Origin of the sequence: Rhizobium aureum (assembly GCF_030182495.1) — a bacterium.
Classification (GTDB): domain Bacteria; phylum Pseudomonadota; class Alphaproteobacteria; order Rhizobiales; family Rhizobiaceae; genus Rhizobium; species Rhizobium tropici_C.
The window spans coordinates 1-184,918 of the sequence record NZ_JAQJCI010000010.1 but is presented as its reverse complement, the minus strand read 5'-3'; the positions used below and the strand labels follow the sequence as shown (position 1 = coordinate 184,918).

Here is a 184,918-nt window from a genome sequence, read left to right as displayed (position 1 = left end):
TGGGTCTGCGACGATCACAGCATCGAGCATCGCCTGACCAAGGTGAAGCATCCCTGGACTAACGGACAGGTCGAACGGATGAACCGAACGATCAAGGAGGCGACCGTCAAGCGCTTCCACTACGACGATCATGCGCAGTTGAAAAAACATCTGGCCGACTTTATCGACGCCTACAATTTCGGGCGCCGGCTCAAGACGTTAAAGGGCCTTACGCCTTACGAGTTCATCTGTAGACGATGGACTTTGGAGCCGGATCGATTCATCATCGACCCCATCCATCAAATGCCGGGACTAAACAACTAGCATCTGCCGAGGACCGGAACCCGACGACGCAGCAATCTACGGAGGGGAGATTGGCGGCGCTGGAAACTCAGAGGGCCGCTGACCTGCGGTAAGCGGCCGGAATTTTTGAGACGCCTTTTTATTAACCGGAAGGTCAATAAGGCGGCCCGGCGTTTTAAGCCGGCAAGGCACGTTCTCCACTTAAGACGCGCCAGGTTCGCCGCTCTCGAAGGACTAGGGACGGAATAGGGACATCGAGCCGGCACAAGCGTTCGGTTGCCGTTTTCGGGAGTCGAGTTGCGACGGCGCGATGATAGGATGCGGCTTGCCCTGGTCGCCAAACAGGACTCGTCGGCTCTAAGATCTCCTAACATTTGTGCACACAAGGCAGTGGAACCTCGATGTGGTCGAGGGCAATTCTCTGCGATCAATCCAGTGACCGATCGATGCTTCGACGGAGGCCGTACTCGTTGCCCTTCAAGACTCCACCAAACGGCAGAAAAAGTGCTTGCCATATTGGGTATGACATCATACCTTATACCTACGCGCAGAGGAGCACAGTGCGCGGAATTCGTGGGAACGCACTTTAGAGACCACTCCGGAAACCGATCGGGCTTTTCCGAGAGGAGCAGTGCGCCCGCGCGAGCGTGGGAGGACAGGTTTTGAGAAATACCCGACTGCGTTGCATCCGCACGCAAACGATCAGGCCTTACCTAATGGGGAGGCCACTATGACGGTTCACGGAGCCATCGAAGATGTCGCAAGGACCTCAAGCCTGGCAGCAATGGCACGCAAGATCGAACATGCCTTGGTAAGGTGCCTGGAGATACCGGTAGCACTTCTGGTGCTTTGCGAAATTCTTCTACTGTTTTCAGCCGTTGTCGCCCGGTACGTATTCCACGTCCCGCTGGTTTGGTCGGACGAACTGGCGTCAATCTTGTTCCTCTGGCTTGCTATGCTTGGTTCCGCCGTCGCTTTTCAGCGGCAGGAACACATGCGCATGACGGCGGTGGTCACCGCATTGAAGGGCGATACACGCCGCTTCGTCGAACTGGTTTCGGTCGCCGCAGCACTTGCCTTTCTCGTACTAATCCTGCCCGCATCTCTGGAATATGCCACCGAAGAGTCCTACGTCTGGACGCCCGCGATGAATATTCAGAACTCATGGCGCGCCTCGGCTTTGCCGACGAGCTTCGCTTTGATGCTTGTTTTCGCGGTGTTGCGGCTTCTGCAGAGCTCGAATCTCCGTCTCGCGCTCGGTGCGATTGCTGCCGTGGCAGCGGTCTTCTGCTTGTTCTGGGCGCTGAAGCCGGTCTTCGCCGGTCTTGGAAACCTCAATCTTCTCGTCTTCTTCGTCGGCGGCGTTGCGGCCTGTGTTTTCGGCGGCGTGCCGATCGCCTTTTCATTCGCGATCGCTACATTCGGCTACCTTATATTGACCACCAGAACGCCGCCTCTGATCATTGTCGGCAGGATCGATGAAGGTGTCAGCCATCTGATCCTTCTTGCGATCCCTCTGTTTGTGTTTCTCGGCCAACTTATCCAGATGACGGGTATGGCACGGGCGATGGTTGCGTTCCTCGCCAGCCTTCTTGGCCATGTGCGCGGCGGGCTTCACTACGTGCTGGTGGCTGCGATGTATCTTGTATCTGGGATTTCAGGATCGAAGGCCGCCGACATGGCCGCCGTCGCGCCCGTGTTGTTTCCGGAGATGAAGGCGCGCGGCGCAGACGAAGGCGATCTTGTCGCACTTCTGTCGGCGACGGGCGCCCAGACTGAGACAATCCCGCCTAGCATCGTCTTGATTACAGTGGGATCCGCTACCGGGGTGTCGATCGCCGCGCTGTTCACCGGCGGTCTTCTCCCCGGCCTTATTCTGGCGGTAACCCTTTGCTTCTTGGTCCGCTGGCGCTGCCGCAACGATGATCCGAGCCACGTCAAGAGGGCAAGTCGACGGCAGATCGGCAAGCTGCTTCTCGCTGCACTGCCTGCCCTTGCGCTTCCGTTCGTCATCCGCTCAGCTGTCATCGAAGGTGTCGCCACGGCGACGGAAGTTTCGACAATCGGCATTGCTTACTCGGTAATCGCGGGCCTTCTGTTCTACCGTCAGTTCGATTGGCGCCGACTCAAGCCGATGCTTGTCGAGACGGCGAGCCTATCCGGTTCGATCCTTCTGATTATCGGCGCGGCCACGGCGATGGCTTGGGGCCTGACGCAATCAGGCTTCTCGACAGCGCTGGCTCAAAACCTTTCAACGCTCCCGGGCGGTGCGGTGACCTTCATGATCGTCTCGATCGTCATTTTCATCATCCTCGGCAGTGTGCTCGAGGGGATACCCGCAATCGTACTGTTCGCACCGTTGCTGTTCCCGGTTGCTCAGCAGTTGGGCATCCATCAGGTGCATTACGCCATGGTTGTCGTGTTGGCGATGGGTATCGGCCTCTTCGCTCCACCCTTCGGTGTTGGCTACTACGCTGCCTGTGCAATCAGCCGAGTCAGCCCCGACGCCGGCATGAAACCGATCGTCGGCTACATCGTCGCCATGGCCATTGGTCTTGCTGTGGTTGCTGCGGTTCCGTGGCTCTCGATCGGCTTCCTGTAGCCCGACCTCGACCAACCAAAATTACAGAGCTTATTTGGAGGAGAACGAAATGGTAAATCTGACAAGACGCGCATTCACAGTGACGACGACGCTTGGTCTCAGCGCCACGGCGCTCGGGTTTTCGATGAAGCGAGCGGCCGCAGCCGAGTATTCCCTGAAGTTCGCGTTCAATCTGGCCGAGACCCATCCGATCACCACGCGCGCAAGGGAGGCGGCAGCACGCATCCAACACGAGACAAACGGGCGGGTGGAACTGCAGGTCTACCCAAACAACCAGCTTGGTAGCGACACTGATATGCTGTCGCAGGTGAGAGCAGGCGGCATCGATCTGTTCCTGAACTCTGGTATCAATGTACTGTCCACGATGGTCCCGGCGGCCTCGATCTACGGTCTCGGCTTCATTTTCCCGGACTATGATACGGTTTGGAAGACGATGGATGGTGAACTCGGTGCCGCTCTGCATAAGCTCATCGAAAAGGTGAATCTCCTCCCGATGGAAAAGATGTGGGACAACGGGTTCCGGCACATCACCACCAGCACGCACCCAGTCAACTCGCCCGCAGATCTCGCCGGTATGAAAATCCGCGTTCCAGTCGGAGCGCTGTGGACCTCCATGTTCCAGACGTTTGGGGCAGCTCCGGCGTCCATTAATTTCAACGAACTCTATTCTGCACTTCAGACGAAGGTCGTCGATGGACAGGAAAATTCGCTGGCCAACATCAAGACCGCAAATATTGTCGAGGTCCAAAAATACTGCGCATTAACCCGGCACATGTGGGACGCGTTTTTCTGCGTTGCCAACAAGCGCAACTGGGCAAGCCTGCCGGCGGATGTGCAGGAGGTCGTGAGCCGCAACATCAACCTAGCCGCGCTTGATGAGCGCCAAGATATGGCCAAGTTGTCGGAGTCCCTCAAAGACGTCCTGGCCAAACAGGGCCTTGTATTCAATCAGCCCGACACTGAGGCGTTCAGGCAGAAACTTCGCGACGGCGGCTTCTACACCGGCTGGCGCGAAAAATATGGCGAGGAATTGTGGGCAATTCTCGAGAAGACGGTAGGGAAACTCACGTAGGCCCCTAGAAGGTATATGTTCTCCCAGAGGCCGGCTGTCCGGCCGACTTCCGGGTCTCGTGAGAACATCACGAGACCCGGCTTTTTTCGTGACTTGGCAATCGCGTGCAGCGGGTGGCGCCGGCGGATCATACTCGGGCGCCTTGAAAGGATTCGAACCTGCGACAGGCTTTCCAACAAGCTGGCTTCCCAACTAATGCCATCAACTTCAGTTAGTTAGAATAATATCAGTAAAGGATCGTTCTGAACCCGCGGTCAGGCTCAAACCGTTCAGCCCCGTCTGAAGTACGCGGGCCTACTGGATTCGACCTTCCCTTTGAAGGTGATCTTTCATCAAATATTTGGCATGCGGAGGAAGGAAATCTACCCGTTCGTCAAGGTCAGCAAGGAAGTCTTCAAACGTGCGGTTGATCTGTTCGATTTTCAAACGATTAGTATACATGCGCCTAACCAAGGGATCAGCTCGCGGAAAGATCGTGTACCAAGGTGTGCCGGCGTTCTGCCGACGAAGCTCATATAGTTCCGAACCAATATCCATATCACCGAAGGAATATCCAATAACGACCACGCACGTCTGGCCGAAGCCGGTGATGGTCTTCTTGAGCATGTTTCGGTATTTTGAGATCATGTCAAAATAGTCGAACTGGGTGATGACGAGGCCACCGTGCCCGACCAACTGGTTGGAATGCGACAAGCTTCCGTGAGGCTTGTAAAGTGGCACGCGCCCAGATGTAGGCATTCGATCATCACAGATCACGTCATAGAGGGCGTCGTGTTGCTTGTAGCCGAGCTCAACTAGCTCATCGTAGTTGGTAGTGAATATCGACCTTGGCGATAAATGCGGAAGAGCAATATGGCTCCAAAGCGGCTTTTCGCATTTGAACGCCGAGCTGAGGTGCTTGGCAAGTTCATCCCTGCCAATTTTAGCCTCAATGATTGAGGCCGCGTGTTCAAGGGACATCAACTTCAACTCTGCAGGATCGAACGGCTTTGATTTGTCATGCTTGAAATGCTCCCATAACCTATTTCTAAGCTCGTATGCATTTGGCAACCATTCGCCACTTGAATTCTTCGCGCCGACAGACGCGCCCGCGCCGAGAAAGACTACGATTCGATCTTTGAATAGATCCCAATTGGATACGAACTCTTCAAAGTTGTCATCGGGTGCGCCCAGCATTTGTCCCTCCCAATCCCGCCAGAAATTTTCTCGACATAGTTGTTTGTCGAGCCAACAAACCCTTATAGTGCGAACGACGTGTGCGCAATCGGTCTTGGGGGATGCTTGTGGCAGAACAATATATCGGAGGCCGCTACAGACTTGACCGAAAAGTGTTAGCGGGGGATGCTCGCAGAGGAGTTCCGGACGTTTGGCAGGCAAGCGATGCGGGAGACATCTACTACGTAAAGATGTGGAGGCGGCGCTCCTCCGATGCCGATGATGTTCAGGCCCTCTGGAACCGCGAAGTCCGGGGCCTCATGCGTCTGCAAGGCTTTCCGGGAGCCAGCGAACTATTCGCGCGCTTGCACCATCTCGATGCTGACGACAAACAGTACTTCGCCGTTTTGGAAGGAGGCAAGCGCCAGCTCTTGTCGGCCATGCTGGCAGATCGAAGCCGCTTCAACTGGCTCCAAAACCTCTCGGAAATCACGCGGCGTCGACCGCTGTGGGAAGGCCTGCTCCGCATAGCGGAAGCGTTGACGATTCTGCACAAGGAAGGAACACTTCACCGATCGCTGTCATCGAAAGCGGTATTTGCCGGAACCGATGGCCAAGGCGATTTTAGGCTCAGCGGCTTTGAATGGTCCCTACGGATTGCGGGCCGCGACGGCGCCGCGACGCGGCCAGGCTTTAAGGAGACGTTATCGGCACCGGAGCTTGACAAGGATGCAACCGAATACTCGACCGCCACGGACTGGTTCGATTTCGGAATCATGGCCGCGGAACTTTTCGGAATAGAACTAAAAAACTTCAAAAAGCGCTTCCCGCTTAGAAGCGCTATCGATCGTCTCACCCATCTAAACCAAAGCGAGAAATCGGCAATCCTCCAACTCATTGAGGAAAATCCCGAGCAGCGATTGTGCGATGATCAGGCAGTTTTGCAAACGCTGCGAAACATTCTCAGGGACTTAACTATCAGCGCGGCTAATGCAGGTCGCAGTATCGTTCTCGCGGTGCGCCTTGGCTCCGACACCGACTTGTCGAAGCAGGTGGAGATTGCCTCTCTCGGTTTGGCCCGCGCCGATGACCCTCTCAAGCAGCAAGCCTGGATCGAAGAGGATCTCCGGGGGGACTTCAGGCTCGTTGCTCGGATGGTCCCATTCTCTCATTTTGTGCTGAAAGGTGCCTGCCTCGAATATCGGGTCCGGCAATGGGATGTGAACGGCGGATCGACCTGGAATATCGGCTACTGTGATTCGGTAGAGCAGATTCCGCGGGTGACGATCGATGAGCAGTATTTCAGCATCGGTCAACGCAAGATCGAGATTATGCGGTATCCTCAGGTGCTAAAGAGCGTAAATGCCATTCGCGACCGGGGTGCGCCGTGGGACAAGCTTTTTCCATTTCGTCAAACAAGGGTCAAGCTGGCTGCCCATCTCCGCGATGTGCATGACTTTTTTCGGGTTACGCAGCAACTAGATACTGTCATCATTGCAGCGCAAATTTGTCCCGTTGAAGTTGTCGAATTTCACCGCAGCAGTAGCGAGACCGAAGTCGAGCTCACGCCAAAGAGTGATCCCGACAGAAACGAGCTTGCGCAGGCACTAAATCTCGCGTCGCCGGCTGAGCAGCTTCGGGAGTGGTTCCGGCTGGGCGCCGAAGCTATTAGCGTCGAAGATGAAGACCTCCGTAGTGATCAATATGCTCTTCTAAACCGCAGAACGATCGCAAACGATGCAAGCTCGGAGACGGCCTGGAAGTTTGTCGGCGCCGAGCAGCGAGCAACGGGCCCTGTGTACCGTTTTCGATGCCAGGGAAGTCCTCCTGTCAGGAAAGGCATAGCTTATCTGGCGAAGAACTACGGGGGATCTATTGCTCAAATCCGCCGGAGACACAAAGCAATCGAAGATATGCGGTCGCATGAGATGCTGTTGCAAAACCTTGCCGACCCATTAAGAACCACGAGGCGGAACAACGACACGCTGCCTGACGAAAGAGCTTCGATTGCTCTGGACCCATCGAAGCTGAAAGCCCTGGAGGCCGTTTGGCAAACACAGCCGTTATTTGCCATCCAAGGCCCGCCGGGAACCGGAAAAACCACGCTAATCAAAGCGTTCGCCGACCGGCTTATGAACTTCGACGCGAGTGCTCAGATACTCGTTACAGCTCACTCGCATCACACCGTCGACGACGTGTTGGGGAAGGTAAACGCTACCTTCAATGACATTTCGGCTAGCAAGCGTCCAATTGTTCTCCGGCTTGGAGGAAACAGGACCGATCCCCATTCAGTTTCGAAAGTTACGAAAGCGCTCGTTGATAGCCTCGCAACAAGCGATTTGGCACTGAATTCGCCCCGTTTCCTAAGAGACCGTCTGGCTGACGTCATTGCAGCAACTGAGGACCCCGAAACAACTCACTCCGACACGCGTACCCTGCAACTATTGGTGCAAGACGCCGCGAACGTGACTTTTTCGACCTTGAATTCCGGCGAGCTCGCCGATTTAGCCGAGCGCGGACGGCGGTTTGACTGGTCGATTATCGAAGAGGCCGGGAAAGCGCACGGATTCGATATGGCCGTGGCACTCGCGGAGAGCCATCGACTACTTCTGATCGGCGACCACTTCCAGCTCCCTCCTTTCAACGCGAAGATCTTCAAACAACTCCTAGCCGATCCGCTCAGGGTCAAGAAAGCGATCCAGCTCGGAGCCCAATTTGCCCCCGGCCTGATTGATGTCACGCTGGTCGAAGAAGAAGATGGTCGCGAGTGGTTTGTCGATCGCTGTGAGCGCTGGCGATCGATGGTCGAACTCTTCGCTGCGATATTTGCCAGCTCCTCAGATGGCACCGGCCGGGCCCCAGTCGCTACATTGACGGACCAGCACCGCATGCATCCGGACATTGCTGCGATTGTCGGGCGGAGTTTTTATCCGGACCTAAATGACATCGATGGAACCATTCTGAAGTCGCCTGACGAGACCCAGGCCCGCTTCTCGGAAAGCCCACCATTTAATATCAGAGAAGGATCATGGCTGCCCGGAAATCGGGTTGTATGGTGCGACGTGCCATGGATACAACGTGAAAAGTATGCGGAGGGCGAGCAAGACGGTCTGTTTGTTTCCAAAGTCGAAGCTGAGCTTGTTGTTCGCGTATTAGAAGAATTGCAGCCGCGCGGATCCGAACCTTGCGAAGTTCAGATCCTTTCGCCCTATACCAATCAATTGGAAGTTATTCGTCGGTCTATTGAGGCGGCTCATCAAAATGGCGGTCTTCCTCATATGTTCTCAGGTTCCTTTGACCTGAGAAAGGGAAAACGTTTGGGCGCGACGGTTGACGAATTTCAGGGCAGCGAGGCTGACGTAGTCGTTGTGAGCCTCGTTCGTAACAATGCGTTGGTGCCTTGGAAGAGCCTCGGCTTCCTGAAGGAGAGGAACAGAATGAATGTTCTCCTGAGCCGGGCGAAGCAGAAACTGATTATCGTCGGGAGCTGGGATTTCTTCTCAACTCGATGCGACCAGCACACCTCGGCCGACGAGGAGCACGCGTATCTCCGTCAGATGATGAGTGTGATGGCATCCGCGGTGACTACGGGCAAGCTCGGCAAAGTGGAGGCCGCAAAGTGAAGGTGGTCTATTTGCCCCTGTTCCGCACAGCTGTCAGCTACGACGTGAGCGTCGGCCGTCGGTGGAGTGTCCTCGAACAAATGATCCTCATAGAGCTTGCTCAAAACCATCGATCTTTGAACGAGCTCGGGCAAATGTCGGCGCTTCCTAATAGAATAGTCATTGAGGCGCTTATAAGACTGTTGCGGGCGAACTGGGTAGAGTTGCGAGCCTCGGGGGACAATCTTCTGTTTGCAGCGACCAACGCCGGTAAACGTAGATCTCTCGACAAGCATCTTCCGGCACAACTCGAACGAGACACTAAATGGATGTCCTTCTGCTTCGACCGGGTCACGGGAAGTTGGCTGCGGTCCGAAGATCTGACGCTGGTATATGATCGAGATCTTCCGCATGACGCCGCACTTATGTCGCCGGTCAATACTACATACGACCCTAAGGACGGCAATCTGAGGGATCTCATTATTCTTCATCCTGACGAAAGCTTGGAGCCGGAAGAACCTCGCTTCAAAACGCCGTCCAGGCCCTACGCGAGGATCACTCTTAGTTTCGATCAGCTGGAAGGTTTGCCCCCGTACGCTCCGCTCCGCTTGGTGCAGGCTGTGCGGGAGTTCGCGACCGAAGGGCCTGAGGAATTTTCGGGGGCAGCGGCTCCAGCGGCGGACGCATCGATTGGCGAGATGCGAGACGACTTCACAAAGGGCGACTTCATCGTAGGAGGTGAAGCTCATTTTGAGACAGTTCGAGCAGCACTGCAAAATGCGTCTACGACCGTCATTATACATTCCTGTTTCGTGCATCCGTCTGTCCTCGAAAAGCTGCGGCCGGACCTTGAGAGCGCGGCTAGGCGCAATGTTAAAGTCGAGCTTCTCTGGGGCTTGAATAAAGATCCTGAGAGCAACGAGAATCCTGAGCCAATTCGGGAATGCGAAAAAGTGCTCGATAAGATTCTCGGGGTAGCAAGGACGCGGATTCGGATGTCGCCAGTTTCATCTGGATCTCACGCCAAAATGATTCTTTATGATGACCGCGAACTCGGTTGCTGGATAAGCATCGTCGGCAGCTGCAACTTCCTTTCAACATGGTTTGACGCAATTGACGTTTCCGTCCGATCACGCAGCGCCCGTTTGGCTACAAAATTGTTGGGATGGCTGACGGCGGCGCAGCAGCCTTCGATCGGGTCGTGGTCACCCACAGCTCGTCGTTTGAATCGTCTTTGGATTGCAGCGAAAGCAACGTCAGCCACGCGGCAGGAGAAAGGCGCTCACAAGCTGACAATATTATCAGACGCGGATCACTACGCTTGTATAAGGATGGCGCGAGACACTGCTAACACCGACATCATCGTCGCCTGCGACCTCTATGGACTGGCGGCAGAGACGACGGCACTCGTCCCGCTGACCCGTGCATCGGAGGATGGAAAATCGATCAAGCTGTTTTACCAGCGGGCCAGCCGTCTACTGAAAGCGGAGGGACGAGAGCCGAAGGCTGAGGATATCGCCAAGCGAGGCTTGTCACTCGCGACACTTCCTAAATTGCACGGCAAGTTTTTGGCTTGGGATAGAGACGCGATCGCGATCACCAGTTTCAATTGGTTGTCGACAGTCGTCGAAGGATCTCGGTCGAATGGCGCGGAGTTGGGTGTCCTGATTTCGGGGGAAAACATCCGGAATCTCTTCGTAGATGGATTTGCGGGATTGGAAGATGCGGCGCCATTAATAGCCGCATTGGAGTGAGAGCGGGGCGTTGCGGGATTTCCAGCTCTGATAACGTGTTCGCACGCGGCAGCTATTGGTTCCAGACTTCATGTCTGTGATAATCGAGAAAAGGTTGATGTTCGTCTCGTAGATCGATTGACTTTGAGGCGCTGATACAAAGTTGGGCCTGCGCCTGTACGTCGAGTTTAGCAGATGGAAGGACTTTTCCATTCCTGTCGAATGTGACCAACCCCGCGTCGAACGCAGCATCCCAAAGCGCCGAGAGCAAAAGTCCGTTGTGTACGTCAAGCCGCTGAGCGTTTGTCGCGCAGTCAGACCACGGCCTTATGTGTGAGGCTCTCAGGAGACTCGGATTTGAAATTCCGGTCAACGGGCAGGTTCCGTTCCAGTATTCCATCAGGGCATCGCGAAAAATGTCCTGTCCGATCCTGAATTTTTGTGCACGTTCGCCTTCAGTCTCGCCGATCCCCGCTACAGCCCGTTCATATTTCTCAAGAGGGAAGTTAGGCAAGCTAACTGACAGACGGTACACCGCTTGGACTCCTGCATGCAGCTCGTCACGCGTGGCAAACATGAAGCTCCCTGCGTGCCCTTTAGCGCAGGGAGCTGCAGCTTGAGCGTCCAGCGCTCGTACCACTTCTGGCAACATCAAGGACAGAAAGAAAGGACCAGACGCGCTCGCGGCAGCCAGTCCGATCTCCCCCGGCGCACTGGCTGATCGGAAAAAGATCCATCCACCGGCCTCTTCAGGACCAATGCGGTAGCCATGTTCGTTCGCGGCATCGCGCAGCTCAGAGAAAAGGACGAATGGATAAGCTGCAAGACGCCGTTCGGTGCTTGTCATAAGTCGACTCCGAGCAAGCGCTGCGTGGGTGGATCGCCATGCAATTTTAACTGCAAGTACGGACGTTCCCTGAACTCGGTTGGCGGCGCCGTTGTTGTCGTTACGATGTACTGAAACAGTGGCTTCCCGCCGACGCGCTCCAAATCCTGAACGATATCAAAGAGCCGTCCATAAATGGACAAACCGAGGTCGGCCTCACGTGGGCTGTCGTGAAGCAGAAATGACGGCACACGCGTTCCGCCTTCGATACTGACGCACATCGCAGCGAGGTCGAAAGCCAGAACCTTGAGAGAGTCTATCGCGGCTGTCCTTCGGTCGCCTCCCATGTCTACCGACAGATCAAGCCCATTCCCGCTAAGGGTGATCCGCCCCTTTGCATCGTGGCCGACCAACCGTCGGACGATCGGGTCGAACTTCTCGCTCAGGCGTCCGAAAATGCGGGCCTGTTTGTCGCGAAAGGCACCCAGCCGCTCTCTCTCGATCTCAAGTTTCGTGCCCAGTTCACGTAGGCGCTTGAAACCGGCCTCCTGCGTTTCGAAGAGTTCGGCCAGGCGCTCAACATCGTCTTGGAGCCTGCGGGCTGTATACCAAGTGGACTCTCGGTCATCGCGGGCCTTCTCGATGTTCGTAACGTGATCGACGGATCGATCGAATTGCTGCTTGGCCAGAGCAATCTGCGGCACGAGCCGCGTCTGCTCTTGCCGCAGATCTTCAACTCGCTTCGCTTGGGCGTCGTGATCCGCCTGTCGTTGATTCCAACGCTGCCGGCACGCGTCGGCATCGGGAATTTTGTGCGAGAGCTTGCATCCCTCTGCCAAGGCTCGGTCGATGGAGACTTCACATATCGGGCAGATCGGACTTTCAGCCTCGATTTTCGAATAGGAAAGTCCCGGCAATTCTCCCCGTATCATCGCCAATGTGCGTTCTTCGGCGGGAATCAGCGCCCCGATCCGAATAAGTTCGCCGTCGAGGCGCGCCCATTCATTTCTCGCCGTTTCTCGTTGCTCGCGTGCTGCGACGAGTTCGGCGTCGCCTCCAGTTGGAATCTTGCTTGCCGACGCCAAACGCGCGCTGGCGGATCTGCGCATGATGTCGATCAGCAATGGCATCTCGGGAAGCGACTGACTCTCAAGGTCGAGACCCGTAACTAGGCGCGCTTGCGTGCGCTCAATTTCCCACCGGCGATGGCCAATCTCTTGATCCAGAACTCGGCGCTGCTCGCTGAGGCTATTCACTTCGGCACGCGTGGCTTGTTCCTCAGGCGTGATCGCCATCAGGAATGAACGAAGCGCCTCAAGCCTTGGTCCCTTCTCCTGTCCGCTCGCGGGCATTGGTGAATCGGAATCCGACGTCGGCGACCGCCAGTCCAAGATATCGTCAAATCGACATTCTTGGTCTCGCGTGAGCCATGCGAGCGCGATCGGCCAAATCGCTCCACTCGCCTGCGGGCGAACCAACTGGGCAAGTGCAGTAGTAATGATTTGCTGGTCTATCGCTTCGATGAACGGCTCCATTCCCGTTGAAGCGCCTTCACCAGCGGCAATCTCCTCGAGATTTCCACCAGGAACTGCCATGTGTCTGCGGCGCAGGCCGAGCGGGCGCACGATCGCCCAGCAGACTCCATCAAGCACGACCTCGGCACCAACGATGCCATTCAGGAACGCGGTGCCAATCCGATCTCGCTGCTGCTCGGTGGCGAAGCGATCCTCACCAAGGCAATAGCGGACCAGCCGGCAGAAAAGCGTTTTGCCACTGCCATGCCCGACGGCATTTGTTTGACCTGCCAAAGCGGCATCATCTGCTCCATCAGGTGACCAGACGATGTTCAGGCCCGGCCGAAGCTCGATGTCCCGCACTTTCTCCCCGCCGGGCTCCTTCCATATGACAAGTCGCCGAACCCAAAGCCGCGGCCCTTCTAATCCTTCAGCAGGGCTTACCGTCAGAAGCTGCGGGGTGAGAAGGTCAGGCTGCTGCGGCATTGATCACCCACTGCTGTATGTCAGCGGGCAGCGAATCCACCGCCGCGTCTAGGTTGATGTTCTCCAGCGCACCGAACACGAACCCCGCGCGACCGTCAGGCCATCCGGAAGTGTCGATGGCGTCCAAACCAGGGCCAGATGCCCATGTCCCGAGATCGAGATTCTCCACCAATCGCCCGTTGCCGCGGTGATTTCGCAGAGCGCTACCCCACGCTGTGTTGTTCCTCGCTACGAATGTAGCGACATTGCTGGCAAGAGGATCGACCTCTGCCCCGACCAGGCGGCGCCATTCTGCGGCTTTAGCGGCCGGCAGCAGCGGAACGAGTAGCCGCGGCTCCATGACGAACGCGGCAGCTAAACGAACATCGTGGAAAGGCTTCGCGCCGACCATCGCCTTGAGAACGGCAGCGAATATGGCACCGACATCGCCGGCCTGAGACGGCTCTGGCCGAGCCCAAACTCCGTCAGCCAGCAAGGCCTCACCGAACGGGGCTGAATGGCAACAGCTCGGATCAGCAGGAGCAGGTGTCAGCCTAGTTTGATATGGTCTTCCAGAGGATATGGCCGCTTCCATTTCGTCGTAAATCTCAAGCACTGTCCTCTCGGTACGCCGATCCCCTCCAAACCGGCTTTCTTCCTTGCGACTCAAGACGGAGAATGCCTCCAACATATACTTTACTGCTTCGCGCGGACTCGCAAACGATTGATCCTCGCCTTTTCCCCAATCCTCCGGCGCGCCAAGAATTAAGTGAAAGAATGCAGCGTCGATTTCACAGCGGAGCCAAAAACGTCGACTTTCATCCCATTTATACGGCGGCGTATGCCGCCCGACCTCTTTCGCAAACTTTGCCAAATCCCATGACACGTACAGAAGTTCTATCACACGATCTTCGAACCAATCTGTGTCCTGCAGAACCCCATTCGCGAATTCTTGGATCCTCGCTCTGGATGGCATCGGCAGGGTCGCCAATATGCCTTGGGTGAGATGATTACTCGACACCTTTAGCTTAGCAAAAAAGTCGACCACCAATGATGATAGCGCGCCAACCAATAGCACTGCATCTTTGGCGGACGAAGATCTAAGGTAAATCGATGGCAAGCTTCGAGTTAAACCGGACAGAGGAACGATGCTTGCTATTGTCGTCCGTTCATTGGTTGCACTGGTAACATCACAAAAGACCAACTCCCAATCACCTTGGCGTTTGCCGAACCGGCGCTGTCTCACGGCGTCTTCGCGAAGCCAAAATTGAGGAGCAGCAAAGCGGTCGGGAGAAGTTTTCTCCTCGTCGGGTATTGGTCGTTCCTGCGCCTGCCGTGCAGCGTTGGCAGGGTTGATATAAATATCGGCTTGGCGATGGTCGAGAATGCCGACCATCTTACCCTCGTACACCGGTACGAGCACCTCTCCGGTTGAAGTTACGATCTGGTTGTCCGACGTATGGCGAGCACCTGGTAGCGTGCGGATATCTACCGGACTGAAGGCATCGTCTGAAGATGAGAACATCAACCGCGGCGTATAGCTCCAATCCTCGTGGTCACTAAGCTGACCGTGCCGGTTACTTGCCAACACCAACAAATCGAGATCAGCCTGTCGACGAAACTGTGGAAGAGCAAGATCGTCCGGGCTGAAATTAACAAGATCATCCAGCGTGAGAGCGATGACCCGACTATCCTCCTGAAGCTCGGAAACGTCCGCCAACCAACAGGCAGTAACGAACCTTTCCTCAACCTGTTTTCTCAAAGAAATGAGCGTGAACTTTATTCTTGAGTCGATTCCCGGAAATAGCCGACCGCTGTTCTCAAAATCGTATACCGCCGATACGTATCCGTTTTTAACGAGACTATGCCAAAGCGGCCTCTCATAGGCATTGGTCGTAAGCCCGCTTGGGATAACCATCCCGAGCCGCCCCGTTTTCGTCACCGCGAAGAAGCTATTCTCTAGAAACAACTTGTAGTAGTTAAGGCGTCCGTTCGCTCCGTTTGGAAATCGAGTTGAGCCTGTAAAAAAGGAGCGACTGGCTGCGTAGCTGCGGGTATGTTGAAGCCACTCGCGGTGTGCGCGAGGATCGCTTTCGGCCAAAGCAGCAATCATCTGTCGCCGCTTTTGAGCAGAGGTCTCGGCAGCTATCTCGGGAATGCGAGAGACGAAGAATTCTCGGTCATCGACCTCGGGCATTTCCCAAGGCGGATTGCCGATAACTACATCGAAACCGCCACGGCCCATGATATCTGCGAACGCGATGGGCCAGTGAAAGAAACGATTTTGTCCGGCGAGAGCTGTAGCAGAAGCGGCGAGCGCATCGAACGGCGCTCGCCCACGCAATAGCTCCCAGATAGTGCCGGATGTGGCGACCAGTTCCGTGCCACGCTTTGGGCGTCCATCTAGCCCAACATGTTGCTCGTGCTGCGTTTTGGGGACGAAAAAGGCCGACGTCCATAGATCGCAGGCGAACTCAACCGTCCAAGCCGCGGCTCCATGCTTCATAAGCGCCTCGAAGCGCGACCGCTTCTCACCAATCTGGTCGACCGTTTCTTCGGGCATCGCTGCTAGTGCTGAAAGGTCGCGAGCCAGGTCCTTTTGTCGATTGAATTCGAAGCCACTTGCAATCTGATCACGTTCAGACAACTCGCGCCGATTTTTTCCCTTGTAGTAATTTACGATCTCGCGATCGTCGCCATTCAGAGGTTTGTATGCATCCTCGGGAATACCCTCTTTCAGCACGGACAGATCGAAGACACCGACAAGACTATCTCCGCACCGTATATGACTGTCGAGGAAAGTAAGTGGTTTGCCTGGCTCAACGGCTTCGATCCACAAAGCCACCTTCGCCAGCTCCACGGCCATGGGATTGCGATCAACCCCATAAATGCAGTGGCGTACTACATCCCGCATCGCGGCGGGATAATCGGGGGCTTCAGTGTCGCGGAGCAGCGCGATGCGTGTCGCGATGCGTCGCGCTGCTCCCAAGAGGAAGTGGCCTGAACCGCAAGCCGGATCAATGACAGCGAGCTTCAGGATTCTTTCCACTCCCCCTTCTGCCTCGGCTTGGTCTATCACCGGGTTGAGAGTGCTATCCAACAACGTCTGAACAAGGCTGTCCGGGGTATAATAACTGCCGCTTTTCTTCCGTGCGTTACCACGCGCCTCATTACCGCCGGCAAAGCAGAAGCGGCGCCCGTTGTCTTCACGCGAGGGGGTAAGCTCAAGCAGGCCTTCATAGACCGATCCCAACTCCTCGGTGGCCATATCCCGCCAGTTTATCCGGACGCGACGACCATCTTCGATCAACCAGCTTAGATGAAAGACAGCGCGCAAAAACGCCCTGTTGGAAAGCTTCGCAACATCGAGATCTGGAGTTTGCCCACCCGCAAAAAGACCTCCCAATGGAGGCAAACCCAAGATCCTTTCGCCGCGACCTAATCCCAGAAAAACAATCTTTACTCCTTCCCAGACGTCATGATGATGATCGTGCGCCGAACGGCGGGCAGATCGTTCGCGTAAGGAGCTGAATCCGTACGCCGAAGCATACAGGTCACGAGAGGAAGCCGGCGCGTCCGGGCTATGCAATAAATCTCTGTCTTCCGATACCGCTAGGAAGATTAACCTATAAACAATGCGGAGAATCTGCTCGAACAACGCATGAATACTGAGTTGATCGTCATCAAGCTTCGATCTGAGAGCAGGATTTGAGTCGAGGAAACCCTGTCCCAAGGCAAGCAGCGCCTCCTCCACACTTTCGCCCAGTCGTTCCCGCGCGGCGGTGCCGGCCCTCAATCCGGCTTCCCGCCATCGCTCTAACCAAGAACCGGACGCCGGTGTGTGATCACCGCCAAAACGCGTGGCATGCAGGAGTAGCCACGTTGCAGTGAAATCAGCGAACATCTCATCCCGGAAAATTGCTCCGAGATCGACCTCGATAAATGCTGGTCGAGTGAAGCTGGCATTGTCCCGCATAAGGCGGACTCGGTCCCCAGCAAAGACGAGACCCCACAGAGAGTCAGGATTGGTGTTCAACCAGTCCTGGAGCAGCACGCTAGGAGAACGCCGTGGAATCGTGCCCCCATGATCGTCGCCAAGTTGCGGAAGCGCTTTGGTGAAGGCATCCGCTTCCGAAGATGGTGCAGCAACAACTACCGGTACGCGACCGCCCTTTGCCTCAAGGGTAATGCGGAATGTGTGGCCATCACGCTCGTGAATGTTTGGACCGCGCAGATCTTCGAATCCGAATGCTTGCTCAAGCACGCTTTTGGCGAAGGCTACTGTCTGACTCTCGGTCGGGGCAGCCAATCTGGCATAGACCTGCCAATGGGCCTGCCCAATCCTGAAATATCGAGTGATTTCGTCTCGAAGGTTCGTTCCTTTGGGACAGCCATAATCCGCAGCCGCTTTCTGGTCGGGAACAGTTGCCGCGATAGCGGCAACTTGATCGGGAGAGATAAGGCCTCCTTCGATTAAGACAGCGGTAAGACCTATATCCGCAACGCGCTTGAGGTGCCGGGCCATTATTCGTCCTCCGGGAGGAGAACGTAGAGGCCAATAATATCCGCTGGCAAAGCGGGCACGACCTCCACCGTCGCACCGCCTCGTGCGGCCTCCGTCAAGCGAAGATGATCGTCGGAAAGTGCTGCACCACGCTCGGCCGCAAAGGCCGCTATCGCGGACTCATAATTTGCCAATCGCTCGCGAGCCCGCTGAAGCTGACGCCCAACAGCTTGATCATCAAGATTCCCCGATGCCTCCGCCTCGAGTAGATCAAGCGCCGCCGGCCCTTTCAGTAACGAGACCGGAGATAATCCCCCAAAAGCGAGACCTGTGGCCTCCTCCGCCAGCAACATTCGATTTAGGCGACCACTCGTTATTAGTTTGAAGCGATTGCGCAACATCAGCAACGTCGTCATCTGAGCGACCTTGCGCGTGCGCCAAACGCCGCACCGGCCAAGCGGCCGGAATGCTGCCCCCTCCGGATCAAGCGCTCCCTCGGCCAGGCTTTCCGCCAAGCTTGCAACGAGTGGGTGAACCCGACCGAGATGTGTCACACCTGGGGCAGGATCGTCCTCGAACCCAACTCTCCGCGTGCCACGAAACCCGCGCGCCTCCAGGCGCTCCTTGATAGCGTCGGGCATGGCGTGAAAATGAACGAGATGATGCTGTCCAGCCTTCTCCAGAGGCGCGCCCACGCGCTTCAAAGCACGCTCGGTGAAGCGTGCGACTTCAGTCGGGCCGCCGTTTAGCGCGCGCATCTGCCGCCATTCCGGCAGCACCTCATCGGGCTTCAACGCACCTTGCGCATAGCGCGCGCGGCTTGCTTTCGCATTTTCCTCGGCGTCGCGCCATTTGCTGTCGAGCCGTTCGCTCGAAAGGCCGAAATCGAAGGCCAACTGCTCTCGATGTCCGCCAGCCCGAAGCATGAGCGCTTGCATCAGTGCGGAGGTCACGCCTTCGCTGTCTTCAGGCATCGGCACCGAAATGCCTGTCGCCTTACGAATAGCGTCCGCTTTTCGCAGGATGACCTGCAAGACGGCGCCATCGATCGCGCTGTTGTCGCCAAAGATCGTCACTGAGCGGACCACAGGCGAACGCTGGCCAAATCGATCGACGCGCCCCTCGCGCTGCTGGTGACGGGTCGGATTCCAGCTTAGATCGTAATGAACTACGGCGTCGAACAGTGCTTGCAGATTGATGCCCTCGGACAGGCAGTCGGTCGCGACGAGGATTCGACTCTCGGAATCCTCCAGCTGATCGATGCGAGTTCGCCGCTCTTCGGGCGGCAGGCGCCCTGTCACGACTGCCAGGTCAGCCTTTGGCCAAGCACGCTTAATCTCCTCGCCCAACGCCTCCGCCGTTGCGATGAACCGGCAAAAGACGACCGGCTTGGCCCCTTCCTGAAGCAGCCCTTTCAGAACCTTGAGAAGCCGCGCCACCTTAGGATCCTCGCGGCGACGGCCATCAAGGGATTCAGCAATCGCAACCAACTCGGTGAGTTCGCCGCGCTCTTCGGCACTGTCGCTGGCGGTACCGGGCTCCACGTCACCCTGGTCGAGCAGGCCTTCGTCTTCGTCGAAGACAACGGGCTGCATCGCCTCTTCGTCGGCCACACCGGACAAGCGATTGCGCAGTGCATTGATCGCGGCTGCCGGCGAGGAGCCGACGCATCGCATGAGCGCCAGCGTTCCCCAAAAAGCAAGCCGTCGGCTGCGCTGGTCAGCACCGGCACGCTGCGTAACAGCGAGACAATAATCAAGGACGCGATCATGGAAGGCGCCAAACTCGCCGCTGAGACTAAAAGGCTCATCCTTCACCTGGTGAACAGGGAAGGTCCGATTCTCGTGCCAACCGGCCTCCGTGATATCGGGCCGGCGCCGCTGGACATAATGTTGAGCAAGGCGGCGTGCATATCGCGTGCGCGCATTCTCATCGCCTTGGGGACCTCCCGCGAAGTCCGGACTAATGAGGCCTAGCAGACGATCGAATGCCGCTTCATCACCACTGTGCGGCGTTGCCGTCAGCAGCAGCATGTGGCGTTCCTCATCGGAGGCGAGGCGTTCGAGAAGCTCGAAACGCTGATGTCTGCCGCGATCTCCGCCGATACAGGCATGCGCTTCGTCAACGATCACAAGGGACGGGCACGCCCGGGCAAATTCGTCGCGACGGCTGTCGGCCTTGATATAGTCGAGGCTGACGACAGTGTGCGGATAGGCCTCAAAGAGGCTTTGAGCGGCGGGAAGACCCCGCTCCAGGCTGCGCGCCCTAGCCGAGGTCACGGCCACGGCGTCAATGTCGAACTTCTCCGCGAGCTCACTTACCCATTGCTCGACGAGATGGGGCGGACACAACACGGAGAAGCGGTCGATCAGACCACGGTCGAGCATCTCGCGGACGATCAATGCCGCCTCGATCGTCTTGCCGATCCCCACGTCGTCGGCGATCAGCAACCGCACCACCGGGAGCTTTAAGGCCATCATCAGGGGGACAAGCTGATAGGCGCGTGGCTCCACGCCGAGATGCGCGGCGCTTCGGAACGGGCCGGCGCCTCGGCGAAGCGACAGACGTAGCGCATCCGCTAGCAACCGCGCACCGTCCTGGGTGTCTCGCCGCTCGGGTGTTGGCGGAGCAAATCGCGCAGGCCTGACGGGATTAACTTCAAGCGCGAGCGCAATCCGTTGCGCATCAGCCTCCGAACCCGACAAGGGCCGCACATTGAGGATGTCGTCATCCGGAGACGGAAGTACGACCCATTCGCGTCCCCGCGCCTCGACAAGATCCCCCGGTGAAAATCTGACCGCTTCCACTACGCCGCCCCCAACAACTCAACCAATTCCCTCGGCGCGGCATCGCCAGGCACCTCGGGAAGCTCGACGACATCCACCCCCAACTCGGCGCATGCCGCAGCAAGCCCGTCCGGTACACGACCTGACACCGCGAGTACCTGAAAGCTTGGCCAATAAAGCTCGTATAAAGTACCGTCGACCTTGCGCGGGGATGGTACCGGCAATCCCCATCGGCCTATTGCACCAAGCCACCCCCTTGCGGCCTCCACCGGCTCTGCCTGCACGATCTCAGGATCCGCAAGCTGGCAGAGAAAGGCCGTGACCTCCGCGTCGCGACGATCGATCAGATTATGGTCGGGTTGATTGAAGTAGGAGAGCAGGCAGCGATAACAGCCAGCGACGCAAGCATCCGACCGCTCCTCGAGGCCAGCCCCATCCGGCGCGAAATCATAGTGCATGAGATCCAGCGCCTGACGGGCGATCTCTGCCGTTCGGCGCGGATCGGAGACAAGGCGGTTCAGAACACCTGCTCCTCCCTCGGTCGCCTCGTAAAGCAGGATTGCCTTGCGGTCGTCGCGCTCCGGCAACGGCTCGCCCAAGAGTTCGCCTTCTTCAAGCTCGGCAACAATCTGGATGCCTCGCAGAAGAGCGTGCTGCAGGGTTGCCATCTGCCGCTCGTCAAAATTTGCAAGCGGCCGCACCAGGAGCGCGTTCTTATGGTCCTCGACGATCGGCACGATCCGCTGCGACTTCGGGATCGTGACGTCCATGTCATCATCATCCCCGCCGTTGAGCGTATCCTTTACCCATCGGCCTGACGTCGGATCGATACAGAACCCGTTTATCGACTTTGACTTCCGACGGCGAAGTCCCTTGTTGACGCGGGATAGCTTCGCGCGAGCGCCATAATCGAGAAGCAGCAACGGCCCTGCTTCCGAACGCAAGGTGAGCGTGCGGATATCGGGAACGCCCTTTTCGAATTGCCACTGGAAAACGGTCTGGATCTCAAAGCCGCGCCTTTGCCGGTCTTCGTCATTCGCCGTGATCCGAGAAGATGGCGCGGTTTCGACATTGTCGATCCGGTAGACATTGTCGAGCCGATCCACACCGGCCAACGACGCGCCGCACGCGTGGCATCGCTCGAGCTTGTCATCGGTGTGCGCCGCTCCGCATCCGCCACACAGGACGAGGCTGGTGGTTGCCAGTTTGCCATCGTCGAGGCGGCCGTGCGCCGGCAGCTTCGCACGGACAACCCGGTAGGCGCGCCCTTCGTGATAAATCAGGCTGTTGGGACCGAACTCGGAAATGGCAAGAAAACGCGGCCTTTGCAGGACGGCCGCCCGTTTGGTCGCAGGGATGAAAGCATAGAGTGGGAGACGCGGGAAATTGTATCCCGGCAGAAACCCTTCAGTCGCGAGATATCGATATGTGTAAAAGTCGGAACCGTTCGAAGCCTGTCCGCGCTCGAGCATGTCAAGTTCTTCAGTCGCCCTGAAATGACGGCGCGCGGCCTCCTTGCGTTCGCCCGGCTTGAAGGACGTCTTCTGCTGGATTTGATGCGCTTCATCCTGCTCACGGCGAGCGCTTCGGTAGAGCTCGCGCCACCGACTGAAGCTGCCTGCGAAATTCTGCGCCGCTTCCCGGTTGGTCTCATCGACGAAGGCATCGATATCAGCTAGCCAGGGCGCATCAGCCAACTCGACCGCGTTGACAGTCTGCTCAAGAAGACGCCGCATCGTGGGCTTTGCGGCTCCGCTCACGGCAAGCTTTTCAAACGCCGCTTGGATTGGCTCGGAGATCGACATCTCCGGTATCGCCATATTCAAGTTTTCAGGGATGGCTGGCTTCAGCGGCACCACGGCCGCCGCCAGCCATTCGGCATGGAGGTGGCTCCGTAGCAGATCGCGATTGGCGAGATCGAGGGCTGGCGGCTTCACCACGCCCGCGACAAGCCCTTGCCGATTGTTGAAGTAATATTGGTCATGGGGAGACTGGGCAGCACAATAGGTGACGACAAGCGCTGCTTGACCACTGCGGCCGGCGCGGCCGGCTCGCTGCACGTAATTTGCCGGTGTTGGCGGTGCATTCCGCAGAAAGACAGCGTTCAGCGCGCTGATATCAACGCCGAGCTCCATCGTCGGAGAACAGAAGAGCGCCGGGAGGAAACTGGCGGGTTCGCCTTCCTGGCGCATTTCGTCCCGGTTCTGGGCGATCCTTTCGATATCTGACTTCCCGAACCGAAACCGATCTTCGCGCCAAGCACGGACTTTCTGATCGACCTGGGCGGTGTGCTCCCGAGCCTCAAAGGCGAAGGGCAAGTTACCTTCCTGCCCAAGCATCTCGGCGACATCCTCATAGAGCGCGCGGAAGAACGGATTTTCGCGTTTCCCGTCGGCCCTCTTAGTCGCTGGAAAGAGGCGCAAAGCGGTCGATGATAGGCGCCACGCATGGGCTTCACCGCCTGTAACCACCCGCCGGACGACTTGGTGATTTTCGGCCGCACGCAGGAGCGTGGCGATAACATCGTCATACTCTTTGACAGGAAGCGGCTCCCCCCACAGATCCTTGCTGCGCAGAGCCTTGCCCAGCGCCGTTCGCCAGCCGGCTCGTACAATCAGTACATCTTCGGCAGCGCTGATCTCCGCCTTGCTCGGCGGATCAATCATCAGGAATCCGGCCTGCCGTAGTTCCTGCTCTTCGTTTTGATCGATCAGCCAGGGATCGCGCAGATGATTTCTGGACGTTTCGGCGACCTGCAATATTCGCTGGCGATCCAACGCTTCGGTGGCAATCGCAAGGCCGCGACGCATATAATCGAAAAGCAGCGTGAAGAGCCTGGCCCGCAATTGGGGCGTGCTGGCCGCCAGTCGCGGATTGCCAGCGAACTCTTCATCGTCGCCCGCCAGTTCGCCCAGTCCGGGAAACCGCACCTCCACGAGGCCAGCTTCTTCGAGATTGGGATTCGTGAAGCGCCAGCCCTTCCGAAGATCCGCCCATACGCGATGCGCCAGGATCGACGTCAACACCTCCTCGGCCGCTTGCCGGTTGTGGAATCCCTTTACGCGTGGATCGGCCATCCAATCGGAGAGCCGGTCGGATTCCTCCAGATCGAAACCAAGCGCCTTGCGAACAGCTTCCCCGAACCGAACGTCCGCCAAACCCTTCTGACCTGCGTCCCGGACGGCACGTAAGATGCCGCCACGAAGCAAGCTGACGAAAATGAAATCGTTGAAATGCCCTGCCTGTAGGGCCGCATCCTGGCGATTGTCTGTGAAGCCCAGAAGCTTGCGTGTGCTTTCCTCAAGCGTGCCGTCGGCTTCCATCCACGCCAAGATGGTTGAAACGATGAGCGTCGTCGCCGAACTGCGGCCTTCGGCCGACAGACCCGCCAGCTTGTTGATGTCACGCGCCTGTTGAGGCGGCTGATGGCGGCAATGAGGGCAGAAGCGATATTTGCCGCTGAAGAACCATGCCGGTACCCCATCGTCGCCGAGCGATCCATCAGGCTTCACCAAAAGAAGCTGGCCCTCGTGCTTGCCGCGATGTCCTCCTTTGAGGCGCTCCTGTCCGGCCGGCGTAGTCTCCTGCCAATCATCGGGATAGTCAGCGACAGCGCCCCCGAACTGGAAGTCGGCATTGACCGCGGGAACTAGGAACCCGGTTCGCGAGCCGTCTGGCTCTGGGTCCTCACTTGCCGGCTCATCGATGGCCCGCGCGAGAACGCGCATACCGTCGAGTGCATTTTCAAGACGCACGCTGTGGTGCTCCTGACCGCATTCTCGGCAAAAGAAGACTGGATATAAGCGCGCATTCGGATCGGAGGGGTTAAAGACCTGCCCCTCCAGGACGACGCGCCGGCCGGCAGCAGGCTCGATCGTAGCGTATGCATACCCCGCGCCAGAGATAAAACGATGAAGCTTGAACGCTAGAAATGCACGATCACCGGCGCCACCGCGTAGATCCTCGCGCCGCCCCATCAACGACAGCATTCCGGCAAGAGCAGTTCTGCATTCCTCTGGTGGAAGCTTCGTCTGAGCTGCGAGTTTCAAGGTCGCATCACTCAACGTCATGGGCGGTCGACGGCGCAGCTTTTCGCCTTCTACGAGTCCAACCTCGGTCTCGATCCAGCAGGCAAGCGGATTGTCGTACAGCTCCTTGTCCCCGAGGCCGGTGGGGATTGGCACGCGGACCGCATCTACGAGGGAAGCTCCCAGGTTCGTGCTGTTGATGCGGGGATCAGTCGCTCGGGCAAGATTCTCGTCGATGATCGACGTCGAACTCAGTTCCTCACCAAAGATCAGTTTGCCAACGCGAGCAACGGCACTCGCTCGCTCGATCTCGTCCTGCGCGCTCGACATCGTCGCGGACGTGCCAATGCAGAGCAGCTTGCCTTCTTTGACAAGGCGGTCCTTGACGCGACGCACCAGCATTGCGACATCCGCCCCTTGTCGGCCACGATATGTGTGCAACTCATCCAGCACCAAGAAATCCAATCCGGATGCGTTAGCCATGACAGCACGATCAAGCTCGTCCTGACGCGTCATGAGCAGTTCGAGCATCATGAAGTTCGTGAGCAAGATATCGGGCTTGGCCTTGGCGATAGCCTGTCGCTCCGCATCGCTTTCCTGGCCCGTGTAACGACCAAAGGTCGGGCGGAGCTCCTCTTCAACCCCCGAGCCGCCGATGAACTTTTCGAGTTCCTCAAGCTGGCTGTTGGCCAACGCGTTCATGGGATAAATGATGATCGCGCGTGTCCGCTGCGCCTCGCCTGCGCGCCGTGCGCGCACAACGGCATCGACGATCGGCAGGAAGAAGCAGAGCGACTTTCCCGACCCTGTACCCGTTGTTACGATGAAACTTTCACCATTTCCGGCTTTCGCGACAGCACGCTCCTGGTGGCGATGAAGCTTGATCGGTGCCCGGTCAGGACCGCTGGCGAATATCTTGCTGAGGGCGGGGTCGAGCACGCCGTGAGCGACAAGCTGATCGATAGAGTAACCAGCCTCGAAGTGCGGATTGATGGTAATGAGAGGTTCAGGCCAGAATCTCTGCTCATGGTATGCGGCATCGACTTGAGCACGGATCTCCGGCGCGTGGATCTCTGAAAACGAGCGAGCAAATGACTCATAACGTTCGATCAGCGCTTGATCGAGTCTAAAGATGTCCACCCCCGTCCCTCACCTATTCGAACGCTTCTGTCGGCTCTACTTACTACTACTGAGATTAAGTCTTTGTACAGATTGATACATCCGGGATTGCAAATTAGGACTGCATTTGAGGGTCCTCGCATTCCTATTATAGAGTCCCCCACGCCCGAAACCTCCCCCTCCCCGTCATCTCGCGCAAGCCGAGCTCCGACACGATCCGGCGCGCCGCCTGCGGCGTCACCTCCAGCGCTTTCGCCACCATCCCCGCCGAGACCAACGGCTTCGCCATCACCAGCTTAACCAGCTCCGGCAACTTTGAGGAGGTTCGCCGTCCTTCAAGTTTTCGGTCCATCATCGTCTTCGCCAGCGTCAGCCGGTCATGCTCTTTCGTGCCGATCTGGGCGGCCGCCAAAAACCCGTGGGCGATGGCCAGCAGTCGGGTCTCCCAATAGCGATGCCGGCGCCGATCGACCGGAATAGTTTTGAGGCCGAGGTTGACGGCGGCGAGATGGGCGCCGGTGGTGACGCCGGCCTGCCGCAGGAGAGAGGCGCAAAACAGCCGGCCGAGCCAGGGCGCATGCTGCAGGACGGAAAGCTCGTTCCAGGCATCGAGGGCGATGATCGCCTGCAGCACCGTCGGCAGGTTTTCAGCTTGCCGCAACACGCCACGCCATTCGTCGAGCCGGGCATCCTCGTCCCAGTCGAGATCATAGACCAGCGGATCGGCCGGAGCCCGGCCGGGCTTTTTGGCTCGTTCGATCGCAGCGTCGGAGCGCGCGAGGATCGCATCGATCGCGGCATAGTCGACGCCGGGCAGATTTTTAACGTCGTCACCATCATCCCCCTCCCCTTCCGGTTCGATCGCGACCGCCGCCCGAATAACTCCGGCCGTCGTTGCCTCGTCCCCGCCGCCCGACCCGATCTCCGAGGTTTTCCGTAGCGAGCGGATGCCGTCGGCAGAGAGCGCCCAATCAGGAGATTGGTCGGCAACCCGCCGGCGGGTGCGCAGCACGTCGCGGGCGATGGTCAGCTCATGGGTGGGTGTGCGAATATCGCGGGTGGCGTCATGGAGGACGAGATCTTCCAAGTGGACGAGTTCACCATCGATCCACAGCGAGGCGCAGGCGTCGGTATAGTGCGATCGTTCGATCCAGCCTTGCCCGACCGCCGAACGGGCGATCCGCTCGTCCAGGCGTGTCAAAGCGACACCTGCTTCAAAAGCTGGCCGCATCAGGCTCTTCAGCGGCAAATTCCCCAGATCGTAAGACATTGAAATCATGGTAAACGATTTGCTAAACGAACTCTATCTGAAAGTTATCATTCCTCACTGCGTATAGTTGCCAGTTGAAGCCATAACTTCCGATAAGTACTGCGTATCGGGGGTGTAAGACAGGCCGCAGCCTAGGTTGGCACCTCCCCTCTCGCCGGCACTACGCCAACGGCACTCTTGCCGCCAATTCGCTTCCCCTCCCCTCCTCAACTTCCCTTGCTTTCCGGCGTTTCCGCCAAGGAAGCCCGCTGGCGCACGTTTGTCGCTGCGGACGCTCCGATACCCATGCGCAGCCGCATTTCGAGTCTGGTGGGCCGTTCTCAAACAGATAAAACACGCTTGCAACTGACCGATTTCTCACGCATTCCTTATCTGTACAAATCACTTCGAACGGCCCGATAAAAGTGCGATGGCGAAGCGACAAACAGTTAACGTCCAACAGCGTGTAAAGCGGCTGATCGGCTACGCCCGCGTCTCGACGGACGACCAGGTCCACGATGCCCAGATGGACGAGTTGCAGGCCGCCGGCTGCGATCGGATCTATCAGGAGCATGGCTCCGGAGCATCGCGCGCTCGACCAGTCTTAACCCGGCTGCTCGGCGAGTTGACCGCGGGTGACATCCTCGTGGTGGTCCGCCTCGATCGTCTGGCTCGATCGGTGAGTCACCTCTTGTCCGTGATCGAGGACCTCGAGCAACGCGGCGTTCATTTTCGATCGATCCGCGATCCAATCGACACGTCGACTCCGCAGGGCATGTTTTCCCTCCAGGTTCTCGGTGCCGTCGCGCAGCTCGAGAGAGCGCTGATCGCCGAACGAACCAAAGCCGGGATCAAGGCAGCAAAAGCTCGTGGCAAGCTACCGGGCAACCCTGGTCTTCGCGAACGGCGGCCAGAAGCGATCAAGGCGGTGTCGAAGGCTCGGGAAAAACTCTATCTCGACGAGCTGATCTTATCTGCCCAAACCTGGCTTCCAACCGTCCGGCAACTTCGCCCGCAGCACAGCTGGGACAATGTCACGCGAGTCCTTAATCGCCGCGGCCATGACTGGACCGTGGAGAGGCTGCGCCGCGCCGTGCATCGTATGGTCCGCGAGAAACTGGCCGAACCCGAGCTCCTGACCCGCTCGCCTCGCCGCGCGCCAGAAGATCACCTCATGAAGCTCGTCGCGGCGATTGCTATTGCCGATCCCGATCTATCGCTTCGCGATATTGCCGCACAACTGGATCAGATGGGAGAGCGGCCGGCGCGCGGTGGGCGAAAATGGCAACCGTCCTCTGTTCGTCATCTGCTGGATGAGGCGCATCGGTTCGGTCTCATCCGTCATTGAGCGCGGGGAGCATCATCTGGCCCCTGCCGCGATTTCTTGCCCGCCCTGATTTCGGCGGGCGGCGAGCTGTCGGTATGCGGTTTCAGGGTTAAGCTCCGGGACGGACGTCACCTGCATCGGTAGAAGGGCATGAGACTTTGGGGTAGTTGGTTCAAGCTCGGACGACTCTTGGTGACGGACTTGAGGTCGATATGGCGTTGCCGTTTCAGAGGGCCCTTGGGCGACACGGCTTCTTAGAGCTACTGGTGATCTTGTTTCCAAAAGTCCACGAACGCGCGGAGCTTGGGCAACATCTGTTTCCTGTTGGGGAAGTATATAAAGAACCCGGGACTTTCAGGCATGAAGCCTTCCAGGCACGGCTCGAGCAGTCCCTGCCGGACCAGGGGCTCAACAACCGAGGCAATGTTATAGGTGAGGCCGACGCCCGCCACCGCGGCGGACGTGCATGTCGCCGGCCCGTTGACGGTCAGCGGGCCCTTTACGTCCATAGCAAAGGTTCGCGGTTCACCGCGTCCGAATCGCTCCGTGAACATCCATCGGTAGAGTGCTCCCCCGAACAGCCGAACGTTGATGCAAGCATGCTCACTGAGCTGCTCCGGACGTAGCGGTTTACCTCTCCGGGCGAAATATGCAGGAGATCCGACGACCGTCAGCGGCGATGGCTTCGTGAGCCTTACCGCGATCATGTCCTGTGCGATCATCTCGCCGATCCGGATGCCCGCGTCATAGCCCTCCGCCACGATATCGACGAAACGGTCTTCAAACACCAGCTCCAGCTCGACGGCAGGATACGCAGCGGCAAAGCCGTCCAGCACCGGCTCGATCAGCGTCTGGGCCACGTAAGGGACGCTGAGGCGTAGCAGCCCTGCGGGATTGACACCCATTCGCTGGGCGGCCTCAATGGCCGCCTCGACATTGGCCACGCTGGCCAGCGCCTGCTGAAGGAACAGTTCACCGGCTTCGGTCAGTCCCACCGACCGCGTTGTGCGGGTCAGTAGCGAGGTGCCGACACGGGTCTCAAGCCGCTTGACACTCCAACTCACCGCCGCCGTTGTGACCCCGAGTTCCACGGCTGCAGCGGTGAAGCTGCGCTTCTCAGCGACGCGCGTGAAAATGACAATCCCGTCTAACAGATCGGCCCGCATTATCAAATCCTACTTAATAGGGCGTCAAATGGATCGCCGATTGTTAAGTTCAGCGCATAGCTTAAATTCTTATCAAACTCAATGAGGATGCTCTTATGACCACCACATCGATCTCGCGCCGGATGTTCGGCCTTGCCGTTGGGGCAACAGCCGTCCTCCTCAATACAGGAGCCTTTGCCATGGCAGAATCACTGACTGAACGGAGCCAGCCCAAGTCGCACAAGGTCAGCTTTCTGAGCGGTGATGGTTTCGTCGTGGGAAACCTTTACCTGCCCGAAGGCCATGACCCTTCCCGGCAGTATCCCGCTGTGGCCGTCGCAGGCTCACTGAGTTCGGTTAAGGAACAGATGGGCGGTAACTATGCCGGTGAGCTCGCCAGGCGTGGGGTCATTGCACTTGCGATCGATTACCGGAACTATGGGGAGAGCGGTGGCGCCCTGCGCCAGTACGAGGACCAGTCCTCCAAGGCCGAGGACCTGTCGGCTGCACTACGATTCCTGAAAGCAAGACCGGACGTGAAAGCAACCGGCCTTCTAGGCATTTGCACGAGCGGTGGCACTGCACTGTACACGGCGGCCAAGGACGCCAACGTTCAAGCTCTCGCAACTGTCGCCGGGTTCTTTTCCGAACCGGACTTCGCGGCCAAAATCTTCGGCGGACAAGAGGGAGTGGATCACCGGATTGCGGCGAGCCGTACTGCCCGCAAGCGCTACGAGGAAACTGGCGTCATCGACACCATACTGACTTATAATCCCGGCGATAAGACCGCCGTGAGCGCGAGCCCAAGCGAATATTACTTTGACAAGACCCGCGGCGGCGGTGTCCGATCGTGGCGGAACGAGTTTGCGGTGATGGGCTGGGAGCCTTGGATCGCCTTCAATCCGGTAGCGCAGGCTTCAAAGGTCAAGGCGCCGGCGCTGATGATCCATTCGGACGGCGCGGCGTTCCCCGACCAGGCACGCAAGGTCTACAATCAGCTAGCGGGCCCGAAGGAACTGCATTGGACGGTGGGTAAGCATTTCGACTTCTACGACCAGGCCGACACCGTGCGGCAGGCCGCCGACCGGGTTGTTGCCCACTTCCACAGCAAGCTGGTTTGACATACGACCCAGCTTTGGCGCGAGATATTCAGACCAGAGCTCGCCGGTTTGCTCTTATCCGCCACTGAGGGCACGGTTCATCAGGCGACCGATCACGCGTTCTTCCTGCCGCTGTTCACCGGCATAGCCTTCGCCAGACGACGGTAATCGCCATCGGAACGCAGTGTCAGTTCAGCGCATTCATCCTCGGCCGCGGCGGCGGGTTCTTCCGCCTGCACGCCCTCCCCTCTCTGGATCTTCCTAAAGACCTCATGCACGAAGACTGGGGTGGATCCAAGTTCACGAGACTCGACCAGACCCGCAAGCTCAGCCATGGCTCCGATCGAAAGGAGCCCCCGCCTGACCTGTGAGCGGAATCGGGTTCGCCGTATGATCGATGAATATCTCGGCCTTCTTCACCGACTTCATTCAGCTGCCGACGGCATAGCCGTGCGACGCAACCCAGGAACCGATCTTGCGGCACAGATAGGGCTCGACCTGCTCCTTGTAGCCATCCCTGATAGTCTTTGTAAAAGCAGCCCTGGACGCCCCCTTGGTCGCCTTGGACTCCGCCAGGGCAACGAACAGATCCTCGCTGCGGCGGGCAGTCCCCAGCAAAGCAAAACGATCATTCTTGTCGTCGAGTGCCGCGCGATGAGATGGCGGCACATCTGAACCTGAGCCCTCGCCGCACGCTGGTCCATCTTTGCCCTGCTGGAGCATTGCGCCATTGCGCCGTAGAGTTCGGCGGGCGTGAACAGCATTTCGGTGTTCTCAGGCGCACGACCGATGATCAGGGGATGGGGTTTCGCGTTATGACCATTGATCTGCTCGACCGCCAGCTGTTTCTGCTTTGCCTTCCACATTGTTGCAGGTCCTCGCAGGAATTCGATGGTCAACGCTGATAACTACCTGTATTGCCATAGCAAATAACTTAAAAAAACGGCTGACAAGTTTTGATGCGCCAGCGCCAGAAGCGGATCGCGTTTTGCCCGTCGTTAATGGCGCAGTCCCGTGTCAGGCCGACCTTCGATGTCCACCGTCATTTGGCTTCATGAGCGCCATCAGCATCGGCCCGAGCGAAAACTCCCCGCGCTCCGAGCGTCTGGTCAAATCCCGCAGATATCCGCCGGCAGATGTTATGAAATTCGACCGCTCCAGAATGCAGGCAACCGCAACTGCCGCATTCTCCGGCCCCATGGCATTGCAGGCCTCCTCGTAGGCTGAGGGGCTGACGCCGAGCATTGATCGCACGACGACGGCCGCTTTCATGAGCTCGCGCCAGTGCTCGATGCGCCCGCCGGGACCGTAATCAGCGATCTGCGGGCAGGCACGCAGGACCATTCCGAGTGGGAATGCCTTGATCGGCTCAGGTTTCGTCTTCGGTCGTTCGTTCGGCTCATTCTTGGTCAGAGGTCCATCCGCCAAGCCATCGCCCTGCTCTTTTCTAGAGCTAGGTTCAGGTTCATTTATGGATTCGGTATTTGAATTCTGTATGTGGCAGGCATTGTGAATGGCATTGCCATGCATATCTTCAGTTTTTAGCTGTGTTTCCAGGATGTTGAGGACCTCTTCCCGCAAGAGCTCCATCTCGTCGAGCGTAATCTCGACCTGTGCGCGGTTCGGATAGCGCGGGAGGCGGGCGAGAATACTGACATACTCAGATTCCACGCGTTCCCAGTTCCCTGTAGCGCCCTCTTCCACGGCAGCCGAGATCAGCTTGCGCACATCGCGACGGCAGATCGTGAGGGCTTCCTTTGCGCGGCGGAAACGAGCGCGTTCGGCGGCGACGTCCTGCGCCATCAGGGCGAGCTCCATGGCACGAGCTAGCAGCGGTCTCAGGTCAAACCCGTAAGCCTGCTCGACCTCGCCATCGCGGTTGCGGTGCGCATAACGTTTACCGTTCGGACTATCGCGCCGCAGAATTAGGCCGGCATCGACAAGTGCTGCGAGTTGTCGGCGCAGTGTCGTCTCGGTGATTCCGTGGGCCCGCACGGACAGCTGGGCGTTGGATGGGAAAACGACCAACCCCTGGCTCGGATCGAGCTCCGCGTGAGGGTGAAAGGTCAGGAGGGCATCAAGGACGGCAAGTGCCCGGTCCTGGATTCCTAGGCGTTCCCGTGCCTCGCACACGTCACGAAACACTTTCCACTTTTCGATACGCGTGTCTGGCTGCGGATTGTCGATCGCCATCTGGCCTCTGACCAGGGCAAGCGACATCGGCCGCCGCCCAAAGGGCGTCGTCACATGTCCCGTCTGCATTTTTCATTCACCTTGCTTCAGGCAAAGGAAATCCGCTCACCAAATCGGCGCCAAGACTCTTGACTGTGATTCCGGGAAATGCGATTCTCGATCCTGCTAGAGATGACGAGAGAGGCTTCCACGGTTCGCCGTTTGGGGGCCTTTTTCTTTTGCGGTTCAGTCTCCGTTTGTTTCAGTTTTCGATCCTTTGTACTCCTCGTACAAACGACCCATGTGGGAAGACAGCCATTCGCTGAAAGGCCTGGCTTCAACATTCGTAAGCTCGATGGCAACTTTCTTTGCCTTCGAATTCATCACCACGTTTAGTGCGCGATCGGTAGAGGTCCAGTCCCGGACGGGGACGTTTGCCTTCGGCTTCTTTGCAGCTGACTTGGCCTTGTATCGCTTCAGGTAGTCATGTAGCTCATCGAACCGCTCACCTTCAGGAAGCTTTTGAAAGTCAGCAGACCCCGTATGCTCTACTGCAACCTTGGACAGGGCAGGGGCAAGAACCAGTTGCCGAAGGCTGAGCCATTTGTCGCGCCCGATCTTCTTAGATGCACCCAGAGCCTGGACCACTGACGCGGGCACCGCCTCGACAACTGCAAGCATCTTGGAGAGCATCGCCTCATCGACGGCGAGTGACGAACGAACCGTTTCCTTTGTCATTCCTGACGCAATCAGGTTCTGAGCGAAGAACGCGCGCTCTATAAAAGACAGGTTTGAACGGGCCGCGTTCTCCTGTCCTTGCACAATGGCGGAGGTAATGTCGTCGAGCTTCTTAACGATTGCCTTGACCGGCACTCCAAGCTCGCGAGCGACTTTCAGGCGACGATGGCCGAACACGACCATATATCGTTTGGCATCTGTCGAGCTCGGGCGAACAAGAATAGGCGTTGTCTGACCCGACTCCTTGATAGCATGGAGCAGTTCCTGAAACTCCTCGCCGTCATCTGACAGTCGGTCGGCGACGAAGGACACGTCGATCAATCGCGGATCCAGGTCCACGATTACCTCACCCTCCATAAGCTTCTTGGTATTCTCCGCCATGTCCTCGATGGAGCGAACAACTGTCTTCGCAGCTCCGGTCATGCCGTAGCCTGGCTTTGTCGGCGTTTGGTTTGCCGAGATCGAAGCCATATCTAGTTTGGCGAACGGATTTTCACGGGACATGAGTTCCCTCCCAACCTGCAGTCAACACCGACAAGCCACTGATGACGTTGAGCAAAACGTTGAAAAAAACGGCTGACAATCCTCTCATTTTCTCCCCCAGACGCCGTGGATGAGCTCGACAATCTCCGCGTTGGCTGCGTTCAGGCTCTCCATTGCCCGGTCGTATGTCGCCCGGACGAATTCAACCCGCTCGACCTCGTACAAAGTCTGCTTCTTGATCGACGCATCGGAAATCGCGGTCGACTTCAACACGTGGTTTCTCAGCATCTGCTGTGCAAACATCGACTGCATGAACCCGACCATCTGAGCCTGCGGGATGTCCGTGGGTTCAAATCGCGTGATGAGGTACCGGAACCACTGAACACGCATTTCGGCGCCGGCCTCGGCGACGGGCCCCATGATCCCGCCCAGCATCATCAGAAACTGGCTCATCGACATGATGTCCAGCATCTGAGGATGAATGGTGATGAGGATCCCGGTCGACGCCATGAGCGCGGTAATGGTCAGATAACCGAGCTGAGGAGGGCAATCGATGACGACCACGTCGTACTTGTCATCGACCTGCTTCAGAGCGCTGGCGATCCGCATGTAGAACAGTCGGCCGTCCTCACCTTTCTTGGAAGAGATCGCCAGCGGCACGTCATACTCGTATTCCTGAAGAACCAGGTTTGCTGGCACGACATCCAGTCCGGGAATATTGGTCGGCTGGATGACGTCGGCGATCGACTTGCGCTCGTCGTCAAAGCGAAGAGCCTCATAAAGAGACGCCGTATCATCAAGCTCCGGCTGGATCCCGAAGAGGGAGGTCAGGGATGCCTGGGGATCGAGGTCGACCGCGAGCACCCGATGCCCGGTGAGGGCGAGATATTGTGCAAGATGTGCGGCCGTTGTGGTTTTGCCGCTTCCGCCCTTGAAGTTGACGACCGAAACAATCTGCATCGGCTCGCCCTCTCTGCGCTTAGGAACATAGTATCTCTTGTCGGATTTCTTGTTGGCCTCAAGATAATCACGAAGCTCGAGCATCTGATCGGCGGTATAATAGCGGCGTCCGCCAACCGATTCTATTTCAGGCCCCTTGCCATCGGCATGGATCTGCCGGAGATGAGTCTGGGTTACGCCCATGAAGTCGGCAACCTCCGCAAGCTGAAACTTGCGCAGTCCCTTGCGGGCGTCCGGCGGATACTGCTGGCTGCGCAACATGTGCAACGCACTTGAGATCTTCGCCCCTTGTTGGGCGATCTCAATATCAAATCTGTTGGGCAACATACTGGTCATTTCGCGAACTATTTCCCCGGAGGTCTTCACTTTCGAAAAAATGGCTGGAATGCCATCATTTGCGAAACTATCTCCCGATTCCCACCGAGCCGCAAGACATTTAAGGTTAACAAGAGGTTAACGCCATTGCGCGGGACAATTCGATCTCACCCGATTTTCTTTTAATAATCGTGAGTTAACAAGGCAGTGGTTCTACTGCGTTCTCTATCTGTTTATCTGTGAATCCTGCAAAACTTGCCCGACGGCTTTAGCGCGTCGGCGCATGATTTCCGCAAACAAGGCGATCATCATGGAGCGACTCACTCGCCAATCATTGCAGGATCCTCCAACTACCGCTCAATTCCGTTCCATGCTGACTTCTCCGCCGATTAACGACGACGGAGAAATTCATGCAGGTTTTCGCGCTCAACAAACCGCGGAATGTTCACGAAGCTCGGCTCATCCAGCAACATCACCAGCTACGCGCTCGCGTCTTCTCGGAGCGGCTGGGCTGGGAGGTCAACGTCGTAGATGGTGAGGAATTGGACGGCTTCGATTCTCTTGACCCCACCTACATCCTGGCCGTTTCCGACCTCGGCAAGGTTAGCGGTTGCGCCCGGCTCCTGCCGGCCACTGGCTCGACCATGGTGACCAACGTCTTTCCGTCGCTTCTACCGGAGGACGGGCTGCACGCACACCCCGCGATGGTGGAGAGCTCCCGCTTCTGCGTGGATACGACCCTTGAAGAGGGCAGGGGATCGGGATCGGTGCATGAGGCAACGCTGACCATGTTTGCGGGCATCATCGAGTGGTGCCTCGCAAACGCCCTCACCGAGATCGTGACGGTGACCGACCTGCGGTTCGAACGCATTCTCGGTCGTGTCGGCTGGCCCCTTCAGCGCATCGGCGATCCGAGCCGTATCGGCGTGACTATAGCCGTCGCAGGGATGCTCCCGGCGAACGTGGAAACATTTCTGAGGCTCCGCCCGTCCAGCTATCGCTCGCAATTCAATGGTCCGCTGGGTCAGGCAGCATAAGGAGAAAACCGTGAACCAGCTTCGCTCTCATCCTCGACTCGTCCGCAAGCTTCAGGAGGCGCTCGGCGATCAGCTCTGCGTCGCGCTCGATGATTCGACCGTTGTCGAAATCATGCTCAATCCGGACGGCAAACTGTTCATCGAAAGGCTTGGCCATGGCGTTGCACCCGCCGGAGAAATGTCGTCCGCGGCGGCGGAAATGGTGATTGGAACGGTGGCGCATGCGCTCCAATCCGAGGTCGATACCGAGCAGCCGATCGTCTCCGGCGAACTGCCGATCGGCGGCCATCGCTTCGAAGGACTGTTGCCTCCGGTGGTCTCCAAGCCAGCGTTCACCATTCGCCGTCGCGCCTCGCGCTTGATCCCCCTTGAGGATTACGTGCGCACTGGCGTGATGAGCGAGCAGCAGGCGTTGACGATCCGCAGCGCGATTTCGTCCCGGCTCAACATCATCATCTCCGGCGGGACTGGCTCCGGCAAGACGACGCTTGCGAACGCCGTCATCAATGAAATCGTCAGGTCGGCGCCGGACGACCGTCTCGTCATCCTCGAGGATACCGCAGAGATCCAATGCACAGCCGACAACGCCGTCCTTCTCCACACAAGCGATACTGTCGATATGGCGCGGCTCTTAAAGAGCACGATGCGGCTGCGTCCCGACCGGATCGTCGTCGGCGAAGTCCGTGACGGCGCTGCGCTCACTTTGCTCAAGGCCTGGAACACCGGCCACCCTGGTGGCGTCGCGACCATCCATTCCAACACTGCAATGTCGGCGCTCCGCCGCCTTGAGCAACTGACCGCCGAAGCCAGCCAACAGCCGATGCAGGAGGTGATCGGCGAGGCGGTCGACCTCATCATCTCGATCGAACGGACGGCAAGGGGCCGGTGCGTTCGCGATGTCATTCAGGTCGAGCGCTACGCACACGGCCACTACGAAATCGAGTCCGATGAGCTCACGGAAGAACAGGAGGCGCGCTATGTCGCGTAAGAACGCTACTATCGCCGCCGCGCTCCTTGCAGCGCCCATCGTCCTGGCGTCGCTTGCCCCTGCACTGGCGAGTTCGGGCGGCAGCCTCCCATGGGAAGGACCACTGCAACAAATCCAGGAATCGATCACCGGCCCTGTTGCCGGTGCCATCGCGCTTGCAGCGGTGGCGATCGCCGGCGGCATGCTGATCTTCGGGGGCGAACTCAACGATTTCGCGCGGCGGCTCGTCTATGTGGTGCTTGTCGCCGGCATCCTTCTCGGCGCGACGAACATCGTCGGCCTTTTCGGCGCCACCGGCGCCTCGATTGGAGCGCCTGACGAGCGCGCCACGTCCATCGATCCACGCTCAGCAGGGGAGGGGGGTCATGGCTGAGACCTTGTCCGGACTGCAACGCAACCGCATTCACCGCGCCCTGTCGCGCCCGAACCTGCTGATGGGCGCGGACCGGGAGCTGGTGCTGCTCACCGGGCTTGCTGCCGTCATTCTCATTTTCGTAGTGCTGACGGCATACTCCGCCCTTTTCGGCGTTGCCATTTGGATCGTCATCGTCGGCGTCTTGAGGATGATGGCAAAAGCAGACCCGCTCATGCGGCAAGTCTATGTCCGCCATATCTCCTACAAGCATTACTACAAGGCGACCTCCTCGCCGTGGCGTCGGTATTGAGGAGGAGACATGGTCGCGCTCAAACGCTTCCGGGCCACTGGCCCGTCCTTCGCGGATCTCGTTCCCTATGCCGGTCTGGTCGACAATGGTGTGCTCCTGTTGAAAGATGGGAGCCTAATGGCCGGCTGGTACTTTGCCGGCCCGGATTCCGAGAGCGCGACGGATCTGGAGCGCAACGAACTCTCGCGCCAGATCAATACAATACTGTCGAGGCTCGGAAGCGGCTGGATGATCCAAGTCGAAGCGGTCCGCATTCCGACGTTCGACTATCCGTCAGATGATCGTTGCCACTTTCCCGACACGGTCACGCGCGCGATCGACGCCGAACGGCGGGCGCATTTCGCGCGCGTGCAGGGACATTTCGAAAGCAAGCACGCGCTCGTCCTCACATATCGGCCGCTCGAGTCCAAAAAGACGGCGCTCAGCAAATACATCTACTCGGACGAGGAGAGCCGCAAGAAGAGCTATGCGGACACGGTGCTGTTCGTCTTCAAGAACGCCGTGCGCGAGATCGAGCAGTATCTTGCCAACACCCTGTCTATACGCCGGATGGAAACGCGCAAAGTCGTCGAGAGGGGAGGGGAGCGGGTCGCCCGCTACGACGAGCTGCTGCAATTCGTTCGCTTCTGCATCACCGGCGAAAACCATCCGATCCGACTGCCGGATGCGCCGATGTACCTCGACTGGATCGCCACCGCCGAGCTTGAGCATGGGCTGACACCAAAGGTCGAAGGCCGCTTTCTCGGCGTCGTGGCGATCGACGGTCTGCCGGCGGAGAGCTGGCCGGGGATTCTCAATAGCCTCGACCTGATGCCGCTTACCTATCGCTGGTCATCGCGCTTCATTTTTCTCGACGCACAAGAGGCGCGGCAGAAACTCGAACGCACCCGCAAGAAGTGGCAGCAGAAGGTAAGGCCGTTCTTCGATCAACTCTTCCAGACGCAAAGCCGCTCAGTCGATCAGGATGCCATGAGCATGGTGGCCGAGACCGAGGACGCCATTGCCCAGGCTTCATCGCAATTGGTGGCATACGGCTACTATACCCCGGTCATTGTCCTCTTCGATCACGATCGCGAAGCCTTGCAGGAGAAGGCAGAGGCTGTCCGCCGGCTGATCCAGGCCGAGGGTTTCGGGGCGCGGATCGAAACGCTCAACGCGACCGACGCCTTTCTCGGCAGTCTGCCGGGCAACTGGTATTGCAATATCCGCGAACCGCTGATCAACACCAGCAACCTTGCCGATCTCATTCCACTCAACTCTATCTGGTCGGGCAGCCCTGTCGCACCGTGCCCATTCTACCCGCCGAACTCTCCGCCGCTGATGCAGGTGGCCAGCGGCTCGACGCCGTTTCGCTTGAACCTCCATGTCGACGACGTCGGTCACACGCTGATCTTTGGGCCGACCGGTTCGGGCAAGTCGACGCTGCTGGCACTGATCGCAGCGCAGTTCCGGCGCTACGATCGCGCCCAGATGTTCGCCTTTGACAAGGGGAACTCGCTCCTGCCGTTGACACTCGCCGCAGGCGGCGATCACTACGAGATCGGCGGCGACGCTCACGAAGAGGCGCTGGCCTTCTGCCCACTCTCGGAGCTCGCGACCGATAGTGATCGCGCATGGGCGACGGAATGGATAGAAATGCTGGTTGCGCTGCAGGGCGTTGCCATCACTCCAGATCACCGCAACGCTATCTCGCGTCAGATTGGTTTGATGGCGAGCGCAGCCGGCCGATCGCTTTCGGACTTTGTGAGCGGCGTTCAGATGCGCGAGATCAAGGACGCGCTCCATCATTACACGGTCGATGGACCGATGGGTCAGTTGCTCGACGCCGAACAGGACGGTTTGACCCTCCGCGCCTTCCAGACCTTCGAGATCGAACAGCTGATGAATATGGGCGAGCGCAATCTCGTGCCCGTTCTCACCTATCTGTTCCGCCGGATCGAAAAGCGTCTCGATGGCTCGCCTAGCCTGATTGTCCTCGACGAGGCCTGGTTGATGCTCGGTCATCCGGTGTTTCGCGACAAAATCCGCGAATGGCTTAAAGTGCTGCGCAAGGCCAACTGCGCCGTCGTGCTTGCCACGCAGTCCATCTCGGACGCTGAGCGCTCCGGAATCATCGATGTCCTGAAGGAATCCTGCCCGACGAAGATCTGCCTGCCGAACGGCGCCGCTCGTGAGCCTGGGACGCGCGAATTCTACGAGCGGATCGGCTTCAACGAGCGGCAGATCGAGATCGTCTCGAACGCTACTCCCAAGCGCGAATACTACGTGGTCACCCCCGAAGGCCGGCGGCTATTCGATATGGCGCTCGGCCCTGTGGCGCTCAGTTTTGTCGGGGCCTCCGGCAAGGAAGACCTGAAGCGCATCCGCGCGCTCCATTCCGAACATGGCCGCGATTGGCCGATCCACTGGCTTCAAACGAGAGGAGTTCACGATGCCGTATCGCTGCTCAACTTCGAATAGATTGCTCGCCGGTCTGGCGGCAGTCGCATTGATGGCCGGCACCGCCGTGCCCGCAGATGCCGGCACCGCCACTGGTGCCGCCACAGAATGGACGCAGGTCCTGAACAACGGCGAACTGGTCGCGCTGGTCGGGAAATCGGGCGAGCAAATTCAGAACCAGCTCACCCAGATCAGCCAGCTGGCGCAACAGATCGAAACCCAGCTCAATATCTACCAGAACCTGCTGCAAAACACCGCGACGCTTCCCTCGCATATGTGGGGACAGGTCGAAAGCGATCTCAATCAGCTTCGCAGCATCGTCGACCAGGGCCAGAGCATCTCATTTTCCATGGGCAATGCCGACGATGTGCTGCAGCAGCGCTTCCAGAGCTATTCCAGTCTCAAGACCAATCTGCCTAGCTCCGAGAGCTTTTCGTCAAGCTATCAGACCTCGTCCGACACCAACCGGGACACGATCGCCAGCACGCTGAAGGCCGCGAGCCTGACGGCAGAGCAGTTCGACACCGAAGAAGGCACGATGTCTTCGCTGCGGTCCATGTCCGAGACCGCCGACGGGCAGATGAAGGCTCTGCAGGTCGGACACGAGATCGCCGCGCAGCAGGTCGCACAGATGCAGAAGCTTCGCGGCCTGGTATCCCAGCAGATGACCATGATGGGCACCTGGCTCCAGACTGAACAGACCGACAAGGACCTCGCGCAGGCGCGTCGCGAGAAATTCTTCAGCGGAACGGCACCGTCCACCTCCGGCGGCGAAAAAATGAAGGTGGAATGGTGAGAACAAAATCGATCCTAGCCGCAATCGCGATTTTCCTGGCGGCCGGCAGCGCTGGCATCTGGCTGCTCATCTCCGAAAAGCAGGTTGCTCAGGAGCGTCGTGACCAGTTCTTCGGCTCGTCGAAGAAATATCCGACCTCTGGCGGCGAAAAAATGAAAGTCGAGTGGTGAGGAGATGACGGCAATATCTCTTCAACGGCTCAGGGCAGCGATCCTGCTCACGACCTTATGCGTGCTGGCGGCTCAGCCAGCCCTCGCCCAGGAAGGCTCGGTGCTAACCTCATTGCAAAGCCAGATTACAACGGCCGCGAAGGGTTGGGAAACAACCGTCATGGATGCGGCGAAGTCGCTTTTCTGGATCCTGGCAACGATCGAGATCGGCATAGCTGCCATCTGGCTCGCGATACAAGCTGCATCGCTCGACAGCTGGTTCGCCGAGCTCGTCCGGCGGATCATGTTCGTCGGCTTCTTCGCTTTCGTGTTGGCACAAGGGCCGACCTTCGCCAAGGCAGTAGTTGATAGCCTGTTCCAGATCGGCGCCGGAGGCGGCACCGCTTCGCCGGCCGATGTCTTCAATGCCGGACTCGCCGTCGCCACCAAGATGTCGGAAAAGATCCAGTTTGGGCTTTTCGAGGACAATGCGCTGGCGATCTCTGCCGCTTTTGCGATGGTCGTCGTTGTCATCTCGTTCTCGCTCGTCGCCGCGATTTTCGTGTCTGTCATGGTCGAGATGTATATCGGACTGCTCGCCGGCATGATCATGCTCGGCCTGGGCGGTTCCTCCTATACCAAAGACTTCGCTGTCCGATATTTGATCTATGCTTTCTCGGTCGGAATGAAGCTCATGGCACTGGTCATGATCTCGCGGATCGGATCGGAGGTTCTGATCGGATTGGCAAACCAACCCGACATTGGCGAACAATTCCAGACCGCGCTTGCGATTGCCGGCATTGCCGTCGTCGTTTTCATTGTCGCGATTTATGTGCCGAACATCATGCAGGGCGTTGTCCAGGGCGCCTCGGTTTCGGGCGGAATGGAGGCGATCCGCCACGGCGGCCAAGCGGCATCCTTCGCCACGGGCGCCGGGTTCCTTGCAGCGGGTGCGGCGGGCGCAGGCTTTGCGGCTGCCCAGGCTGCTCGCGCTGCTGGGTCATCCGTTGCAGGTGCAGCTCTTCGTGGTTTCGGTGCAGGAATCGGGTCCGCTGGAAAAGCGGCGGGGTCCGCTGCCAAGGAAAAGGCCATCGGTTCTCCCGGAGCCTATGCCGGATCGATCCTCGGTCTCGCTAACGCCAAGCTCGACCAAGCGCGCAGCGGGCATAGCGGGCCGAAGCCACCTCCCGAACGCAAAGACTAACAGCAATCAGAAAGTGATCGATCGATGGCAGCGAACCGCGCCCCCGAAAACCCCTATCTTGCCGCGCGCCAGGAATGGAACGAGCGATACGGTTCCTATGTGCAGTCCGCCGCCGCTTGGCGCACCGTCGGCATACTCGGCCTGACCATGGCCGTGATCGGCTTCGCATATGCGATGTATCTGAGCACCCAGGTCAAGCTGGTTCCCTATATCGTCGAGGTCGACAAACTCGGGACCGCGGTGACGTCAGGCTATCCTCAACAGATCGAATATGCCGATGTTCGGGTGGTCCGCGCGACGCTCGGAAACTTCGTCACCAGCTTCCGTTCGATCACGCCGGACGCCGTGGTGCAGAAGCAGTATATCGATCGAACCTACGCGCTCCTTCGAACATCGGATCCCTCGACCGAGAAGATCAACGCCTGGTTCCGCGGTAACTCGCCGTTCGAAAAGGCGAAGGCTTCGACGGTTGCTATCGAGGTCAACAATATCGTGGCGCTCTCGAACCAGACCTATCAGATCGACTGGACCGAATATGAACGGGACCGCAAGGGCAAGGAAATCGGCACGCGTCGGTTTCGCGGGATCGCAACGGTGACGCTGACGGCACCGCAGGACGAGGCGACCATCCGCCTCAATCCAATCGGCCTCTATGTCCGGGATTTCGACTGGACGGCACAGCTTTAAGGGCAGGGGATTTCACATGCACAGAACAGGATTGATCGCGGCCGCCGGCTGCCTGGCCGGACTCGTCTTTGCGATCGGCGCTCAAGCGCAGAGCATGTCGGCGAATGAGATGAAGGGTACGAACATTTCAAGAAAATGGCGCGGCACGCCCGGCCTGGTCACGACCGGTCCGGATGGCAAGGTCATCTTCCTCTTCGGCGAGACGCAGCCGTCGGTCGTCTGCTCGCCGCTGCAGGTCTGCGATATCGAATTACAAGGCGGCGAGATCGTTCGCGATGTTCTGGTTGGCGATACCGTGCGTTGGAAGGTGGAGCCCGCGACCTCCGGCGCCACCGGCGGCCAGGCGATCCACCTGATCGTCAAGCCATCGGAGGCGGGCCTCGTCACTTCCATGGTGGTCACGACCTCGCGACGCACCTATCACATCCAGCTCAAATCGCATCCGAGCCAGTACATGGCCCGCGTCGGCTTCGAATACCCCGAGGACGTCTCGACCAAGCTTGCCGACATCAACTCCCGGCTGGAGACCGGCGGCATTCCCGGAACCGCGCCCGACAAGTTGAACTTCTCCTACTCCATCAGCGGGAGAGCGCCCTGGAAGCCGAAGCGGGTCTATTCGGATGGCACCAAGACCTACATCCAGTTCGCGAAATCAGTTTCGAGCCAGGATGCGCCGGTTCTTTTCGTCGTCAGCGGTGGCCAGAACCGCATCGTCAATTATCGGATGAAGAACGAGATGATGATCGTCGACTACGCGGTCGACAAAGCAATCCTCGTCTCCGGGGTCGGCTGGCGCCAGCAGAAGATCACCATCCGGCGGGGCGGCTGAACCATGCGCAAGCCTCTCATCACTGTCTTCATCGCCGCCGCCGTTCTTTCCGGCTGCCAGACCGCCGAGGACGGACTGACCACCGGTACAACCCCAACCACTCTCACAGGTCCGGCCGCAAGTGCAATTGCCGGCGACATGGCAAGCCGGCTTGCCGAGCAGATCGCTCCCGCGGGCACGACGACCATCAAGATGGAGAAGGACTCATCAGACTTTGCAACAGCGCTCGAGGCTGCGCTGAAGGGTTGGGGTTATACGGTCGTAACCGATGGCAAGGTTGGCAAGGACATCAAACCCGTGGAACTCGCCTATTCGATCGACGGCGTCGACGGCCAGGTGCTTGCAAGGCTGTCAACGCCATCCATCGCGCTTGGCCGCGCCTATACGGCAACGGCAGCCGGGGCCACCGCGGCAAGCCCACTGTCGATCATGCAGCGCAATTGAGGGGAGGCGAGCATAGCATGGTCCAATCTCTGCAACTGGGCACCTCCAGCCAGGCCGACGATCAGAAGGGCATGCGCCGTCTGAACCGGCTGCCGATCATCCTGGCCATCATCATCGTCGCGCTGTTCGTCGGCGTCGTTGTCATCGGCTTGTCTTGGCGCGGGCTTCCTTTCAATCGGAACAACGATCTCGACAGCGCCTCGGACGCTCCCGCAACGAACTTCGGCGACCAGCTCAAGCGTGGTGTCACCGACGGCATCATCGGCGATCCGGAACAACGCGAAGTCTTCCAACCGACGCCCGCCGTCGAACAGAAGGTCACGAAGGAAACCGCCGTCGTCGACCGCACGCCCATCCAGCGAGAGGAGCGGCGCCCGAGACTGGAATCAGAAGCGGAATGGAAAGCGCGCCTGAAACGCGAGCAGGATGAACAGTATATCCGTGAAGCGCAACGACAGCGCATGGCCCGGCTGCAGGCACGGGCGACGGCCTTGGACTCACCGTTGAAGGTGGATATTTCGGACGTCGACAAGGCTGCCAACACCTCCAGAGAGACCGACCGGCAGGCGATGACTGCCAATAGCGCCTCGGACCTTTACGCCGCTGCCATGAAGTCCGGTCTGCTGGGGCAGAATGTCGATCCAAACGCTCAGACATCAAAGGAAGATTTCTTCAACCAGGACATCAAGGACCTTGGCTATTTGCCGAACCGGGTCGTGCCGCAGATGTCAGCCTATGAGCTCAAGCGCGGCTCAGTCATTCCCGCCACCTTGATCACGGGTCTCAACTCCGACCTGCCCGGACGGATCACCGCGCAGGTCAGTCAGAACGTCTATGACAGCGCCACCGGTTACCGGCTTCTGATCCCGCAGGGGGCAAAACTGTTCGGCCGCTATGATTCCAAGGTCTCTTTCGGCCAGGAACGTGTCCTTGTCGTATGGACCGACCTCATTTTCCCGAACGGGGCGACGCTGCAAATCGGCGGCATGGCCGGCACGGATGCCGAAGGCTATGGCGGCTTCAAGGACAAGGTCGATCGCCATCTTTGGCGCACATGGAGTTCTGCGGCACTCATCGCGCTGATCGGAACCGGGATCGACATGTCGATGCCGCAAAGCTCGACGCTCGCGACGCAGGAGACCGCATCGGATGCGACCCGCCGCAACTTCGCGGAATCATTTGGCAGGGTCGCCGAGCAGACCATCTCGAAGAACCTGAATGTGCAGCCGACCATCCAGATCCGCCCCGGCTACAAGTTCAACGTGCTGGTCGACCAGGATATTATATTTCCGTCGACCTACAGCAGAAACTGACGAACATCGTCCGACGCTATTTCAGCCGCTGGCATGCCGCGCATGCCGGTGCAACATTGCAATCCCGCAATAACTTTCCTGTCTTTGTCATCTTTTTAGTTCAAGGGGACTTGAAACTTGTCTTATCGCAGGTAGTGCTAGACCTGCACGGCTAGAGGTACTGCTCCGCGCTACGCGGGCACCGTGGGTTGCGTCGAGATGCCTGTGGCTGATTATGGCTATGGCTTGGCCGCCGGGCGGCGAGGCTCGTTCGAGTGTCTCGATGTGCCAGATCATGACCGACCTACAGGTCGATAAGACAGGAGAAACGCTGGTGGATGGAGAATTTCGCTCGCTCGTCGACATGTTGGAAGCTGCGCAGGACGAGCTTACGATCAAAGGTGCCATGAAGCGCTTCGCAGAGGCCTGCGGCTACGAGCGATTTGCGTATCTTCAAAAGGAAGGCGCCCAGATCAAGACCTTCAACACCTATCCAAAGCCATGGGAACGCACCTATCTCTCGGCCGATTACTCCAATATTGATCCCGTGGTGACGCAGGCCAAACGGAAGGGCGATATTTTCTTCTGGACGGCGGACGATTGGAGACCGCGCGGCTCATCTGAGCTCAGAAAGTTTCGCAACGAGTCGATCGAGCACGGAATCCGTTGTGGCATGACCATTCCCGTGGAAGGCAGCTACGGAACATCGATGATGCTGACCTTCGCATCCTCCGAAAGGAATGTGGAACTGCCGGTCGCTTTTGACCCGAAACGGGCAGTGCAATTGGTGATGATGATCCATTATCGCTTGAAGATGATCGGCGGCAAGACCACCCTCAATCCAAAGCAGGCGCTGTCGCCGCGTGAAATGGACTGCTTGATCTGGGCGGCAAAAGGAAAGAGTACGCTTACAACGGCCAATCTGGTCGGCATCGCTTTCCGGACTGTGCAGCACCATCTCGATAAGGCGCGTGGCAAGCTCGGCGCCGAGTCGGTGCCGCATCTTGTGGCGATCGCCAAGGATCGGGGTTTGCTGCCTCCCAGCTAGCTTAACTAACGTCATCATCGGTGGGCACCGCGGGCACGAAGCCGAGTGCGTCAAGCATATCCGAAAGCTCATCCTGCTGAGCTGCGGCCCTTTTCTGGCGCGCAAAATGCTCTTCCTGAAGGGTCTCCAAAACCGAGCTGGCGATTGTAGGATCCTCGCTTGCGCGTATCCACTCTTCGTAGACAGCCTGGTCGGCGGCAAGGAGACGGCGATGTTCGCGAATGGCGGCCACTGTCAGCGTCTCCAATTCCGCCTTGTCCATCAAATCGTATCGAGGTTTCCTCTGGTCTCCTCCGGCTTGCGAGGAACCCGCATCTTGCATTTCTTTTCCTTCCCAGATCGATGGATTGGCACGACTGCGCCGTATTCGCGCACGCCTCTCGGCTCCTATGTCAGACGATCCTCTTGGAAGAGTAAACATCTGATCACCCGGCAATATCACAGGCTTTGTTGAATCGGAACTATAGTTCCTAGAACAATAGTTCCGATTCTGTTTCCGCTGATGTCATGGATCTCAACGAGGTCATGGCGAGGAATTTGCGTCGTATCCGCCATGGCCAGAAACTGACGCAGGAAGAATTGGCCCATCGCACAGGCCTGAGTGCGCGCCATATCGGTGCCATTGAGCGTGCAGAGATGTCTGCAACGCTCACGGTCCTTGGCCAGATTTCCAAAGCACTGGCTGTCGATCCAAGAGAATTCCTGACGGAGACAAATCCGGGCTGACATTACCACGCGAAAGTCAGATTCGGGATCGCCAAGCCGTCGTGAAGTTCAGGGCCGTCATCATTTCGAAGCTGTTGCACCACTTGACACCGAGATCCTTGCAGACATCGGGGATGCGGCGATTTGCGCGCTTTGCGCTTGGCTTCGAAGCCTCAACCGTCACCACGATTCGATTGGCGGGCAGCGCCATCGCATAGGCGATCAGGAACGGATCCCGCCCGATCTCGATGACTTCCGCGTCGTTCAGATCGGGAGCGTATTTCTCGATAACAGCTTGCACCAAGGCCGGGTCGACATCTTCGTCCAGCCGCAGAACACTGTAGTTGTCAGCTTCGCTCAGCCAGCGACCGATTTCCGAACCCTCGGTGATTTCTTCGAGGATCTCCACGGGAACTTTGATCTCGCCGGCCTCGCCCATATGGACCAACCAATCCCAGAATTCCGGAAACCGGCCGATCGGGTAGTACAGATTATGGGCGGTTATCAGAACGTTTGCGTCGAGGAGATGCACGGCTTCTCCTTACGCCGCGCTATCGGTAAGGGAATAGACGTTGCTGGCTTTAACACCGAGGATCGCGGCGGCCTTCGAAGGCGACAAGGCGCCCTCCGCCAGCATTCGCCTGGAGAGTTCGACGAGCCGATTGCCGAGCTTATGGCGTTTGACCGTATAGTAACTTGGACCGCCCTCGTTTTCCCTGGCACGATCGCGTTGCGTGGCTCGGTTCCTCAGCCACTGCTGGCGGAATAGCGTGGTGACCGCTGACCATGTTTCCTGGTCGATGATGCCTTCGCGATAGAGCTTGTAGGCCACCATGGAGTGGCTGACCTGCCGAGCATCCGCGATTGCGGAAATCCGCGCTATCACCTGTTCCTGCGACGCCCCAACGAGCGAAGGCTCCAGCGCGATTTCCGCCGTGGGCAGCAGGATGCGCCCGGCAACATCATTGCAGAACGTCTCGATCGCGCTTGCCGGCCGTCCCCCGCTGACACCGGTCCGACCGAGCCAGATATGGGCAAGCTCGTGCAGAAGCGTGAATGACCACGCCTGCTCGCTGTCCTGATCGTTGATCACGACGAAAGGCGCGACGGGATCGGCGAAGGCGAAGCCCCTGAAGAGTTCGACATTCAGGGTGCTGTGATGACTGCCAAGGTTGCCGATAAGGAGCACGAAAATGCCGGCCGCCTCGGCCCGCTCGCGAAGATAGGCGAAACCCTTGGGCGTTCCGCGGCCGCTTCCATGCCGGTACGTCTTTAATTCGAACACAAGGCGCGTCCGGATGGCCGTCGCCAATGCCTCGGCGCCCAGGCTTTGATCAAACGACCCGACGAAATCAAGCGGGGTTGCCTCGTCCTCGGCTTCGAGCGCGGCTCGAACCATTTCCTGCCGCGCGCGCACTTCACGCAGCAACGTGTCGACCAATGCCGCATCGCGCTTCGCGAACTCAGCCGGCAGGGTCCGAAAATCCTCGCCGCGCGCGGCCACACCCGGTGGCTCTGCCAAATAGAACGTCAAAAGGGGCCGGCGATATTGCGCGGCCATTTTCAAAAGCATCGGCCGTGTCGGCTCGCTTTCCCCCGCCTCGAGCATGGCCAGGCGATCGCTGCCCGCTACGCCGCGAGCCTCGCCAAGACCGACTTTTTCAGCGGCATCCTCGAGAGTAAGCCCCGCGGTTTCGCGAGCCCAACGCAGGATCGATGGATTGACCTTAGGCACCGTTTTCCTCTGTTCGAAGCAGGCGATACGCCCTTTGATATGATCATGCAATCGTTAGGAAAGATATAGGAAGGGCAGAGCCGTGCGCGAGCATGAAGCGTTTTTCCCGGTCGCCAGCTCGCCTTCGATAGATCTGCAACGCCAGGCATCGATCGCGCCTGATCATCCTGGACGAAGCCGGGCAGCTACTTTTGCCCACCAATACGCGAAAGATCAATCCGCATCCCCGCTGCGCCAACTTGTCTCTCATCTTGAGGTTCGGCGTCGGTCGGCGGGGAAGCGTCGTCTGCTGCGTCATCAGTTCCCCCGCTGTCGATCGGCTCACGCTGATTGACGACTGAGCCCCCTGGATCGGGCGCCTGGAAAACGCTCACGCCCTCGAATTCCCCCGTCTTCCAGGCATAGACAGCGTCCTCGAATATTTGCGGGAAAACCTCATCGCTCCTAGGATTGCCATACCATTTGGCGACGATGCGCAAGACTTTCGCGAACATCGCCGTCCCCTTGCGAAGGTTTTCGCAACTGTCGAGCAGGTCGGGCTTCAGATCGGAGACATCCTTGATCCCGACGCCCGCCGGAAACTGCGTCAGGCCAACGCGAACCACCGCCTGTCCGACATACTGCCGGATGATCGCCATCGCCTCGTCAGGGGACGCCGCCTTTGGAACGAGAATCAATCGGCCGCCGGATTTGACGGTGACGGCCATTGGATCGTTCGAACCTGCAGCTGCCACAAACTGTTCGACGATCGCGGGCTTCAGCGAGGGGTCGGCGCATTTCTGAATGAGGGCCGCGTCGAGCATGACGTCTCCTTTGGCAATCAGGTGTTGAAGGAAAAAATAATTGGCTTGGCAAAGAGCCGCGCCCAGGCTTTGGCGCTGGCGCGCTGAATGGCGACGATGGATGTCCCTTGCGTCCACCAGCCGTTGCCGACTGCGACGATGAGATCAGGATCCTCAAGCATGGAGTGCAGGACCGGCCAGACGATCAGTTGCTCGTAGCAGATTAGCGGCGCTATCCGACGGCCGGCGGCCGTCACGACCGGATTTTCGAAGAAATGTGCCTGCGCACCGCCGCTCTGAGAGAGCAACGCCCGCCACGGCTGCCACATCGAACCTGGCACCGGCATGCGCTCGCGATAGAGGGTCCGCGCGCCCTCACTGGAGATAGCGACCAGAACATTATCGTATCCGCCCGCATCGATGACGGCCGAGCCGGCGATGACGATGGCGTCAGTTCCTCTCAAAGCTCGCACCCAGAACCGTTCGACAGTCGGCGTCCAGAAGCCCAGGGAGCTTTCAGGAAGAACAATCGTGCGTGCGCCCCCCGATGCCCGATCCTTCACCGTGGCAATCAGATCACGGTGTCGCTCGATGCTGGGGTCGCGGCCCAGCGATGCGCCCATTTCAAGGTCGACCCCCTGCCACGATTCAGCTAGTTTCGGTTCGTCCCAGGTTGCGGCGGACCAGATCCAAAAGCCTGCCAGGACAATCGCGACAGCTGGCCACATGCGGGTTACGAGGCCCATGAGGCCGGCTGTCGCGGCAACCAGTCCCCACCATCCCCACCCTGGAAACAAAACGCCCGCGGCAGTGATCGGATGAGCCCAGCCGGGGATGCCGAATGGCGGAATGGCCATGAGTAAGCCTGCCAGGAGATAGTGACACGGACGAATACCCTTCCTCTTCGTCCAGAGGACGGTGTGCACGATGACGAAGCCGGTGGACGCACAAAGCCAAAGCAGTAGTCCCGGCCAGAAGTCCGAGGAATAGAAGGTGGCAACACCCTGTGGCAGACCGCGTGACGCAGCGAGGAAATAGCCGGCAGAGACAAACGCGGCGGTCAGTCTCGTTCGCGCCAGCCCCCAGAGAACCGGAAACGTGAACGCGACCGGAAGAAGCAGGACGTGGCCACTCCATCCCACCGCACCGGTGACGATTGAAACGGCGATCAATGCGCCTGGCTGGAGGTGCTCACGGCGCATAGGTGAGCACCGGTTGCGCCAGGCCGAGGATCCCTGAGGCGGGCAGGGGGCCGAAATAGCGGGAGTCATACGAGCCCCTGAGCGGTGAATGGAGAAAGACGCTTTCGTCAGGCACGATCCCGCCGGGAAAGGGCTTCATCGGCCGACCCTTACCGTCTTGCGCGATCAGGTCGGAAGACGCGATCGGACGCCCATCGATCATCACGCCGGCGCCGATTTCCACATGCTGCCCGGCAACGGCGACGACCGTCTTGATGAGCGGCGCAACGCCGCCTGGGCAGGTTCCTGACCGGAGATAACCACGCTCTCTCGCCTGCACCATCGCCACCGTTTGCGGAGGGCAAATGAAAACGAGATCCCCACGAGCTGCCGGGCGATCGAGCGCCGCGATACGCCAGAGGCCAAGGGGTTCGCTCGGTGTCAGGTTAATGCGGAAACCGCCGACGATTGCGGCAGCAACTCCGCCGCCAATGACAGATATCGCCAGGGCCAAGAGCACGACAGCAAAGGTCCTTTGAGCGCTTCGCGTGCCGAACGCAAACACGGATGTTTTCATTTGAGCGAGAGCCCCTGGCTCTTCGTATGACGCATTGTCTCCGCATGTTTCAGCGCCTCGGTCGTGCGCTCATGCGCGGCGAGCTGCTGCACCGTCCGCATCATATTCCACGCCGATTGCACCTCGGCCTTCTGTCCAGCCGTCATTCCCGACGTGACGGCATTGAAGGTCTGTCCATTGGGGTCCTTTGCAGCAAGCGACAGGAACGTTCGCTCGCCGAACCGCTCCGATACCGCCTTGGCGAAACCCTCCAGTTCCGCCTTCACCATTTTGTCGGCGAGCGCATATTCGAGGCCGGCGGGCAGGTCGTTGCGGTCGATCGCATCGCGAACGCGCTCGAGGGTCTGCCTGGCACTTTGCGACAGCGCGGGAATATCGATCGAGACCTTCAGACGGACAGCGCGTTCTTCGACCTCGAACTTCCGTTCCGCCTCCGCCCGCTGGCGCAGATAGCGCTCAAGGTTGCGGGCCAGCGCCGGCGCATTCGTTTGCGCCTTTTCTCGCTCCTGTCTGTCGGCGTGGCTGGCGAGGATCCCGGTCTTGCCCTTCAGCGCGCCGAAGTGTTCGGGCTTCGATCCGATCGTCGCCAACGTGGATTTTGCGACGCTCTCGTCCTTCAGCATCGCATCGACATTGACTGCCTTGAACGCGCTTTCCGGCTGGGCATAGACGAGGTGGAAGCGGGTCGAGACCTCCTCCCATTGCTTCTTCAATCCTGGATCGGCGGCGACCTTGTCCTCGATCGCCTGGTCAACCGATTTGACGAAGGTTGTGATGCCCGATACCATCGGCTTTTCCTCCTTGGTGTTGTTTTGGGTTGGGGCCTGCGCGGCGCCGCGGACAAGCCCGAGCTTGCCGGCGATGGCCGCAAGGCGGAGACCGAGATTGGCAAGTTTTTGCTTCTGGCTGACGACCCATTCCAGCCGGTCGCGAACCAGGGTGCGGGCGACATTGACGAGATTGAGACCGCGGGCTTCTGAAAACCGAAGCGCTTGTCGGTAGAAGGCGCTCTTCTCGTAATCGAGCGTCGTTTCCTTCGCATTCCTTCGCGACAGGATCGGGATAAGCCCGCCGTTCCTCGCGAAGGATCTGCGGCCGTAGTAGACGGCCAGATCCTCGCGATGACGGGTCATGGCGACATAGGTGAGGTGGCGGTCGAGCGAAAGGGAGGCCAGCACCTTGACCTGGTCGACGGTCGCACCCTGGCTCTTGTGGATCGTCGTGGCATAGCCATGATCGAGGTTGTTGTAGAAGCGCTGTTCGACCAGCACCAGGCGGGCATTCTCCCCATCGCCGATCCGCGCGGTGATGCGTCCCGCTCCAACCTCTACGACCTTGGCCAGCATGCCGTTCTTGACGCCCAGTGATCCCTCGTTCCTTAGGAACACGATCTGGTCACCGACGGCGAAGTTGCGTTCGCCGTCGGCGGTCTTGAACATGGTTCCCTGATCGAGAACCCCGCGTTCGATGAGTTTGATGCGCGCCATCTGGTTGAGCATGTGCACGTCACGGCGCAGATGAGCGAGGATAAGCGACGTCTTCGCCGGATCGTAATCGCGGTCCCAGGCAGCGATGAGGTTGTCAACAGCGTCGGCTTTGAGATCCGACCCGATGACCCTGCCATTGGCGCGATAGGCCTCGACCGCCTTGCCAACCTTGCCGCGTGCAAGATCAAGCGAGGCGTCACGCATCCATTGCTGGCGCTGGCGGTAGATGGTTTCGAGTTCGGCATAGCCGATGCGATCGGCAATGGCGCGGAAGGCAGCACCGGCCTCGATCGGTTGAAGCTGCTCGGGATCGCCGACGAGAACGAGCTTGGCGCCGGCCTTCGTCACCGCTTCGACGAACAGCGCCATCTGCCGAGATGACACCATGCCAGCCTCGTCGAGAACGAAAACCGTCTTGCTATCGAGTTGATCCCGCCCTTGGTTCCAGCGCAGCTCCCACGAAGCAAGCGTGCGCGAGATGATGCCCGCTTCCTTCTCCAGGCCCTCGGCCGCCTTGCCGGCAAGTGCGCCGCCGACGACCCGATAACCCGCAGCTTCCCAGGCCTCGCGTGCGGCCTTCATCATCGTCGTCTTGCCGGCGCCGGCTCGGCCGATCACGGCCGCGATCCGCTCAGGTCCCGCCACATGCTCGATCGCCGTTTTCTGCTCATCCGAAAGACGCTCATGGCGCTCGAATGTCGCCGCCAGCACTGCCTCGCGAACGCCATGCGACGATCGCTGAGACAGCCAGACGGCGCGATTGGCCATCTCGGCTTCGAGCCGGATCATGTCGCGCGTCGTGTATTTGGCCGGCACTCGGATGCCGCTGGCAAGGTCGATCCGCTCGCGCTCGATGCGGAAGGTTTCGGGGCAGAGCAAGATCCTCACCATCAGGCTTTGGAACAGCACCGCGTCGTCGACGTAACGGTGCAGGATTTTAGCCACGTCCCGTTCGTCAAAGACGCTCTTCTCCCGCATGATCAGGGCAAGCACGAGCTCAGGATTCCTGTCGATCCGCCTGACGTTTTCGCTCCGCCTCGCCTCCTGCAGTTCGAGACGCTCGAGCTCGACCGGCTCGGACGCACCATCGGATTTTCGTTCGATCGCCTTCGTGCCGACGCCGAGATGGATGGTCGGTTCCAGGTCAATTCCCTGCTTCTCGAAGGAGCGGCCATCGACGCGGATGTCGAGACCCGCAAGGGCCAGGTGCCGGTTCTGGCAGGCAAACCATCCGTCCCGAAACAGGTTGAAATCGTCGATGCTTCCGGCCCAGAGCTCATAGACGATCTTGCCGGCATCGTTGCGGATCGAATTGCCGTCTGGCCCCGTTACCGGGACCTTCTTAGCGCCAAACCCGTCCGCAGTCAGTGGCCGCAACGTCGTCATGAGATGGACATGCGGATTGCCCGGTGCGTCGTGATAGACCCAGTCCGCGACCATGCCCTTCGCCGTGATGTGCTGCTCGACGAAATCCCGCACCAGCGCAATGTTCTGCTCGGGCGTCAACTCGATCGGCAAGGCGATCGTCACATCCTTGGCGAGCTGGGCGTCGGAGCGTTTCTCGAAATCTTCGACCTTGTTCCAGAACGCTTCCGAGGCGCCGGCCACCGATCGATCCGCAATCATCGCGCGCAGCCATTCCGGCGCATCGGCGGGGATGACGAACTCTTCGTGGAGCAAACCCTGCTTGCGGGTGTAGTCGATCGTCCGCGCCTCGCGCTCATACTCCATCTTGGAGCAGTGCCGGTAGGCCGCCGACAGCACCGCGCTGCGGCCGGAGCCGCGGGCGACGACGCTGACGGAGAAATGGGGGACGGCCACGGCGGAGTTCTTTCCCGGTTGCGAACAATATCAACGGGTTCGTCGGGAGCGGCAGGCCCCGCCAGGGCCTAAAAGCAGGGCGTCGCGGCAGCGACGTATAATTGCGCCCTTCGGATCCGCTCCTTCGGAACGGCCGGGATCATTCACCAAAGCATCGCCGCTGGCGATTGCATGATCCGCCTAGTGCGTTCCGCGCGTCGATCGGGAAGACTGGCCTCGCAAGACAAAGCTTTCTCACCCAGGAGTCATCAGCACATGAAGAAGCCATCCTCGAAAATCCGCGACGAAATCGCCAAGCTCCAAGAGCAACTCAAGGCGGCCGAGACCCGGGAGGCTGAGCGCATCGGCCGGATCGCGCTCAAGGCAGGTCTCGGCGAGATCGAAGTCGATGAGACAACGCTGCAGGCAGCCTTCGAGGACCTGGCGAAGCGGTTTCGCGGAGGAAAGGTCGCTGCAACCGGAGGGAAGAAGGTGGGTAGCGCCGGCGAAAGCAGCGCATCGTCCACGCAGGACGCGGCTGGCGCGACTGCGGGCGGGACTGCTGAGGCTTGAGCGGATGGCGCGCACGGCGACTTCCGACGCCCGCAAGAAGGACACGCGGGAAAAGATCGAGCTTGGCGGCCTCATCGTCAAGGCCGGGTTTCGCTACGAGAAGCGGGCGCTGCTGCTCGGGCTTCTCATCGATGCCGCCGGCCGCCTGAAGGGAGATCAGCAGGAGCGCCTTCGGCTCACCGCGATTGGTGCTGCGGCGTTCGGAGAGAGCGATGAATAGAATCGTTCTATACGTCGCACCCTGCGCATTGATGATGCTGACGGCAGTCGGCATGGCGGGGGTCGAACACTGGCTTTCCGCCTTCGGCAAGAGCGATGCCGCAAAACAGATGCTCGGCCGGGCGGGCATCGCTCTGCCCTATGTCGTCGCCTCCCTCGTCGGCATCGTCTTCCTGTTTGCGGTGGCCGGCTCAGCCAGGATTAGGTCTGCCGGTTGGGGCGTTTTCACGGGCGCGATCGCCACGCTCGTCGTCGCGATCCTGCGTGAGACGATACGGCTCTCCGCGTTCCGGGGCGAGGTGCCGGCCGGCAAGTCGATCCTGAACTATCTCGATCCCGCAACGACGATCGGCGCGGCCGCCGTGCTGATGTCCGTGTTGTTCGGCATGCGGGTGGCGATCGCCGGCAACGCCGCTTTCGCCAGGTCCGAGCCGAAACGCATTTACGGCAAGCGGGCTCTGCACGGCGAGGCCGACTGGATGAAGCTGTCGCAAGCCGAAAAGCTGTTTGACGCGGATGGCGGCATGGTCATCGGCGAGCGCTACCGGGTCGATAGGGACAGCGTCGCGGCATACGCGTTTCGCGCCGACAGCGCCGAGACGTGGGGAGCAGGCGGGACCTCACCACTGCTCTGCTTCGACGGCTCGTTCGGCTCGTCGCACGGCATCGTCTTCGCCGGCTCCGGCGGCTTCAAGACGACATCGGTCACGATCCCGACGGCGCTCAAATGGGGCGGGGCGCTCGTCGTCCTCGACCCGTCGAATGAGGTCGCTCCGATGGTGTCGAAGCACCGTGGCGACGCCGACCGAGATGTCTTTGTCCTCGATCCGAAGCGCTCGGAGATCGGCTTCAACGCGCTCGACTGGATCGGCCGGTTCGGCGGAACGAAAGAGGAGGATATCGCCTCGGTCGCCTCCTGGATCATGAGCGATAGCGGCGGCGCGCGCGGCGTTCGTGATGATTTCTTCCGCGCCTCGGCCTTGCAGCTGCTGACAGCGCTGATTGCCGATGTTTGCCTCTCCGGCCACACGCCGGAGAACGACCAGACGCTTCGGCAGGTGCGCAAGAACCTCTCCGAGCCGGAGCCGAAACTGCGGGAGCGGCTGCAGTCGATCTACGACAACTCAGACTCGGACTTCGTGAAGGAAAATGTCGCGGCTTTCGTCAACATGACGCCCGAGACCTTTTCCGGCGTCTACGCCAACGCGGTCAAGGAAACACATTGGTTGTCCTATCCGAACTACGCCGCCCTGGTCTCGGGTACGAGCTTTACGACGCAAGATCTTGGAGAGGGAAAGACCGACATCTTCATCAATGTCGATCTCAAGACGCTGGAAACGCATTCGGGCCTGGCGCGCGTCATCATCGGCTCGTTCCTGAACGCGATTTATAACCGCAATGGGCAAATGGAGGGCAGGACTCTCTTTCTCCTCGATGAGGTCGCGCGCCTCGGCTACATGCGCATCCTTGAGACAGCCCGCGACGCCGGTCGGAAATACGGCATCACGCTCCTCATGATCTACCAGTCGATCGGCCAGATGCGCGAGACCTATGGCGGTCGCGACGCGGCAAGCAAATGGTTCGAAAGCGCGAGCTGGATTTCCTTTGCCGCCATCAACGATCCCGAAACCGCCGATTACATCTCGCGCCGTTGCGGCATGACGACGGTCGAGATCGACCAGGTCAGCCGCAGTTCTCAGGCGAGCGGATCGTCTCGCACACGATCGAAGCAACTGGCCGCCAGACCTCTGATCCAGCCTCATGAGGTCCTGCGCATGCGTGCCGACGAGCAGATCGTCTTCACGGCGGGGAACGCACCGCTGAGATGCGGCCGTGCCATCTGGTTCCGGCGAGAGGATATGAAGAGGTGCGTCGGGACGAACAAGTTTCACCAGCTCAAAGGCAGGCCCGACGCGCATCCGATCGAGCCGGCGCGCAGTGCAACGAGCAAGGCCCATCGAGCATAATGAAGAGTATCGGAGAAATCAGCATAGCGGCCGCCCAACGGGCGGGATTTCGGGAATTCTCGTCGTGCGAGGGGCGGGAAACAGCGCAGCCGCAGGAGCCTCAAACATGGTGGCCCGAAGGGGAGGCGGGACCGACTGCGCCCCGCCTGCGCACACCATCCTGCCGGCCCGACTTCAGGTCGGGCCGTAAACGCAGATGAAACCAGGTCCGAGATAGCTTGAGGCAAACAGAAGAGGACGGGCAAGTGGCGAAATCGAATGTGGTTCCGTTCAGAAGGCCGCGGAAGTCCGGCAGTAGGAATGATCGATATCGCCTGCGGGGAAAGTCACCCCAGTCCGGACAGAAAGGTCCGCGCACATCGCTGATGGCGTTGATCTCAGCCATCATTGTTGCTGCTGGAGGCTGGTTTGCCTTCGGCGGCGGCGATCTCTCTGGCGTACTCGCTTTGGCTAGAACGCCGGCGGCAGATAGATTGGCGGCCGCGTTTGCGTTTTGCGGCGAGAGCGCGCGCATGAACTGCGTCGTCGACGGCGATACCTTCTGGTTCGAGGGCCAGAAAATCCGCATCGCGGATATCGACACGCCGGAACTCAGCCCGCCGCGCTGCGAAGCGGAACGCATCAAGGGCGAGGCGGCGAAGGCACGCCTGCTGGCGCTGCTGAATGCCGGCAACTTCTCGCTTTCCGCTGGCTTGCGCGATGAAGACAAGTATGGTCGCAAGCTCCGGACCGTAACACGATCCGGGCACTCGATCGGGGACAGACTTGTCGATGAGGGCCTCGCCAGGCGCTGGGACGGTGCCAGACATGGATGGTGCGGCTGAGGACCCGCGAGAGGATCGTTGCCGGATGGCCGAAACCGCCCGGCGGGTTCGGGGAGCGTGAGCGAGTAGAGCCGTGCGCCGAAGGCGTCTCGCACCAAGCCTGTCTCGTCCCCTCGCTTATCATCACCGTCGTGAATCGATCAGCGCCGACCGATTCATAAGTGTCGTTGGACGCGTTTCCCGGGATCGGCGATTCTACCCTCATGATCGCGCAACCCTACCATCTTTATGTCGAACGCACCGATGTAGCGAAGAACATGGCGCGCTATTATGCCATGTCAATCGAGCCGAACCTGTTCGGGGACGTCTGTCTCCTGCGCAAATGGGGCCGCATCGGAAGCAAGGGACAGATGATGATCCATCATTTCGGTCGGGAAGAGGAAGCTGTAGACCTGTTCCTCGATCTGCTCCGACGAAAGCGCAAGCGCGGCTATCGTCCGCGCGCCTCAGTGGCACAATGAGAACGGCCCGCCGAACCGGGCCGTAAGGCGCCTCATCGGCGCAGGTTCCAATCGGTCTCGAACGACACTTCGATGTCAACGAAGAACGGGATCTTGATCGCAAGCTTCAGTGCGAGCTTGCCCTTGCGGAAGAAGTGGCTGATCACCTTGCCGAGGGCGCGGAGTTGGCGGCCGGTGGCGGCGAGGAATTGAGCGAGCTGTTGCATGATGGATCTCCGTGTCGATTGCGTCATTGCGGGGATCGACAGCAGACCGGGAAGCAGGGTTGCACCTTGCAAGGCCGAAACGGATGTGGAGGATCTGGCGGCGCCTGAATTTTGACGCGCGAGGAGCCGCAGAATGCGGCGGGGAAAATTCCGGCGGCGCCAGGTTGCGGCCGGACGGACGGGCTGCAATATCCCCGATGAGAGATGACAGCTTGTCGACAAGGAGACGTTGAACTGGTCGCACTCGCTGCGATCGAAAGCTTGCCAATGCCCTCACGCAGCCGCTCTCGCCGTCCGCGGAAATCGCAAAAGCCGCCTCAGGAGCTTTCGTACGTTGTGTAGACGACACGGGCCGCATGAATGACGATGCCTGTTTCCTGGCGGATATCCCTGACGATCGCTGCCAAGGAACCCAGTTCGGTCTCGCACATCGCGACCAGCCTTGGATAATCGATATCGACGCCGTCGCAATCCGCCGACAAAGCATTGGTCCAACCGCCACCGTTGATGCGGTATTCGTGCGTGTCGAAATCGATCTCGAGCTCATCCTGCAAGTTGATGGTGAAACGCTCGAACATCTCGTTCTCGCCTGTGAGCCGATAGGCGGCATAGTCGTCGTCGCCGGCAAGAACGCTCCGTTCCAATGCCATGATGGTGCGGAGGCGAGCGTGAGCCGCATCGAGCCCTTCGATCAGGCGGTCATGAAGCGCTCGTGAAAACGTGGTATCGCAGCCGAAGCGGTTTGCAAGCACGACGAGCCGGAAACCGGAAAGCTTCGTGTGGAGCATAAGGTTCTGATCCGTGGTCATGATGTGATCTCCTTCATCTTGATGACGGAGATCGGCCACTCCGTGGCAAAGAGGGGTCAAGGAGCGCGGAACGCGACTTGCAAGCGGGGGAGCCGATTTTTCGGGTAGCGCAGCGACGGAAAAATTGGGGGAGACCGCGCCGTTCTTGACGCCGGATTTGCTGGAGTAAAATGGGACGTCAGAGAGAGAAGAGACCCGCGGGCCAGAAGGGGCCGCGACCGTATCCGGCGGGAGCCGGCGGGAGTGTCGAGGGGTGAAACCCCCGACAGCCGATAAGCCGGTCAATCCGGCAAACCGGCACACGTGCCGTAGAAAGAGCCGCCTCAAAAAGGCGGTTCGGCCATGATCGCACCCTCCTGTTCGGCAAGCGTCACGGCCAGATCAGCCTGGGCGAGTTCAAGCTCGGCCTCGATCTGGCGGCGCTCGGCGGCATCGCAGGCGTTCCTCAGTTCAGCCCGCAGTTCTTCGATGTGCTGTTCGATCGTCATCGTCTAATCTCCTTGAGTTCGTGAAAGACGAGACCGCGGGGCGGGAGGAGATGACGGGGTCAAGGAGCGCGGCAGCGACCGGCGGAGCCGGCGCGTGGGGGAGCCGATTTTGTTGGAGCGCAGGTACGAAGCGGAGGCAAAATTGGGGGGAACCGCGCGTCCTTCGACGCCGACATTTTCTCCCGACACGATACCCCGATCTGAGCAGACAATTGTCCCTCTCCGTATCGCACCGAAAAAGCCGGCGGCAGGCTCGATGCCTGCCGCAGGCTTGTCTCTGTCACCGGTTTTGACCCCGCCTTTCGGCGGGGCCTTGTCCGGGTCTCAGTCCCGGTTGGGGCGGGACCAGATCAGCTGGTAGCCGTCCTCGCCATCGACCTCGGTGAGCGTTGCGTAGATCGGGGCGGGGAAGCTCGGATCGTCGAGCTTGACCGAGAGGTAGTCGCGGTCCTGCTCCGAGCGCTTCTGCCAGGCCGCGCCCAGCTCGACATTGCCTGCGTAGATGCGGAAGTGCGGGCCCTTGTCGGAGGGGTTTTCGATGCGGGCGATGCGGGCCTTGACGTTGAGGGCGAGCGTGCGGATCGAGCCGTTGAAGCCGGTTTCGGAGGTGGTGAAGGTGCCGATGGTTGCCATTGTCGTATTCCTTTGCTGTTTCGGGCCGCGCCCATCGCGGCCTCGATGGCTGTCGCAAGGATCGGGGACGATCGGACCGCACCTGAAAGGCCGGAATGAAATGGAGGGCGGCCAGGAGAAGCTTTGTTGCTTCGCGAGGAATGAGCGCATCGCGCTCAGGGGAAGAAAGTTTCGCAAGGCCGTTGCGGGAAGACGATCGAGGTGAAGCCGGTCTTCGATCAGACATGCCTCATCGAGCCCGCGAAGGTCGTGGCCTGGTGCAGTAGTCGAAGGGATATGGCAATGGCTGCCAATCCACGAATGCCCGTCCGACCGTTACAACCATCGCTCCGCTGTCCTGTCCACATGCCAGACCCAAGCCTCGCTGAACCCCCGAGCGTAGGGCGTTGCATTGCCCATCCTCCGCGCTATCGTCGCGCCTTACGATTCGTCGCCGGGAGGATTTATGCGTCAGCAGACAAAACCGTTTATCGTCGAAATCAAGCCGTCCCGGAAGCTCAAGCCGATTGACCGGAAAACCTCGATCTGGGGCAAACTGGACCTTGCAACTGATCGTGACGCGCCCACCGCGGCTGACGACCGAGAGTTGCCGGTCGCTGGCGAGACCAACGACCGGCGCTGACAAGTCGTTACGCAGCAAGGCGCTCGTCGGCTGAGTCGGGCTGCAGCGAATGCAGGAACGTTACGGCCCGTTGCGCATGCGCTGCCGCCTGGAAGATCGCCCGTCTGTCGTCGGTCAGGACCTTGAGCCAGGAGTCAAGATAGGACGCGTGATCGGGTCGTGGGTCGAGTTCGGGAACAATGCCGAGGTCGGCGCAAAGGAAGCAACTGCCGAGCTCGGCAATCAATTCCTCGCGCGCACGCTCGCTCTTGTCCTTGGCGTAGCGGCTGAGGTCGCGACCGACACGGTGGTCCGGCGCGGTCCAATGGGTGACCTCGTGACTGAGGGTTGCATAGTAGCTTGCAGCGTCCTTGAAGCTCTCGAACAGCGGCATCTGAATGAGGTCGGCGGCCGGCGAGAAGAAGGCCTGGTTGCCGCCTTGGCGAATGGAAGCGCCGGTGTTGCGGAAGAACCAATCGGCATGCTCGATGCGCTGGACCGGATCTGGAACCGGTGCGGGCCGCTGATGATTGTAGTGGTCGGGAAGTCCGTCGATCTGCTCGATGTTGAACACGCTATACGCCTTCAGGAAGGGGATTTCCCGCTCGACTTCGCCGCCGTTCCCGTCGGTTTCGGACTTGGTGAACCGGCTGGCGAAGACGACGGTCGTGCCGGTCTCGCCTTTGCGCACCGCGGCGCCCAGTTCAAGGGACTGCTTGAACGTCATCCATGTGGATGACGTATAACCCCGTGCGATGCCCTCCGACCATAAAAGCAGTACGTTGACGCCAGAATAGGGTTGCCCGTTGTAACGCAGCGGCCGGGTAATGCGGCCTGCCGCGTTCGCCGCATTCCATGGTTTCATCCAGGGCCGCACGCCCTTCGCAAGATCTTCGATGATCTTGTCGGTGATGCGGGTATAAAGATCGCCCCTCTGATTTTCTGTCCTGCTCATATCAAAACCTCCGTTTTGAGGCCGCGCCCGTCGCGGCCCGTTGCGGAGGGTCGAAGGCAGGAGCAGGTCAGTCGGCGGATGCACCGGAACGGCCGCAACAAAGTGGAGGACGGCAAGGCCGTTGCGTCCGCCGGCGGCTCCTGCACACCCGACGAACGGAACGGGCTGCGCTGCGCGCGCCATCGGCTTCATTTCATGTTGCTCGTTTCCGCCTCCGCGACACGAAAAAAGCCGGTCCCGCCATGGAACCGGCCGTTCTTGTGTCGACTGAAAAGCCGGGCGGAGCCCCGCCCGAGCTATCTAATCGAAGGCTGAGATTTGCGCTTCGGCCGCCTTGCGGCTGAGCGACGTGCCCGGCTGCTCGACCGGCCGGTCGAAAGGCTTCCAGGTCTCGCCGATGACCTGGGCATAGGCAGCGACGGCACCTTCGGCTGCCATTCTGAGCGAATGGGCCTGTATGCCCATGTCGGCGGCAAACTCCCGCTTACGCTGGGCGGCGCTGTCATAGCCGACGGGGCCGTCGAGGTCCTCGTCACGGGCATCGTTCGCGGCCTTGGCCGTGGCATCGCGCGCTTCGGTGACGGCGCGGCTGTAGAACTGGCCGGCGCCATGGGCAGAACCGACATAGGCGCCGACGATCCGCTGCAGGTGGATCTGCATGGCCTTGTCGCCAAGGCCATCGCAGAGCGCATCGGCTGTCTCGATGATTAGGCGCTCATGCAGGTCGCGGATGCCGTCGCTGTCGATGACGGCGGTCCCGAAACTCTCGGCGATCTTCAGCGCCTGGCTGGCGTCGGGGCAGGTGAGCCGGACCATTTCGACGGTGGCGCCCTTGCGAAGTTGCACGACGCGTGGGGATTGGCGAGGAGAGGATGCGGGCTTGGCCATGGTCGTTTCCTTTCGAGGTCGTCCGAAGCGGCTGCGGCCCATGCCGGCTTGCCCTTCGGTGCGGTCAGCCCGAACCGGCGGAAAGACGGGCGCTTCAGGGTCCGGCCCCACCTGGACGAGCGGAGCCGGTTTGCGTGCGAAGAGGGCAAGCTGCCCTCGACGGAGCACGCGAGCCTGCTCCGAGAAGGACGGCGGGGTCCGGCCGCACCGCGGCGCGACAGCGGCCTTGAAGCGCACGGCCGCCGGTTCAGACCGCAGCAAAACCGAAGGGCAAGCCGGCGTGGAGAGGGAGACGACGTCCTCGAAACGAAACTGGAGGCTCCCCCGCAAACTCCGTCTTCCCCACGCGGGCGTGAATGCTCGCCTACCGCTCGGGCGGCTTGGGCAACCGGTAGGATTGCAGCCAGCTCGGACCGTGCGAGTTGCGAAGGCCCCGCAGCAGACCGCCGTCATCATGCGGCGGACCGCCCATCCACGCATTGCTGAGGATCGATTTCCAGCGGCGGCCATGCTTGGCGGCATAAGCCTGAAGCGCCGCTTGCTGATCCGCCGTCAGGGGCGGCATTACTTCATGGCGAAAACGGGCAACACGCGTCTTTGGCGAGGCCTCGGACACTGCTTCCCTGGCCGCGATCAGGCGCCTGAGTTCCGCAACCCCCGCGTTGACGCAGGCTTCGCCCTCGAGGTGATGGAACTGGCGCCAGAATGCGGTTCTCTCGGCTGGCGATGTGCCGATACCGGCTTTTCGCTCCAGTTCTCCGATCGTGCTCATGGCGACGCTCTCCGGGCGGTTGCGACGGGTGGATCGGATTCTACTCGCACCCGAAATGCCGTGATTGCCGCGTCCTGCCGGGCAAGTTTTCGGGTAAGCGCGTCGAGCTCGGGCTGGCGCTCGGCCGTCAGAGCTGCCAGGTTCGCGCGGTAGCGTTCGAGGAAGGCGCCCGGCTCCGGCGGCTTGCCCCGGCGAAAGCCAGCCTGACGTCGGCCAAGCTGCGGAATGAGCGCTGTCATGCGGCGCGTAATCTGCCGCTCGATGAGAGCGAGCTGGTGCTGTGTCTTTCGCCGCGCCGCTTCCATTCTGGCAAGCGAGCCGGCCTGTCGTTCGGAACTGGCCATTACGACGCCCTCCCACGCCAAACTGCGAAGCTGGAGGGTCCGTCATAGACGGCATGCCTCGCCTCATCGATGACAAAGCCGAAGCGACCGATTGCATACTCATCGCTCGGCACCAGGAAGCGACGCTCTTTCACGCGCTCGCCGCGCTTGCCGCCGATCGTGGCGATCACCTCGGTCATGCCGGCGTTATGGTCTGACCGTAGCGCCGAGATGACGATCCAGTCGCCAGCGTGCTGCCGCGCGAAGGCTCGGGCATCCTTCTCGTAGCACTCGCCGGGTGCAAGGGGGCGACCGGAGATCGCCTCCCAGACATCCGGCCAACTGTCGCGGATCGTCTTGTCCGAGCACTTGCGTTCGTAGGCCGTGAACAGGTCCGGAAAGGTCAGGGCGACGACCGCCCACGCGGCATCCTCCTCGTACCAGCCGCCGTCTGCCCTCAGCATCGGATGGACCCTGGCGTTGCGAGCAGAGGAGAGTTGGAAGCCGCCATGGCCAGCCGTTGTGTGGGAGACGATGCCGTCGGCGTAGACGGTGGGCTCTGCGACGCACCCCAAGGCGTGCTGCAGGTCATTCGCACGCTCTGTCGGGAAAGCAACCCCAACTCGCGGCTGTGTTCCGCCTGTTCGATCATACGGTCGCGAAACGCCGCTTCGTCGGCGACCGCGCCATGGTGGGAATAGAAATCATCGCGCTTCAGCGCGGCAAGCGGCCGCGACACGCGCCATGCACTGGCGAGCAAATATTGCCCGCCACCGGCAGGAACCATTGCGAAGACGAGATCGCCGATCCGCGCGACAGCCATGTCGTCGGCGGCTCTGGCGAATTCCACCCCTAAATCTTCAGGGGTGGAGGCCTCAATTTGGGGCGTGTGTGCCGGGTTCATGCCGCAGCCCTCCCTTCCATGTGATCGGCAGCAATCTCATCCTCAGTCACCTCGTCGAGAACGGCATGAGGATAGCCGTGCTGGGTGAGCCATTCCTCGGCCGCGTGCCGATCAACGGCGAGATGCACGAGCTCGGCATTGGCGCCGGCGCGATCGAAAACGCGAACCGATCCGAGCGGCGGCCGCTCGATCACTTTGAATGTCAGCGTGCTCTCGAGCGAGAAGGTGCGGTGGATGCGGATGGCGATCACGCCACTTGCGCCGAGATCGCCCTCGTGAAGCGTAAAATTGGGCGACAGGCTCGTGGCGCCGAGGCTGCGCTCGCCCTCCTTGCGGACCAGCCGGCCCTGACTGTTCCGGGTCTTCCAGGCGGCGAGCTTCTTGCTGAAACGCTCGGGCGGTCGGGGAGTGCCATCCGACCAGGCGACGATGGAACCAACAGGGGCGAGGTCATAGATCAGAGACGCGGACATTTGCGCATCCTCCTTTGAGTTTTGATGGTGGTGGAAACGAAACCGCCGCCGGGGCGGCCGGCGGCGGAGGATCATGCGGAGAAGAGGGTCTGCTATTCCGCCGCGATCGCGTAGGCGGTTTCCTCGTCGCTGGAGGGGTCATCATTTGTCGTCACCGCATCAGCGTCAGGATCCCCGTGATCCAGATCCTGTGCGTCTGAAGCGTCGGCGTCGTTGCGAGCGTCCGGCTGCGCATCGCCGCCGATATCGCCCATCGCCTCTTCGACCGGGGCATTCTCCTCGTCGAAGCAATCGCGATGTTTCAGGAGATCGGCGATGTCCTTCGGGTCAGGCGCAAACAGCGCCGCCGGATGGACGAAGGTTGCCTCAGTCGATGTGAAGTGGTCGACGAGGGCTGCGCGGGTTTCGCGGACCCGCGCCCGGGGCTGGAGGTTGGCCTCCTTTGCCGCAGTCTCCAGGGCCTGGCGCGACAGGCACAGAAGGAAGTCCTCTGTTCCCATATTCGGTAGGAAGCCTTCGGCGCCGATCGCCTCGCCGGCGATCCTCGAGACGACGCCGCTGTTCGACATACCACGGCGGCAAGAAAGCACGTCGATGAGGACCGAACGGGCGGCGACACGCACGCTGTCCATATCGACCGACAGCCTGCCATCGGCGGAATAGATGCGCGCGGCATGACGTTGGAACCGCCTCAGTCCGAACATGGTGTCGTTGGCGCCGGAATCGACCCGGACATTGGTGCCGGCAAAGGCCATGACCAGGAGAGCCATCAACATGTCGTCCTCGATCGGCGCGCGGGCCAGCGCCTCATGCAGCGCATCGGTCCGGAAATCACCGATCATGTCAAAGCCCTTCTGCGTGACGTCGGGCCTTGTCTTTCCGGCGACCGCCGCCTCGTCGCTGGCCTCCTCCGTCCCATCGGCCGCGGTGCCGGTCTGGCCGGCGGACTTCCTGACCTCCGGCATCCGGTAGTGAACGCTCTGCACCTTGCCCTCGCGATCGAGGTACATTGCGGTGCAATCGCCTTTGCCTGGCTTGCCGTAGACGCGTTCAGCCTTCTTCGGCAGGTCCGGCTGGCCCCAATTGTTGACCTCGACGATCGCACCCTTCTTCGGCAGGTTGCTTGCCATCCACTCCTGCTGGGCGCCGAGGAACGCCTCGACATTTGTGGTGTAGCGATTGTCCTGATCGGCCGGGCCGAACAGGTCCTCGGACCACTCGATACCGTAGGCCAGGCGAAGATCATCGCCGAAGCTTGCATCGCGAGCGTACATGCGGGTTTTCGACAGCCCGTTGGCGATCTGCCACCAGGCTGCCGTATCGCCCTTCTTCGGCTTGTGGGCTTTCCAGACCTCTTTCTGCTCCTCGGACGAGGCAGCGGCGATCGTCCTCAGCTGCTGCTCGTTCGGCATGTCTCCCTTCGCCATCTGGTCGAGCATCGAAGGCAGAACGTTGGCGAGCAGACGGAGCTTGCGGATCTGGCGGACGGGGAGGGCAAGCGCTACGGCGATCGCCTCCTCGGTCCAACCAAGCGCGACCAGCCGCTCGATGCCGCGCCATTGGTCGACGGGGTTCAACGGCTCACGCGCGATGTTCTCGATCATCGAGCGCATGGCGCCATTGTCGTTGGCCGCCTCGACGACGATCACGTCGATTTCCTCGAGACCGGCGGCGACCGCCATGCGTGTGCGCCGGTGACCCGCTTCAATGACGTAGCCGTTGCCACCGGCTTCCGGGAAAATGACGGGCGGCTGGATAACGCCTACAGCCTTGATGGTCGCCAGAAGCAAGGCGTCGGCCTGCGGCGTCGACTTCGACTGACGCGTGTTGTCGGGGTTGTCCTTCAGCGCACGCGGATCGACCTTCATGAGTTGCATGGGATGCTCCTTCTCGGGGATTTGGACACGGCCCTTCTGCCTGTCCTTCTCGCGTCTTCATTTTTCCGAAGACATCTCCCGGACCGCGGAGCGGGCGGCCGGGTGCAACTGCGGCCGAGCATTGCTGCCGCGAAGGACGAGCGGGGCTGACAGCCCTGCGAAGGCGAGTGGCCGGGATGCGGAGGCGGCGGTTGAGCGGAAGCGGCGACCGGCGAACTGCTCTGCGACGGTTCCTCTTCCTTCCTTCCTTCCTTCCTTCCTTCCTTCCTTCCTTTCTCCCTTGCTTCCTTCTCGTGTCGGCGGCAGAAGCGGCGGCTTGCACGCGACTGGACGTCGATTTTGATAAGATGGAAAATAAAAAAATGGGCCAGCGGAAACCGCGGCCCTTGAAGTGTGAAGGTCAATAAACCTCCAGAGGGGAACAGCTGCTGCGGCGGCACTGGGAGGAGAGGCCGCCATGTGCATCAGCTGCGTGCAGTATGAACATTATTTGAGCAGACGGAAGTCATTTATTGTGCAATGCAGTTATGCACATGCTGCACCGCATCCAAAAGACCGCAATCGGCCGATGGTCAAGCTGCCTCTGGCCTGACGGCCGCTTCCTCGCGCGCCGTAGTCGCCAATTCCTCCTCAACGTCTCGAAGCTGCCGGCGCTTGTCGGTAAGCTCATCTGCAAATGCGAATACGCCGCCTTCGCGCGAGCGATAGGCGCCAAGACGCCGCTCGGCTTCATGCAGTCGATGCCGATACCGCGCCTGTTCATCATCAAAGCCTGCAAGCGCGTGCTCCAGCCGCGAGATCGCGCCGATCGGCGTCACGGTGACGGCAAGATCGACCTCCTGGGTGGCGCCGGTACGCTGGAGGAGGGTGGCGTAGTGATAGCCGTCACCCTTACCGAACCGCTCGCCGGAATAGATCACATCGAAGCCGCCGATCGAAGCAATGGCGACATCACCCTCCTGTTGAAGCTGGACGAGGGTCAGGATTTCCTTCATCAGCGCCCGGCCGGCAAGCTTACGCTCCTCATAGGTCTCGCCCTTGACCACCATCACGAAGGCATCGCCAGCAGTCGGAATGAGCTGTTCGATGTCCCTGGCAATCTCGCCGATACGCCGGATCGAAACCTCGATGTCGCGCTCGGCATCACGGATCTGCCGGCGCACGGCATACTGATCGTCATCATGAGCGGCGCGCAACCGTTCGAGCCGGGCAATGTCGGCCTCGAGCCCCGCCTTCTGCATTAGCCGTTCGTCACCGCTCGCGATCGCCTTGGCCATGGCGAACTGGTTGGCGGCTCCTTCGCCGAGGTCTTCCAAGCGGCGAATCGAAGTATCGCCTGAAAGTGCCGCGGCAATGAAGCGGGCCTTGCGCTCGTTGTTCTGCCACATAGCAGCGTCGAGCGAGCCCTGGGTGGCATAGGCGAAGATATCGACCTCGTCATGCTGATTGCCCTGGCGGACGATCCGGCCCTCGCGCTGTTCGATCTGCGAGGGCAGCCAGGGAACGTCCAGATGATGCAGCGCCTTGAGGCGAAGCTGGGCGTTGACGCCGGTCCCCATGGTTTCGGAAGAGCCGATGAGGAAGCGGACCTTGCCAGCGCGCACGTCGGCGAACAGACGCTGTTTCGCCTCGCTCTTCTTGTAATCCTGCATGAAGGCGATTTCGGAGGGCGGAACGCCCATCCGGACGAGTTCGTCGCGGATCCATCGATAGGCGGAAAAGCCTCTCGTCTTCTCGACATTGATGGTGCCGAGATCGGAAAAGATCATCTGCGCCGCCCCGGGCAGATCGAACTGCTTGCCGTCCGGCCGCAAATAGGTCCGTTGTGACGTCTCCTGCCAAATACGGAAGGCGTTCTGGACCAGCAGGTTGAGCTTGTTTTCCGGCTCGTTCTCGCTGTCGGGATCGACCAGGCGGAGGTCAATGGCGGCATGGCGCCCATCGGTGATGACGGAGAGCAGAATGTCATCGCCGGGCTGCGCCGGCCCTTCGCGCATCTCGATCGCCTTGATACGGGCGTCGAGGATGGTCTGGTAGTTCTTGAAAGCCTGCGTCGGCTTGGCGGTGAGAATTTGCCGCCGGCCGGTGGAGATAATAGGCACCTTGACGTAATCGCGCAGATCCTCGGGCATCACCACGTCAGCGAAAGACCGGAACATGGCGATCAGTTCCGGCACGTTGACGAAGGAGGCAAAGCGGCTGACGGGCTTGTATTTGCCGGACGGCTGGATTTCCAATTCCGTCGTGGTGTCACCGAAGGTCGAGGCCCAGGCGTCGAATTCGTGCAGGCCGCGTTCGGCCAGTGCGGCGTGACCGAGCAGCCGTTGCACCGAGAACATTTCGCCAAGCGTATTGGTGATCGGCGTGCCGGAGGCGAGAACCAAGGCCCGGCCGGGGTTCTTCGTCTCGATGAAACGGGACTTGACGTAGAGGTCCCAGGCACGCTGCGAGCCGTTCGGATCGATGCCTTTCAACGTCGACATGTTGGTGGCGAAGGAAAGCTTGCGGAATTCCTGCGCCTCATCGACGATGATCTGGTCCACGCCGATTTCAGAGATCGTCAGCAGATCGTCCTTGCGGGTCGACAACGCCTCCAGCCGTTCCTTCAGACCTTCCTTGAGCCGCTCCAGCCGCTTGCGCGAAACCCGATCCTCGCTGTCGACCTTGGTCAGCAGATCCTCATAGAGCTCCAGCTCGTCCTGAATCATCTGTTGCTCGAAGGCCGATGGCACGGCGATGAACCGAAATGCCGAGTGCGTGATGATGATAGCATCCCAGGTCGCGGTTGCGGCGCGGGAGAGGAAGCGAACGCGCTTGTCCTTGGTGAAGTTGGTCTCATCAGCGACGAGAATGCGGGCGTTGGGATAGAGCGCCAGGAATTCGCGCGCCGCCTGCGCCAGGCAATGGCCGGGCACCACCAGCATCGCCTTGGCGATCAGTCCGAGGCGGCGCTGTTCCATGATAGCAGCCGCCATGGTCATCGTCTTACCGGCGCCGACGGCGTGCGCGAGATAGGTCGTTCCCGACGAGATGATGCGCCAGATGCCACGCTTCTGGTGCCCATAAAGAATAAAGGCGCCAGAGGCGCCGGGGAGTTGGAGGTGGGAGCCGTCGAAGCGCCTGGGCGCGATGTTGTTGAAGCGGTCGTTATAGACCCGCGCCAGCCGGTCGGTACGATCGGGATCGGTCCAGACCCAGTTCTGGAAGGCTTGCTTGATTTTCTGCAGCTTGTCGCGGGCGGCTTCGGTATCGACGACGTTCAGCACCCGGCGCTCACCATCCGCATCCTTGAAGATGTCGAAGATCTGCGGCACCCGGCTGTTCAGCGCATCGGCAAGCAGCTCGCCGGCGTGGCGGCGATCGGTGCCCCATTCCGATGTGCCGGCCGCTGTCCATCCGAGCTGCCGCGCCTCAACCGTCCAAGAGCCGAGCTCCGGCATGTGGTGGATCCTGATCTCGGCGCCCATAGTCTGCTGCACGAAGTCGACGATATCGGCCGCCGGAATCCAGGGAGCACCCAGTCGAGCGGTGATGTCCGAGGGGCGTAGATCGGCGGGCTGTACTGCCTCAAGCCCCCGGACATTGCGCTCATAGGCGGGGTCCAACTCGGCCGCGGCTTTTGCGACGGCGAGTTTCGTGCGCACGGCGCCGGAGAGATAGGCGTCCGCGGTCTGCCAGGAGCCGTCGGCGGGGTCGCGAAAGATCGTATCGCCGAGCTCGTCGCGAACGGCGTCGATGTCGCGATGCAGGAGTTCGGCGATGTGGTCGAGGTCGACACGACCGCGCTCGTTGAGGACGACGGCCAAGGCATCGGCGGCCGAGGTGATGACCGGTGGGGCAGGGGGCGCAATGACGCGTTCGGAAAAAATCGCTCCAGGCCTCGCCGTGTCGGTTTCGAGATCGTAGTCCTCGATGGAGGCAACCAGCCAGCAGTCAGGATCGTCGCGGAACGGCTGCAGGTTGGGCTGGCGATGGGTTTCACGAGCCTCGCCCGTCGTCTCATCCTCGACGATCGTAACCGTGGTGTGGTTGATCGGGCCGAAATCACGCACGAAGCTCGACCAGGCGATGCGCAGCCGCACCTGCAGATCGCGCCACGGACGGTCCAGTTCCTGGGCTTTCAGAACCTCGCGCACGGCATCGCGGATCGGGATCAGTTTGCGAATGATCCGGACGTGCTTTTCCGAGATTCCCTCGCCGCTGCGGGCCTTGCGCACGTGAACCGGAACCGGCTCGCCGTCGACGACCTGCATGAGGCCATGTCTGATGTCGACAAAATAGCTGCCTTCGCGCACCTTGGCATTGTCCGGACGCAGATCGACGATCTCGGCAAGCTCATCCTCCAGATCGATGTCGATGGCGGTCGGCTCGCCGTTATAAAGGCCTTCGGGAAGAAGCGCGACGGCTGCCGTCAGCGCCGCGTCGAGCTCCTCAACGGCGCGTGGCCGGCACGTATAGGTCTCCCCGCACGGGCCGGAAGTCAGGGCATGATCGCCGAGCACGAACTCCTGATGTTGGGCGAACCATCGGTTCACGCGGATCACCCCCTCGTCCTCGACAGCCGGCCGGACGTCCTCCAGGTCGAGCCACGAAACGTCGCCTTCCGGCTCGCCTGCTTTGCGCTTGCGGAAGAAAAGAATGTCGACCACGACGTCGGTACCGGCGTCGCGCCGAAAACTGCCTTCGGGCAATCGGATCGCGGCGATCAGGTCTGCGGACTTGGCAATGTGTTCGCGGGCAGTACGATCGGCCTTGTCCATGGTGCCGGCGCTGGTGACGAAAGCGGCCAGGGCGCCCGGTTTCAGGAGATCGATCGATCGGGCGATGAAGTAATCGTGCAGCCGAAGGCCTAGCGAACGATATTGCCGGTCGGAACGAACCGTGCGATCGGAGAAGGGCGGGTTGCCGATGGCAAGATCGTAGATCGCATTAAGGTCCGTGCGCGCGAAATCGCCGTTGATGATACGCGCCTTCGGCTGCAGCAGTTTCGCGATGCGGGCCGTGACGGGATCGAGCTCGATGCCGGTGACGTAGCTCAGTTCGCGATACTGTTTCGGCATCAGCGCCGGAAACAGGCCTGTTCCGATCCCGGGCTCCAACACTCGGCCGCCGCGCCAGCCGAGACGATGAATGCCCATCCAGATTGCCCGAATGACGAATTCAGGGGTGAAGTGTGCATATTGGGTGCAACGGGCGAGCGACGCGTATTCGCCCTCGCTGACCACTGTTTCCAGCGAGTTGCCGAGATCATCCCAACCTGTGCGGAAGTCGGTTTCCCCAGGCCGCCGGAACATGCCGTTTGCCAGCTCGCCGGCGCCGAAACCGGTGAAGCGGATCAGCCTCGCCTGGGCGGCCGGAGTCGCCGGCAGATTTTGCCTCTCGATTTCGTTTGCGGTGAGGATGGCCGCGACATTGATGCGTGCTCGCTCCTTCCAGGTCGCGGCGAGATCGCGGTCGCCATCGTCGAGATAGAAGTTGGCGCGCTGCCCCTGCTTTCGCTGGACCGGCCGGTTGGTCGCCGGCAGAGCCCGCGCAGGAGAGGGTGGGGTCGGGTCGGGCTCGTCGTCGTTGGCGGCAAAACCGCCGAACGCCGTGACGCCAAGACCAAGTCCTGATGACAAAGCGCTGCTACCAAACATATCAAGGGTGAATGGATCGGTGCTCATCGAAAGCTCCTTGTGAGCGAGCGTCATCGATCCGCCGCAAGCGACAGTCGAGGAACGCCGAAGGGGTGGAAGGGGCCGCCTGCATGGGCTGCGCGGCTATCGTGGGCCGGGCGCGATTGCTTCGCGCACGGATGCAATCAGAAACTCTCAAGCCGCGATCGGCGAGGGGAGGTGGCGCAGTTGTACCGGCAGCTTGGCGGCGATCTCGTCGTCGCTGAGGCCTTCCAGCAGCTTCAGAACAGTGCCGTCTTTACCGCCGTAGATCATCACAGTGCGCTTGCCGCGCGAGGCCTCCGGCCAGCGCTCGCCCGCATAGCCGCTCGTCCGCCGTGCTGCTCCAGATGTGCTCAAGGCGTTCCGCGCGCGTTAAAACCCGGACCGGGCGGCTCTCGCGCTCGATAATCGCAAGGCGCATGGTCTCGACGGACGCTTTGTCGGAAAGGTCGCAATAGCCGTGAAAATAGCGGATCGCCTCATCGATCCGGAGTGCGAAGAACACTGATGTCACCGAACCGGTCAGGAACTCGCGCATCGCAAACATCGAACCGCAGATCCAGAGCGGCGGCAGGATTTCGAACCGTTCGCCGTTATAGAGCGGTGTTGCGTCGTCTCCCCAACGGTTGGGCCGCTGGAGATGACGGTCGAACATGCGGAACATCTGCGGTCGGCTTGCGACGCCCGGGAAGACTTTTCGGATTGCGGGGTAGGGGTTCATCTGCACTCCTTCGGAGGTTTCGGGCCGAAGCGCGGCACTGTCCTATCGACCTTGCCTTCCTCTTCAGTCCTTCATGACCCCTTGGCTGCCGCCGCCATCGCGGCCGTCAGGGTCAAGGGCCGGCTCCGCCGGGCGAAGCCTCCCTTGACGCGGACGGCGCGCATGCGGCACGCCTCCTCCTTCAATCCTTTCCCTCTTTTCCCTTCCCCTGATCTTCAGGTTTCGTTCCAATCCTCCTCGGACGGCCGAAGTCGAAGCCAGTCGCAGCCTGCATCGTCGGCAAGCGTCCGCAGCCGTTCGGCAAACATCTCGCCCTGCGAATTGGCGTCCGTCGCCGCTACCATCTGGACGGCGGGCTTCGCCGCTAACTTCCGCAACGCTGCCTCCGTGGTCGGCGACCATCCGCCGCCAGTGCTGAGATAAAGCGTCCCCTCCCGCAAATCTTCGATCGCCGCGAGGCTCATGGCATCGATCGCCGCTTCCGTGACGGCCAGGCGCGAAGCGCTGTCCGAACCGAGACGGAAGAGAACCTTGGTTCCTCCGGATGCAAAACCCCGGTATTGCGGACCCCGCGCTTCCCAGCCGGTCAAGACCCCGGCCTGGTCCCGGTGCGCCGCCCACATGCTGCCTTGCGGGCCTTCGCGCAGAAGGTCGCCTTTGACGGTCGCTCGCAGCACGGTCGCTGGCAGATAGCGCTCGCCGTTGAGGTACCGCCACGACGAGGAACCAGGCCAGGGTCGCCTGCGGGACTGCCAACGATCGGGAAGAGAGAGGTCGGATCTCTGACCATCTTTCGCGGGCTGCCACTCCGGCCCCGTGATCTGAAACCCGACCAGAGCCGCGACCCGTTCTGCACCTTCGGGAAAACCGACCCGATCGAGATGCTCGACGAGCCGGAACACATCGCCTTTCGCGTCGGACAGGGGATCGAACCACCCACGCCCTTCATAGGTGACGATAATGATCTCGCCGCCGCGGCGGAACTTGACTGCCCGTCGCGTGCTTTCCTTCGCGTCTATTGCAAAACCGGCATGCTCAAGCACTGCCGCACAACTGACCTGATCGCGCAGCGCTTCAATCTCTCTTCTCTTCATTTTTCATTCCGATCGCCCAGCGATCGGCCTCCATAATCCTTCCTTGCCCGTCGGTTCACCGACGCCTTTCGGCAGGCCCCGAAGAGCAAAGACCGCAAGGGCGCGGCTGGCAATTGTCGGATCATGCAAGCTGACGTCGGACGCGGCGAAGCCCCCCTTGCGGCCTGCCGCTCGCAAGGGGCACCCACGCGGCGCCGGCTCAATGAGCCGGCTATGGCGTATACTCGTGCACGATCGCCAGATCGTCGTCGGCGTCGATCTCGTCAGAAGGAAGGACGCCGTATTCTCCGTCGACCTCGAAGAGGGTGACCGGGACCATCAGGTCACGGGAAAGCTGGAGGGCGTGGGACTGTGCGAGAGAGAGATCGTGCGACATTTGAGAGGCTCCTACGGGAGCGGGCCAATTCCCGCTCGATGGCTCCTCAAAAGGCACGGGGTCCGGGCGCGATCACCGCGAGGCGAAGCCGACGCGGCCGCAGCTTGCTAGCGGACCCTTTATGGGTTGATCGTGGAAGATCCGGAACCGGGCCAGGACGCCATCGCTAAAGAGCGGGATTGACCTGCTTCCGTTTTGGGCCACCGTTTAGCGCACGATTTTCGAGCTTGGTGCCAGGTCGTCGCTGCCCGCAGGCGGATTACTCGTGTCTTCGATTTAGCGGGTCATTGGCTGAGCGAAGGACGTCGCCGCGTGACCGAATGTCGCGTCAGCTTCAGTCGTGGCACGGCCTAAGTTGCGATGAGTCGTGCCTTTCGCGGTTTGCGGAACCCGACCCTGCAAGCGAGCGCGATGGTGCCCGGACACTGAATGCATAGTTCGCCGCCGACCCAAGCTGTCCGCTAAATTTGATTCCCGGATGGCCGCGAAAGCGGGTGTCCACCCTCGGGCGGCACACGGAGGACTGTTGCCGGATTTCTATCGCGGCGCGTTTCACATCAATAACCGAGCGGCACTCTGGATTGGCTTCCCCTTAAGCTCGGCATCACTTCGGTTCTCACTATGATCACGCTCAAGAAGCGATGACACTATTGAAGCCTATTACGGGTTCCCTCAGACAACTCCTTGAGGATCAGCGCGCAAGACGTCGCACCAGCATCCAGCACGCCGAGCGATCGTTCGCCCAGCCTGCTGGCTCGGCCGATCCGCGCGATCAAGTTCACCGTCGAATCGCGGCCACTTTCGGCTGCCGCAACGAGGAGTTCCAATGCCTCGTCGAAGGATTTTCCTTCTGATGTCGCATTGTCAAAAGCTTCAACAGCAGGCACCAACGTGTCAAGCAATGTCTTGTCGCCGACTTTGGCCGAACCAATTTGTTGAATACCCGTCAAGCCAGCATGCAGCATTCGGCTGAACGTCTTGTTGTCGATCTGGTCGACCTGATCGATCTGCTGGGCAAACTCGGTGAACATCACACCGTAAAGCGGACCCATAGATCCGCCGATCTCGGTCATCAGGACTGTTCCGAGGGTCTCAAGCGCTTTTGCGAGCGATAGCTCCTTGCCGCGTATCCGGTCGGCCACTAAACCGAAACCTTTCGCCATATTTATTCCGTGATCGCCGTCGCCAATCTTGCCGTCGATCTCGCTGAGGTAGGCGCGGTTATCGATGATCGCTCTTGCCATGGAGACTACGATTTCTCCGGCTGCCGCGTTATTCATTTTTTGCATTGTTCCCTCCTTAAAGCGTCGCCGCGCAGCGAACCTCGACCTCCAGTAGCGACTTTAGCTCTTCATCGAGCGCCATGACCGTCAAAGTCGCTCCAACCATCTCAAGAGACGTGAAGTAGTTACCAACATACGCTTTGTGGATCCTGAGGCCGCGGCCGGAGATTTCCTCCTCGACGGTGTCGAAGAGAATGTAAAGTTCGTTCAGCGGTGTCGCGCCAAGGCCAGATACCAGTACGGCCACTTCTGTCCCCGAGCCGAGATCATGATCATCCAGCACGATCTGGCACATATCCTTGGCGACCTCTGATGCGCTCTTGAGCGCTTCTACTCGCACGCCCGGCTCGCCATGATGGCCGATACCGACTTCAATGGTGCCAAGCTCGATCTGGAAGTTCGGATGTCCGACCGCTGGAAGAGTGCACGGCCCCAATCCGACACCGACCGAGCGGCAATTGTCGATGGCCTTCTGTGCTGCGTCACGAACCTCGGATAGGCTGGCGCCCATCGACGCTTTCGCTCCGCCGACCTTCCACATGAAGATCTCTCCGGCAACGCCTCGGCGCTTCTCCCGCTCCTCGGCGGAGGCGGAGCACACGTCATCGTTCGCAACCACCGTGGCAACCTCGATGCCGTCCTTCGCGGCGAGTTTCATCGCCATTTTCACGTTCATGTTGTCTCCGGCATAATTTCCGTAGAGGACAACGACGCCGTTTCCACCATTCGCTTCGCGTATGGCATCATGAAAGCTCTTTGCCGTTGGCGACGAAAACAGCTCGCCGACCGCGACCGCGTCGAGCATGTTGCGGCCTATATAGCCAATGAAGGCAGGCTCGTGTCCGGAGCCACCTCCAGTTACGACACCCACTTTTCCTTGCGCGGGCCGGTCAATCGCCGTCACCACGCGTTGGTTTTCGGCGAGGCGCACGATGTCTCGGTGTGCCTTCACAAAGCCCCTGATGGTATCTTCCACGACCTCATCGCGGTTGTTTACAAAACGTTGCACTGCGTCCTCCTCCAGACACGGTCATTGATTGTGGTTGAGCGCTCGCCGGACGACCTTGAGCGACCGAGCCAGCGAGTCCTCGATCGATGACAGCGGCACGGGATCTTGGCGGCGAACGGGCTGCGCCTGCCGATTGCGATGCAGTCTCAAGGGAAGTTCAATACTGACCGGGAGGCTGTCGAGCTTTGCGATTGCAGCCAGGAGGCGCTCGCACCCGACCTTGCCGTCGCCGATATCGCAGAAAAACCAACCTTCGTCGGTTTCACGGACATCCTTGATATGGGCGTGCGCCGATTCCGGCAGCGCCAGGATTCCATCACCTGCGAGATCGTCCATGTCCGGTCGATGTGACGCCGTGTTTGCAGCGTCGTAATTTAGCTTTAGAAAGGGCGATCCGAATTCCTCAACAAGGGAAATACCGTCCCGCGCGGTGTTGATCAGGCTATCGCTGCCGTCTCCTGGGTTTTCCAGGCCAACGATGATATCAAAGGCTTCCGCTCTTCTCAGTATGGTTTCGACGTTGCGACGGAATGTTGCCTCTCTTTGTCGGGCGGCCGCGTTGGTGGCAATAACCTTGGCTCCAATCGCCGCGGCGAATGCCATGCGGCCCGTGAACACTTCGACCGAATCTTCGAAACCGAGGTCGATGTGCGACGACATTGCATGACACGAGAGCCCCGAAGACCTAAGCGCGCTGCGCCAACTGTTCATCTCGGAAGGTGTGAAGGCGGTCTCATCGAAGGGTTCTGTATATCCAACGATAAAGGCCGGCTCGAAATGGGTGAACCCGAGGGTTGCCGCGCTCTCCAGTGCGGCCTCTCTGCTATGCCCGTCGTACGGCGCGCCGGACACGGAGATCACCCGTTCAGCCATGCATTCCTCCCTTAGCAAAGAACGGCGCAAAGGCCGTTCCGAAGGGCAAAGTGTTAAAAACGCTTCATCCGGACAAGCGAATTCCATCGGTCAATGCATGAATGCATCTCAACAAATGCATCATTTGCGTTAAATTTCCTCATGGAATATAGAGGAAGGGCGTCCTCCAGCGTGCTGAATGTCTCAAGTAGGAAAGGTGGCGAGGCACGCATAAACGGGGAGGAGGGGTGATGAGCGCGTTGGAGTTTCCTTCGCTGCGATCGCTACAGGTGTTGGAAGCTGTCGCACGTCTTGGATCTTTTGGAAAAGCCGCCGAGGAACTAAGCATCAGCCCCTCGGCCGTGAGCCATCAAATGGCCGCGCTGGATTCGGAGCTCGGAATTGCTTTATTTCATCGCTCCGGGCGTTCAATCATGCTGACTGACGCGGGAAGGGCTTACGCTGAAGAGATCAGCGCCTCCTTTCGAAGGATCGAGAGCGCCACTCGCAATTTCACGAAGAAGGGCAAAAGTGACATTCTGAATATCCATTCGGTTGTCAGTCTCGCTTCGCAGTGGCTCATGCCTCGCCTCGCCCGGTTTAGCGCCCGCTATCCGGAGATCGATCTTCGACTGCACGCTTCTGGTGACCCGGCCGAGCTCAGGACCGGCAACGTCGATATAGACATCCGCTACGGAACGCAGCCCGTGGAGGTTGGCATCGCCGTCGAGCCCTTCCCGCCCGAGCCAATAGTGGTCCTGTGCGCCCCATCGTTGGTCGAGGGCGCAAACGGAATACGCTCACCGCAGGATCTCGCCAGATTTCCGCTCATCCACTCCGAAGTGAACCTCTATCGCTGGCAGGATTGGGCCGACGACCACGGTGTGAGGCTCAACATGGATCGGGGGCTGCGTTTCGATAGATCTTTCATGTCCATCAATGCGGCCGCGGATGGACTTGGCGTTTGCCTGGAAAGCCTCATACTCGTCCGGCAAGATCTGAAAAGCGGGAGGCTCGTTGCGCCGTTTGGCCTGGAAGGCCCCAGCATCAATTGCCATAGTCTCGTGTACTTACGGTCCAGGGCAAGAACGCCAAAGATCGCTCTGTTCAAACGTTGGATCGAAGAGACCCTGGCTGGCGACGCGGTTTCTGCGAGTGAGATCGACGTCGGCGGGAGGTGAGTTATGCGCAATCAGGGTCGGTGATGCGCGACTGGCGGATCAGACGCGCATCCCCGACGTCAGGCAGTGGTTTAGCCGAAGAATTTCCCGAGTTCGTTCGCTATGAATTCGGGAGCTTCTTCCGCAACCCAGTGACCCGAGCCCGGGATCAATCCGCCTCGAACGTCACTTGCCACCCGCTGCAGTGATTCCATCGTCTCCATGCCGCGGCCAAAACCACTGTCTCCGCCCAGGGCGAGGACCGGCATTTCGAGCTTGCCATCCCTCTCGAGGAATAACTCGTTGTCTTTGACGTCGGTTGGAAAGCCCCGATAATAGGCGAGAAGTGTGCGCAGGCCACCCGGTTTCAGGTAGGTACGGAAATACTCATTCTTGTCTTCCTGAGATAGCACGTTTGCCCGGCTGCCGTAATTGTCAAACAACCATTCCAGATAGATATGCTCGCGACCGCCGAACATCGCTTCCGGCAAATCCGGCGTCCTGAAGAAAGGGTGGTGCCAACGGCGGCCGCCTTGCGACATGTCCGCTCCATCGCCAGGAATGGTAACGTCCAGGATCGCGAGCTTGCTAACAGCCCCCCGGTGCTGCGCGGCCAGGGCAAACGCCACCGGGCCGCCCCAGTCGTGTCCCACAAGATTGAAGCGATCGATCTTCAGATGTTCAGAAAGAAGCTCCCACACGTCCTCGGCAATCGTTTTCTTGTCGTACCCATCGGCGGGCCGGGAAGTGTCGCCGAGGCCCCGCAGGTCCGGCGCGATGATCGCGTACGTGTCCGCGAGGAAGGGGATCACGTGCCGCCATTCGTGCGAACTCTGCGGCACCCCGTGAAGGAGAACCAGCGGCTCACCGGATCCTGCGGTCAGGTAGTGCATGGTGATGCCGGACAGTCGCGCGTAATTGCTTTTGATCTCGGCACTCACTTCTTTGCCTCCTTCTGGCCCGCGGTCATTCCCCGATACGCACGAATGACCTGACTGTCATCTGCCGAGCCTGACCCCTGCCCAGACGCGGCAAGGAAGAACTGATGCGCAACGGAGGCGAGCGGCAGGGCGGCCCTGGCAGAGGAGCCGGCGGCAAGCACGATACCGAGATCTTTCACAAAAATGTCTACCGCGCTCGTTACCTCAGGGTCTTCCAGAAGCATCCGCTGGCCACGATCGTTGAGCATCCAGCTGGCGGCCGCCGAGCCGGACACGATCTCGAGTACCGTTGAGGTGTCGAGGCCAGCCCTTTCGGCGAGCGACAGCGCCTCAGCCGCTGCCGCCAAGTGTACGCCGCACAGCAACTGGTTGACTGCTTTGGCAACCGATGCCTGGCCAGGCCGCTCTCCGAGATAATAGATCTTGGAGCCGAGCACGTCGAAAAGATTGCGGCTCATCTCATAGGTTTGCCTGTCGCCAGCCACCATGATGGAGAGCGACGCGTCGCGCGCTCCGGCGACGCCGCCGGAAACAGGCGCATCCAGAAACCGGTGACCGCGAGCAATAACGGCCTCGGCGAGCTGTTCAACCTCGCCGGGAGGGCATGTTGACATCAGGACGACGACGCTGGCCCTGGTTGAATTTGCCAGGGCGCCCCGTTCGAAGAGGGCTTGGTGCGCCTGGTCGATGTTGACTACCATCAACATCAAGACGTCGGTCTCGCTGGCCGCTTCCGTAGCGTCTGGATAGGCAGTCCCGCCACTGTCAGCGAAGCTTCTTAGAGCATTCTCCGAGATGTCAAACCCCTTGACCCTGAAGCCGCTTTTTAGGAGATGCGACGCCATCGGCAATCCCATCGAGCCGAGACCGATAAAACCGATTGTTTGTTTTCCCGGTCCTCGTGCCGGGCTCGGCTTTGTTTCTAAAGCTTGGTGCAATTCCGGTCTCCTCCGCGATACTGGCACGTCATAGGCCGGCACATCCCACCGGAGTGCCATGCTCGCATGCAAAGCGGTTAGCATGGCGGCTTCCTCCACATCAAAAGAGTTTGCGCAAAAAACATGTGACCTGGATTCATGTTGCCTGGCGCGTTCTCCTAGAAAAACTTTGCCTCCATCGCGGGTCACGCCGAACTCGCCTGAGTTCAACTCACCATTGGCCGGAGGCAATTCATTTGCGGACGTTTGGCGCAAGCGCCTAATTTACGTCCAGCCGCACAGCGGGAGGCTTCCGGCTTCAGCGACATCAGTCCAAGGTCTAAGCAACCTGCACGAAACTGAGGACGCTTACGAGGAGAGCGCCTGCGCTGGAGGCTCCTAAAAACATCGACATAGATCAACACGGTTAGAGGAGGAACCAATGATCAGAATGAATCGCCGTACCCTTATTATGAGTTCCGTGGCGATGACCGCCGCGCTTGCGGCACCGCGCATCATGCGTGCGAGTTCGCCTGAATTCTCGTTTAAATTCGCCAACATCATGCCGGTTGATCATCCGCTCAACACGCGGATGACCGAGGCTTCCGACAAGATCAGCCAGCAGACAGACGGCCGCGTGAGCATTCAAGTGTTCCCCGCGAGCCAGCTCGGCACCGATGCTGATATGCTCAGCCAGCTTCGATCAGGTGGCCTGGACCTTCTTGCGCAGACAGGCCTCATCGCAGCGACACTCGTCCCGCCGGCGGCCATCACCGGTGTAGGATTTGCCTACCCCGACTACGCGCAGGTGTGGAAGTCGGTGGATGGTGAGCTCGGCCGGAGCATCCGGACGGCTTTTGAGAAGGTCAACCTGATCGCCTTCGAGAAGATGTGGGACAACGGCTTTCGGCAGACGACCTCGATCGGGAAACCGATCAAGTCGCCCGAGGACCTCAAGGGCTTCAAGATCCGCGTCCCTCCTGCGCCGCTCTGGACATCGCTTTTCAAGTCTCTCGGCGCCTCGCCGACGTCGATTCCATGGGGCGAAACTTATTCCGCACTCCAGACCCACGTCGCCGACGGTCTCGAAAACCCGCTCGCTGGCATTTACTTTGCCAAGATGTACGAGGTTCAAAAGTATCTCTCCCGGACCAACCATATGTGGGACGGCTTCTGGATTCTCGCCAATCGGGACAACTTCGAGATGCTGCCTGAGGACTTGCGTGACATTGTCGTCACCGAGATCAATCGCTCGGCTATCGTGCAACGCGCTGATGTCGAAAAGCTGAATTCCGAACTCCAGGCAGAGCTGACGAGCAAGGGTCTTGAATTTATCGACGTCGATGTTTCCAAGTTCCGCGCGACGCTGCAAGCTTCGTCGTTCTACTCCGATTGGAAGGGGCGTTTTGGCGAGGAAGCATGGGCGTTGCTGGAGTCTACCTCGGGCAAATTGATCTGAGGCGTTGACATGGCTACTTCTGAAAATGTCAGCCCCCCGGTGATCGGCGCGTGGCCAGTCCTGGCGAAAGCTGAAACGCGCCTGGTGCGCCTGATTGAATTGATCGCCGCAGCACTTGTTGTTGTCGAGGTACTCGTGCTGTCGGCGGGCGTCTTCGCCCGCTATGCATGGGGCGAGCCGCTCATCTGGTCGGATGAGCTCGCCTCCATGTTGTTCCTCTGGCTTTCGATCGTGGGCGCGGTCCTCGCTTTTCACCGCGGACAGCACATGAGGATGGGCGTTATCGCGGACGCGATGCCGCCCGTCGTAAGGGCAAGACTGGAGGTGGCTGCACTTGTCTTTTGCCTTTCGGTCTGCGTGCTTCTTCTGCCCAAGGCCACGGCCTACGCTCTTCATGAAGTTCCGGTCGTCACTCCCGCGATGGAAGTGTCGGTCGCATGGCGTTCTTTTGGTCTTCCGATCGGACTTGGCCTGATGCTTATCCTTGGCGTGACCAATGCCCTTCAGCGCATCACGCTGAGCGATTTCCTGATCGGGGTCCTTGTAGCCGCATGCTTGATAGGGTTGGCGATTGCGGCGAAACCGTTGATCATGGCGATGGGCAACTGGAACCTCGTGCTTTTCTTCGTAGTCTTCATCGCACTAGGTGTGCTGAGCGGCGTACCAATCGCGTTCGTGTTCGCTCTCGCTGCCATCAGTTATGTGGCTCTGGGTACGAGCCGTCCGATAAGCGTGATCGCGGGTCGGCTTGATGAGGGAATGTCGCATCTTCTCCTCCTAGCGGTCCCGCTGTTCGTGTTGCTGGGTATGCTGATGGAGGTTACGGGCATGGCAAAAGCGATGCTGAACTTCCTGGCGTCCTTGCTCGGACATGTCAGAGGCGGCCTGTGTTACGTCCTCGTCGCGGCAATGTATCTGGTGTCTGGGATATCGGGTTCGAAGACCGCCGACATGGCTGCTGTCGCCCCGGCACTGTTCCCGGAGATGAAAGCGAGAGGATCAAAGCCCGGCGATCTCGTGGCCCTGCTTGCGGCTACGGGTGCGCAGACGGAGACGATCCCGCCGAGCCTCGTATTGATCACCATCGGATCGGTTACGAGCGTATCGATTTCTGCCCTGTTCATAGGCGGTCTTTTGCCGGCGTTCGTCTGCGGATTGATGCTTTGCGTTGTCGTCTGGTGGCGCTATCGCAACGAGGACATGTCGGGTTTTCGCAAGCCGCCAGCCAGGGAGATCTTTCGCACATTCCTGATTGCGCTTCCGGCTTTGGCCCTACCTTTTATCATCCGTACAGCGGTTGTCGAAGGCGTTGCTACCGCCACGGAAGTCTCGACAATCGGCATTGCCTACTCGCTGCTGGCAGGCCTCCTCATTTACCGCCGGTTCGACTGGAAGCGGGTGGGTCCGATGCTGGTGGAAACGGCGGTCTTGTCCGGAGCCATCCTTTTCATCATCGCGGCGGCAACGGCTGTGGCCTGGTGCCTGACTCAATCGGGTTTTTCGCGGGGGCTGGTTCAGACGATGGCGGGTCTACCCGGAGGAGCGCCGATCTTTATGATCGTGTCGATCGTCGCGTTCATTGTGCTCGGTAGCGTGCTGGAAGGCATTCCCGCGGTGGTTCTGTTCGCACCCCTGGTATTTCCGATCGCCAAGGGATTAGGGATCCACGACGTGCACTATTCGATCGTGGTCATTCTCGCCATGGGAGTGGGCTTGTTCCTCCCGCCGTTCGGCGTCGGTTATTATGCCGCCTGTGCAATCGGCCGTGTGAACCCAGTGGAAGGCATAAAGCCGCTGTGGGGGTACATGATCGCCCTGCTTCTCGGGCTTGCGATCGTCGCAGCGGTGCCCTGGATCTCGATCGGCTTCCTATGACGTGCGACCGTAGGCGGCCGGTAGAGAAGTCGGCCATTCTACGGTCGTAACCATGTCGGATAAGGCGGAATGCCGGGCTGGCAACGCGCTTCAGAAGCATGCTGCTGGCTCCGCAATATGCCCGGGAAGAAATGTAGCGCCCACCCGAAGATCGTTACGTCCTCGCGGTTTTCCGTGGCTTCTTCCTCAGGAGCGGTGCGCTCTTCGAGGGAAGAGGTAACATCTATCCTCCGACCGCTTAATGAACACCGTTGGCGACCTGACGCAGAGCCACTCACATAACAATGAGGCAGCCAAGGCGATCCACGATAATCTTGCCGATATTCGGATGCGAGCCGCGTCCCGCAGTCAGGGAGCCAAGAGTTCTTTCGAACTCACCGAAAGCCAACGAGATCTGATGGCCGGACCAACGCGGTACCCCGAAACCGGTTGTTTCGATTGATGAATCGCAGGTCCGAGCGAGATCATTTGTTGAGCGATGCTCATTGAAATGGACTCGCAATTCAATTGTCCTAGACCTGCCACTTGATACCTTTCCGATGCAGACAAAGCCGAAATCCGTCGCAAGACAAGCGCGGTCTGCAGACGCATTTTTACAGATGGGGAGGAGTGAAATGGGAAATGAACGTTTCGAGATCGACCGCCGCAACTTACTATTGGCAGGGGGAGCTGCTTTGAGTGGAGCCGTTTTGGGTGCGAACAGTGTAGCGGCTCACGCTGGGGCGAGCCCCGTTTCCGGGGCACAAGCTCCGGACTTTTATCGATTTGCCATTGGGGACGCCCAGGTAACCATCGTATCAGATGGCCCACTTCCGCTCGGCGACCCGACACAAAGCTTTCTCGGCGTCCCAGCCGACGAGATAAGATCCATGCTAAACCACAGCTTCCTGCCCACGGATGAGGTCGTTCTCGCTCAGAACGCACCTGTCGTAAACATCGGTGGCAAGCTGATTTTGTTCGACACGGGGATGGGATCGCTTAAGCAATTTGGCCCGACGACTGGCCGTCTCAAGTCTTGCTTGGCCGCCGCGAATATTGCGCTGGAAGATATTGACGCTGTCGTCTGTTCGCATGCTCATTGGGACCACGTCGGCGGAATCTGGGGCGACGACGGGAAACCAACGTTTCCAAATGCCCAGGTGTACATCAGCCAAACCGACTACGATTTCTGGACCGACGAGAAAAAACTTGGAGGCGATCTCAACGGTCTAGTTAAAGCCGCGATCCACAACCTCAAACCCGTGCGGGACCGCATGGTTTTTTTCCAGGACGAACAAGAGTTTCTTCCTGGTATTCATGCCATTAGCGCTCCAGGACACACACTCGGCCATAGCTGCTTTATGATTGAGTCAGCAGGAAAGACAATGTGCTATGGCGGCGACCTCACTCATCATCCTGTGCTTCTGTTCGAAAAGCCTTTGATGGAATTTGCGTTCGATACCGATCCCAAACTGTCAGCTCAATCGCGTGTGCGCATTCTGAAAATGCTGGCCTCCAATAGAATACCCTTCATGTCCTACCACTTCCCATGGCCGGGCTACGGGCACGTTGGCATAGCGGGAGAGGGCTTCGCGTATTTTCCTGAGCCACTACATCTTAGCCTGTTGGACTGAGTGGTAGAGAAGGGCGCGAGGGCAATGCCTTCGCGTCAATCCTATCCGGAGGGCAGTCGAACGAAATCATCACATGGCGGAAGTTACGCAACAAGCAATGTGCGCCTTCATCGCGTTGCTAGACATCAAGTCACGCGGGAACGCCAACTGAAATCAAGAGCGATCGGCGGACCGCACCTAAAGGCCATTCCTGATCGGAAACATATCCTCGCCGTAGTGGTGAAGCCTTGTGTGATGCCGTCGGCATAACCAGCGCACCTTTAAAGGGTCGTCGTATTGATCATGATGGGCGTCGACCGTTTCAATCCCGCAGACCTCACATGTTTGCTTTTCCAGCTCGCCTGCCTTTACGGCTCGCTGTACAGCAAGATGAGCATCATATTTCGCTGGATTAGCACGGCGCCAATTTGCTTGGCGGGTGTCGGTTTTCAGCATCGCCGCATCCTGTGCCTGTAATTTTGCGCTCTCGACCGATAGATACCTGGAGAGGGCTGCAGGCTCAAGTTTCCGCACAGAGCGACGGCGTCTGTCCGTGGCTCCGCGTCCGAAAACAAGATTTCGCATTGCCAGGAATGATCAGGGTTGGGCCATCGAGATCCAAGTTTGCTGTCCGCAATCTTCGCACGGTGGATACGATATCGCTCGTGTCGATCGGTGCTCCCGATCGTAGCGCGCTGGATGACTAAGCTTGAAATTTCTGCTCGATACATATGTCCTGAAGGAGATCGGTCGAGCCGAACTGCACGAGAATGTGGCAGCCCTCGATACGATTGACGATTCCGATCTCGCGACAAGCGTGAGCTCAGTTCGAGAGACTGCGAAAGGCATCAAAAAAATTGTAGGACCGACGCTGTCGCGAACGTGTCCGCCAACGCTTCCGACGCCATCTTCGCCGCCTATGAAGGTCGGTATCCTTCCTGTCGATGACAATATCGCCCGTCTTGAGCCATTCTTTCACTCATTCACCGAGCTTCACCGCACTGCGCTCATTTTAGGACTCAACCACCACCAAACGTAGTCTTTGATTCTCTGCACGATTAGAGCGCTAAGACAGCGCCCTTTTGCGTGACAGTTCCACTCAAACGGATGTCGGTGGCCGAGAACCCAGCCATAACTGCAAATCCCCCCGTCTCTATCCGCCAGCACCGCTCGGTCGTGTCGAAGAAGGCAAATGTTCGGGCGTCAAGAATGAAACTGAGCCTTCGTTTCTCACCGGGTTCCAGGGCGATTTTCGAGAAGGCTTTCAGTTCTTTGACCGGTCTGGGTACAGATGCTTCAACATCGCCGACATAGATTTGCACCACTGCCGAACCTGGCCGCTCGCTGACGTTGGTCAATCCCAGTGTCACTGTCACCGCGCCGGCAGCATCCGGCAGCCCTACCGTCAGGTCTGACATCGCAAAGCTTGAATAACCAAGACCATGACCGAAGGGGAACAGTGGCTTAATGTCCTGGCGATCGTAGTGCCGATATCCAACGAACACACCTTCGTCATATCGCACATGGCCATTCTTGCCTGGATAGACCGCGTCATCCTCGGTATGTGTGGGATTGTCAGCCCAGCGCACGGGGAAGGTCTGTGCCAGTCGGCCCGAGGGCTCGGCCTTGCCGAGGAGGACATCGGCGATCGCGTTGCCAGCTTCCTGGCCGGGATACCAGCATTGCAGTACTGCACGAGCACTGGAAAGCCAGGGCATTTCCACCGGTCCACCAGTTTGCAGGACGACAATCGTGTTCGGATTGGCCGCAATTACCGCCTCAACAAGCCGGTCCTGCAGACCAGGAAGCGCAATGCCGCGGAGATCGGAGCCCTCGGTATCCCAGTCGCCCGTTCTGCCCACGAAGACTACCGCATGATCAGCCTTCGCGGCGACGGCTGCTGCCTCGGCAATCTCCGCTTCGGCCGAAAACCTGCCTATTCCTACCCGAATTGCGGCGATATAGAGGTTGACGTGATCGTGCCGGGCGTACTCGGCGACGACCTCGTATTTACGGCCGGCTTCGAGCGTGATTTCACCCACGACCTCCTCGCAGCCTTCTTCAAAGAATGTGGTACCACGTGTCCAGGAAGCCCAGGCGTCCACCACAAGCCTGCCGTCCACATAGACACGGCCAAGCCCCGCCGAGGTCAGGCCGACGCGATAGCCGCCGGCTTCTGAGGCTGTGAAGACGGTGCGCATTCGGGCGGAAAAGCGATGCGGATCGACGGTGCCCCCGGCCACGGGGGGCAACCATACACCGAGGCTCGACGGTTCCTCGATAACCTTCACGGGCTCGCCAGCAAGCTCCCTCCCTTGGAAAAATTCGAAGGTTGTCGGGTTTTCGATCAGCGGCTGAAACCGATAGTTGCTGCAACCTTGAGCGTAGAACACGTTCTCCTCACCCAGGGCGTCCGCCAGCCCCTGCCACGGACTGACGACATAGTGGGGGCTCAACTGCGCCGAGCCGCCTCCCATAATCTGCGCGATCTTGGCATTGGGTCCAATGATGGCGACCGTACCTTGCTGAGCCAATGGCAGGATGCCGTCATTCTGTAGCAGAACTGCGCTTTCCGCTCCCGCGCGCCTGATGAGTGCCCTATGTTCCGGCCGATCAATGGCGTACTCCTTAAACTCGCGATGATCGTTGATTGCGCCGGTGCGTTCCATCAGGGTCAGGATATTGTGCACACAGGCGCGGACGGTCTCGACACTTACCTCGCCCGCGTCGATCGCCGCCAGAAGCTTGGAGCCGCGGTCGCGGGTCGGGCCCGGCATCTCCAAATCCAGCCCAGCATTCACGGTGGGTGCGGTCGAACGCGAGCCGAACCAGTCCGACATCACCACGCCGTTAAAACCCCAGCCACCGCGCAGTACCTCGTTCAACAGCCAATGGCTTTCCGCCGTGTAAGTACCGTTTAGTTTGTTATATGAAGACATCACGGCCCAGACCTTTGCCCGCTTCACCGCCGCCTCAAAGGGTATTAGGTAGACTTCGCGCAGAGTGCGTTCATCGATATCTGAAGAGATGGTTGTACGTTCGATCTCGGACTCGTTGCCAGCGAAATGTTTTATCGTGGCACCCACTTTCTTGGACTGCAGACCTTCGATATAGCCGACGGCAAGTTCCGCCGTCAGTATCGGATCCTCAGAGAAACACTCAAAGTTTCGGCCGTTTGTGACGCTGCGCTGGATGTTAACGGTCGGCGCCAGCGAGACATGGGCCCCTTTGGAAAGAACCTCGTCACCTAGCGCACTGCCGATTTCCCTGGCTAGGTCCGGGTTCCAACTCGCTCCGATGGCAATGCCTACCGGGAAAGCCGCTGCAGTCACACCCCCGACAAAAGACCCCGCCCCGCGGGCGCCGTTGGGGCCGTCCGTCAAGCGCAATCTCCCTATCCCTAGGCGGTCGATGGGCGGTAAAGACCAGAACGTATCGCCGGAAAGTAGCGAGACCTGCTCGGCCAAGGTCATATTATCGAGCAATGCTCTCGTATCAGTCATCTTCTCTGCTTCCTCAATCTCAACACTTACCGTTCCCAGATCGGGCATCTCGATATGCATATTGGGAAAGCTGGTGAGGTCGGCGTCATCCGTGGAGCCGTCCATCCATGAGAAGGACCCGTTTGTTCCCCAAGGCGCCGTCACCACGACGACGACATGTTCGCAGTCTTCACATGGCCGAGATGCCGTCACCGCTTTCCACTGAAAACAAGGACATCGCGGTTTGATCGATGTAAGCGGTGAAAGTTGTGCCGGCTGCGGCATCGCCGGTTCTGGAGTTATTCCTGCGCAAGTTCGCGAGACAATTTGATAACCTAAACATGCTTTATCAGACAATCTGTTGACAGACAATCCTCAGTCGCGCAGCCTCGTGTCGTCATTGATGATTCGATGCTTCCATCGGAGGCGGATCCCGATTGATGAAGCTTCTTCACCGCCTATGGACAAGGATGGACCACAATGGACAGGCTGTTGTCCCGTTTCCGGCTACAGACAAAAGTAATCATTTTCGTACTGCCTTTCATAATCAGTATTTGCGCGGTGGGGTTTTTGGGGCACTACGCCGCGGGTCTCCTACAAAGCCGCCTGGAAACCTCAAGCCAGGTGATGCAGGTGCTCTCGGGTTTCCGTGACGTCTCCGCCTCGATGAGAGAGTTTCTCGACGAGGCGTCGGAAGAAAGGCGCGATCGCGTGAAGGCTGACCTGCTCGCGCAGCAATCGCATCTGCAGGCTTTGGTGACGAATGCCGGAGCTACGGCGGAAAGCGAAGGCCTCCAGTCGGCAAACGCGATTATGCTGGACGTGGTGAACAATTTTGGTTCTCTCTGGAGCATCCATGAAAGCGAAGAGAAACTGATAAGCTCGATCGCCAATCATTCTGAATCGCTGGTTTGGTCGCAGAATGAAATGCTCAGGCTAGCAGACGAGTTAAGGAAGTCCGGCGAGCAGTCCGAGGGCGCCGCCAAATCGATGTTGCGCGATGCCGACAGGGTGACAGGCTATGCAACCTTCTTCCTTGATCTTGCCGCGGGCTACCAATCCGCCGGAACGACCGAGCTGAAACTCAAATATTTGGGCGGCAAAGTGGGCGAGTTGCGTCGGAGCGCCCGAAATCTGCGGGCTTCCTTGCCATCGGACGCCACAAAACTGTCGAGCTCGGTCGATGGCGCGGTGAAAAGCGTAACACAACTTCTGTCGCAGGGCGCTTCATCGGACAACACCGTAGGCCTCGACACCGCAATGTCCGCGTTCAAGGAAATCTCCGTCGCGATTAACGCGGTAGCGAACCAGCAAACAAAGAAAGCAATCGTCGAGTTCGCAGGTCTCGACCAACATTTGGCGAAGATCAGCAGCGCCTTGGACGGCAGCCGAAGACTTTCAGACTCCAGCTATCTCATCAGGATAAACCTAGCGCGCTTCATAGCCGACCCTACCGAACAAAACCGTGCGCAGCTCGTCCAGAACTTTGACAGAACGAAGAAGGAGATATTGGACATCTGGAGTGCCGCTTCCGACCTCGACCTTTTCAAGGCAGTCCAGAATACGGTGCCGCCGGCGGTAGAGGGTATGACGCAAGACAGTGCGAAGCTCGTCGAGATCTCGGAAGTGAGGCGTGCGCAATATAGGCAAACGACAGACCAGTTGAACACCATATGGGGCCACCTCACGACGTTTGCCGACGCCCAGCGCGCAAGAGCCATTGAAGAGACGGCTTACGCGAATGGCATTGGCCTCATCACGACATTTGCCGGCGTCCTCGTCGCACTTCTCGCTGGCTTCGGGATGATTGCGACTTTCAAAAAACCTGTTGTCCAGTTGACCGACGACATGCGGCGTTTGGCGGAAGGGGACCTTGACATTGAGATCGGCGGTTCTGAGCGCGCTGATGAGCTCGGAGAAATGGCCCGGGCGCTCTGTGTCTTCAGGGAGAATGCCGCGAGGAAGATCGAGATCGAGAACGACGCGGATCGTCAACGATCGGCTTCCGAAGCTGAACGTCGGCACAACGAGGCGGAGAAAGCCGAGATCGACAAACAGATCGGCGACGCCGTCGACAGTCTTGCCGCTGGGCTGGAGAGGTTATCCAACGGTGATGTTTCGAGCACGATCGATCAACCGTTCTCCGGGCGGCTGGAACAATTGCGACGGGACTTCAACAATTCGTTGCTGCGTTTGCAGGCGACGATGTCGGAACTTCGCGGCAACATCGTGCTCATTCGGCAAAATGCAGACAACCTCAGCAGTGGCGCCGATGATCTCTCCCGCCGCAGCGAGCGTCAAGCCGCGTCGTTGGAGGAGACCGCGGCCGCTGTTCATCAACTCACCGCGACGGTGCGTTCCTCGACAGAGCAGGCACAAGCCGCAGCCCAGCTGGTAAAAGAAACCAAGCAGGCCGCGGATGCGTCTGCTTCAGTGGTCACGAACGCGGTTGACGCTATGGGACGAATAGAAGCGGCTTCCGGGCGCATTTCGCAAATCATCGGCGTCATCGACGAGATTGCCTTCCAGACCAATCTCCTGGCACTCAATGCCGGTGTCGAGGCCGCGAGAGCTGGAGAAGCGGGGCAGGGCTTCGCTGTCGTGGCCCAGGAAGTCAGGGAACTTGCCCAGCGGTCGGCTCTAGCCGCCCAGGAAATCAAGGAACTCATAGCAAGATCAAGCGAGGAAGTCGCCTCGGGATCGCGATTGGTGAACGAGGCGGGCAAGGTGCTGATTGCGATATCGTCGAATGTTGCCGGAATTTCCGAAAGGGTTGAGCTTATCGCTGCGGCGAGCAGGGACCAGGCGGCTTCGCTTATCGAAGTGAACCAGGCCGTTGGCGAGATCGATGACAGCACCCAGCGAAACGCTGCCATCGCCGAGCAAGCCCACGCCGCCACCCAGGAACTCACAAAAGAGACCCAGCGGCTGATGCAGCAGATCGAACAGTTCAACATCGGCAGGCCAAGGGGTCACGTGCTTTCGATCGTTTCCTGACTTCGTAGACAATCACCACTATTGTGTTGACAGATTTTCATACAATCTGTCAAATGGTGCAGCCAATCTGGGAGGATAAGCGGCGTGCTCAATGACCAAGCGCATCAGACTAAGTTGCCCTATTTCTATCCGTTCAAGTTCGGAAGCGGCGAAATAACGGTACTTTCGGACGGACCGTTGGAATTGGGCGACCCACGGGAGAATTTCCTCGGGGTCGACGCAGCCACGGTGACGGAAATGCTCGACAGGAACTTCCTGTCCAGTTCGTCGGTGACCCTCGAGCAGAACATCCCGCTGGTCAAAATCAACGGAAAGACCATCCTGTTCGACACCGGGATGGGGACGTCGAAGATTTTCGGGCCGACGACCGGTCGCCTGCTGAAGAGCATGCAGGAGGCAGGGATCGACACTTTGGAAGTCGATGCCGTGGTGTTGTCCCACGCACACATCGACCACACCGGCGGACTTTGCGATCAGGACGGCAAGCTTAATTTTCCCAACGCGGAGATCTTCATAAGCGAAAGCGACTTCGATGACTGGACCGACGGAGGCAAGCTTGATGACGGTTTCAAGGCCCAGGTGGAAAATGCCCGGAGGAACCTTCTTCCACACCGTGATCGGATAACGCATTTCGTGGACGGTCAGGAGTTTCTGCCGGGCGTGCAGGCAGTGCACGCTCCAGGCCACACCTTGGGCCACTTCTGCTTCCTCATGCAGTCGGGCAACGATCGGCTCTGCTTCCTCGGCGATCTGACCCATCATCATATCCTGCTGATGGAACGCCCGTGGATGGAGTTCAAGTACGATACCGATCCCAAGCTCTCGGCGCGGTCGCGCACACGGGTGCTGGATATGCTCGCGACAGACCGCATACCAGTGATGTCCTATCACTTTGCGTGGCCCGGGCTCGGCAACGTCGCCCGGGAGGGGGAAGGCTTCCGCTACGTACCCGCCGCCATGCAGATGCTCTCGAGATAGGAATACGCGACAATGCAGATGAAATCAGTCATTCTCCGAGAGTCAGGGCTTCCCAAGCCGTATGCAAGTTCGCGGCCTCTCAGTGTCGAGACCGTCGACCTGGCGCCTCCGGGCAATCTTGAGGTCCTGGTCAAAATCAAGGCCGCTGGTGTGTGCCACTCCGACCTGTCGGCGATAAATGGCGACCGCCCCCGTCCATTGCCTGTCGCGTTGGGGCATGAAGCGTCCGGCATTGTCGAAGAAATCGGACCCGGTGTGGATACAGTGAAGGTTGGCGATCACGTCGTGATGTCGTTCCTGCCCATCTGCGGACACTGCGATTACTGCGCGGGAGGACGCGCAAGCCTCTGTGAGCCGGGCTATCGCGCAAACGCCGCCGGGACATTGTTGAACGGTAGCAAGCATATCCGTCTTCGGGGCTACGATATCAACCATCACAGCGGCGTATCGGCGTTTTCGGAATACGCGGTCGTGTCGGCGCACTCGGTCGTCAAGATCACCAAAGACGTGGACGTCACCATGGCGGCCTTGTTCGGATGCGCCGTGATGACAGGCGTCGGTGCCGTCGTAAATACATGTGGCGTGAAGCCGGGGCAGTCGGTCGCCGTCATCGGCCTGGGAGGCGTGGGGTTGTCGGCCGTCCTCGGAGCGGTGGCTAGCGGGGCAAGCGAGATCGTCGCCATCGATTTGATGCCGGAGAAGCTTGAGTTGGCTAAGGCGCTGGGCGCGACGCGTACCTTCCTGGCAACCACGCCGGATGTCATCGGCGAGGTCAAGGAAGCGACCCGCGGGGGAGTGGACTACGCCATCGAGATGGCAGGGTCGAGCAAAGCGTTCGAAACCGCGTATGGCATTACGCGGCGCGGCGGCACGACGGCCACAGCGGGTCTGGCGAACGTGAACACCAAATTCGAGATCTCGCCGCTTCCTCTTGTCGGGGAAGAACGCGTCATCAAAGGCAGCTACATGGGGTCCTGCGTACCTTCGCGCGATGTTCCCCGCTATATCGACCTGTTCCTCAAGGGTAGGTTGCCCGTGGAGAGACTGTTGTCCAGCACTGGCCCGCTTGAGGAAATCAACGAGGCCTTCGACCGGTTAGACCGTGGCGAGGTGATCCGGCATCTGCTGGTTCCTTAAGCCTGCGGAAGGAGCGAGAATTTGACCGACTGGAAAGTCCTGGCGATACATTACGGCACTGCGGTTCGGCCCGTTGGCGAACTCGGCCTGGAAGCAGGAGATCCCCACGACGCCCCGGGCAGGATCGAGTATTTCGTTTGGTTGATCCGCCATGGTGAACGTCTGATCCTGGTTGACACCGGGTTTAGCCCGCAGGAGGCTGAAAGGCGCGGGAGGACCATGTTGATCCATCCGGTCGAGGCGCTTCGCCAGCTCGGGATTTCCGCATCGTCCATTACCGACGTCGTCATCACGCATCTTCACTATGATCACGCGGGAAACCTTGCGGACTTCCCCGAAGCCCTGTTCCACTTGCAGGATCGGGAGATGGCCTACGGTACAGGACGATGCATGTGCCATGATCGTCTTCGGCGTCCCTTTGCGGTGGACGCCGTAGTCGATGCGGTCCGCCTGACGTTTTCCGGCAGGGTGTGCTTCCACGACGGGAACGGCGAGATTATGGAGGGGCTCACTATCCATCTCGTCGGCGGTCATTCTAGGGGCCTTCAGGTCGTGAGGCTGGACGATGGCAATGACGTCGTCGTTATCGCATCGGACGCACTCCATTTTCAACGCTATCTAGCGCATGACGACGTCTTTCCGCTTTTCGCCGATTACGCCGACGTACTGGAGGGATACCGAACTCTCCGTGAGCTTTCAGGACCGTCCGGAGTACTCGTTCCAGGCCACGATCCCGCAGTCCTGACGAGTTTCCCATCGCTGTCACCGGATCTCGCATTTGCAAAGGTTCTACGGTAATGGGGACGCATGGAATGTCCGGTAAGAGGCCAGGCGTGGGTGTTCTTCGTTTTCGTCAGACAATCGGGTTGTCTCATCGGGATAACCCACCATATAGTACCATGACTTGCGCGGCCGGTTCCGGCCTTGGTAAAACGGACTTTTGGATCCTATGGGTGATATGGATTTACAGATTGCACGGCAGAGTGCCACTTTGCGCACTCAGGTAGAGGATAAACTGCGGCAGGCGATATCCAGCGGCCGTTTCAAGCCGGGTCAGCGCCTCGTTGAGCGAGAACTCTGCGAGTCGATCGGTGTCGGACGAACATCAATCCGCGAGGCGCTTCGACAACTCGAGGCCGAGGGCCTCATTACCAGCTATCCGCACCGCGGCCCCGTCGTCAGCACTATCACTTACGAAGAAGCCGCTCAGCTTTACAGCGTCAGGGCTTTGCTCGAGAGCTATGCTGGAAAGGAATTCGCTGAAAACGGAACCGCCCAGGATATCCACACACTCAATGAGGCGGTTGCTGAGTTTGCGGAAGCCGCGGCAAACGGCGCCGGTAGCAGGCTCATCAAGGCGAAAACCGCGTTTTACGACTGCCTGATGCAAGGGAGCGGAAACGTCTTCGTCAAGCAAATGCTGACATCGCTCCACAATCGGGTGACGCTGCTGCGCATGACGTCGATGACGCAGCCGGGGCGCTTGAACCACAGTGTGGAAGAGATAAAGGAGATCGCTGCGGCCATTACCGACCGAAACGGACCGAAAGCCGCCGCAGCCTGCAAGTACCACATCGATATGGCGGCTAAGGTCGCGTTGGACTACCTGCGTAAAACCTCTGAAAACCACGGCGATTGAAGAAGCGGCATTAGCCGGTATTGACAGATTGTCTGATAATCTGCTTATTCGAAGTCATGGCGCTGCCGACGCGTGCGGCCTGGCGCTCGCTCGAACAGGGAGGTTGCTTTGGGCATTTTTAATGAATTGCGGTCCCGCATGTCGGAGGCTCTTGGGGATCAGGAATTGCCCCGGCTCACTCCGGACCTGACGATAAAGATCGCCTTCTACGTCGGCGATCAGGTGATCGCCCTCGATTTCGCTGAAGGCGGCGCGGAGATCTCGGGGGAAAGCAGTGCCCCCCAGGTGACAGTGAGGGCCACCACGGACGCCTGGGATCAGGTTCTGATGACGCCGCCGCCGGCGACCTTTCACTCCTTCACGGCGTTGCAGCTTGCAAATCCTCTCTTCGAGATCGCCGGCTCACCGCTCGACCTCGCGAAAGCACGCCCGGCTCTCGAACGGGTGTTCGAGCTCGTCGTCACGTCCCCCGAGATGACAGCGGAGCGTGCGCAACGCGACCTGCGTCAAATTCGGGGGCAGTATGCCGTCGTCAATATCGATGACGTCCCCCATGAAATATATTACGAAGAAGCAGGTGAGGGGGTGCCGGTCCTGTTTCTTCACACCGCCGGAGCAGATAGCCGCCAATTCATGCCTCAGCTGGCGGACACCGAGCTTGCGAAAAGCTACAGGCTGATCGCGGTTGACCTACCATTCCACGGTCGGTCCATGCCGCCGCTGACGTGGGACGGAGCACCCTACAAGCTCACGGCATCGCTCTACCTGAAATGGTGCACGGCCATTCTCGAACAGGTGGTTCGCGAAAAGGCGATTGTCGCGGGTGGGTCCATGGGCGCGGCAATGTCGCTGGTTCTCGCGGCGGAACGGCCGGAGCATATCCTCGGGATCGTAGCGATCGAGCCACCTTTCCGCTCCAAGGGACGACGGAACCCATACCAGCACAACGTAAACGTACACGGCTCACTTCATAACTCGGCATATGTCAGAGGGATCATGAGCCCACTGAGCCCCGCAGGGGAGCGCAGGAGGTCAAGCTGGATCTATTCGCAGGGAGCACCCGGAGTTTACCCAGGCGATCTTTCCTTCTACAGCGACGAGTTCGACGGAGCAGTGACAGCTCCCCGTATTGACCCATCACGCACCCCGGTGGCGCTGCTCTCGGGCGACTATGACTACTCAGCCACGCCGGCCGACGGTGCCAAGCTCGCCGAACTTATTCCAGGATGCCTCCACCTCGTTATGGGCGGACTAGGTCACTTTCCAATGTGCGAACACCCGAACTTCTTCCGGAGCTATCTTGTCAAAGGGCTCGATTTCGTACGGCACGCCGCTCGCTGAGCGGTTGGATTGACTCTCGTCGCCCGGTGCAGCCGCCGGGCGATCGCATGCGAAAGCGGGCGGGCGCATACCGAGGCTTTGCAATTGGCGTCCCGGCGATGACACGGCCGGCATCGCAGGCGGCATCCCTCACGCGCTCCCGAGAAGTTCCGGTGTGGATTGGGAAAATTCCCGCGATATCTGGGGGAAGGATCAGGCGCGGCGATGCGACTATAAAGCGCCGTAGCGACGTCTCATCGCAGGGTCTTGATCACGCAGCTTTGCGCGTGATCTCTATCTTTTCCCACTGCGGGTCTCTGTGTTTCCGACACGTAGTACCACAGTAAAAATGCCTCCCGTGGTCAAGAAGGAGGCACCTGCTAGCACCTATGTGCTTCAGCGCACCAAGTGGTTACCGATCGACGATCCTCCGTCGACTGTGAGAATGCTTCCGGTCGCAAACCGCGAGCGGTCCGAAGCGAGAAAGAGCATCGCCTCGGCGATCTCTTCCGGGTTGCCCATCCGGTGCAAGGCTGCACGGGCGTTGAAGTCTTCCCGCAAGGCTTGTGGGTCCGCCGCTTCCGCAAAAATCTTGGTGAAATAGGGCGAGTCGATCGTCCCGGGGGCGACAGCGTTGACGCGGATCCCGTCTTTTGCGTGGTCCAGTGCCATGGCTCTCGTGAGTGCCGAGATCGCGCCTTTCGACGCCACGTAGGCCGTGCGGTTGGCGATGGCTGACACGGCGGTGTATGAGGTCGTGTTAATAATCGATCCGTTGCCCTGTTCCGCCATAATCGGAACCACGTATTTCGAGCAGAGGAAGATCCCCTTCACGTTCACCGCCATGATCCGGTCCCAGTCGGATTCGGCGATGGTGGTGACGTTTCCCGTCATTCCGAACCCCGCGTTGTTGACGAGAACGTCAATACGCCCCCATTTTTCCTTAACTGACCTGACCAACGCCTCGACTTCGGCGGAGGAAGACACATCGGCTTTTAACGCGATCGCATCCGTCCCAATTTCTCGGGCGACGTCTCGTGCTGCATCGATGTTGACGTCGACGACGCCAACCTTAGCGCCCTGGCGCGCAAACAGTTCAGCTGTTGCGCGCCCGATCCCGCTGCCAGCCCCGGTCACCACACAGACTTTCGATTCCAGATCCATAATCGTCTCCTCTTTCACTGCCCAAGAAAACATTTTCGCAGACAATCTGTCAATGACTAACAAAACGTGTTGACAGATTGTCTGCCAATCTGCTTATCTTAGGTCAGGAATGACTTGGGGGAGGTAACGATGGCTGGTGCTGAAATAGCAGCGCAAGCGGCGTTCAAGACTGCTTTACGCCGGTTCACATCAACAATTTGCCTGATCACGACGGAATGGGAAGGTGCCCGTTACGGCATGGCTGCAACCGCCGTCCAGTCAGTGACGGCTGACCCTCCGACCCTCCTGGTTTGCATCAACCAATCGGCTTCGATCAGCGGCCCGCTCAAGCTGGCGGGGAAATTCGCAGTGAACATGCTGCATCTTAGCCATGCGCCTTTGGTTCCGCTGTTCAGTGGAAAACTGAAGGGAGAGGAGAGGTTCGCTCACGGTGAGTGGATCGGGGCTGGCGGAGTTCCCGTCCTCGGCGACGCCCAGGCCGCATTCGTTTGCAGCCTCAACTCCGCAGTCTCCGTTGGCACCCATGACGTCGTTCTCGGGGAAGTCATCGAGGCCCGGTTTATCGAGAATATTGCCCCGCTCCTCTACGAGGACGGGAAATTGGTTAGATCGGCAGCGCTGATCGATGCTGCCGCCTGAAACGTTTGGCCGAGCATTCGGCTTATGACATCCACCAAATGCCTTTCGGCCGATAATGAGGAGTTTGATCCGTGACTATTGCCACCGATATGAAATCGCAAGTGAATGGGCGTCCCGTCAGTGAACGGTTCGAAAAGGGTCTGCAGACCCGTCGGGAGGTTCTCGGCGGTGCATATGTGGACGCTTCGGTAAACAAGGCGACCGAGTTCAACTGGCCGATGCAGGAGCTTGTCACCGAGTATTGCTGGAACGAGATCTGGAACAGGCCCGGCCTCGACCGCCGTTCGCGCAGCCTTCTCAATCTTGGCATGATTTCCGCCCTTAACCGCCCCCACGAGTTGAAGCTGCACGTTCGCGGCGCGATCAATAACGGCCTCAGCAAGGACGAGCTTCGCGAAGTTTTCCTTCAGGTCGCGATCTATTGCGGCGTGCCCGCGGCGATCGACAGCTTCCGCGTCGCGCAGGAAGTCTTCGAGGACATGGGTATCTAATCGGTGCCCGGCTTTCGGGCCGGGAACAGACTAACTCTGTGGAGGACACTTCAATATGACGACCAGCGATGATTTCCGCGCCGCCGGAAACCCGATGTTTAACGGCAACAAGCTGAAGCTTGGCGTATTCGGAACGAATTGTTCCAGCGCTTGCGCCATCACCACCGCGGAATCAACGTTCGAACCGACCTTCGAACACAATGTCGAAATTGCCAAAAAGCTCGAAGCGGCCGGCTGGGAATGCATGGTGCCGATCGCCCGGTGGCGCGGTTTCGGCGGGCCGACGAACTTCAACGGCGTGAACATGGACACGTTCACGTGGGCCGCGGCCCTGGCTGCCGTGACCACGAAGCTGCAGTTTTTCTCGACGACACATATCCCGACCCTGAACCCGATCGTCGCGACGAAGATGGCGACGACGATCGACAACATTTCGAAGGGCCGATACGGCCTGAACCTGGTGACGGGTTGGTTTACCCCGGAAATGGAGATGTTCGGCGTTCCGATGATGGAACACGACACCCGCTACGAATATGCCACGGAATGGATGGAAATCGTCGAATCTCTGTGGACGAAGAACGGCGTCACCTTTGACGGCCAGTTCCTCAAGGTGAAAGACGCGTTCAGCGAGCCGAAGCCCTATAACAAAGAGACGGGTCGCCCGGTCCTCATCTGCGCCGGTTCGTCGGGCAAGGGCCTGCACTTCACGGCCAAGTTCTGCGACTTCAACTTCGGCTTCATGCAGGACATGGAATCGGGCGCAGCGTGGGTGAAGAAGGTGAAGGAGCTGGCTCGCGAGGAATACAAGCGCGAACTCGGAACCTTCACCGCGTGCCCGGTCGTCGTTCGCGAGACCGAAAAGGAAGCCCGGGATTACTACGACTACTACGTGAACCAGAAGGGCGATTGGGAAGCCTGCGAAAACATCTGCGAGGTTCTTCAGGTTCAGTCACAGAACCACTCGGCAGAGATGTACCAGAAGTTCAAGGAGCGCTTCATCGCTGGCTGGGGCGGCTACCCGATCGTCGGAACGCCGGAACAGGTCGCCGACAAGCTCGTCGCATTGAGCAACACGGGCGTCGACGGCGCGCTTCTCACAATGGTCGACTACAACGAAGAGCTGCCGTTCTTCAACGACCGCGTCATGCCTCTGCTGAAACAGGCTGGCCTCAGGAACTGACCGTTCCGCGGGCGGCGCAAGTCGCCCGCCACCAATCCGAAATCGAAACACTTTTAACCAATTCCGTGGCTCGACGCCAACGGCGTCAACTGCTGTAGCGGATGTACAGAGGGGAGGAGACCCTACACATGCTAAAGAAGGTTTACACCGCATTGAGCGTGTTCACCGGGCTAGGCCTGATGACCACCGCCGCATTCGCGGACGGCTTAGACTCGCTACCACCGGACCAGAAGCAGCTTTACGAGCTCGTGGACCCGGCAATTCCCCTCGGTGGTACGCGGCTCAAGGATTTTGTGGCGAAGCGGCCGCCGCCATGGAAAATCGGCTACGCATCCACTTATGCAGGCAACACGTGGCGTGCCCAGATCCTCACTGAATTGAACGAGGTTCTGCTTCCGAAATACAAGGAGGCTGGACTGGTATCTGAGCTTGTCGTCACGCAGTCCGACCTGAAGGACGCGACGCAAATCCAGCAGATGCGCCAGATGGTCGACGACGGCGTCGATGCTATCATCATCTGCTGCTCGAACGTAACGGCCATCAACCAGACCATCGAATACGCGCACTCCAAGGGCGTTCCGGTGTTCTCGTTCTCGGGTTACGTGACATCGCCCTACGCGATCAATGCGACCGAAAACAACACCCAGGGCGGTTATACGGCCGCGAAATGGCTGGCCGAGGAAATCGGCGGCAAGGGCAACGTACTGACGGTTTCGGGCATCCCGGGCTTCGCATCATCCGACAGCTTCAATGTCGGTGCCAAGAAGGCGTTCGACGAGTATAAGGACATCACCGTCGTGGGCGATGTCGCCGGCAAGTGGACCGATCAGGTCGCCCAGGTCGAAGTCCAGAAATTCCTCGCGACCAACCCTACCGAAATCGCTGGTATCCTCGTCCAGTCGGCCTCGGAAAACGGTGTCGTCAACGCGGTCCAGCAGTCCGGGCGCGACATGATGCCAATCGTCCTCGGCGGCGAGGCGTCGGCGGCGTGCTACTGGCGCAATAATCCCGACTTCATCAGCCAGAGCTTCCATTTCTGGCCGCCGCGGGCTGACGCCCGCCTGGTGTGGGACGTGATGATGAGGACGCTCCAAGGCCAGGGGCCGAAGATCCAGTCGATCCTGCGACCGGCTCTTCCCTACACGATCGACGATGTGAAGGAAGCAATTCCGGAAGATTGCGATCCGAACTCCACGGCGTGGATCGAGCCCAAGGGCGATGCATGGTGGCCCGCGGACGTAGCAGCACAGTACTTCGAGCGCCCGGAAGATCCGCTGGCCTGGCGGCCGAAGAAGTAATCGACGACCTCCCAAGTTGTCCCGCGACCTCCGCGCCGGCTTCATCCGTCGGCGCGGAGGACCCACGATAAGGAACCAGAAGTTGGAATTCCACAAGATACAGCGTTTGCCCCCTTACGTCTTCGAGCAGGTGAACCGTCTCAAGTCCAGCGCGCGCGCGGCCGGAGTCGACATCATCGATCTTGGAATGGGCAATCCCGATCTTCCCACGCCAAGCTGGGTTGTGGACAAGCTATGCGAAGCGGTGCAGCATCCGCGCACGCACCGCTATTCGGCTTCCAAGGGCATTATCGGGCTTCGCCGCGCCAAGGCTGCGTATTACGCCCGCCGGTTTAATGTGAAGCTTGATCCGGATACCCAGGTTGTTGCGACGCTCGGGTCCAAGGAGGGGTTTGCGAACATGGCACAGGCCATAACCGCCCCCGGGGATGTCATTCTCTGTCCGAACCCTTCCTATCCGATTCATACGTTCGGATTTCTCATGGCAGGGGGCGTGATAAGGTCGGTACCGGTCGAGCCGGATGAGACCTTCTTCCAAGCTCTCGAAATGGCGGTGCGGCATTCGGTACCGAAGCCTCTGGCGCTCATCATAAGCTACCCGTCAAACCCCACCGCTCGCGTCGCGACGCTCGATTTCTATAAGGACGTCATCGCCTTCGCGAAGAAGCACGATCTCATCGTTCTGTCGGATATCGCCTACGCTGAAATCTACTTCGACGGTCCCCCGCCGCCGTCTGTTCTCGAAGTCCCCGGCGCGATCGACGTGGCCGTCGAATTCTCCTCGATGTCGAAGACATTCTCGATGCCCGGTTGGCGCGTTGGGTTTGCGGTGGGTAACGAACGGCTCATCCGAGCGTTGACGCGCGTGAAATCGTACCTGGACTACGGAGCATTTACGCCGATACAGGTCGCCGCCGCTCATGCCCTAAACTCGGACGGGGAGGACGCCGCGCGGGCAAGAGACATCTACAGGACGCGCAGAGATACACTGGTGAAGACCTTTGCCGATGCCGGCTTCGACGTTCCAGCTCCTGCGGCGACGATGTTCGCATGGGCGAAGATACCCCCGCATTTCCGACACCTTGGCTCGCTGGAGTTTTCGAAACTCGTGCTCGAGAAGGCACAGGTCGCGATTTCGCCGGGTATCGGTTTCGGTGAGATGGGTGACGAATACGTACGGCTGGCTTTCGTGGAGAATGAAGACAGGATCCGGCAGGCCGCACGGAACTTGAAGCGGTGGCTTTCTGCAAGCGCGCGACAGCCACAACTCGATAAAGCGATGAAAGGATTTTGAAGATGCCGATCCTCGGATCTTGCCAATGTAAAGCGGTACAGTATGAAGTGTCGGAACTGGACGGCCCGATGTGGAACTGCTTCTGCCAGACGTGCAGAAAGTCCCATGCGGCCGATCATAACACTGCCGCCAAGGTGAAGAGTGAGAACTTCAAGCTGATTTCCGGCGAGGACGTCCTTCACAGCTTTGAGTCGACCCCTGGAAAACTGAGGTGGTTCTGCTCACGGTGTGGTTCGCACGTTTATGCCGAACGGCCTGCCAACCCTGAGATGAAGGTGCTGCGGGCAGGCACTTTTGACACTGATCCTGGTTCGGTTCCTATGTCCAACGTCTGGCTGTCCCACGCCAGGCCGTGGCTTGCTCACGACCCCGCGAAGGAAAACTTCGAAGAGTTCCCGTGATCTCCACGGTTGCGCGCGCCAAGGGCCGATCGACGATGAGTTCGATCTGCCCGCTTCCCCAGCGGGGAAGGCTGGATGATCGAATGGCACTTGCCGCGTTCGACGCGCGGAGGTTGGGATGTTCCGTATGCCCCAATCAAAACGGTTGCCTCTTCGGATTACCGGACACCCTCAATAGTGCTTTGGTCCTGTCCTGATCGCGATGGCTGCCACATCGCTTCAGATCGGGCGGAACTCCGCTCGAGAACCTCCGACCGACGTCAGTTGCGTGACAACATGCTTTTGGAACTTTGAGGGCGTCGAGCGACCAACCGGTTTCATCGAAATCAACCCGACATCCCGATATGGGCATGGCGGCACTATTGACAGATTATCAGACAATCTGTCATTCTGTAGTTCACTGAGCGAGTTCTCGGAGCGTTCAAAGACGGCAGTCACAATCGGCAAGAGGCCCGGGCATCGGATGTCCTGGCGCGATCTGCTGCTGCCTAAAGGGAGGATGGGCATGACGAAAGACGTCGCCGTAAGCATGACGGCCGTTGCCAAATCGTTTGGCGAAACGAAGGCATTGAAGAAATGCGATTTTGCCGCCAAGGCAGGGGAGGTGCACGCGATCGTTGGCGAGAATGGCAGCGGCAAGAGCACCATGGCGAAGATCATGTCCGGCGTTATCGCTGCCGATGCAGGATCTGTCCTGATCCTTGGCAAGTCCATCACCTCGCCAGTCGATGCCAAAGGGGTTGGTCTCGCTACGATCTTCCAGGAAGTCCTTGTCGCCGATGAAGCGAGTGTCCTCGACAACCTTTTCGTAGGAAGCGAGGACCTGTTCTCGCTTCGGAAAGCCTCCAGGGAATGTGAAAGCGCTGCGCAAAGCCTCCTCGACCGCCTGGTGGGAAAGCCTGTCGATCTCCGGCAGAACGTCGGTGATCTTCCGCTCAGCATCAAGCAATGGATCGTTATCGCCCGGGCCGTTCTGAGGAACCCCAAGATCTTGATCCTAGACGAGTCCTCGGCGGCACTCGATCTCGACGCGACCGTCCGCCTCCACGAAGAGATCGATCGACTCCGGTCCGAGGGGTGCGCGGTAATCATCGTTACGCACCGCATCGCCGAGCTCGTCCGGATCGCCGATCGGGCGACAATACTGAGAGACGGTTTCACTGTCGGTGTCCTTGAGAAATCCGAGATCACCGAGGCCAATCTCCTGCGCATGATGACCCCTCAAGACCGCCAGATTTCCGCCGCTGCTTCAACGTCTGCACCGGGCCTGCCGGGTGATCGCAAGGAAGCTCTTTCCGTCCATGGCGCGCGCGCCCAGGAGGCATCGCAACCGTTCGACTTCGTCCTTCCGCAGGGTTCTATCGTGGGCGTCGCGGGACTGGACGGCCAGGGCCAGGACGCCTTCGTGCGACTGGTCGCAAGGATTATCTCGCCCTTCGGAGGGGAGGTCCGGATCCTGAACAGGGAAAGCACCGGTCTCGTCAAAGTCAGCACGCTCGACGACGCCGCGAACAAGGGCATTGTGTACGTATCCGGAGACCGGAAGCGGGAAGGAATTTTCCCGCAGCAGAGCATTTTCGAGAACCTCGCCATCGGTATCTATCAGAAGAACCTGGGGCCGTTCGGTGTCATCAGGCGGAAAAAGCTGAAGCAGACGTTTGCCCGGGAGGTCGAGCGGCTCCGCGTCAAGATCGGCCACCCGGACAACCGGATTACGTCCCTTTCCGGTGGTAACCAGCAGAAGGTCCTGATCGGCCGCGCCTTCGCCAATGATCCCAGAGTGATCGTTCTTAACGACCCTGCTCGGGGCGTGGACCTCAACACCAAACGCGACCTGTATCGCGAGCTTCGGCTGTTTGCCGAAGGTGGCGGCTCGGTAATCTACCTTTCGAGCGAGATCGAGGAGTTTCTTGGTTTCGCCGATCGCGTCGATGTCTTTCACAAAGGGAGCATCCATCGCTCCCTCGACGGCCCCGACATCAACGAAGAAACCATTCTCGCTGCAATGTTCGGCCGCTCGGTTGCCGACACCATGGAATTCTCCAAAGAGAGAAAGGCACACTGATGTCGCAACGTTTTGGATTTCCTGCGCTCGACAGGTCGCTGACCGTACCGTTCGTTCTTTTCGGAGTGTTGCTCGTCGCTGCAGCCTTGCTGTCGCCGCGGCTGTTCACCGCAACCGGAATAGGCGGAGCAATCATCGTCGCAGCACCTTTGATCCTCACAACGCTCGCCCTGACACCGATCGTGATGGCAGGACGCGGTTCGGTTGATCTTTCCGTTGGCCCCTTGATGGGTTTCGTGAACGTCACCCTGATCGGCTGGCTCTCGGCAAGTGGTTACACGTCGCCACTCGCGGTGGTTTGCTGGGTGGTAGCAGTCGGCGCGCTGTACCAGTTGCTGCAGGCGCTCATCATCATCTATGTCCGGGTCGCCCCCATCATCGTCACGCTTTCCAGCTTCCTCGTCCTTTCAGGCGTGAACCTCATGGTCATGTCAAGGCCCGGCGGCGTCGCGCCGGACTGGATGATGACGTGGGGAGCAGGAACCACGATCTTATCTCCGGTGCTGATTATCGTCCTGGCGGCGTTCGCTCTTTGGGCCGTTATGCGCCGGACCACCTTTTACTCCCACCTCCGCATGACAGGCGCCGACGAACGGATGGCCTACACGAGCGGAGTGAAAGTCGACACCGTACGCATCTGCGCCCATCTCCTCGGCGGCGTCTTCGTTGGCCTTGCCGCGCTCAGCTATACGGCATTGATCTCTTCGGGCGATCCTACCCAGGGAAGCAGCTACACGCTCCAGGCAGTTACCGCCCTGGTGCTCGGTGGCGCAAACCTGGCTGGCGGGAGAGGGGGGGCTTTGGGGTCGACGCTTGGTGCGCTGAACATGTTCCTCATCTCGTACCTGCTTTCCGCCTTCAGTTTCGGAAGCGTGACAGGGTTCGTGACGCAAATGGCTTTCGGCCTGATCCTCGTGGCATCGCTCCTCGTCAACGTATTCATGACGGCCCGGCGCCCGGCTTTCTAGGGAGGACTTGTAATGACTTTACTCGCAACGGAACAGACGATGAGCCAAACAGGACGATCGGTAAAACTGCAGCGCAGCATCGTGATTGGCTTTGGTCTGCTTGCCGCACTTCTCGTGCTGGGTACGATCCTTGTTCCGGGGTTCATCTCCCCCCGTAACGCGCGTTCGATATTGCTGCTTGCCGCTTTCCTGGGGCTTGCATCGTTGGGACAGACGCTATGTGCCATGGTCGGCGCGCTTGATCTCTCCATTCCCTATGTCATCGGGGGAGCGAACATTCTCTTCCCAAGCCTGTTGGTCACCGGCATGCCTGCCTGGCTGGCCGCAATAGTGGTCGTTATCCTGGGAGCAGCAATCGGGGTCGCGAACGGCTTTTTGAGCTTCAGGCTGCAGGGCCAGGCTCTCATCATGTCCCTGGGGGTCGGCTTCGCATTTGTCGGTGCGGTACAGCTGTACACCTCCATCGGTTCCGACTACGGCGGCACGGTTTTCGCGCCCGTACCGAACTGGCTCCGGAATTTCGCCGCGTTCAACGGGAAGACCTTCGGGCTTTCCCTGCCGCCGGTGGTGCTGGTTTGGCTGCTCATAACGCTTGCGACCATCTGGGCTCTGTACAACACCTGGTTTGGCCGCTCCATCTACGCGGTGGGGGGCAGCAGGACTGCAGCGGCACGGCTTGGCATTTCCGAAACCAAGGTCTGGACCAGCATTCACGGTATCAGTGGAGCGATGTCGGCACTGACGGGCGTATTGCTGCTCGGGTTTTCCGGCGGCGGATTCGTTGGCGTCGGAGATCCATATCTCTTCACCACCGTTGCGGCCGTTGTGATCGGCGGCACCTCGTTGCTTGGAGGCGCAGGCGGATACGGGGCAACCGTTCTCGGCGTACTCGTATTGACGGTAATGACGTCCCTGCTGGTTGGGCTGGGCCTGAGTTTTGCCGCGCAACAGGCGATCGTGGGTCTGCTGATCGTGCCGATGGTGGCCGTCTACGCTCGTACCCCGCATATCCGCAACCAGATCTGATCGAAAGGCCGGCAAATTGAAGATTGTCGCGATAACTGGCAATGTCTCGCGCCCCTCGAAGACGCGGGCGCTCGGGGAATACGCACTCTCGAGCGTCTCGCCCGGTCACACACGGTATCTGTTTGACCTGGTCGATGTTCTCCCGGTGTTGGGAACCACCCTGTGGCGTTCGGAGGCTCCTGTTGGACTCGCGAACGTTCTTGACGCAATCCAGTCTTCAGATGTCCTCATCGTGGGCACGCCGGTCTTCAAGTCCTCGATGACCGGCCTTCTCAAGCATCTTTTCGACCTCTTCGAAATGACAGCCCTGCAGGGGAAACCCGTGTTGATATTCGCAACGGGTAAAGCCGAAGCCCATGGTCAGCACGTCGAGGCTCACCTGCGCTCATTGATGGGCTTCTTCAAAGCCGAGGTTCGCGGTGACTTCATCTATGCGATGGACGGCGACTTTCCAGATTCGGCACCGTCTGCGGAACTCCGGGAGCGGGTCGACCGCCAACTCGCTCGCACTCTGGGCCATGTTTAGTTCAAGGAGAAGACCATGAAGTTTGCTCCCATCGAGAGCGCAGTTAAAGCAATCGCCGCCGGAGAGATGATCATCGTCGTGGACGACGAAGACCGGGAAAACGAAGGCGACATCCTGGTTGCCGCGGACAAGGTGACGAACGATCATGTTGCCTTCATGATGCGTTATGCGCGCGGCCTGATCTGCGTTCCGATGACCGGGGACCGGCTGGACGAACTGGATATCCCGCTCATGGTGGAGCGTAACTCGGATTCCATGCAGACAGCGTTCACTGTCTCAGTGGACCTGATACAAGGCGTATCGACCGGCATTTCCGCAGAAGACCGCGCCAAGACCATCAGGGCGCTCGCTGACGCATCAACGGTGCCGGAGGACCTGTCCCGGCCGGGCCACATATTCCCCCTGCGGGCAAACCCGTCCGGTGTCCTCGGCCGCCCCGGCCACACGGAAGCCGCGGTGGATTTCGCGCGGCTGGCCGGGCTCGAGCCAGCGGGTGTCATCTGCGAAATCGCCAACGACGACGGCACTATGGCGCGTCTTCCCGAGCTCAGCGAATTCGCTGAGCGGCATGGCCTCCTCATGGTGACCATCGAAGCCCTGATCGAATATTGCCGCGAGATCGATAAAAGCGGCCTTTGTGCAGATCACGCAGCCAGGGAGGCGGCGATGGCCAATGTTTCGTATCTGACAAGCAGACTTTCCCCGTGCCCTCAGACGGAGAGCGAACTCCTGCGTTGGTGGCCTCCGATACACGCGAAGGAAAGCGCGTTTGAAGGTGCCCACGGGGAGCCTCGTGACGCTAACTGACCATGGTTAGCTGCGCGATGATCGGGCATAACAAACCGTGAGCCACTTTATCGTCGCCACTGCTTTCCTGCTGAATTATCGGCCCACGCGATGTCGCTTTAGTTCCGTTTCCCTTTTCAGTCTCCGGATGGTCGAGGATATGCTGGCCGCTCTTGGGATCATTGTGTCGCACCCTACGATCCGCCGGGCAGAGAATTTGGTCGTTCGCCAACGACAAGCTTCAATCCTACAACACCGAACGAGACATCACGCCGGCTGTCGCGCATCGGCATCACAAGGGCTTGAACAATCGAGCGGAGAATTCGCACCAGCCAATCCGACGGCAACAGCGGATCAAGTAGCCTTTCAGGTCACAACGACTCTTGCGGCGCTTCGTCTCCATCCATGACCCGATTGCTAACATGTTCCACAATCCCCCCATCACCTCACCGCGAGCCATGTCGCGAACTGGGGGCAGCAGCGATGAACCTATGGGCGCAAATCGTTTGCGCATGGCTGACAAAATAGCCCCGCGTCACGGGCTCGACCCTTTACCGTTGAGTTCACGATGCCCCGTCGAAACCACGGCGAGGGCTGGCCTCGCCAGTCAATTGCCCCGTCCATGCGTCACGGAATATGATGTTCCACCGAGAGGGACTCGCCAGGACGTTCAGTTCTCTATGCGGATTTATTCTTTTAAATCAATCTCGTAACAAAAATCAGATAATATCTATTATGGAACTCAACGCCCCCGGGCAATTCCAAATAGTGTCAATTGCATGCTAAAATCCCTTTAAGTTCTGTCACAGCGAGCTATTTCGATTTTTCGAAAAGCATCGTCGAGAGTCTCCACTTCGAGCAGTAGCAAGGCATCGTTCAAGCAGCGCTCGATATCGTCCACTCTCCTGCCCTCTATTTGGGCAATCATAGGAATCGTCTTCCCTCGTGCCAGCCATCGCAAGGATGCCATCTGGAGAGGACAAAGGTTCGATATTGTCATTCTAGAACTACCATCTCGTACTCGATCGAGGCGTTAGGAATTTAGTTGATGCTCATAGACGAAGGCCAAAATTCCCTGCTTGAACTCAACTGACCACCGGCCGATCGGCTCTGGGTTGCGCTTCAGGGCGGTAGTGATGGGCAGCCGTCGCCTTGGACCGCCGGCTGTACAAGCCGGGTTCAAAGCTGAAGAATATCGTTTGCAGCCTCAACGAAGCTCTCCATCGAAGTCTTGTGCTCCGGCAGCAGTCGCTTGACCAAACGTAGTTCCAAGAGCAGCTTGGTCTTGTTGTTTTCGTAGTAGAGTGCAAATTTTTTGATGTTGAGGTCTTTGATGTCGTAGGACAGGTCTGGTAGGCATTATAGCTCACTGCCGTAAAATGCTGGTTGGCGCGCGCTATGTGAATCGCATCGGCCCCATCCTCTGCGATGAAATTCACGTAGCTTTGGGAGGCGCCCCGGTGCTTGAGTGAATCAAACGTCAGTCCGGCGATCCCGATCACACAAATGGGAACGACCAAAAGCAGCATTTTCGTTTTGATACTGATATGTGCCATGAACGAGATAATTGCCCACCCTTCTTCAATATGTGGTTCAGCGCTTTGCCCATGCTGCTAGACCTCCTCCTTCAGCGTCTCCTTCTGGGTAATAAGGCGCGCAGAGTGGTGGCCGGAGGCAAATGCCCAAAGCCAGCTCAGCGCAACCGCCATGCGGCTCCTTGTTCCGATCAAGAAGTAGATGTGAGCAAGGCCCCAGATCCACCAGGCGATGGAGCCCTTGAGCCGCAGCCTGCCGAAATCGATCACCGCGGAGCTTGGTCCAATGGTCGCAAGATTACCAAGATGCCTGTACTTGAAAGGAGGCGGCGCTGAGCGCTGCTTGAGGCGGGCCTTGATCACTTGGGCGACGTATTTTCCCTGCTGCTTTGCTGCGGGCGCGATACCAGGAACCAGCATTCCCTCGCCGGTCTTAACGCTAGCAGTATCGCCGACAACGAAGATGTCCGGGTGTTCGAAGACCGTAAGGTCGGGCTGCACGATAGCACGCCCCGCTCGATCCGTCTCCGCCCCCACCCACACGGCGGCCTTGGATGCCTGCACGCCCGCCGCCCATATGACCGTGCGGCTCGGGACAAACTCGTCCCCAATCGATATGCCTTCCTCGGTGCAGTCGGTCACGGGCCTTCCCGTGCGAACCTCGACGCCCATCGACGCAAGGGATCGCTCGGCGTAATGCGATAACGCCTCATGAAAAACAGGCAGAATACGCGGCCCTGCCTCTACAAGAAGAATGCGCGCCGAAGTCGTATCGATGTTTCTGAATTCCTCGACAAGCGTCCTTCGAGCCAGTTCGGCGATGATCCCGGCCATTTCGACGCCTGTCGGCCCGGCGCCGATTATCGAGAAGGTCAGCAGGCCCGCCCGCGCTTGGGGATCGGTTTCCAGCTCCGCTTTTTCGAACGCCAGGAGAAGGCGACGGCGGATCGTGGTGGCGTCTTCCAACGCCTTCAGTCCGGGCGCGAAGGGCTCCCATTCATCCCGGCCGAAATACGCGTGACGGGCCCCCGTTGCGAGAACAAGGGTATCGTAGGGAATGGCATGGCCGCCCTTGAGCGAGACGAGCCGCTTCTCGACATCGACGCCCACGACCTCGCCAAGAAGCGTCGTGACATCTTTCCTTCCACGAAATACTGCGCGAATGGGCCAGGCAATCTCGGAGGTCGCCAGGACGGTCGTGGCGACCTGATAGAGCAGCGGCTGGAACAGGTGATGATTGCGTCTGTCGATGATCGTGATCGAGAGGTTTGGACATTTGAGATCCTTGGCCAATTGGAGGCCGGCGAAACCACCTCCCACGATGACAACTCGATGCTCCATTTCGTCCTCCCGCGAGCCTTTGGAAAAAACCCGCCTCGGATCAAGCGCGTCTTTCGGTGTTGCACAATCGCAAGCTCAGTCGCTGATGCGACTGCTCACAATGATGGAAGGGGGGCTTACCAGCAACGGAAGCAACGGTTCGAGAACACGCTTGACGTTCGGAGATTCTCCGTGACGCGCGGCTGCCTCCTCGTTTGCCCAACCATCGAGAATGAAGAACGTATTCGGCTCGTCGGAGCGCTGGTAGAGATTGTAGTAGAGGCAGCCCTCTTCCTCGCGGGCAGGGCCGACAAACTCCTGGAGCAGTGTGTTGACACGGTCCCGGTTACGCGTCGATGTTTTAAACTCAACAATGAGATGCTGTTCGTCGGACTTGCTCGATGGCATGTGGGAAGCTCCTAATTGAAGACGATGACGGGCTTGATCACGCGGCCAGCTTCGGCATCGGCGATGGCCTCGTTGATTTTCTCGAACGGATACTTTGTGATCAGCTTCTGGAACGGGAATAGGCCGGCCTGGTTCAGCTCGACCAGTTGGGGAATGAAGAGCTGGGGGATCTGGTCTCCGAGAATGGCACCCTGAATTTTCCGGTTGAAGACCATGAGGTCCAGCGGGATTGGAATATCCTTGCCGAGCGCGTCGAGCCCGAGGAGGACGACATGGCCCCCTGCCCGCGTGCATTTGATCGTATTCAGGATGACGGGAATGATACCCACCGCATCGATCGCAAAATCGGCACCGCCGCCCGTCAAGGCGTGGATCTGCTCCACGACGTCTGGGTCCCTGCCGTTGATAGCATGGGTCGCGCCCAACGTCTTGGCCATCGCCAAACGCTGCTCGTTCAGGTCGATGATGATGATCTTGCTGCACCGCCGGACCTTGGCGGCCATCACCGCAGCCATGCCCACTGCTCCGGCGCCGAACACGGCAATGGTTTGTCCGATCTCCGGCTTCATGGCGTTGATGACGGTACCTGCCCCCGTTGCCATGCCGCAACCGAGCGGGGCCGCATTCGTCAGGTCGAAATCCTTGGGAAGCTGCGCGGCGTTGTTCTCAGTCGCCAGGATGTGGGTCGCGAAGGATGACTGGCCGACAAAGTTGCTGCCGATGCCGACTTCATCACAAAGCAAGGCCTTTTTGCCGTTCGGACGAAGCCCCGTCAGATTGTACTGGGTGTAGTTCTGGCAGTTCATCGGGTGAGAGCGCCGGCAATCGCCGCAGAAGCCACATGAACTCTGGCTGAGCGCAACGTGGTCGCCCACCCTTAAACCCTGGACGTCCGCCCCGATGGCTTCGACGATGCCAACACCTTCATGTCCCGGTATGACCGGGGCGGGAGGCCCAAAAATCCCATCACGGAGCAACAGGTCCGTATGGCAGATGCCCGTCGCGACCGTTCGCACAAGAATTTCATTGCCTTCGGGATCCGCCAGCTCAAGTTCACGAAACTCCAGCGGAGCTTTCGGTTTTACGGCCACAGCCGCCGTTATCTTCACCATGCTTTTCTCCTGCATTCTCCCGCGTTGACACCGGGAATGACCTGTCTGGCATCCCGTGCGGGCTAGACGCGACCGACGCGTGCGCCGTAAATGATCGCCGCAAGAGCGATGATCCCGCCCTGGACGATAAGCTTGCCGGGCTCCTGGATGCCGAACACGGTCAACATCGCAAATAGGAAACTGAAGGCGACGACCGCCACGAAAGGCCCCGCGACGCCGCCGCGGTCGACGCCGAACGTCACCCCACCGAGAATCGTCGCGGCGAGAGCGTTCATGAAGGTGTCGAAGCCGGGCTTGATCGTTCCAACGGCCAGCGCCGACACCTGAACCAGGGCGGCGATGCCCGTCAGCGTGCCCGCCAGCGTATGCGAGACAAAAATCGTTCGAGCCAGAGGTATGCCTGTTATCTCCGCCGCCCTCGGATTGTCGCCGACAGCGCGGAAGTAGCGCCCGAGGATCAGGAAGCGGAACGCTAGTGCGACGACCACGGAAATCCCGATCCAGACGATAACGGAGTAAGACAGGCCGTAGATGTTCCCGCTCGTCAGGACGCGAAGCCAGCTTGGTGTCGAACCCGGTGCACGGCCGGAACTCATGAACTGGACGATCCCGATGAGGATCGCCGATACGCTCAGCGTCGCGATGACCGCGGAGGCGCGGACATAGGCCACGAGGGCGCCGTTGATCAGACCGACGGCAAGGCCGATGACGATCGTCATCAGGACCGTGACGAAGGACGGGTAACTGTTGAGGAGCCCGGAGCTGGCGAGATAGATCGAAAAAGCAAACACGCCACTGACCGAGAGATCAATCGAACGCACCCGCATGACAAGAGATTGCGCCAGCACCGCGATCCCGAGCGGCGCTGACTGTTTCAGGATCACGAACCAATAGTTCGGATTGATCAGCGTCGCACTTACCGCGGGGGCCAAAGCGATCAGGATTGCGAGCACGTAATATGCCGGGGGCAAGCCGAGCACCCAGGAAAGTGTGCGCTTGGCGGTGAGAGTGCGGGATGGCGTCTCAATTTTCGCATCTGCTGTGGTCATCGAGAGGTCCATCTCTTTCAAAGTCCGATCGTTTTGCGACGCTGCGAAACGACGAGTGCCAGCAGCAGAAGGCCCTTCACGACCGACTGGAGGAATGCCGAGACGTTGGCGAGGTTCATCACGTTGTTGACGATGCCGAGGATAGCCGCGCCGGCGACAGTGCCGAGGATGCTACCGATACCGCCAGCTAGGTGAACACCCCCGAGCGCTGCTGCGGTAACGGATTCAATTCCGAAGGTGGCACCCCCCTTGGGATCGCCTGAGGCAAGGCGGCCCGCGAGGAACATCCCGGCAGCACAAGCAAATAGCGCCGACAGGATGTAGGCTTTGATGACTGTGCGCTCGACCGGGACGCCATTCATGCGGGCATTGAAATCGTTACCCCCCGAAGCGAACAGGTAAAGGCCAAACGGCCTGCGATAAAGCATCCAGGCAGCAACGACGGTGGCGGCGATCAGCCAGAGCAGCGAGTTCGGCACGGGCCCGACCGAACCCGCGACTGACGCCGACAGCCAATCAGGCACCTTCCCGCCGGGGATCGGGAGAATGATAAGCGCCAGTCCCTGGCCGATCCCCATGGTTGCCAGGGTCATGATGATCGGGTGGACGTTAAGCCTGGCTACGCCGTATCCGTTGGCCAGTCCGAATGCGATCGCAACCGCAATGCAAAGCACGACACGGACAACCTCTGGCATGTCGAGTGTCATGATCGTGGTCGTCACGCTGATGATCGAACCAACGGAAACGTCCAGGCCGCCCGTCAGGATCACAAAGGTCTGGCCGAGCGCAGAAATGACAAGAACAGTAGATTGGGCCAGCAGGTTCGACAGATTCTCCGGCGCCAGAAATTCTGGAAGCAGGATGACCGAGGCGACCACCAGCACGAATAGCGTCCCGATCGACAGCCGGATCGCACCCGCCCGGTAAGGAGTCTTCAGGAAGTTTGCGATGGTATTCATGTATCCTCCTCAATGAACAGCGGCGCGCGGATCGTGCGCGAAGTTCGAACCTAGTGCGGTTCCCAGGATGGTTTCCTCTGTGGCATCGAGCGCGGGCATCTGCCCGACGATCTTTTTGTCGTGAACGACCAGGATGTTGTCACACAGCCCGATCAGTTCGGCGTGCTCGCGCGACGAGACGATCACTGCACCGCCACGATCGGCAAAATCGCGAAGCAGCTTGTAGATTTCCGCTTTCGCGCCGACATCGACGCCCCGTGTCGGCTCCTCGATGACAAGGATATCGACCCCCGAAAGCAGCCAGCGGCACAGAAGCACCTTTTGCTGGTTTCCGCCCGAAAGTTTGCCGACGGGCGAGGCGGGGTCGGCAGCCGCAACACGGAGCGACTTTATGACATCGTGAACCCTGGAGATGGAACGCCATGCAACGCTCGCCATGTTCCGGTTCAATTGCTTGCCAAGTGCGATGTTGTCGTAGATCGGAAGCCGAAGAAACAGGCCTTCCTGCTTGCGGTCTTCAGGAATGAAACCAATGCCCGCTGAGATGGCACTCGAAAAGCCTGAGGATACGTTCACATCGATCATGCTGTCGTCGCGGCGACGCTGGACGCTCGCAGCTGCGGCGGGTTCGACCCCGACGACCGCACGCATGATTTCACGCTGCCCCTGGCCCTCCAGCCCGGCGAGCCCCATGATCTCGCCCGTGCGTACGGAAAAACCGACTGGCGGGCCATGGTCATTGAGACGAAGCCCTGCCACGACGAGCATCGGCGATCCAATGGCCTGTGCCCTCGGCGGAAAGAAACTCTGAAGTTCGCGTCCAACCATGGTTGCCACGAGCGTTTGGAGATTAAAGTCTTCTGCCCTGGCTGTCTTTACCCAAGCCCCGTCCTTCATGACGGTGATGGTGTCGCACAGTTCGAACACCTCGTTCATCCGATGCGAGATGTAGACGACAGCCTTGTTTTGCGCCTTCAGATCGCGGATGACCTTGAAGAGATGAGCGACGTCCGTTGAGTTTAGTGCCGCGGTCGGTTCATCGAAAATGAAGACATCGGCATTGGATGTCAGGCCTTTGGCGATTTCCACTGCCTGCTGCTGGGCAACCGTCAGCGTTTCCACAATCGCCGTCGCGTCCAGTTGAGGGAAAACGTCGGCAAGCAGCTTGCGGGATCGCTCGACGACCTCGGCGGTGTCTATCGACCCATCGGCACGCCGCGGTTCGTGTCCAAGAAACATGTTTTCGGCGACCGTGAGATTGGGGATCAGGGTGAACTCCTGAAACACTGTCGACACCCCGGCGAGACGCGCTTCCTTGGGGGACCGGAAGGTCACCTCTTCTCCTCGCAGACGGATGCGTCCAGCGGTCTGTTGATAGACGCCGGCCAGAATTCGCATCAGCGTGGATTTTCCCGCCCCGTTCTCGCCCATCAACGCGTGGACGGAGCCGCGTTCAAGCGAAAATTGAACATTCGACAGGACTTTGGTCGCACCAAAGGACTTGTTGATGCTGACCATCTCGACAAGCATACTCATGAACACTTCCATCTGCGAGGGTGAAGAGGGCGCGCTTGTCCGCGCCCTCAATGCGTCAGGCCTTGAAGTACTCGAGGAGCTTCTCATTCGGCATTTCTGTCGGGGCCCAGTAAGCGTCCGTGAGATCGGAGCGGTAAAACTGTGCAAGATTTTCGTCGACGATCGGCTTGGGCCGGTTGGTCCAGTTGCGCTGGATCGGCTTGCCTTCGAGAAGCGCGAAGGACGCACGCAGGGCTGCCGTCGAAAGAGCCGGAGGGCAAATGGGCCCGATCGAAGAGAGCTTTTCATCATTCCAACGACGCATCCATCCGTTCAGGGCTTCTCCCGTGATCGGTGGAATGGTGGAAGCCCCGGCTTCCTGCAGCGCGTCCAGGACCCCGAGCGACATATTTGCGCCGTCAGTCCAAACCCCGGCGACATCGGGATCAGAGAGATAGAGGCTTTCGGCGATCTTCTTTGAGTCCTCGTAGGACCAGCTGCCGTGCTGGGTTGAGGTGATTTGGAGACCGGACTTGCTGAAGACTTCCATCGCCCCGGCGTAACGATCAGCATCGATCGGATGCCCGGCGACGCCGCGCAGCACCCACACTTTTCCCTTGTTGCCTAGTTTGTCGACCAGGAACTGAGCCATCACCCGACCGAAGTAGAAGTCGTCGCCCTGGACCTGCACCGTGAAATCCTCGGTGTCGACGCGACCGAGATAGACGACCGTCGGAATGCCGGCGGCCTTTGCCTTCCTGATGCCTTCCACGGCCGAGCCTGTTGTAAGCGGCGCAATGATGATTGCATCGACTTTTTGTGCGATCAGATCTTCGATGTCGGCGACCTGTTTTGAGGCGTTGAGGTCGGCGCTTCGGAATTGATAGTCTGCGACACGGGCCTTGTTCCTGCTAATCTCGTATTCGGCTTCGAACGCGGTCTGATAGGTGTGCGTTGAACCGGCCAGGCCATAGTGGCTGTGACCGATCTTCCAGGGACCTGCCTTGGCGAACTTACCAGCTTCGACGACGGGGTTTTCCCCTTCGGACGGCCAAGTGTCGGGCAGCAGGGCGATAGTATCGTCTGCCCGCAGGATGCCCGGTATTCCGAACGCGCCCGCTGCAATCAAGGCACTGCCCGTCTGCAGGAATGTACGTCTTTTCATCAGAATTCTCCTCCTCTTGCCACCCAACGCGGCCATTTTGTCTGCGACCTGGAGCGCCGTTATCTTCCAGCCATCGCCGAATTCTCCCCAAACGGCAGATCGCATCATTATGAATAAGCAGACAATCTGTCAATAAAGTATCTTGAATTTCGGATTTTCGACGTGTCGTCTGTGTTATCACGCTGATTTAGTTATTCTTTTATTGCGGCTCGGTTCGATATAGCAATAAGACAAAGCAACCGTCCGTCACCTCACCCCACGAGCGCGCAACAGGAAACAGAGGAGACCGCGCCTCGCCGGCGAGGTTCATGAAAAGGAAGTTTGGCGCCATTATCGCTACCATTGCCCGGAAAATGAGGCTGCGAGGCGCAGGAAATACGGGCACTACCGTCAGCCGGAGCGTTCGATGAACGTCACGTCAGACTCAGTCAATCTGTCAAGCAAATTCCAGTTTTAAGACAGCCAACAATTCGGGCCAAGATCTAGATCGGCCGCATACCCCGAGGAAGCAATTGATATTACATCGCTTTGTTTCTTTACATGTCCGTGTAGCGCGTTGGCATTGGCCTCAGCGAGCATTTTCGTTCACTGAAGATAATTGACTGATTGTCTGCTAACGCCTACAAGTGTCACCCACCGGCCGAGCGCGCACTTAAGGAGTCATTTTATGAAAGAAGCATACGCTGCAATTTCGCGCGAAAAGGCAAAGCCTCTTGTTCTGGAGTGCATCGGGATCGATCAACCTCGCCCCGACGAAATCCTCGTCCGGATCGTGGCGAGCGGTGTCTGCCACACCGACATGGTTGTTCGCGACCAAGGATATGACGTACCGCAGCCCGTGGTTCTCGGCCATGAAGGCTCCGGCGTCGTGGAAGTGGTCGGGGCCGATGTAAAAGGGCTTTCGCCCGGTGACCACGTGGCTCTAAGCTACGCATATTGCGGGAAATGCGAAAAGTGCCAGGGAGGCACGCCTTATTATTGTGAAGACTTTTTCGGCAGAAATTTCCGTGGCACCCGGCCGGATGGCAGTTGCCCGCTACATGATTCACACGGTACCCAGATCAGCGGGTGCTTCTTCGAGCAGTCTTCTTTCGCCACCTACGCCATCGCCAGCGAGCGCAATGCGGTCAAGGTTTCCAAAGATGTTCCGCTCGAACTCATGGGACCGCTGGGCTGCGGGCTGCAAACGGGCGCCGGAGCGGTTCTCAACTGCCTCAAGCCCCAACCGGGATCTTCCATTGCAGTGTTCGGCGCGGGTGCGGTCGGCATGGCAGCCGTAATGGCGGCGAAGATCGCCGGATGCTCGACCATCATCGTGATCGACCTTAACGATGAACGTCTCGAACTGGCGATTGAACTGGGTGCAACCCACATCATAAACGCCCGCAATGGGGATAGCGTCAAGGCAATCAGGGAAATCATTCCCGAAGGCGCAGACTTCAGTCTCGAATGCACGAGCTCGCCGAAGGTGTTTCGCCAAGCGGTCGATTGCCTCGGCACCCCAGGAACCTGTGGACTGGTCGGATCGTCCGCGCTCGGAACGGAAGGGATCGTCGATATCGGCAACTTTCTGTTCGGCCGTACGCTCGTCGGTGTGGTCGAAGGCCAGAGCATTCCCTCCAAATTCATACCCGAGCTCATCGAATACTGGCAGCAGGGACGGTTCCCGTTCGACAAGCTCGTCCAGTTCTACGATCTCAACAAGATCAACGAGGCAATGGCCGATTCCGAGAGCGGCAAGGTCATCAAGCCAATCCTGCGCATGAAGCACTAAGCTCTCGTCACGAACATTGTCCAGAAGTCAGCCTCCCAAGGCAACGTCCGGCGGGGCCGTGGTCGTCACGGTCTCGCCCGGACACTCTGGAACGCAGGTGTGAGGCGCAACACCGTTTCATCATTGCAACGCGACCAAGTCGCGGTAACGATAGTGGGCTCTTCCAGGTCAAAATATTAGTCTGCGACCGCGCAATCTCTCGGCGATCTGTGACCGCCGCATCAGGGCCTTGCGGCAGTTGACGGCCGCAAGCCATTGCAGAATCTGCAAATGTGAAGTGAGGTTCAACTGATGCTGCCCTTGAGTCATAAGAGCACTGGGGCCGGCAGGCACGAGCGTCCCGACACGTGCGCCTTGCGTCAAGGTGCCACCAGGAAAATGCCAGACAACCGGTGATGATCTTGCCAGCGAGTGGCCGGTGGCGCGCTGTCCTCGTCCCGTCGAAAAATACCTACGAAACTATCGAGATGGGTCATCAGACGTTGCGTCAACGCGAGCCTTAAGCACACAGACCCAGCACAAAGGTGAGTCTAGCGCCTGCCTCTCTCCGCACGTTCCGACGTTCCATTGCCGTTCTGCCCTCCACGTTCGCCTGGGCAGCGTGATCGGCCGGGTCCTGCTCGCGGTCGACCGCCTCTTTTTGAAGGCTGTCGGCGCGGTCTTGACCAAGAGTTTCCCCGCCTACTGCAGAATGTGTCATCGGGCCTCCGTGACCAGCTCAAATTGCGGGTGGCGAGCCTTAAGACGCGCCACCAACCGTTGGACTACGACTGTATGCCGCCCATGCAGACGTATTTCATCGAAAGGAAGTCATCCATGCCGTATTTTGAGCCCTCGCGGCCGAACCCCGACTGCTTGACGCCGCCGAACGGTGCGACCTCCGTCGAGATCAGGCCGGTGTTGACGCCGACCATCCCGTACTCCAGGGCCTCCGTAACCTTCCAGACATTTCGAAGGTCGTTGGCGTAGAAGTAGGCAGCGAGACCGAACTCGGTGTCGTTGGCCAGTTCAATGACCTCGTCTGTCGTTTCGAACCTGAAGACCGGGGCGAGCGGCGCAAAGGTCTCCTCTCGTGCGACCTTCATTTCCTTTGTGGCTTCCGAGAGAAGCGTCGGCTGGACGAAGGTGCCACCACGCTCGTCCCTTGCTCCGCCGACAACGACCTTCGCACCCTTACCGACAGCGTCATCGATGTGGCTGTAGAGCTTCGCTACTGCATCCTCGTTGATCAGCGGACCGATGGTGGCTCCATCCTCGAACCCGTCAAGGACCTTGAGCGCGGAAACCCGCGCCGCCAGTTTTTCAATGAAGCGGTCGTAAACCCCGCTCTGGACGTAGAGACGGTTGGCGCAAACGCAGGTCTGGCCGGCATTGCGGAACTTGGACAGCATCGCTCCTTCCACGGCCTCGTCGAGGTCGGCATCGTCGAAGACGATGAAGGGAGCGTTGCCGCCGAGTTCGAGGCTGAGCTTCATGATCTTTTGTGCGCCCTGCGCCATCAGGATGCGCCCGACCTCGGTAGACCCTGTGAAGGTCAGCTTCTTGACGACGGGGTTCGAGCAGACTTCTTCACCGAACATCCGGGCGTTGTCTGTCGGCAGGACGCTGAACAGGCCGCCGGGTATTCCCGCACGCTCAGCGAGGATGGCAAGAGCAAGGGCCGACAATGGGGTTTCGGCGGCCGGCTTGAAGATGATGGCGCAGCCGGATGCCAGCGCCGGGGCGATCTTGCGGCAGACCATGGCGGAAGGAAAGTTCCAGGGCGCGATGGCCGCCACCACGCCGACGGGCTGTTTGATGACTATTAGGCGCTTGTCGGCCTGATGCCCCGGAATGGTGTCCCCGTAAACACGCTTGGCTTCTTCCCCGAACCATTCAATGTAGGAAGCGCCGTAGGCGATCTCGCCGCGTGCCTCGGCCAGAGGCTTGCCCATCTCGGACGTCAGGATGATCGCGAGGTCCTCGGTGTTGGCCGTGACGAGGTCGAAGAACTTCCGCATGACGCCGGCACGTTCCTTGCCCGATCGTGCGGCCCACTTTTTCTGGGCGAGTTTGGCGACGTCGATGGCTTCGCGGACGTCCTGGAGTCCTGCGCTCGGCAGGCTCGCAATCACGTCCCCAGTCGAGGGATTGTGGACCTGGATCGTCTTGCCGCTCGCGCCCTCTTTTCGCCAGTCGCCTCCTACCAGCATTTCCTCGCGTACCAGGGAGGGGTCTTTCAGGCGATCCAGTAGAGCGGTGGAGATAGCCATTGATATTCCTTTCGATGCAACGTTCAAATTTGATTACGGATGTGTGGTGAGCGGGCGTAGATCGCGACCATGGGGACGATCAGCAGCCCTACGACGGCCTGTTGTGCCGGGAAACTGAGCCCCAGGCCGACGAGAAGCGAGGTCAGGACAGTAAGCACGAGGACGCCGAGGACCGTCGCTCCATACCCGCCGGCACCACCTAGAAGAGATGTTCCGCCGATAACGACCGCCGCCACGGTGGTGAACAGATAGGGATCACCGACCCCGACGAAACCGCCGCCGGAGAAACCGAGGAGCAGCATTCCGGTGAGTGCCGACATCGCCCCGCTGACGCTGTGGATCACTGTCCAGATCTTGAATTCCGAGATTCCGAGGCGGGCGGCGGCCGTGCGGCTCCCGCCAACAGCATAGAGGCTCCGGCCAAACCAGGTGTTGTGCATTATCCAGCCCAGGGCGACGGCGATGAAAGCCCATATGACGATAACCGGTGGAAACGGCAGACCGAAGAACTTGCCGTTGAACGCCGAAAGGTTGCGAAGCCATCCGGGGACGGGCGCAAAGACGGTACCGCCGAACTGCGATCCGAGCGAGGTGTAGATCTGGACCGCCCCGACGGCCGCGAAACCCAGGCCGAGCGACATGATCAGCGCCTGACCCTGCAGCCGGAAGCTGAGGGCGCCGTTGCAAGCCCCGACCAAAGTGCCAAGGACGAGCACGACGATCATGGCGACGGGCGCCGGAAGACCCGCCACCATGAGGCTTGGAAGCAGGATATTGGCGCCACCGATGATGTATGGGATGGAAAGATCCAGCGCTCCAACGAGCGCGCAGAGCGTCTGCCCGACAGACGCCAGCCCCAGGAAGGCGGCGAGCAGGAGGATCGATCGCGCGTTCTGCGGCGACACGAAGCCCGGCACGAGCAGCGCTCCAAGAATGAGCAGACATGCAAGGAGACAAAAGCCGATCGAAATACTCTTGTGCTTGCGCAAAGGGCTGGCGCCACGGGCCGCGCCGATTTCTGTGTTCAAGACAGTGGAGATCATTTCCTTACTCCCTCACGCGACAGTGCGGCGGCTGATGACGAAGACGTTCACGAGAAGTGATCCAACGAGGATCAGGCCAAAGGCCATTTGCGTAACGAAGCCCGAAACCGTACCGAAGTTGAAAGTGGACAGAAGATACGAGATGAGGAACATGTTGATCGCGCCGAGCGTCGAGCCGAGCGCACCGCCGCGCCCCCCGGAGAGACTGGCGCCGCCAAGGACCAGCGCCGTGACCGCTTGCAGCGTGTAGGTGCTGCCCTGGGTCGGGTCGCCGGATGAGATCAGCGCGGTGTAGCTCAATGCGGCGAGCCCAGCAAAAACGCCGCCGACCATATGGGCGATGATGCGCACGACGTCGACCTGCACACCGCTGGTATAGGCCATCCGCTCGTCAGCGCCTGTCATCCGCAGGTTGCGGTAAAACATCGTGCCCCTCAGGACGCCCCAGATTGCGAAAGCGCCGAGCAGAAGCAACAGGACAGGCGAAAATACGCTCGTTCCCGCGCCCCAGCTTAGCATCCAGTCTGGAGCGACACCGCCGGGACGCGACATGACCATCAGGTTGACGCCCGACAGAACGAGGAAACCGGAGAGCGTGACGATGATGGGCGCGACGCGCACGTAGATGATCACGAGCGCTTGCACCAACTGGAACGCCGCTCCCAATCCCACCGCCCAGGCAATGATGGCCACAGGGTGCGTGATGCCGTTGCCGACCAGCCACGTAATGAGCGTGACGTTGACGAAGCCCATCAGCGGTCCGACGGAAAGGTCCACGGCTCCGCGGCCCGCCATGACGATCGGTGTTATCGCGAGCGCGGTGAGGATCAGCGGCGTTGCAACCAGAATGGCTCCGGCCAGACCATTGTTCGTGAACAGACCTTGGCCACGGAAGGCGACGGCGCAAAGGAGGACAAGGAAAAGCCCGGCCGGAACGTACAGCGAGCGGTCCTGCGTGACTTGACGGAAAGCGGTTGCAGACATCATGCGGTCCTTTCCAGATCGAAATCAACGGAAGCGTCCCGGGCTTTCCCGAACATAGCGGCGAGGATTGGTGCCTCGGCGATTTCCTCGCCGGTCAGGGATCGAAACAACGTTCCCCCGAAGAACACGTCGACGCGATCGGCAAACCCGATGAACTCCTCGATCTCAGTCGACAGGTAGATGACACTGCCGCCTTTTTCAGCAAACAGGCGGAGTTCGCGGTAGAGGTCGCGCTTGGTGCCGAGATCGACGCCGCGGGCGGGGTCATTCAGGAGGATGACTTGGGGATCGTTTGCGAAGGCGCGCCCGATGAGCACCTTCTGTTGGTTGCCACCCGACAGTGAGGTGATCCTGTTCGACGGGCTGCCGATCTTGATGCGCAGACGATCCACTTCGCGCTTGAACATCGGTTTCAGCGTGGGCTTGCGGATCACACCCAGGGGGCCGAGCTTCTTCCTGTAGACACCGATGGCGAGGTTTTCGAAGATGCTTTGTTGCGGGAAAATACCCTCGCGCTTGCGGTCCCCGGAGACGTAGGAAACACCGAGGTTTGCAGCATCGTCGAGCGATCGCAGCGGGACCATCTTGTCCGTATCCACCGAGCGGACCTTCACCTCGCCACCGAACGGCTGGATGATGCCGGCCAAGGCGCGGATAAAAGCGTCCTGCCCCTGCCCATCAAGCCCGGCCACGCCGACGATGCTCCCCTTGGGAAGGTCGAAATCGAACAGGCGCGCCGACCGGTGTGCGGCGAGACCAGTCGCAGTTAGTATTAGAGGTGCCGAGAGCGCCTTCTTTCGGGAGGCGTATTCTGTCGCATCGCTGGCGCGCCGATCTGCCGGCGTCATCATGGACAGCAGGTTTTCCTCGGTGATCTCGTCCTTTCCGAGCGTACCGACAGTTATCCCATCACGCAGGATCGTCGCACGGTCGGCGATACGCACGAGTTCCGCGATCCGGTGGGTGACGATGAGGATCGTCGCGCCCTCGGCACGAAGGCGGTCGATTTCCGCATGGAGCCGGAGGGTCGAGTCGAGGTCGAGCGCGGCCGAAGATTCGTCGAGAATCAGCACCTGCGGCTTGCGAAGGATAGCCCGGGCGATGACGATCCACTGTTTGATGCTGAGTGGGAGGCTGCCTGCCAGTTGATCGAGGTCTACGGATTTTCCGACGAGCCGCGCCACGATTTCAGCCGCTTCTGTCCGCCGATCGCCGGTCGACTGCGAACGAAAGACACCGTCACGACCGACATAGAGGTTCTCGAACACGCTGGCCTCGTCGGCAACCAGTACTTCCTGGAAGATGGTGGTCAGGCCGACCCGCTTGGCGTCGACGGGCGAGGCAACCTTTTCACCCAGGATCGTGACTTTGCCAGCGTCCGGGTGCAAAACGCCCGACATGATCTTGGCCATCGTGCTCTTGCCGCTGCCGTTCTCGCCGACGATGGCGTGCACCTCTCCGGCGCGGGCCTCGAAGTCGCACTTCTTGAGTGCCCTCGTCTCCCCGAACGCCTTGGCGACATCTATCATTCTGACTGTTATCTCGCTGCCCATCGCAGACCTCCCACCCGCAACGTCCGCCAAGGCGGCTTTTACGATCATCCAAGGTCCCGCCCGGCGGTTAAGCCACCGGGCGGATCCGGCTTACTGGGCTACCGGCTTCCAGGGATCGGCAGGACGCTCGAAGTACTGGTCGGCAATCGCACTTGGGAACCATCCGTCCGCCTTAGGTTCGACGAAATCAGTCGAGTTCAAATCGCAATCCTCGGGGATCGCAGCGCGAACGTCATCGATTGTGAACGGCAGGACTGGGCGCAGGAAGGACTGCACCTTTGGCCCCTGCCCTTCGAGCGTGCGAAGCATGATCTCCCACATCTGCTGCATCTCGCGGCGCGGCGGCCAGATATGGAAGCCGGCATCGATCCATTCCGGATTCTTGCGCCAGTAACATGCCGCCGAAGCCTCGCCGCCTAGCGTAATAGGCACCATGTCGCGGCCCGACTGGAGCATGGCGTTCAACACGCCGTTCTCCTGCGCGCCCTGTGTCAGAATACCGTCAATCTGGATGGGGTTCGTCGCCAAAAATTTCTGCACCTCGACCTGTGCTACCTGGTCGGTCCACTTGCCAGCCACTTCGCCGACAATCTTGATGTCGGGATACTTTGCCAGCGCGTCTTTGGCGGCCTTGTCGAAGCTGTCGGATGAGGCGAAGCCAGGGATGCCCGACACGAGAAGCACGTTGCCTTTCTTGCCGATCTTGTCTGCGAGCCAGATCGCCATCTCGCCGCCGCCCTGCGCGTGATTGGCAGCGCCGTTGATCGCGTAAGGCGACGTCACGTATCCCGAAAACGAGAAGACAGGAACGCCTGCCTTATAGGCGTACTCGATCGTCTGATTGAGAGCGGTGACGTTCGAGCAGCAGATGATGATGGCATCAACACCATCATCAACCATCTGGCGCATCTGCTGAATCTGGACGGCGTCCTTGAGGTCGGACTGAGTGACCACGACTTCAGATACGAGCCCCGCTTTTTTGGAGCGCGGCAAGAGGTCATTCATGACGGCATCGAGGGCCGCTGCGCGCCACGTATTGCCGGCATAGCTACTGGCGTAGCCGATCTTCCAGGGCGGTCCCTTCTTCGGTTTGAAGTCCTTGTAGGCACTCGCTCCGAGCGGAACCTGCGGGTCGACGACCTCGTAGATTTTCTTCTCGTTGGCGGGGAGCTGGTCGACGCCGTCAGCCCAGGCCGTGGTCGTCAGGGCGCTGACCGCGATCAGCGCCCCCATGGTTCCGGTTAAACTCCGTCTCATTGGATGCTCCTCCCAAGAGATTGTTTCAGGCGACTTTCGCCCTGGTTGCGGATGCCTGCCGGATTTCCTCGAGGATCGGCAGCAGGTATTTTCTGAACTCGGTGTAGTCTTCGGTGACCGGGAAATGACCGAGCTTCTCCATCGTCCAGAACTTGCTGCCCTTGACGAGATCGGCGGCGATCTTGGTGTCGGCCGGGGAGGTATTCGGATCGTATTCGCCCGTCAGGAAGTACAGCATGCACTTCGACGTATCGATCTTGCTCGCCTCTTCGGGTGAGACATTGTGGTCGTAGTAGTAGTAATAGAGGTCACCTGCGAAGACGCCCGGACCGCCGCAGCTATATTCCCACTGGATTTCGCGGACATTGGCTTCTGGTGAGTAGGGCGAGATATTGAGCATCATGGCCGCGCCGATGGAGGTGCGGTTCACGTTTGGGTTGTCGAATTCTTTCCTAATGCCTGCCATGCCGACATCGACATATTCGGCAGCCGAGCGCAGTGCCCCTTCGACGGAGATAGTAGCGCGGAAGTTGTCGGGGTAATTCGACGCCAGATCGATAGCAAGATGTCCGCCCATCGAGCTACCCATATAAACGGGGCGGTCCAGACCAAGAGCTTTAGAGAGTTCCAGTTGGAAATCCATCATGAACTTCTTGGTCATGTTGTACTCTTTCTCCCACCAGCGAACGCCGTGTGGAGGAAGAGACTTCCCGTGATAGGGCAAGTCGAACGCGATAACGCGGAAGTTCTTGGTCACGTCTTCGTCGCAGAGCGTGTGGCGGTACTGCCGGCCGTCGGAGCCCGCCGTGTGACCGACAAGCAAGGGAATGCCCTCTCCGGCTTCCTCGTAATAGACGCGATATTCGATGCCTTCGATCGTCAGGTAGACGTAACGGCCCGTGATTGGATCATGCCTGGTCATGCTGCTACTCCTTCCGGGCGGGCTTCGCGCATCAGGTTCGTCATGCGATTGAGCGCAGGGAGATACGCGAAGGTTTCGTTATTGTTGCTAAGGAACAGACCGTGTTTGATGTTTGACGACTGCAGGCACTGATAAAACGGCCGCGGCTTCTTCTGGAGAAGCGCGTCCCACTGTTCACCCGTGCCCCGGATGACGATCTTGCACTTCTCGTCGTCGTAGGCGGCTTCTTCGACCTTCACCATCTTGCCGTCTTCGAAGTGGAGTGCGACGCTGCGGCTCGGAAAATCGCATTTGATAATGCCGTTGAGATAACGGGTTTCGCGCTTGAACTCGAAGTCCTCCAGCGCCAGTTTTTTGAACTTCTCGAGATCGATGGCCAAGTTCGGCTCCTCCCTGGTTAAAACGGCGCGGCCGATCCACGCCTTTCAAAATTTTCCGCCACGCCCAGCGGCGGCGGCTTCAGATGCCCATTTCGTTGAAGACCTCCTGGGCGTTTCGGAAGCTGTCGATGCCCGCCGGTACGCCGGCGTAGATCGCGACCTGCAGGAAAATCTCCTGGATTTCCTCCTTGGTGAGGCCGTTGTTGATCGCGCCGCGCACGTGGCCCTTGAGCTCATGCGGACGATTGAGGACAGAGATCATGCCAAGGTTCAGAATGGACCGCGCGCGCCTGTCGAGGCCTGGTCGATTCCAGATCTCGTTCCAGCAATACTCAGTGACGAGCTGCTGCATAGGCCAGGTGAAGTCGGTCGCCTTACCGAGTGCTGCGTCGACATAGGCATCGCCCATGACTTCACGACGCGTCGCCAGCCCTTGAGCGAACTGTTTCGAAGGGACAGGCCGCTCCTTGCCGTGTGTTTTCACTTTCGTTTCTTTCGTGGCGGTCATTCGACAACGCTCCTAGCTTTACTGTCTACGACAAGATCAACTGATTATCAGACAATCTGTCTGTTTAGCCCGAATTCGCGAGTTTCCGAGGCTAATTGTGATCTTCGATGTATCGGATGATGCGGGTGTGGTCCTCGGATGGGCCTAGCGCCTTCTGTGCAGCATCCCAGGCGTCTGCCGTGCTGGCGAGAGCATCGAGGCGAAGACCAAGCGTCTTGGCGAGATCGGCGGCGATGCGGATATCCTTGGCCATCAGGCCAATGGCAAATCCCGACCCGAACGTCTCAGAGAGGATGAACTGCTTCATCTTCACTTCGGTGGCGTTGTTCTTTCCAGACGACGAGTTGAGAATATCGACGATCGTCGCCGGCTCCAGGCCGAAGGCGCGTCCAAGAAGGACACCCTCGATCGCCGCCAGCACACCTGCACCGGATACGAAGTTGTTAATCGCTTTCATCGCGTGACCCGAGCCAACTGGCCCCGTCCGGAACACCTGTTGTCCCACTGCCTTCAGCAGCGGCTCGGCCTCCTCGATATCAGCATCCTCCCCACCGGCCATGATTGTCAAGGTGCCAGAAACGGCGCGCTTGACGCCTCCGGAGACCGGGGCGTCAACCAGCCGAAGGCCACGAGAAGCAAGTTCGAGACCGAGTTCCCTTGTGTCGTTTGGAGCAGACGAACTCATGTCTATGACGACGGCATTCTGCTTCAGGCCGCCACAGGCGTTTTCGCCCAGCAGCGCCTCGCGCACGATCTTGCCGTTCGGAAGCATGGTGATCACGAAACTGGCCCCGACCATGGCGTCAGAAATCGTTTCGGCGGCTCGCCCGCCCGCATCAGCGAGCTTTATCTTGGCGTCTTTCGAGAGGTCGAAACCGACGACATCGAAGCCCGCCGAAATGAGATGTTGAGCCATAGGCTGGCCCATCGCGCCCAGCCCTATAAAGGCCACGCGCGTTGCGTTGAGTGTCGATGACATTTTTTCCTCCGGACGCGTGCGAGCAATGAAACCCGCCTTCCTTCAGAGAGGATTAAAAAGATTATCAGACAATCTGTCAATCGAAATTTTAAGTTTCTGGCGCTGCGTTCTTCCGGAGGTATTCAAGTGCGACCTTGGCAGCCTGGTCGATATGGAATTTGCAGGCCGCCGCCGCCAACGGCCCGTTGCGATTCTGGATTGCGTTCGCAATATCCCTAATTTCGGCAATGCTATGCGCAAGCCGTCCCGGTTGCGTCATGGTTGTCATTCGAAGGAGATTTATCCGATTATGCAGAGCTGTCAGCATTTGCCTTACGAACACGTTTTTGCTGCCGTCCATCAAACAGTTGTAAAACGCGTTTTTCGCATCTATGAGGCGCGCACCGACGCCACTTTCGGCAGCGGCTTCGAATTCGACCACCGCGGCTAGAAGTGTCGCTATGTCGGCGGCAGTGCCATGCTCAGCGAACTGCTGGCCCGCGAATCCTTCAAGAAGAGCCCGAACGGTATAGAGTTGCTGCGCTTCCTCGTAGGTGATCGTACTGACGACCGGTCCCTTATGGGGATAGCTTGTGATAATGCCTTCAGCTTCGAGCTGTCGCATTGCCTCGCGAACCGAGGTCCTGCCGACGCCCAGCATTTCGCAAAGTTCTCGCTCTACCAATCGCTGGCCGGGCTTAAATCGCCCACTGGCTATCGCCTGACGTAGAGACTCCTCAACTTTTACGCGCAACGTCGCACTTTGTCTGGATATCTGTAGGTCCGTCTGCATCGCCCGCCAACACCTGTAATCGGCTCACGCCGCGCTAAATCATTCTCTACATATGGAGGCATTCGCTCTTAATATCAATCCAGATTGTCTGAGAGCTGCCAGCCTCAATTGATCTCTTCGCGACAGCTTTGCCTGCTCGTCGTGTCTGACAGCCATAGACTTGCGGGCTCTTAAGTCGCGGATAGCGCCGCCCGGAGCGCGATCTGACACGGTCCTACAGCTATGGCCTTGAAGTCGTCAGCGCATAGACTGGTGAGAAGGACAGAAGACGGCGCATATCGTGCTCGGTGGCCGCTCGCCTCGCAATCGCAAAAACTTCAAAAAATCTCGAGGCATGGCTAAGAGAAGGTTGGGCATCACGCATATTGCTGTCTCGGCGTTTTAAAGAACGCCGGACGATCTTGCTGCCCGTCAGAGGTTCGATCAGCCTCGCGCCCGCATTTCAGCCGAGGCAGTGTCTTCAAGCCATACGTTTTCCAGCCATTGCTTGAACGCGTTGACCTTTTCTGATCTGAGCCGCGAGCGGACATATGTGAGCGTGTGGCAACGAAGGTTGGGGCCTGTCATCCCGAACGGAAGGACGAGGTTACCTCTTTCCACATCCCGTTCAAGAAGCCGGTAGCTCTCCAGGCACACGCCGCGTCCTTCGACAGCGGTCGCGATCGCCATAAACGCATCGCGAAATCGAGCGCCGCGATTGACGTCAATCGCCAAGCCGTGGTCCTTCGCCCATTGTTGCCAGCTGTAAAGCGTCTGCTCCGACTTGATCAAGGTGTGGCCCACCAGATCCGATGGCTTGCGTATGGGCCGCTCGCCATTCGCCACCTCGGGAGAGCAGGCTACGACGATTGTCTCAAGGGGGAACTCCTCCGCCGCGATAGAGCCCAGTCGAGGAGCGCTGCCGTAGCAGATATCGACATCGACCGAGCCATCGGACAATTTTGCAGGATCCGATGTAGACAGAAGCCTGATTTCGATCGAGGGATACAATTCTTCGAACCGAGGCAATCTTGGCATAAGCCATAGCGAAGCCAGACTTGAAGCACAGCCGACGCTCAGGACGTCGACGCTGTTGCGCCGGCACACCTCATCGGTCGCCTGCTCAATCATCGAAAGCGCTTCTGAAAGATCACGGTGGTATCGCTCGCCAATCTCGGTGAGCGACACGTTCCTTCCAATGCGGTGAAAGAGTTTTTCCCCAAGGTCGTCTTCCATCAGCCTGATTTGGTGGCTGATCGCCGAGGGAGTAAGCTGCAGCTGGGCAGCAGCCTCGAGAAATGAACCCTTTCTGCCGGCTGCGACGAACGACTGTATTGCACGAATGGATGGAAGTGACGCCATCACGTTCTCGATCCATAGACATCTGATCTAAGAGCACAGCGGGTCATAGCAATGCTACCTTGCGCGCGGCACGGTGGCCAAACTCGGACCGAATACTCTCACCTGCAGCAATCCGCTTGATGTCTCCGAGAACTTGCGAGAAGTCTGCGAGGCTCGAGGTGCCAAAGCCCATATAGACCTGCTTGAACAGCTGATAGAGGGTCTCATAACGTCCGCGCGTGCTCGGATCAGGCTCAAACTTTCTGTAGCCCACGCACATGGCTGCCTGAGCGCTCTCGATTGATCCATGATCTTTGGATGCAAGAGCGGCGAATATTCCCGAACCGAGACCGGTCGGAATACCGTCGGGGACCAATATGGGCTTGCCTATAACATTGGCGTAGATCTGGTTGAGGATGTCGTTCCTTTGCGGGATACCTCCCCCATTAATGACGCGGTTGACTGGAACGCCGTGCTGCTCCATCCGCTCCAGGACAACCCGTGTATGGAAAGCCGTACCTTCAATCGCGGCATACAGTTCGTCCTGCGCTGTATGGCCGAGATGCCAGCCAAGCGTCATTCCACCAAGGTCGGAGCGGACGAGAACCGTCCGGTCCCCGTTGTCCCAGGGGAGACGCATCAGACCGGTCTTTCCGCCTTCGATGCTTTCCAGGCCTTCAGCGAGCCTGGACACCGTCGTGCCGGCACGTCGTGCTATTGCGTCGAACAGGTCGCCTGTCGCAGACAGGCCTGCCTCAACTCCCACAAGGTCTGGATGTGCACTCCCTGGGACGACGCCGCAAACACCGGGGATTAGCTTCACACGTTCACTAACGGCAATGATACAGGTCGACGTACCGATCACATTGACGACGTCCCCCAGACGGCAGCCAGCGCCAATTGCATCCCAATGGGCATCAAACGCACCCGTGGGAACTGGTATCCCGGCGGTCAGGCCGAGTCGTTCGCCCCAGTATGTGCTGAGCCCACCTGCGATCGAAGCAGAGGTCTGATATGTTCCGCCAATCTTCTCGCGCACGCCGTCGAAAAGCGGATCGACGCGGGACAAGAAAGCCTGCGAGGGCAAGCCACCCCATTTCGGGTTCCACATCCACTTGTGTCCCATGGCGCAGACGCTGCGCACCATGCGAGCCGTGTCGGTCACTCCGGTGAGGACGGCGGCTGCCATGTCGCAATGTTCCACGGCGGTCCCAAAGCGCTCGCGCTGGTCGGGGTTGTGGCGCATCCAGTGGAGAAGCTTGGCAAAGCCCCACTCGTGGGAATAGGTTCCGCCGCACCATTCAATTGCTTCAATGTGCATGTCGTGCGCCATCGCCGTTATCTCTTCGGCTTCCGCTTTGGCGCGGTGGTCACACCAGAGGTAGTAGTCCCCCAAAGGCTGCATATTTTTGTCGACAGGCAACACCGAGGACCCGGTCGTGTCGACCGCAATCGCACGGATCTCCTTGGAATCTACGCCGCATTCGTCGATCACTCGATGCATCGCCAGCACAAGCGCTTCCATATGATCTACGTGGGACTGCGTTGCCAGGTCGGGATCGGAACGACGCCGCTCGAGAGGATATTCCGCGACGCAGGTTCCAAGGGAACCCTTCTCGGAATCAGCTAGCGTTACCCGCACGCTCAAGGTTCCGAAATCAACTCCTGCTACAATCGACATGATAATCCTACTTGGAACTGTCTGGCTGGCCGTAGGTCGCCGACTGGCCGTGCTTGCGTTGATAGTGGAGGTCCAGCAAAGCGTCGGAAATTTCTGGATCGTCCTGGTTCAGTTGCCGGGCGTGGAAGGCAATCTTGGCGACAGCCTCGAGCATCTCCGCGTTATGAACGGCGGCGGCTGCGTCCTTGCCCCAGGAGAAGGGGCCGTGATCGTTAACCAGGGCTGCGGGGACGGAGAGCGGCGCATTGTTTCCGAGTGCCTCGACGATGACCTTGCCCGTGTTGCGGACGTAACCGTCTATGATTTCGTCGTCGCGCAGCTTGCGAGTAACGGGGATCGTTCCGTTGAAATAGTCGGCATGGGTCGTTCCCATGGCAGGGATACCCCGGCCGGATTGGGCCCACACCGTCGCGAAGAACGAGTGCGTGTGGACCACGGCACCGATAGACTTGAAGCTTTTGTAGAGTTCCAGGTGCGTATCGAGATCAGACGATGGTCGCAGCGTGCCCTCTAGGATATTGCCATCGAGGTCGGTTACAACGATATCTGCGACCTGCATTGCCTTATAGGAAACGCCACTCGGTTTGATGGCGACAACACCCTTTGCGCGGTCGATAGCGCTGACGTTACCGAACGTCGAGATGACGAGACCGCGGTCGTAGAGCGCGGCATTTGCATCAAGAACGGACTTGCGGAGCTCGATATATTTCATTATCGCCTCCTCAGGCCTTTTGACGGCGACTGAAACGATCGGCTGCCACGGCGATCAGTATGATCGTGCCGATGACGACTTGGTGCCAGAAGGTGTTCACGTTGAGCAGGTTGAGCGCGTTGCGGACGACCGCCATCAAAACGGCACCCACGGCAGTTCCAAACAGAGTGGCGCGTCCGCCAGACAAACCCGTTCCGCCGATTACGACGGCAGCTATGACATCCAGCTCGTACCCCTGGCCGGCTTCAGGCATGGCGGCTTCAAGGCGCGAGGTGAGCAGAATGCCCGCGAAGGCCGAGAGGACCCCGACCAGCACGTAAACGGCGATCTTGACCTTGTCCGTGGGGATGCCGACCAGCCGGGCAGCGTCCGGATTGCTGCCGATCGAGAGAACGAAACGGCCGAAACGCGTGTAATAGAGAAGGTAGAAGGCGATCGCGAAGACGATGGCGGTCAGAATGACCGGAACAGGAACACCGCCGGCATAGCTCTGGCCGATCATTCGGAAGGCGGGGTCGGAGGCTCCGACGATCGGAATACCCTGAGTGTAGACCATCACGATACCGCGGCTGATGACCATGATGGCCATTGTGGCGATAAAGTCCGTGATCCCGACCTTGGTGATCAGGATTCCGTTCACCAGTCCGATCACCGCACCGACCGCAATCCCGCCTGCGCATGCCAGAGGAACGGGATAGCCAAGCACAATCAGGTTTGCGGTCACAAGACCGCTCAGCGCGAGTGTCGAACCGACGGAGAGGTCGATGCCCCGCATCCCGATCACAAAGGTCGCTCCAAACGCGATCACGGCAATGGGGACCGCCTGACGAAGAACGTCAGTCAAGTTGCCAAAGGTGAAAAACCGCGGAGCGGCAAAGCCGAGCGCCACCAGAAGAACGACGAAGGCCAGATAAACGCCGGCATTGCCGCCGTTGAGTGCGAGCGTAAGGGGCGAGCGCGGGCGTGTAGCTGCAATATCAGCCATGGGTACCTCCCTGAAGATGATGGCCTTGCGGCGGCCTTACCGAATGAAGAGCGAGTGTTTCTTCCTTGGAGGTCGCAGCATCGACGACCGCCGAGATTCGTCCTTCGAACATGACCGCGACCCGGTGACACAATCCAAGCAGTTCCGCGTTGTCGGCGGACACCACGATGACAGCACAGCCGTCTTTCGCGGCAGCCTGGATGAGGGTGTAGACCTCGGCCTTGGCACGCACGTCGACGCCACGCGTTGGCTCCTCAAGCATGAGCACCTTTGGCTGGGTGAGCAGCCAGCGAGCAAGCATGACTTTTTGCTGATTACCGCCGCTCAGCGATGTGATGTCGGCACCGGGGCCGTCGCATTTCACGCCGAGCTTGGCGATGTAGCCGGAGGCAATCTCGCGCTCCTTTTTCGGCATCAACGTGATTTTGCCGAGCGTTCGAAGGTTGGCGATAGAGAGGTTCCAGCCGACATTGTGTTGTGGAAAAATCCCCTCGGTTTTACGTTCGGCGGGCAAGAAGGCGACGTGTTGACGAATAGCGTCCGTCGGGTCCGAAATCGCCGCTTGCTTTCCGTCGATCAGAATCGAGCCGGTCTCATGCGGGATCTGCCCGAAGATCGCCCGCAGGAGCGCGCTCTTGCCTGATCCTTCGAGACCCGTGACGCCGAGGATTTCACCCTGGGCTACCGAGAAGGTGATGTCTTCGAAGACACCCCTTTTCGTCAAACCGCGAACGTCCAACGAGGGTTCGGACCTTGCCGGGACGCGGGGAGGAAACTGTTTTGCGAGAGAGCCGCCGATCATCGCACTGACGACCTTGTCTACGTCGAGCTCCGATACGGGCAGGTCTGCGACCGCGCTGCCATCGCGCAAGACCAACACGCGGCTGACGATGCCGAGGAGTTCCTGGATCCGGTGAGATACATATATGAGAGCTTTACCGGCCTGCTGAAGCTTCTTGATGATGGCGAACAGCTGTTTGCGTTCGACCTCCTCGAGCGCTTCGGTCGGCTCGTCCATGATGATGATGTCGGCGTTGCTGCTAATGGCTTTGGCGATCTCGATCATCTGCCGATGCGAGAGGCTAAGCTCTCGAACTGGCCTGTCGAGAGGTACGTCCACGCCTAACTCGCCCTTCAGGATACGCGAGGCGGCTGCCCGCATGGCCGAATGGTCAAGCGGTGATGCACTTGCACGCCCGTGGCGCAGCTCCCTGCCCGCGAATATGTTTTCGGCGGCGTCAAAGTCCGGAAACAGGCTCAGCTCCTGGTAGATGATCGCGATGCCGGCCCTGGACCCGTCTTTGGGATTGTTCAGATCGACCACCTTACCTCTGACAGAAATGGTGCCTTCGTCGCGTGCATATGCACCAGAGAGGATTTTCATGAGCGTCGACTTGCCTGCGCCGTTCTCGCCGACCAGGCCGAGAACCTCGCCGGGATTGAGTACGAGCTCGATGCCATTAAGCGCCTTCGTGTTGCCGAAGCGTTTGGCAATGCCTTTCATCTCGAGCAGCGGAGCGTTTGTCATTCAGGTCGCCCTTTTTGAGTGGGCGGCCCCGCGCGAGGCGGGGCCGCGTACTGTCACATCTACTTCTGCTGGACGTAGACGTAGTCGTTCTGATCGAAGGTCTTGATGTTCTTCGCATCGTAGGTTTTGGGCGCCACGAAGATCTTCTTCGGCAGGGCGGTGCCCTTCATCACGAACTCATCCACCGCTCGAATGATGTTGCGACCTTCTTCCTTGGCCCCGGTGTCGACCGTTGCTGCAAAGTCGCCGGTGAGGATCGCGTCGTTGGCTTCCTTCATATTTTCGTAGCCGACGATTGCCACCTTGCCGTTCAGCCCCTTAGCCTTGAGAGCCTGCAGACCGCCAAGGGCCATCTCGTCGTAGAGCGCGACGAGGACTTCGATATCGGGGTTGGCGGTGAACATGTTTTCAGTCACCGACAAGCCTTGGGCACGCACCCAGCCAGCCGGCTGCTGAGCGACGATTTTGAAGTTGGGGTGCTTCGAGATGACCTCGTTGAAACCCTTCATGCGCTGGCTCGTATGCGGACCGGGCAGGCCCTCCAGGATCCCGAGCTTGACTTCCTTGTCGCCATAGGTGTCAACCAGCCATTGCGCCTGCGCACGACCACCGTCACTCTGGTCGTAGCCGATATCGCTGACATAATATGGGTTATCCGCGACGGGTGAATTGAAGAGGAAGATCGGAATGCCCGCATCGGTGGCGCGCCGGATGGAGGGCAGCAACGCGCCTTCGTTGTATAAGGCAACGGCGATCGCATCCACACCGTCGTTAATCCAGGCTTCCATGGTCCTGATCTGGTCGTCCGTGGCAGACTGGCTGCTCGGAGCTTGCACGAGAAGCTGGATAGTGCCGTCGCCACCGCGCTTGTCGATTTCTTCTTTCACGCCAGCCAGAACACGCTGATAGTAGGTGTCCATCGCCGTCGGCAGGAAGCCGACCTTGAGCGGGCGGTTATCCTTCTTAGCGGGTTTGACTTCCTGGCCTGTGGGCTTGATGTCCTTGTCCATCAAGATGCCAGGAAACACTTTCGAATAATCCAACTGCTGTGCAAGCGCTGGGCTGAAGGAAAGCGAAGCGGTGAGCCCGAGAGCAGTACCGAAGATTAACGTCCGTCTGAAAATTGTCACATGATCCTCCCTGGTGGTGACAAGACAAAGTTTTCCCAACCGCGGAACGGGTCCGCGGCGAAGCTTGGCAATCTGAGATTCAATCTTCGGCTTACAGTCCCGGTGCGATCGTGAAGACCATCCGGATTGGGTTGGAGCCGTAGTTTAGGCACTGGTAGCTGATGCCGCCGGGCAGGAAGAAAGACTCGCCGTCACGGATGTGAAAGGTTTCGTCGGTATCCGCCAAATAGAAGGTCGCGGGGCCTTGCAGGACGTAGAAGACTGCGTCCCCTTCATGGCTGTCGGGCTCGCTCGCGCGCGGTCCAACGCCACCCACAGGGATAGTCAGTTCTCCGACGTGCATGTAATCGTTGCTGACGCAGAACTGTATAAGAACGGGATGATCGCGGCCGGAGACCATGTTCAGACGATCGCTTTTAGCGACCTTCACCAGGTCGCCCCTCTTGCGCGCCTGTGCGCCGTCTACCGGATAGGTTCCGAGTTTCTCAAGGCTCATCACGCTCTCCCTTCGTGCTTATAGAGGCGCGTCGGCCCGTCATAACAGGTCGGAGGGCCATTCTCGTCCCAGATACGCGGTGCGATGCAAAACAGGATAACTGCAGCCTTGTCGCTAAAGTTATAGCCGCGATGCGGAGCGCCCTTGGGGATAAGCACCGCGTCACCGGGTCCGAGCTCTTCGGTCTGCCCGGTTCCGGGGTTTAGGAGATGTACAACACCTTCGAGGACATAGTACACCTCGTCACCCGCGTGAATGTCGGCCGGGTCGAAGTTGCTTCCCGGCGCGAGCTGATAGATGCCAGTGGTCTGCTGGTCCGTGCTGGCGAGCAGGTAGTTGAGGTCGCTCGAGTACGGCTTCGTCCCCGTATAGATGAACATCTTGTAGCTATCGCGCGTCAGATGGACCGGCTTCTTTTCGCTGGGCGGATGTGGGAAATTGCCGAAGTAGCTTGGCAGTTTTGGCATTTTAGTACCTTAGGTCCGGAGTTCGCGGAGCAGCGACTTGAGAAGCCGCCAGGTCGGATCGACTGTCGTGTGGTTGAGGCGCTCGCGCGTGGTGTGGACGTCGAACGCTTCCGGTCCGATCGACAGCATGTCAATGTCAGGAACCTTCTTTCGAAAAAGGCCGAGCTCGAGACTGGAGTGAGAGACTTCCACATGTGGCTGCTCGCCGAACTCGCGCTCGTAAGCGGCTTTGGCGGCGTTGAGCATTCGCGAATGAGGATTGTATGGCCATTCCGGGCAATCCGCGAATGTCTCCACGCTCGCGCCGTTGCCGATGAGTTCTGACAGCTGCCGGATTTTGTCGACGATGTTGTAGCGACGGGAGCTGACGGCGCTTGGGACCGTATTGACGATTTCGATGGCCTCTTTATCGCTTGAAAGCAACGCCACGGTGTTGGAGCTCTCGACGAGGCCCTCGACTTGAAGGCTTTTGCTCTGGACGCCGTTGGGAAGCAGGTTCAGGGCATCGACCAGCGCCCGGGCGGACTGAGCCGAGAAGACTTCAGTAATCTGCCTCCCTGACTCGCTGACTGTGACCTTGAGGTTGGGATCGCTTGCTTTGTACTCAAGCGCAATCGAAGCCGCTTCCGCTTCAATTCTCTGTCTGAGATCGACAATCCGCGAGGCATCGATCGAAATGATCGCCTCCGCCTCACCCGGGATAACGTAACGGTTCACGCCACCCTTGACTTCGGCTACGCTGGCCCCAGCATCCCGGATGGCAATCCGGAGCAGCCGTCCGAGCTGGACGATGGCGTTAGCGCGTTCAAGATGGATGTCGAATTCGGAATGACCGCTGCTCAGGCCGGAGATCCGCAGCGAAAGGGCGGCCTGCCCCGAAACGCGCGGTTCGCACTGAACCGGAATCTTGAAGCGCACTGAAATATCGCCAGCGCAGCCTGCGAAAAGCGACTTGGGATCGTGCCAGTTCATGTCGAGAAGGCGCTTACCGCTAAGCTTTGTGCCGTCGAAGTGTTGTGCGCCGCCCTTGCCGACTTCTTCTTGAACCGTCAGGACGACTTCAAGCGGCGGATGCGGGATATCGTCGGATGCCAGCAACGACATTGCGAAAGCCACACCAACGGTGTTGTCCGCCCCAAGGGTTGTCCCCGTCCCATGGATGAAATCGCCGATAACCTGAAGTTTGATGCCTTCGTTCTCAAAGTCGTGGTCAACACCCTCGTCGCTCTCGCAGACGATGTCGGTATGCCCATGAAGAATGACGGTCGGCGAGTTTTCGTAGCCGGGCGTTCCCGGCTTCTTAATGAGGAGATTGTAAATCTCGTCCTGGTAAACCTCGAAGCCGCGCGCCCGGGCAAAATCGGCGATGTGATCGCTAACCTGCTTCTCGTTGTAAGAACCGCGCGGGATCGCACTTAGCTCTTCGAAAAAACCAAAGAAGGTCGCCGGCTCGAGACCAGCAAGAATAGAATTATCGCGTTTATCTACAGTTTTTCCAGCGGGGAAACTCATTCGGCCCTCCTCCCAATACAGCATCTGAGCAATACTTCTTTGCTCGCCGAACATAGTCCGGCGACCTCGTAAACCGTATCGCGATCATCTTACGCGCTAAGGCGATCCAGGTTCAGATGCCCTCCACGCATCGAACCATCTCCGCTTTCAGCTCCTAATTCAAACGCAATATTTCATAAAATAGATGAGCTTTTTTCATCTGAATCTGTTATGGTATAAGCTAACGTATCCATTGACGCGGGCCCGGCAAGAATGGACTCTCACCTGCAGCGATTTGGGGCTGGCTTTGAGCCGTCACTTCAATCGTCCGAAAGCGGCGCCTTAAGGTGGTCGAGAAACGTCCGGAGCGCTGACGGCACCTGTCGGTGCGAAACATAGTATGCATGAAAACCCGGCCCAGTAGACGACCAGTCCGGCAGCACCACTTCGAGCAGACCAGCCGCGAGTTTGTCCTCGACGCGTGCGCGCAGGCAGTAAAAGAGACCGCCCCCCTCCTGCGCCATGCGGATGGATAGTTCTGAATCCCCGAGCGTGAGCAGTCCGGGAACGTCAAGCGCAACCATGCGATCGCCGTCGCCAAGTTCCCATTTGCAGACGTGGTCCGTACCGGTTCGGATCCGGATGCACTCGTGCGTCAAGAGATCTTCCGGCCGCTCGGGCCGCCCTCGTTCGTTGAGATAGGTTGGAGAACCGACCACGACCCATTCAAGTTCGGACGTCAGACGCGACGCGATCATCCCCTCGGGAACTGTTCCCCCATAACGGATGCCCGCGTCAAAACCTTCGGCGACCATATCGATAAAGCGATCCTCGACGCTGACTTCGATCTCGACATCGGGGTAGTTGCGGCGAAAACTGTGCAGTCGAGGTGCGATCAACAGCTCGGCGGCGTCACGCAGCGTGGTCACTCTCACCCTGCCCGTAGGCCCGCTCCTGAAACTATCCAGGAGATCCATCGCAGCTTGGATGCCGAGGAAATGCGGCTCCAGTTCGGCAAGCAGTACTTCGCCGGCGGCGGTGAGACTGATGCTCCTGCTTGTCCGATGAAACAGACGGACGCCGAGACGGGCCTCCAAACCCCTAATCGAGTGGCTGAGAGCGGAGCCGGAAACGCCGCGAAGCGCGGCGGCCTTTCGGAACCCCCCCGCCCGCGCGATCGCGACGAAAGTTTCAAGGTCGGCCAGATCGGCCCGCGTCGATACCATGAGTGATGGATACTCGCACTTGTACTGAATAAGATCGTCCTTGCCGACGCCGACCTTGCTTCAGGCGGCTGGCGTCTTCAATCCTAATTCAACTAACCCTGTCTTTGGTATGTGATGAGCACGGAAGCAGTCAAAAATTTGATCTTAGTTGATGATCCTGGGAGCGACGACGGGAGATGGGCCGGGTCGCTGAATAATGCGAACCTCCGGGATTAGATGGTCATGCAATGAAGATCCTCTTGTCCACAGCCACGAGAAACGGCACCGGTCGGAACGAATACCACCTCCGCGCGGGCGGCCTGGCAGTCCCGGAGGTTCAAGTTCTGAGCTTTCGAAAACGCCGGCTACCAGTCCTGCCGGGTTGGATGGACGACAATGTCGTTGATCGTGATCTCCGGGGGCTGATCTAGGGCATAGACCACGGCTTCACCCACCGACGACGGCGGAATACCCTGCTTGTTGAGCTCTCCGGCGATCTTTCTGCCCGTCTCGTCATGAACCTTATCGGCCCAGCCGGTATCGATCACGCCAGGGCTGATCATCGACACCTGGATCCCACTTCCCACGCCCACCTCCTTTCTGAGGCTTTCGGTGATACCGCGTATGAAGAACTTCGTGGCTCCGTAAACGCCTGCCGCCTCGCCGACATGAACGCCGGCGATAGAGCTCATATTCAGGATGCGGCCGGACCGGCGCTCCAACATCGACGGCAGAACGGCGGCAATCGCATGCAGATAGCCACGTAGGTTGGTATCGATCATCTTGTTCCAATCGCCGACCGCGGCATCCTTCCAATAGGAAAAGAGCATGAGGCCCGCATTGTTGACTAATATATCGACCGGGCCGTACGTCGTCGTGGCGAATGCGACCAGGGCCTTGGTACTCTCAAAATCCGTGACATCGGCAACCTTGTAGCTGGCAATACCTCCCGAACCGGCGATGTCTTCGACAATCTGACTGAGGCGTTCCTCATTGCGGCCGGCAAGGACAACGCGCGCACCTTTTTCCGCCAATCCTCTGGCGGTCGCTGCTCCAATGCCCGAGGAAGCTCCCGTGACGATTGCGACCTTGTCTTTCAGATGTGCCATGATGTGCTCCTTCACTGCGGTTGGGTCAGTTCGGCTTGCCGGGCGGCTTTAACAGGCTCTGGGGTTGTCCGGTTTTCCAACACCTGCCGCTTGGTTTTCTGGTCTCCGCCGACGACATGGTCGATGTCGTTCATGAGGGCCTCGAAGCCCTGCTTGGCGACGAGCGTCTTGTCGTTTTTCTGCTGGCCACCGAGCTTCGTATCGCCCATCCCAGCGTTCGCGTGGAAGTCGCTGTTGGTGGCGCCCGGAAGGAGTGCCGTCACCGTGACCCCGGTCGAGCGCAACTCCTCGCGCAGAGATTCCGCGAACATGTAACCGAATGCCTTCGACGGGCCGTAGACGGTTTCGTATGGCGTGGGCAGGGTCGCCGAAACCGAGGATGTGATGAGGATCCTGCCGCGGCCGTTCTTGACCATATGTTGGACGACGCGTTTGGCCATATGGACGGTCCCAGTGACATTGATTGCAAGCAGGCGAAACTCATCCTCGAGATCGTTATCGACGAAGGCGCCGCCGATACCGATACCAACGTTCAGAGCCGCGGCTTCCAGTGGGCGCCCCAGCCCCTGCGTGAAAGTCCAGAACCCCTCAACGCCATCGTATGTCGAGGCATCCGCTTTGAACGGATACGCTTCGGCGTAAAGGCTTCGTAGCGCATCGGCGGCCTCGTTTACCTTGTCGCTTGAGCCTGAAATAGCAACGTCAAATCCATTCTTGGCGAATTGTTTGGCAAGCTCGAAGCCTATTCCAGATGAACCGCCCGTGACCATTGCGAGTGGTTTATTACCAGTCATGATTTCACTCCTTTGGTTTTATCAGCACCACGATCGCCTCGAGGCGCTGGTGACCTAATGCCCGTGGAGCCGGTTGGTTACATGAGCAAAATCGATCGGGGCGGTGAGCAAAAATCAACCACCGATCTGGCAGATACCAGGAGTGAGGGACCTTTTGGTCGCGTCCGCAGCCAAATTGACGAGGCATTCCCGACGTCACGAAGGCACCCAAGAGTGAACACCCCTCATCGGTGCGTGCGATCCAGCTCACTTCAAGTGGTCGGCGGAGTGGCCTATGTTGTTAGGAGGATGAGCTGTCGTTCGCAGCCAGCAGATATGGTCCGACCACACAAGCGCCCGCGTAGCGCTGGTGCGCTTCTTGCGCTGGTGCCTTCGGCCGAGAAAATCCACCGCGACGGCGTGTCCGGCACACCTTCCAGCGGTGACGTCCAATGACGGGAAAGACAAAGATGAGCGAGAGAATGAACAGTATCGTTGCTCCTGGCCGCGTTGCGGTCATCACGGGAGCCGCGAAGGGCATCGGCTTGGCAATCGCGAGGGCTCTCGCGGCCCGCGGCATGAAGCTCGCATTGTTGGATCTCGACACCCACGCACTTGATGATGTTACCTCGACACTCGATACGGACACTCTGGTTGTGAGCGGCGACGTCTCGGATCTATCGACACTGACGAGGTTGCAGGACGAAACGCTCTCTCGGTTTGGCGACGTGGCCATCCTTGTAAACAACGCGGGCATTACGCAAGGAGCCGGCCCCTGGGATGATCCTGTAAAGTGGCGACGCCAGATCGATGTAAACTTCGGAGGTGTTCTAGCCGCACAACACGTCTTCGTGCCCTACCTGATCAAGGCAGCCCGACCATCGGCGGTCGTCAACCTCGGCTCCAAGGAAGGAATTACAACTCCTCCAGGCAATGCCGCCTATTCGGTGGCAAAGGCAGCTGTCAAGGTGCTGACCGAACAGCTGTCGCACGAGCTTTTGAAGGAGACGGGAGGTCGTGTATCGGCTCATCTCCTCGTCCCTGGCTACACGTGGACACCCATGAACATCGCACTCAAGCCGAAGGGCGCTGCCAGGCCCGATGAGGCATGGACCGCAGAGCAGCTGGTGGAATACTTCCTGGCCCGTCTGCTCGACGAGGACTTTTACATCATTTGTCCTGATAACGCGGTCACGTCTGCGATCGATGCCAGACGGATCCGCTGGGCGGCCGACGACATGATCCTGAACCGGCCGGCGCTTTCACGCTGGCACCCCGACTGGATGGATAAATTTGCAGCCTGGTTGAAGGTAGGCCACTGACGGTGGAATGTTTGTAGAGGAGCGTAGTCCAATGCCTAGACCCTATGTAATCTGTCACATGATGTCGCCGCTGGATGGCCGATTGATCGTCAATGATTGGGCCGAGGCAACCGGCCATTCGGTCGATGAGCTCGTGAAGATCTATGACGACCTGCATGAGAAGATCGGCGCCGACGCCTGGCTTTCGGGAAGAGCGACGGGAGAAGAGTTCGCGGACGCCGTCGACCATCCCTATCAAACAACCGGCACGGCCGCGCGACCGATCCATATCGCCAACCCGGATGCCGACGAGTTCGCTGTTATCGTTGATAAGGACGGTCGGCTACGCTGGGACAAGAACGACATTGAGGGGGCTCACCTTGTCGTCCTGACAGGATCTGACGTGGATGATGCTTACCTGGCGGGCCTCACCCAGGCTGGCGTTTCCTATATCGTATCGGAGAAAGATGGCGTCGATCTGAAAAACGCGCTCGACGTTCTCGGAACCGAGTTCGGTGTGAAGCGCTTGATGCTGGAAGGCGGGGCGCAAACTAATGGCAATTTCTTGGATGCGGGTCTTGTTGACGAGGTCAGCCTAGTCATCTTCCCTGCGATCGGAGGCAAGTCGAATACACCGGCCATATTCGAGGGCGGTGAGGATGGGCTTGCCGGCGGGGCGAGGCTCACGTTTATCAGCGCCGAAGCCGCTGGCCTCGGCTCCGTCCATCTGAGATATCGCGTTGGACGTCCGTAGGAGACGTCCATAGGAGAAGACTGTAGAAGGGATCCCCCCAATCGGAGGGCCCAGCTTGAGATGGACAGGTGCCGCCTTGCGCGGCATCTATCCGAAGGATTGTTGGCGATATTCACTTGCTCTCCTGCGATGCCACTCGAAGTGGCACATTGGCTCCTTCCAAAGCCGCGCGGACGTCGACTGACGGTTCCTGGTCGGTGATGATAACTTCGAACTCGTCAATGGTGGCCAGGACATGAAGAGCGGTATGATTGAAGCGCTTATGGTTTAAGAGCAGGCAGCGACGCGCGGCGCTTGCAATCATCGCTCGCTTCGAGCGGACAACGTCATCATCCATATGGTAGACGCGCAATCCAGAAACTGCCGGCGTTGAGATAAAGGCGATGTCGGCGCTGAGACGCGACAGTGCCTGTTCGGCGACGACGCCGAAAAAACCATTGAACTTCATCGAATAGCGTCCACCGACCGCAATCAGGTTGATCCCTGATTCCGTCTTGAGCCGATCGATGACCGCCGCATTGTTGGTGATCACCGTCAGCGGCCTCCTCTGTGGCAGCAATTCCCCGAGCACCGACGCCATAGATCCGTCGTTGACCATCACCGTCATGCCGGGCTCGACGAGTTCAAGGGCGGCCTCGGCCATCCGGCGCTTGGCCTCGCCCTCCTGCTGCTGGCGAAACCGGAAATCGCTTTCGAAATGGCCTCCTGTCTCGATCGTTGCCCCGCCACGGACCTTGCGAAGCATCCCTGCCCGCTCAAGATCATCTAGATCCCGGTGGATGGTCATCTTGGATACAGCGAACCGATCGGATAGGTCGTCGAGATCCACCACCCTCTGCGCGACCAACAGGTCCATAATGGCCTGCCTCCGATCATCTCTCTTCATATTTTAGTCCTCCGGCGCACTAATCCGATCCTTTAACATCAAGATCCGCCGCTACAAATCACATGCAAACATCATTTTTCGTTAGTTTGTCTTGCTCTATTCGACAACGCCACTGACGCTGCTGGCATACTGGGACACGTGAAGACGCATGATGGCGCGATTGCACCGCTCCATGCATGGCCGAAGGCGCTCATTTTGTAACGAAACAGGATGGTTTGGGGGTTCAAGCGCAAATGTCATCGCCATGGAGATGGTCCCGCGCGTCAGCCGCGCACGGAAGATGGAGGCCTTGTCCTCCATGGTCAACATCGCGGGCTACCGGGCCGTCATCAAAGCGGGCGCGAATATAGGGCTTCTTCACCGGGCAGATCACCGCAGCGGGCAAGGTGTTTGGTAAAGGCCTGTGTCACTGACACCCGGCCTTTTCTCTGCTTATCGCCTTGGGAGGACGATTGTGAACGATGCAGCTTGGTGTTCGCGCTGCTTCAAATCGATCAAACTCTTGATACGTCTCCGTCGGCCACACAAATCTCGACGAGCATGAGCTGGCGATCCGTCAGGCGCGACGGATAGATTTTTGACAGCTGCTCCTCGTGCATGGGAACGATTCGTCGTTCGTCCATACCAACGATTTTGAGCATCTCCTCGGCGGACTCGATCAGACGTGTCTGGCTGCCATTGGCAAGGCCCGGCGGCACAAAGCAGGGATCGGTGGCGTCCTCACCCGTGAGGTTGCTGTAGGTGTAGATGACGTCGCCGGACAGGACAAACTTGCCGTCTCCACCGCCCGTCTCCACCACCACATATTGCGACCCTGCGGTATGGGTGTCGAATGCCGGATAGACATGAACGCCTGGCACTAGGTTTTCCCGCTCTCCCTCCACCAGTTCCAGGCGGCCTTCGATATTTGCCTGGGTCAGATAGAGGATATCCGCCGGATTCAGTCCGGCCTGCAATGAACGGAAGCGCCGACCCTTTGCCAGAATCCACATCCAGGATTCCAATTCTTTCTTCTGAATGAAAATCTTAGCATTTGGGAAGAACTTTAGGCCGCCAATGTGATCGAAGTGCGCGTGCGTGAGGATGACATACGTGACGTCTTGGGGCCTGATCCCGCATTCCCCGAGAACGATTTCCGGAGGCGTCCAACCGGTAACGCCGATTGAGTTGGCGATCTGGCCTCCGAAATCGGCGGCGTCGTGACCGGCATCGACCAGAACGACTGCATCTCCTGACTTGATGAGTATGTATGCGAACGGCAGGTTCATCGTGCCCTGATTATGGGCGCCGTAAAAAACCCCGCTGACCGGGTGCACCGGGCTTCGAGAGTATTCAAGCACCCAGATCGAATGCGTTCCCATGGTCTTCCTCCCCATGTCCAAGTAGGGACCCTCCACAGCATGCTGTCGTGTCGAAGGTCGACGTGCCTAAGATGGCGGCCGATCGTTTCAGCTCGATCGCCGCATTTGAAAGCAGCCCCAGCAGGGGTGCATCTGAAACCAGGACACCGCGCTGCAGGTGCTCCTCCGCCTCGACAAGCAGGCCATCTGCCCGTCCAAGATGGGAGAGTGCGTGGCCCTGCCCCGCGAGACCGCGCAAGCCCGCAAGCGAGGAACGGACGGATCGCTTTATCTCTGTGGCGCGATTGGCGAGTTCTCCAATCAAGAGGCGCATGCTCTTCTCCCTCAATGCCATATGCATGAAGGAGTAGATCGCGAGGAGCTCGCCATATGTCCTGACGAGCGCCTCGAGGCATGCGCGCGCCTCCGGCGATGGAACCGAACCCACGAGCGCTTCACAGCGGAAGCCGCCGAAAACGGTGCCTCCGCTGGCCATCATCGTACAGCCGTCGGCAGCGGAGCGTTTGACGGAAGAAGGCTCGCCTCAGTCAAAGCGTCCCAAAATGCAGCGGGTATTGTCTCGTTGATCGCCTTGACGTTCTGCTCGACTTCCAATGCGCTCTTTGCACCCATGACCAGCGTGGCCACTGCCGGATGCGCATAGACGAATTGCATCGCCGCTGCAGGCAAGCTCACCGCATATCTTAAGCAAATGCTCTCGATGGCCTTGACCTTTTCGACGACGTCCGCCGGAACCTTGCCGTAATCGTAAGTGGCCGCGGGACCGCTTACGCCGGTCGCGAGGATCCCGGAATTGAAGATCCCGCCGGCGATCACGGAGACGTTCCGCTGGAGCAACTCGTCGAACGCGGCCTCAAGCGGGGCATGATTCAAAAGGGTGTAGCGGCCGGCGATCAACGAGCAGTCGATCGGAAATTCACGGGCGACACCCACGACAGACTCGGTCTCGTTGACACCCAGACCAATGGCCGATACGGCTCCGCTGGAGCGAAGTTCGTCCAGTGCCTTGTAACCGGAGGCCCGCAACTGGTTCCAATAGAATTCGCTCTGGTCGCCGTGCCATGCCCGACCAACGTCATGCACGAGAAGAACGTCAATATAGTCTAGGCCGAGGCGCTGTTGGCTGTCTTCGAATGCACGCATCACGCCGTCATAGGTGTAATCGTAGGTATCGAGAAACGGAAGCGGGTCGATCCACTCGATGCCGTAGACGGTCTCTAACTTCTTCGTCCTGCTTGCGGGCTTCAATACGCGTCCGACTTTGGTGCTTACCACCACGTTTTCGCGCAGCTTGTTCGCCCTGAGGGCATGGCCAAGATAATGCTCCGACTTGCCGAATCCATACATCGGCGCGCAATCGAAATAGCGGATGCCGGCCGCATACCCGGCGAGGATCGTCGCTTCGAATTCGTCGTAGGAGACATCGGCGTTGAAGCCAGAGAGCGGCACTGTGCCTAGCCCAAGCGAAGTTACCTGCACTTTGCTTTTTCCGAGCGGCCTAGTTTCAAGTTCGGTCATGTGATCATCCCTAGATGTCGATAGGAGGCGTCGAAGCGATGTAGCTTCCGCCATGCCGTCATTGTTCGGGTAAAGCCCGTGTCCCAAATGCGCGTCATGTCGCCGGCGTCTGCCGCCAACCACACCAGAAATGCTTGATGGACCTCCGTGGCCTGACTCCTCAATCGGCAAGTAAGGTATAAGGTCATACCTATAGAGGCAAGCGTTTTTTGCATGCCGCCATCCGCATTTTGCGAATTGCTTAAAAATGCCGCCTACGCGCAACGGGGCGCGGCAGCTCGTCTCAGCCGATCGTTGATTGCCCTGCCAAGGCCAATCAGAGGCACAGGGGCGAATGCAATCACGTCACTCGCGCCGGCCAAGGCGTCGGCTTCACTCATGGCTGTGTAGAGGTTGCGGGCAGCTTCCTGAAGGTCACCGGAAGAAGACAGCGTCAATTGACAGCCCTCGCACTCCGGTCCGAAACCGACCCAGACCATATTGGCGGCAGGACGGTCGACATTCATCTGAACGGCGGCTTCCGGAGCATAATGGCTCTTTAGCTGGCCTGGTGCCGAGACTTTTTGGGGCCCAGTGTCCTCGTCAATCGGGCCGAGTAAAGCTTCCAGTGCCTCCCGCGGAACTGACCCGTGGCGTAGAATGATCGGAGATCCGACCAAAGACAGAATAGTCGATTCCAGGCCGTGATCGCATATGTCTTCTTCCACGATTCCCGAAATCCGTCCGTCCAACTGGCGGACAACTTCCACGAAGCGGGTCGAGGTGACCTTCCCGGAACGATTGGCTGAAGGCGCTGCCACCGGAAATCCGACGGCCCGGATCAGCCGTTGGGCGACACTCGACGAGGGAAATCGGATTGCGACATTTTTCATGCCCGCGGTAACTGCGGTTGCGAGCCCCGCGTCTTCCCGCTTTGGCAGGAGCAATGTCAGAGGTCCCGGCCAAAAGCTGGCAGCAGCCAACTCTGCCTCCGGATTGAAATGTGCCATCCTGCGCGCCATTTCCACGTCCGAAACGTGGATAATCAGGGGATTATGCCGCGGGCGTCCTTTGGCTTCATAGATGCGCTCGATCCCGGCGGGGCTGCTGGCGTCCGCGCCGAGCCCGTAAACCGTCTCCGTCGGAAACGCGACAACTTCGCCATTTCGCATGAGCCGGGCGGCAGCTTCAATCGCGCTGTCGCTGACGTCAAAATGACGGGTGGTGGCCATCTTTTTTCCTCGCGCTGGTTCTGGAAGGGAGCAGAGATCGATACGACCAAAGCCATTGGCTCAGGAGGCCCGGTTCGGCGTGCCTCCTGACAGCCTCAACGTCGTCCCCGCTGAGCCAAACTCAGTTCAAGCCGACTACGCTATGCGGCACGTATGGCTCCTCGAGTTCGCGGACCTCGTCGTCGCTTAGCTTGACGGCCAAGGAAGCGACGGCATCCTTCAGATGCTGTAGCTTCGTTGCGCCGATTATAGGAGCCGTCACGCCCGCCTTTGTGTTAAGCCACGCCATCGCAACGAGGGATCGCGGGACGTTCTTGTCCTCTGCAATCTTTGCGACGACGTCTACGACGCGGCGATCCGCCTCGTCCGCGTGACCGTAGAACCGAGCGGTGACATTGTCGGTCTCGGACCTCAAACTGCTTTCCTCCCAAGGCCGGCTGAGGCGCCCGCGAGCCAGCGGACTGAACGCGATGATCCCCACCCCTTCAGCTTTACAGAGCGGCAACATCTCCCGCTCTTCCTCGCGATAAAGGAGGTTCATCTGAGCTTGCATCGAAACGAAACGCGACCATCCGGCAGCGTCCGACTTGTAGAGCGCGCGCGCAAACTGCCATGCGTAACAATTGCTGGCTCCGATGTAGCGAACCTTGCCGCTTCGAACGAGATCGGTCAGCGCTTCCAGCGTCTCTTCAATCGGGGTCGAATTGTCCCAGAAATGAATTTGGTAGAGGTCGATGTACTCGGTCGCCAGCCGCTTGAGGCTGGCCTCAGCCTCCGCGATGATTGCTTTGCGGGAAAGTCCGACCGCATTCGCTCCGTTGCGCATCTTGCCGTAGACCTTGGTGGCAATGACAACCTCATCACGCTGCACCATCTCCCTGAGCAGCTTGCCGATGATCTCCTCGCTGGTGCCGTCCGAGTAGGCATTGGCCGTGTCGAAGCAGTTTATGCCCTGTTCGAGTGCCTCTTTGATAAATGGCCTACTGTCGTCTTCGGACAAGGTCCAAGCATGGTTGCCGCGATCGGCGACGCCGAAACTCATGCAACCAAGAACCAGTTGCGAAATTTTGAGACCTGACCGGCCAAGCTGACGATATTCCATCTGTCATCTTCCTTCTGATACGGTTTTAGAGCCGAACTTGGCGAGCGACTGCGCCAGCTCTGGATGAGATTTGGCATATTCATGGAGATCGATTCCGGCGACCGCGGCATCCCAGGCCGCACGAACCGCTCTGACACCCGCCGACGGCCCGCCGGGATGGCTGACGACGCCACCACCACAAAGGTAAAGGTGGTCAAGCGTCTGCTCCGTCCTTCGATAGGTCTCAGGCGCCTGTCCACCCCATTGACCCGAACAAACGACCGGTAACGGGCGGTCGGCATCACTGAAGATCGGTTTCTGGAGATCATGGAACGACTGAACGAAAGACGCGTCCGGCTCCCAGTATTTGGCGGCAATGCCGTTGATCTGGAATTGGTCGACGCCGAGAAGTCGCCAAAGCTGTTGGTAGACCGAGAAATCGAACCCAAGACCAGGATGTCGGGTGAGAAGATCCCAGCCGTTGCGATGGGCGTGCAAGACAAGGGACGACCGCCGACGCAGGAACAGAAAAGCGCCCATGCCGATCGAATTGATGTTGATGACAGCGGCGTTTCCACCCTCGCGCACGACCAAGTCGTGCTTGCGAACCATCTCGTCGGGATCGACGTCGGAAATGCCGAAGGCATACATCACCTTCTTGCCGGTGCGCTGCTCCTGATCCCGGATGATCGGCATGATCGCTTTCACCCGCGCCTCCAACGAGGAGTACGGTGGCGACATCAGTTTCTCGTCGTCCTTGATGAAGTCGACACCGGACGCGACGAGTTCAGCAACCACCTGCGCCGTTTCGTCCGGGGTGAGGCCGAGCGCGGGCTTGATGATCGTGCCGATGATTGGCCTATTGTAGACGCCGGTCAGACGCCGGGAGCCTTCGATCCCAAATTGAGGCCCCGGGTAGACGCCTTCAAACTCTGGAGGCAGCTGCAGGCCGATGACCCTCAGCCCGGTGAATTCCTTGATCGACCAGACCCCGCCCAATGCAACCGTGGTGACTGCCGCGAGGTCAGTTCCGACGGCCTCCAGGGGATAGGCGATTGTTGTCTCCGCTCGGTTGAAGACTTCGCCCGCTGCAGGGAGCGAGGGAACCTCGACAGAGTCCAGTTTCTCGAAAGCGACCACGCGCGCGGCCGCGCGCGCCTTCAGTTGCGGCGTCTCTCCGGGCAGGTCAACAAATGTACCCGTCGACTGGTCGCTTCCGATCTTGACCGCCAAGGCCTCAGCGCTCCCGGCGGTCTCAATCCGATAGGTGACCAGAATGTCCGAGGGCCTGCGCTGAGCCAGATCCATCGCTATCATGCCTCCGGAACTGGCGCGGCTTCAGGGATGAGGCCGGACGACTTCAGGTCGGCCCAGAACGCAGCCGGAACCGGCGTCGAGATCGCGGCGACGTTTGCGGCGACGTGTTCGGGCGCCAGCGCTCCCTGTACCACTGCGGTCACTGCAGGATGTGCGTAGACAAATTGTGTCGCTGCAGTCGCAAGCGAGACGCCATGGCGCTCGCAGACGGCTTCGAGCGCCTCGACCTTGCGGACGATCGCTTCAGGCGCGGGCTGGCAATCGTAGGTGCGGGTGGTTGTCATCGACTTGCTACCCTCGGCGAGGATGCCGGAGTTGTAGATGCCAGCCGCAATGATACCGATGCCGCGACGCTGCATTTCTGGATAGAAATGGTCGAGAGCGCCGTGGTTGAGCAGGGTGTAGCGCCCGGCGACCATGGAGCAGTCGAGATCAAATTCCTCTGCCACCTGCAGGACCGACGCGGTTTCATTGACGCCGAGGCCGATGGCCTTCACGGAGCCTGTGCTGCGCAGCTCGTCACACGCCTTGTAACCGCTCGATCTCAGCGCCGAAAGGTGGGTGCTATACGCCTCGCGGTGCCATTCGCCGCTCACGTCGTGGAGATAGAGGATGTCAATGTGGTCCATACCCAGGCGCTGCTGGCTATCTTCGAAAGCGCGCATGATGCCGTCATAGGAATAGTCGTAGTCATCGACGAATGGCAGCGCCTTCACCCAGTCGATGCCGTAAAGGCTCTCGGCGCGCTTTGCGCGGCTTTCCGGCTTGAGTATCCGCCCCGCCTTGGTGCTGACCACGACCTTGCCGATGAGATCGTTGTTGCGAAGGACATGGCCGAGGGAATGCTCGGACTTTCCAAGGCCGTAAAGGGGCGCGGTGTCGAAATAGCGGACACCCAAGTCGTATGCCTTGAGGACGACCGCCTCGAAAGTCTGGAAGCTCACATCGACATTGCACCCACCGAGCGGCGAGGTACCCAGCCCTAGCGAGGTCAGCGTCACATCGGTCTTTCCAACTTTTCTCTTCAACATGATGGTCGATCCTATTTCCCTGGTGTAAGGCGGACGGCCGTATGGGCCGTCCGCCGTTGTCCGATTACATGTACTTCTCGACATTGGTGGAATCGAGCACGAGCCACGGCACGACGTAGTCCTTCTCGGTGCCGCCCTTCCATTCCATCAGCGAGCCCCAGATTTCGGACTGCGGCTTGTAGCTCTCGCCCTTGATCGCCCGCAGTGCGAGGTCGACCGCGCCCTGGCCTTCGGCGCGGGCGTACTTGTAGAGGCTGACCGCCATCTCGCCCTTCTTCACGGCGCGCTTTGCGTCCGGAATGCCGTCGATCGCAAGAACGGGAACGGTCTTGAGATCGATGCCGGCGCTCTTCATGGCTTCGATCGCGCCAAGCGCCATCTCGTCGTTTTCCGCAAGGACGCCGTTGATCTCACCCGGGTGTGCGAGCAACCAGTTCTCCATGAGCGCCTGACCCTCGGCGCGGCTCCAGTTGCCTGTCTTGTCTTCGATGAGCTTGAGGTTCGGGAACTTGGCGAGACCAGCGTCGATGCCTGCGCGGCGCTCGATCTGGGCCGACTGGCCGATCGGACCCTCCATGAGGACGACGTTGCCGCCGTTCGGAAGGCGCTTGGCGAGTTCCTCAGCGATGATCTGGCCGCCTTCGGTATCGTTAACGATGATGGACGCGGTGTATTTCGTCGACTTGGTCTTGAGCGCCGACACGATAAGCGGGATTTTCGCTTCGGCGGCCTTTTCGATCGGCGGCGCCGAGGCCTCGAGGTCGAACGGTGACATGATGATCGCGTTGAATTGTTGGGTGATCGCTGTGTCGATCTGGTTCGCCTGTGTCAGTGGATCATACTTGCCGTCGAAAACGGTGATCTCGACCTCGCCCGATTTGACGGCGGGATGGTTCTGGATTTCCGTCGACCAAGCCTTCATGTACTCGCCGGACTCACCGAACGAGAGAGCCGCGATCCGAATTTTGTCCTGCGCGAAGGCGAAGTTCCCGCCAGCCAACGTCGCTACGGCGATTGCCATACCCACACCCGCATTGAGCAGGTTCCTCCTAGACATCTGCATTTCATATTCTCCTCTGGTTTAAGATACGTCCGGACGCGACACGCTGGGCCGGACATTGTCGCCGGCCTTCCCCGGCGGCAATTTCGGGATTGGTCTTATTTGCGGATTTGGTCGGCGATGACCGCGACCACGATGATCGTGCCCTTGAGGACTTGCTGGTAGTATGAAGACACGCCCATGAGGTCCATGCCGTTGTTGATCGTGCCGATGATGAGCGCGCCGATCAGTGTGCCGAGCAGCGATCCGCGGCCGCCCGCAAGGCTCGTCCCGCCGATCACGACGGCGGCGATCGCGTCAAGCTCATAACCGATGCCCGCTTGCGGCAGCGCAGCGGTGGTGCGAGCCGTCAGGACAAGCCCCGCAAGACCAGCCAGGAGGCCCGAGATCACATAGGTCGCACCGACGATCACCTTGGTGGAAATGCCGCTCGTGCGAGCCGCCTTCTCGTTGCCGCCAACTGCGTACACATAACGGCCGAAAGTCGTATAGTTTAAAACGGTCCATCCAATCAGGAACACGACGAACAGGATGACGATCGGTACCGGGATATACATGATCTGCCCGGAGCCGATCCACTTGAAGGGATCCGACAGATTCGGGATGGGGCGTCCTTCCGAAAAGATCAAGGTGAGACCGCGGGCCACGCTCAACATGCCAAGCGTCACTACGAACGGCGGGACCTTGACCGCGGCAACAAGCACGCCGTTCACCAAGCCGAGGCCGGCTCCCGCCGCGAGACCCGCAAAGATACCGAAAAGCACGAACTGCTCGTTGGTCTCCGTTACGAGGCTGGCGGCGATCATGCCCGCGAGCGCCATTACGGAGCCGACCGATAGGTCGATGCCCTTAGTAAGGATGACGAAGGTCACTCCGATCGCCAGAATGCCGTTGATCGACGACTGGCGAACGAGATTCAGCCAATTCAACCATGTCATGAAGTACTGGTTCGCGAACGCGAAGAACGCGACGATCAGGAAAAACACGAGAACGATGCTGAACTGCCTGATCATTTCCCCGGCGCGGAAGTTTCCGGGCTTCGCCGCAGCGATGGTATTCATTACTCAAGTCCTCCCGTGAATGGGGCTATGACCGCTCATCAGCTCGCCATGTCCATAAGCGTCTGTTGCGTTGCTTCGGCACCGTCGATGATGCTGAGGAGCTGCCCCTGTTTGAAAATCGCGATCCTGTCGCTGAGCTGCATGATCTCCGGTGCCTCCGAGGAGACCACGAGGACGCCGTTGCCCTTTGCCGCGAAGTCTCGCAGGAACGCGTAGATCTCCTGCTTGGAACCTTCGTCGATGCCACGCGTCGGTTCGTCGCAAATGAGAAGCTTTGGATTTGTCAGAAGGCACCGGGCCAGCACGACTTTTTGTTGGTTGCCCCCTGACAGAGTTTCGACGGCAACATCTGGCGACGCCGACTTGATCCTCTGTGAGACGATCATGTCTTGAACTGCGCTGCGCTCTTTGTCCCCGCGGATGAAACCGCTGATGGCCATCAAGGCCAGCGATGAAAGCGTGATGTTGTGGGCGATCGATGCCGAGAGCACGAGACCACTGTCCTTGCGATCCTCGGTCACCATCGCCATTCCACGTTGAATTGCGTCCTTAGGACTGCCTGGCTTGACCTTACCGCCGTTGAAGACAACTTCGCCTCCCGTTGGTGAGTGCAGCCCGAATATTGTCTCGAGGAACTCGGTTCGTCCGGACCCAAGCAGCCCGTAGATTCCGACCACTTCGCCGGACGCCACGTCTAGCGAGATGTCTCGGAAATGAGGCCCGCGCGCCAAGTTCGAGACCGAAAGCAGGATTGGCGCGTCTTCGAGAGGCTTGCCCTTCTCGACCAGCTTGACTTCACGGCCGACGATCTGTGTCACAAGATGACGGCGGTCGATGTCTTTGATGTTTCCAGTCTCGATGAAACGGCCGTCGCGGAAGACTGTGTACTCATCCGCGATCTCGAAGATTTCGGTGAGTTTGTGAGACACGTAGATAATTGCGGAACCGCGCGCGGTGATCTTGCGGAGCGCGTTGAACAAGACATGGACTTCGTGTTCGCCGATAGCAGATGTCGGCTCGTCCATGATGACGATATGTGCCCGATAGCTGAGAGCCTTCGCAATTTCGACGAGCTGAATCTGGGCGAGGCTCAGCTCCCCCATCTTCTTGGCAGCGTCGACTTCAAAGCCGAGTTCATCGAGGAATGCCTGGGCGTCCCTGCGCATCTGGCTAAAATCGACGAGCACGCCAAGTCGCTTCGGCTCGCGGCCAAGGTAAAGGTTCTCGGCGACGGTCATCTCGGGGACGGGGGAAAGCTCCTGCGTGATGATCGCGATGCCGTGACGCAAGGCGTCAGCGGCGCTTTTGAAGTCGACCTGCTCGCCATCGATCTCCACTATCCCTCCATCGCGGCGGAGCAGTCCCATCGTGATGTTGAGGAATGTCGACTTGCCGGCGCCATTACCGCCGCACAAGGCATGGACGGTCCCGGCCTTTAGAGTTAGTCGGCCATCAACGAGCGCTGGGACGCCGTTGAACGACTTTTCCACGCCCTCGGCCCGCAGAACCACGCGTGCCGAAGACGACTGCGCGGTTCTCTGAACTGTTATCTTCTCAGTTGCGTTGACCATGATATGACGTCATACCTCGTAAAATCGAAATCTATGCCGCGTGTGTGCGGATCGCATGCCGTATTGGTTCTACGCGGCGTCCAGTTCGAGGATCGCGCGTGCCTCCTGAGGTGTAGCCGGCTCACGTCCGACCTTTTGGGCAATCTCAACAGCGCGCGATATGACTTCCGCGTTCGTGGGTGTGCCGAACTCGCGATAGGGATAGTCGCCTATTCCAATAGCCATGTGGCCGCCCAGACGGCAGATCGCAGGAGCAATGTTCAAAAGATTGCCCCCAAGGCAATTGACCGTCCATTCGATCGGCCGGTCGTCGGGCAGAAATGCAAGATGCGCCATGAGACCCGCCTCGGTCGGCGGATGCCCGGTAATGTATCGCCCTCCCGTCAGGTGGAGGAGAAAGTAGGCCGGCCCCCTCACAAGGCCCGCGTCCATCAGAGCGATCGCGCGGCGCGTGAACCCAACAGACCAGGAAACCAGCTTCGGCTTTACGCCCTTTTCGGCCAAGGTACGCGCGTAGTGCGCGAGACTTTCGGTCGTGTTGAGATACAAACGTTCTGGATTTTCGAACCTGCGCGTCTCGGCATCCCAAAGCTCGAGATTGGCCGAGCCGGTATCGATGGGCGCAATATCGGGCTTCGTAGCAGGGTCCAATGCCAGGGTTGCGACCGTGTCGATGCGCTTCATGGCGTCGGCATCATTCGAGATAAAGCCGATCGTGGGAAGGATGAGTAGATCGGTCGCCTGCCTGACTTCGCGGATGATTTCGGCGTTTGCCTCAACGGTGTTTGTCGCACCGCCGTCGGCTGTCCTGGCATGATAGTGGAGAATCGCCGCTCCCGCCTTGCGGGCTGCAACGGCGGCCTCAACGATCTCGTCGGCGGTGTATGGGATATTAGGGTTGGATGTGCGCGGCGCGTACTCGTTGACCCTGGCTTCGAGGATGATTTTCTTTTGCATCTTTTGCTCCTTACGCCGCCAGATAACCCGAGGTGCCCGCCTTTGCCCGCAGGAAGAAGTCATCGGCACCAATCTGCCCGCCCTTCAGCATGACTTCGAGGCCATCGACTTCGGCGTCGCCCGGCGCATCCAGGCGGCAGACATGGCAATTTTGAACTTCGTCAAAAACGGCGATCTCGAGCGCTTCGGCGCCGATTGTCCGCACCGCATAGCTCGAACTGTCACCGCCCGAAAACACGATCCGCGGCAAGGAAACCGCGCGGCGCACGGCACGCGCAACGTCACAGTAGATGGCGCCCAAGCGTTCCGCGGGAACATCGCTGCCGGCCAGACGGCCGGTTTCCCCGCGAGCCGTGTAGATGATTGTAGATCGACCGCGCACAAGGCTCTCGATCGCCTTCAAAGCAGCCTCCCGCGCAACTGCCTCAGCATCATCATCGGACCGGACTGTCGAGACATCCAAGTGGACAAGGTTCCACCCGGAAGCTTCGGCCACCGCAATCTGGCGCCCGGTTTGCAGGGCGCAACTACCTGATAAGACGAGTAGATTTTCGACGCCGGCAATCTCCGTCTTGACGGGCTCCGCCGACGATAGCAGGCCCAAGCGGGCCCAAAGAGCGCCGAGTTGTTGCGCCAAGCCTTGAGCTGCAAGCGCGAACATCGGACGTGTCGGATACCGCGCCCAGAGCAGATCGGCGACAGCCGCAAGATCCGCATTTTCGAGCCCATCGAAAATGACCCCTGCCCCCTCTTGGAAGGCCTTGAAGACACGCTCCTCCATTGCCGAGCGGTTCCGGATTGCGGGAAGCGTGACGTTGACGAATTCCTTATCTGTCTGCCCAGCCAGATGCATGCGCAGATCCGCCTCGTGCATCGGCGTCCTGGGGTGGCGCGACATGCTCGGGTGCCGGTCGAGCCGCTCAATCCTGTCGGCAAAGCGCGCGAAATGATTTCCGAAACAGGTGTAGCGCCCGAAGTCCGGGGTCGCGGCGAGGACTGGAACGTCCCTCTTGCCGAAGTGAGCCGCAGCGCGCGCCAGAACAGCACCATAGCTTCCAACGGTGGGCGACGAGTCGAACGTCGAACAGATCTTATATTGGATAAGCGGACTGTTGAGGGTGCGCATGATCGAAAACGCGCTGTCAAGCTCCTCGTCGAGCTCGACGCCGGACAACGCCCTAGCGGTACCGGCGAAGCCAAGCACATCATAAGACAGAGCATCTGTTGACGCCGTCTGTGCTGAAGGGCGTGCGAGATAGAGTTTTCCCTTCACACCACTGCGATGGAACTGCGCCAGGTTTTCGGAAGAACCCGTGAAGTCGTCGCCGTAAAACACGGCCTTGAGCTTGCCAGCTGATGTCATCGGATCCTCCCAATATCCCGGCCGAGGATATCTTCCTCCATACATCAGCCGGGCTTCACTCTTGACAATACTCATAGAAGCAGCTCATAACTCTGTCAAGGTCATACCTTATACCTTATACCTCATATCGAGAAAATTGGAGGACGACGAGATGAGACTTTCTGGACGCACTGCCGTGGTGACGGGCGCTGGCCGGGGCATCGGACTGGCAATCGCTGAAGCCTATGTTCGCGAAGGCGCGAATGTCGTTATCGTCGACCGCGATCTGGAAGTGGCGAACGAAGCCGCCGAGCGGCTTGGGGAGCGGGCTTTGGCCGTCCGCGCCGATATTTCGGTCAACGAAGACGTTGAGACGATCGTTAAGGAAACGATTGGCCGGTTCGGCACGGTCGACATACTCGTGAACAACGCGGGCGTGGGCGCAACCACTCTGTTTCTCGAAAGCTCAAGGGAGGAATTCGAACGCGTCGTCCGGATCAATCTGACCGGAACATTCCTCGTGGCGCAAGCCTTTGCTCGGATCATGGCCGCCAAAGGCTATGGGCGGATCATCAATATCGCTTCGCTGTCCGGTCAGAAGGGCGGTGTCGGACGTTCGGCCTATGGAGCCTCAAAGGCCGGCGTCGAACTCCTCACGAAGGTTATGGCGGTCGAACTCGCGGAATCGGGAATCAACGTGAATAACATCGCACCGGGCCCGATATTGACCGAGGTCTCGAAAGTCATGCACACGGTCGAAACGCGTGACGCCTATCATCGGCTAGTTCCGCAACGCCGTTATGGCGAACCATCGGAAATCGCTGATGCCGCGGTGTTCCTGGCGAGCGACGATGCTGCCTATATTACGGGGCACACCCTGAACGTCGACGGCGGCTTCCTGGCCGCTGGCCTCATGTTCCCATTCGATCCAAAAGCCTCGAAGCGGCTGGGACAAATCAGCGAATAACCTGGAGAAGTGGCCAGTTCGACGTTCGGCATTTGTCGCAAGCGGTAAAACGCGGTATGACCTCGTACCTTTTCGATTTCTGATTGGAGCGTGACCAGGAATGCTGTCTGTTGACCCAAAGAAAATCCCAAGCCGGCTGGACATAGCGCTCGACTACATTACGGGCGAAATTGCCAAAGGCAACCTCGGGCCTGGTGACAAACTTCCCAATGAAAAAGAGCTGGCCCAGCTTCTCGGGATCAGTCGCACTCCAATCAGAGAGGCGATCAAAACGCTCGCGGTCTCGGGTCTTGTCGAGACGCGTCATGGCTTTGGAAATTACATCCGTAAGGACGAAGGCCTTCCGGCGATGCCGCTCGCGATGTTTCAGCTCTATCTTCAGAGCTCGACGCCTGAGATGCTGATGGAACTGCGATACATTTTCGACCGCAACTGTTCAGAACTCGCGTCGCTGCGGCGTACGGACGAAGACCTCGCCACGATGAGAGAGTGCATCGACCGACTAAAAAGGCTGTCGGAGGATGCGAACTCCGCGATCGAAGATCTCCTCAAGGCCGATCTCGATTTCCACCGAGCAATATACAAAGCTGCCGGAAACCCGTTGATCGTCGTGATCGCCGACTTCGTGCTGACGATGGTCGCGCCTTGGGTGCAAAAATCGCTAGAGGTCAGTGGCAAATGGCGCGCAGTCGATCTCCACGAACACATGTTTCAGATGATCCGGGACAGAAAGACCGGTGACCTCAGCCGCGAAAGCGTCGAGGAAAACATGGAACACTTCCGCACATCCCTGCTGAAATGACAGCCAGGGCATCACGTCAAGGCGTGGCGCATCTTGCATTTCCCGCAGGTCGCACTGCGATCATCACCGGCGGCATCTGAAGGCGGACGCGAAGCCCGGATACCGTATGCCGCCCGGCCTATTCGCCGGGTTCTGAAAATTGCCAGAAAACGATAATGCGCCAGGCTGATTGCGCCTGGCGCGTCGACCGCGAGCAATGCTTGCCCAGCCTTCCAACTAGCGGGTGTGGTATTTCGTATCGACCTCGTCGATGGCGGCAACATTGCTGGCCGAGCGACCGTTCTCGTCGAACCTCTGGGCGAGGAAGGAGTCGACGATCGTCTTCGCAAGTTCCGATCCAATGACGCGGGCGCCCATGGTAATGATCTGGGCGTTGTTCGACAACGCCGCCCGCTCGGCGGAATAAGTATCGTGTGTGAGGGCTGCCCTAATACCCGGCACCTTGTTTGCCGAAATGCAGACGCCGATCCCGGTGCCGCACACCAGGATGGCCTTGTCATAGGTGCCGTCGAGCACGCCGTTGGCGACCCTGTCGGAGAGGTTCGCATAGAAATCGTCGAGACCGGCGTCCGTCCGGGAGACCTCGAACACCTCGAAACGGTCCTTGAGATAATCGGCGAGGACCTTGGCGAGGCCTTCGCCCGCGCTGTCGCCTGCTACTGCAATTTTCATCTTCATCACTCCTCAGATTTTGGCCGCGCACTTTTCGAGGATGTCGAGGTAGCCCTCGATCTTCCAGGCCGAGCGGCCGATGAACAGCCCATCGACATGGGGGCAGGATATGAGCTCTTCGCAGTTGTCCGCGTTGACCGAACCGCCGTAGAGGCAGGGAATGCGCCGGCCGAGCACGGCTTCCGCGAACGCGATGATTTCGGCCTGGCGGGCGTCGGCGTAGTCCGCTGTCGCGGGGATCCCATCGACGCCAATGGCCCAAACAGGCTCGTAGGCAAGCAGTATCGGTTTGTGCTTCTGGTCGGTAGAAAGGCTTCCCAACGCGCCGCGAACCTGGCGCTCGAGGACGTCGCGGGCTCGCCCGGCCTCGCGTTCGGAAAGTGTCTCCCCTATGCAGATGAGCGGGATCAAGCCGTGGCGAACCGCCGCCCCGACTTTCAGTCCTACCGTCACGTCCGTCTCACCGAAATGTTCACGCCTCTCGGAGTGACCAAGCTCGACGATGTCGAGGTTGCAGTCCTTGAGCATCAAGGGTGAAATCTCGCCCGTCCAGGCGCCCTCCTCGTCCCAATGCATGTTCTGCGCGCCGACCTTCACCGACGTGCCCGCCAACGTGGTCTTCACTTCCCGGACAACAGTGAAAGGAGGGATGACAAAGCGCTGGATGCGCGGATGGGACGTGATGTCTGCGGCCCTGAGACCGTGCGCAAACTGCGCGGCATCGGCAAGCGTCTTGTTCATCTTCCAGCTGGTGCCAATCCAGAGGGTTTTCTTCTCGGTCATCGCCGCTTCACCACGTTTGCGTTCAAATGGATGTTGGCCGACCTAGAGCGAGCCGGCTCGATACCGCTTCGCCATTTCCGCGAGCGGCACAACATGAATGGAGCTTGCGCGTCCTGCCGTTCCGAAAGCTTCGAATCTCTCGCGGCACAGCTTTGAAAGCGCCGTCATTGCAGGCTTCAAATATTTGCGAGGGTCGAATTCTGTCGGATCTTCGGACAGCACTCGGCGCACCTGCCCGGTCATTGCCATGCGGCAATCAGTGTCGATGTTGACCTTTCGCACACCATGCCGAATTCCGCGCAGGATTTCCTCGAGCGGCACGCCCCAGGTGGGCTTCATCCGCCCGCCGAAGCGATTGAAAATTTCTTGCAACTCCTCCGGCACGCTTGACGAACCGTGCATGACGAGATGGGTATTCGGAAGTTTCCGGTGGATCGCCTCGATAACATCCATTGCCAGCACGTCACCGTCCGGCCGGCGTGAGAACTTGTAGGCGCCATGGCTGGTGCCCATTGCGACGGCAAGCGCATCCACCTTGGTCTCCGCGACAAATTTCGCCGCCTCCTCCGGATCGGTCAAAAGCTGATGCGGATCGAGCTTGCCTTCGACGCCGTGACCGTCTTCCGCCTCGCCCGTACCGGTCTCAAGCGAGCCCAGAACGCCAAGCTCCCCTTCCACCGAAACCCCTGCCCAATGGGCCGTGTCGCTGACGCTTCTCGTGACCTTGACGTTGTAGTCCCAATCCGCCGCGGTTTTCCCGTCAGCAAGGATCGATCCGTCCATCATGACGGACGTAAAACCATGCTGGATCGCGGTGACGCAGGTGCTCGGTTCGTTTCCGTGGTCAAGATGGACGCAAACGGGGATATGCGGATAGATTTCCGTCACAGCCTCCATCATGTGCTTGAGCATGATGTCGTTGACATAGGCTCGGGCCCCACGGCTCGCCTGGAGAATCACAGGCGAATCCGTTCCGTCGGCCGCTTCCATGATGGCAAGCGCCTGTTCCATGTTGTTAATGTTGAACGCCGGGACGCCGTAGCCGTGTTCGGCGGCATCATCCAGCAGCTGGCGGAGAGTAATCCTGGCCATGACGTGTTACTCGCTGGTTGGATTGGAATTGAGATAGCTTGCGATCACGTCGACCTCCGTCGCCGAACCGAAAACCAGCGGCGTGCGGCAATGGTGAGAGGTCGGGATCTTGTCCAGGATGGCGGTCGTGCCGTCGGTGGCCCGCCCCCCGGCCTGCTCCATCAGGAACGCGATCGGATTCGCTTCATACACCAGGCGAAGGCGCCCATTTTCAAAGCCGGGTCGCTTGTCGCCGGCGTAGAAGAACACACCGCCCCTGATCAGGATCCGGTGGAGCTCTCCGACTGCCGATCCGAGCCAACGCATGTTGAAATCGCGGCCGCGCGTTCCCTCCTTGCCGGTCAGACAATCCTGAAGATACAGGCTCATGGCAGGGTGAAGGTGACGGTGGTTGGAAGCGTTATATGCAAGCTCGGACGTGTCGCGAGGTATCTGAACCTGCCTTTTGACGATCAGGAACTCGCCGGTTTGGGGATGCATCGTCGCCAGCAGCACACCCTCACCGACCGAAAAGCCCAAATCGACCGTGTTGCCGAATGAGACATAACCGGCCGCGGCCTGGCGCTTTCCAGGGGTTAAAAAGGGATCTTCAGCTTCGCAGAAAGGCATGATCGAGAAGATCGTGCCGACGGGCGTGCCCAGCCCGACATTGCCTGAACCGTCGATCGGATCGATTGCGACCGCAAAATGCTGGCCATTGAGCATAACTGGCGCGTCGGCCTCCTCGGACAGGACCCTGGCAGCGCCTGCGCGTGCGAGTATTTCGACGAACAACTCGTGCGACGCGATGTCGATTGCCTTTTGCGCATCACCGTCGGTATTTGATCCGACAAGGTGGGCCAGATCGCCCTCCAGGGAACCGGCTGCGATGCGTGCGGATAAAAGACAGGCGGCATCCAACACACCGTTGATTAGAGCCGCCACCCCCTGACGGGACAAATCCTCAGCAGCCCAGGTCGAGAGGTACTCATCGACAGAACCATACTGGACGCCCGCTTCGTCATTTCCGGGTGTCGCCGGCGCGCTCATTGCTTGCCCCTTATCCTTGCTAGGGCGCGCGTGACGATTGCGTCACGCGTGATCCCAAATTGCTCGTACAGCGTCTCGGCCGGCGCAGACGCTCCGAAGCCGGACATCCCAATCACGTCGTCTTCGCTGTCGACATACCTAGTCCAGCCGAACTTCGAGAGCGCTTCCACGGCAATGCGCGGCGCGTTGCCGAGGACCGAGCTGCGGTAATCCTTGGGCTGCTGTTCGAAGAGATCCCAGCTCGGCATCGAGACGACAGCGGCGGGAACGTTTCTCGCCTCAAGCTCGTCGGCAGCCTGGATCGCAAGCGCGACTTCCGTTCCAGTGGCGATGATTGTGACGGCACGTTCGCTGCTCGCTTCCCGCAGCACATAGGCTCCCCGTGCGCAGCGATTGATGCCGTCACGCTGGGCGCGCAGTTGCGGGACATTCTGCCGCGAGAGCGCCAAAACCGACGGCGTGTTCTTGCTGGTTATTGCAAGATCCCAGCATTCCAGCGTCTCGATGGTGTCGGCCGGCCGGAATACATGCAAGTTCGGCATTGCCCTGAGGCTGGCAAGATGCTCGACCGGCTGGTGCGTCGGACCGTCTTCGCCAAGACCGATCGAGTCATGCGTCATCACGAAGATAGAGCGGACGCCCATCAGAGCCGCCACACGAATGGCATTGCGGCAATAATCCGAGAAGACGAGGAACGTGCCACCATAGGGTATGACGCCGCCGTGAGCCGCCATACCGTTCATCGCGGCGGCCATGGCAAACTCTCTAACGCCATAGCTGACATACCGCCCGCTTGCAGCGGCGGTGAAATCGCTGTCGACGGCCGGAACCCGGGTCAAGTTTGAGTGGGTGAGGTCAGCGGACCCGCCGATCATTTCCGGAAGCAGCTCCGTCAGCGCTTCCAGTGCGATCTGGCTTGCCTTACGCGTTGCCACTGATTGCGGCTTGTCGAGCAGCTTTGCCTTGGCGGCGTTGACCGCTTCCTCATATCGCGCTGGCAATGAGCCGGCGGTGCGGCGTTCAAACTCACTTCTGACATCTGCGCCCGCTGCTTCAAGCCGCGCTTGCCAGTCCTTGCGCGCCTTGGCGCCCTTCGCGCCGACTTCGCGCCAAGTTTTGAGGATTGGAGCAGGAATCTCGAAAGTGTCCGCCGTCCAGCCATAGACTGCCTTCGTCGCGGCGGCTTCGCTGGCGCCGAGCGGTGCACCATGTACGGAGCTTGTTCCTGCCCTTGACGGAGAGCCGTATCCAATGATGGTTTTCAGGGCTATGAGGGATGGTCTGGATCCTTCCGCCTTCGCCTGCGAGATCGCCGCGTCGATCGCATCCGGATCATGACCGTCAACGCGCTGCGTGTGCCATCCGTAGGCGTCGAACCTCGCGAGCACATCTTCCGAAAACGCAATTGCGGTCGAGCCGTCGATGGTGATGGAGTTGTCGTCGTAAAGGACGATCAACTTGCCGAGCTGCAGGTGGCCGGCCAGCGAAGCAGCTTCCTGACCAACACCTTCCATGAGACACCCATCTCCACAGAAAACGTAGGTCCGGTGATCGACAAGCGCTGCGCCAAATTCGGTTGATAGGCGCCGCTCCGCGATAGCCATTCCGACAGCCGACGCGATCCCCTGTCCGAGCGGCCCGGTGGTCGTCTCGACGCCAGCGGTGTGCCCGTATTCGGGATGACCTGGCGTTTTGGAGCCCCATTGGCGGAAGTTGCGAACCTGCTCAATCGTCATGTCTTCGTACCCGGTGAGGTGCAGAAGGCTGTAGAGCAGCATCGAGCCATGGCCGTTCGACAGGACGAAACGATCGCGGTCCGGCCAGCCAGGTTCGCTTGAATCGAACTTGAGGTGCCGGCCGAACAGCACCGCCGCCGCATCAGCCATGCCCATGGGCATTCCGGGGTGCCCGGACTTTGCGGCCTCAACCGCGTCGATCGACAGGACACGGATAGCGTTCGCGAGATCGCGGATCGAAACTGCTGCTGTCAATTCTTCCTCCCTCATAAACCGCGACTAATGTGGCGCACTTTTCTGGATATCACAATATCGAAACACAAAATAACGCATTATATACGACAAACATAACAATATCACATTCCGCTGCAAAAAGTCTGCCCATCGACATCATACCTCATACCTTATACCTCTCTATTTGCGCAATAGCTTTTATTTGACTACCGCGTCGATCGGGAGCCGTAAGGATCGTTCCGGGTCGATTTCATGGGGGCGGTCTGCCTCGATCCGTTTGGTGGCAAACGGACAAGACGACCACCGTGATGACTACCGCGTTGGGCACTCACGGTGGTTGAAACCATCCCAAATGCGGGATGCTCAATTCGGCTCGCCGATGCTTCCCGACATTCTTCAGTTGACAGCTTTTATAAATGCATTAACGTATACGTTCTTGAATTCGAGGAACTCAATAGGCCTTAAAGGGAGGAACCGAAATGCCTATGACGATGCGCAAGTCCCTACAGATGATCGCCCTTGCCACTGCCCTCGGCGGCAGCGCTGCCTATGCGCCGAGCGCCTTCGCGATCGATGTCGATAAACAGATCAAGGATATTGAAAGTCACCCGGCAAGCGGGCCCAACGGCGAAAAAGCGACCCTCGCGAGCGACCTGAAGCTATCCGCCGAAGAGATCGAAAAGATCAAGGCGAAGCATGCCAAAGCGGCCATTGTGATGCACTACACGGCGTCTGACTGGGCCAAGGCCCAGATGGCCGGGCAAAAGAAGGCCCTGGAAGAGCTCGGCGTCGAAATCGTTGCGACGACTGATGCTGGATATCGCGCGGAGCAGCAAGTTTCAGACATCGAAAGCGTCATGGCGCTCAAACCTGACGTCATGATCACCGTTCCCGCCGAGCAGTCAGCCACGGCCGCAGCATACAAGAAAGCTGCTGCCGCTGGCATTAAGATCATCTTCCTTGACCAGACCGGCGCCGGGATGAAGGCTGGCAAAGACTATGTGAGCCTCGTCTCTTCCGACAACCGCGGGATGGGAAAGGTCGCCGCACTGCTCATGGCCAAGGCGCTCGACGGCAAGGGCGAAATCGGTCTCATCCCGCATGCGTCCGACCTTTTTGCCACCAAAGAACGCGTGGTCGGCTTCAAGGAAGCGATCAAGGATTATCCGGATATCAAGATCGTCCAGGAGACCGGGGTCGGAGGCCCTGATTTCTCAAGCGAATCCGAGCGCGTCGCCTCCGCAATGCTGACGGCCCACCCCAACCTCAATGGCATCTGGGCCGTGTGGGACGTTCCAACAGAAGGCGTCCTGTCAGCGGCGCGCGCAGCGGGCGCGTCCAAGAGCCTCGTCATCACCACTTGCGACCTTGGCGTCAACATCTCGATCGACATGGCTAAGAAGGGTTACGTCAAGGGAACCGGATCCCAGCGTCCGTACGGCGCCGGTTATGCCGAGGGCATCCTTGCCGGATACGCCCTACTCGGAAAGGACGCACCTCCCTACGTCGTGCTCCCGGCCCTTGCGGTGACCCGCGATAACCTGATCGAGGCGTGGCCGCAGTCGAACGGCGACCAGGCACCGAAGATTCTCACCGACGCAATGAACTAACGGTGCGCGGGAGCGGCTCCGGCCGCTCCCCGTCCCCAGCGGCGGACAACGACCATGAACACTCAAGCAGTCACCGAAACCCTCGCCGCCGTCAGGATGCGCGACGTGAGGAAATCGTTTGGCGGCGTGCACGCATTGCGCGGTGTCAGCCTGACGATCCAACCCGGGACAATCCATGCGCTGGTCGGCGAAAATGGCGCCGGCAAGTCTACGCTGTTGAAGATCCTGCAGGGCGTGGTCACACCCACGGAGGGATCCATCGAGGTTTTTGGCGAACACATGTCGTCAAGCTCTCCGGAGAATTCCCGCAGGCTCGGCATTGAGATGATCTTCCAGGACCTCAGCCTGATCCCCACCCTCACGGTCGCCCAGAACATTTTCCTCAACCGGGAGCCCCGCCGCCTGTCGATCTTGGTCGACGAACGCAGGGAAATCGCACAGGCAGCCGAGATCATCGGCCAACTCAACCTCAGGGTTGATCCGAGGACGCCTGTTTTTGAACTCAGCCCCGGCCAGGCCCAGCTGACCGAGATCGCCAAGGCCATCCACCAGGACGCCAGGATCCTTATCCTTGACGAACCAACCTCGTCGCTGAGCGCACAGGAAGCCGACACTCTGTTCGGCATGTTGAAGAAGCTCACTGCGGCGGGAACAGCCGTGATCTACGTTTCCCATCGCATGACCGAGATCATGACGATCGCCGACGAGATTACAATTCTGCGTGACGGTCAGAACGTGACCTCCGGGAAGACATCCGAATTCACGCTCGACTCGATCGTGCAGCACATGGTCGGCAAGCGTGTCACCGGTTTCCAATACCAGGCGCGCGCCATTGATCGCAGCGGCAAACCCGCGCTGAGCGTACGTGGCCTTTCGGGCCCTTCGGGAAAACCCAGCGATGTCAGCTTCGACGTTCACAGGGGCGAGATTGTGGGAATAGCAGGCCTCATGGGCGCTGGCCGGAGCGAGCTTGCCCGCCTTCTTTTCGGCGTCGATAAGAAAACTGCGGGAACCGTAGAACTCGGCGACACTGCCGTTGAGTTCAAGTCACCTTCGGATGCGATCAAGGCTGGCATTGTGCTTGTTCCGGAGAGCCGCCACGAGGAAGGTCTGGTTGTCGAGCACAGCGTCGGCGACAATCTTGGACTGCCGCAGATCGGTCAGCTCGTCCGCGGTCCCTTCATCGACCGTCGACGCGAGGGAACACTGACCTCCGATCTCATCAAGCAACTGAGGATCAAGACGCCGTCCGCTGACAACAAGGTCAGGAGCCTTTCCGGCGGCAACCAGCAGAAGATCGTTATTGCCAAATGGCTAGCGATTGATCCTTCGGTTGTCATTCTCGACGAACCAACAGCAGGCGTAGACATCGGTTCAAAGGCCGAGATCGTTGAACTCATTCGGAGCGTCGCCTCCTCCGGAAAGTCCGTCATCGTCATCTCGTCGGAACCAGCCGAGCTTCTGGCAACAAGCGACCGCATCCTGGTCATGAACAACGGACGTCTCGCGCGCGAAATCGAGCGCGACGAAATCGAAAGCTGGGCCACGATTGCCGGCGACGAAACTCAATCTCCGCTGATCCGCACCGAACTCGGTCTGCAGGTCGCGATTCAGAAGGCAACCCAAAATGTCCACTGAAGCCAAGACATTGAACACAGAGACGGATGCAACCCACATGCGGCCGTGGCACAGCAACTGGCGCGACTACGTCGTCTACATCGGCTTCGTCGTCATCTTCATCGTCTTCGCGATCCTGCTGCAGGATCGCGGATTCCTATCTTCAAACAACCTGCTCAACATCCTGCGGCAGACTGCGATCGTCGCCATCGTTTCCATGGCAATGTCGTTCGTACTCTCGGCGGGCGAGATCGACCTCTCGGTCGGAGCCATAGCCGGACTGTCGTCGGTGGTCGCTGGCCTGGTGCTGAGCAAGTACGGTCTATTCCCCGGCATTCTCGCGGGCTTGACCCTCGGGCTGCTGGTAGGCGCCGTAAACGGCGGCCTGACTGCCTATCTCAACATCCCGTCGTTCTTGGTGACACTCGGCATGATGGGGATCGCGCGAGGGGTCGGAATGTGGGTAAGCGGCACTTCGCCTGTTCCAATTATCAACGATACGTTCATTTTCGTCTTTGGTTCCGGTAACATCGGCCCTGTTCCTGTCCTCGTTGTCTGGGTCGCCGTTCTGGGCACGATCGCCCATATCGCGCTCCGAAAGACACCGTTCGGCCGCAAGGTCATGTCGGCAGGCGGAAACTCGGTCGCAGCTCGCTACAGCGGCGTCGATGTCCGGAAAATCAAGTTCCAGGTGCTGCTACTGACGGGGATGGCCGCTGCGATCGCTGGCATGCTCTATGCTGGACGCCTGCAGTCTGGACGCTTTCAGCTTGGCGAAGGCGATGAGCTGTCTGTCATTGCAGCCGTGGTTCTCGGCGGTACCAGCCTATTCGGCGGACGCGGCACCGTGATCGGTTCCATCGTCGGTGCCCTGCTCATCGGTGTCATCAACAACGGCCTTATTCTTGGCGGCCTCGACTACAGCCAGCAGCTCATCGCGCGCGGAATGCTCATCATCCTGGCTGTGGCGGTCGGCCGAAGCCGCTAACCTGGAAGGTTCTACGGAGGTATTACGATATGAGAGTTTTAGTCACAGGCGGCAGCGGCAAACTGGGTAGAGCCACGATCAAGCATCTGGTTGAGAGCGGCCACGACGTCATCAACGCGGATACGATCGCTCCGCCAGAAAACCTCTGCCCCTTCGTCAGGGTCGATTTCGAGGATATGCGCGCCACGATCGAGGCGATCAGTGGCTTTGATTGGGACCACAATCGCAACACTGAAGCCGTCGTCCATCTGGCCGCTGTGCCGATGCCGGGGCGCGTTGCTCCTGCGGATGTTTTCCGGGTCAACACCATTTCGACGTTCAATGTTTTCGAGTCATGCCGCTTGCTCGGCATCAAGAACATCGTGTGGGCGTCGAGCGAGACCCTGCTCGGCATTCCTTACGAGATCAAGCCTGACTATCTGCCGGCGGACGAGAATTATCAGTCGCGCCCGGAAACCTCCTATTCCCTCTCGAAGCATCTCGGCGAGGAGATGGCAAAGCAGTATTGCCGCTGGGACAGCGAGCTCAAGATCGTTTGCCTACGCTTCTCCAACGTTATGGACGAGAGCGAGTATGCGGACTTCCCGGCCTTCGAGCAGAACCCGGGCAGCAGACGCTTCAACCTTTGGACCTATATCGACGCCCGCGACGGGGCACAGGCGATCCGTCGCTCGCTCGAGTGGAGCGGCAAAGGTGCCGAGGTGTTCATCATCGCAAACGACGATGGGGTCATGACCACCTCCAACGAGGAACTCGTCAGGAGGTGGTATCCGGGGGTCCCGTTCAAGAAGCAGATCGGAAACAACGAAACCTTGCTGTCGATCGACAAAGCAAAGAGCGTTCTCGGATACCAGCCTGAACATAGCTGGCGAAAATATGTAGGCTCCTGAGAAATCAGCCAGCTTGAAGGGAAAGAAAATGCCGACCAGGAAACAGACAGCACCGGTCTCAGAGATCAAAGAGGACGCCTTCGCGAAAACAATGACCGCGACAGCGCACCTTCGGTTGCGCCAGCTCATCCTGGATAACAAGTGGGCGCCCGGTTACCAGGCGACCGAACAGGAAGTCGCGTCCCAGTTGGGGATGAGCCGGACGCCCGTAAGGGAGGCGCTCATGCGCCTCCAGCAGGACGGACTTGTCTCGGTGATCCCGAGGCACGGAATGCGGGTTCTGCCGATTTCTATTTCTGACATGAAGGAAATTTACGAAATCCTGACGTCGCTGGAGAGTACGGCTGCAGAGCTTGCCGCCAGCCGCCAGCTTTCCGAGGATCAACTCCGGGGTCTCGAAAAGGCGACGGCCGACATGGACCATGCGCTTTCACAAGATAATTTGGAGCGCTGGGCGCAGGCGGACGCAAGATTTCATGAGCAACTGCTCGACCTTGGCGGCAACCAGATGCTCAAGTCGGTCGTCCTCAATTTCATCGACCGCGCACATCGCGTCAGGATGGTGACGCTGAAGATGCGTCCCAAGCCGGTTAACTCAACCCGCGAACATGCAGAACTCGTGCAAGCAATCCGCGAAGGCGACCGCGAAAAAGCAAGAAACATTCACAAGGCGCACCGCGAGCGGGCAGGCAAGGAACTGCTCGACCTTCTCGAGCGCCTCGGCCTCAACCACCTCTAGGACAGGTTTCAAATGTCATCGTTGTACAACACTCTCAAGATCGCAGTCCTTCCCGGCGACGGGATCGGCAGGGAAGTCATGCCTGCCTGCCTGGAATTGATCGACGCCGCCGTCAGCCAGGCGGGCGCGCCACCGCTCATGTTCGAGACGCATCAGGCCGGTGCCCAGCACTACGCGGAGACCGGCGAGGCCCTGCCCGCCGCCGCGCTCGAGGCCTGCCGGACATCCGACGCAATCCTCTTCGGCGCGATGGGCTGGCCCGACATCCGCTTCCCGGACGGGACGGAAATCATTCCGCAGCTCGACTTGCGCATGGAGTTCGGCCTGTTTGCAGGTGTCCGTCCGATCCGGTGGTTTCCCGGCCTTCCGAAAGTGCTGTCCGATCCTCGCGCCGAAGGAATCGACTTCGTGTTGGTCCGCGAGCAGACAGAAGGACTGTTTTATGCGCGTGGCCGTGGCGAAGTGCTAAACGACCAAGAGGCCTACGACACGATGCAGATCACGCGGGCCGGCACCGAGCGCGTTACCGAATTCGCTTTCCAGCTGGCCGCCCAGCGCAAACGTCGCGGCAAGGCCGGCACGGTGACCTGCGTCGACAAGGCGAATGTCTTCAGTTCGATGGCTTTCTTCCGGAAGGTTTTCGATGAGATCGCCGCCAAGCACCCCGAGTTGCAGAAGGACTATGCCTATGTCGACGCGCTGGCGCTCAACATGGTGAAGAAGCCTTGGACGCTTGACGTGCTGGTGACCGAGAACATGTTTGGCGACATCCTTTCCGACCTTGCGGCCGGTCTGATCGGCGGCATGGGTATGGCCCCTTCGGCGGACATCGGCGATACGCACGGCCTCTTCCAGCCGGCACACGGGACCGCTCCCGATATCGCGGGCAAGGGCGTCGCCAATCCGGGCGCAATGTTCCTGTCGGGAGCGATGATGCTCGACTGGCTGGCGGTGAAGCACGGGGATCAGCGGCTTGCTGACGCCGCCGGGCTGATCGAGGCCGCGGTCGAGCACACCTTGTCGACCAAGATCGCGGTTCCAATGGAGTATGGCGGAAGCGCCAATTGCGCGGAGATGACGCGCAGCGTGATCGGCGCTCTGGGTGCCGTCCGCAAGGAGGTCGCATGAGTTCGGCATCCACAGGCTTTGTCGTGGTCGTAGAGTTCGTCGTTCGAAACCAGTTCGCCGATAATTTCGATGCGGCGATAATCGAGAATGCGGCGACGTCGCTGCGCGACGAACCGAACTGCGAAGTGTTCGATGTCTGCCGCGATCCTGAGCGGCCCGAGCGAATCTACCTCTATGAAGTCTATGGCTCAAGAGCCGATTTCGACTTCCACCTGAAGACGCCGCACTTCACGAGCTTTGATGCGATGGTTCGAGATTGGGTGGCCGAAAAGCGAGTGGAAACGTTCGAGCGCATTTCGTCCGACAAGAAGGAGGGCGCGAGATGACCAGCAGCGTCAAGGCGATTGTCTTCGACACGTTCGGCACTGTCGTCGACTGGCGGGGTTCGATCATCCGCGATCTCACCGCCTGGGGCGCGGCGGAGGGCCTGCAGATCGACTGGACCGGTCTCGTCGACCGCTGGCGAGACCATTACGATCCCCAGAAAGCGCGGGTGCGCAGCGGCGAGTTGCCGTGGACGAACCTGGACGAACTTCACTTCGATGCCTTGAAGGCAGTGTTCGCAGAGATGGGGCTGGCCGAACTAGACCACGACCGGATGATGCACGTCAACAAGGTCTGGCATCGCCTGGACGGCTGGCCCGACACATCGCGCGGGCTACACCGGCTGAAGTCGAAGTTTATCATCGGCCCTCTGTCCAACGCCAATGTCGCGATTCTCGTCAATATGGCAAAGCATGCCGACTTGCCGTGGGACAACGTGTTCTCCTGCGAGCTTTTCCAGCACTACAAGCCCGATCCTGAGACCTACCTCGGGGTCTGCAAACTCCTTTATCTGGAGCCCGGGGCCGTCATGATGTGCGCTGCCCACAACTACGATCTTGCCGCCGCGCGCAGCCTTGGCCTTAAAACCGCATTCATCGCACGACCCACCGAATACGGCGAGGGCCAGACGACCGACCTCACAGCCGAGCAGCGCTGGGATTACGTCGCCGACGATCTCGAAGACCTCGCCCGACAACTCGGATGCTAGAAGAGAGAAAGACAATGCAGACATACAAGATGTTCATCGACGGCAAGTGGGAAGACGCTGCCAACGGAGATACGTTCGAGACGAAGAACCCTTTCAACGGGCAGACCTGGGCCGCTATTCCGAAGGGCGGCAGGGAAGATGCGGAACGAGCAGTCGAGGCTGCGCACCGCGCCTTCACGAGCGGTCCGTGGCCGAAGCTCACCGCGAGCGCCCGCGGACACCTTCTTCGGCGTCTTGGCGACCTGATCGCCGAGAATGCGGAGCATCTCGCGACGATCGAGGTTACGGACAACGGCAAGCTCATCAACGAGATGCTGTTTCAGCTCAAATACATCCCGCAGTGGTACTACTACTTCGGCGGGCTGGCGGACAAGATCGAAGGAGCGGTCATCCCGATCGATAAGGCGGACACCTTCAACTTCACTCGTAATGAGCCGCTCGGCGTCTGCGTCGGGATTGCGCCGTGGAACTCCCCTCTCCTGCTGCTCGCCTACAAGCTGGCACCGGCACTCGCCGCAGGGAACACATTCGTGGCAAAGCCCTCGGAGTTCACGTCTGCTTCGACCCTTGAGTTCGCAAAGCTCGTCGAGCAGGCTGGCTTTCCCGCGGGCGTCTTCAACGTCGTCACAGGGTTCGGCGCAGATGTCGGCGAGACGCTGACGACCCACAAGTACGTCGCCAAGATCGCTTTCACGGGAAGTGAAGGCACCGGGCGCAAGATCGGCGAGCTTGCAGCGCGCAACTTCAAGAAGGTTACGCTTGAACTCGGCGGCAAGAGCCCGCACATCGTCTTCGACGATGCGGAGATCGACAATGCCGTCAACGGGGTGATCTCCGGCATCTTCGCTGCCACCGGACAGACATGTATTGCGGGCTCACGATTGCTCGTGCAGCGAAAGATCCACGACCAGTTTCTCGAGAAGATCGTCACCCTCGCAAAAACGGCGAGAATGGGCGATCCGCTCTTGACGTCGACGCAGGTTGGCCCCGTGACGACGCCGCCGCAACTCGAGAAGATCCTCGGCTATATCAACATCGCAAAAGGCGAAGGCGCCGAATGCGTTCTCGGTGGGGGGCGGCCGGACAATGCCGAGCTCTCCAGGGGCTGGTTCGTCGAACCTACGATTTTCTCCGGGGTCCGAAACGACATGCGCATCGCGCAGGAGGAGGTCTTCGGCCCGGTTCTGGCGGTCATCCCCTTCGACAGCGATGAGGAAGCCGTGCATATTGCCAATGACACCAATTACGGGCTGGCCGCGGGCTTCTGGACCCAGGACATGCGTCGTATCCTGAAGGTTTCGGCCGCTATCCAGGCTGGCACCATCTGGGTCAACACTTACCGCGTCATCAGCTATATGTCGCCGCTGGGAGGCTACAAGCACTCCGGCATCGGTCGCGAGAATGGCATCGCCTCGATCCAGAACTACATGCAGACGAAGAGTGTGATGATCTCGACCGCTGAAGACGTCGCCAACCCCTTCATCATGAGGTGATTCATGGTGGCCGCCGGAAAGTTGCTGGTCGGCTGCGTCGCCGACGATTTCACGGGAGCGACCGACGTCGCGAACATCTTCGCGCGCGCCGGCCTCAAAACGACGGTGCTGATCGGCGTTCCTGAAGACGACAGGGACATTGACGCCGACGTAATCGTTGTCGCCCTCAAGACTCGAACGACACCTCCGCAAATGGCGGTCGAGGAGTCCTTGGCCGCGCTGCGATGGCTGCGTGGCTGTGGCGCGCAGAAGTACTACTTCAAGTACTGCTCGACGTTCGATTCCACGGCGAAGGGCAACATCGGCCCGGTCGCCGACGCGATGCTTGCGGAGCTTGGCCAATCCATAACGATCGCCTGCCCCGCCTTCCCTGCCAACGGCCGGACGGTTTACAAGGGCAACCTGTTCGTCGGCGACGTGCCGCTGGACGAGTCCGGCATGCGCAATCATCCGTTGACGCCGATGACAGACGCGAACCTGCTGCGGGTGCTCGGGCCGCAGTCGCGGGCCGAAATCACCGGATGCTATTACGAGACGGTGAAGCAAGGGGCGTCCGCCATCGCCGAATGGGCCGCCCCCATTCACGGCGACGGCACGCGTATTGTCGTCATCGACGCCCTGGCTGACGAGGACCTTGTCGAGATTGCCCAGGCATTCAAGGATCTCGTGCTGTTCACCGGTGCGTCGGGCCTGGCATATGGGCTGGCTCGTGTTCTTCTTGCCGGCGGGAACAGCCGCGACGCTGCCGTTACGACTGACTTGGAAGAAGGCTACAGAGCCGTCGTCTCCGGTAGCTGCTCGGTCGCAACCAACGGACAGGTAGAGGCGATGCTCGCAGACCACGAGGGTTTCCGCGTCGACCTCTCAAAGCTGGCGGACGGCGGCGATGTCGTCGGCGAGGCCGTCGAGTGGGCCTCGTCCCGTCTGGGCCGCAAGCCTGTTCTCATCTATGCGACGGCTCTGCCCGACGAGGTGAAGGAAAACCAACGCAAGTTGGGCGCCGCGCAGTCCGGCGAGATGGTCGAGGCCGCCCTCTCCTCAATCGCGCGAAGGCTCGTCGAGAAGGGTGTGAGCGATCTCATCGTCGCCGGCGGCGAGACGTCGGGAGCGGTGGTGAAGTCGCTCGGCGTCGACCAGCTCTCGATTGGCAACGAAATCGCCCCCGGAGTGCCGTGGGTACACGCAAAGAGCCAGGGGCGATCTCTGTCGCTCGCGTTGAAGTCCGGCAACTTCGGCGATCGGGACTTCTTCATGAACGCTTGGGACCGGCTACGATGATAGGCTCCATATCTGAAGAGACGAAGGTCCGCGACGAGATAGTCGAGGTCGGTCGCTCGCTCTTCGACCGCGGGCTGACCGCAGGATCGACCGGCAACATCAGCGTGCGTCTGTCGGACGGTCGAATTTTGATGACGCCCACCAACGCTTCGCTGGGCGTGCTCGATCCAGCACGGCTGTCCTGCTTTTCGGCGGAAGGCGTGCATGTCGGAGGTGACAAGCCCACCAAGGAGGCGTTCCTCCACAAGTGCATGTATTGCGGTAAGGACAATCGCCGAGCCGTCGTCCACCTGCATTCAACCTATTCGGTTGCCGTCAGCTTGTTGAAGCAGGTCAACGAGCGCGACGTTCTGCCGCCCCTGACCGCCTACTATGTCATGCGTATCGGTTTCCTGCCGCTCGTGCCGTATTTTCCTCCCGGAGACGAAGCGCTGGCGGCGGCGGTGGGAGCCGCCGCCGCGAACCATCATGCGGTGTTGATGGCAAACCATGGACCTGTCGTCGCGGGCAAGTCCCTAAAGGACGCCCAGTACGCGACAGAGGAGTTGGAGGAAACGGCGAAGCTCTTCTTGCTCTTGCAGAACCACGAGGTCCGGCCGCTCACCGCCGAGGAAAGGGCCACCTTGATCAATCTCTCGAGGTGACAAGAGCGCGTTACGAACCAGGAGGAACCCAGCGGGTCTGGGTGCCGTAACCTGCACTCTCGTTCGTGCCATTGTGCGGCCCGTAAAGGGGAAATGCCATGAAACTTCTGGTCACTGGAAGCAGCGGACGAATCGGGCGCGCGGCGATTGAACGCCTTCTCGAAGAGGGGCACGAGGTCATCGGAATCGACGAGGTGCCGTCATCCGACATGAGGTGCCCGTTCGCCCGCGTCGATATGCGGGACTATGGCCAGGTCCTTGATGCGGTCGCCGATATCGAATCCGGGATTGATGGCATCGTCCATCTTGCTGCGATAGTAGGCGCGAAAGTCGCTGCGAGCACGCACATATTTCACACCAATACCGCCATCAGCTACAATGTTTTCCAATCTGCAAGGATCGCGGGCATAAAGAACATTGTTTCTGCGAGCAGTGAGACCTTGCTGGGCGTCCCGTTTGACGATCCACCTGCCTATTTTCCGGTCGATGACAAGCTGACCTCGAAGCCTGAGAGTAGCTACGCGCTTTCCAAACTTGTAGACGAATCCGTCGCAGCCGAATTCTGCCGCTGGGATCCCGCGCTCAAAATGATCGGCCCGCGGTTTTCTTGGGTAAAAGAGCCCCACCAATATGATGCAAGGAAAGCTTGCGAAGATAATCCCGGCGTTCAGAAATGGAACCTGTGGTCCTATGTTGACAGACGGGACTGTGCCCAGGCCATTTCGCTTGCGCTCAACGCAAGCCTCAATGGTTTCCATCACTTCGTGATAGCAGCAGATGATACCGTGTTGGCGCGGCCCACACGTGCCCTTAGGGCTGCTTATTATCCCAATGTACCGCTACAAGGACAACGTGCTGAACATGGCAGTCTTGTCTCAAGCCTAGTGGCCCCGAGACGTTCTATGATATCGCCCGAAGTACAGCTGGCGTGACATACCAGCGGGGGTCTCCTAGCTTCTTAGGCTGCTGTGACCTTTCAAAAGAAGGTCGAACGCGGATCAGCAGATTTATCATATCCGGGCGGGCTTCCAAGTTGCTTGCATTCGCTTCATAAGGTTCGCCGGTGTTTGCACTTCTGAAAATGGGGAACACAGACGTGATTTCGAAGGGTGCGGAAGAAGCAGCGTCGGCAACGACGTCTCCTTGTGTACAGATCTCTCGTCCAACTGCTTTCAAACAGCAGACGGCAGACTTCAACTCCGAGCTTCACGCTCGACCGTCGATCTATTTCACCGGTCCGGCAATTGTTGAGCACGTTGCTTTCATGCCCATAGACGGTGTTATCAAGGAGTTCCACGACAGTCTCGAAGCTGATGGCACGATTTCGGTTAGAGTCGAAAGGCACACTGAATTCGTGACGGTTACGCGCGTCCGGAAACTTGACAGCGAGCCAGGGGGCTGGCCGGAATCTGACCTCCTTGAAAGTGATTTTGCCGAGCTCGCAGGATTGAACTCACCGCTGCTCGTTTGTCACGTCAGCATCCTTGTCCTCGGGAACCCTCCTGACAAGCTGGGACCGGTGCTGGAAACCTTCGGCTTCGGTGATACCGCCGCCTCATTGATCGGTGGGGGCGCGGCGCAGGTTTGCTCCGATTTTCGTGTTCGAGGGGACAATTCAAGTAGAATTATCCTGTTCAACAAGGACCTGAACGCACACCGCCTGGGGCGCATGGTACGCCGCATCTTCGAGATCGAAACCTACAGATCCATGGCGCTTCTCGGATTGCCGGAAGCGCGTCGTCTCGCCCCGCTTCTCGGCGGATATGACACGGAGTTGGTTCAACTGACCAATCGCAATCTTCGTACGCCCGCACATCAGCACAAGCAATTGCTCGAGGAGATTACCGCTCTCTCATCCCATGTCATTTCGGCCACCGCCGAGACCAGAAACAGGTTCGGCGCAACCGCAGCCTACGCCAAGATCGTTGAGGAGAGGATCGCGCTTTTACGGGAAACGCACGTCGTCGGCTTTCAACGCTTCGGTACCTTCGTGGAGCGGCGGTTCAAGCCAGCGGTGCGTACCTGTGAAGCGACCGCCTTGAGGCTTGAGCAACTATCGAGGGCCGCGATGCACTTGCTCGACTTGTTGCAAACCCGAATTCAGGTCGAGATCGAATTCCAGAACGCGACACAGATCCAGGCCATGGCTGATCGCGCCGCGACGCAGGTCAAGATCCAGCGCGCGGTCGAAGGCTTTTCGATCATTGCAATAAGCTACTATTTGTTGAGCTTGCTGAAGTTCGTGTATGAAACGGCAGACCACGCTGGGTTCCATTTCGATCCAATGATCATGCTCGTCGCTGTTCCGGTCGTTGTGGGTTCTGTTGTGATCACTATTCTGCGCGTCAAGCATGCGCTGAAAGCAGAGAGCTAGCGGCGCGCAACCTCGCCTCAACAAGCTCGATCAATCAAGCAGCTCTTGAGTATCTCCACGAGGCGGTTCAGCGGAGGCGGTCATCTCTTCTTCAGGTAATGGCTCGCTCGGGGACTGCGTTTTGAATCTAAGATTTGGCAGGCATTCTCGCCACCACGACGTCGGCGACAACCAATAATGCCAGAGACGACGCACTTTTAGCTTTGCCGAAAATTCCGATGGGAGCTTTGATCCGGTTGATCGGCCTACGCAATAGCCGTCGTCGGCCAGAGCCTTGATCCGCTCGCCAGCCGGCTGAGGGTTCTTTCGATCGTATCCTGCATTGGCCTTTGCGCCCTTCAATTTCGGTTAAGGTATTACGTATAAGGTTATACCTCATACGGAGTTGAAAAGGTTTGCTCGGGCGGAGGGGAAATGATGTGGAGGATTCGGAAATTTGGCGTGGCGATACGTTTGTCTATCGCATTCGGGTTGCTGTTGTGCGCAATGGGAGTTCTGTCTCTTTCGTCAATCAGCCAGGTCGACGAGATCAACGGGAAGCTCAGCCTCATAAATGGCAGTAATAGCCAAAAATTTCGGAATGGCATCGATATGCTGGGCTCGGTCCGCGATCGAGCGGTAGCATTGCGCGACATCGTTTTGACTGACTCGAATACGGATCAAGCCACGACAATCGTGATGATGAGAAAGCTACAGGCATCCTACGCTTCCAACTTCGCGGAGTTGCAAAAGGCCGTTAATTCCGACGTCGCCAGCACCCCCGCAGAGCGTCGCCTCGCTGAGGGTCTGACGGCTTTTCAGAATGACGCCGAGCCTTTGATTGCCGACGTCACCAAGTTGACGCTCGACGGAAAAAGAGACGAGGCAAAGCCGCTGCTCTTAAATGAACTGAGACCCAAGTTGACGGCATGGATTGGTGCTCTGAACAAGTTGATCGATTACGAGCAAGCTCTAAACCAAGGCGTTGGTGGCAAAGTTAAAGCAGCTTCTGATGAATTTAAATTTCTGACGCTAGCTGCGCTCGGCATAGCTGCCTTGTTCGGAGTAACCGCGGCATCGCTCACTATCCGCTCCATCATCGTGCCTCTGGCGAAACTACAGCAGTCAGTCCTGCAAATGATCGCCGGCGACATGGAAATTGACCAAATACTCGAGCGACGGAAGGATGAAATCGGTCAGCTCGCGCGGCAGATATCCGGCCTTAAGAATCATCTTTCAGAAAAAGCGGAGCGCGATGCGGTCGCCGAGCATCATCGACAGGATGCCGAGCGGCGGCGTTTGGAGAACGAAGGAGAGGAGCGCCAGCGGGCTGCCGAACAGACCAGTTCCGCCGTCGAACAAGTTGCCGATGCACTGAGGCAGTTATCGAAAGGCAACCTTCACATTCAGCTTGATCGGCCTTTCACGGGAGCTCTTGAGCCGCTCAGATTGGACTTCAATTCAGCGATTAGCCAGCTTCGCGATGCAATGTCCGAAGTAAACGACAATGCGCAGGCGATTGCTGCGGGGGCTGAAGAAATCCGTACTTCCTCGAACGAACTCGCGGTGAGAACGGAGCAGCAAGCTATAGTCGTCGAGCAAACGGCTTCTGTCCTCGCAGACATGACAAGGCAGGTGGTGGACGCAAGCCATAAAGCTCACGCAGCAGGGATCCTCGTCGGCGAGACCAAGGAACATGCCGAGAGGTCAGGCACCATAATGCGCGAGACTATTGAGGCCATGACAAACATTCGGTCTTCTTCGGTCGAAATAGGCAATATTATCGGTGTCATCGATGAAATCGCATCTCAGACAAACCTTTTGGCTTTGAACGCGGGCATTGAGGCGGCTCGGGCCGGGGAGACTGGCCGAGGGTTCGCGGTAGTAGCGCAGGAGGTCAGAGACCTGGCGCAAAGGTCTGCGGCGGCGGCGAAAGAAATCAAGTCTCTGATCAAAATATCCAACCTGCATATCAATGATGGGGTCCAGCGTGTGCAACAGGCCGGCAACGCTTTGGGCCAAATCGTTGTTCAGGTGCAGAGCGTCAATCAGAACGTCGACGCCATTGCTCAGGTTTCTCGCGTTCAAGCCGACGGGCTCAAGGAAATCAATTTCTCAGTCGGTAAGATCGAATCAGCGACACAGCAGAACACAGCTATGGTGGAAGAGTCGACTGCTGCCGTGAACAATCTCGCGAAGGAGACCGCATCGCTTTTCGAGATGCTATCCAGGTTCCAAATTGCCGATGGGCCGGCAAAGACGAACCGCGCAGAGGAGCCAACGCTTTATCTAGTCGTGGCATAGCAGAGCCGATGCAAAGCAGGACTTTCATTTTATGCCCGGTGTGATCTCCCTCCCCCAGAGGGACTAGCTGTTTAGTCCCGGCATTTGATGGTGCAATATTTTCCTTGGCATGGAGGGAAGCACTATGGGCCAGGTTTTACACGGGAGCGCCACGACGACAGAGGCAATCCGTCGAGCAATACAAAATAGTGAAGAGAGCCTGAGAACGCTTTCGAAGCGATACGGGATCAACCAGAAAACCGTGGCGAAATGGAAGAAGCGGACATCGTTGGTCGACCTTGCTACAGGCCCAAAGGACCCGCACTCGACGACCCTTTCCCTCGAAGAAGAGGCCGTTATCGTCGCCTTCCGCCGGCACACGTTGCT

155 protein-coding genes and 6 pseudogenes are annotated in these 184,918 nt (G+C 59.2%); 71 read left to right on the top strand and 90 right to left on the bottom strand.

All coding sequences use genetic code 11. From position 1 onward, the window contains the following. From PH552_RS22285 to PH552_RS22275, 3 genes are all read left to right on the top strand, one after another. Nucleotides 1-303 (top strand): integrase core domain-containing protein (locus PH552_RS22285; RefSeq protein WP_285166303.1); only part of this gene is annotated, 303 nt, incomplete at its 5' end. A gap of 709 nt (nt 304-1,012) precedes the next feature. Continuing rightward, entirely contained in the window at nt 1,013-2,884 is a 1,872-nt protein-coding gene (locus PH552_RS22280) for a TRAP transporter large permease (protein ID WP_179613323.1), read from the top strand. A 49-nt stretch (nt 2,885-2,933) separates the two neighbouring features. Further along, the gene (locus PH552_RS22275) at nt 2,934-3,956 is read left to right on the top strand and encodes a TRAP transporter substrate-binding protein (protein WP_179613289.1); all 1,023 of its coding nucleotides are present in this window, start codon (nt 2,934-2,936) and stop codon (nt 3,954-3,956) included. 294 nt (nt 3,957-4,250) lie between these two features. Here PH552_RS22275 and PH552_RS22270 read toward each other — a convergent pair whose 3' ends face one another. Beyond that, complete coding sequence (locus PH552_RS22270; RefSeq protein WP_179613290.1) at nt 4,251-5,132, bottom strand: SIR2 family NAD-dependent protein deacylase; 882 nt, start codon at nt 5,130-5,132, stop codon at nt 4,251-4,253. A 107-nt stretch (nt 5,133-5,239) separates the two neighbouring features. Here PH552_RS22270 and PH552_RS22265 point away from each other — a divergent pair, with 107 nt between their 5' ends. Together PH552_RS22265 and PH552_RS22260 are read left to right on the top strand one after the other, a co-directional pair. Further along, nucleotides 5,240-8,734, top strand: coding sequence for an AAA domain-containing protein (locus PH552_RS22265; RefSeq protein WP_179613291.1), 3,495 nt, complete (start codon nt 5,240-5,242; stop codon nt 8,732-8,734). Next, entirely contained in the window at nt 8,731-10,467 is a 1,737-nt protein-coding gene (locus PH552_RS22260; protein ID WP_179613292.1) for a phospholipase D-like domain-containing protein, read from the top strand. Before PH552_RS22265 ends, PH552_RS22260 begins: the two co-directional genes overlap by 4 nt. A gap of 52 nt (nt 10,468-10,519) precedes the next feature. Here the strand turns inward: PH552_RS22260 and PH552_RS22255 are convergent, their stop codons facing one another. The 6 genes from PH552_RS22255 to PH552_RS22230 form a co-directional block, all read right to left on the bottom strand. Beyond that, nucleotides 10,520-11,293, bottom strand: coding sequence for an HNH endonuclease (locus PH552_RS22255; RefSeq protein WP_285166301.1), 774 nt, complete (start codon nt 11,291-11,293; stop codon nt 10,520-10,522). After that, entirely contained in the window at nt 11,290-13,149 is a 1,860-nt protein-coding gene (locus PH552_RS22250) for a chromosome segregation protein SMC (RefSeq protein ID WP_285166300.1), read from the bottom strand. Before PH552_RS22250 ends, PH552_RS22255 begins: the two co-directional genes overlap by 4 nt. Nucleotides 13,150-13,255: 106 nt before the next feature. Next, complete coding sequence (locus PH552_RS22245; protein WP_285166298.1) at nt 13,256-17,776, bottom strand: Eco57I restriction-modification methylase domain-containing protein; 4,521 nt, start codon at nt 17,774-17,776, stop codon at nt 13,256-13,258. Next, a complete protein-coding gene (locus PH552_RS22240; RefSeq protein ID WP_285166297.1) occupies nt 17,776-20,562 on the bottom strand; it encodes a DEAD/DEAH box helicase in 2,787 nt (928 codons plus the stop codon). The genes PH552_RS22245 and PH552_RS22240 overlap by 1 nt, the downstream gene beginning before the upstream one ends. After that, nucleotides 20,562-25,709: a DEAD/DEAH box helicase gene (locus PH552_RS22235; RefSeq protein ID WP_179613296.1), complete on the bottom strand. Its 5,148-nt coding sequence runs from the start codon at nt 25,707-25,709 to the stop codon at nt 20,562-20,564. Before PH552_RS22235 ends, PH552_RS22240 begins: the two co-directional genes overlap by 1 nt. 127 nt (nt 25,710-25,836) lie before the next feature. Then, on the bottom strand, nt 25,837-26,967 hold the full coding sequence (locus PH552_RS22230; RefSeq protein WP_179613297.1) for an RHE_PE00001 family protein: 1,131 nt from the start codon (nt 26,965-26,967) through the stop codon (nt 25,837-25,839). Between the two features lie 400 nt (nt 26,968-27,367). On the opposite strand from PH552_RS22230, the gene PH552_RS22225 reads away from it, so the two are divergent. Next, nucleotides 27,368-28,285 carry a recombinase family protein gene (locus PH552_RS22225; protein WP_097607869.1) on the top strand — a complete coding sequence of 306 codons (918 nt, stop codon included), beginning with the start codon at nt 27,368-27,370 and terminating at the stop codon, nt 28,283-28,285. A 239-nt stretch (nt 28,286-28,524) separates the two neighbouring features. On the opposite strand, the gene PH552_RS22220 is transcribed toward PH552_RS22225, so the two are convergent. Then, nucleotides 28,525-29,430: a LysR family transcriptional regulator gene (locus PH552_RS22220; protein WP_179613298.1), complete on the bottom strand. Its 906-nt coding sequence runs from the start codon at nt 29,428-29,430 to the stop codon at nt 28,525-28,527. 95 nt (nt 29,431-29,525) lie between these two features. Here PH552_RS22220 and PH552_RS22215 point away from each other — a divergent pair, with 95 nt between their 5' ends. Beyond that, nucleotides 29,526-30,530 (top strand): alpha/beta hydrolase, encoded by a 1,005-nt coding sequence (locus tag PH552_RS22215; protein WP_179613299.1) that lies wholly within the window; start codon nt 29,526-29,528, stop codon nt 30,528-30,530. A 92-nt stretch (nt 30,531-30,622) separates the two neighbouring features. On the opposite strand, the gene PH552_RS22210 is transcribed toward PH552_RS22215, so the two are convergent. The 5 genes from PH552_RS22210 to repA form a co-directional block, all read right to left on the bottom strand. Then, complete coding sequence (locus tag PH552_RS22210) at nt 30,623-30,844, bottom strand: hypothetical protein (RefSeq protein WP_097607866.1); 222 nt, start codon at nt 30,842-30,844, stop codon at nt 30,623-30,625. A gap of 94 nt (nt 30,845-30,938) precedes the next feature. Further along, nucleotides 30,939-31,178 carry a hypothetical protein gene (locus PH552_RS22205; protein ID WP_285166296.1) on the bottom strand — a complete coding sequence of 80 codons (240 nt, stop codon included), beginning with the start codon at nt 31,176-31,178 and terminating at the stop codon, nt 30,939-30,941. Between the two features lie 348 nt (nt 31,179-31,526). Continuing rightward, nucleotides 31,527-32,771, bottom strand: a complete 1,245-nt coding sequence (gene repC, locus PH552_RS22200; RefSeq protein WP_179613301.1) for a plasmid replication protein RepC — start codon at nt 32,769-32,771, stop codon at nt 31,527-31,529. Nucleotides 32,772-32,927: 156 nt separating this feature from the next. Next, on the bottom strand, nt 32,928-33,923 hold the full coding sequence (gene repB, locus PH552_RS22195) for a plasmid partitioning protein RepB (RefSeq protein ID WP_097607864.1): 996 nt from the start codon (nt 33,921-33,923) through the stop codon (nt 32,928-32,930). Nucleotides 33,924-34,007: 84 nt separating this feature from the next. After that, nucleotides 34,008-35,198, bottom strand: coding sequence for a plasmid partitioning protein RepA (gene repA / locus PH552_RS22190; RefSeq protein ID WP_097607863.1), 1,191 nt, complete (start codon nt 35,196-35,198; stop codon nt 34,008-34,010). A gap of 389 nt (nt 35,199-35,587) precedes the next feature. Here repA and traI point away from each other — a divergent pair, with 389 nt between their 5' ends. The 13 genes from traI (at nt 35,588) to PH552_RS22125 (ending at nt 46,755) form a co-directional block, all read left to right on the top strand. Continuing rightward, entirely contained in the window at nt 35,588-36,214 is a 627-nt protein-coding gene (gene traI, locus PH552_RS22185; protein ID WP_179613302.1) for an acyl-homoserine-lactone synthase, read from the top strand. Nucleotides 36,215-36,224: 10 nt separating this feature from the next. After that, entirely contained in the window at nt 36,225-37,202 is a 978-nt protein-coding gene (trbB, locus tag PH552_RS22180; RefSeq protein WP_132077645.1) for a P-type conjugative transfer ATPase TrbB, read from the top strand. Further along, nucleotides 37,192-37,575, top strand: a complete 384-nt coding sequence (locus PH552_RS22175; protein ID WP_132077642.1) for a TrbC/VirB2 family protein — start codon at nt 37,192-37,194, stop codon at nt 37,573-37,575. The genes trbB and PH552_RS22175 overlap by 11 nt, the downstream gene beginning before the upstream one ends. Continuing rightward, on the top strand, nt 37,568-37,867 hold the full coding sequence (locus PH552_RS22170) for a conjugal transfer protein TrbD (protein ID WP_097607860.1): 300 nt from the start codon (nt 37,568-37,570) through the stop codon (nt 37,865-37,867). Before PH552_RS22175 ends, PH552_RS22170 begins: the two co-directional genes overlap by 8 nt. Nucleotides 37,868-37,876: 9 nt before the next feature. Next, nucleotides 37,877-40,327 (top strand): conjugal transfer protein TrbE, encoded by a 2,451-nt coding sequence (locus PH552_RS22165; RefSeq protein WP_179613303.1) that lies wholly within the window; start codon nt 37,877-37,879, stop codon nt 40,325-40,327. Next, nucleotides 40,299-41,102 (top strand): P-type conjugative transfer protein TrbJ, encoded by an 804-nt coding sequence (gene trbJ, locus PH552_RS22160; RefSeq protein WP_285166294.1) that lies wholly within the window; start codon nt 40,299-40,301, stop codon nt 41,100-41,102. Before PH552_RS22165 ends, trbJ begins: the two co-directional genes overlap by 29 nt. Then, nucleotides 41,096-41,272 (top strand): entry exclusion protein TrbK, encoded by a 177-nt coding sequence (trbK, locus tag PH552_RS22155; protein WP_179613304.1) that lies wholly within the window; start codon nt 41,096-41,098, stop codon nt 41,270-41,272. The genes trbJ and trbK overlap by 7 nt, the downstream gene beginning before the upstream one ends. A gap of 4 nt (nt 41,273-41,276) precedes the next feature. Further along, on the top strand, nt 41,277-42,455 hold the full coding sequence (gene trbL, locus PH552_RS22150) for a P-type conjugative transfer protein TrbL (protein WP_179613305.1): 1,179 nt from the start codon (nt 41,277-41,279) through the stop codon (nt 42,453-42,455). 24 nt (nt 42,456-42,479) lie between these two features. Next, nucleotides 42,480-43,142 (top strand): conjugal transfer protein TrbF, encoded by a 663-nt coding sequence (locus PH552_RS22145; RefSeq protein ID WP_097607856.1) that lies wholly within the window; start codon nt 42,480-42,482, stop codon nt 43,140-43,142. Between the two features lie 16 nt (nt 43,143-43,158). Continuing rightward, the gene (gene trbG, locus PH552_RS22140; protein WP_179613306.1) at nt 43,159-43,971 is read left to right on the top strand and encodes a P-type conjugative transfer protein TrbG; all 813 of its coding nucleotides are present in this window, start codon (nt 43,159-43,161) and stop codon (nt 43,969-43,971) included. 3 nt (nt 43,972-43,974) lie between these two features. Beyond that, complete coding sequence (gene trbH / locus PH552_RS22135) at nt 43,975-44,415, top strand: conjugal transfer protein TrbH (protein ID WP_097607854.1); 441 nt, start codon at nt 43,975-43,977, stop codon at nt 44,413-44,415. Between the two features lie 17 nt (nt 44,416-44,432). Then, nucleotides 44,433-45,728, top strand: coding sequence for an IncP-type conjugal transfer protein TrbI (trbI, locus tag PH552_RS22130; RefSeq protein ID WP_097607853.1), 1,296 nt, complete (start codon nt 44,433-44,435; stop codon nt 45,726-45,728). A 313-nt stretch (nt 45,729-46,041) separates the two neighbouring features. After that, complete coding sequence (locus PH552_RS22125) at nt 46,042-46,755, top strand: autoinducer binding domain-containing protein (protein ID WP_168318673.1); 714 nt, start codon at nt 46,042-46,044, stop codon at nt 46,753-46,755. A gap of 1 nt (nt 46,756) precedes the next feature. Here the strand turns inward: PH552_RS22125 and PH552_RS22120 are convergent, their stop codons facing one another. Continuing rightward, a complete protein-coding gene (locus PH552_RS22120) occupies nt 46,757-47,077 on the bottom strand; it encodes a transcriptional repressor TraM (protein WP_168318672.1) in 321 nt (106 codons plus the stop codon). 185 nt (nt 47,078-47,262) lie between these two features. Between PH552_RS22120 and PH552_RS22115 the strand changes: the two genes are divergently transcribed. Further along, nucleotides 47,263-47,481 carry a helix-turn-helix domain-containing protein gene (locus PH552_RS22115; RefSeq protein ID WP_097607850.1) on the top strand — a complete coding sequence of 73 codons (219 nt, stop codon included), beginning with the start codon at nt 47,263-47,265 and terminating at the stop codon, nt 47,479-47,481. Between the two features lie 16 nt (nt 47,482-47,497). On the opposite strand, the gene PH552_RS22110 is transcribed toward PH552_RS22115, so the two are convergent. From PH552_RS22110 to traA, 6 genes are all read right to left on the bottom strand, one after another. Further along, entirely contained in the window at nt 47,498-47,992 is a 495-nt protein-coding gene (locus PH552_RS22110; protein ID WP_179613307.1) for a DUF4411 family protein, read from the bottom strand. 9 nt (nt 47,993-48,001) lie between these two features. Beyond that, nucleotides 48,002-49,195: an XRE family transcriptional regulator gene (locus PH552_RS22105; protein ID WP_179613308.1), complete on the bottom strand. Its 1,194-nt coding sequence runs from the start codon at nt 49,193-49,195 to the stop codon at nt 48,002-48,004. 185 nt (nt 49,196-49,380) lie between these two features. Then, nucleotides 49,381-49,998, bottom strand: a complete 618-nt coding sequence (locus PH552_RS22100; RefSeq protein WP_097607847.1) for a TraH family protein — start codon at nt 49,996-49,998, stop codon at nt 49,381-49,383. Between the two features lie 17 nt (nt 49,999-50,015). Then, nucleotides 50,016-51,179, bottom strand: coding sequence for a conjugal transfer protein TraB (locus PH552_RS22095; protein WP_179613309.1), 1,164 nt, complete (start codon nt 51,177-51,179; stop codon nt 50,016-50,018). Continuing rightward, the gene (traF, locus tag PH552_RS22090; RefSeq protein ID WP_097607845.1) at nt 51,169-51,735 is read right to left on the bottom strand and encodes a conjugative transfer signal peptidase TraF; all 567 of its coding nucleotides are present in this window, start codon (nt 51,733-51,735) and stop codon (nt 51,169-51,171) included. The genes PH552_RS22095 and traF overlap by 11 nt, the downstream gene beginning before the upstream one ends. Beyond that, nucleotides 51,732-55,043 carry a Ti-type conjugative transfer relaxase TraA gene (gene traA / locus PH552_RS22085; protein WP_179613310.1) on the bottom strand — a complete coding sequence of 1,104 codons (3,312 nt, stop codon included), beginning with the start codon at nt 55,041-55,043 and terminating at the stop codon, nt 51,732-51,734. The genes traF and traA overlap by 4 nt, the downstream gene beginning before the upstream one ends. Nucleotides 55,044-55,298: 255 nt before the next feature. Here traA and traC point away from each other — a divergent pair, with 255 nt between their 5' ends. The 5 genes from traC (at nt 55,299) to PH552_RS22060 (ending at nt 59,066) form a co-directional block, all read left to right on the top strand. Further along, nucleotides 55,299-55,595 (top strand): conjugal transfer protein TraC, encoded by a 297-nt coding sequence (gene traC / locus PH552_RS22080; protein WP_028753561.1) that lies wholly within the window; start codon nt 55,299-55,301, stop codon nt 55,593-55,595. Between the two features lie 4 nt (nt 55,596-55,599). Continuing rightward, complete coding sequence (traD, locus tag PH552_RS22075) at nt 55,600-55,815, top strand: type IV conjugative transfer system coupling protein TraD (protein WP_028753562.1); 216 nt, start codon at nt 55,600-55,602, stop codon at nt 55,813-55,815. Then, nucleotides 55,808-57,781 carry a Ti-type conjugative transfer system protein TraG gene (gene traG / locus PH552_RS22070; RefSeq protein WP_179613311.1) on the top strand — a complete coding sequence of 658 codons (1,974 nt, stop codon included), beginning with the start codon at nt 55,808-55,810 and terminating at the stop codon, nt 57,779-57,781. The genes traD and traG overlap by 8 nt, the downstream gene beginning before the upstream one ends. 365 nt (nt 57,782-58,146) lie before the next feature. After that, complete coding sequence (locus PH552_RS22065) at nt 58,147-58,605, top strand: thermonuclease family protein (protein ID WP_210273583.1); 459 nt, start codon at nt 58,147-58,149, stop codon at nt 58,603-58,605. A gap of 203 nt (nt 58,606-58,808) precedes the next feature. Then, nucleotides 58,809-59,066, top strand: coding sequence for a WGR domain-containing protein (locus PH552_RS22060; RefSeq protein WP_015341943.1), 258 nt, complete (start codon nt 58,809-58,811; stop codon nt 59,064-59,066). Nucleotides 59,067-59,098: 32 nt separating this feature from the next. Here PH552_RS22060 and PH552_RS22055 read toward each other — a convergent pair whose 3' ends face one another. From PH552_RS22055 to PH552_RS22040, 4 genes are all read right to left on the bottom strand, one after another. After that, complete coding sequence (locus PH552_RS22055) at nt 59,099-59,272, bottom strand: hypothetical protein (RefSeq protein WP_167540210.1); 174 nt, start codon at nt 59,270-59,272, stop codon at nt 59,099-59,101. Between the two features lie 317 nt (nt 59,273-59,589). After that, complete coding sequence (locus PH552_RS22050; protein WP_179613313.1) at nt 59,590-60,081, bottom strand: hypothetical protein; 492 nt, start codon at nt 60,079-60,081, stop codon at nt 59,590-59,592. 323 nt (nt 60,082-60,404) lie between these two features. After that, the gene (locus PH552_RS22045; protein WP_179613314.1) at nt 60,405-60,569 is read right to left on the bottom strand and encodes a hypothetical protein; all 165 of its coding nucleotides are present in this window, start codon (nt 60,567-60,569) and stop codon (nt 60,405-60,407) included. Between the two features lie 324 nt (nt 60,570-60,893). Further along, on the bottom strand, nt 60,894-61,202 hold the full coding sequence (locus PH552_RS22040; protein WP_179613315.1) for a DUF736 domain-containing protein: 309 nt from the start codon (nt 61,200-61,202) through the stop codon (nt 60,894-60,896). A gap of 445 nt (nt 61,203-61,647) precedes the next feature. On the opposite strand from PH552_RS22040, the gene PH552_RS22035 reads away from it, so the two are divergent. Continuing rightward, the gene (locus tag PH552_RS22035) at nt 61,648-61,824 is read left to right on the top strand and encodes a hypothetical protein (protein WP_179613316.1); all 177 of its coding nucleotides are present in this window, start codon (nt 61,648-61,650) and stop codon (nt 61,822-61,824) included. Nucleotides 61,825-61,831: 7 nt separating this feature from the next. Here the strand turns inward: PH552_RS22035 and PH552_RS22030 are convergent, their stop codons facing one another. The 14 genes and pseudogenes from PH552_RS22030 to PH552_RS21965 all read right to left on the bottom strand — a co-directional run bounded on the left by PH552_RS22030 (nt 61,832) and on the right by PH552_RS21965 (nt 79,011). Further along, a complete protein-coding gene (locus PH552_RS22030; protein WP_179613317.1) occupies nt 61,832-62,758 on the bottom strand; it encodes an ArdC family protein in 927 nt (308 codons plus the stop codon). A gap of 300 nt (nt 62,759-63,058) precedes the next feature. Further along, nucleotides 63,059-63,646 carry a hypothetical protein gene (locus PH552_RS33775; RefSeq protein WP_179613318.1) on the bottom strand — a complete coding sequence of 196 codons (588 nt, stop codon included), beginning with the start codon at nt 63,644-63,646 and terminating at the stop codon, nt 63,059-63,061. A gap of 364 nt (nt 63,647-64,010) precedes the next feature. Next, nucleotides 64,011-64,418 (bottom strand): hypothetical protein, encoded by a 408-nt coding sequence (locus tag PH552_RS22020; protein ID WP_028753475.1) that lies wholly within the window; start codon nt 64,416-64,418, stop codon nt 64,011-64,013. Then, nucleotides 64,415-64,762: a hypothetical protein gene (locus PH552_RS22015; protein ID WP_245425019.1), complete on the bottom strand. Its 348-nt coding sequence runs from the start codon at nt 64,760-64,762 to the stop codon at nt 64,415-64,417. Before PH552_RS22015 ends, PH552_RS22020 begins: the two co-directional genes overlap by 4 nt. Then, nucleotides 64,762-65,645, bottom strand: a pseudogene (locus tag PH552_RS22010) (DUF7007 domain-containing protein). Before PH552_RS22010 ends, PH552_RS22015 begins: the two are co-directional and overlap by 1 nt. Continuing rightward, complete coding sequence (locus PH552_RS22005; protein ID WP_015341932.1) at nt 65,642-66,118, bottom strand: hypothetical protein; 477 nt, start codon at nt 66,116-66,118, stop codon at nt 65,642-65,644. Before PH552_RS22005 ends, PH552_RS22010 begins: the two are co-directional and overlap by 4 nt. 92 nt (nt 66,119-66,210) lie before the next feature. Further along, nucleotides 66,211-67,995: a ParB/RepB/Spo0J family partition protein gene (locus tag PH552_RS22000; protein ID WP_179613319.1), complete on the bottom strand. Its 1,785-nt coding sequence runs from the start codon at nt 67,993-67,995 to the stop codon at nt 66,211-66,213. Nucleotides 67,996-68,567: 572 nt separating this feature from the next. Then, nucleotides 68,568-73,661 carry a DEAD/DEAH box helicase family protein gene (locus tag PH552_RS21995; RefSeq protein WP_285166290.1) on the bottom strand — a complete coding sequence of 1,698 codons (5,094 nt, stop codon included), beginning with the start codon at nt 73,659-73,661 and terminating at the stop codon, nt 68,568-68,570. Nucleotides 73,662-73,808: 147 nt separating this feature from the next. Continuing rightward, nucleotides 73,809-74,376, bottom strand: a pseudogene (locus PH552_RS21990) (DUF1419 domain-containing protein). Nucleotides 74,377-74,591: 215 nt separating this feature from the next. Then, entirely contained in the window at nt 74,592-75,470 is an 879-nt protein-coding gene (locus PH552_RS21985; RefSeq protein ID WP_285166288.1) for a DUF3991 and toprim domain-containing protein, read from the bottom strand. A 211-nt stretch (nt 75,471-75,681) separates the two neighbouring features. Beyond that, nucleotides 75,682-75,846, bottom strand: a complete 165-nt coding sequence (locus PH552_RS21980) for a hypothetical protein (RefSeq protein WP_179613255.1) — start codon at nt 75,844-75,846, stop codon at nt 75,682-75,684. 647 nt (nt 75,847-76,493) lie between these two features. Next, a complete protein-coding gene (gene dhaL / locus PH552_RS21975; RefSeq protein ID WP_013984746.1) occupies nt 76,494-77,135 on the bottom strand; it encodes a dihydroxyacetone kinase subunit DhaL in 642 nt (213 codons plus the stop codon). Nucleotides 77,136-77,145: 10 nt separating this feature from the next. Beyond that, on the bottom strand, nt 77,146-78,138 hold the full coding sequence (locus tag PH552_RS21970) for a dihydroxyacetone kinase subunit DhaK (protein WP_179613257.1): 993 nt from the start codon (nt 78,136-78,138) through the stop codon (nt 77,146-77,148). Between the two features lie 21 nt (nt 78,139-78,159). Further along, nucleotides 78,160-79,011 (bottom strand): sugar phosphate isomerase/epimerase family protein, encoded by an 852-nt coding sequence (locus PH552_RS21965; protein ID WP_285166287.1) that lies wholly within the window; start codon nt 79,009-79,011, stop codon nt 78,160-78,162. 230 nt (nt 79,012-79,241) lie between these two features. Between PH552_RS21965 and PH552_RS21960 the strand changes: the two genes are divergently transcribed. Next, the gene (locus PH552_RS21960) at nt 79,242-80,171 is read left to right on the top strand and encodes a LysR substrate-binding domain-containing protein (protein ID WP_004130046.1); all 930 of its coding nucleotides are present in this window, start codon (nt 79,242-79,244) and stop codon (nt 80,169-80,171) included. Between the two features lie 71 nt (nt 80,172-80,242). Here PH552_RS21960 and PH552_RS21955 read toward each other — a convergent pair whose 3' ends face one another. Beyond that, the gene (locus PH552_RS21955; RefSeq protein ID WP_179613259.1) at nt 80,243-81,091 is read right to left on the bottom strand and encodes an alpha/beta fold hydrolase; all 849 of its coding nucleotides are present in this window, start codon (nt 81,089-81,091) and stop codon (nt 80,243-80,245) included. After that, on the bottom strand, nt 81,088-82,056 hold the full coding sequence (locus PH552_RS21950) for an NAD(P)-dependent oxidoreductase (RefSeq protein WP_285166304.1): 969 nt from the start codon (nt 82,054-82,056) through the stop codon (nt 81,088-81,090). Before PH552_RS21950 ends, PH552_RS21955 begins: the two co-directional genes overlap by 4 nt. A 394-nt stretch (nt 82,057-82,450) precedes the next feature. Here PH552_RS21950 and PH552_RS21945 point away from each other — a divergent pair, with 394 nt between their 5' ends. From PH552_RS21945 to PH552_RS21935, 3 genes are all read left to right on the top strand, one after another. After that, the gene (locus PH552_RS21945; RefSeq protein ID WP_179613261.1) at nt 82,451-83,467 is read left to right on the top strand and encodes a TRAP transporter substrate-binding protein; all 1,017 of its coding nucleotides are present in this window, start codon (nt 82,451-82,453) and stop codon (nt 83,465-83,467) included. Nucleotides 83,468-83,476: 9 nt separating this feature from the next. Next, nucleotides 83,477-85,342: a TRAP transporter large permease gene (locus PH552_RS21940; RefSeq protein WP_028003112.1), complete on the top strand. Its 1,866-nt coding sequence runs from the start codon at nt 83,477-83,479 to the stop codon at nt 85,340-85,342. A 614-nt stretch (nt 85,343-85,956) separates the two neighbouring features. Next, on the top strand, nt 85,957-86,955 hold the full coding sequence (locus tag PH552_RS21935; RefSeq protein WP_004130059.1) for an MBL fold metallo-hydrolase: 999 nt from the start codon (nt 85,957-85,959) through the stop codon (nt 86,953-86,955). 177 nt (nt 86,956-87,132) lie between these two features. Here the strand turns inward: PH552_RS21935 and PH552_RS21930 are convergent, their stop codons facing one another. Further along, on the bottom strand, nt 87,133-87,390 hold the full coding sequence (locus PH552_RS21930; protein WP_041678048.1) for a hypothetical protein: 258 nt from the start codon (nt 87,388-87,390) through the stop codon (nt 87,133-87,135). A 253-nt stretch (nt 87,391-87,643) separates the two neighbouring features. Here PH552_RS21930 and PH552_RS21925 point away from each other — a divergent pair, with 253 nt between their 5' ends. Continuing rightward, on the top strand, nt 87,644-87,973 hold the full coding sequence (locus tag PH552_RS21925; RefSeq protein WP_004130061.1) for a hypothetical protein: 330 nt from the start codon (nt 87,644-87,646) through the stop codon (nt 87,971-87,973). Nucleotides 87,974-87,992: 19 nt separating this feature from the next. Here the strand turns inward: PH552_RS21925 and PH552_RS21920 are convergent, their stop codons facing one another. Next, the gene (locus PH552_RS21920) at nt 87,993-90,437 is read right to left on the bottom strand and encodes a beta-glucosidase (RefSeq protein WP_179613320.1); all 2,445 of its coding nucleotides are present in this window, start codon (nt 90,435-90,437) and stop codon (nt 87,993-87,995) included. 459 nt (nt 90,438-90,896) lie between these two features. Here PH552_RS21920 and PH552_RS21915 point away from each other — a divergent pair, with 459 nt between their 5' ends. The 6 genes from PH552_RS21915 to PH552_RS21890 all read left to right on the top strand — a co-directional run bounded on the left by PH552_RS21915 (nt 90,897) and on the right by PH552_RS21890 (nt 98,508). After that, a complete protein-coding gene (locus PH552_RS21915) occupies nt 90,897-93,413 on the top strand; it encodes a methyl-accepting chemotaxis protein (RefSeq protein ID WP_015341915.1) in 2,517 nt (838 codons plus the stop codon). 84 nt (nt 93,414-93,497) lie between these two features. Then, nucleotides 93,498-94,391 (top strand): MBL fold metallo-hydrolase, encoded by an 894-nt coding sequence (locus PH552_RS21910; RefSeq protein ID WP_015341914.1) that lies wholly within the window; start codon nt 93,498-93,500, stop codon nt 94,389-94,391. Between the two features lie 12 nt (nt 94,392-94,403). Then, nucleotides 94,404-95,528, top strand: coding sequence for a zinc-dependent alcohol dehydrogenase family protein (locus PH552_RS21905; RefSeq protein ID WP_013984731.1), 1,125 nt, complete (start codon nt 94,404-94,406; stop codon nt 95,526-95,528). A gap of 21 nt (nt 95,529-95,549) precedes the next feature. After that, nucleotides 95,550-96,326, top strand: a complete 777-nt coding sequence (locus PH552_RS21900) for an N-acyl homoserine lactonase family protein (RefSeq protein WP_179613262.1) — start codon at nt 95,550-95,552, stop codon at nt 96,324-96,326. Nucleotides 96,327-96,477: 151 nt separating this feature from the next. Beyond that, nucleotides 96,478-97,167: a GntR family transcriptional regulator gene (locus PH552_RS21895; protein ID WP_004130085.1), complete on the top strand. Its 690-nt coding sequence runs from the start codon at nt 96,478-96,480 to the stop codon at nt 97,165-97,167. A gap of 108 nt (nt 97,168-97,275) precedes the next feature. Further along, a complete protein-coding gene (locus PH552_RS21890; RefSeq protein ID WP_015341911.1) occupies nt 97,276-98,508 on the top strand; it encodes an alpha/beta fold hydrolase in 1,233 nt (410 codons plus the stop codon). A gap of 375 nt (nt 98,509-98,883) precedes the next feature. On the opposite strand, the gene PH552_RS21885 is transcribed toward PH552_RS21890, so the two are convergent. Beyond that, nucleotides 98,884-99,651 carry an SDR family oxidoreductase gene (locus PH552_RS21885; protein WP_004130089.1) on the bottom strand — a complete coding sequence of 256 codons (768 nt, stop codon included), beginning with the start codon at nt 99,649-99,651 and terminating at the stop codon, nt 98,884-98,886. Nucleotides 99,652-99,780: 129 nt separating this feature from the next. Here PH552_RS21885 and PH552_RS21880 point away from each other — a divergent pair, with 129 nt between their 5' ends. The 12 genes and pseudogenes from PH552_RS21880 (at nt 99,781) to PH552_RS21825 (ending at nt 110,853) form a co-directional block, all read left to right on the top strand. Beyond that, entirely contained in the window at nt 99,781-100,290 is a 510-nt protein-coding gene (locus tag PH552_RS21880; protein ID WP_013984728.1) for a flavin reductase family protein, read from the top strand. 89 nt (nt 100,291-100,379) lie between these two features. Beyond that, nucleotides 100,380-100,781, top strand: a complete 402-nt coding sequence (locus PH552_RS21875) for a carboxymuconolactone decarboxylase family protein (protein ID WP_018328914.1) — start codon at nt 100,380-100,382, stop codon at nt 100,779-100,781. A gap of 55 nt (nt 100,782-100,836) precedes the next feature. After that, nucleotides 100,837-101,961, top strand: a complete 1,125-nt coding sequence (locus tag PH552_RS21870) for an LLM class flavin-dependent oxidoreductase (RefSeq protein WP_013984726.1) — start codon at nt 100,837-100,839, stop codon at nt 101,959-101,961. A gap of 128 nt (nt 101,962-102,089) precedes the next feature. Then, nucleotides 102,090-103,259, top strand: coding sequence for an ABC transporter substrate-binding protein (locus tag PH552_RS21865; RefSeq protein WP_285166285.1), 1,170 nt, complete (start codon nt 102,090-102,092; stop codon nt 103,257-103,259). Between the two features lie 43 nt (nt 103,260-103,302). Next, on the top strand, nt 103,303-104,553 hold the full coding sequence (locus tag PH552_RS21860; RefSeq protein ID WP_244441500.1) for an LL-diaminopimelate aminotransferase: 1,251 nt from the start codon (nt 103,303-103,305) through the stop codon (nt 104,551-104,553). A gap of 2 nt (nt 104,554-104,555) precedes the next feature. Beyond that, the gene (locus PH552_RS21855; protein ID WP_028753485.1) at nt 104,556-104,954 is read left to right on the top strand and encodes a GFA family protein; all 399 of its coding nucleotides are present in this window, start codon (nt 104,556-104,558) and stop codon (nt 104,952-104,954) included. Nucleotides 104,955-105,459: 505 nt separating this feature from the next. Continuing rightward, nucleotides 105,460-107,019, top strand: a complete 1,560-nt coding sequence (locus PH552_RS21850; protein WP_179613264.1) for a sugar ABC transporter ATP-binding protein — start codon at nt 105,460-105,462, stop codon at nt 107,017-107,019. Beyond that, nucleotides 107,019-107,987 (top strand): ABC transporter permease, encoded by a 969-nt coding sequence (locus PH552_RS21845; RefSeq protein WP_015341907.1) that lies wholly within the window; start codon nt 107,019-107,021, stop codon nt 107,985-107,987. Before PH552_RS21850 ends, PH552_RS21845 begins: the two co-directional genes overlap by 1 nt. Before the next feature lie 12 nt (nt 107,988-107,999). Then, nucleotides 108,000-109,013, top strand: a complete 1,014-nt coding sequence (locus PH552_RS21840) for an ABC transporter permease (RefSeq protein ID WP_015341906.1) — start codon at nt 108,000-108,002, stop codon at nt 109,011-109,013. A gap of 16 nt (nt 109,014-109,029) precedes the next feature. Further along, nucleotides 109,030-109,539 carry an NADPH-dependent FMN reductase gene (locus tag PH552_RS21835; protein WP_015341905.1) on the top strand — a complete coding sequence of 170 codons (510 nt, stop codon included), beginning with the start codon at nt 109,030-109,032 and terminating at the stop codon, nt 109,537-109,539. 15 nt (nt 109,540-109,554) lie between these two features. Next, nucleotides 109,555-110,154 (top strand): annotated as a pseudogene (gene ribB / locus PH552_RS21830) (3,4-dihydroxy-2-butanone-4-phosphate synthase); the annotation flags it as partial. Between the two features lie 219 nt (nt 110,155-110,373). Beyond that, nucleotides 110,374-110,853, top strand: a pseudogene (locus tag PH552_RS21825) (hypothetical protein). Between the two features lie 1,085 nt (nt 110,854-111,938). Here PH552_RS21825 and PH552_RS21820 read toward each other — a convergent pair. From PH552_RS21820 to PH552_RS21790, 7 genes are all read right to left on the bottom strand, one after another. After that, entirely contained in the window at nt 111,939-113,201 is a 1,263-nt protein-coding gene (locus tag PH552_RS21820; RefSeq protein WP_179613265.1) for an NAD(P)/FAD-dependent oxidoreductase, read from the bottom strand. Nucleotides 113,202-113,276: 75 nt separating this feature from the next. Next, nucleotides 113,277-113,588, bottom strand: coding sequence for a putative quinol monooxygenase (locus PH552_RS21815; RefSeq protein ID WP_015341900.1), 312 nt, complete (start codon nt 113,586-113,588; stop codon nt 113,277-113,279). Nucleotides 113,589-113,599: 11 nt separating this feature from the next. Next, entirely contained in the window at nt 113,600-114,700 is a 1,101-nt protein-coding gene (locus PH552_RS21810) for an NAD(P)-dependent alcohol dehydrogenase (protein ID WP_015341899.1), read from the bottom strand. Between the two features lie 62 nt (nt 114,701-114,762). Continuing rightward, nucleotides 114,763-115,761, bottom strand: coding sequence for an ABC transporter permease subunit (locus PH552_RS21805; protein ID WP_179613322.1), 999 nt, complete (start codon nt 115,759-115,761; stop codon nt 114,763-114,765). 5 nt (nt 115,762-115,766) lie between these two features. Beyond that, nucleotides 115,767-116,708 (bottom strand): ABC transporter permease, encoded by a 942-nt coding sequence (locus tag PH552_RS21800; RefSeq protein ID WP_004129665.1) that lies wholly within the window; start codon nt 116,706-116,708, stop codon nt 115,767-115,769. A gap of 9 nt (nt 116,709-116,717) precedes the next feature. Further along, nucleotides 116,718-118,244, bottom strand: a complete 1,527-nt coding sequence (locus tag PH552_RS21795) for a sugar ABC transporter ATP-binding protein (protein WP_179613266.1) — start codon at nt 118,242-118,244, stop codon at nt 116,718-116,720. A gap of 55 nt (nt 118,245-118,299) precedes the next feature. After that, complete coding sequence (locus PH552_RS21790; RefSeq protein ID WP_004129668.1) at nt 118,300-119,388, bottom strand: ABC transporter substrate-binding protein; 1,089 nt, start codon at nt 119,386-119,388, stop codon at nt 118,300-118,302. A gap of 667 nt (nt 119,389-120,055) precedes the next feature. Between PH552_RS21790 and PH552_RS21785 the strand changes: the two genes are divergently transcribed. Beyond that, nucleotides 120,056-121,162 (top strand): NAD(P)-dependent alcohol dehydrogenase, encoded by a 1,107-nt coding sequence (locus tag PH552_RS21785; RefSeq protein ID WP_179613267.1) that lies wholly within the window; start codon nt 120,056-120,058, stop codon nt 121,160-121,162. A 764-nt stretch (nt 121,163-121,926) separates the two neighbouring features. On the opposite strand, the gene PH552_RS21780 is transcribed toward PH552_RS21785, so the two are convergent. The 22 genes from PH552_RS21780 to PH552_RS21675 all read right to left on the bottom strand — a co-directional run bounded on the left by PH552_RS21780 (nt 121,927) and on the right by PH552_RS21675 (nt 144,730). After that, a complete protein-coding gene (locus PH552_RS21780) occupies nt 121,927-123,414 on the bottom strand; it encodes an NAD-dependent succinate-semialdehyde dehydrogenase (protein WP_015341893.1) in 1,488 nt (495 codons plus the stop codon). A 23-nt stretch (nt 123,415-123,437) separates the two neighbouring features. Continuing rightward, a complete protein-coding gene (locus PH552_RS21775) occupies nt 123,438-124,457 on the bottom strand; it encodes an ABC transporter permease (RefSeq protein WP_004129685.1) in 1,020 nt (339 codons plus the stop codon). Between the two features lie 12 nt (nt 124,458-124,469). Continuing rightward, the gene (locus PH552_RS21770) at nt 124,470-125,444 is read right to left on the bottom strand and encodes an ABC transporter permease (RefSeq protein ID WP_015341892.1); all 975 of its coding nucleotides are present in this window, start codon (nt 125,442-125,444) and stop codon (nt 124,470-124,472) included. Then, a complete protein-coding gene (locus PH552_RS21765) occupies nt 125,441-126,994 on the bottom strand; it encodes a sugar ABC transporter ATP-binding protein (RefSeq protein WP_015341891.1) in 1,554 nt (517 codons plus the stop codon). Before PH552_RS21765 ends, PH552_RS21770 begins: the two co-directional genes overlap by 4 nt. Nucleotides 126,995-127,084: 90 nt before the next feature. Beyond that, nucleotides 127,085-128,251 carry an ABC transporter substrate-binding protein gene (locus PH552_RS21760; protein ID WP_015341890.1) on the bottom strand — a complete coding sequence of 389 codons (1,167 nt, stop codon included), beginning with the start codon at nt 128,249-128,251 and terminating at the stop codon, nt 127,085-127,087. Nucleotides 128,252-128,276: 25 nt separating this feature from the next. Then, the gene (locus PH552_RS21755; protein ID WP_004129697.1) at nt 128,277-129,173 is read right to left on the bottom strand and encodes an alpha/beta fold hydrolase; all 897 of its coding nucleotides are present in this window, start codon (nt 129,171-129,173) and stop codon (nt 128,277-128,279) included. Then, complete coding sequence (locus PH552_RS21750; RefSeq protein WP_004129699.1) at nt 129,170-129,553, bottom strand: hypothetical protein; 384 nt, start codon at nt 129,551-129,553, stop codon at nt 129,170-129,172. Before PH552_RS21750 ends, PH552_RS21755 begins: the two co-directional genes overlap by 4 nt. Nucleotides 129,554-129,632: 79 nt before the next feature. After that, nucleotides 129,633-130,061, bottom strand: coding sequence for a carboxymuconolactone decarboxylase family protein (locus tag PH552_RS21745; protein WP_004129705.1), 429 nt, complete (start codon nt 130,059-130,061; stop codon nt 129,633-129,635). A 91-nt stretch (nt 130,062-130,152) separates the two neighbouring features. Next, on the bottom strand, nt 130,153-131,040 hold the full coding sequence (locus tag PH552_RS21740) for an NAD(P)-dependent oxidoreductase (protein WP_015341889.1): 888 nt from the start codon (nt 131,038-131,040) through the stop codon (nt 130,153-130,155). Between the two features lie 88 nt (nt 131,041-131,128). Further along, a complete protein-coding gene (locus tag PH552_RS21735; RefSeq protein ID WP_285166284.1) occupies nt 131,129-131,812 on the bottom strand; it encodes a GntR family transcriptional regulator in 684 nt (227 codons plus the stop codon). A 423-nt stretch (nt 131,813-132,235) separates the two neighbouring features. Further along, nucleotides 132,236-133,153 (bottom strand): LysR substrate-binding domain-containing protein, encoded by a 918-nt coding sequence (locus tag PH552_RS21730; protein WP_179613269.1) that lies wholly within the window; start codon nt 133,151-133,153, stop codon nt 132,236-132,238. 43 nt (nt 133,154-133,196) lie between these two features. Beyond that, complete coding sequence (locus PH552_RS21725; RefSeq protein ID WP_097607814.1) at nt 133,197-134,813, bottom strand: ribulokinase; 1,617 nt, start codon at nt 134,811-134,813, stop codon at nt 133,197-133,199. A gap of 7 nt (nt 134,814-134,820) precedes the next feature. Beyond that, nucleotides 134,821-135,525 (bottom strand): L-ribulose-5-phosphate 4-epimerase AraD, encoded by a 705-nt coding sequence (gene araD, locus PH552_RS21720; RefSeq protein ID WP_179613270.1) that lies wholly within the window; start codon nt 135,523-135,525, stop codon nt 134,821-134,823. Nucleotides 135,526-135,535: 10 nt separating this feature from the next. Further along, complete coding sequence (locus PH552_RS21715) at nt 135,536-136,510, bottom strand: ABC transporter permease (protein ID WP_028753496.1); 975 nt, start codon at nt 136,508-136,510, stop codon at nt 135,536-135,538. Beyond that, nucleotides 136,503-138,038, bottom strand: coding sequence for a sugar ABC transporter ATP-binding protein (locus tag PH552_RS21710; protein WP_179613271.1), 1,536 nt, complete (start codon nt 138,036-138,038; stop codon nt 136,503-136,505). Before PH552_RS21710 ends, PH552_RS21715 begins: the two co-directional genes overlap by 8 nt. A 59-nt stretch (nt 138,039-138,097) precedes the next feature. Continuing rightward, nucleotides 138,098-139,168 carry a sugar ABC transporter substrate-binding protein gene (locus PH552_RS21705; protein WP_179613272.1) on the bottom strand — a complete coding sequence of 357 codons (1,071 nt, stop codon included), beginning with the start codon at nt 139,166-139,168 and terminating at the stop codon, nt 138,098-138,100. A 91-nt stretch (nt 139,169-139,259) separates the two neighbouring features. Further along, a complete protein-coding gene (locus tag PH552_RS21700) occupies nt 139,260-139,664 on the bottom strand; it encodes a cupin domain-containing protein (protein ID WP_028753499.1) in 405 nt (134 codons plus the stop codon). Further along, nucleotides 139,664-140,131, bottom strand: a complete 468-nt coding sequence (locus PH552_RS21695) for a cupin domain-containing protein (protein WP_285166282.1) — start codon at nt 140,129-140,131, stop codon at nt 139,664-139,666. Before PH552_RS21695 ends, PH552_RS21700 begins: the two co-directional genes overlap by 1 nt. A 9-nt stretch (nt 140,132-140,140) precedes the next feature. Beyond that, the gene (locus PH552_RS21690; protein ID WP_179613274.1) at nt 140,141-141,643 is read right to left on the bottom strand and encodes an aminoacyl-histidine dipeptidase; all 1,503 of its coding nucleotides are present in this window, start codon (nt 141,641-141,643) and stop codon (nt 140,141-140,143) included. A 299-nt stretch (nt 141,644-141,942) separates the two neighbouring features. Next, nucleotides 141,943-142,848 carry a LysR family transcriptional regulator gene (locus tag PH552_RS21685; protein ID WP_028753502.1) on the bottom strand — a complete coding sequence of 302 codons (906 nt, stop codon included), beginning with the start codon at nt 142,846-142,848 and terminating at the stop codon, nt 141,943-141,945. 344 nt (nt 142,849-143,192) lie between these two features. Then, nucleotides 143,193-143,936, bottom strand: coding sequence for an SDR family oxidoreductase (locus PH552_RS21680; RefSeq protein ID WP_028753503.1), 744 nt, complete (start codon nt 143,934-143,936; stop codon nt 143,193-143,195). Nucleotides 143,937-143,947: 11 nt separating this feature from the next. After that, complete coding sequence (locus tag PH552_RS21675) at nt 143,948-144,730, bottom strand: SDR family NAD(P)-dependent oxidoreductase (protein WP_179613275.1); 783 nt, start codon at nt 144,728-144,730, stop codon at nt 143,948-143,950. Nucleotides 144,731-145,179: 449 nt separating this feature from the next. On the opposite strand from PH552_RS21675, the gene PH552_RS21670 reads away from it, so the two are divergent. Together PH552_RS21670 and PH552_RS21665 are read left to right on the top strand one after the other, a co-directional pair. Further along, entirely contained in the window at nt 145,180-146,031 is an 852-nt protein-coding gene (locus tag PH552_RS21670) for an SDR family NAD(P)-dependent oxidoreductase (protein WP_028003123.1), read from the top strand. Between the two features lie 31 nt (nt 146,032-146,062). Continuing rightward, nucleotides 146,063-146,764: a RibD family protein gene (locus PH552_RS21665; protein WP_028003124.1), complete on the top strand. Its 702-nt coding sequence runs from the start codon at nt 146,063-146,065 to the stop codon at nt 146,762-146,764. A 112-nt stretch (nt 146,765-146,876) separates the two neighbouring features. Here PH552_RS21665 and PH552_RS21660 read toward each other — a convergent pair whose 3' ends face one another. Then, nucleotides 146,877-147,650, bottom strand: a complete 774-nt coding sequence (locus PH552_RS21660) for a DeoR/GlpR family DNA-binding transcription regulator (RefSeq protein WP_179613276.1) — start codon at nt 147,648-147,650, stop codon at nt 146,877-146,879. A 223-nt stretch (nt 147,651-147,873) separates the two neighbouring features. Here PH552_RS21660 and PH552_RS21655 point away from each other — a divergent pair. Next, nucleotides 147,874-148,039, top strand: a pseudogene (locus tag PH552_RS21655) (Re/Si-specific NAD(P)(+) transhydrogenase subunit alpha); the annotation flags it as partial. Nucleotides 148,040-148,144: 105 nt separating this feature from the next. On the opposite strand, the gene PH552_RS21650 reads toward PH552_RS21655, so the two are convergent. The 12 genes from PH552_RS21650 to PH552_RS21595 form a co-directional block, all read right to left on the bottom strand. Then, nucleotides 148,145-149,011, bottom strand: coding sequence for an N-acyl homoserine lactonase family protein (locus PH552_RS21650; protein ID WP_179613277.1), 867 nt, complete (start codon nt 149,009-149,011; stop codon nt 148,145-148,147). After that, on the bottom strand, nt 148,983-149,489 hold the full coding sequence (locus tag PH552_RS21645; protein WP_234705240.1) for a hypothetical protein: 507 nt from the start codon (nt 149,487-149,489) through the stop codon (nt 148,983-148,985). The genes PH552_RS21650 and PH552_RS21645 overlap by 29 nt, the downstream gene beginning before the upstream one ends. Next, nucleotides 149,486-150,529, bottom strand: coding sequence for an aldo/keto reductase (locus tag PH552_RS21640; protein WP_179613278.1), 1,044 nt, complete (start codon nt 150,527-150,529; stop codon nt 149,486-149,488). The genes PH552_RS21645 and PH552_RS21640 overlap by 4 nt, the downstream gene beginning before the upstream one ends. A 254-nt stretch (nt 150,530-150,783) precedes the next feature. Continuing rightward, nucleotides 150,784-151,740, bottom strand: coding sequence for an L-threonylcarbamoyladenylate synthase (locus PH552_RS21635; RefSeq protein WP_013984677.1), 957 nt, complete (start codon nt 151,738-151,740; stop codon nt 150,784-150,786). A 121-nt stretch (nt 151,741-151,861) separates the two neighbouring features. Continuing rightward, complete coding sequence (locus PH552_RS21630) at nt 151,862-152,842, bottom strand: aldo/keto reductase (protein ID WP_179613279.1); 981 nt, start codon at nt 152,840-152,842, stop codon at nt 151,862-151,864. A gap of 3 nt (nt 152,843-152,845) precedes the next feature. After that, nucleotides 152,846-154,129, bottom strand: a complete 1,284-nt coding sequence (gene oiaX / locus PH552_RS21625) for a 3-oxo-isoapionate-4-phosphate decarboxylase OiaX (protein ID WP_013984675.1) — start codon at nt 154,127-154,129, stop codon at nt 152,846-152,848. A gap of 5 nt (nt 154,130-154,134) precedes the next feature. After that, a complete protein-coding gene (locus tag PH552_RS21620; RefSeq protein ID WP_013984674.1) occupies nt 154,135-155,169 on the bottom strand; it encodes an aldo/keto reductase in 1,035 nt (344 codons plus the stop codon). Between the two features lie 64 nt (nt 155,170-155,233). Then, a complete protein-coding gene (locus PH552_RS21615; protein WP_051264136.1) occupies nt 155,234-156,232 on the bottom strand; it encodes a substrate-binding domain-containing protein in 999 nt (332 codons plus the stop codon). Nucleotides 156,233-156,327: 95 nt separating this feature from the next. Then, nucleotides 156,328-157,290 carry an ABC transporter permease gene (locus tag PH552_RS21610; RefSeq protein WP_004129777.1) on the bottom strand — a complete coding sequence of 321 codons (963 nt, stop codon included), beginning with the start codon at nt 157,288-157,290 and terminating at the stop codon, nt 156,328-156,330. 38 nt (nt 157,291-157,328) lie between these two features. Continuing rightward, nucleotides 157,329-158,861, bottom strand: a complete 1,533-nt coding sequence (locus PH552_RS21605; RefSeq protein WP_037135825.1) for a sugar ABC transporter ATP-binding protein — start codon at nt 158,859-158,861, stop codon at nt 157,329-157,331. A 69-nt stretch (nt 158,862-158,930) separates the two neighbouring features. Then, nucleotides 158,931-159,818 (bottom strand): beta-keto acid cleavage family enzyme, encoded by an 888-nt coding sequence (locus PH552_RS21600; RefSeq protein ID WP_179613280.1) that lies wholly within the window; start codon nt 159,816-159,818, stop codon nt 158,931-158,933. 10 nt (nt 159,819-159,828) lie between these two features. Further along, nucleotides 159,829-161,181 (bottom strand): four-carbon acid sugar kinase family protein, encoded by a 1,353-nt coding sequence (locus tag PH552_RS21595; RefSeq protein WP_179613281.1) that lies wholly within the window; start codon nt 161,179-161,181, stop codon nt 159,829-159,831. Nucleotides 161,182-161,332: 151 nt separating this feature from the next. Here PH552_RS21595 and PH552_RS21590 point away from each other — a divergent pair, with 151 nt between their 5' ends. Then, nucleotides 161,333-162,127, top strand: a complete 795-nt coding sequence (locus PH552_RS21590; RefSeq protein ID WP_004129782.1) for an SDR family NAD(P)-dependent oxidoreductase — start codon at nt 161,333-161,335, stop codon at nt 162,125-162,127. A gap of 100 nt (nt 162,128-162,227) precedes the next feature. Continuing rightward, on the top strand, nt 162,228-162,929 hold the full coding sequence (locus PH552_RS21585; RefSeq protein WP_004129783.1) for a FadR/GntR family transcriptional regulator: 702 nt from the start codon (nt 162,228-162,230) through the stop codon (nt 162,927-162,929). Nucleotides 162,930-163,145: 216 nt separating this feature from the next. Here PH552_RS21585 and derI read toward each other — a convergent pair whose 3' ends face one another. Genes derI through tkt form a run of 5 tightly spaced genes read right to left on the bottom strand, consistent with a single transcriptional unit; the run spans nt 163,146 to nt 168,511 of the window. Further along, the gene (gene derI, locus PH552_RS21580) at nt 163,146-163,601 is read right to left on the bottom strand and encodes a D-erythrulose-4-phosphate isomerase (protein WP_013984669.1); all 456 of its coding nucleotides are present in this window, start codon (nt 163,599-163,601) and stop codon (nt 163,146-163,148) included. 12 nt (nt 163,602-163,613) lie between these two features. Further along, nucleotides 163,614-164,384, bottom strand: coding sequence for a triose-phosphate isomerase (locus tag PH552_RS21575; RefSeq protein WP_037155982.1), 771 nt, complete (start codon nt 164,382-164,384; stop codon nt 163,614-163,616). 42 nt (nt 164,385-164,426) lie between these two features. Next, nucleotides 164,427-165,476 carry a class II fructose-bisphosphate aldolase gene (gene fba / locus PH552_RS21570; RefSeq protein ID WP_004129785.1) on the bottom strand — a complete coding sequence of 350 codons (1,050 nt, stop codon included), beginning with the start codon at nt 165,474-165,476 and terminating at the stop codon, nt 164,427-164,429. 6 nt (nt 165,477-165,482) lie between these two features. Then, nucleotides 165,483-166,505 carry a class 1 fructose-bisphosphatase gene (locus tag PH552_RS21565; protein WP_028753512.1) on the bottom strand — a complete coding sequence of 341 codons (1,023 nt, stop codon included), beginning with the start codon at nt 166,503-166,505 and terminating at the stop codon, nt 165,483-165,485. Beyond that, the gene (gene tkt / locus PH552_RS21560; RefSeq protein ID WP_051264138.1) at nt 166,502-168,511 is read right to left on the bottom strand and encodes a transketolase; all 2,010 of its coding nucleotides are present in this window, start codon (nt 168,509-168,511) and stop codon (nt 166,502-166,504) included. The genes PH552_RS21565 and tkt overlap by 4 nt, the downstream gene beginning before the upstream one ends. Before the next feature lie 443 nt (nt 168,512-168,954). Here tkt and PH552_RS21555 point away from each other — a divergent pair, with 443 nt between their 5' ends. From PH552_RS21555 to PH552_RS21485, 15 genes and pseudogenes are all read left to right on the top strand, one after another. After that, nucleotides 168,955-170,085, top strand: a complete 1,131-nt coding sequence (locus tag PH552_RS21555; RefSeq protein ID WP_004129791.1) for a substrate-binding domain-containing protein — start codon at nt 168,955-168,957, stop codon at nt 170,083-170,085. Between the two features lie 54 nt (nt 170,086-170,139). After that, complete coding sequence (locus PH552_RS21550) at nt 170,140-171,723, top strand: sugar ABC transporter ATP-binding protein (protein ID WP_179613282.1); 1,584 nt, start codon at nt 170,140-170,142, stop codon at nt 171,721-171,723. Beyond that, entirely contained in the window at nt 171,713-172,690 is a 978-nt protein-coding gene (locus PH552_RS21545; RefSeq protein WP_004129795.1) for an ABC transporter permease, read from the top strand. The genes PH552_RS21550 and PH552_RS21545 overlap by 11 nt, the downstream gene beginning before the upstream one ends. 29 nt (nt 172,691-172,719) lie before the next feature. Next, complete coding sequence (locus PH552_RS21540; RefSeq protein WP_004129798.1) at nt 172,720-173,580, top strand: NAD-dependent epimerase/dehydratase family protein; 861 nt, start codon at nt 172,720-172,722, stop codon at nt 173,578-173,580. Between the two features lie 28 nt (nt 173,581-173,608). Further along, on the top strand, nt 173,609-174,319 hold the full coding sequence (locus PH552_RS21535) for a GntR family transcriptional regulator (protein WP_004129802.1): 711 nt from the start codon (nt 173,609-173,611) through the stop codon (nt 174,317-174,319). Nucleotides 174,320-174,331: 12 nt separating this feature from the next. Then, the gene (locus tag PH552_RS21530; RefSeq protein ID WP_179613283.1) at nt 174,332-175,447 is read left to right on the top strand and encodes an isocitrate/isopropylmalate dehydrogenase family protein; all 1,116 of its coding nucleotides are present in this window, start codon (nt 174,332-174,334) and stop codon (nt 175,445-175,447) included. Then, nucleotides 175,444-175,773: a putative quinol monooxygenase gene (locus tag PH552_RS21525; protein WP_179613284.1), complete on the top strand. Its 330-nt coding sequence runs from the start codon at nt 175,444-175,446 to the stop codon at nt 175,771-175,773. Before PH552_RS21530 ends, PH552_RS21525 begins: the two co-directional genes overlap by 4 nt. Beyond that, a complete protein-coding gene (locus PH552_RS21520) occupies nt 175,770-176,480 on the top strand; it encodes a haloacid dehalogenase type II (protein WP_179613285.1) in 711 nt (236 codons plus the stop codon). Before PH552_RS21525 ends, PH552_RS21520 begins: the two co-directional genes overlap by 4 nt. 14 nt (nt 176,481-176,494) lie before the next feature. Next, nucleotides 176,495-177,973: an aldehyde dehydrogenase gene (locus tag PH552_RS21515; protein WP_179613286.1), complete on the top strand. Its 1,479-nt coding sequence runs from the start codon at nt 176,495-176,497 to the stop codon at nt 177,971-177,973. Nucleotides 177,974-177,976: 3 nt separating this feature from the next. Continuing rightward, the gene (gene otnK, locus PH552_RS21510) at nt 177,977-179,251 is read left to right on the top strand and encodes a 3-oxo-tetronate kinase (RefSeq protein WP_285166280.1); all 1,275 of its coding nucleotides are present in this window, start codon (nt 177,977-177,979) and stop codon (nt 179,249-179,251) included. Continuing rightward, nucleotides 179,248-179,895, top strand: a complete 648-nt coding sequence (otnC, locus tag PH552_RS21505) for a 3-oxo-tetronate 4-phosphate decarboxylase (protein ID WP_004129830.1) — start codon at nt 179,248-179,250, stop codon at nt 179,893-179,895. The genes otnK and otnC overlap by 4 nt, the downstream gene beginning before the upstream one ends. Before the next feature lie 98 nt (nt 179,896-179,993). Further along, a complete protein-coding gene (locus tag PH552_RS21500) occupies nt 179,994-180,827 on the top strand; it encodes an NAD-dependent epimerase/dehydratase family protein (protein WP_285166279.1) in 834 nt (277 codons plus the stop codon). Between the two features lie 164 nt (nt 180,828-180,991). Then, the gene (locus PH552_RS21495; protein WP_004129836.1) at nt 180,992-182,269 is read left to right on the top strand and encodes a DUF3422 domain-containing protein; all 1,278 of its coding nucleotides are present in this window, start codon (nt 180,992-180,994) and stop codon (nt 182,267-182,269) included. Between the two features lie 441 nt (nt 182,270-182,710). Continuing rightward, nucleotides 182,711-184,552 (top strand): methyl-accepting chemotaxis protein, encoded by a 1,842-nt coding sequence (locus PH552_RS21490; protein WP_245276592.1) that lies wholly within the window; start codon nt 182,711-182,713, stop codon nt 184,550-184,552. A gap of 124 nt (nt 184,553-184,676) precedes the next feature. Next, a pseudogene (locus PH552_RS21485) lies at nt 184,677-184,918 on the top strand (IS481 family transposase); the annotation flags it as partial.

Coding starts and splice junctions, on each gene's coding strand:
- PH552_RS22280 (WP_179613323.1), top strand. CDS start 1,013: ATGACGGTTCACGGAGCCATCGAAGATGTCGCAAGGACCTCAAGCCTG.
- PH552_RS22275 (WP_179613289.1), top strand. CDS start 2,934: ATGGTAAATCTGACAAGACGCGCATTCACAGTGACGACGACGCTTGGT.
- PH552_RS22270 (WP_179613290.1), bottom strand. CDS start 5,132: ATGCTGGGCGCACCCGATGACAACTTTGAAGAGTTCGTATCCAATTGG.
- PH552_RS22255 (WP_285166301.1), bottom strand. CDS start 11,293: ATGACAAGCACCGAACGGCGTCTTGCAGCTTATCCATTCGTCCTTTTC.
- PH552_RS22245 (WP_285166298.1), bottom strand. CDS start 17,776: ATGGCCCGGCACCTCAAGCGCGTTGCGGATATAGGTCTTACCGCTGTC.
- PH552_RS22230 (WP_179613297.1), bottom strand. CDS start 26,967: ATGATTTCAATGTCTTACGATCTGGGGAATTTGCCGCTGAAGAGCCTG.
- PH552_RS22225 (WP_097607869.1), top strand. CDS start 27,368: ATGGCGAAGCGACAAACAGTTAACGTCCAACAGCGTGTAAAGCGGCTG.
- PH552_RS22220 (WP_179613298.1), bottom strand. CDS start 29,430: ATGCGGGCCGATCTGTTAGACGGGATTGTCATTTTCACGCGCGTCGCT.
- PH552_RS22215 (WP_179613299.1), top strand. CDS start 29,526: ATGACCACCACATCGATCTCGCGCCGGATGTTCGGCCTTGCCGTTGGG.
- PH552_RS22210 (WP_097607866.1), bottom strand. CDS start 30,844: ATGGCTGAGCTTGCGGGTCTGGTCGAGTCTCGTGAACTTGGATCCACC.
- repC (WP_179613301.1), bottom strand. CDS start 32,771: ATGCAGACGGGACATGTGACGACGCCCTTTGGGCGGCGGCCGATGTCG.
- repB (WP_097607864.1), bottom strand. CDS start 33,923: ATGTCCCGTGAAAATCCGTTCGCCAAACTAGATATGGCTTCGATCTCG.
- repA (WP_097607863.1), bottom strand. CDS start 35,198: ATGACCAGTATGTTGCCCAACAGATTTGATATTGAGATCGCCCAACAA.
- traI (WP_179613302.1), top strand. CDS start 35,588: ATGCAGGTTTTCGCGCTCAACAAACCGCGGAATGTTCACGAAGCTCGG.
- PH552_RS22175 (WP_132077642.1), top strand. CDS start 37,192: ATGTCGCGTAAGAACGCTACTATCGCCGCCGCGCTCCTTGCAGCGCCC.
- PH552_RS22170 (WP_097607860.1), top strand. CDS start 37,568: ATGGCTGAGACCTTGTCCGGACTGCAACGCAACCGCATTCACCGCGCC.
- PH552_RS22165 (WP_179613303.1), top strand. CDS start 37,877: ATGGTCGCGCTCAAACGCTTCCGGGCCACTGGCCCGTCCTTCGCGGAT.
- trbJ (WP_285166294.1), top strand. CDS start 40,299: ATGCCGTATCGCTGCTCAACTTCGAATAGATTGCTCGCCGGTCTGGCG.
- trbK (WP_179613304.1), top strand. CDS start 41,096: ATGGTGAGAACAAAATCGATCCTAGCCGCAATCGCGATTTTCCTGGCG.
- trbL (WP_179613305.1), top strand. CDS start 41,277: ATGACGGCAATATCTCTTCAACGGCTCAGGGCAGCGATCCTGCTCACG.
- PH552_RS22145 (WP_097607856.1), top strand. CDS start 42,480: ATGGCAGCGAACCGCGCCCCCGAAAACCCCTATCTTGCCGCGCGCCAG.
- trbG (WP_179613306.1), top strand. CDS start 43,159: ATGCACAGAACAGGATTGATCGCGGCCGCCGGCTGCCTGGCCGGACTC.
- trbH (WP_097607854.1), top strand. CDS start 43,975: ATGCGCAAGCCTCTCATCACTGTCTTCATCGCCGCCGCCGTTCTTTCC.
- trbI (WP_097607853.1), top strand. CDS start 44,433: ATGGTCCAATCTCTGCAACTGGGCACCTCCAGCCAGGCCGACGATCAG.
- PH552_RS22120 (WP_168318672.1), bottom strand. CDS start 47,077: ATGCAAGATGCGGGTTCCTCGCAAGCCGGAGGAGACCAGAGGAAACCT.
- PH552_RS22115 (WP_097607850.1), top strand. CDS start 47,263: ATGGATCTCAACGAGGTCATGGCGAGGAATTTGCGTCGTATCCGCCAT.
- PH552_RS22100 (WP_097607847.1), bottom strand. CDS start 49,998: ATGCTCGACGCGGCCCTCATTCAGAAATGCGCCGACCCCTCGCTGAAG.
- PH552_RS22095 (WP_179613309.1), bottom strand. CDS start 51,179: ATGCGCCGTGAGCACCTCCAGCCAGGCGCATTGATCGCCGTTTCAATC.
- traF (WP_097607845.1), bottom strand. CDS start 51,735: ATGAAAACATCCGTGTTTGCGTTCGGCACGCGAAGCGCTCAAAGGACC.
- traC (WP_028753561.1), top strand. CDS start 55,299: ATGAAGAAGCCATCCTCGAAAATCCGCGACGAAATCGCCAAGCTCCAA.
- traD (WP_028753562.1), top strand. CDS start 55,600: ATGGCGCGCACGGCGACTTCCGACGCCCGCAAGAAGGACACGCGGGAA.
- traG (WP_179613311.1), top strand. CDS start 55,808: ATGAATAGAATCGTTCTATACGTCGCACCCTGCGCATTGATGATGCTG.
- PH552_RS22065 (WP_210273583.1), top strand. CDS start 58,147: ATGGCGTTGATCTCAGCCATCATTGTTGCTGCTGGAGGCTGGTTTGCC.
- PH552_RS22060 (WP_015341943.1), top strand. CDS start 58,809: ATGATCGCGCAACCCTACCATCTTTATGTCGAACGCACCGATGTAGCG.
- PH552_RS22055 (WP_167540210.1), bottom strand. CDS start 59,272: ATGCAACAGCTCGCTCAATTCCTCGCCGCCACCGGCCGCCAACTCCGC.
- PH552_RS22050 (WP_179613313.1), bottom strand. CDS start 60,081: ATGACCACGGATCAGAACCTTATGCTCCACACGAAGCTTTCCGGTTTC.
- PH552_RS22045 (WP_179613314.1), bottom strand. CDS start 60,569: ATGACGATCGAACAGCACATCGAAGAACTGCGGGCTGAACTGAGGAAC.
- PH552_RS22040 (WP_179613315.1), bottom strand. CDS start 61,202: ATGGCAACCATCGGCACCTTCACCACCTCCGAAACCGGCTTCAACGGC.
- PH552_RS22035 (WP_179613316.1), top strand. CDS start 61,648: ATGCGTCAGCAGACAAAACCGTTTATCGTCGAAATCAAGCCGTCCCGG.
- PH552_RS22030 (WP_179613317.1), bottom strand. CDS start 62,758: ATGAGCAGGACAGAAAATCAGAGGGGCGATCTTTATACCCGCATCACC.
- PH552_RS33775 (WP_179613318.1), bottom strand. CDS start 63,646: ATGGCCAAGCCCGCATCCTCTCCTCGCCAATCCCCACGCGTCGTGCAA.
- PH552_RS22020 (WP_028753475.1), bottom strand. CDS start 64,418: ATGAGCACGATCGGAGAACTGGAGCGAAAAGCCGGTATCGGCACATCG.
- PH552_RS22015 (WP_245425019.1), bottom strand. CDS start 64,762: ATGGCCAGTTCCGAACGACAGGCCGGCTCGCTTGCCAGAATGGAAGCG.
- PH552_RS22005 (WP_015341932.1), bottom strand. CDS start 66,118: ATGTCCGCGTCTCTGATCTATGACCTCGCCCCTGTTGGTTCCATCGTC.
- PH552_RS22000 (WP_179613319.1), bottom strand. CDS start 67,995: ATGCAACTCATGAAGGTCGATCCGCGTGCGCTGAAGGACAACCCCGAC.
- PH552_RS21995 (WP_285166290.1), bottom strand. CDS start 73,661: ATGAGCACCGATCCATTCACCCTTGATATGTTTGGTAGCAGCGCTTTG.
- PH552_RS21985 (WP_285166288.1), bottom strand. CDS start 75,470: ATGAAGAGAAGAGAGATTGAAGCGCTGCGCGATCAGGTCAGTTGTGCG.
- PH552_RS21980 (WP_179613255.1), bottom strand. CDS start 75,846: ATGTCGCACGATCTCTCTCTCGCACAGTCCCACGCCCTCCAGCTTTCC.
- dhaL (WP_013984746.1), bottom strand. CDS start 77,135: ATGCAAAAAATGAATAACGCGGCAGCCGGAGAAATCGTAGTCTCCATG.
- PH552_RS21965 (WP_285166287.1), bottom strand. CDS start 79,011: ATGGCTGAACGGGTGATCTCCGTGTCCGGCGCGCCGTACGACGGGCAT.
- PH552_RS21960 (WP_004130046.1), top strand. CDS start 79,242: ATGAGCGCGTTGGAGTTTCCTTCGCTGCGATCGCTACAGGTGTTGGAA.
- PH552_RS21945 (WP_179613261.1), top strand. CDS start 82,451: ATGATCAGAATGAATCGCCGTACCCTTATTATGAGTTCCGTGGCGATG.
- PH552_RS21940 (WP_028003112.1), top strand. CDS start 83,477: ATGGCTACTTCTGAAAATGTCAGCCCCCCGGTGATCGGCGCGTGGCCA.
- PH552_RS21935 (WP_004130059.1), top strand. CDS start 85,957: ATGGGAAATGAACGTTTCGAGATCGACCGCCGCAACTTACTATTGGCA.
- PH552_RS21930 (WP_041678048.1), bottom strand. CDS start 87,390: ATGCTGAAAACCGACACCCGCCAAGCAAATTGGCGCCGTGCTAATCCA.
- PH552_RS21920 (WP_179613320.1), bottom strand. CDS start 90,437: ATGACTGATACGAGAGCATTGCTCGATAATATGACCTTGGCCGAGCAG.
- PH552_RS21915 (WP_015341915.1), top strand. CDS start 90,897: ATGGACAGGCTGTTGTCCCGTTTCCGGCTACAGACAAAAGTAATCATT.
- PH552_RS21905 (WP_013984731.1), top strand. CDS start 94,404: ATGCAGATGAAATCAGTCATTCTCCGAGAGTCAGGGCTTCCCAAGCCG.
- PH552_RS21895 (WP_004130085.1), top strand. CDS start 96,478: ATGGGTGATATGGATTTACAGATTGCACGGCAGAGTGCCACTTTGCGC.
- PH552_RS21885 (WP_004130089.1), bottom strand. CDS start 99,651: ATGGATCTGGAATCGAAAGTCTGTGTGGTGACCGGGGCTGGCAGCGGG.
- PH552_RS21880 (WP_013984728.1), top strand. CDS start 99,781: ATGGCTGGTGCTGAAATAGCAGCGCAAGCGGCGTTCAAGACTGCTTTA.
- PH552_RS21875 (WP_018328914.1), top strand. CDS start 100,380: ATGAAATCGCAAGTGAATGGGCGTCCCGTCAGTGAACGGTTCGAAAAG.
- PH552_RS21870 (WP_013984726.1), top strand. CDS start 100,837: ATGACGACCAGCGATGATTTCCGCGCCGCCGGAAACCCGATGTTTAAC.
- PH552_RS21865 (WP_285166285.1), top strand. CDS start 102,090: ATGCTAAAGAAGGTTTACACCGCATTGAGCGTGTTCACCGGGCTAGGC.
- PH552_RS21855 (WP_028753485.1), top strand. CDS start 104,556: ATGCCGATCCTCGGATCTTGCCAATGTAAAGCGGTACAGTATGAAGTG.
- PH552_RS21850 (WP_179613264.1), top strand. CDS start 105,460: ATGACGAAAGACGTCGCCGTAAGCATGACGGCCGTTGCCAAATCGTTT.
- PH552_RS21845 (WP_015341907.1), top strand. CDS start 107,019: ATGTCGCAACGTTTTGGATTTCCTGCGCTCGACAGGTCGCTGACCGTA.
- PH552_RS21840 (WP_015341906.1), top strand. CDS start 108,000: ATGACTTTACTCGCAACGGAACAGACGATGAGCCAAACAGGACGATCG.
- PH552_RS21820 (WP_179613265.1), bottom strand. CDS start 113,201: ATGGAGCATCGAGTTGTCATCGTGGGAGGTGGTTTCGCCGGCCTCCAA.
- PH552_RS21815 (WP_015341900.1), bottom strand. CDS start 113,588: ATGCCATCGAGCAAGTCCGACGAACAGCATCTCATTGTTGAGTTTAAA.
- PH552_RS21810 (WP_015341899.1), bottom strand. CDS start 114,700: ATGGTGAAGATAACGGCGGCTGTGGCCGTAAAACCGAAAGCTCCGCTG.
- PH552_RS21805 (WP_179613322.1), bottom strand. CDS start 115,761: ATGGACCTCTCGATGACCACAGCAGATGCGAAAATTGAGACGCCATCC.
- PH552_RS21800 (WP_004129665.1), bottom strand. CDS start 116,708: ATGAATACCATCGCAAACTTCCTGAAGACTCCTTACCGGGCGGGTGCG.
- PH552_RS21795 (WP_179613266.1), bottom strand. CDS start 118,244: ATGAGTATGCTTGTCGAGATGGTCAGCATCAACAAGTCCTTTGGTGCG.
- PH552_RS21790 (WP_004129668.1), bottom strand. CDS start 119,388: ATGAAAAGACGTACATTCCTGCAGACGGGCAGTGCCTTGATTGCAGCG.
- PH552_RS21785 (WP_179613267.1), top strand. CDS start 120,056: ATGAAAGAAGCATACGCTGCAATTTCGCGCGAAAAGGCAAAGCCTCTT.
- PH552_RS21780 (WP_015341893.1), bottom strand. CDS start 123,414: ATGGCTATCTCCACCGCTCTACTGGATCGCCTGAAAGACCCCTCCCTG.
- PH552_RS21775 (WP_004129685.1), bottom strand. CDS start 124,457: ATGATCTCCACTGTCTTGAACACAGAAATCGGCGCGGCCCGTGGCGCC.
- PH552_RS21770 (WP_015341892.1), bottom strand. CDS start 125,444: ATGATGTCTGCAACCGCTTTCCGTCAAGTCACGCAGGACCGCTCGCTG.
- PH552_RS21765 (WP_015341891.1), bottom strand. CDS start 126,994: ATGGGCAGCGAGATAACAGTCAGAATGATAGATGTCGCCAAGGCGTTC.
- PH552_RS21760 (WP_015341890.1), bottom strand. CDS start 128,251: ATGAGACGGAGTTTAACCGGAACCATGGGGGCGCTGATCGCGGTCAGC.
- PH552_RS21755 (WP_004129697.1), bottom strand. CDS start 129,173: ATGACCAGGCATGATCCAATCACGGGCCGTTACGTCTACCTGACGATC.
- PH552_RS21745 (WP_004129705.1), bottom strand. CDS start 130,061: ATGACCGCCACGAAAGAAACGAAAGTGAAAACACACGGCAAGGAGCGG.
- PH552_RS21740 (WP_015341889.1), bottom strand. CDS start 131,040: ATGTCATCGACACTCAACGCAACGCGCGTGGCCTTTATAGGGCTGGGC.
- PH552_RS21735 (WP_285166284.1), bottom strand. CDS start 131,812: ATGCAGACGGACCTACAGATATCCAGACAAAGTGCGACGTTGCGCGTA.
- PH552_RS21730 (WP_179613269.1), bottom strand. CDS start 133,153: ATGGCGTCACTTCCATCCATTCGTGCAATACAGTCGTTCGTCGCAGCC.
- PH552_RS21725 (WP_097607814.1), bottom strand. CDS start 134,813: ATGTCGATTGTAGCAGGAGTTGATTTCGGAACCTTGAGCGTGCGGGTA.
- araD (WP_179613270.1), bottom strand. CDS start 135,525: ATGAAATATATCGAGCTCCGCAAGTCCGTTCTTGATGCAAATGCCGCG.
- PH552_RS21715 (WP_028753496.1), bottom strand. CDS start 136,510: ATGGCTGATATTGCAGCTACACGCCCGCGCTCGCCCCTTACGCTCGCA.
- PH552_RS21710 (WP_179613271.1), bottom strand. CDS start 138,038: ATGACAAACGCTCCGCTGCTCGAGATGAAAGGCATTGCCAAACGCTTC.
- PH552_RS21700 (WP_028753499.1), bottom strand. CDS start 139,664: ATGAGCCTTGAGAAACTCGGAACCTATCCGGTAGACGGCGCACAGGCG.
- PH552_RS21695 (WP_285166282.1), bottom strand. CDS start 140,131: ATGCCAAAACTGCCAAGCTACTTCGGCAATTTCCCACATCCGCCCAGC.
- PH552_RS21690 (WP_179613274.1), bottom strand. CDS start 141,643: ATGAGTTTCCCCGCTGGAAAAACTGTAGATAAACGCGATAATTCTATT.
- PH552_RS21685 (WP_028753502.1), bottom strand. CDS start 142,848: ATGGTATCGACGCGGGCCGATCTGGCCGACCTTGAAACTTTCGTCGCG.
- PH552_RS21680 (WP_028753503.1), bottom strand. CDS start 143,936: ATGGCACATCTGAAAGACAAGGTCGCAATCGTCACGGGAGCTTCCTCG.
- PH552_RS21675 (WP_179613275.1), bottom strand. CDS start 144,730: ATGACTGGTAATAAACCACTCGCAATGGTCACGGGCGGTTCATCTGGA.
- PH552_RS21670 (WP_028003123.1), top strand. CDS start 145,180: ATGAGCGAGAGAATGAACAGTATCGTTGCTCCTGGCCGCGTTGCGGTC.
- PH552_RS21665 (WP_028003124.1), top strand. CDS start 146,063: ATGCCTAGACCCTATGTAATCTGTCACATGATGTCGCCGCTGGATGGC.
- PH552_RS21660 (WP_179613276.1), bottom strand. CDS start 147,650: ATGAAGAGAGATGATCGGAGGCAGGCCATTATGGACCTGTTGGTCGCG.
- PH552_RS21650 (WP_179613277.1), bottom strand. CDS start 149,011: ATGGGAACGCATTCGATCTGGGTGCTTGAATACTCTCGAAGCCCGGTG.
- PH552_RS21645 (WP_234705240.1), bottom strand. CDS start 149,489: ATGATGGCCAGCGGAGGCACCGTTTTCGGCGGCTTCCGCTGTGAAGCG.
- PH552_RS21640 (WP_179613278.1), bottom strand. CDS start 150,529: ATGACCGAACTTGAAACTAGGCCGCTCGGAAAAAGCAAAGTGCAGGTA.
- PH552_RS21635 (WP_013984677.1), bottom strand. CDS start 151,740: ATGGCCACCACCCGTCATTTTGACGTCAGCGACAGCGCGATTGAAGCT.
- PH552_RS21630 (WP_179613279.1), bottom strand. CDS start 152,842: ATGGAATATCGTCAGCTTGGCCGGTCAGGTCTCAAAATTTCGCAACTG.
- oiaX (WP_013984675.1), bottom strand. CDS start 154,129: ATGGATCTGGCTCAGCGCAGGCCCTCGGACATTCTGGTCACCTATCGG.
- PH552_RS21620 (WP_013984674.1), bottom strand. CDS start 155,169: ATGTTGAAGAGAAAAGTTGGAAAGACCGATGTGACGCTGACCTCGCTA.
- PH552_RS21615 (WP_051264136.1), bottom strand. CDS start 156,232: ATGCAGATGTCTAGGAGGAACCTGCTCAATGCGGGTGTGGGTATGGCA.
- PH552_RS21610 (WP_004129777.1), bottom strand. CDS start 157,290: ATGAATACCATCGCTGCGGCGAAGCCCGGAAACTTCCGCGCCGGGGAA.
- PH552_RS21605 (WP_037135825.1), bottom strand. CDS start 158,861: ATGGTCAACGCAACTGAGAAGATAACAGTTCAGAGAACCGCGCAGTCG.
- PH552_RS21600 (WP_179613280.1), bottom strand. CDS start 159,818: ATGCAAAAGAAAATCATCCTCGAAGCCAGGGTCAACGAGTACGCGCCG.
- PH552_RS21595 (WP_179613281.1), bottom strand. CDS start 161,181: ATGACATCAGCTGGCAAGCTCAAGGCCGTGTTTTACGGCGACGACTTC.
- PH552_RS21590 (WP_004129782.1), top strand. CDS start 161,333: ATGAGACTTTCTGGACGCACTGCCGTGGTGACGGGCGCTGGCCGGGGC.
- PH552_RS21585 (WP_004129783.1), top strand. CDS start 162,228: ATGCTGTCTGTTGACCCAAAGAAAATCCCAAGCCGGCTGGACATAGCG.
- derI (WP_013984669.1), bottom strand. CDS start 163,601: ATGAAAATTGCAGTAGCAGGCGACAGCGCGGGCGAAGGCCTCGCCAAG.
- PH552_RS21575 (WP_037155982.1), bottom strand. CDS start 164,384: ATGACCGAGAAGAAAACCCTCTGGATTGGCACCAGCTGGAAGATGAAC.
- fba (WP_004129785.1), bottom strand. CDS start 165,476: ATGGCCAGGATTACTCTCCGCCAGCTGCTGGATGATGCCGCCGAACAC.
- PH552_RS21565 (WP_028753512.1), bottom strand. CDS start 166,505: ATGAGCGCGCCGGCGACACCCGGAAATGACGAAGCGGGCGTCCAGTAT.
- tkt (WP_051264138.1), bottom strand. CDS start 168,511: ATGAGGGAGGAAGAATTGACAGCAGCAGTTTCGATCCGCGATCTCGCG.
- PH552_RS21555 (WP_004129791.1), top strand. CDS start 168,955: ATGCCTATGACGATGCGCAAGTCCCTACAGATGATCGCCCTTGCCACT.
- PH552_RS21550 (WP_179613282.1), top strand. CDS start 170,140: ATGAACACTCAAGCAGTCACCGAAACCCTCGCCGCCGTCAGGATGCGC.
- PH552_RS21545 (WP_004129795.1), top strand. CDS start 171,713: ATGTCCACTGAAGCCAAGACATTGAACACAGAGACGGATGCAACCCAC.
- PH552_RS21540 (WP_004129798.1), top strand. CDS start 172,720: ATGAGAGTTTTAGTCACAGGCGGCAGCGGCAAACTGGGTAGAGCCACG.
- PH552_RS21535 (WP_004129802.1), top strand. CDS start 173,609: ATGCCGACCAGGAAACAGACAGCACCGGTCTCAGAGATCAAAGAGGAC.
- PH552_RS21530 (WP_179613283.1), top strand. CDS start 174,332: ATGTCATCGTTGTACAACACTCTCAAGATCGCAGTCCTTCCCGGCGAC.
- PH552_RS21525 (WP_179613284.1), top strand. CDS start 175,444: ATGAGTTCGGCATCCACAGGCTTTGTCGTGGTCGTAGAGTTCGTCGTT.
- PH552_RS21520 (WP_179613285.1), top strand. CDS start 175,770: ATGACCAGCAGCGTCAAGGCGATTGTCTTCGACACGTTCGGCACTGTC.
- PH552_RS21515 (WP_179613286.1), top strand. CDS start 176,495: ATGCAGACATACAAGATGTTCATCGACGGCAAGTGGGAAGACGCTGCC.
- otnK (WP_285166280.1), top strand. CDS start 177,977: ATGGTGGCCGCCGGAAAGTTGCTGGTCGGCTGCGTCGCCGACGATTTC.
- otnC (WP_004129830.1), top strand. CDS start 179,248: ATGATAGGCTCCATATCTGAAGAGACGAAGGTCCGCGACGAGATAGTC.
- PH552_RS21500 (WP_285166279.1), top strand. CDS start 179,994: ATGAAACTTCTGGTCACTGGAAGCAGCGGACGAATCGGGCGCGCGGCG.